Origin of the sequence: Austwickia chelonae, from assembly GCF_003391095.1 — a bacterium.
GTDB classification, from domain to species: domain Bacteria; phylum Actinomycetota; class Actinomycetes; order Actinomycetales; family Dermatophilaceae; genus Austwickia; species Austwickia chelonae_A.
Window position 1 is genome coordinate 57672 of record NZ_CP031447.1, and the last position, 230686, is coordinate 288357.

The following is a 230686-nucleotide window of genomic DNA, read 5'->3' on the forward strand; positions in this document are numbered from 1 at the left end:
ATTCGCTTCCGGAGCTGTCGTCATCACCAATGGCGCCATGGTTCTCAAGGGCACCGGCGATGTCATCACCATGGGGATGACCGCCGCACTGGGCGCCGCCATCGTGCTGGCCATCGGTGAACGCACCCGTACTTACGCCATCCTCGTCGTACCGGTCACCGTCGTTGCCGTCGCCGGAGTCGCCGGACGGCTGATGCTGCCCTACAACATGAGCGTCACCGCTGCCATCGGGCGCGGCATCGAACAGCTGCTCAGCCTGCAACCCATCGTGATGGCAGTCCTGATCGCCGTGGTCTTCTCCGTGCTGATCCTCTCTCCGGTGACCACCGTCGGTATCGCCCTGGCGATCTCCATCTCCGGTATCGGCGCAGGCGCGGCCAATCTCGGGGTCTGCGCGGCCGGATTCGGTTTCGCCGTCCTCGGCTGGAGGGTCAACGGCCCTGGACTGTGCGTCGCCCACGTGCTGGGGTCGCCGAAGATCTCCATGGCCAGATTCCTGTCCAACCCGAAGATCGCCATCCCCACCATCTGCAGCGCAGCCCTGTGTGGACTCGTCGGCGTCACCTTGGGTATCGACGGCACGCCCTTCAGCGCGGGCTTCGGTTTCTCCGGCGCCGTCGGCCCGGTCGCCTTCATGAGCGCCCACAGCTGGTCGATGACCGCTGTCCTCAAAGGCCTGGTGGCCTTCCTGGCCGCGCCCCTGAGCCTGGCTCTGCTGTTCAACCACCTTTTCAAGAAGGTCGTCCCGCTGGTGAAGGACGAGGACTACCGTCTCGACATCGGCCGCTGAGAACGCGTGATCTCCGGGCCGGGCCGCGACACTGCCCGGTCCGGAGACTCTCCCGTCAGAGCCGCCCCCAGCTGGTGGAGCACCCGTGCGGCCGACCGATGCCCAGCCTGAACCGCATTGACGAGATCACGGCGGTCACCCAGCCAGGTCGCCAGGAAGCCTGCGTTGAAGGCGTCACCGGCGCCTGTGGTGTCGCGCACCACGGGCACCGGCGGCACCGGTACCCGTACCGGGTCCATGCCCACCTGCACCAACGTGGTCGGGTCGGGGCCATGCCGAGCCACTACCAGGGTCCTCGGCATCCGAGCCAGTGTCGGTCCGGGGCGGCCGTCGGCAGACACCAGGCCCGACACAGAACATTCCTGCGCATTCGCCGAGATCACGTCCGGCGAGATCCGACACAGCAGATCTGCGAAAACCGTCGGAGACAAGGCCCGGACCACGCCGACCGAAGAGACGTCGACGCTGGTCAATCCGCCTGCATCGCGGACCCTGGCCAAAGCGTCCATCGCGGTGGACGCCGTACTGCCCCCGACCAACCCATAGGCCGGACAATGCAGAAGCTCCACTCCCCGCAACTCCTCGTCGCCGAGATGCTCCAGCTCCGCTGACGCCCCACGATCAGGGAACATCGAGCGCTCACCGGTCTCATCGACCATCACCACGATCGTCCCGGTGCGGCCTCGGCGCTGAACCCGTACGTCGACCCCGCAGGCCCGGAGCTCCTCGACCGCCAGCCGGCCAGCCAGATCATCCCCTACACACCCGAAGAAACGTGTCGGATGACACAGCCCGGCAAAGGCCGCCACATTGGCCGCGCTGCCTCCTCGACGTACGACCACCGTCGCGGCGGTATCCGAGGCGTACCGGATCGGTTCCTGCCGGTGAACGACCACGTCGTGCACCAGATCGCCCAGCACCCCGAGCATCACCGCTCACCCCCGAACAGCCGCCGACGCCCGGGACAAGGCGGCCGCCACCAAAGCGCCCAACCGCACATTGCTCAGATAGAGCGCCACATTCGCCTGCACGCTACGTCCCCCGGTCGACCGGGACAGCTGCTCCAACAGGAAGGGCGTCGCATCCTGACCACTCACCTCCGAACTCTCCGCCGCAGTCCAAGCCCGGGCGAGCATCTGATCCAGCTCCTCCGGCTCCAAAGCCGCTTCTGCCGGGATCGGATTGGCCACCACCACGGCGGAGGACACACCAAAAGCCGACTGGGCGCGGAAGACATCGGCGACCTGCTCAGGCGAATCGGCCCGCTGCCTCAGCGGGAGCCCCGCATCCGGGACGTAGAAACCCGGACAGCGGTTCGTCCGGTATCCCAGCACCGGAACCGCCAAAGTCTCCAGACGTTCCAAGGTCGCCCGAACATCGAGTACCGCCTTCACCCCCGAACAGACCAGCACGACCGGCACCTGGGACAAGGTGTGGAGATCGGTCGACTCGTCGAACGAGAAGGATGCGCCGCGGTGTACTCCGCCCAGACCGCCGGTCGCGAAGACCGCTATGCCCGCACGATGGGCGAGATGGCTGGTGGCTGCGATCGTCGTGCCCCCGTTCGCCCGAGCCACCGCCGTAGTGCACAGATCCCGTACGGAGACCTTCACCGCCTGCTCGTCCGAGGCGAGCGCCTCGATCTCCTCGGCGGAAAGCCCGACCGTCGGGACACCGTCGACGACCCCCACGGTCGCGGGAAGGACCTCGAAGGAACGGACGATGCGCTCGGCATCCTGCGCGATCCTGAGGTTGAGCGGGCGGGGCAGACCATGGGTGATAATGGTCGACTCCAACGCCAGGACTGGTCTGCCCGCAGCGACGGCCATCCGGACGTCCTCAGCGATACGGATGCGATAGGACATGGTCATCCCGGCCTCCTTCGCGGAGCCGCGTCATCGCGGCAGGACGCCCGGTCACCCTGGCGCGCCGGGCTGAGCTTCGTCCGTCACGGTAGCTCGGAAAGGGCCACAGGCCCTGGAGGCGTGCGGTGTCGTCGACCAGTGTCCTTGCGCATCGAGATGTTCCTGCTCTAAAGGTGGTGTCTGGCCCACCCGATGATCTGTCCACCTACGACTAAGTTGAGAATAGTGATCAACAACGACCGATATGCCAGGAGGAGACCGCGCCGATGACCGGCCCAGTCGCGCGACCCGCCGGCGCCCGCTCCTACCCCCGGACAGACCTCCCATGATCACCACCCCCACGAAGAACCGGAACGACCTCCGCACCTTCCTCGCACTGCCCGGACTGCTGCGCCTCCTGCTGATCACCCAACTGGCCTTCAACATCGGCTTCTACCTGGTGGTCCCCTTCCTCGCCTCCTACCTGGGCGACGAACTCAAACTCGCCGGATGGATGATCGGAGTGATCCTCGGTCTCCGCACCTTCTCCCAACAAGGCATGTTCTTCTTCGGCGGTGCACTCGCCGACCGCTTCGGCATCCGGCTCAGCATCGTCGTCGGATGCCTGATCCGGATCACGGCCTTCCTCGTCCTCGGACTCACCCAGGAACTCCCCGGCGTCATCGTCGGCGTCACCCTCATCGGACTGGCCGCCGCACTCTTCTCCCCAGCCACCGAATCGGCCATCGTCGCCTGGGGCCACGAAGTCGAACAGGGCGGTGGACCCACCCTTCAGGAAATCGTCGGACTCGAAAGCATGTGCTCCAAGCTCGGATCGGTCATCGGCCCCCTGCTCGGCGGTGTCCTCCTCGTCATCCCCTTCCGCGCGACCTGCCTCGTCGCGGCCGGCATCTTTACCATCATCCTTGCCGCACAGCTGCGATGGCTCCCCCGAGGAACCCGCATCGGAGAACCCACCGCCATCCTCGAATCCTTGTCCACCGTGCTCACCAACCGGACCTTCCTCGTCTTCGCCGCGATCCACTCGACCTACCTGCTCACCTACAACCAGCTGTACCTCGCAGTCCCCGTCGAACTTGCACGCATCGGCGCACCCAGCACCGCGATCACCTGGCTGTTCGCGCTCGCCGCCCTTCTGACCATCACCCTGCAACTCCCGGTGACTCGACGGGCGCTGCGCTGGGGCACAGCTGCCGCACTACGCCGCGGATACCTTCTGCTCTCAGGTTGCTTCCTCGTCGTCGCCGTCGCAGCCCCGTACTCGGTGAACGGGCCGACCGCCTATCTCCCGGTGATCACCCTCGTCGTCCTCCTGCACCTCGGGCAGATGCTGGTACTCCCCGCCGCCCGGGACACCGTCGCCGAACTCGCTCAACACCGCTGCCTCGGCAGCTACCTCGGCTTCATCTCTTCATTGGGCGGACTTGCGGTACTCATCGGAAGCACCGCCGCCGGGCAACTCCTCGACCTGGCACGCACCCCCAACCCCAGCGCGCCTGTCCCCTGGCTCTTCCTGGCCGCCCTCCCCGCCTGCTCGGCCCTCGCCATCACGATCTTCTGCCGACGCAGATCCACCCCCACCCCGAACACCGCAGCCCGCCCCTGAACTACAGACACCGACACCACCCGGCACCACCGGAGAACAGACCAGCATGGCCGTCCACAGGGGCGAAACAGATCGGACACCATCCACAACCACAGACGAAAGGACACCGACCCGCCAGGGAAAAAGACACCCTGACCGGCATGCCCTTTCCCCCACCAGCCCAACACCCCTACGGAGTATCCGCCCCACGCCAGCCACCTCCACCCACCAGCTACAGCAGCGGATTCGCCGCAATCATCGCGACAAGCCTCCTGCTCACCGGCTGCACACCACCCTGGACAGGAACGAACACAGCCGCCACGAACACCAACCAGGTGGCCACCGTCATCGACGGCGACACCCTCGACATCCGCTCGACAACCGGCACCCTACGAGTTCGACTCCTCGGCATCGACGCCCCGGAGACCGGACACGACGGACAACCAGCCCAATGCGGAGCCACCCAGGCCCGCGAGGCACTCGCGGCGAAAGTCTCCGGACGAGAGATACGGATCATCACAGATCCCACCACGGACCACACCGACCGGTACGGGCGCACCCTGGCCTATGCGGAGATCGACGGCGAAGACATCGGTGCATCCCTCCTCGCGTCAGGACACGTAGGAGCCTGGCATCCAGCAGGAACGACTGCACCCCAAAGATTTTCGACCTACCGGGACACAATGGAACGCGCACGGCAGGGCCGCCGAGGATCCTGGGCCGCCTGCGCACGACTCGGCCGCGGACAGGCGACGAGCGTTCGCCGTTCAGGAGGAGTCAGCGGCGATGCCCGTCAACAAAGCGACCAGTTCTGCCGAAGCGACAGAGGTCGGCTCGGCGAGATGAGCGAGATCGATCCTTGTCGCCCCGCCGAGATGGCGGTCGCAGGGGATGACCCGACCTGGACGATGACCGCCGGTGATGGCGCTGATCGCTCGAGCCGGAGTGATTCCGGTGTCCCGGCCGGTGTCCACGACGAGCACGACAACACGCTCTACCGGAACGCCCAGGGAATCCAGCTCGCGTAGCGCCTGCTTCGCGGCAAGCATCCCTGGTACGGACGGACTGGCCACCAAGACCATGACATGGCACTGGTCGAGCAGATGATGCCTGGTGTCCCGACCCATGTCGAGGACGGTCAACGTATGGCAGTAGGTGAGCCGGTTGACCAGCTTGCGCAGGTGACTGTCGTCGATATCGACCGCTGTCACCGCTGTCACCGCACCGTCCGGGCTGTAGGCCAGGTTGTCCACCAGGTCCTGTGGCGAGATGGCTGATTCCAGGGCGTGTGACGCGAAGCAGTGGGTCTCCGAGCCGAGGGCGGTGGCCAAGGCTCCACGGTCATCGGCGGAGGCAACCACGGAAACACTGTCCTGGCGGGCGCGGACGAAGCAGTGAGCGATGAGCGCAGCCACCGTGGTGACCCCGACGCCGCCTTCCGCCCCGATGACTCCGACCCGGAGGCCGGTCTGCAGCTCAACCTGGGTTTCCTCGATGCTGGCAGCCAACCGCATCGGGGTGTCATCGGCGCTGAGCAGCAGCGAGAAACGATGCCAGAGCTTGCGCCACCACGGCCAGCCGTGCCGGGTGCCGAGCCTGCGACGCTCCAGTTCGTCCGCGCGGGCCTCCAACACCTGGACGGTGACCGGTGGGTAGGCAGCAGGCAGATTGGCGGCATCGGCAGGCGCCTCGAGGAGTGCTTCCTTCTCGGCGGAAGGCGGCGCGTTCTCAAAGGGTTCGTCCGGCCACGGGGGCAGGTCCGGGCGCTCCGATTGACGCAGGGACTCAGCTGAGTGAGGCCGAACAACGGCCTCCGCTTGCGGATCGGGGGTCTTCTCCAGCGGTGGAGCCTTGGGGCGGAACGGGTCCTCCGTGCGGAATGGCACCAGCGGAGGGGACTCTAGCGAGACGGATTCGTCTACCCGGTAAGGACTTTCGCTGCGGAAGTAGGTCTCCCGGGGGAGTGCTGGCTCGTTGCGGAAGAGATCCTCTTCGTGGGCGGGAGGGCCGGGTCGGAAGGGCCCGGTCTGGAAAGGCGCCTCGGTACCAGCAGGGGTGCCCGGTCGGAAGGGGCCGGTCTGGAAGGGTGAACTCGTCCGGAAGGGGGACCCGGTCTGGAAAGGAGGTTCGTTCCGAGCCGGGGGCTCCTCCCGGAAGGGCGGCTCGTCCCGCGAGGGCGGGTCGGGCCGGAAGGGGCCGGTCTGGAAGGGTGAACTCGTCCGGAACGGAGATTCACCCTGGAAGGGAGCACCGCTACGGAAGGTGGACTCGTCCCGCGAGGGCGGGTCGGGCCGGAAGGGACCGGTCTGGAAGGGCGAGCTCGTCCGGAAGGACGACTCACTGCGGGGAGGCTCGTCGGGTCGGAAAGGCCCGGTCTGGAAGGGTGAACTGGTCCGGAAGGGGGACCCGGTCTGGAAAGGAGGCTCACCCTTCAGCGCAGAGGGCTCCTGGAAGGTGTCATCCTCCCGCTGTGAAGCAGCCCGGGCATCCTTTTCTGCGGTGCGGCCGGGGCTTTCGCGCGGCGGAATCTCCGGCAGAACGACCTTCGGGTTCAAGATCGTCAGGTCGGGGTCGACCTGGCCTGGCTTCGGAGGCTGCTCTGCTGGGGCCTTCTTCTCCGGAGCCTTTTGCGGCGCTCGGGTGGCTGCAGGCTTTTCTACGACCGCGGGTTTTTTCGTGACCGCAGGTTGTTCTGTGGCCGCAGGCTTTTCTACGGAGAGCTTCTCCGGTGACGGTTTGTCTTGTTCTTCCGAGGAAGGAGCCGCCGGCTCAACAGATGTCGCGGCGAGAGCAGCGGCGCGGGCGGCGGCACGTTTCGCAGCACGGGTGGGCTGCGGAGCGGACTTGTCGGCCTTGGGGTCAGCGATCACCCGGAGCGGGGAGGTGTCCGGCTCGTTCTTCTTCGCCGGAACCTGGCTCTTCAGCTCGCTTTTCTCTGCGGCTGGGGCTGCGGCTTTCGGCCGCTCCGGCCGCTGGGTTTTCGCAGGCTGCTGGACAGTAGGAGCGCCTGCCGGTGGTGTTTTCCGGAGAGACGGCTCTTTTCGTGGCTCGGCGCTCTGCGGTGATGGAGCATCGTCCTCCTGCTCTCGCCGCTCCGGGACGGATTTCTTCTTGTCGTCGGTCATTTTCTTGGCGATCTCGGTCGGAGCCGTCTCGACCTTGCTCGGCGTCTTGGGAGCATCCTTGACGGCAGGGGATGTCTGCGCCGCAGGTGACTCTGTTGCGGTCGGAGGTTCAGCCGAAGTCGGAGGTTCAGCCGCCGCAGGGGACTTCGCCGACGGTGAGGCTGGCGGTGGCGTCGAGACCGGGGACGACGGCGAATCCGACACCGAGGTGTCCCGGCTCTGGCGTTCACCCTGCGGGGGGTCAAGCGGCGGTTTTGCCGCTTCCTCAGCAGCGCGCGCAGCTGCTCTGATGGCAGCCCGGGTCGAGGCCTGTTGTGCAGAGGGCTCGGTTTTCGACGGTGCAGCGTGGCGTGGCGTTCTAGGGACAGCGATCTGTGATGGTGCTGCCGTCGACTTTTCTTCAGGCTTGGTCGACTTTGTCGGAGGCTCGTCCTTGGTGTCCTTCTCCGAGACCTCAGCTGGCGCCTCTACGGAGCTGACGGCCTGCGCCGGTGGCTCTGCCGGCGTGGGTACGCTCTGCTCCGGTGCTGGCGGCACCGGCGTTGGCTTGGGCTGTTCCGCCGGGGGAACAGCTGCTTCTGGTTTGAGCTCGGGCTTCTGCGGTGGCTTGGCTGCCTTCGTCGCAGCTGCGTCCGACTGGACCACCGGCTGGGTTGTTCCGGCTACCGGTTCGGCCTTCTTCGCAGCTTTCTCTTCAGCCTTGGCCGAGGGCTTGTCCGACTTGGTTGGTGCAGCAGACTTCTGCTGAGTTTCAGGCAGTGTCTCTTCGATTTTCTTGGCATGGGCCGGACGCCGGGCAGGGATCTTCAGCCGGCTGGGAGTGGTGATGTCCGTGCCCAGGGGGGAGTCGTCCAGCGCTGCTTTCGCTGCGAGCTCAGCAGCGCGGGCCGCTGCTCGGGCTGCGGCGCGAGTCCCGACCCGGGTTGGCTGGGTATCGCCTGCTTGCAGCTCGGTCGGTTTGTCGCCAGCGGTCTGCTTGTCGGTAAGGGTCTGCTTGACCGGTTCGTCCTGTTCCTTCTGTGGCTGAAGGACCCTGCGCTCGGGAGGACGTGGAGTCTCTGGAGCGTCCTTCTTCGCAGCAGGCTTTTCCTCGGTTTCGTGCAGGGGAAGCGGTGGGACGGGGGACTTCGACCTGTCCGGAGCGCGGCGGATAGCGAGTTCTCTGGTGTCCAGCTCGTTCTCGGGGTTCTTCGGAGAAGGACGTGTGCGACCAGGAACAGACGGTCGTCGTGGAGCGCCAGGGGCGAACCGGGGGTCACCGAACCAGGAGGCCGACGGAGCCGACATCGGGGGGATCGACGAGCGCAAGGCGGACCGCGAGGTCGTCAGGGGCTTGTGGTCCTTGCCCGGTTCGTCGTCGGCGGCGGGTTCAGCGGATTTCTTCTGCGGTTCAGCGGGTTTCTTCTGCGTCTCGGCGGGTTCAACAGCGGGAGCCGCTTCCTTCCGCCCGTCTTTCCCGATGGGGCGCTGCGGGGAGGCCGCGGTGCGGGACTTCTCCGCCGGTTTCGGGGAGGCTTCCGCCGGTTTCGAGGGGGCTTTGGGATTCCGGGCGATCGGTACGGTGGAGCCGGCTTCTTCTGCTGGCTTCCGGGCGGGTGTTACCGATGCTGGAGGTACGGGCGGCGCGATCAGCGGAGTCACGACGGGGATGGGGACGCTGATGGGAGACGACTTCTGCTCGGGGGAAGCCGTTGGCAGCGGGATGCTGATCGGTGCGGATGTGACTACAGGGGCGACGACTGGAAGAGGAATGCTGGCGGGCAGCGTCGAGATCGATCCGGAGAGTGCTGCAGACATCGAGATCGATGGCGGAGAGTCGGAGTCTGCTGATTCGGCTGGAGTTTCGGCCGGGGCGCTCCCCGGCGCACGGGTTTCCTCTTTGACGGGGATGGTGATCTTGATGGATCGCCCGTTGGGTGCCGGTGTGGCCTGGCCGTTCTCCTCCGGTACAGCTCTTCCGTTCGTGCGGAAGATCGGGCGGTCGTTCGGCGGTGCAGTGGTTTTGCCGTTCAGGGCGGGCAACGCGGGTAAGGCGCCGGAACGATCCCTGGCCTCGACAGATCCTTGCCCGTTTCTTTCCTGCCAGGACGCAGGAGCAGCTGTCGGCTCGTCACGTTCAGGTGCGATCGGGGGGACGATCGACAACGTGCCAGATCGGGCGGACCCGTTCTGCCGGGAACGTGGGCTGAGGGCCACACGCAGCAAGGGCGCAGTGGGGTAGTCCTCTTCTGGAACTGCGAGATTTCTCTGGCTCGAGTCCGAGGTGAGGGTGCGCCAACCTGGAGGCGCCGCCGAGCTGTGGCGTCCCCGGCGACGGGAGACCTCTGAGGACGGACTGCTGTCAGGACGGCCCGATGGCATGTTGTCGGTCAACGGCTGTCCTTTCGCTGGAAGAGGGGATGGGTGCCGGTGTCACACAATGAGATACCTGACCGGTGAGGGAGATGAAGGCATGGGGAGATGCCATTTGCGCAGTGCGCATGTTAGGTCCCACGGGAGGAACCACGCCACAGCCCAAGGTCCACCCGATGTGCGGATGACGTGGTGGACAGACGGAACGGCAGCGCGAGCCGGTGCCGGTCGGTGAGAGTGAGCCGACGTCCGGTGAGAGACAGGGGGGAACATGATCGTCCTGTTCACAGATCCGGCGGCAGGCTCGTCGCGGTGCCCTTGCCCACGCGAAGGTCTGTGCCGACGGACAGGCCGACGGCGGCTTCGTCGTACCAGTAGGACAAGTAGGGCACTCCTCGACGCGTTGGGTACGACCGCCGCCAGTGGCCGGTGCAGGGTGCGGTCGGCCGGGCGGTCGTATCCCGTAGGGACGTCGTCATGTTACGTCCCTGAGCGTTCGACTTGAACGCTCGTATACGTCTTCGGCTCAATTATCTTCAGCGAGAGCTGATGCTCTGAAAGTAAGGCGGGGCTCCGAAGATCGTGTTCTTTTCTGCGCGGCGTCGAAGAAAGACGGGGAGACCTGGGCGGTTCGTGTCAGGCCGAGGCGGATGGTTGACGTATCCGTTGTTCGGCGCGTGTCGTTATCCCGCGCGAAGGTGCTGTATCGGATTTCGGAATGTTCTTCCTCCGCAGGGGTTGTCGAGGTGAAGCCGTAGCGGGCGGGTGATGAGAGCGGGGCGGGTGCGGATCGGCGTCAGCGGGCCAGCCCGGCCAGCGAGTAGGGGTCGAGGAGGTCGCTGGGCCGGCCTTCGATGGGCAGACGTGATCCGAGTCCTAGTTCGTTGGCCATTTCGAAGAGGACGTCGAGAGCCAGATGGTCTTCCATGGCAACGCCGGTGGAGTCGAAGACGGTCAGTTCGTCCTGGTGGATGGCGGCTTCGTGGGGGTGCGCGCACAGGTGGGCGAGCGAGGGCCCCATCTCGTCGTCGTTCAACTGTTGGCATTCGCCTTCGTGGCGGGCCTGCTCGTGGTGGTCGAAGCAGACCACCGCGCGGCGCAGCAGGCTGACGGGGAGCTCGAATTTGCCGACCTCATCGGCGCCCACCGAATTGATGTGCAGGTGAGGTCGGTGCTCACCGTCGGTGAACACGGGTCCTTCGCCGACCCCGACGGAGGTGGCGGTGCAGATCACATCGGATTCGCGGAGCACGGTGGCGACATCGGTGACTTCGATGGGCAGCCCCAGGAGGGCGACACGATCGGCGAAGGACGCGGTGTGCCGGGGATTGATGTCGGTGACGATCACCCGCCGGATGTCGATGACCTGGTTGAGTCCGTGCAGCTGGGTGACGGCTTGGGCGCCGGTGCCGATCAGCCCCACGGTCTGAGAGCCGGGTTTGGCCAGGAGTTTCGTGGCCAGCGCGCTGGCTGCTCCGGTGCGGACGGCAGTGAGCAGCACTCCGTCGCAAAGAGATACGAGACGTCCGGTGTCGTCGTCGACGCGGGCGATGGTGGCGAGGATGGTCGGGAGCTGGTGATCGATGATGTTGCGGGGGCTGTAGGAGACGGTCTTGATGGTGACACTGCGGCCGCTCTCCCGGTGGGGCATCGTCTCGATGATCCCGGGGATCTCTCCGGAACGACTGAAACCGCTGCGGGGTGGGGATCCGGTCCGTGACCCGTGTCCGAGTTCGGCAAATCCTTGTTCGAGCGTGTCGATCATGTAGTTCATGAACTTGTCGACGCCGTAGGCGTTCAAGACCTGCCCGATGTCGTCCCTGGTGAGAACCCATGTGTCCACGACGATCTCCTCTGCCGACGCTGGTATCGGCCCGGTGGGGCCGTCTGCCCTATGACGTTCGAGATAAGCGATAGCGGATGTCTACCAGTTCGAGGCTGAAAAGTATTGACTAGGAATATATGTGTCGGGGCAATTTGCGCCTGCGGGAGAAAATTCTGCTCCGAGTGGCACAGAAGATCGCCCCGACCTGATGTGATCGGGGCGATCTGGCACAGCGCTTTCAGGTGTCAGGAAATCGTGGTCGGTTGTTCTGCGATCACCGGGAAGTCGTAGTCGACGACGACGGGAGCATGATCGCTCATACGTTCTTCCCTCGAGGGGTCACGGTCGGTGCCACCGTCGACGGCCGCCGCCGCCAGAGCCGGGGTCGCCAACTGGTAGTCGATCCGCCAGCCGGTGTCATTGGCGAAGGCCTTGCCCATCCAGGACCACCACGAGTACGGGCCTTGAGCATCGGGGTGCAACCGTCGGATGACATCGACGAGGGTGCGCGGGCCGGTGACCTCGTCGAGCCAGGCGCGTTCTTCGGGGAGGAAGCCCTCGGACTTCTGTTGCCGCTTCCAGTTGTTGATGTCCTGCGGGGTGTGAGCGATGTTGAGGTCACCGACGAGGAGGAACTCCCGGCCTGAGGCGGCAGCTGTCTTGCGGGCGGCGGTCAGGTGTCGTGCGAAGCCGGCGAGGAAGCTCATCTTCCGTTCGTACTTCGCCCCACCGTCGGGGGTTTCGCGCATCCGTTTCGGGTCTTGCAGGTGCGCGGGGAGGCCGCCCTTGGGTAGGTAGAGGCAGGCGACGGTCAGCGGGACGTGGGCCAGGTCGGCCTCCAGGTAGCGGCCTTCGTCCGCGAAGGCGCGCAACTCCTTGGCGAGTTTGCCGTGTTCCTCGTGCTCGCTCATCTCGACGTGGCCGTCACCGGGGGCCCGTACCAGCACCCCTGCACCCCAGGAGCGGATCGCCGCCGGCTTCTCCTTGGTGAGCAGCGCTACCCCGTTGCGTCCGGCGAGCTGCCCTGAGTCGTAGGACAAGTGGTAGTCGCCGAAGACGCCCTCCGGCAGTGAGGCGACCGGGCAGCGCACTTCCTGCAGAGCGACCACATCGCAGCCGCGGGTGGCTAGCCAGTTCTCGAAACCACGCCGCTGGGTGGCTCGGATCCCGTTGACATTGAAAGTAGCGATGCGCAGCACGTCGGCAGACTAGCCGTCGCGGCTGACAGCGGGCTGGCTGTGAGCACTATCCGTGACGGCTGGTCTGTTCTTCTTGCAGGAGTGACCTGTTGATAAAGAAGAGGCCATCATGGTGAATATTCGTTATTTCGCTAGCAGTTCTCAATTACATGTTGCCTTTACGCCAATTCCTGTCATCGATTTCTCGGCCTTTTGTTTTGTTGAATACGCGCATTTCTTCGAGTCCCCTTATGGGGCATACTTCTTGAGGGGCGTAGGAATTTCTGTGCGTTATTAAATGGGCGATGAGTAGCGAACTCTCTTGCTGATTTAGCTCGAGATTCCAACTTTCTATGGATGTATGCAAGATATTTCTTATCCTGATCTACCGTGCAGCAGATTGCAATACTTGCACCGGAAAGGAGGGTCATTGGGATCCATAAGTAGATGGATACGGTTGCAAGTGTGAGAGAAGTTAGGATAAGAATCAATATCATGATAGAAATTAATGGTTCAGGGTAAGATCTGTCAGACTCTCCGTGAGTGAGCCCTTTCACCTGATTGTCGGAGGATGACTCAATCATAATTATTTGCATTGAGATGGCTGTGAGTGCAAGGATAATAGCGACCCCCGCCATCTTAATTGAGCAATCTGTCGACCATATTTCTGCGCAAATTGCCAACAAAAGTAGCGTAAGGGGAAATTTATCCCAGTGGATAATCATTTTAAATGGAAATTCTTTCAGGTGGTCCAATTTACTGGGTTTATCTGATATTTCCTGAGACGTATTCGATGCATATTTACTGTAAGCCTTGAGTGCTATCTCGAGGTTTTCCATTCTGATGGATGCCTTGGTTTGGGCGAGTTTGTGACTTTCAGCTGACTGGTCGGCAAGTCTGCTCAGTGTTGCGCAGAGTAGCGCTGAGGCGACTGGGATCAATGTATTCAGCGATCGAGGGTCGTATTTTGAAGGCGATATTTCGATGAGAAGCCAGGAAATTATGCACCCAAAAAAAGCGTATATGAGACTGTTTTGTCTATCATGATTTGAGTGTTGGCTGTAGACCATGGCGTGTCGCGTGTTGTGCTGTTTGGTCGCGCCCCTGCCGGAACGGAGATGAATGTGGCGACCATGACGGCATCAAGTGCTAAGGCTGCGGCAGAGGGCTGAAGGCCGTCTGCTGACTTGCCTATGAGAGATTCGTACCAAGAGTTGATTGCGCCAGGCGTATCTCCTGGATATTTGAGCATGCTAATTGCTAATATTATTAGTGCCGCAAGTGTCATGCCTCCTGCAAAAAGGATCAATATTTGGTATCCAATTTTTCTCATTTCATTTTGAGTTTCTTCTAGATATTTGCTGGATGCGAAATCTTTGATCGGCTGGAGGCCGTTTTCTTGGGAGTGACCCTCCTCTTGCGGGAAATTTACGAATTTTGAGAAAAATATCCTACAGGAATTCATCCTGGCTTAATTCTCCCAGTAAGGCCTGTGATGTTGTGGGCGCCCTCGCGGGCTGGTCGAAGAGGTGATCTCGGTGATGAATGCGACGACCTGAGTCCCCAGGCGTGGACAATCGTCACGAAGAGAGTCCAGTTTCGACCGCCGTCGGTGGCTGGCCTTCGTCGGGGTGGTCATCTCGACGAAAGGTGGAGTTCTTGCGTTCTTGGGGAGCCTTGCGCGGGCGGCAACGACCGGCTGCGGTATCGCGGGCGTATCGCGCCCGGCCATTCGGGGGCCTGTCTCGCAGGAGCTGCCATGTCGGATCCAATTGCGTTCTTTCAGAAGGTGTCTGGACTAGATACTTCTCGTCGGACCCTGTTGAAGGGTGGCGCCGCCGCGCTCCTCGGGATGCTCGCCACTCCGGCTCTCTCCAGCCGGGTCGGCTCCACCCCCAGCGAGGTCGACTACGTCGTCGTCGGTAGTGGTGCCGGTGGTGCTCCCGTCGCCGCCCGACTCGCCGAGAACGGTTACCGCGTCCTCCTCCTCGAAGCCGGTCCGCCAGCAGGCGACCCCCGCTACTACGACACCCCCGTCCTGTGGCCCCGGGCCAGCGCCGATCCGCGCATCAGCTGGGACTTCTACGTCCGGCATTACAGCGAACGTGCCAGGCACGGCAGCCAGTTCGTCCCGGAGAAGGACGGAGTGCTCTACCCCCGCGCCGCGACCCTCGGCGGATGCACGGCGCATCACGCGCTGTTCACCGTCTACCCCGAACACCAGGACTGGGCCGACATCCAAGAACTCACCGGTGACCCCGGATGGCGGCCTGACATCATGTGGCAGTACTACGACCTGGTTCGCACCTGGCAACCCATCACCCAGCCACTGCCGGTCAGAGGGATCGCTGACGCCCAACTCCTCGCCTACGTCAACGCGGCCCTCGCCGAAGACCGCCACCTACCGCCCGGACGGCGCCGGATCACCACCGACCCCAACTCCCGGCTCGACGTCGATCACTCCGCCCAGGGCTACTACCTCGCACCGCTGGCCCAGGCCGATGGCCGACGCATCGGACCCCGCGAGCGACTCCTCGCCGTGGCCGCCAGCGCACCGCTCACCATCGCCACCAACGCCCTCTTCGAACGGGTCCGCTTCGAGAAGACACCCGGCGGAGTCCCGCGAGCAGTGGCCGTCGACTACCTCCAAGGCGGCGCCGACGACTACTTGTATGCTGCCTCGCCCGGCTACCGGCCACGCACTCCCGCAGAACGGGCCACGCTACGACGCACCGTTCGCGTCAAACGGGAAGTCATCCTCTCCGGCGGAGCCATCAACAGTCCCCAGATGCTCATGCTCTCCGGTATCGGACCCCAAGGACACCTTCGGGAGCACGGCATCACCCCCGTCGTCGATCTGCCCGGCGTCGGCACCAACCTGCAGGACAGGGTCGAAGCCTTCGTCGTCACGGAACTGGAGAAAGAATTCACCGCTCTCGCCGAGTGCACCTTCGGCGCCGGACAGGATCCCTGTTACGACTCGTGGAGCCGCTGGGGCGCACCAGCCCTCTACTCGACCTCAGGGTCGCCGGCCTGGACCAGGCGGCGCTACTCCCGGGGCAGTGGTCGCAACGAACTGGTCGTCTTCGGGCTCCCCGGCCGCTTCGAAGGTTTCCGGACAGGCTTCGACACCGTGGCCCTGGGCAAACCGTCGAACTGGTGGACCTGGCTGCTGCTACGCGCTTACTCGCCCAACCGTTCCGGGACGGTCCGACTGGTCAGCGCTGATCCGACCGCGATGCCTTTCGTCCACAAGAGATCCCTGGACGACGGTGCTGGGGGAGCGCAGGACATCGACGCGCTCGTCGAAGCGATCGGCGTGGCCCGGCGGATCTCGGCCAGAGCCAGGATCAAAGGCCGGGAGACCGTGCCGGGCCCAGGGGCCGATCTGCCCGAGTTCATCCGCCGGGAACAGTTCGGTCACCACCTGTCCTGTACCAATCCGATGGGCCGCGAAGGAGACCCCAAAGCGGTGCTCGACAGCAACCTTCGCGTGCGAGGCACCACAGGGCTGCGGGTCGTCGACGCCTCTTCCTTCCCTCGCATTCCTGGGGTCTTCCTCTGGCTCCCAATCGCGATCCTGGCCGAAAAAGCCGCAGCGGACATCCTGGCGGGGCGGTGAGCGCCGAGGTCGCAGAAGCGAAGCCATAGGCGCGATGACGCAGGTTTCACGTGAAACCTAAGGGGAAGAGGATGCCATCAGGAGCAGAAGTACGCCCTCAGGTGGGCAGCGCTCATCCCCGACCCTCTAGGATGTCCAGCGGGTCGTTCCGGACAGCCTTCATCGCGGGCCCCACTCCGGCAATTAGAAGGACACCTGCGCAGCCCAGTGCGAGATACCCCAGGTCGGCCGGCTGGTACAGAGTGATCTGAGTGTTCAACGCCGACTGGGACCACTCCTCGAGGAAGGGCTGCCATATCGCGACAGTGCCGGCCGCGACCAGAGCCGCACCACACAACACGATGACCACATCGAGCACGACCAACAAAGCGATGTCGGCGCCGCGGGCACCGTAAGCCCGGGCCAGGCCGAAAAGCCATCGCCGGTCACGGACGATGATGTTCTCCGCGACGAGTACTCCCACCGCGCCTAGACATAACACCGAGGCCCCCAACAGCCGGTACAGGCTCTCCACCCCGGCGCTGGCCCGCCGTAGATCGGCATGATCCGGAGGCTGCTGCACCACGCAGACGTCATCGGGCAGGCCGTCGATCGCTCTTCCGGCTGCTGTCGACTCACGGCAGATCCCGGCCAGGACCTCCTTCAGGGATGTTTCGGGCTTCATCGACCAGACCATGATTCGTGTCGAAGCCGACTTGTTTTCCTCGACAGGCAATTCGGCCTGGGCCAGCGGAAGATACGGCTGAGCCACGACGATGCTTCCCGGTTGGAGGAAGGACAACGCGGGTGGTGGCGTCTGGAAAGCCTCCGCGGGGACGGGAATGTCTCCGAAACAGCCGCTTCCGTGAAGCTCTCCGTTCGGTCCGCGGCTGCCCTTCCCCGCCCCTAGTTCACCCGATGCCGACTCCCTGCGGTCATCGCTACTCGCCTCAGGCCCGGAGGACAGCTGCATCGCCAGGATTCCTGCATACGCACGGGTCGTGCTGCCCTGCCCTCCCTTGCCGGGAGCCTTCTTCTCCTGCTGACCCACACAGGAGGGTTTCAGCCCCGGCAACGACTCCACCACGAGATAGTTCAGGTGCGTGGCGCTCCTGGCCAGAGCCTCAGCGGCGAGCTGCGCCGAGACCGACCTCGACTGGGAAGGAACCTGCGGGAGATCCAGGTACACCAACCCCGGTGGGCCGTCGACCCCACGTACGGCCGCATTCAGGTCGTGGGAAGAGGCTTTCGCCAGAGCCGAGGTCACCATGAAGAGCACCAAAGCCAGGGCCAACATCACGACCATCGTCACAGTCCGTCCGATGCTGCGTCGAGCCAGCGCGATAGCCAGTACGGCGACACGCCACGGCCGGGTGAAGCCGAAGCCACGTCGCGCCTCGGGGAAAGCCGTCGTCCCGGGAAGCCGCTGCCCATCGCCCCGCTTCACCCTGGTCACGGGACGCCGTCCGGCTCGTGTGCTGCCGCGGCAAGCCTGCCATGGGCGAGACGTAACACTCGTTCAGCCATGGCCGCTACGACAGCGTCGTGGCTGACCACGATGACCGCGGTCCCCGAGTGCTTGAGCGCGTAGAGGTCTTCGGCCACCGCGAGGCCGGTCTCCTCGTCGAGATTCCCGGTAGGTTCGTCGGCGAGAAGCACACGGGGGCGGGCCACCATCGCCCGGGCGATCGCGACCCGCTGACGCTGCCCACCGGACATGGCGCCGACCGGACGGTTCATGAGTTCAGCGATACCGAGCCGTTCGAAGATCTCCGCAGCATGGGCCTGGGCTTCTCGTCGTCCCACCCTCGGGTTGAAATGCCATGGCAGGAGGACGTTTTGCGCCGCAGTCGTTGCCGGGTCCAGATGGAAGGATTGGAAGATCATGCCGACGGTCGATGCCCGCAACTGTGCGCGGGCACGTTCGGCGGTGGGAACCGGCCGTCCGTTGACGAGCACTGCCCCCGACGTCGGGGATCGCATGAGCGCGAGGACAGAGACCAAGGTCGACTTTCCGGCCCCGGAGCGCCCGATGACAGCAGTAGACGTTCCAGCTTCGAAGGAGCAACTGACCTCAGTGAGAGCGCGTACCGGACCGCTGTCGGCGGAGTAGGTGACTCCAGCCTTGACGAGTTCGACGACGGGACCGCCGGTCATGGTGTTCTGAGGAGTTTGTTGCCCGGGGTCAGCCCGGAGACGACAGCCCTGCGGACTCCGTCTCCAGCGCCGACGACCACCGGTACTTCTTCCCGGCCACCCTCCGCGGTCAGGCGGGTGACGACCAGGTTCTGCCCTGTCCGGTCAGTATGCAGGTAGATCTCGGGGACAGCTACCTGTTCCTGGTCGCTTTCACTGGTCATACGCAGTGTGGCTTTGAGATTCGGCATGGTGCCGGCGAACTCCGGCAGGACACAGACGGCGCGGGGTTCGGAAGCGGCCGCTCCGGGCGGGGTGAGGACGAGCGCGAGGCAGTCAGTGGTTCGGCTGCCCAAGGTGCTGGGGAAGGTGGCTTTGCCGGTGGGGGTACCGTGCGCGAAACGCATGGCTTGGGTGGGGGAGATCGACGCGGAGACCACGGTCAGCCGTTGACGGATGATCAATCGGCCGGAGGTGAAAGAGAATTTTCCGCTGATCGGAGCGAGCACCTGGCCGACACGTTGAGTCGACAAAGCGACTTGGGAGGCGGCAATCGTGCCTGGTTGTCGTCCGGTTAGATTCCTCTTCAGGGTGAATTTTCCCAGCTCGTCGCGAGCCTTCACGACGACGGAAGGCAGCTCGGCTGGCACGGGCTGTTTATCAGGTTCGGTGGGCCCTCCTCGTCCAGGGCGCTGCTCGGACGGAGACGTGGTGGCTTTAGGAGGGCTGCCGGTCGGGGTGGGCGCGGGATTCCCGACAGTTTTGGAGACGAACCGTGCAGGGGCGTACTGGGGTGCGGCTTTGGCCGGGCAGGTGGTGAGCGTGCCACTGGGTTCCTCACACGCTTGTGCCTTCGTGAATTTCGGATTGGCGGTGAAGTCGAGTCCCTCGGGAAAAAAGATCGACAGCTCGTTGATCTGAGCGGTGTTTGCGTCAAGAGCTGCGGAGAAGGTCAGCGCTGTCGGTGCGGGGACTTCGTACACTGCTGGGCTGTTCGTCGTCGATGCCGTGGCGGGGGCGGCGGCTGGTTCTGTGTCCTGGGGCGAGCCGCAGGCCGTGATTCCGATGAGGACAGCGGTGCCTGTTGCGATCAATTTGGCGAAATGTGCCGGGTCTTTTCTGCTCACCGGTTTTCCTGGGGTTCTGCTGCGAGCAGAGCCTGTTCGATGGTCTGCCCTTTGTAGTCCTTGGGTTTGACCGGTATTTCTCTTCCGCATTTCAACTCACCGGTCATGCTGTTCCTGAAACCTTCGATGTCATTCGCGCGGATCAGCTCGATGCGTTCATCGTTCTCAGCATTGATGGTGCTGAAACCTTCGGTGGTCTTTTTGGTGGGGCTGGGAAGTTGATCGATTTTTCCAGGCTCTCCGGTTCTTTGCCAGGAGACATATGCCTGGTAGGCGCTTCGGCAGGCTATCAGGTCGTAGGCGCGGGCTTGGGCCATCTGCGCCGATATCTGTTCGTCTCGCCCATTTTTGTACTGGTCGGCGACGCCGGGGAAAGAGATGGTCTCATCGACGATATCCGGCGTGATCCCGGCGAACACCGGGTGATCGGCAGTGAGCTGACGTTCGGATTCACCTGAACACCCGGCAATGACGGAGGATAATATCGCCACGGTGAGCAAGGCTGTGCCAGGGCCTGACCTCGATGTCATTGCCATCTTCCGCTCCTACGTGTCGATAAAATTTATATATCGAATGTTTCTGCGATGGTGATGGTGTAAATCCATCACCATCGCATGAGGATTTATTAGAGGTCCAGGGTATAGTCTGCGGTGAACTTATTTCCCCCGAGCCCATGCCATCCTCTGCAATCCGCAACATCGTCGCGAATTCCTTGGAGTGTGTAGTTGGCAGACTTCACCTGCGTCCATTGCTCGCGATGGTTATCACGTACGGTGATTTCGTCGGTGGTGCGGCCAGAGGAGTGTGACTTTAGGCGGGCAACAGTAAAGGAGAAGGGATCGCTCTTGTGCTGTGTGAGTCGAATTGTTCTCCCTGATTTGAAGTTGTGAATGTCTGACCATACGCCGTAATCGCAGGAGACCCTCTTGCCGTTCAATCTTACTGATAGTCCTCCCTCCCATGCGCTAGCTGGGGTTACTGAAAGGAGCATGCTGAAACTTAGTGCCGTGGCTATGCCAAGCGTGTGGAATACAGGTCTCTTCATGGGATTCTCCTTATAGAGAGGTGGCCCCCGAGGAGGACTCTGGAAGAGAAAGTCTGGTGATGGGTCATAATCAAGTTTATTGAGTGTTATCTGGGCCACTCAATATTTGCATAACTGGAGTTTATTTAAATGGTTAATACTTGTTTTGAGTGATGACATTAGTGGTCTAATGAAATTAAGGGTAAGCTTTGGGGTGCTAAATCCTTGGTATGTGGTGCAAGTATCGAGGTTCTTCGGCGTGTCTCAGCACCTCCTGATTTGCCTTGTCATAGGGGGTGGCTGTGTCCAGGGCTGCTTTGGCTCTGCTGAATAGTTGGGACTGCGGTTAAGGATGTCGGTTGTGTGGCGAGTGCAGGACGTCGTGTGTATGTAGTAACGACGTCAAGCGGAGTGAAGCGTTGGCTGCATCGAATCTGCTCAGCGGCTTGGCCATGGAAGGAGATCGCTGTCTATGAGGGGGCAAGCAGGCAGCGACATCATGTTGAGAGCGGCTGGTTCGTCTGCTCTCAGTCAGTCGGGCCGAAGATGCGTGCCTTCTCCGCGTCCTCGTCCGCCGGGCGTCCGGCCATCCTCTTCTGGAGGTCGAGGCGCCATCTCTCGGGCAAAGCCGCGTATTCGACGAGCTCGCGGGCTCCGGTCAGATCGTTCGGGTCGTTCAAGACGCGGGAGACCAGGGCGACCGTCGGCTGCCGGGCATCGGTGTCGAGCAGATGGACCTGGTCGCCTGGGGTGATCGTCCCAGGGGTGACTACTCGCAGATACCAGCCGGACCATCCGGTGGTTTGCACTCGTTGCACCAGGTCTGGGATCGCCCAACGTCGGGCGAGTTTGAAACAGGGCCTGCGCGGTTGACTGACCTGCAGGGTGGCCGAACCGACCTGCCAGATGTCGGCGATCCGTACGCTGTTCTCATCGACGAGCGGGAGTGAGCTGGACAGGGAAGATGCGCGGCTCGGCTCGCGATGTTCGTGGTTCGTCGACGGCGGGACGAGGGACAGATTCTCGAAGAAGGCGCCCTCGGGCAGGTCCAAACCGTACCTTTCCCCCCAGGAGCGGTAGTGGTGTCCGGCGTAGGCGAGGACGGCTTTGTCGGGCCCGCCGTGATGTCGAAGGTCGGCCTGCTCGTCACCGTCCGGCCCATCCGGCCCGAACCTCACGGGACCGGGCGCCTCATCCTTCACAGCACCGCTGGCGATGTCGCGTCCACCCCACCGGTGCAAGCGAACCCGCCCGATCCTGATGTTGCCCACCAGAGCGATGACCGTCGAAGGAGAAGCCATATCCGCATCGTTCCACACGCGATGATGGCGGCATGCTCGTCCATCTTCGTCTCGTCGTGCCGCCCCCGCTGGCGGACGAGACCCGCGCATTGCTGCTCGCCGAGACCTATGTCACCAATGTGACCTGGGCCGACGGGCAGTCCATTCGTCCTCCAGGCGCTCTGGTGGGCGTAGACGTCACGCGGGAAACCGCTGACGACGTTGTGAGGCGTGGTCCTGCACCAGGTCTCGACCGCGGCAGGGAATCTCGCCGTAGCTTCAGCGACCGGAGTGACTGATGAGATCTTCGGCAGTGCAGCCCAACTGGTGATCAATATCGCGGGGATGCTCGTCGGGGGGATCGCCACCTTATGGGTGGAGCGGGTGACCGGTGACCGTCTGCATCTCCGCCCGGACGCGAAGATCGCTGCCTGGGTCAGCGGCCTGCGGCGTCCACGATGAGTTGCACGCCTCCCCGCCGAGGTCACAGCAGTTGGGGAAGATTCATGGCGAGAACGTAGGCCGCCACGACGAAGAGTAGGGCGCTGAAAGCTGCGGTGAGATGCCGTGGGTCGACCCGAGCTGCGACTCGCCCACCCCACAGGCTGCCCAGCGCACCGAAGAAGCTGAAGACGAGGATCAGCGGCCATTCGATCTCCACCCCGCCGGTGACCCGGGCGGCCAGCGCCACCAGACTGTTCACCACGATGACGACCAGTGACGTGCCCACCGCGGCCGGCATCGGGAAACCCAGGACGAGGACCAGGGCCGGGACGACGGCGAAGCCACCGCCGACCCCGAAGAAGCCGGTCAGTAGCCCTACAGCGGTCGCGGCCAGGACGATCGCCACCGGACTGCGGCGATCGCCGGTGTCGGTGGCGGAAGCGCCCTTGAGCGCGCGGCGTGCCATGAGCGTGCCCACCACGACCAGGAGCACTCCGAAGGAGGACATCAGCGCCACGGCCGGTACTGCGATGGACAGCCTGGAGCCCAGGAGCGAGCCGACCACTCCGAACAGTCCGAAGAGCAGTCCGTCCTTGAATCGGACGTTGCCTCGGGAGTGGTGGCTCGCCACGCCGACCACGGAGATCAAGGACACGATGACCAGAGACCCGGCTGTCGCCGCCGACGGGGACTGCCCGAGGAGATAGACCAGGATCGGCACCGTCAGGATGGCACCGCCACCGCCCAGCGCCCCCAGGATCAGCCCCACCAGGAGCCCGAAGGGGGCGACCATCAGCAGGCTGTTCACTGTCGGGTCCGTCCGTCGTGTCTCACGGGTCGTCCTGTTGTCGGGGAGAACACCGGTGAATCAGCCTCCTGGTCGATGGTCAGCGCCGCGACATGCCTTGCACGACCGGTCGGCCCAGTTGGACCCATCCGTTCGTCCCTCCTTGGACGGAGACGGCGTCATGCCCGGCGTCCATCAGCAAAGTGGTGGCCGCCTTGGAACGGTTCCCACTGGCGCAGATGACGTATATCACACCGTCAGAAGGGATTTCAGAGAGGTGGTCGGCAAGGCGGGAGAGTGGGGCCGTGATCGCTCCAGGGACATGCCCGGCGGCGTACTCGTTCGGCTCGCGAACATCGACCACCGTGGCCGCCTCGGCATGGGCCTGGGCCAGGTCGTCAAGGGTGCACTCGCGCATCTGCTGCTCCGTTCGTGAAGGGATTCCAGTGTTCGGACCTTGTCCGAAAGATACCCCCGGGGGTATCTTGCCAACTAGGGGAGAGTCACTCGGGGCGACCGAGAACTCAAGGAGAGGACCATGATCTTCACCCAGTACTACCTGGACTGTCTCTCACAAGCGTCCTACCTGATCGCCGACGAGACCAGCCGAAAAGCCGTCATCGTCGACCCACGCCGCGACATCGACGACTACCTCACCGACACGCGCGACGCAGACCTGGACATCATCGGCATCATCAACACCCACTTCCACGCCGACTTCGTCTCCGGACACCTCGAACTCGCCCGAGCAACCGGCGCCTGGATCGGCTACGGACACCACGCCACCCCCGAATTCGACATCCGCCCACTCCACCACGGCGACCGGATCGACCTCGGCGACCTCCAGCTCGACATCCTCGAAACCCCCGGACACACCCCCGAATCGATCAGCATCCTCGTCCACGAACACGCCGACGACCCCACCCCCTACGGCGTCCTCACCGGCGACGCCCTCTTCATCGGCGACGTCGGCCGACCCGACCTGCTCGCCTCCGAAGGCAACACCGCCGACGAACTCGCCCGCAAGCTCTACCACTCCATCCAGAAAACCCTGATGGGCCTACCCGACGAAGTCCGCGTCTTCCCCGCCCACGGCGCAGGATCCGCCTGCGGCAAGAACCTCTCCACCGAAAAACAATCCACCATCGGCGAACAACGACGCACCAACTACGCCTGCGCCCCCATGAGCGAAGACGACTTCGTCGCCATCGTCACCGAAGGCCAACCTGCCGCACCCGCCTACTTCAGCTTCGACGCCACCCTCAACAAACAACAACGACCCGTCCTCGACCCCCACGCGACCATCCCCGCACTCACCGACGAACAGATCGACAACGCGCTCGCCGACGGAGCCGTGGTCCACGACGCACGACCAGCGCCCGACTACACCGCCGGACACCTGCAGGGATCAGTCAGCGTCCCCACCGACGGACGGATGGCCGAAACCGCCGGGATGCTCTTCGCGCCCAGACAACGCTTCGTCCTCGCCACCCCTGAAGGTCTCGAACAGGACACCGCCATGCGACTCTCCCGCATCGGATACGACCAGGTCATCGGCTATATCCCGCAGATCGAGGAGTACCTTGCTCGACATGCCGCCCACGTCGCCCACGCCGCCAAGGTCCCCGCCGACCACACCGATCAGCTCGGCGCAGACACCCAACTGCTCGACATCCGTAACCCCGGCGAAGTCGCCCAGGGCATGATCCCCGGAGCCAACCACATCCCCCTGCCCCAACTGGCCGAACGACACCACGAACTCGACCCCACCCGCCCCACCGTCGTCTACTGCGCAGGCGGCTGGCGTTCCCACGTCGGCGCAAGCTACCTGCGCAGCAGAGGATTCACCGACGTCGCCGACATCACCGGCGGTTACAACGCCTGGGCCGCCGAACACCAGAAGGCCTGAACCGCTCGCCCCTCAACCGAACCCACCTTCGGGCTAAGGTGGACGAGTCGACCACGGGAGCCTGCGGCAGCAGGCTGAGAAAGGGCTGGAGCCGCCCTGACCGTCATACCTGATCCGGGTCATACCGGCGGAGGGACAGTCCGGCCGGTTCGCGCACAGACCTCAACGTCCACCGTGAGCCACCGCCACCCCTCCGTCCGGTGCGCACCCGGCCGAGCGGAAGCGAGTGTCATGACCGTCCACGCCAGCCACCTCACCACGGTGCACGAAGCCCACGAACGGGTCCTCCAGACCCCCGCCACCGACGCCCACGAACTGCGCGTACCGGTCGCCCGCGTCCACCTGACCAACGGCGAGACCTTCGACCGATACACCACCACCGGGCCCGGCTCCGACCCCGAACGAGGTCTCGACGCGCTCCGCGCGGACTGGATCGCCCACCGGGAAGACACCGAAACCTACCAAGGACGAGCCCGTGACCTCGCCGACGACGGCCGATCAGCCGTTCGGCGCGGTAGCGCCTCCCACCATTGGCAAGGCGAAGCCCGCCCACCCCGCCGGGCCCGCACCGGCCGACGCGTCACCCAGATGCACTACGCGCGAAACGGAATCCTCACCCCGGAGATGCGCTACGTCGCCGCCCGGGAGAACCTGCCCGTCGAACTCGTCCGTGACGAGGTCGCCGCAGGCCGCGCCATCATCCCCGCCAATGTCAACCACCCCGAAGCCGAACCGATGATCATCGGCCGGAAATTCCTCGTCAAGGTCAACGCCAACATCGGCAACTCCGCCGTCACCAGCTCCATCGCCGAAGAAGTCGACAAACTGACCTGGGCGATCACCTGGGGAGCCGACACCGTCATGGACCTGTCCACCGGCGACGACATCCACACCACCCGCGAATGGATCCTGCGCAACAGCCCCGTGCCCATCGGCACCGTCCCCATCTACCAGGCCCTCGAAAAAGTCGACGGCCGCGCCGAAGCCCTCACCTGGGAAATCTTCCGCGACACCGTCGTCGAACAATGCGAACAAGGCGTCGACTACATGACCATCCACGCCGGAGTACTGCTGCGCTACGTCCCCATGACCGCCGACCGGGTCACCGGGATCGTCTCCCGCGGCGGCTCCATCATGGCCGGATGGATGCTCGCCCACCACCGCGAAAGCTTCCTCTACGAACACTTCGACGACCTCTGCGAAATCTTCGCCGCCTACGACGTCGCCTTCTCCCTCGGCGACGGACTCCGCCCCGGATCCATCGCCGACGCCAACGACGAAGCCCAACTCGCCGAACTGCGCACCCTCGCCGAACTCACCCGACGCGCCTGGTCCTACGACGTCCAGGTCATGGTCGAAGGGCCCGGACACATCCCCCTCCACCGCGTCGTCGAAAATGTCGACATCCAACAGGAATGGTGCGACGGCGCGCCCTTCTACACCCTCGGACCGCTGGTCACCGACATCGCCCCCGGCTACGACCACATCACCTCCGCCATCGGCGCCGCCACCATCGCCATGGGCGGCACCGCGATGCTCTGCTACGTCACCCCCAAGGAACACCTCGGGCTGCCCAACCGTGACGACGTCAAGACCGGCGTCGTCACCTACAAACTCGCCGCCCACGCCGCCGACGTCGCCAAAGGACACCCCGGCGCCCAGGCCTGGGACGACGCGATGAGCCGGGCACGCTTCGAATTCCGCTGGCGGGACCAGTTCGCGCTCGCGCTGGACCCGGCCACCGCCGAAGCCTTCCACGACGAGACCCTGCCCGCCGAACCGGCGAAGACGGCGCATTTCTGCTCGATGTGCGGGCCGAAGTTCTGCTCCATGCGGATCAGCGCCGACATCCGGGAAAAGTACGGCCACCATCTCGAGAGCGGAGGCTCCACGCAGGACCTTCCGGAGGGCGCAGCTGAGGGGATGGCCGAGAAATCCCGTCAGTTCATCGACCTGGGAGCCAGCGTCTATCTCACCCCGGAGGAGGCCCGCCGCTGAGTTCATGGGAGAGCCGGTGGCCAGCACTGTTGCCGGAGTAGTGGACGCGCAGTAAGGGAAATCACCGGTCACTGTCTAAAGTCGTTGTCGACAACTTCGGAGAACGACGGGGACACAAGGACGGCAGACCATGACGAGCTCACCGCTCAGCGGGCTGAAAGTCGCGTGGAAGTGGCGCAGCATCGAAGGTGTGCATGTGAGTTCGGTGGTGACCCTGCTGGCGGCCGCTCCCTGGACCGCGCTGGGATTCGTGGCCTTCACCTGTATCGGGATGGTCGTGGATCTGGTGCGCCCAGGCTCGGGAGAGACCGTGCTGTGGAGTCTCATCCTGGTCTGGGCGTTCTCCGGCCTGTTGGCATTGCAGCGAGCAGGAGAGACCATCCTGGCCAAGGTTCTTTTCGGATGGCGCCGGCCCACTCCCGGGGAGTTGGCGCAGCTCGCCCCGGCCTGGCAGGCCGTCACGGCCCGGGCCGGGGTCGATCCGTCCCGCTATTCGCTGTGGATCGCCGACCTGAAATATGCGAATGCCGCTGCCGCCGGTGGACACATGATCTCGGTGACCACCGGGGCGATGAAGACGCTGAAGCCGACACAGCTGGAAGCCGTGCTTGCTCATGAGCTGGGGCACCACCGGGCCGGTCACACCTGGTCGACCCTGTTGGCGGTCTGGTACGCGATGCCGGGCCGGTGGGTGGCTCGGCTGACGACCTGGGGTTTTCGTCAGGTGCTGGGGGTCGCCGCCCGGCATGCGGTGAAGGTCGACCTCAGCGGGAACCTGCTGGCCGTGGTGAAGATGCTCTCCTTGCTGCTGCCGGTGTGGGCGGCGCTGCTGGTCATGCAGATCGTTTTCGCGGCGAACCCGGCGTGGCTGCTGGTCCCGGTGATCCCGCTGGCAGCGGCCTTCTTCAACCGGTACGCCGAGCTGTACGCCGACAGTTTCGCCGTGAGCATCGGCTACGGGCCCTTGCTGCGGGAGGTGCTGGAACAGTTCCAGGAAGCAGGCTGTGACCAGGCCGCCGAGGAGGCCGGGGTGCGGGCCGCGCTGTTCGCGACGCATCCCACGTGCAAGACCCGCATCCTGGGGATCGAGCGGCAGCTTGCTTCCAGGGAAGGCCAGCACCGCGACTGAAGCCTGCGGAGAATCGACACGGGCACCGTGGTCGAGGATCAGCCGAACCATCGGGTGGGCGGGCCCAGGGTCAGCAGCGTCGCGAAGACGACAGTGACCGAGAGGAGACCGACCAGCCCGGCCTGTACCGGGCGGCGCACTGCCAGCCCGACCAGGCGTTCGTGGCTGCCGCCGGGTTCGTCGGTGTGCAACCGCCAGGTCTGGCCGAGCAGACCCCGGCGTTCGGCATACCGTTCGAAAGGCACCGTCGCATAAGGGAGGACGGCCGAGCCCAGACCCAGGGCCAGGTCGCGGAGCGACCACCGCTGATCGACGGCGATCAACACGGTGACCAGGCAGTAGGCCAGGAAGACGAAGCCGTGGATGCCGCCCCCGATCCGGGACCCGACCTCCCCCAGGTCGAGCAGATATTTACCGGCCATCCCCAGCAGGAGCAAGGTCCAGGTGACCATCTCGGCGAGGGCCAGAACCTGGTAGAGCCGGGCGGGGCGGGACACGACGGCAGACATGGGGCCCTTTCGGGTCGTACGGCGGAATCTCCTATTTTGGCATTCACCGTCTCCGGGGTAGCCGGTCCGACGATCTGTGGACGGACCGGCCACCCGCGACAGGGACCGGTGATCAGAGACGGACGAGCATCTTCCCGGTGTTCGCCCCGCCCAACAGGTCGATGAAGGCCTGCGGAGCCGCGTCGAGGCCGTCCCGGAAGGTCTCGTCGTAACGGATCTCGCCGGAGGCCACCCACGGGGCGACTTCCTGGACGAACTGCTCCCGCATGTCGGAGTACTGGCCGACGATGAATCCGCGCAAGGTCAGCTGACGGCCGATGACGGTGGTCAGATTGCGCGGGCCCGGCGCCGGCTCGGTCGCGTTGTACTGGGAGATCGCGCCGCACATGGCAACCCGGCCGTTGAGCTTCAAATGACCGATCGCGGCTTCGAGATGTTCCCCGCCGACATTGTCGAAGTAGACGTCGATACCGTCCGGTGCTACCTGCTGCAAGCGGTCGGCGATCGGCCCGTCGTGGTAGTCGAAGGCGGCGTCGAAACCGAGTTCGAGCAGCCGGGCGACCTTCTCCGGGGTGCCTGCGCTGCCGACCACCCGGGAAGCGCCTTTGAGCCGGGCAAGCTGCCCGACGAGCGAACCCACGGCTCCAGCAGCCCCGGAGACGAAGACGGCATCACCTGCGCGGAATTCAGCTGCGGCGAGCAGCCCGGCGTAGGCGGTCAGCCCGGGCATCCCCAAGATGCCGAGGTAGGCCGAGGCCGGAACCGCCCGAGTGTCCACCGGAGTGGCCTCCTCGGCCGGGAGGACAGCGTGCTCCCGCCAGCCCAGACCGTGCACGACCATCGTGCCGACCGGCAGGGCATCGCTGGTCGACGCGATCACCTCACCCACGGCTCCACCTTGCAGGGGCTCGCCGATCTGGAAAGGCGGGATGTAGGACTTCGTGTCGTTCATCCGGCCACGCATGTACGGGTCCACCGACATCACCCGGTTGGCGACCACCACGTGATGGGCGTCCATCTCGGGCAGCTCGGCGATCTCCAGGCGGAAGTTCTCCGGCACAGGGCGACCCTGCGGGCGAGAGGCCAGAACGATCTGACGGGTACTGGTGGGAATACTCACGGATTTCCTCTTCTCGTCGTCTGACGGAGGAGTGTGCTCGGCCCGACCGGTCGGGCGCCTTCGTGCCGGGACGAACCCGGTGGGATCCGTGTCAGTCCTTCGGCAGGACGGTGCGCTCGCTCTCGCCGAGCGCTTCACAGAAACGCTTGGCCAACCGGTGCAGGGTGGCGATCTCCTCCGCTGTCATCGTGATCCGCCCGGCGAGGCATCTTTGTACCTCGGCCATGCGGTCTTTCAGCTCGTGCCCGGCGGGTGTCAGGTAGATCGAGACCCGCCGTTCGTCACGGCTGTGACGCCGGCGTTCGACATAACCGGTGTCCTGCAGCCGTCGTAACAAAGGGGAAAGCGTGCCGCTGTCGAGCCTGAGCCGACCACCCAACTCGGAGACGGTGAGCCCGTCGTTCTCCCAGAGCGCCAGCAGGGTGAGGTATTGGGGGTAGGTCAACCCGAGGTCGGTGAGTTCGGACCGGTAGGCATTCGACGCCGCCCGCGCCGCGGCATTGAGCGCGAAGCACAGCTGGTTGTCGAGGGTGAGATCCCGGTCCATCGGACCATCGTGACACAGCATCAAATTGCCTTCAATTGAATTGTGAACAATTCAATACGTGTCGTCGACAGCATCAATAGCACCGGAAGCACACCCCTCGACACCTACCGGAGAACACGCTCAGAGCGTCGGATAATCCGTATAACCCACGGGGCCACGGGTGTAGAAGGTCGACACATCCGGCTCGTTCAACGCCGACCCCTCACGCCAACGCCGCGCCAGATCCGGATTCGCCAGGAACAACCGGCCCACCGCGACCACATCGGCCAGATCTCGCTCAAGCAGATCAGCCACCGCAGACAGATCGTTCACCCGCGAAAAACCGAGATTGACCATCAACGGGCCACCGAAGCGCCGACGCAGATCAGCGACCAAGTCTGCCTTCACCGGATCCTCCAGATCGGCCAGCACCGACAGATAAGCCAGCCCGAGGTCCGCGACCCCATCGACCACCGCTTCATAGGTCGCCCTGGTCTGCTCGGCATCCTCCTCCAGGACGCCCTGGATGTTGTGCGCCGGAGAGATCCGCAGACCCACCCGGTCCGCACCGATCGCCTCGGCGACCGCCCGCGTCACCTCGACCGTCATCCGGGCACGAGCCTGTGGCGAACCCCCGTACTCGTCGGTGCGCACATTGCTCACCGGAGACAAGAACTGATGCAGCAGATAGCCATTCGCCGAGTGGATCTCCACACCGTCGACCCCGGCTGCCCGGGCGTTCTTCGCCGCCTGGACGAATTCGGCCACGACATCGGGAATCTCCGCAGTCTCCAGGGCACGCGGCAACGCGTGCTCGACCATGCCCTGCCTGGTCACGATCGTGCCGGGCGCGCGCAGTGCGCTGGGGGCCACCGTTTCCAGGCCGTTCTTGTTGTCGGGGTGGGAGATCCGCCCGACGTGCATCAGCTGGACGGCGATCTGGCCCCCGGCGGCGTGGACGGCGTCGGCGACGAGGCGCCAGCCGTCGATCTGGGCCGGGCTGTGGAGTCCGGGGGTGTGCAGGTAGCCCTGGCCGACGGCGCTGGGCTGGGTTCCTTCGCTGATGATGAGGCCTGCTCCGGCGCGTTGGGCGTAGTACTCGGCGTTGAGTTCGGTGGGGGCTTCGCCGTCGCCGGCGCGGCTGCGGGTGAGGGGGGCCATCACGAAGCGCTGGGGGACCTGGAAGGCGCCGAGGGTGATGGGGTCGAAGGGGGTCGGCACGGTTTCTCCTGTCGTTGTGCGGATGTCCGCGCTGGTGGACGGGTGTGGAGGTCCTTCTCCTTGGCCCTCAGGCTGACACAAAGCTCAGTTGCGTGCAACTTAATTGCGCACAATATAAGAGTGTGATGTGTCACACCATGAGATGCGCTAAGGGGGATCACCGGCCACGGAAACGATCCAACTCCCGCCGCTCCCGCTTCGTCGGACGCCCCGCACCCCGCTCACGCAGAGCCACCGCCGCCGGACGCTCCTCCCGCGGCGGAGGCGGCGGCGACTCGTCGACCATCGCCTCCGCCGCGACCACCGCCCCCACCCGCTTGGACAACAACTTCTTCACCACCAGGATCCGTACCTGCGGACCACCCCGCACCACCACCCGATCCCCCGGACGCACCAGAGCCGACGGCTTCACCCGCACCCCATCGACATGCACATGGCCGGCCTTGCACGCCGTCGTGGCCAACGACCGGCTCTTGTACACCCGCACCGACCACAACCACGAGTCCACCCGCACCCCAGAACTCTCCGCCATGCACCGAGCCTAGCCCCGGCGAACCCTCCTCCCAGCAGTGCGAACCCGCTCCCGGACCACCGGCCGGGTGAAAGATTGTCACCGGCATACTTGCCCCATGCCGCGTCACCGACGTCTCCATATCGTCACCGCGCTGGCGCTCGTCGCCGGCACCACCTCACCAGCCTCCGCCACCGAAGCCCCCCAACAACCCGCCGCGCCGCCGCCCACCACCACCCCCGCCGCGCCCGCCGGGCTCCCCCCGCTGAACTGGCAGAAATGCACCGGTGACCTCGACGGTCACGAGTGCTCCGAACTCCAGGTGCCCCTGGACCACAGCAAACCCGACGGCGAGAAGATCACCATCGCCCTCAGCCGGGCCGCCCACACCGGACCCGAACGTCGCGGCGTGATCCTCGTCAACCCCGGCGGTCCCGGATTGGACGGACGATCCCGGGTCGGGATGGCCCGCAATGTCAGCAAAGACATCGCCGAGTCCTACGACTTCGTCGGCTTCGCCCCCCGAGGTGTCAGCGGCAGCAGACCCGAGCTGAAGTGCGAGCCGAAAGCACCCCGGCCCCACCGCACCATCCCCCGCAACCAGGCCGACATCGACGCCTGGCTCGCCTACAGCCAGTCCACCGCAGAATCCTGCGCTACCGGAGACGGCGCGAAACTGCTCCCGTTCACCCGCACCACCGATATCGCCGACGACATGGACTGGATCCGCTCAGCCCTCGGCGTCGACAAGGTCACCTACTTCGGTGTCTCCTGGGGTACCTACCTCGGCCAGACCTTCGCCACCCGCCACCAGAACCGCATCGAACGGATGGTCTGGGACGGCGCCATCGACCCCAACGGCCAGTGGGCGGCGAACATCCTCGGCCAGAACGCCTCCTTCCAGAAGGCCGCCGACGCCTTCTTCAGCTGGATCGCCACCCGCGACGACGAATTCACACTCGGTAAGACCCACGGCGAGGTCAAGGCCAAGTACGAAGCCGGTCTGAAGAAACTCGAGGACAACCCCATCGACACCCCCCGGGGAAAGGTCACCTCGAACCAGCTCTCCAGCACGGCACTGTCCGCGACCTACGGCGTCCACGACTGGAAACCCAAAGCCAAAGCCCTCTCCGACTTCCTCGTCCACGGCAAGACCGACGAACTGGGCGTCAGCCACCCACCCGACAACGGGACGGCCGCCTACTGGGCCACCGAATGCAGCGAATCTCCGCGCCCCACGCCGCACTCCTGGGTGGCCTCTGCGAAGAAGTCGCACGAGGCCGGAAACACCTTCGAATCCTGGGGGAACGCCTGGACCCACGCCCCGTGCACCTTCTGGAAGGTCAAACGGGACAGCACCCCCAAGATCGACGGCTCCCAGGTGAAGGTGCCCATCCTGATCGTGCACGACAGCGAGGACGCCGCCACCCCCTATCCGGGGGCGATGAAAGCACGATCCGCCTTCCCCTCCTCGCGGCTGGTCGTTCAGCAGGACGGCCGTAACCATGGCACCGCCTACATCGGCAACCAGTGCACCCAGCAGGCCGTCGACGACTTCTTCCGCGACGGAAAACTGCCCGCCCGCGCCGACGGTGACAAAGCGGACAAGACCTGCGGCGCTTTCACCGTCGACGACCACCTCAAACAACACGAGGACGGTCAAGGGCGCCGCTGACGGGCTTGCCTCTCCGCTTCCGGTGAGTACATGACTTCGGGGTCCAGGCCGATGGCCCGGACCCCGAAGTGCCAACCTGTGGGGACGACGTTCAATCGGCCGATCGCAGGGCCTCTTTGAAAGAGGTCTGCGAAGACGTCTGCATCAACGAATTGCGGTACATCCGTTCGCCGATCACCGTGGCGAACCCGGCGAAGAGCACGGTCACCGCCAAGGAGATGACAGCCTCCCACCAGGCGGCATCACCTTGCAGGAGACGCGTCGGCATCACCATCGACGAGGCGATCGGGATGTACGACGCCACCTTTGCCCAGGTGCCGGTCACGAACAAGGCGCCGAAGAAAGCCGCAGCCAAAAACATAGTCAACGGGGTCATCGTCTGCTGGAGGTCTTCGGTCCGGGTCGACATGGCCCCGGCGGCCGCCCACAGACACCCCAGAGCGAGGAAACCGGCCAGGAAGAAGACGACGTACCAGATCAGCCCGTTCGACATCGCCGGTAACAAGGAGGAGAGCGGAGTAAAGGTTGCGCCGACCACCCCGACACCGAGGTAGAGCACGAGCTGGCCCACTGCGATCACCGTGTTCCCGACGACCTTGCCGATCAGCAACTGTCGTACCGGGACCACCGCAGCCAGGATCTCCACGATCCGGGACTGCTTCTCCTCCAAGACCGACTGGGCGATCTGCACGCCGAAGACGATCACCGACATGTAGAACAGGATCGCGAAAATAATTTTGACCGCGATAGATGCACCGCGTATGGCCTCGGCCTGGTCTGACAGAACCCTCGTCGATACGGCTGAGCGTCCCTCAACCTCTTGCACGGATGTCCCGGCCTGATCAGCGACTTCCGCCAACACTTGAGCCGACAGCACCTGCCGGATGTGCCGGACGAGATTCTCCGGCGGATTCTCCTTCGCCGCGGCTTGCCAGCCGTGGCCCGAGCGAGTCAGCAGGACGTCGGCCTTCCCTTCGCGCAGTAGGGCCTCGGCTGCGCCCTGATCGGCAGCCTGGACGACTTCGACCCGGTCTTTCGCCTCTGCGGAGGAGACCGCCCGTCCGACCTTCTCCGCAAGCTCCTTACCCTCGTCGTTCACCACGACCACCGCTGTTGTCACGCCGCCCCCGGATGACAGGTATGTCGGGATCGCGATCGACCCCGCGATGAGCAGCAAGGTGAGTACTGTGCCGATGATGAAGCTCTTGGTGAGCGCTTTCGTGGTGATCTCCCGGCCGGCTACCAGGAGCCATGCATGCCGAGTGGATGCCCGGCGGTTTTCGCTCGACGACACAGGGGCGTTCATGCGGTCACCTCACGGTAGATCTCGCTCAGGCTCGGACGGACCGGAGTGAATTCGGACAGGCTTCCTCGGGACAGCGCTTCGGCGAGCAGCGCCTGTTTCGCCGTTTCATCGGCCAGTTCGACGAGCGCGGCTGTGCCGTCGACGTCGACGACGTGCACCCCTGACAGGTCGCGCACCCATCCGGCGTCGCTGCTCACCACGATCCGGTGACGGCACGGCCCGGCGGATCGCAATTCTTCGGCCGTGCCCTGGGCGACCACTCGGCCCTTGCTCAGCACGACCAGGCCGTCGCTGAGCCGGTCCACCAGGTCCAGCTGATGGCTGGAGAAGAGCACCGGCACGCCCTCCCGGGTGTGCTCACGCAGCAGGTCGGCCATGACGTCCACGCTCGTCGGGTCCAGCCCGGAGAACGGCTCGTCCAGGATCAACGCCTGCGGGCGGCTCATCACGGCTGCCGCGATCTGCACCCGCTGCTGGTTCCCCAAGGACAAGGATTCCAATTTGTCCTTCGCCCGGTCGGCCAGGCCGAACCGCTCCAGCAGCTCGGTCACCGAACGGCGTGCCTCGGGCCTGCTCATCCCGGCCAGCTGGCCCAGGTAGATCAGCTGACTGGCGACTCCTTGTTTCACGTACAGCCCGCGTTCTTCCGGCATGTAGCCGAAGGTGCGGCGGTCGGCGACCGTGGCCGGTCTGCCCTGCCAGAGCACCTGGCCGCCATGGATCTGCAACAGGCCCATGATCATCCGCATGGTCGTCGTTTTCCCTGCACCGTTGCCGCCGACGAAACCGATCAGCTGACCGTCGGGCACCGTGAAGGAGACCTGGTCAACTGCCGTGTGATCACCGAAACGGCGGGTCAGCTCCTGTACTTCGAGCATGTCGACACCTCTTCCCACCGGGTTCTGCGAGAGCGGCCGGTCGACGGTCGACCAGCCCTTACCGAAGAAACTAGGTGTCCAGGGCCCTGCCGCACCTCCCCTAGGAGGACGAACTCACGGTGCCGGTCATTCCCCCGGATGGATGAGACCGGTTTCGTACGCGAGGACGACGGCCTGCACCCGATCCCGCACGTGGAGCTTCGACAGGCAGTTCGACACATGGGTCTTCACCGTCGACTCCCCGACGACCAGCTCCGCGGCGATCTCCGCATTCGACATGCCCCGGCCCACCCGCAGCAGGACTTCGCGTTCGCGGCAGGTCAAGGCTGCCAAGGCAGGATGCGCCGTGGCCTGCCCGTCGGGTGATGTCGGTCGAGCGGTCGTTCCAGCGGTCATCTCGGCGATGACCCGCCGGGTGACCTCCGGGGCGAGCAGGGCGTGACCCGATCCGACGGTGCGCACCGCCTCCACCAGATGTTCCGGGTCGGCATTCTTCAGCAGGAAACCGCTGGCCCCGGCCCGTAGCCCGTCGAACAGGTAGTCGTCCCGGTCGAAGGTCGTCAGGATGATGACCTTGCCCAGGTCTTCCTCGACGATCCGGCGGGTCGCCTCGACGCCGTCCATCACCGGCATCTGCACATCCATGAGGATCACATCCGGCCGTAACGCCTTGGCCTGGGCGATTGCGGTGGCCCCCTCGGCGGCTTCCCCGACCACCTCCAGGTCGTCCTCGATGGACAACATCAACCGGAAGCCGCTGCGGACCAGCGCCTGGTCGTCGACCAGGAGCACCCGTAACCGGTCGGCCTCGTCCGTGCTGGTCATGTCGTCCTCTCGTGGTTTCGTACGGGGGCGCCTTGCGGGTGGGTCGGCGGTGTCGAGGCCCCGGCGGGCGGGCTCGGCGGCGGACCTGGGGCCTGCGCTCGGGGAACGATGTTCAGCGGAAGTCGGACCCGCACCCGGTAGCCGCCGGTCGCTCGCGGCCCGATCTCCGAGGTGCCGCCGTGGGAGGCGACCCGCTCCCGCATACCGAGCAGCCCGAGCCCGCTGCCGGACGTTCCCCCGCGCGGACGCCCCTGGTCGAGGATCTCCGCCTCCACATATCGACGCCCGCTGTCGTCACCGACTCGGAGGACCACGGTCGCCGACGGTGACGTCGAATGCCGACGGACATTCGCCAACGCCTCCTGGACGGTGCGGTACAGCGACAACCCGATCGGCATCGGAACCTGATCGAGGGTGCCCTTGCCGTCGTCGACGACCTGATAGGTCACCGAGAAACCCGGCGTACACGAGGCGTGGACGAGCTCGGCGATCTGTTCCACCCCCGGCTGAGGAGCCCGGTGCCCGGTGCCTGGATCTGCCGCGCCCAGCGCCTCGGCGGCGTTCTCGTCAAGCCCCCGCTTCCGCCGGTCGGTGTCGGCGCGACGCAGCGTGCCCAACAGGCCACGCATCTCACCGACCGCCTGCCGGGAAGACACCTCGATCTGACCTAAAGCGGCCTCCGCCGACGCCGGATCCCGGCCCATCACCCGGCGGGCCGCAGCCGCCTGCACCCCCATCACCGACACGTGATGGGCGACGACATCGTGCAATTCCCGGGCGATACGAAGCCGCTCCTCCACGACCTTACGGTCGGCGAGCTCATCGGCCTGAGCAGCGATCAACGCAGCCTGCGCTTCCAACTGGGCATGACCCCGAGCCCGATGCCAAGCAGCCTGACCACCCAGGATGCCGCTGCCGAAATAGACGATATTCACGAGGAAGGTGTAGATGGTGTAGGCCGCCACATCGGAGAACAAGCCGTCTGGACGTGGGGTCCGCTGTTCCCAGGGAAGTAGTTGCTGAAAGGCCGTTCCAACAGCGAACTGCCAGGTGAGCGACCCGAACATCAGGACGAGTACCGCTACGGACAGCCCCATAGCTGCCCTACGAGAGCGTGCCCAAGCCAGGCCGCTACACAGAGCGAAGATATAAACGCACTGCATCGGGAAGGTCGCCATCACCGAAGTCACGGTGATGGCGCAGAGAAACATGTGCAATTGCAGATAGCCCATGGTCAGCAGTGGGTAGGAACGTCGCCAGATCAGTGGCAGAGTGCCTGCCGCGATCAGCAGATGTTGTAGCCAACGTGGATCGGAGACGAAATCCGGGTACCACCAGCTCCGGACCAGCTCCATGCCGAAGGCCGCGAAAGCCCACACCGCCACTGCGATCCACCGGTCATTGCGGCGCTGACGGGGACCTGGAGGTGGACGCTGCCAATCGTCATCGATCGCGAAGAAAATGCGGAGTCGTGCCTTGAACGTGGCGCAGGTCAAGGACATGATCCTCACATTAGGGGTTAACGGCGCTGCACAGCCTCCACCGTGAGGAGGAGACAGGGACGCTCGCAGCCACCACAGCCCACGTCGGAAAGCGCTCGCCGAGGTAGCAGTGCAGAAGCCCGAAGGTGAGGTAGTCCTGCCAGAACACCGAGACGGCCATCCACGCCATGTACAGGAAGACCGGCAGCGGAAGCTGGTAGTGGAAAGGCAACGCGATCGCCAGGACGACCAGCACCACATAGAGCTGTACCGCCCAGGAACGGGCGAAAAGCACCCGGTTGTAGCGCCGATGTGTCAGCACGAGGACGACGGAGATCACCGCCGCGAGCACCGTCTCGATCAGCACCGCTGTCGCCCGGTCAGCGGTGAACTGGCTGCCTAAGCCATCCCGCCGCAGCCCCGTGGTCAGGCACCACAGACCGAACCATGCGGCGCAGACGACGAGGAGCGCCCACCACGGCAGGGGAGTTCTCTGATGCTCCTGTTCTGCGGTGTCATTCGACGGGGTGTTGTTCGACAGGGAGCCCGGCGTTGGGAGCGTCATGCGACGCATGATGGCACCTTGGGTGGGGTGGGGTTTCCCTTTGAAGGCATCTGAACAGCAAAACTCCTGATCAGATTGCGCCGGTGGGGAATTTTGTTAAGTTACGGCGCTCCCGACTATCGCTGTAGTGACTTCCGGGTGTGACCTGGACGATGGCGCGCCATGCCCCGACTCCGGGCCAAGGCGATCAGGCGAGAGTCTGGGTGATCCGCGAGACCGTCGCGTTGTGCTGAACGAGGGCGGTCGCGCCATTGATGAGCGGGAGGTACGGTGCCCAGTGCTCGCAGTCGACATCTGCAAGGATCGGTACTCCGAGGCGACCAAGGGCATCGAGGGAGGCCTCGTGCTGGGTCAACGTGGGCGCCGTAGGGGCGAGGATGCGGCCAACGAGCACGGCCGCGGCGTCGTCGAAGAACCCATTGAGACGCATGCCGTGCAGGTTGCGGCAGATCGTCGGAGCGTCATCGCCAGCGGCCTCGACGTAGACGATCAGCGGTTCCCCGAGCGCCGCCAACGGTGCCGGGTCAAGGTAGCGGGTGCCGGCGAGGTCTGGGTGATGCTTGCTCCGGACGGCATCCGTACGATGTCGAGCCAGTGCGCAAGGCCGTCCGGCTGCCGGCTCGGCGGAACCGATCGCTTCCCAGTCGAGCAGGTCGATGAGGTCGATGAGGTCGATGGCAGTATCGCTGCCCCACGGCGGCACGATTGCCCGGACTTGTGGGTCCAGGAGCATGGCCTGAAGCTCGGCCGCGCGTTCCTTCGCAGGGGCGCTGACATGACCGTCGCCGTTCATACACCGGCCCATGCGCACCTCGAACCCGGCGTTGCGAACCGTGCGCACGGCAAAATCCAGGCGGGGCTGCAGCGGACCGGATGCACCCGAGGACGGGCTGGTCACCCCGACAATGTCGCTGTCATTCAGAGATGCAGGAAATTGCAGGTCCATACTGCCAAGCTACGCGACGTCCCACTCTGCGGTATTTCCCTCGCCGGTCGAGCGGCACTACGGATGGAAGGCCGAGCACGAGTCATGGATCAGGCCCGGCAGGGTGGCCTCCCCCGAGTGGATCCCGCCACCCAGATCCTCAGCTGCCTCGATTACGTGAACGGAGACCCCGGACCGAGCAAGGGTCAATGCGGACGTTAGCCCGTTCGTCCCGCTTCTGATTCCTCCCTTCGATTCGATCAAGCGTTTCGGGTGGGGTTCAGGACTAGCGCACGACGGCCCGGTAGGCCGCGTACGCGACAAACGCCGCTCTTACTGATCACCCGGCTACTGTCGGGGAGCTCTGGGGCGGGAACCTCGACCGAACATGAGAGCCCCCGCGGCGCCGATCCCGACGCCGAGGATCACGCTCACCACCGCGCGGGTGCCGGTCTCTGTCCCGTCGAACATGACAAAGGCCAGCGGCGCAGTCACCATGAAGCCGATGACGCCCAGCATTGTCTTGGTCATCACAATTCCCTTCGCTTTCTTGCTGTCGATTCGGGTCACAGTGCGAGTGTGGCAGGAAGCACGGAAAAGGCTTCGGATTCGGCGCGAACGTCTCTCAGCTGTGTGTCCGCGAGTGCCCGGTAGGCACCGCTCCGCTCGTTGCGCATCTCCTGTTCGCTCGCGCGCGGCACCCCATAGGTGAGGTTGGCTCTGGTCGTGCCCCGCATCAAACGTGTCAAAGACGTCCGAGGGCGTATATCTCACACGGGTTTCGAGTGTTGACCCGTAAGTGATTGCCCACAGTTGGTGGAGACTCGATGACAAGACTGCCTGGGCTTGCCGAGAGACTAGACCTGTTGCTTCGCACCGCCCCAAGGTTGGCTACCGATCCCCGACCCCACACCAACGAGTTGGTTGCCGAAGCGTTGTCGGCGCAAGGGGTCGAGGTCTCTGCAGTGCATATCTTGAACCTGCGGGCGGGGAGACGAGACAACCCTTCGGCTCGCTTGCTGGAAGGCCGAGCACGAGTCTTCGGTGTCGCTGTCACGTTTTTCCTCTCCCACGATGGGGAGGGAACTCTGCCTGTTGAGCCTCGCATCCTTGGTGCCTTGCAAGACGTCAATATGCAGAAACTGATGATGTGTGCCTAAGGGATCTCACCTCACAACTTGCGTGTGCTCTTGGCTGTAGTGGACGAGATCCGCCGTATCGAGGGGCTCGATACCGACCTTGTGCCGCTGAGCGGAAACGACGAGGTTCGGCTTTAATCGCTGCAGGCCGACAGCGCAGCGGATTTGGTTTCGAGGCGCGCGATCTCGGCGAGTGTCTGCGACAGCACTCACTCCACGGTCACTGACTTGGCGAGGTTACGCGGCTTGTCGATGTCATGGCCGAGCGAGAGTGCCGCATGGTAGGCAAGCAGCTGCGTGGGAATCGTCAACAGAATAGGATCGAGTTCTGGTTCGCTCTTCGGGACGATGACCGCGGATACACCCAGGTGTTCCAGGTCGACCCCTGGGTTCGTAATGGCCACAAGGGGTCCCTTGCGCGCCACCACCTGCTCGCACGCGGCGATGTTGCGGTCGGCCAACTCGTCGTCAGGTACGACCGCGATGGTCGGCATCCTCTCGTCGATCAAGGCCAACGGACCGTGTTTCAGCTCGGAGGTCTGGTAAGCCTCGGCGTGGACATACGAGATCTCCTTGAGCTTCTGTGCCCCCTCCCTCGCCACCGGAAAGCCACGGACACGACCGATGAAGAACGCCGACTGCGCATGCGCAACCTCCCGCGCCACTGCCGCGATGACATCCTCCTGAGCCAGTACCTCGCCGATCAGCTCAGGCAACGCACGAAGCCCCGCGACGAGGCGGGCTCCGTCGGCAACCGACAGGTCACGCACCCTGCCGAGGTGAATGGCGAGCATCGCGAAGGCGATGGCCATGTTCGTCAGCGCCTTCGTCGAGGCGACGGCGATCTCAGGACCAGCGTGCAGATAGATGCCCCCATCCACCTCCCTGGCAAGACTGGAGCTCACCACGTTGACCACACCGGCGACGTAACCCCCTTTCCGTTTGATCTCCTGCACAGCAAAGGTGGTGTCCGCGGTCTCCCCGGACTGAGAGACCGCGATATACAGGGTGTCGGGTTCGACGATCGGATTGCGATACCGAAATTCCGAGGCTGCCTCCGCATCTGCGGGGATGCGAGCGATCTCCTCGATCATCTGCGCACCGATCTGCCCCACGTAATAAGCCGAACCACAGCCCAGGATCTTCACCCGCCGGAAGGCTCGCAGTTCACGCGGCCCCAACCGCAGCCCGTCGAGACGAGTCGTGCCGAATCGATCGTCGAGGCGCCCCCGCAGGACGGCCTCCGCGGCTTGCGGCTGTTCCTGAATCTCCTTGTACATGTAGTGGTCATGACCGGAGAGTTCGAGATCCTCCGCGGCGACGGTGATCTCGACCGGTTCTCGGGCGGTGTCACTGACGTGCTTGGTGAAGGTCTGAAGGCCCTCCGCAGTGACGGTGGCGAGTTCCCCATCGTCTAGATGGACGACCGACGTCGTGTGCCGCACCAGGGCGGTGACGTCCGAGGCGATGAACATCTCGCCGTCACCGATGCCGATGATCAGCGGTGACCCCTTGCGCGCCACGACGATTCGCTTCGGGTGCCGTTTGTCGAGGACTGCCAGGGCATACGTTCCGGTGATCTTGTCCAGTGCCTCCAGCACAGCAGCCTCGAGGGAGTCCGCGGACGAGCGGTCGATCAGATGGGCCAAGACCTCTGTGTCGGTATCGCTGTCGAAGGTGACACCGTCAGCCTCCAATTGCGCGCGCAAGGTGGCCGAATTGTCGATGATCCCGTTGTGGACCAGTGCGATTCGTCCGTCGGAGCTTCGATGTGGGTGGGCGTTGCGTTCCGCAGCAGGGCCATGGGTCGCCCAGCGCGTGTGGCCGATGCCGGCCTTGCCGGTGAGCCGCTTCGGCAACACCGCCTCGAGACTACGCACACGGCCCACGGTGCGGACGACCGTCATGCTCTTCGAATCCATCACGGCGAGTCCCGCAGAGTCGTAGCCGCGGTACTCGAGGCGCGTCAGGCCAGCGAGAAGGATAGGTGCCGCGGCGTTGTGACCGATGTAACCGACGATTCCGCACATGCGTGAGTCTCCTTGGTTTTGTAGGTGGTGAAGGTCGACTCAGCCGTAGACGATACGGCGCAATTGACGCTCGGTGAGTGGCCGAGCCAAGAAGACACGGGTGCGCAGCTCGGCTGCGATGATCGAGAACGCTTCAGCGTTCTTGACACCGTAGAGCTGTAGGAGGGTGTGTCGACGACGCACGTACTCCTCGACAGGCTCGGAATACCAAGCGACGACATCGCCCACCACGCGCGCTGCCTCTGCAGGGCTGAGTCCAGTAGAAGCCACGACGCGATCGACGATTTCTCGGTCCAACACACCGAAAGTGTGTAACAGCCAGATCGACATGGGCAAAAATCTGCCCGAATTCGGGCAAGATCACGTGTTTAGTCCTGGTAGTGCCTGCGCGGAGTTGTGACCGCCGACGACCTGGTGAACCGCAAAATCCAGTCGAGTCAGGGGCGTCGCTCTTCCGCCACGATCCCCGCAACAAGAAAACTCCCGACCGGATTGCTCCGGTCGGGAGTTTCGTTAAGTGGTGCGCGAGGGGGGAGTTGAACCCCCACGCCCTTTCGGGCACACGGACCTGAACCGTGCGCGTCTGCCTATTCCGCCACTCGCGCGCGCCCTGCCATCATGCCAGGAGAGCGGCCGATCACCAAACGGGGTTGCTGCTCGGGCGGATTCGCCCTGTGCAGGGCGTTGTCCGTCTTCGGTCGAGCGTTCGTCCCAGGGCTGGCGTGCTGCCCGGGCCGTTCATCGACGTGGGCTGCCACCGGTGGGGAGCCACAGGCGACGCCAGCACAACAGGGCCACCGCAGCCGCGGTCAACAAGGCCCCGACGGTGACCCATGTCATCGGGCCCATGCCGATCTGGGCCCACATCGCCGGGGCGAAGCCGACGTGCATGCCGCCGTGGACTCCGGCTGCCGCCCACACCGAGCCGGTGCACCAGCGGACGCATCCGGCGAGGAATCCCATCCCGAGAGGCAACACCAGGTAGAGCATCCGTTCTCCGGTGGTCTGTTGTCCGCCGCTGGATGTCAGGTGCAGCAGGGTGAACACCGCCGTGGTGACCGTCAAGGTCAGCCAGGGCAGTTCTCGTCCGTACCGCCATGCGAAACCCCGGAACCACAATTCTTCCGGAATCCCCTGCATCAGGAAGGCCTTCGCCAGTACGACGAGGGCGAACAGTGGCCAGGCGATATCGGGAAGGCGCGTCGGTGCCGACCTGGGCTGCCACGGCAGCGTCTGCGCCAACACGCACCCCGCTAAAGTCAGCCCAGCGGTGAACACGGTGGCGCACACCGCCCATCCGGCACCCCGCCGTCCGCCCACCCGGAGGAGACCCCGCAGCGTGGCCTGCTCGCGACGGCCGACGACCGCCAACACCGCACATGTCGTCACCAGCGGCAGCGCAGCGAATGCGACCTCCACCCCGACAGCCAGGACGGCGCCGTCCTCCGGGGGAAGAGCCGCCAACCACTGCCACGCACTCTGCGGAACCAGCGATTTCGCCGTCACGGACAACGCGCAGAGCATCATCCCGACCGCGGCCACCGCTGAACGTTTCCACACCGCCGAAGGCCGCGTCGGCCGCCTCACGTCCAGGGAAGAACCCATCGAAAGCGTCGTCATCTCCATGACTTCCACGCTCCGCCGATCCGACACCGATCGGCAGTCGCCACAGTCATCCCACCGGCCCCGATGACATGACCGCAGTCACATGTCTGCGTGAAACCAGGAACCTAGGCTGTCGAGCATGGTGACCCGGACCACACGACCGCGCCTGCGGCCACTGCCCGGCAGCATCCACGCCCTGGCTGTGCTGGCCCTGCTCCTGGCAGCGACGGCAGTGGCCGACTCGGCACGGCCGATCCCCTCCGCCCTCACCTTGGCGTCCAGCGTCATCGCGACCGGCCTGAGCTGGTGGTTGTGGAGCCGATCCGCCACACCACAAGCCGCCCGACGGTGGTGCCTCCTGCTCGCCGCCGCAAGCCTGGCCGCCGCGATCCTCAACGACAGCCCACTGGGGATGCCGGTGCTCGCCCTCGGGCTGTGCAGCGTCGCCGTCGAATACGGACGCCGCGGCCTCCTCGCGACGACGGCGGCCTACCTGGGCGTCGTCATCGCGCTCTACCTCTGGGCCTTCTCCCAAGGGAGGGACATCAAAGGCGGGATCGTCACGAATACCGTCGTCATCGCCTTCTTGATCCTCATCGGCGTGCTCGTCGCCGACACCCTCCGCCAACTCACCGAAGCCCACCGGGACGCCCTCACACTCGCCGAGGAAAGACGCCAGACCGCGCTGCGCGACCTCGACCGGGCACTGGCAGAAGAACGAATGGCCCAGGCCAGAGCTCTGCACGACGAGGTCGGCCGTGACCTGACCGCCGTCCTGATGGGCGCCGAAGTGGCCCGTCGACTACGCCACACCGACCCGGACGCCGCCTGGGCGGAGATCGACCACGTCCACGACATCACCACGCAGGCCCTGGCCGGTCTACGCCGCCAAGTGCGGGCGCTCAGCCCCCTCCCCACCGACGACCTCGACCGCCTCGACCTGGCCTCGGCGCTGGAACGACTGGCCACCGTCTTCCACGGCACCGGGTTGGAAGTCGCGATCCGCCGTACCGACGACGCCGAGACAGAACACCGGGTGGACCCGTTGGCGTACCGCATCATCCAAGAAGGGCTGACCAATGTCGTACGGCACTCGACGGCGACACGAGTGGAGATCCTGCACACCGTCGGCGCACAGACGACCGTGCAGGTCCACGACAACGGGAAGGCCACCGCAACGACCTCCGAAAATACCCCGTCGGCAGCCCACCACGTCCTGGAAGGCTTTGGGCTCAGCCATCTACGGTCGCGGGTCGAAGCCGCCGGAGGCAGGCTGACCGCCGGGCCGACCGGGCAAGGGTTCCTCCTGGAAGCCACCTACCCGGTCGAGACCGCAGCATGAACGGCGAGACGATGGCGAACGACGGCGCTCGCCGACTGCGGATGGTCGTCGTCGACGACCAGGAACTGCTCCGCCGAGGGTTGCACCTGCTCCTGGAGTCCACCGGCCGGGTCGAGGTCGTCGCCCAGGCGAAGGACGGCGTCGAAGCGTTGGCCTTCATCGCCAAGTCCGAACCGGATGCGGTACTCACCGACGCCGTGATGCCGGGAATGTCCGGCGCTCAACTGATCCGGGAATGCGCCGACTCATTCCCCGGCCTGCCGGTGATCGTGGTGAGCACCTTCGACACCGATGAGGTGGTCCGGGACGTCCTGGAAGCAGGTGCTGCCGGATTCCTGCTCAAGGACGTCTCGCCCGAACGGATCGTCGAAGCTGTCGACAGCGCCCGGGACGGCGGCCTGACGATCGACCCGCGGGTGGCGTCCTCCGTCGTCCTCAGACCGTCGCGGAACCCACGGAAAGACCCTCTGGAGGAACTGACCCCGTCCGAACGGGACGTGGCCCTCCTGATCGCGGACGGCCTGTCGAACGGCCAGATCGCCGGGCAGCTGCATCTGGCCCCGGGCACGGTGAAGAACTACGTCTCGACGGTGATGCGTAAGACCGGCCTGCCCGATCGCACCCAGGTCGCCCTCTTCGTGGATCGACTGCGGAGAACCTCGGCCGCTGATCAGCGGCGACGCTCGCAGGCGACACCGTCGCCGTCCCGGTCGAGCTCCGGTCGATAGCCGGGATCACCCCGGCGCAGGGGCGCGGTTCCGGCGCGGCGAACCTTTTTGATCGGTTTCGGGCGGGAAATCCGGGGTGGGTGATCCGGTGATCACCGACGCCTTTCGGGGCCTACGATCCGACTATGACCCTTAAAGACGCGAGTTCCGTCTGTACTGCCCCGGTCGTCGTGCTGGGGCTTCTCGGCGGGTACGTGACCGCCCGGGAGACCGGGGTACGCCCGATCGGTGGTGTGGTGCTGGCCGCTGCCGGGATCTACGCCGGACGTACCTGGTTCGCCCGGGGTGGTGTGCGGGACACCGCGCTGCTGTCCACGATCTACCTCGCCGGTTTCGGGCTCTCCCACCCGTTGGCGAAGACCATCGGCGCCTGGCCGTCGGTGATCACGGTGACGGCGGTGAGTGCTGCCGCGGCTCAGTTCGTCTCGGACTCGCGTCCGCACTGACGACGGGTCCCACTGCAATGCTTTCGACCAGAACCGCTTCTGGCTGCTGTTCGGGCAAGCCTGGAGACAAATGACCAACCGCCGTATCCTGCGGTCAGGAAGATGTGGAGCATCTTCGGCTACTGGGAGAGGGGCGTCATGAGCATCGTGGTGACTCGGGCCTCTCTCGCCGCGCGTGGCCGATTCGGCGCGCTGCTCGCAGGTCTCCTGCTGGTGCTCGTGCCGCAGCTGATCGTGGTGAGTGGCCATCACGGCCAGGCGGCACTGGTGACCTGCCTTGTCGCGGTCATGGCGACTCTGGTTCTCACGACGATCGGCGACGCAACGCTGTTGCGAGGGCTGCTCACCGGCGTACGAGAACGTTCACGCCGCCGCGCCGACGTCCCCTGTTGGACGGCTGTCACTTCTGTCCCCCGTACTCCTCGGCTTCCCCGGGCGCCGGGGCTGCACTGACGTCGCCTCGGCGACCGCAGCGCACCCCCGTCATCTACCGGCCCACCAGGGTCAGGAGTTCACCATGCCCGATGTTCTTTTGCCGTTTTCTCATGCCGTCGCTGCCGTGTTGGCAGCCGGTCACCATGTCCTCGCCGCCGTTGGAATGGACTCGTCCAGTGGCCTGACGTGGGTACTCGCGATCTTCGCGCTCGTTCTGGTCGTGCGTATCGCTCTCGTGCCCGTCACGGTCCACAGCGTGCGGCTGTCGCACGCCTCCGCCTCGGCACGACCCGCCCTGGACGCGCTACGGAAGCGCTACGCCGGCCGTACAGATCTGGAGAGCCTGCGCGCCATGCGCGAGGAACAAGCCCAGATTCAGGCCGAACACGGAATCAGTCGTGCCGGATGCCTGCCCCTGTTTCTCCAGATGCCGATCCTCTTCGCTCTCTACGGCGTCCTCTCCAAGGTCGCCGAAGGTCAGCCGGTCGGACTCATGGACGCTGCGCTGGCCACCTCCGCGGGTTCCGCCTCGATCCTGGGCGTTCGGTTGGCCGACCGACTCGGATCCTGGGGAGCAGGCGTCGACCCCGAGCACCTCGTCGTCGTGATCCTGTTGGCCGGCCTGTCCGCGTCGATGGGATACGTCACCCAGCGCTGGTTCGTCCTGCCCAACCTTGCCACCGAGCACCTTCCCGAGGCCGTCGCCCGAGCACAGCAGATGATGCCGCTGCTCACGGCCCTGAGCATGCTCCCAGCTGCTGCGATGGTGCCTCTCGGCCTGCTTGTCTACTGGGTCGCTTCGGGCGCGTTCACGCTCGTGCAGCAACTCGTCGTCACGAGGTGCTTCCCGACCCCAGGAACCGCCGCAGCCGCGGCCAAGGTCGCTCGCTTGGCCGCCGCCTGATACTGACGGGGCAGGCGGGTCGTACGCCGCCTCGTGCTCGTCCTCGGAATGCGCGGAGCGCCGGTGACCAGGGAAACCTGATCACCGGCGCCTCTCGTTGCCGGGCGTACTGCGGTCAGTGGATGAAGATCCCGCCGAAGAGGAAGCCCAGCGCCACCGAGAACCCGATGGCCAGGACCCCCGGCACCAGGAACGGATGGTTGAAGACGGCCTTGCCGATCCGGGTCGAACCGGTGTCGTCCATCTCGACCGCTGCGAGCAGGGTCGGGTAGGTCGGCAGGACGAAGAGCGCGGACACGGCGGCGAAGGCCGCGACGATGGCCACATTCGACACGCCCAGGGCGATCGCGGTCGGCATGATCGCCTTCGCCGTCGCGGCCTGGCTGTACAGCAGCGATGCGGCGAAGAAGAGCACCACGGCCAGCAGCCAGGAGTGCTGCTTCAACAGGTCACCGGAGAAGGCCATGATCTCCTTCTCGTGGGCCTTCACGAAGGTGGTGCCCAGCCAGGCGACACCCAGCACGCAGATCGAAGCGCTCATCCCCGATTTGAAGGTGGAGGCGTTGAGGATCTCCGCGGGCTGGACCTTGCAGATCAGCACGATGATCGTGGCGACGGCCAACATGATGGAGATGATCGCGGCGTCACGGGGCATCGGGGCATTCTTCGGGTCGATCAGCTTGACCTTGTCGCTGATGGCGGTGGCGTAGAGCATCACGGTGATCAGACCGACGAGGAAGACCAGGACCGACTGCTTCGCGCCCGGCTTCAGGGTGCGCCCCGCGTGCGAGGTGGTGTCGAGCAGTCCTGCGTCACGGCGGCGCTGGAACTCGGGGTCGAACTCCAGGGCGCTGCGCGGGTTGCGCTTGTCCCAGATCATCATCAGACCGGCGGTCAGCATGCAGGCCAGGAAGGTGGAGGGGATGCACACCGCGAGGATCTGCAGGTAGTCGACGCCTTTCTTCTCCAGTGCGCCGGAGAGGAAGACCACGGCTGCGGAGATCGGCGAAGCGGTGATCGCGATCTGGCTGGAGACCACGGCGATCGACAGCGGTCTGGCTGGTCGGATGTTGTTCTCCTTGGCGACCTCGGTGATGACCGGCATCGCGGAGAAAGCGGTGTGCCCGGTTCCGGCCATCAGCGTCATCAGGTAGGTCATGACCGGGGCGAGGAACATCAGGTGCTGCGGGTTGCGGCGTAGCACCTTGTCGACGACGTCGACGAGGTAGTCCATCCCGCCGGCGACCTGCATCGCGGCGATCGCGCAGATCACGGCGAGGATGATGGAGATGACGTCGAGCGGCATCCCGGCGGCGGTGGGTTTGGCACCCAGCGCGGCCAGGGCGACCACGCCGATACCACCGGCGAAACCGATCGCGATGCCACCGAGGCGGGCCCCGATGACGATGGCCGCCAGGACGACGGCTAATTGGATCCAGAACATGTGTGCTCCTCGACGAGGGCCTGTGTAGCGAGGCGGGTGTGGTCGAGGAGATATTTCTCTGCGTCGGTGAGGTTTTCATCCTCGGGGTGGACGGCGGCCACGACCTGCCTTCTCTCAAAGGGGATGACAGAACCCCCCTACTTTAGAAAGTCGGTTTCCCTCATCGCATATCGGATGCCCCGAATGAGAAGTTCCACCCTTTTTGCATAGGATCTTTTCGTTCTCAGCTGTTTTTCTTGGAAGGCTGAGGGGAACCTTTTGCGAAACCGGCGGGCACGTTAACCACAGTGGTGCGGCCGCCGCTAGTCCCAAAGGTCCCGTCATCGTCGACCAAGGTGACCCAGATCTCGAAATAGGTCTCGGCGCCGATGTGGAGGCCTGCCGTCCGATAGGAGAACGTGCAGGTCCACTCCTGCCCGGTGGCCAATGTCGGATACTGCTGGCAGGTCGTGTTCTCTATGCGACCGTCGCTGCGCTCCCTCATCGAGAAGACCTTCCCCGTCTCCGGAGACACATTCCGAACGGTCACCGTGAACTCGACCCGTCTCGATCCCGAGTCATTCGGTGGAGCGGTCACCGTCACCTGAGGTTCTGGATAGACGTCCCGGAAAGTCGTCGTCGCCTTAGCCGAGACCGTCTCCCCGTCGGTGAGGGAGATCGTCGCCTCGAAGGTGGCCGTACTCCGTGGCTTGCCCTTCACCGCTTCCTTGGAGGTGTACTTGCAGACCATCTGCTGCTCCGGGGCCAAAGCAGGGCCTCCCTGGCAGGAGGAGAGCGGCACCGTGCCCTCCGGGGTGGACACCTGGGCCACCGTGACCGGCTTCTTGGTCACATTCGTGGCCGTCAAGGTCAACCGGGCCTTTTCTCCGGTTTCGGCCAGATCCGGCTGGTCGACCGCGAGAGCGGCCTTCAGCTTCGGCGCCGGTTTCGTGCTCTTCCACGTGATGGGGAACTCGGTGGTCACCGTCAGACCGTCGTCATCGGCCACCGTCGAGGTCACCACGTCCTGCACCGATTCCCCCGGAGCGACGGTTATCGAGGAGGTCCACGAGTTCTCGCAACTGAAAGGGACCGTGTCGCGATAGGCGATCTTCGCGTTCTTCGCATCCATCAGGTCGCCCAACAACTGACTGTGCAGACTCACCAGATTCGAGGTCTCCGGGATGCTCTTCGGGTAATTCGGTATCCGGCAGTAACCGATGCCCTGACCGGGGTCCACGGCGGGATTGATCGCCTGCATGATGAACAGCTGTAGCGGTGGGTCGTTCACCACCGACACTCGATGCGTATCCGTCCGTACGTGCAAGGCCCCATCGGGCGACTTCATGGTCACCGACATCGAGGCATCCCACACTTTCGGATACTGGACGCCATTCATGTTGTCTGCGAAGTAGAAGCGGCAGCCGGCCCCCGGTTCCACCGGTGCCTCACATCGGGCGTATTCGATGTCGAGCTGCTCGCCGTCGAGAGAGGCGCTGACCGCAGTGAGCGGGACCGAGCCGTCGTTGTGGAGATCCACTATCAGGTAGCCGCCCGAGATGGTGTACTCGTGGATTTCTTTCGGCGCGCTCCACGCTATGGAAAAAGACGCCGAACCAGCGGGTTGAGGATTCGCGGAGGCCGGAGGCGCAGCCGCCACCACGGACAACAACACCCCCAGCAGGAAAGCAAGAAAAGTCGTGGGAACAAGGGTCGACTGGCGCGAAGAATGAGTCATGGCTACCTAGCGAAATAAGGTGAATGACGTCAATGCGAGGTATGACCCTTTTAGGGTGCCACTCCGCTCGGCCGATGTGAATACCCCTGGGAAGCAAGCCGGGAGCAAGCGTTTCCCGACCCAGGCGTGGGACATGTCAGCCATCGAGTCGGCGCCGGAGAACACCGGGAGTGAAAACTGTCGGAAATATGCATCATCGACGGAGAGAACTGCACGAACGTGCATTCCTTTCCTCTTCCGGTGAGCAGCCCGCGGTGATGGGATAGGCCCATGAAAAAGCTGATCAACGACCCCGCAACGGTCGTCGCCGACGCCCTGTGCGGAATGGAACTCGCGCACGGCGACCGGCTGCGCATCGACCACGCGCAGCGCATCGTGTACCGCAAGGACGCACCCCGCCCCGGAAAAGTCGGACTGATCTCCGGCGGCGGCAGCGGACACGAACCGATGCACGGCGGGTTCGTCGGTCACGGAATGCTCGACGCCGCCTGCGCCGGAGAAGTCTTCACCTCACCGGTGCCCGACCAGATGATGGCCGCCACCCACGGCGTCGACACCGGCGCAGGCGTCCTGCACATCGTCAAGAACTACACCGGCGACATCATGAACTTCGAGATGGCCGCCGAAATGGCCGAAGCCGAACACGGCTGCCGCGTCGTCTCCGTCGTCACCGACGACGACGTCGCCGTCAAGGACTCCCTCTACACCGCAGGACGCCGCGGAGTCGGCGTCACCGTCCTCGTCGAGAAGATCGTCGGCGCCGCCGCCGAAGCCGGACGCGACCTCGACAGCTGCGCCGACCTGGCCCGCACCGTCAACGCCCACGGCCGCTCCATGGGCATGGCCCTCACCTCCTGCACCGTCCCCGCCGCCGGAAAAGCCACCTTCGAACTCGCCGAGGACGACATGGAGATCGGCATCGGCATCCACGGCGAACCCGGCCGCCAACGCATGAAACTCGGAGCAGCACGAGAAGTCGCCGAACGCCTCGTCGAACCAGTCCTCGCGGACCTCGACTTCACCGGCGCCCCCGCCATCGTCATGATGAACGGCATGGGCGGCACCCCCCTGCTCGAGCTGTACGTCATGTACGCCGAAGTCGCCCGCATCCTCGAAGCCAAAGGCATCACCGTCGCCCGCAACCTCGTCGGCAACTACATCACCAGCCTCGACATGGCCGGCTGCTCGGTGACCCTCCTCAAAGCCGACGACGACATCCTCGGACTCTGGGACGCCCCGGTGAACACCCCCGGCCTGCGATGGGGATGCTGATGAGCGACAGCGCCCTCACCCTCCAGAAAGCCCACGCCTGGATGGTCGCCTTCGCCGACGCCGTCCACGCCGACGCCGACCTGCTCACCGACCTCGACCGACAGATCGGTGACGCCGACCACGGCTCCAACATGGACCGAGGCATGCACGCCGTCACCGCCCTCGACCCGGACACCTTCACCGACGCCCCCGCCTACCTCAAAAAAGCAGGCATGACCCTGGTCAGCACCGTCGGCGGAGCCAGCGGCCCCCTCTACGGAACCTTCTTCATGCGGTTCGCCGGAGCGCTCGGCAATGACACCACCCCCGACACCGACCGCTTCGCCGCCGCCCTCCAAGCCGGCGTCGACGGAGTCATCGCCCGCGGCAAAGCCGAACCCGGCGACAAGACGATGATCGACGCGCTCACCCCCGCCGTCACCGCCTTCACCGAAGCCGCCACCGACGGACTGGACGCCGCCCTCACCGCCGCCGCCGACGCCGCCGCCCGAGGACGCGACGCCACCACCCCCCTGACTGCCCGCAAAGGCCGCGCCAGCTACCTCGGCGAACGCAGCATCGGACACCAGGACCCCGGCGCGACCTCCACCGCGATGCTCCTGGCCGCAGCCGCGAAAGCCTTCGCCGCATGATCGGCATCGTCGTCGTCTCACACAGCCACCCCCTCGCCTCGGCGGCCCTCACCCTGGCCTCCGAAATGGTGCCCGCCGAAGGAGGACCGAAGATCGCGCTCGCTGCCGGGCTGGACGAGACGACCTTCGGTACCGATGCGGCCCGGGTCGCCGACGCCCTGGTCGAGGTCGACTCGCCTGACGGTGTCCTGGTGCTCCTCGACCTCGGCTCGGCGCTGCTCTCCGCCGAAATGGCGTTGGAGTTCGTCGAACCGGAACTGGCTGAGCGGGTCGTCGTGAGCTCGGCGCCCTTGGTGGAGGGGCTGGTGGCTGCTGCAGCCAGCGCAGCGACCGGCGCTGACCTGCAGAAGGTTCGGCGAGAAGCCGAAGGCGCCTTGCAGGCCAAGGCCGAGCATCTCGGGCACACCGTCGAGGCGCCACCTTCCGCGGAGGCTGGAAGTGGCATTGGGGCGGACCCTGCCACAGCGGATTCCGGAGCGGCGCAGGACGTCGTCGAACGGACGGTGGTGCTCACCGACCCGGCCGGGATGCACGCCCGCCCGGCGGGGCTGGTCGTCGCTGCCGCCGCCCGGTACGACGCCCGGGTGCTGCTGATCGCGCAGAGCGGACAGGAAGGGGACGCTGCGAGCATCCTCGGGCTCCTCGGTTTGGGCGCGCGGCACGGCGAACGGGTCGTCATCCGTGCCACCGGCGCTCAGGCTGCTCAGGCCGTCGACGCGGTGGCTGTTCTGTTGGAAGGCCCCGTCGGCTGACCCGGGGCGAACTGCCAGCACCTTTCCTCGACTGCCCGTGTGGATGAAGACGGGTCTGGGTCGAGGAAAGGTGCTGGCAGTGAGAGTGTTCAGCGAGTCGAGGACGGGGTGATCGACTCGATCACGCCGGGCTCGGCCGAACTGCCCAGGACCGTCACCGGAACCAGAGCGGCCTGACAACGGGTCCTTCGACGAGAACGTGCAGGTGTAGCTGCCACCCGGTGGGACCGACCGTAGCCAGGCTGAGGCGTAGTGAAGATCTGGCGATGACTGTCCAGGTCACTTCGGTGACTCTGTCCGCCTTGCCAGTTCAGCTCAGAGAACCTTCATCCGCTGGGCCTGCTCGGTCAGCTCGTCCCGGAAATCCGGATGCGCGATCCCGATCAACGCCCGTGCCCGCTCCCGATTGCTCCGACCCCGCAACTGAGCGACCCCGTACTCCGTCACCACGAAATTGATGTCGTTCTTGCTGGTGGACACATGGGTGCCCGGCGCCAACGTCGGCACGATCCGACTGATCGAATCGCCCTTCGCCGTCGACGGCAACACGATGAACGACTTGCCACCCCGAGAACGATTCGCTGCCCGGACGAAGTCCGACTGCCCGCCAGTCCCCGAATAAGGCACCGACCCCAAGGACTCCGAACCACACTGCCCCAGGAAATCGATCTGCATCGTGGCATTGATGGTGTGCAGATTGTCATGCCTGCCCACCAGATACGGGTCATTGGTGATGTCGACCGGGCACATCTGCACCGCAGGATTACGGTCGAGGAAGTCGTACAAACGACGCGAGCCCAACGCGAAGGTCGCCTTCATGTGACCGCGATCGACATTCTTCGCCGCATTGGTCACCGCGCCCGACTCGACCAGGGTCAGAATGCCGTCACCGATCATCTCCGTATGAACCCCCAGGTCACGGCGTTCAGTGAGCTGCATGACCACCGCATCGGGAATCGCCCCGTACCCGATCTGCACCGTGGCACCATCCGGGATCAGATCGGCCACATAGCCGCCGATCGCTTTCTGCACCGGACCGATCTGAGGCAGACCCACCTCGCTGAGCGGCCGATCGTCCTCCACGAGCGCGGTCACCTGATCGATGTGCACATGACACTGCCCGTACGTGTACGGAACATGCGGGTTGACCTCGAGAACAACCGTACGAGCCTGCTCGATGGCCGCCATCGTGTAGTCCGGGGCCAGACCCAACGAGAAATAACCGTGACGATCCATCGGAGAGGCCAACGCGACGACGACGTCCACCGGGAAATAGCCCTCCCGGAACAAGGAAGGCATCTCGCTGAAGTAACTGGGCCGGTAATCGATCCAACCGGCCTGACCGCCCGCACGAGAAGCCGACCCGAAGAAGAGCGAGGTGTGCCGGACATGCTCCTGGGTCTCCGGATCGAGATAGCCGAAGGGGCGCAAAGGCAGGATCTGGCTGACGACCACCCCCCGTTTCTCCCGGCGTCGCTCCGAGAGCGCATCCAGGACGGCGGGCGGCTCACCGACACCGGTCGGGGCCACCACCGTGTCTCCGTCACCGATCAGATCGATGACGTCGTGGGCTGTACGGAGCTTGGTGGCATAGCGGTCCTGTGCGGTCATGTCACGTCCTCGTGGCTCGGGGTGTCCCACCTCCAGGCTATCGACGCATCCCGGGTAGCGGGGGAGACTGGGGACCCTTCCCAGAGAACGGATTCGACGTGAGAGCAGCGCCAGACATCAGCTATCACCATCCGACGAGGGCTCTCGGTAGGTGCAGGCCGATCGATCAGGAAATCTTCCGCCGTCTAGCGAAAAACAGAGAAAGGCCAAGAAAGAAGTAGCCCGGATGTCGCAGAGCACCCAGGAAGACTGCTCTCCCTAGGCTGACACTCGAGCGCGCTATCCGGCGCGCGGGCGTAAGGAGGCAACCGATGACACCGTCTGCCGACAACGGGCCCGAGGGAGCCCGACCCGGAACGGCCCTCGACGAGGAAACCTGCCTGGGCATCCTCCGAGGGCTCGAATTCGGTCGACTGGCCTACCTGGTGAACGGACGGGTCGAACTGGTCCCGGTGAACTACGCGATACACCGCGACGAGATCGTTTTCCGCACCGCTGAAGGCAGCAAACTCGCCGGGGCACTGGCCGGCGACGAAGTGGTCTTCGAAGTGGACGAGATCACCGAGGAAAAAGCCACCAGCGTCATCGTGCGAGCCATCCCGCGCGCGCTGTCCCACGAGGAGGCACGCTGGTCCGATCAGATGCGCTTGCGCCCCTGGGTGGTCTCGGAGAAAGACCACGTGATCGGGCTCGCACCGACCCTGATCAGCGGACGCGCATTCAACCTGGCGAGACCCTGGCGCTCGCTGCGGCCCCACCCCTGAACCACGTCCCTCACCTGCCCCGACAACCAGCAACGGTTGAACCTGGGTACCGTACTCGACCGTACTCGTGAACCTGGGCACCGTACTCGGTGCTCAGGTTCACGTTGATCAGTGGTGAAGCTGGAAAACTCGGGGACAACCTCGACCTGGGCACCGAGTACGGTGCCCAGGTTCACAGGGGATGGAGGGTGAGGGTGAGAGGGAAGGTGAGGGGCTAGCGGCCCAGCAGATCGTCCCACCAGGTGTTGGTTTTCTGTCCGCTGCTGGTGCTTGCGGTCTTCTTCGCACTGGTGGGCTGCGGGTGATGTTCGCGTTCACGGCGGCTGGTCCGAGAACGCTCTACCGTGTCTGCCCGCATCACTCCGAACCGACGCACCTGCTCCTGAAGATGTTGACTCATGTGACCCTGCTGTTCGGCCCAGGGGTTGTCCGTCGCTACCGCATGGGGTGGCGGAATCGGCGCCACCACCTCGCTCTGCTTGAGAGCAGCGGTCTCCCCGACGGCCCGCAGGTCGACCACATAGGACGTGGGTGAGCCGGCGGCGTGCTCGCCATAGGTGTACTCGGCGTACATGGACCCGTCGGAACCACGGAAGGACACGCCGGTGTACACCGGATCGGGCATCCTCTCCTCGTCCTCCGGTGACAGCTGATCGGCGAAAGAGCCCTCGGTGGTGGCCGAGCCCGATGTCTTGTCGGACGAAGGCTGCCCGGTGACAGACGATTTTTTCTCCGCCGGCATGGCGACCGTCGAGAGTTCAGCACCCGGTTCACCGGAGGGTTCTTCCATCGATAACGAGTTGGAGGACGTCTCGGAGGCCGGCTGTTCCGCTGGTTCCACGACCTCCTCGTCGTCCTCGACGAGGGCTTGCTGGGGCGCAGTGAGTGGCTGTCGGTAGTCGGTGATCTCCAGGTATCCGTTGTCGGCGCGCACCCAGTCGCGGGAGATCGCGGTGTGGGCGATGCTGATCTCCCAGTCGGGCAACGAAAGCAGATCTTCTTCGGTGAGACGGCTGCCAGCCATGAGAGTCGCGGCCAGGTACAGGCTGCCGCCGTTGTCCCGGGCGACCCGCACTGCATTGCGGAAATCACCGTTCTGGGCCTCGGTCATCCGGCACAGGTCCACCCGACGTTTGGCCAGCGGGGACAACCGCTGCACCGCGCACATCACCTCAGGGGTGCGGGCGGCATGGACGTGCAACATCAGGGCCAGCTCTCCGGCGACATCACCGTCGGATTCGACGCGCCACAGGATTCCTGGAGGTCCGTCGAGCCCGGGATGGGTGCCGGGGGCTCCGGAGTCGGTGGCGCCTACGCGGGGCGGTGGGACGATGTCGCCGCTGGACAACTGCAATCTCAACAGATGCCAGGCATATCCGCTGGCTTCGTGGAGAAGAGCTATCCAGCGCGGTTGTATTCCCAGGTCTGATCGACTCTTGGTGCCTATCAGAATGCTGGCTGTGACTGCGCTCATCGTCGCCTCCCCCGTCACTGGTCGGCTTTTACGCCGTCCTTTCTAGGATAACGGGATATCGACGGAAAGAAAGGTTCACATGTGTTTCTCTGAAGAGAACCATTCTTGGACGGTCGTCACAATTGCGAGCTCGAAATCATCGTCATTGTGTGCACCTCTGATCCAATTAACAAAAGACCCTCCTTCCACGAGACGATTCAATTCGTTTCGGCATCGTTCGGTTTCGGTGACGGCGCGGAGAAGTAGGCCTTCGGCTTCCTCGACGGTGCGGTAGAAGAACGGGTAGTCGGCCGGGACGAGGGCCCGGGCCCAGGCGTGGTCGGGGAAGACCCCGATGGCGCCGGCCAGCATGGCCTCGACGTACTCCAGGCCGTAGGACTCCTCATCGGCGGTGGCCAGGAAGGCAGTGGTGCGGGCCAGGGCGTCCCAGTAGGCCTCTCGGGTTGTGGTCAGCGGGCCGACCCAGGCGTATTCCTTCGTGGAGAGGGACATGGCGATGTCGCTGACCAGGTGTGATTCGTGCAGTCGGACCTCCACCTTGATCGGGGTGCGCCGGGCAACCTGCTCGACGACCTCGGTGAAAGTACGGGGCTGTTTTCGGGCGTCCATCGTGATGGCCGGGTAGAGGACGACCGGGATCTCCGCATCGACCCGGGGGCGCACCCGTTCCACATTGATGCCGAGGTTCGCCCATGAGATGCGTGCTTTTTCGGCGAGCGGTTGGACGGTCCACCTGTGCACGACTTCGCGTACTTCTTCAGCGGTCCGCGACGAATTGCAGAAGGTGGGGAACATGGCGTACGACAAGCCCATTGCGGCGAAATTGACCCGGTGGTGGTAGATGGACGGGTTCTTCCACTCGAAGTTCATCAGCATCGGTTCGGCGCCAGAGCTGTGCAGAGTCTGCCAGACGGCCACGGAGTCGATGACGTCCATGTTGATGACGAGGGTGTCGCGGGCGTCGAGGAAGCTCAAAGGCATCACCGTGAAGCCATTCCCGCGTCTGTCCTGGGCGCCGATCAGGACCGGGTCGGGGAAGAGCCGTAGGAGACGGCGGACCAGGGTGATCCCGGCCGAGTGGCCGAGGAGTTCGCCGTATTCGTCGACGACCGGTGCTTGATCGAATGCCCCGTATTTCACCGCGACTCGCATGGTGAGCCTCCTGCTGCCGTGGGTCTCCCGGCCGGCGCTGCGGCCGCTCTCCTCCATAGGTACCACCGGGGCTAGCGGATCGATGCTGCTTTATGGGGTGAGTTCTCGAACGAGGCAGTTGTTTTCAGATTTGTTGGTGGCTCCAGGGTCAGTGGTGCACGAGCAGTCTTCGCGTGCCCCACACCGCCATCAGCATCCCGGCGACAGCCACCGGCATCAGGCCCGAACGCATCTGCTCACCCATCAACAGCATCCCGAAGATGCTCGGCACGATGGTGGCCACCAGATAATCGCTGCCCAGCGCCGCCACCGACGCACCGAAGGACAACCCCCGGGTCAACGCCCACTGCCCGACGACCATGCTCAAAGGCATCATCATCACCAACGTCCACGTGATCCCTGACCAGTCCCAGAAACGCACCAGATCCTGCCACGGGGCATCGGTGCCGACGAGGAAACGGGCCGAGATCGCCCCCACCCCGAAGGAGGTCCCCGAACACGCGCCGGACAGGGCGGACGTCCGGGCAAAGGGCACCAGACAGGCCACCAAGGCCAACAAACCCAGCGAGATCACGACATCACTCGCCTCCGGGGGGCGGGTCGTGCCCGGGACGACAGCCACCGCGACCGCGATGACCCCCAGGACGACCGCGCCCACGCTGAAAGCCTCGACGGGGCGCATACGGCGAACCCCCGTCACATGTTCCAGGAAAGCCGTGACCGCCAGCCCGCCAGCGATCGCCGACTGCACCAAGAGCAATGGCATCACCGTCCTGGCCATCACCGAAGCGCCGAAACCGATACCTTGCAGAGCAGTGCCGATCCACCACAGCTTGGAGTGCAGGGCGTTCCCGCTCTCCCGCGAGCCTGCTGCGAGAATCAGACCTGACCAGCCGTAAGCGGCGACTGCCGCGACAAGAGCGCATATGGCGACGAACACGAGATCCTTCTCAAAGGCGTCGAGCAGGCAGACGGAAACGTCGAACGATGCATCCTGCAGGGTTCAGGACAAGATGTCCTTACGTCTGAACAAGATATATGCCGTCGCGACCGTAGCAAGGAAATATACCGACGACCACAGCGCCCCACGCTGGATGTCAACCCATGAGATATCGCTGCTGAAAGCCTGGAACCACGTGCGCGAATACGCCATGGGCAAAGCGTGACGAAGGTCCCCCAAGGCGTCGATCGTCTGCAGGATCGACGAGATGATCGTCACCAATACGGCACCCCCGGCCGCGGCCAGCGGTGAATCAGTACGGGTTCCGATCAGGAAAGCGATACCGCACACCTGGAGAAGGGACACTGCGATACACGCCGTGCCGAGCACCAGCCGGGGGAGGAACTCCGCCCACCCCAACGTGAACCCTCCGGTCGCCGTATACGGGGCCCACCCGTACGCCAATCCGCCGACCACCACCGCCGAACCCACCAGGACGACCACCGCCGCCACCGTGCACCCCAGCGCGACCGCCAACTTCGCCGTCAACAGACGCGCCCGAGGCACCGGCGCAGCCAACAGGTAGCGCAGCGACGACCACGACGCCTCCGACGGCAAACTGTCACCGGCGAACAAGGCAGCCACGACGATCAACAAGAAATCGGCAGCAGCGAACACCGTGAAGATCGTGAAATTCGCCGAACCCTGCTGCGCCAGATCCACCAGGCGAGCAGCAGACCCGCCCGACCGGTCGCGTTCCCCGAAGGAGAACGCCACCACCAGGACGACCGGCAAAGCCATCAGGAGCGCGTAGGACCACACCGTGCGTCGCCTCCGCAACTGCCTGCGCAGTTCGACATGCCAGGCCAGCGGGCGGCGGGAAAAAGTACTCATCGTGGCCTTATCTGTCGTGCCGATTCGACGTCCTCCGCGGCGATCACACCGAGGAAGACCTCCTCCAGATGCCGACGGGCGCCGACCGTGAGGATCCGCCCACCAGCGGCGGACACCGCCGTGACCACCTCGGGGCGTGGCAGCTCCGCGTGCACGACCAGCCGAGTGCCACCCTCTTGAAGGTCGACCTCGACGGCCTCGATCCCGGCGGAGTCACGCACTGCCGCCGCGACCCGCTCAGCCTCGACGGCATCCGCCGAGATCTCCACGACCGTGGTCTCCGCGCTGTCGACCAGCTCCGGCACCGCACCGGTCAACACCACCCGCCCCCGATGCATGACCACCACGTGCGAACAGGTCATCTCCACCTCGGAGAGCAGGTGACTGGACACGACGACCGTGCGCCCCGTCTCGGCATAACGCCGCAGCACCGGCCGCATCGCCGCGATCTGCGGCGGGTCCAAGCCGTTCGTCGGCTCGTCGAGAAGCAGGACCTCCGGCATCCCCAACATGGCCTGCGCTATCCCGAGCCGCTGCTTCATCCCCTGGCTGTACGACCTCACCGGACGTTCCAAGGCGTCACCCAGCGCAGCGACCTCCAAGGCTTCGTCGAAACAGGCCTCCTCCCGAGGCCGACCTGTCGCATCCCAGTAGGCCTCCAGGTTCGCCCGCCCCGTCAGATGCGGCAGGAAACCGGGTCCTTCGATGAGCGCACCGATCCCGGCGAGCGCCGGCGACCCGGCATGCACCGGCCGGCCGTGGACGTGGACATCTCCCGCATCGGGGGAGATCAGGCCGACGATCATCCGGATCGTGGTGGTCTTTCCTGCACCATTCGGGCCCAGGAGTCCCACCACCTGGCCTCGTCCGGCCTGCCAGGACACGTCGTCGACTGCGCGATGCCCGTCGGCATAGGTCTTCACCAGGTGCGACACCGACAGGGGTACTTCGGCAAGGTCTTCCCGGGTGTGGGCGGCATCGCCGCTTCGTCTTCTCAGGACGATGACAGCCGTGGTGGCGCCGATGACGGCGAGGAGAACGCCTAAGGCGATCAGCAGACCGACGACTTCGCCGTCCCAGGACTCCTCGGTGGTGGACGCCGTGGGCAGGGTCGGGGCGGACAGGGCGTCATCGGCCAGGGACACCGTGTACGAGCGGGCATCGGTCGGGGTCGCGAAAGCCGAGTCGGAGGAGGAGACCAGGACTCGCCAGGTCGTGCCCTGGTCGAAGGTGAAGGTTCCGGCGGGCAGCGCGACGTCGACGGTGGTGGGGACGCCGGGTGTGGTGGCGATCTTGACCGGGGCGACCAGCTGTTTCGCTGGGGAGGGGGTGCCTGAGACGACCTTCCACAAGGAGACGAAGAAGGTCGCGTCGGTGGCCGACGAGGTGACTTTCAGACGTACTCGCGGGGCGCCGACCACGGTGGTCGGTGAGGCCACCGGTGTGGTGTCGAGAGCCAGGTGTTGCCCGGGCAGTGCCGCCAATCGGTAGCTTGCGGCGGACATGGCATCGCGGGCGAGGCTTCCGGCGCCGGGGACGGCGGACACCGCGGCCGGGTCGCCGCCGGGTGGGGAGAGGATCGTTCCGGTGCGTCCCGGGTCGGCGAACGGTAGCCGTATCGCGTCCGTGCGGGTGGGTCCGCCTGTTCCGGGGTAGGTCTCGGCGGAGCTCTGTTTGTCTGCGGCGCCACGCCGGCCGGCTTTCACCGGGTAGACGAATCCCGGCATCGGGAGAGAGCGGGCGGCTCGCTGCTGTGCAGGTTCGTCACCTCGCAGGTAGGTGTCGAACCAGGGCAGGTAGGTGCTGTCAGGTGCGGGGACCTTGCCGCCGTCGTGGCCTCCGGAGATCCAACGGACGGCGACGGGTGTCCCGTCGGCGGCGATCTGCCGGGCATTGGCGTCGGCGGCGTCCAAGCCGAACAGTGAGTCGTTCGCTCCTTGGACCAGCAAGGTCGGGACGTTGATCCGGGCATTCGTCCGGGCCGGGCTGCGGCGTCGCATCTCAGCGATCATCTGCTCGGAGGGTGCGCCCTTCTGCGCCGTCTCCAGGAACAGCCGGCACACCGTCGGGTCGAACCGTCCGCAGGGTGTCGCCCCGGTGGATGGCGGGGTCGTCTTGGTCGCGCCCTCCGCGGTCTCGGTGGATTGCGTTGATGGCGGTGTCGACTCAGGGTCCTCTGCGCCGGGCACGGCCAAGCCTGCGCCGCGCCCCAGCCCCGCGGCGAAGAACATCGACGCCCAACGTCGTTTGAAGACACCGATCTCACCGGGCGCGTCGCCGTCGTGTGGAGCCAATGCTGCCGCCGAACCGGGAAGGTTCGCGGCGATACTGCTGGGGAAGAAAGCCTCCGCGAGGTCGTTCCAGGTGACCCCGGCGGCCAGGGCGTCGATGCGCTGGTCGAGCGCCCCACCGATCAAGGTCGCCGCTCCGCCGTAGGAACTGCCGGCCATCCCGACCCGTGGGTCGTTCTCCCCGTCGGACTGCACGTCTTCGCGGGAGGCCAGGAGATCCACCAGACGGGAGACGTCTTTCCCGTCGACCTGCGGGTCCTGAAGGTGGATCCGGCCCCCGGACCGTCCGAATCCACGCGCCGAGTAGGCGAGTGCGACATAGCCGCGTCCAGCGAGTTCCCGGGCGTCCCGGTCGAGATCTTTCCGGGAGCCACCGAACCCGTGGGCGAGGATCACGGCTGGACGGCGACCCTCGCCGGTGGGTGCGTAGATCGCAGCGTCCAGGGTGACCGGGGTGCCGTCGGGTTCAGGGTCTGCGGTGACCGTCACGGCCTGCGGCTCCCCGGTGAATTCCTGCCGGGGAGGAGCAGCGGGCAGGGCAGCGGACGCCAAGGGCGCCGACAGCGCCAGCACCGTTGCAGCGGCCAGCGCCGCCGCAGCGCGGGCCTGTCGGATACGCCGGGGGGATCCACCCCGGGTGGGAGCCGTCATCGTCACCTCGTCAACTCACGTGTCGACGGACACCCTACGGGGACAACCTATGTGCGAGCTCCGCGTGGAATCGGGGATATCTGTGGAATCAGCCGGTCACTCCGCGTGTGTGTCGACGGCGACCGTCTGGCGCAGCGTGTGCGACTCCCCCGGCGCGAGGGCCAACGCGGTGCGTGCCACATTGGCGGCCTCGACGCAGAGCATGCGGCGCCAATCCTCGTCGTCGAGATCGTTCAGGGCGGCGGCCTTCGTCTGCCAGGGGTTCCACAGCACCGTCGAACCCGAGTTCTCCTTCGTCACGAGCAGGGTCCGTCCGGCAGCCTCGTCCAGGACACGCACCTCACCCTCGTGGGCGTAGATCCGGTCGGTCTCCCGGGCGAAGGACACCTGACCGTACTGGGCGTTGACCGCGCGACCACCGGGAGCCTTGTCGGCATAACGACAACCATCGAAGCCATCGACCTTCACCTGCGTGATGTCGTCCACAGCCAGGTAGGTGTGCAAGGCCACCTCCAGAGGCAACTCGGCCTCGCCCGCCGTGACCGTCAGCCGCAGATCGAGGGTCTTCCCGAAGGAAACCTCGTACCGGGCATGGCAACCCGAGGGGAATTCCTCCCGCGAACCATCGCTGTCCAACCCGAGAACCAAGATCACGACACCCTGGTCCTCCCGGGCCTCGACAAGGGTCCACCGGCTGATCCGGAAGATGCCGTGCGCGGGCTCCTTCGCATTGCCCGCGCCACGTCCGAACCACGGACCACACAACGGGACCCCACCACGGATCGCCCGACCCGCAGAGAACTCGGCTTTCTCGGAGAGGAAGAGCACCGGGGCAGCACCTTCCGGTGCCCACCCGGTCACCGTGGCACCGTCCAGATACAACTCGCCGGTGCACAACGACGTCTGTACCCGCAGACAGGGCAGACCGCCGTGACCGTCGACCTGGGTCACGGACTCGGGAAGAGGCAAGGTTGTCGGCACCATGAATCGACGGTAACCGTTGAACGAGGCGAATCGCGGTAACCGGGAAGATGATCAGAGTGTCCGATTGCGCACCACCGACCGTTTTCCCTAGCGCAGGAAAAGACCTCCGACTACGGCCAGACCGGACACGCGTCCAGTTGCTCTGTCATCGTAGAATCCTGAGGACGTACTGCATTCGCTCGGGCGTGAAACGCAGAACAAGTTGGTGCCCGGCAGAGCCGCCGAAAACGGGGAGACCCCATGATCCTGACCGTCACGCCCAATGCGGCGTTGGACATCTCCTACGAGGTCGACACGCTCAGGCCGGGCGAGGTCCACCGGGTCGGTGAAGTCCGTTCCCGAGCTGGTGGCAAGGGCGTCAACGTCACCTCGATCCTGATGGCGATGGGCTACCAGACCCTGGCCACCGGATTCGCCGGAGGACCTTCCGGGCAGACCCTCCTCGCCGACCTCACCGACCGCGGTGTCCCCCACCTGTTCACCGACGTCATCGGCCCCTCACGGCGCATCGTCTCCGTCCACGACTCCACCGGAGCCGTCACCAAGTTCAACGAGCCCGGACCCCGGCTTCCGCTGGCCTCCTGGGAACAGCTGCGCACCGCGCTCGAACCACTCGTCGCTGGACCGGCCACCGCGCTCGTCTTCTCCGGGAAACTTCCCACCGGCTCCCGCCCCGGATCCTCCGCGAAGATCCTCGACCTCGCCCGCGAACACGGAGTGCCCACCGTTATCGACGCCGCAGGGCCGGCCCTCGACGAAGCACTGCGCAGCGAACCCACCGTCGTCAAACCCAACCGGTGGGAACTCCAGGACTTCTTCCCTGAATGCGGCCTGATGGAAGGCGCCCGCCGACTCCGTGAACGCGGCGCGAAGAACGTCATCATCACTCTCGGCGACCAAGGACTGCTGCTCCTGCCCGCCACCGGACCGGCCCTGCACGCCTACCTGACCGAGCGGCAGAGCGGAGACTCCACCGGGGCGGGCGACGCGCTCGCCGCCGCCGTGGCCACCGGTATCGGGCAAGAGCCCTGGTCCGTGCTCGTACGGCGGGCCGTGGCCTGGTCAGGGGCCTCCGTACGGCAGCCCCTGACCGGGCTGGTCGACCCCCAGGACGTGCAAGCCCTGGAGGGCCTCGTCGTGGTGGACGAGATCAGCGCGGACATCGAGCCCGACATCGAACCGACACGCGACCGTGCCGACGACCGGCTCAGCCGGCGGCAATGACTCCCAGCTCGACCAGGTGACCGATCGCGGTCGCCAGGTCGGGGCAGTCGAAACGGCGCTGATCCGGCCCGGCGGGGTCCAGCAGGGTCGAACGTAGCGGGGCCATCGCCATCGCCGTCCCGGCCTTGCTCAACATGCCCAGGTCGTTCTCCCCGTCGCCCATCGCGATGACCTGGTCCCAGCCGATGCCCAGATGATCGGTCAGGACGTCGCCGCCCTTGGTGGCGGCGGCCTCGGCCCGGACGATGTCGAAATATCCCGGGTAGGACTGCACCGCTGCCAGGTCGCGCTGGGCATCGATGCGTTCGAGGACCTGACGTTGGCGCCGCGACAGCGGGAAGGCCAGCATCTTCACGATGTCGTCCCGGTCGCTGAAGGAGCCCACCGTGGCCTGGGCTCCGACGTAGTGGGATTCGGCAGTGACCCGTTCGTTGACCGATTCCACGATCCAGGCGTCGTCGGTGTACGCCCAGAGCTCCATGTCCGCTTCAGCGGTCTGGGCGGCGATCCAGGAGACCGTCTCGGGGCTGATCGAACGGTTCGCCAAGGTCGTCCACCCGTCATCGGTCCGCGCCTGGACGAGGGAACCGCTGCCCGGAGCGATCAGGGAGATCTGGGGGAATTCCTTGGCCGACCCGTGCAACGATTCGGTGTTTCGCCCCGAGCACAGGGCCACGACCAGGCCGGCGTCGTGCAGAGCTTCGATGAGATGGGCCGCAGAAGGCTTCCATCCGCTCTCGTCGCGCAGGGTGCCGTCGACATCCAACATGGCCAGTCGGGGCATCTTCCGGACGTCGTTCATCGTTGTTCCTTCCCACAGGGATATCGGTGATCTCGAAGCGGCCGCGAACAGACTCCCATCAGCGACCGAGGCAGGCGGGACAGGCGGCCCAGGGTCAGGGCATCAAGTGGCGTACCCGTGGGAAGACCGTGTCCCACACCTGCGGGGACGCGGCCACGAGCAGGCCTCCAGGCCGGTATTCACCCGGCCGGTAGGCCGACCCGTCCGGTCTGCGCACGACCCCGCCGGTCTCCTCCAGGAACAAGGCGCCCGGGGCGTGATCCCACGGGAAGGTGTTCGTGTAGAGGATCGCTTGCGCTTTCCCGGTGATCACCCACGGATAGTCGACTCCGCAACACCAGGCTGACGGGCTGAGCGTCAGGTCACCGTGCACCCCTTCATGGGTGGGCCGACTGGTCAGCACCCGCAATGTCGTCGGGTCGACGTCCTCCCCGGGCCAGGCCGGGCCGAGGCGCACTCCGTCGGCGAAAGCCCCGGCTCCGCGTTCGGCGACGAAGGCGTGCCCCAGCTCAGGTTGCCAGATCCAGGCGCGGACCGTCTCACCGCGTTTCAGTTCGGAGACCATGACCGCGTGTTCGGCGCGACCGTGGACGAAGTTCTTGGTGCCGTCGACCGGGTCCACGGTGTAGGCGTGTTCGGCGGTGGCCAGTTTCCCGAGCAGGGTGTCGTCGGCGCTCGTCGCTTCTTCCCCGACGACCAGGACGGAGGGGTTGTCGGCGAGCAGCGCCGCGGTGATCAGGACCTCGGCCTCACGGTCGGCGACCGTGACCAGGTCTCCTGGCTTCTTCTCTATCACCTCGCCGCTGGCCAACGCCCGGAAACGCGGGGTGATGACCTGGGCGGCGACATCCTGCATGAGTTCGAGTACGGCCTGAGTGTCCACGTATCTCACCGTCTCACACCTGCCGCGTCGGATGATCATCCGCTCTGGTTGCGCCGGGAAGACGGCACTCCGGTGATATTCCACGCAAAGCCATCATCTTCACGGGCGAGGAGCCGATGGGGCAGATGCGCCAAACCAGGACCAGAAGGCTCAGGTGCAGAAGATCCGCACCGAGATGACCGCGTGGATCACCGCAGTGCGTGCTGAATTCGAGTTGCTTGCTACTGATCGCACGAAGGCGGTCGGTCTGGCCTTCGGCACCAATCGTGATCTGCGCAAGATCTACGAAGGGGATCTCACCGAGGCGATCGAGACCGGGTTGCTCGCCTGGCGGCTCGCTGCGCGAGTTCTCGCTCCGATCCGCGCTCAGGTGGACGGGCTCCAGAATGTCGCGCACGGTGATCTGACCGGCTGAGTGCAGCGAATCACGTGTGATCTCCGGTTTTCTCGCCTGACCGGGCGATAGCGTGGCGCAGGTGACGACGAACCTGAGCCGTACGGACACGCGGCACCGCAGCGCCCGGGTGAACATCTCCAGCTACCAGGTGGAGATCGACCTGTCGGAGAGCGCCGATCAGGCCTCCGACACCTTCCCCACGTCCAGCACGATCACGCTGGCCAGCCGGGAACCGGAGACTTTTCTGGACTTCATCGGGGCCTCGGTGGACGAGGTCCTGGTCAACGGGGAGTCCCGTGAGGTCGACTACGACGGAGCCCGGATCCGGGTGACCGGTCTGCGCACCTGCGCCGACCCCGCAGCGTTGGTCCCTGTCGACCGCCGTCCGAACCTGAGCGACCACCTGGTGGCCAGCTCCTTGAACACGATCACCGTCCGGGGTCGTGCCCGGTACAGCCGCAGCGGGGAAGGCCTGCACCGCTACCTCGACCCGGCCGACGGGAACACCTACCTGTACACCCAGTTCGAGCCCTCGGACGCGCGTCTCGTCTTCGCGAACTGTGAACAGCCCGACCTGAAGGCCGTCTTCGAGGTCACGGTCACCGCGCCTGCCGAATGGGAGGTGCTCGGCAACCAGCCGGAGGTCTCCCGGGCGGACGCGGGGACCTCGACCAGTGGGCAGGCCTTGGTGCGCTGCTGTTTTGCGCCGACCCCGCCCCTGTCGACCTATCTGGTGTGCGTGGCCGCCGGACCGTACCGGCGATGGTCGGATTCATGGACGGGGACGGTCCTCGACCATGCCACCGGTGTGGAATCGACCTTGACGGTGCCGCTGTCGGTGTTCTGCCGGCGCAGTCTCGCGGAGAGCTTCGACCCGGAGAACGTGCTGACGGTCACCCGCCAGGGGTTCGACTATTTCCACGAGCTCTTCCGCAGCCCGTACCCGTGGGGGAAGTACGACTCGATCTTCGTCCCGGAGTACAACCTGGGCGCGATGGAGAATCCCGGCCTGGTGACCTTCTCCGACAGCGCGTATGTCTTCCAGTCCGGGTCGACCCGGGCCGATCACGAGCAGCGCGCCAACACGATCCTGCACGAGATGAGCCACATGTGGTTCGGCGACCTGGTCACCCCGCAGTGGTGGGACGACCTGTGGTTGAAGGAGTCCTTCGCCGACTACATGGGATCGGCGGCCAGCGCGGAGGCCACCGAGTTCACCGAGGCATGGACGGCCTTCTGTGCTCGACGTAAGGGGTGGGCCTACCGGGCCGACCAGCTGCCGACGACTCATCCGATCGTCGCGGACATCCCCGACGTGGAGGCTGCGGAGCAGAATTTCGACGGCATCACCTACGCCAAGGGTGCGGCCGTGGTGAAACAGCTGATCGCCTACGTCGGGCAGGAGGCCTTCCACTCGGCGATCCGCGCCTACTTCGCCGAGCACGCTTATGGTTCGACGACACTCGCAGATGTCCTGGCCGCGCTGGAGGAGCACAGCGGACGTGAGCTGACCTCGTGGTCGAGGTTGTGGTTGGAGACCACCGGCATGTCGACCCTGACCCCGCAGGTACAGGCCGACCAGGACGGACGCATCGTCGACCTGTCGATCTGCCAGGAGGGGCACGACCTGGTGTCCGGGGGGCCGGTGGTGCGCCCGCATCGGCTGGTGGTGGGCTTGTACACCCGTCAGGGGGAGGAACTGTGCCGGACCGACCGGATCGAACTGGACCTGGTCGAGCCGGTCACCTCGGTGCCGCAGGTGGTGGGGAAACCGGCGCCGGATCTGATCGTGGTGAACGACGACGACCTGACCTATGCCAAGGCCCGGTTGGACGAACGGTCCCGGGAGACGGCGTTGACGTCCTTGACCTCGATTTCGTCGTCGTTGACCAGGGCATGCCTGTGGGCAGCGTTGTGGAACGACTGCCGGGACGGTCTGCTCCCGGCCACGAGTTTCGTGTCCTTCGTGATGGATCAAGCACCGGCCGAACCCGGGGTGGCTCTGGTGACGACGGCCCTGCAACGGGCGGTCGACGCGGCGCACTCGTTCGTACCGAAACCTTCTCGGGCGGCGGCGGTGGAGTCGATCGTGGAGACGGCTTGGCAGCGGTTGCACGACGGATCGGCCGGCCCGGACCATCAGCTGGCGTGGGCGAGGGCGCTCGCGTCGGCGTCGTTGAGCTGTGACAGCCGGGCTGTGGAGATCCGTGAGCTGTTGGACGGAGGTGCGGAGGTGCCCGGTCTGGTGGTCGGTCCGCAGCTGCGCTGGCAGTTGTGGCGGGCGTTGGCGGCGACAGGTCATGCCGGGGAGCAGGAGCTCGCCGAGGAGCGGCACCGGGATGCCACGTCGGCGGCTCCGGTGCGTCACCGGTTGGCGGTGGCCAGTATGCCGAGCGCTCATGCGAAACAGTCGGCCTGGACGGCGGCGGTCGCCGATGACCGGTTGACGAACGAGGAACTGTCCGCCTCCGCGGCAGGTTTTGCGACGCCGGGTCAGGAATGGCTCCGGGAGGACTACGTCGATTCCTATTTCGCGATGCTGCGTGAGCTGTGGGCGGGGCGGAGCACGGAGCTCGCCGACCGGGCGGTGATCGGTCTCTTCCCGGACGCCGGTGACCTGCGGGTGGGGCTGCCTCCTGAGGAGCATCGGCTTCCGGCTGCGGGCCTGGCCTGGTTGGCGGGGAATCCGGATGCGCCGGGGGCCTTGCGTCGGCGGGTGACCGAACTGGTCGACGAGGCGATGTGGTCCTTGCGGGTCCAGGGGTATTTCGCGACGTCCTGACGGGCTTCGGGGCTTCGCAGGTGGCGGCGCGGCTGGCTGGGCCGGTGCCCCGCCGTATCGGTTCAGGCTTCGCTGGCGAATGATTCGAAGCGGCCGTCGGAGGCATCGAGGAGGGATGCTGCGAGCACGGTCAGTGCCATGTGGGTGGCTTCGCTCAACTTGCTGATGTCGATGGGCCCACCCATGGCCAGGTGGGGGTCTTCCGGCGCGGTCAAGACCGGGACTCCGGTGTCCGACAGCTGCTGCGCTGCTGCTTCGGCGGTCATTCCGGTTCTTCGTCCGGTCTCCACGACGACGGCTCGGATGCGCAGGGCGGGCACTCCGCCACGGCGGACTCGGTCCAGGGTCGCTCGGCAGGATTCCACGCCGTCCATGGAAGGAGCGGTGATCACGGTGGCGGCGTGGACGTCGCGCAGGATCATGGCGGCGCCGCTGTCGGGCCGGGCGCACCCCAGGTCGATGATGGTGACTGCGCGTGTTCGGCTCAACGATTCCACCAGGTCACCGGCGATGGCCGGGACCATGGATTCCTCGGGCGGCAGCACGGCAGCGAATCTTGCTGCCACTCCTAGCAGGTCCACCCCGGCTTGGCCCAGTTGCACGGCGTCGCGTTGGGCGAGCAGCTCTTCCAGGTGGATGGAGTGGGTGTCGCCGAGCCGACGCCGCATGCTGCCCCGGTCCGGTGCTGCTCCGACCAGGGCGATCCGATCGGTGCGCAGCCCGCCCATGATCGATCCCAGGGTTACTGCGGTGCTTGTCGCTCCGCAGCCGCCGGCGGCGGCGACCACGGCGATCCTCCGCCCGGAGGACATCGGGCGTTGTACGGCCTGGCTGGCCAGGGCCAGGTCGTCCGGGGTGGCGTCGGCCCACGGCTGGAGGGGCGCGCTGACCCGTCGCCGTCGGCTGTTCCGGTCGCGTCTCAGCCGGGGTTCGGCGGCGATGTCCTCTTTGACCAGGAAGAGGGTCGGCTCACCTGGTGGCGCGAGCCCAGGTGGCGGTCCGGGTGCGGCGGGTGGTGTCGGTTCGGTGGGTGGTGTCGGCGCCAGGCGGGTGGAGGAGAAGTTGAGGAAGGTCGTCGGCTGATCGTTCTCCGGGATGACGACGGATCCGGGGCGGGCAGGCGCAGGCGGGACATCTGCTTCGGGGGGGAGGGGAGCGGCGGTGTCGCTCTCGGGAAAGCTCTCTTCGGCGAGGAGGTGGCCGGGGACGGCCCACCTCTGGTCTTCTTCTCGGGCTGCGCTGCGGCGCGGGAGTATCGGCGTTTCGGGTGCGGTCCGCGGCGGCGGACGCACTTCTGGTGGGGTGCCGACGGCGTCCTCGCTGCGCGAGGGGATGTTTCCCGGGCCCACCCGCAATACCGTACCGTTGCCGCAATCTGACGAATTACGCCGCCCCTGTCGTGAATTTGGTTGCCAGGGAGTTGCTTTCCAATTCATCGGGATGCTCGTGCCGTCTCCGCGGGCCGGACGGTGGTGGGGACGGCGAGGAAGGACGGGCGGCACGCCGAGGAGCGGGACGTCGCTGGTCGGATGTGGACTGCGACGCCGATGAGCTGCTCGTCGTGGGTGTGCGACACAGGAACCTCCCTGGCGTGCGTCCCCTCACGATAGGTGGCGGTCGGCGACGGCCGTCGAGGCTCTCCCCCTTCGGAACAGGCTGCGGCCGGGGCCTGCGGTTCTTCAGTCCCCGGCCGCAGCTCGGCTCAACTCAGGCGGCGGGGTTCTGCGCCCACAGGTCGGGTCCGAAGACCTCGTAACGGATGCGGTCGGCAGGTACTCCGCGGTTGAGCAGGGTGCGTCGGGCGGCGCGCATGAAAGGCAGCGGGCCACACATGAAGACGTCGAGCTCGTCGGGCAGGTCGATGGTGGACAGGTCCATCAGCCCGTGGACGGCACCGCGGCCGGTCGCGGCCTCGTCGGTCTCCTCGTACCAGAGATGGGAGGCGACCTGCGGGAGCCGGTCGGTGGTGGCGCGCACGCTGTCGTACAGCGGGTGGGCACCGGCGTTCCGATCGGCGTGGGCCAGCAGGACGGGCCGTTGGGAGCCCTGTTCGGCGAGGCTGTCGACGATGGCGGCCATCGGGGTGATGCCTACTCCCGCGCTGACGAGCAGCAGGGGTGTAGTCGATTCCTCGAGGACGACGTCGCCGCAGGGGATGGAGACCTGGAGGACGGTGCCGACGGGGCATTCGTCGTGCAGCATCGTGCTGACCAGACCGGCAGGGCTTTCACCGTGGGCACGAACGCGGCGCACGGTGATCTGCATCCGGTCGGTCCGGGGCCCGCTGGACAGGGTGTACTGCCGGGGCTGGGTGCTCCCGTCGGCGAGGCGGGCGTTGACGGTGACGTACTGCCCGGGCAGGTGACGGGGAACCGCGCTGCCGTCGACGGGTTCGAGGGTGAGGGTGAGGATCTCTCCGGGGACCTCGTCGTGACGTCCGGTGACCCGGTAGTCGCGCCAGGGCTGCTCGGGGTCGACGCCGTTGAGGGCGTAGATCCGGGCTTCTTCGGCGGCGAGTTGCAGGGCGAACAGCCAGTAGACCTCGTCCCAGGCGGCAGCGACCTCGGGGGTGACGGCCTCACCGAGGACGTCCTTGATCGCGGCCATCAGGTGGTGTCCGACGATCGTGTACTGGGTGGCGGTGATGCCCAGGGAGACATGCTTGTGGGCGATGCGCTCCAGGACGGGGCGGAAGGAGGGGGCGTCGGGGTCGATGAGCTGGACGGCGTAGGCGACGACGGAGGCGGCGAGTGCCTGGGCCTGTTCGCCCAGGGCCTGGTCGGCCTTGTTGAAGATGTTCAGAAGTTCGGGGTGGGCGGCGAACATCCGTGGGTAGAAGTTGGAGGTGATGGCGACGGCATTGTCGGCGACGACGGCGGCGGTCGCCTTGACGATCACTTCGGACTCATTCGAGAGCAGCGGCGGCACAAGAACTCCCATCAATTTCAAGGACTATGGTCCTTAAAATACATTCCTTCTCTGAAAGAGGCCCGGCGGGTCGAATCGGAGGCTCCCGGGAGATATCCGTCAGAACTGCTTCGTCACAGATCGTGCTGAAGCCCCCATCTGCGGATAACCTCCAGGAATCACACCCGCCTGAGCAAGGAAGAACAATGAACGAAACGTTCTGGCAGGGTCTCGCGATGGTGATCTACCTCGGAGGAATGCTCCTCATCGGTTGGTGGAGCTATCGCCGAACCCACAACCTCGACGACTACATGCTGGGCAGCCGGGACCTCTCCCCGGCCGTCGCCGCGCTCTCCGCGGGCGCTGCCGACATGTCCGGCTGGCTGCTGATGGGTCTGCCCGGCGCGATCTACAAGGCCGGGCTCGTCGAAGGATGGATCGCCGTCGGCCTCACCATCGGTGCCTGGCTCAACTGGAAGTACGTCGCGCCACGGCTGCGCTCGTACACCCAGGTCGCGGACAACTCCATCACCGTGCCCAGCTTCCTGGGCAACCGCCTCCACGACACCAGCAGACTCCTGCGCGTCGTCTCCGGCGTCATCATCCTGGTCTTCTTCACCTTCTACGTCAGCTCCGGCATGGTCGCCGGCGGTGTCTTCTTCGAATCCAGCTTCGGCCTGGACTACCGCTGGGGAATGCTGCTCGTCGCCGGAGTCACCGTGACGTACACCCTCTTCGGCGGTTTCCTCGCCGTCTCCTACACCGACTTCGTGCAGGGCATCATGATGGTGCTCGCACTCGTCCTCGTGCCGATCAGCGGCCTCATCGCGGTCGGCGGATGGGGCAATTTCACCGATGCCGTGTCCGCCGCGGACGCCCAGGCCGGAATCGACCGCTTCGCGCTCTTGCCCAAAGAGATGACGGCGGTGGCCGTCATCGGCATCATCTCCGCGCTGGCCTGGGGTCTGGGTTATTTCGGCCAGCCGCACATCATCGTGCGTTTCATGGCTCTTCGCTCGGTCGCCGAAGCGAAAGCCGGACGCCGGATCGGTATCGGGTGGATGCTTTTCGCCGCGGTGGGGGCGATCTCGACAGCGCTGGTCGGGGTGGCCTATTTCCAACGTCAGGGCGAGCATCTGGCCAACCCGGAGACGGTGTACATCCGACTCGGGCAGATCTTCTTCCATCCGTTGATCGCAGGTTTCATGTTGGCCGCGGTGCTCGCCGCGATCATGTCGACCATCTCCAGCCAGTTGCTGGTCACGGCATCGGCACTCGTCGAGGACGTCTACAAGGCCTTCGGTGGTGCGGAGAAGGCCGACGCCCACCACGTACTCATGGGGCGGCTCGCCGTCCTCGGGGTGTCCGTGATCGCGGCCGCGATGGCCTGGAACCAGAACGACACCATCCTTCAACTGGTGGCTTTCGCCTGGGCCGGGTTCGGTGCCGCTTTCGGGCCGATCGTGGTGCTCTCCCTGTACTGGCGCAAGCTCACCATGTGGGGAGCGCTCAGCGGCATGATCACCGGTGCGGTCACCGTCGGGATCTGGGGCAAGCACCTCTTCGGGAAGGAAGGCGTCTTCGCGCTCTACGAGATCCTGCCCGGCTTCCTGGTCTGCGGGGTCGTGGCCGTCGTCGTCAGTCTGGCGACCTACCGGCCGGACCCGAAGATCGACCTGGAGTTCGACGAGGCCTTGAAAGCTCTTGAAGGATTCACCGCGGAGGAAGAACCTGGTGTGACGCCTACAGCTACCACGTGAGGTGCTCCTGGAAAACCCCACCAGGGAGGCGCCCCTGAGGTGGGGCACCTCCCTGGCGCAGAGGGGTGTTGCGTCACTCGCCGGATTGCATCCGTCGAGTGTTTCCACCGGCATGGGTACCGGTAGTTCTGAGTGCGGTTCGACGATCAGAGTCGGAGGCCGCGGTCTCGGCTGTGGCCGGGGCGTGCTGAGGAGTAAGCCGTTTCGATCCGGGAGTGCAGGTTCGTCCGTTCGGCTGGACGGTCCCACTGCACGCCCTCGTCCCAGGCCGCGGGGGCCACGGGGCCGCCGGACGGTGTGGACACCCAGGACGAGGTGAGCTCACCGCCGCCGCCGGGCAGGAGCGCCAGGTGCGGTCGACGGGTGGCGTCCAGGGCTCGCCGGGCTTCGATCCGCTCCGACGGAGTGCAGTGGACCACCGTCAAGTGGGAGGGCATCCGGCTGGACGAGCTGTGGGTGAAGCTGCCGGGTGTTTCCGGCAGGGAGGTCACATCGGTCGGGCCCCCACGGCGACCGATGCGACGAGCCCCGGCAAGGGAGACCACCGACCACACGAGACCGGCTGCGGTCAAGGACACCAGTGCCACCGAATACCAGGCCGGGGTCTCCGGCAGCAGACAGACCGCATTGCCGACGACCAGTGCGCTGGCGACCAACAAGGTGAGCTGGCGGGCGCGATGCTCCTCGACGGAGGCTCCGCTCAGCGGGCTTCCCGCGGCGGCGGCCGCCAGAGCGCAGCAGGACAATGTCAACAACAACAGGTGGACAGACATCCGTGTGTTCCTTCCCCCTTCACCGAGTGCATCCCCATGCCATCGGTGAATCCCCAGAACCACACCCGGTTTTTCCCCTCACCGGATGCGGCGAACGCCCTGCGATCGATACGGGTTTCCCGACCCGGTACCGGACGAACGTTCAACAGGAGAGTACAAGGGAGAAGGTGGCCCGTGCGAACTCATGACCTGCGAGGACGGGCGAAGGGGGCGGGCTGTCCTGCCCCAGGGGAAAACCCGGCAGGGCCCGGTCATCCACTATGTGGATGACCGGGCCCTGCAAGGAGATCGAACCGGTTCTTCGGCGCGGGTCAGAGGCTCAGCAGGAGATCACTCGGAGACTCCCCGCACGCTGGAGAACTTCAGTTAGCTTCTGCGCGACGCGAATCCTTGGAACGTCCGGTGCCTTCGGCGTGGGCCTCCTCGGACTTCAGACGCAGCTGGCGTCCCTCCTCGATGCTGCCTTCCAGCTTCTCGCCACGCTTCTCCGCGCCGGCCGCATCCCGCGGCGGCAACTGCAAGCACTCCTCGGCGACGATCCCCGACTGCAACTGCCGGGCCCGCTCCAGCTCCGAATCCAGTTCGGCGCCGAAGAGCAGGGAGACATTCGTCAACCAGAGCCACATCAGGAAGACGATCACACCGGCCAGCGCACCGTAGGTCTTGTTGTAGCTGCCGAAGTTCGCGACGTAGAAACCGAACCCCGAGGAGACGACCACCCACGAGGCCAAAGCCACCGCAGCGCCTACCGAGATCCACCGGAACCGAGGCTGCTGAACATTCGGGGTGAAGTAGTAGAGCATCGCCACCAGCACCATGACGATCAGCAGGATGACCGGCAGTTTCGCCAGCTCCCACACCGTCACCACGGTGTCTCCCACGTCGATCAGATCACCCAGGGTGCGGGCCACCGGCCCGGAGACCACCATCGCCACCATGACCAGGGAGACCAGCAACAACATCACGAAGGTCAACACCAGCTGGGTCGGGATCAACTTCCACAGGGGGCGCCCCTCGGTGACGCCGTACACCCGGTTCATCGCCCGGCTGAAAGCGCCGACGTACCCTGAAGCCGACCACAGGGCACCCAACATACCGATGACGAGGGCGAACCCGGCGGCCTGCGCGGTGACCATCTGCTCGATCACCGGGCGGATCAGATCGAGTGCTTCCTTCGGCGCGAACTGGGACGCCGTCTCCAAGGCGGAGTTGACGGTGCGCTGCCCGTCGCCCAGCACGCCCACCAGGGCCACCAAGGTCAACAGCCCGGGGAAGAGCGCCAGCACCGAGTAGTAGGTGAGCGCTGCCGCCTGATCGGTGCACTCGTCCCGGCTGAACTCCTGTACCGCTTTCTTCCACGCGAAGACCCACGACGGTTTCGTGAGCATCTGCGGAGAATCCACTTTTCCGGGAGCGTCCGGAGCCGGCGCGCTCTGCGCCTTGGCCGCAGTCGCGGCCTCGATCTTCTTGTCGTTGTTCATGTTCTGCACCTCCCGGTCGGCGGTGACAGTACCCGCATGACGGGCAGACCACACGTCGTCCAGACCGGCGGTGTGCCTGCAGGTCGTTCCGACCTGCCGGGTCGGGCTCGTGTGCGAACGGCTCAGTGCCGGACGGTGCGGGCGGCGGGCCCGCGGATCGGCGGGGGTGTACTCCCTAGGCGTGGCATCGGAGGCGTGGCGTCCGTGCCGGTGGGTGACGGCGCAGTGGGTGGGCCGAGGGTGGCGGGTGTGCGGGCGGTGCACGCGCGTCGACGGATTCATGACGCCATCCCCTGGTGATCGCTCTCGCTCGGACGAGTCGTCCTCGCGGGCATCCTGCCCTGTTCCACGTCGGTTCCTTCCGGAGAGCGGGGCCGGTGCTGGTCGCTGGTGTTTCCGGCCAGCTGGTGAATCGGCAGGACGCCTGTCAAGCTGAGGCTCAAGGAGATGGGCTCTGATTCACATCCGGATCAGGTCAGGTCGGTCACCTTGCTGCCGAGGCGCCCTGCTCTCGAGAAGCCCTGCTAGGTTTGCGCATATGGCTCGCCCCCATATCGCCGCAGTCGTCGAGGACGCCTGGCACGGCCAGGTCAACGGAGTCCTGCAGGTCTGCGGGTGGAAACCGCGAGTCATCGCCCACGCCGGTTATGGCTCACCCGCCTTCCTGCGGGTCCTCTCCCGAGTGGTGCTCTCCCGGCACGCGCTCGACCGCACCGAGATCCGGGCCGACGAGCACGGGCAGACGATGCTGAAACCGCCACGTGAACTGCGCGGATGGCGAGCCTTCGTCACCGCCCAGGCCACCGGGGTCGGCGTACGGGTCGATGTCGGTGAACGTACCGTGTACACGCAGACCGACCGCAGCGGGTACGTCGACGTCACCGTCCTCGACCACGGCCTGGACGCCGGCTGGCACGAGGTGACCATCACCCCCGAGGACGGAAAAGCCCAGAGCGTCCCGGTGATGATCGTCGGCGAGAACGTCCGGTACGGTCTGGTCAGCGACATCGACGACACCGTGATGATCACCGTGCTGCCGCGCATGTTCATCGCCGCGTGGAACACCTTCGTCCGGCACGAACAGGCCCGGCACATCGTGCCCGGGATGGCGCCGATGTACCGCGACCTGCTGGCGGAACACCCTGGAGCACCGATCTTCTACCTGTCGACCGGGGCGTGGAACACCGCCCCGACGCTGACACGCTTCCTGAAGCGGCACGGCTACCCCCTCGGCCCGCTGCTCCTCACCGACTGGGGGCCGACGAACACCGGATGGTTCCGCTCCGGGCAGGAACACAAACGGGAGAACCTGCACCGCCTGGCCCGGGAATTCCCCGATATCCAGTGGATCTTGGTCGGTGACGACGGCCAACACGACCCGATGATCTACAACTCCTTCGCCCGCGACCGGCCAGACGTGGTGCGGGCCATCGCGATCCGTGAACTGACGCCTGCCGAGCAGGTACTGAGCCACGGCATCCCGGTGTCCAACGAGGAACTGGGCCCGCGGGTGGTGCACAGCCAGGTGCCGGTGGTCCGCGCCGGCGACGGGTACGGGCTATTGGTGAAATTGCAGCGGGTGCTGGCTCGGCGCGCGCCGAAGGGCTGAGTCTGGGGCGGGATCGGTCTTCCCGCGGGGCCGTTCGTCGATCCACCTGCCACAGAGGTGCTTTCATGGGCTCTCAGGTGGCGGTGGACGAGGCATCATGTCGTTCATGACGAAGATCCCGGCGCAGCCGCAGCCCGGAGCGCCCACCGTCGGTCACGCCGAGCTCGCCGACGACGTCTGCTTGGTCGATGTGCGGGAGTTCCACGAGTGGGAGCTCGGTCATGCCCCTTGTTCGATCTGTATCCCTCTCGGCGAGTTGGAGGGTCGGCTCGACGAGCTGCCTGAGGAGGGCCGGGTCGTGATCTGCTGCGTCGATGGGGTGGTGGCCTCCCGGGCGGTGGCTTTCCTGGCGGAGGCCGGTTTCGACGCGGTCAGTCTGGACGGCGGGATGAGGGCGTGGGCGCGGGGTAATCGTCCGCTCGCGCACAGCGGGCCGGGGGCACCCGAGGTGCGCTGACCTGGGTGTCGGGGCCGTTGCCGTTGTCGGGGCCGTCGATCGGTTCTTCTGCGTGTCTCTGCCGGAAAAGCTAGAGATGCGAATAGTGTCCGATCGTGGATCCGATCCGTAATCCTTATGCGCCCGGCGCCGGTCAACGGCCCCCTGAACTGGCCGGACGGGACGAACAACTCCGTACGTTCGACGTCGTCCTGGAACGGGTCGCCAAAGGACGGCCGGAACGGTCGGTCGTGCTGACCGGTCTGCGCGGCGTCGGCAAGACCGTGCTGTTGAACACCCTGCGCAGTTCAGCGGTGCGGGCCGGGTGGGGGACGGGCAAGTTCGAGGCCCGCCCGGATCAGACCCTACGCCGTCCGATGAGCGCGGCCCTGCACGTCGCGGTGCGGGAGCTCGGGCATCCCAGCGGCGACGAGGTCGACCATGTGCTCGGCGTGCTGAAGGCTTTCGCCCTACGGGATGCCGCGCCCACGGCGAAGCTGCGGGAGCGTTGGCAGCCGGGCATCGACGTCCCCGCCGTCGCCGGACGCGCCGACTCGGGGGACATCGAGATCGACCTGGTCGAACTGCTCACCGATGTCGGCGGCCTGGCCCAGGACGTCGGTAAAGGGGTGGCCCTGTTCATCGACGAGATGCAGGACCTGCGGCCTGACGACGTGTCGGCGCTGTGTGCGGCCTTCCACGAGATTTCGCAGAACACGCTGCCGGTGATCGCCGTCGGTGCCGGGCTGCCCCATCTGCCGGCGGTGCTCTCCGCATCGAAGTCGTACTCCGAACGGTTGTTCCGTTATTCGCGGATCGACCGCCTCGACCGGGCGGCCGCCGAGGCCGCTCTGCAAGTACCGGCCCGGGACGAGGACGCCGAGTTCGCGCCGGACGCCCTGGACGCGATGTATGTTGCCACCGGCGGTTACCCCTACTTCATCCAGGCCTACGGGAAGGTCGCCTGGGATGCGGCGCCGCAGAGCCCGGTGACCGCAGCCGACGTGGCGGTCGCCGCCCCGGAGGCCGAGGAAGAACTCGCCGTCGGTTTCTTCGGGTCACGGTACGAACGGGCCACCCCGGGAGAGCGCGAATATCTGCGGGCGATGGCCGATGTCGCCGAAGCCATGCGCGCCGACGGCGAAGAACTCGACGATTCGGCATCGGTGCCGACCTCACGGGTCGCCGACCATCTGAGCCGTAAACCGCAGTCGCTCTCCCCGGCGCGAGACGGCCTGATGAAGAAAGGACTGATCTATTCGGGGGAACGCGGGCGGATCGCGTTCACGGTGCCGCATTTCGGGCGGTACTTGTTGACGACGGGATAAATCGTGTCTCTGGCGTTTGAAAGTGGATCGCCCCGGGAAGGGTGGAGGGCTTGATTTCCCCAGGAGGATGGAGTCATGCCTGCACCGAAGAAATATCCCGAGGAGTTGCGTGAGCGAGCGATCCGGCTCGTTCGCGACCGGATCGCTGCCGAGCCGGGTTTGCCGGTCTCGCGTGCCTGCCGGTTGACCGGTGAGCAGCTCGGGATCAACGGCGACACGCTGCGGAACTGGGTCAAACGCGAACGGGTCGACGACGCAGAGATTCCCGGCACAACGAGTACCGACGCGGCCCGGATCGCGGAGTTGGAGAAAGAGAACCGCGAGCTACGACGCGCGAATACGATTCTTCGCCAGGCGAGTGCATATTTCGCTCAGGCGGAGCTCGACCGCCGATCGTAGACGTCGACGCGTTCATCGATGATGACCGCCACGGGCACGGGGTCGAGCCGATCTGCGAGGTCCTGAAAGAGACTGGAATCGCGATCGCCCCAAGCTCCCATTACGCCCGCAAGAGCAGACCTGCCTCGGCGCGAGCCGAAAATGATGCCGCCATCGACGAACGACTGCAGGAACTGCACGAGAAGAACTTCGGCGTCTACGGGGTCCGCAAGATGTGGAAGACCTACCTGCGGACCTGGCCCGGTGAGCCGGTCGCACGATGCACCATCGAACGCCGGATGAAAGCGTTGGGCTTGGCCGGCATGCCGAACGCGCGCACCACACGGACCACCAGACCCGCGCGGGCGCAGGCCTGCCCGGCCGACCGGCTCGAGCGGGATCTTTCGCGCCTCGTGCACCATTCGGACCGCGGCTGTCAATACGTCTCCATTCGGTACACCGAGCGACTCCTCGAGTCCGGAATCGAACCCTCGGTCGGATCGACCGGTGATTCCTACGACAATGCCGCCGCCGAGGCGTTGAACAAGCTCTACAAGAAGGAACTCATCTGGAAACGAGGGCCCTGGAGCGGTCTGGACGCCGTCGAGCTCGCCACCATGGAGTGGGTCGACTGGTACAACAACGACCGTCTTCACTCACACTGCGGCGACATCCCACCCATCGAGTACAAAGACCTGTTCTACGCTGTACACGCCCCCGCCCCGGCACCCGCCGGATCGGCACAACCCGCTCTCCGCTGAACCCGGGACGATCCAATGAACCGCTCCCGCGCCGCGCGCCAGGTCGCGACCGTGTGCTGGTAACGCTGCCCCAGTGGGGAACGCTCGAAATCGCTCAGCGCTTCGGCCGCGGCGTCAGCGTCCGCGGCGGTGTAGACCGGTTTGAGCGCGGCAGCGACGGCTTTACGGTCGCCGTAGGACACGAACCTCATCGCCGCGCGGATCAAGTGCACCACGCACGTCTGGACCGTCGAGTGCGACCAGGTGGCTTCGATGGCCTCGGGGAACCCGGTGAGCCCGTCACAGCAGACGATGAGCACGTCGCGGATGCCGCGATTGGCCAGCTCGGCGCACACCCCGGCCCAGAACTTCGCACCCTCGTGGGTTTGGATCCAGATGCCCAGGACGTGCTTGACGCCCTCCATGTCGACCCCGACCGCGATATGGGCGGCCTTGTTCGTCACGTGCGCACCGTCGCGGACCTTGACCGTGATCGCATCCAGGTAAATGACCGGGTAGAACGTCTCCAACGGGCGCCGCTGCCAGGCCAGGACCTCTTCGGCGACCTCATCGACGATCTTGGAGATCGTCTCGTGGGACAGCTCGGTGCCGATCGTGGATTCCAGGTGGTAAGAGATGTCGCGCAACGTCATCCCGCCGACGTACAGGCCCACGATCATGTCATCCAGGCCATCCAGACGCCGTGAGTCCTTGGGCACCAGGCGGGGCGTGAATGTCCCTGCCCGGTCCCGCGGGGTGTCGATCTGCACCGGCCCGACCTGCGAAGAGACCGTCTTCGGTGTCGAACCGTTGCGGGAGTTCGCGAACGCCGACGCCTCCGGGGCGCCCTTGTCATAGCCCAGATGATCAGTCAGCTCGGCCTGCAACCCCCGTTCCAGAGCAGCCTTGATCAGACCCGGGATCAGCCCCTCAGAGCCGGTCATCTCGACCTCACCGGCATCGATCTGAGCGAACAGCTCATCCAACGCCCCCGAGGCCGCCAACCGCGCTGCGACATCCCTACCTGAGACCGGGCCAGCACCCGGCTCGAGCCCATCAATCATGAGATCCATCGTGGTCCTTCTCCTTCACGGACAAGCCACTTACACAGACCATCTGACACGCCCGCACGCGGTGGACTCCTGGAAGCTATCCAAGGACCCGGCCTTCGTGGACAAGGTCCGCGACCTCGTCGGCCTGTACATGTCCCCACCCGAGAACGCTCTCGTGCTCGCGGTGGACGAGAAATCCCAGGTCCAGGCCCTCGACCGGGCCGCTCCGATCCTGCCCATGATGCCCACCACGCCGCCCGCGCCACGCACGACTGCGTCCGGCACGGCACCACCAGGGTGTTCGCAGCGATGGACATCCTCACTGGGGCGATGATCGCCCGGAACTATCGCCGTCACCGCAGCGTGGAGTTCCTGCGCTTCCTCAAGAGGTTGACTCCGCCACCCCCAAGCACCTCGAGCTGCACTTGGTGCTCGACAATTTCCCCGCAAGCGGGAGGTGCCCCCAGCCACCCACAAGGCCCCGGCCGTCAAGGCCTGGCTGCTCAAGCACCCCGTATCGTGCTGCACTCCACGCCAACCTCGGCATCCTGGCTCAATCTCGTGGAGCGCTGGTTCGCCGAGCTGACCCGCCGCAAACTCAAGCGCTCCACCCACCGCTCCGTCGTCGAACTCGAACGCGACATCGTCACCTGGACCCAGAACTGGAACGAGAACCCAAACCCATCGTCTGGACCAAGACTGCCGACGCGATCCTCGAAATCCTCGCCAGCTACTGTCAACGAATCAACGACTCACCACACTAGCGTCGAAGCCGTCGATCTCGAGGTGCCCGAACTCGGTGTTGGGCGCGAGCGCACCGTCCCACGAGCAGGACCGTTCCGATGCCGCTGCCGAGCGTGACGAGGGCCGCGCCGCCGACCCCGCGAGCCGCGGGGTCGCCTCCTCGCGCCCCAGTCGTCGCGTGCAGCCAGCTGGCACGGTGGGGCGATCTGCTGGCGAGATGACGTGGAGCCGAGGGCGCGATATCCGCAGTTCGAGGCGCTTTGAGCGCATGCGGGGCAGTCCCCTGCGAGAGCCGCGGATCGGATTCATCCGAAAGATTGATCCCTAAGGCGGATTGTCCCGGATGAGTGTCTCCATACCTTCCTGATGTCACCACAACGGAGACCGGCTCGCCTCTGAGTGGGCTGCACTTCTCACACCAGGAGCATCACTCATGCCCAACGACCTGTCCGTGCTGGACGCCAACGACGCCTCCCTCCTCGATGAGATCACTGAGCAGGACTACGCCGCAGTGTCTGGAGCGTGCTCCACGAACACCTTCACGCTGTCCAACCGCTACGGCAACGACGGCTGGTTCTGCACCGTCACCTCATCGAGACGACGATCCGTGAACAGCTAGTCGGCGCACGCCTGCGCTACCTGCACAACCCGACGATGCTGTACATGCAGGTCCTCAACACGCTCACCTCCGCGCCAGCTGGCCGCTCCTCGGAACTGGCGGTCCTCCTCAGCTCCCGCGTCGGCATCAACTCCACGAACACGCCCGCCATAGTGGCCTCCGAGGTCGAAGGGCTGTTGAATCAGGACATCCCCTACTTCACGGTCGACCCGGCCGCGGCCTTCGTCTACTCAGCACAGGGAGACGTTGTCGGAGAACTCGTCGCCTCCCCGCTGGAGCTGATGCACAGCAAGCTCGCTCGCATGGGAGAGGACGACCTTGCTCGTCAGGTGCGCCTCGTCCGCAGCGCGTTCAGCGCGACCGTGCCGGACGAGGGCATGGGCCCAGTCCGCGAGGTCGGGACGCCCGAGCCCGACTCGACTACCTTCGCCGATCTCGCCGTGAAGGTCGGCATGGACCTCGCTGGCCGCGTCTCGCTGGACCGCTTCGACCACCTGCCAGCCACCTGGATCGGTCCTCTCGCGGCAATCGAAACCGACCGTCCGTGGCCGCCCGGTTTCCTCGGCTATGACCTATACACCGGCCGACTCGGCGTAGGCCTGGGGATGGCCCGTGGCGTCCGCGCGCTCGGTTCCCCGCTCTTTGAACTCGTCGCATGCCAGCTCTTCGACAACACCGCGTCGATCCTCTCCGACGAGACCTACGATCCCGAGAACATAGGGTCCATGGGCCGCGGCGCCTACACCGGCGTCGCCGGTGTCGCCTGGGCTCTGTGGACCGCGGGCCGCACCCTCGAACGCAGCGACTGGTGCGACGTGGCCACGACGAGCCTGGCCGCGATAGTTGAGGCGGCGAGCCCCGAGCGGGACAGCAAGTTCCTCGACGTCATCGCCGGTGTCCCAGGTCTCTTCACTGTCGCGCGGACCATCGGTGCGCCGATTGACCTGGAGCCCCTGCGCCACCGCGTCATGGCGGCTGTCGTGGACGGGCTGGAGAACTACGAGGTCAACACCCAGTCCGGCTTCGCACACGGTCTGTCAGGCCTCCTCTTCCACCTCGCCACTACCGGCCCGGTGCCCGACGTGATCACGGAGACACTCATGCAGCGACTGGGATCCTTTTGGCGTCCAGCCGAACTCAACTGGTCGACGAACGACACGCACAACCGGGCTACGCATGGCTGGTGCCACGGCCGCGCCGGCGTGACCATGGGCGTCGCCGCCTCCGGGGTCGACCCCGGGACCTACGGTCTGCCGGACCTGACCACGCTCGTTACCGCAATCGGCGAGGACGCGACCGGCTACAACATCACACACTGCCACGGCGACCTCGGCAACTACGACATGCTGCGCTGGCTCGTCACGCACAAGACCCCCGACCTGGGTCACGTCCTCGAGAAGGTCCAGCACACGCTGCAGGCAGGTTCCCTTTCCCGCAAGCTCGACGACCCCCACAGCCGGTACAGCCTCAACGACGGCCTCATGGTCGGTCGAGCTGGGGTGCTCCTGTACGCCGCCGAGCGCATCGACCAGTCCCTGTCCATCTCGCCCACGACGCTCGAGGTGCGCTGATGTCCCGCCACGTCCCCGTCCGACATCAGACTACGCAGACCGAATGCGGACTGGTAGCCTCGCTCGCGCTCCTGGAGCACCTCGGCCGCTTCGTCCCCGTTCACGAGGCCCGGGCCGTCGCCGACCCCGGCCGCAACGGCCTGACCGGGAGCCAGATCCGTGACCTGCTCGTCGCCTACGGCTGCGAGGTCAAGTTCTTCCGGGCCGGGGCGGCGCGCGTCGCCGAACTGCCTCTCCCCGCCATCGCCCACTGGCACGACGACCACTTCATCGTCGTCGAACGCCTGGGCGACAAAGACGCCGACATCATGGATCCCGACGTGGGCCGCCGGCGCATCAGCCGCGAACAGTTCGAAGCGGACTACTCCGGGGTCATGATCACGGTCCGTCGCGGCGAGGACTTCGAGCCAGCCCGGCGCAAGCTGTTCCACTACTGGCGACTGCATGGTCTGCACCGGGTGCTGCCCCGCCGTGACTTCGCCGCCGTCGCCGTCATCACGGCCGCGACATACGCCATGAGCATGTCCTTGCCCGTCGCCACCGCGAGGCTCGTCGACGCCGTGACTCACGGCAGCCCGCTGCAGTGGAGCTGGCCGGCCGTCTTGGCGGCCGTCATCGGTGTTGCGCTGGTTTTCGTGGGCGCGGAGGCGTTGCGGACGTTTTTCACCTCCCGCATAGTTCGCGGTCTCGGGCTCTCGATGATGGAGTCAACCTTCGGCCACCTCTTGCGGTTGCCGCTGAGCTTCTTCTCGACGCGGATCCCTGGCGAGCTCATGCAACGTCTGGGCGGCGTCAACTTCGTGCGCGACGCACTCTCAAACCGCATCGTCTCGAGCATCTTCGACATCGGGATGACGGTCGTCGTCCTTGTCTACGTTTGGGTCGTCGCGCCGGTCCTCGGCGCGATCGCCTCCGGGCTGCTGCTCCTGTTCGTCGTGTTCCTCCTGGCCACGCGTCCGGCGCTGACGCTGGCCATCGACGACGAGATCGACGCCCTCATGCGTAGCCGAGGCATCCAGTACGACGCCGTGTCCTCCGTGGCGCAGCTCAAGATGGGCGGCTACATCACGGACATCGAACAGAAGTGGCGCTCGGCCTACCAACGGTCCCTCGGTGCCCTTTACCGCCGCATGATGTGGCAGATGGGGGCCGTTGGGGCGGTGAGCCGCGCCTTCCAGATCTTCGCTCCGCTTGTCCTGCTGCTCACCGGCATCCAGATGCCCGGCGCGGTCTCCCTCGGTCAGATCGTGGCCGTCTCCAGCCTCGCCTCGGTCATGTTCTCGGGTGTCTCTAGCACGCTCGCCACCTATACCGACGTCGTGACCTGCACCCGCTACCTCGAGAAGCTCGAGGACATCCTCGGCACGGAGACTGAGCCAGTCGGCGGGTCGCGCACCGACCTGGACAGCGGCGAGATCCGCCTGCGGAACCTGACCTTCAGCTACGCAGGCGAACCCCATGCGGTGCTCGACGACATCGAGAGGACGATCGGTGAGGGCGACCTCGTCGCCGTCGTCGGTCAGTCTGGCTCCGGTAAGAGCACCCTGGGGAAGATCATCTGTGGCCTGTTCGAGGCAGACCAGGGAGAGATCGAGATCGGCGGGCACGCCCTCGGCGAGTACGACCGCGACGCGCTGCGCCGTCAGATCGGCTACGTTCCCCAGGACGTCACGCTACACAATGGGACGATCCTTGAGAACCTCGGCATGGGCAGCGACCTGGACGAGGCCGAGATCGAGCGCCGCTACCGCGACCTCGACTTCCTCGACTTCATCGACCGCCTCCCCATGGGGTACCGCACGATGGTCGCCGACCTCGGAGCCAACTTCTCCGGTGGCCAGCGTCAGCGCCTCGCGATCGCTCGCGTTCTCCTGCGCTCGCCGCGAATCATCGTCTTCGACGAGGCCACGAGTGCCCTCGACCAGATCAACGAACAGCGCGTCAACCGTGTCCTGCGCAGCCTCGGCTGCACCCGCATCGTCATCGCCCACCGTCTCGAGACGGTTCGCGGCGCCGACACCATCCACGTCCTCGAGGACGGCCGCGTTGTCGAACGCGGCACTCACGCCAACCTTCTCGAGTCCGACGGGACGTACTCGCTCCTCTACCGCCAGGGAGTCCCCGCATGACCGCCATTGACACTCCGCTCACCAGCCCCGCCGTCGTCGCCGATGGTCAACCGTTGCGCATCCAGATCGCGTTCGCGCCGCTCATCGACGCCGTGGCCGACCGTGCGACGGCCGCCGCCACCCCGACGGTCGAGCTGCCCGAAGGCATCACCGCCGGGCTACGCGCCGTGGTCCGCACCGATGTGACGATGGTGTGGTTCCGCATCCTTGTGGAGGAGTTCCACCGGTTCCGTGAAGAACTGGGTCTGCCGGACACGGCGGCGTCCTCGGAGGCGCTACACCGCTTCCACGATGCGCTCGATGACGACGGTTTCCTGAACCGGATGATCGACGGGTGGCCGGTCGCCGTCTCGCTCGTCGAGCGACGTGGCCGGTGGCGCCGCGAGGCCGCCGAGGAGATGTGGACCACCTGGCTCGCCGACCGTGACCGTCTCGTCGGCGCTGGGCTCGTGCCAACCGACTTCGCCCCCCCTCGAAGCGACCTTCGGTGCGGGCGACAGCCACCACCGGGGACGCAGCGTCGTCGTCCTAACGGGCAACGATGGCTCGAAGCTCGTCTTCAAGCCCCGCGCACCCGAGTCCGACCTCGTACTCGAGAAGCTGCTAGCCCTGCTCGGTCGCACCTCCGGCGTCGACATGAGCAAGTGCTCACCCCGCTCGCTGGCCGGTACGCGGGGCTGCTGGCAAGAGTTCGCCACGTCAGAAGGGGTCACAGACGCCCGACAGGTCCACGACTACTTCCTCCGGTTCGGTCTTCTCGCCGGTCTCGCCGGAGCAATCGGCGCAGGCGACCTGCACCATGAGAACGTCATTCTACGCGGTGCGTACCCCTGCGTGGTCGACAGTGAGACCATCTTGCAGGCCCGTTTCATGCCTCGCGACGGACGCCTGACCAGCGTGATGATGCACGCGACGCAGCGCTGCCCCGGCGCGACGCTCATGTTCCCGGCTAGGGTTCGCAAGGGTGCCTTCGACGTCTTCATCAGCGCACTCGGCGTTCCGTGGACGCAGGTCTCCGAGAAGGACACCTTCGATGTCGTCGACGACGGCACCGACGCCGTCCGGCTGGACCGGACCAAGATCACCATGGAACTCGATGGCAACGTCGTACGTCTCAACGGGGAGCGCGTTGACCATCTCGACCACCTCGACACCATCGTCGAGAGCTACCTCCTCGCGCAAGAGGCCCTTGTCGAGCACCTCGAGGAGTACGTCGCCGCCCTCGAAGCGGCGCGCAGCGCGCTCTTCCGCATCGTCCTGCGCCCGACGCAGGTCTACGGAACCTTCCTTGACGCCTCGGTGCACCCCTCGGCGCTCGCCGACCCGTCCGAGCGGCAGCGTATCCTTCACCTCGTCAAGGATCTCGACTACCATGACGACGGACGCGTCGGTGCCCGCGAGCGCGCCGACCTTGAGACACTCGACATCCCGGCCTTCCACTGCTACGGCGGAGCCACCCGGCTCATCAGCGACGGGGAGGAACTGAGCGGAGACTACTTCGTCCTCTCACCCGTCGATTCCGCGATAGACGGATTGCGCGAGTTCTGCGAGCGTCCGGCCGCCCACCACCGCTTCCAGCTGGAGACGTCACTCAACGAGCTGGCCGCCGGCGAGGACCGCCCCTACCCCGTCCCGATGCTCGGTGCGGCGTTCGCGGAGGGGCCGGAGGTGACGATCGACGAGGTCCTCCACCTCCTTGACGCCGCGGGGGAGAGGGGCACCAACGAGGACGGCATCAAGGCAGTCTCCTGGCTCTCCCATCTCGGTCACGACGGTCTGGAGACCTACGAGATCGACCAGACCATGACCTTCCACGACACCGGCGGCATCGCTGCGTTGCTCTCGACGCGCCATCCGGGCACGGCCCTCGCGGCGCAGGCCACGGCCGCGCTCCAGCTCGTCGAGACACCGCTCGGCGCCACCCGCTGCTCCGCCCTTGCCGGACCGGCGAGCACCCTCTTCATCCACGGGCGTGCCGATCTCCCGGAGCCCCCGCACGTCCCCATCGGGTCCACCGAGCTCGACCTCATGGTCGGTACCGCAGGACTGCTGCTGGCCGCCGCACGCCTGCCGCAGCCCGAGCTCGCCTGCATCGCCCGGGTCCGTGACCACCTCGTCACGTGGACCCCGCGGGTCACGTGGACGCGTGCCTGGTCGGATCTCGCCCACGGTCTGATCGGAGTCGACTGGGCCCGGTTCCGCGCCGCCCAGGTCCTAGGTGAGGACACCTCGACGCTCGCCGCCGGACTCGTCGACGGCCTTCGTGCCGCCTTAGACGAGCCCGACTACGGCTCGGCCTGGTGTTCCGGGGCTGCCGGTGGACTCGTCGTCCTTGCTGATCTGCACGCGTCTGGGCACCCGGTGCCGGAGGTCCTACTCCGCCGGATGACCGAGCGCGTCACGACCTCCGAGTCCGGAGTAGTCGACGTCTCCGTCTGCCACGGCGTCGCCGGTCGTGTCCAGGCCCTGCTCCGCGCGGACGAAGTCGGGCTCCTCCCCGACGGTCGCGGGCGGGCCCGCGAGCTCTGGCGTCTCGCCGGCGTCGCTACCCGCACAGCGGGACTTCAGACCGGCACCCCCGGACGCACGGTCGTCCTCGGCTACCGTCTCGGCTGGGCGGGCGTCGCCGACACCGCGCACCGGCTCCTCCACGGGCCGGGTCTCTACGACGCAGTTTCCCTGATACCGTTCCAGAACAAGGAGAACTGACATGACCATCACGCTCGATAAGGTCTGCCTCGACTACGGCGACTTCGCCCTCAAGGACGTCACCTTCGACGTGCGACCCGGCGAGGTCGTCGGGTTCCTCGGTCCGAACGGGTCCGGCAAGTCCACCTTGCTGCGGATCCTGCTCGGCCTCGAGCGTCCGGACAGCGGAACGGCGCTGATCTCCGGTCACCGTTACCAAGACATCGACCGTCCCATGCGGGTCATCGGGTCCCTCATCGATACCACGTGGATCAACGGCTCGCAGCGGGCTAAGGACTACCTGTCCTGGTTGGCGGTCTCCAACGACCTCGACAAGTCCCGCATCCCCGAGCTGCTCGAGCGCGTCGGACTCACGCACGCTTGCAAGCGCAAGGTGTCGAAGCTCTCGCTCGGCATGCGTCAGCGCCTCGGGATCGCGGCGGCGCTGCTCGGCGACCCGACCTACCTGGTGTTCGACGAGCCGCTCAACGGTCTCGACCCCGAGGGCATCCGATGGGTGCGTCGCCTCCTCGCGGAGCTTCGTGACGAGGGACGGGGCATCCTGCTCTCCAGCCACATCCTGGGAGAAGTCGCCGCGGTCGCCGACCGCGTCGCAATGATCTCCGACGGCACGATCGTCGGCTTCGGCGGCCTCGCCGAGTTCGAGGTGGACCGCGGTCTGGTGGCTGTCGTGTCCGACCCCGACCGAGCCGTGGCGGCCCTGGTCGGAAGTGGTTTCGAGGCCACCCATGTCGGCGCCTCCGAGATCCTTGTCACCGGCGAGGCCCGTGCCGGGGACATGGCCCGCGTCCTCGTCGAGGCCGGCGTCGACTTCGAGTCCATCGCGAAGCGCGAGGGCGACCTGGAGGGTGCCTTCTTCTCCCGCCTCGTGAAGAAGTGACCGACATGCGCACGCTGCGCACAGAGCTCCGCAAGGTCGTCGCCTACAGGGCGCCGCTCCTCGTCGCCGTCGGTGCCCTGCTGCTCGTGGGGCTGTGGGACATAGCGATCGTCGTCCGCGGGCAGTCCGGCCTCAAGGCGATGGACTCCTCCCTCGCGTTCAGCGGCATCGTCCTGCCGATCATGTGGTTCATCATCCCGATGCTCGTCGTCGGCGCCGACACCTACGAGGGCACGCTGTGGCCGGCGTTGCAGGCCCGACCGAGAGCTTCGAAGGTGCTCGGTGGCAAGGCGGTAGCCTCGCTCGTCGTCGCCGTCGTCACCGCGCTCTTGGCCGGGCTCATGCTGACGGGCCTCGTCCTCACCACCGCCCACGGAGTGCCCACCGCGGAGATGCTGCCGACCGCCGCCGGTCGCCTCGCGGTCCAGGCAGTGCTCTGCACGACCATCTCGTTCGCGTTCTTCGTGCTCACCGGCTACCGGGGCGCGTCGTGGATCATCCTCGGTCTGCTCGTGTGGATCCACCTGGTCGAACGCGTGCTGTCCTCGGCCCTGCCAGGCACCGCTGGCCTCGTCGGCATGCCGTTCCGACTCGTCGACTTCTGGATCCGGGGCAAGTGGGCCGCCACGATGCCGCAGCTCGACTCCTTCGGATACGGCCCCCTGGCCGTGTTCACCGCTGTCCTCGCTGCCCTCGCGTCCAGCTCGTTCATCCTCTTCTCCGACAGCTCCGGGCGTACCTGGGGCAGAAAGCACCGGTGACCCATGTCCGCCATGCTCACGACCGACCGAGCCGCCGCCCGCGGCACCGCGATCGAGACCACGTCGCGGGGAACCACCGTCCGCTGGATGCGCACCCTCGTCGCTAAGGATGGCCTTACCCCCATCCTGGTGCGGGTGGTCCTCGTCCCGGTGCTGTTGACCATCGCCGGCGTCGCCTTCATGGTGTTCGGGCCGGCGCCGATCCGTCCCAACGCCGTCGGTGGTGTAGACGACGACCAGGCGGTCTTCCTCCTCCTCGGGTACATGCTGCTCGGGCAGCTCGTAATCATCGTCTCCGGCGCCTGGCTGTACCTGCGTGACGTCCTCTCCCACTCCCTCGGCGGGACGTACACGGCCGTCCCCAACCGTTGCGCCGTGGTCGTTGGCACCGCGCTGGCCGCTGCTCTCGCGGGGGCTGTGGGGGCCTTGCTCAGCGTGCTCGTCGGTGCGCTGACGTTCGTGGTCCTGGGTCACGCCGATCTCGTCGCGACGCTGAGTTCGCCACGTCTGCTTCAGATGCTCGTCGTCCTTCCTGTTGGCGCCGCTCTGCTGTCGATCATCGCCGTCGCCGTCGCCGTTCTCGTGCGCCGTCCCATCCCGGCGGCCGTGCTCCTCGTCGTCTGGGCTACCTACGGTGAGGACGCCGTCGGTCTGATCCCCGGTCTCGGTCCCGTATTCAAGGCGCTCCTTCCGCTGACCAACGTCCATGTCGCCGCCGGCATCAAGGGTGTCCTGGGCATCTCGGGCTCGCCGTTCGTCGCGCTCCTCTGGGTGACGGTCACGGCCGCGGTCATGCTCGCCATCGCGGTCGCCGCAGAGCGCCGCCGCCGCGGTTGGGTCTCGTGACGATCCGCCGGGAGAATTATCCGTTGGGATGAACCGGTACCGAAGGCCTGCTCCTACGGTGAAGCCATGTTGATCTGCGAAGATGTCATGATCCTTCTCGCACGGCCCCGCGGCATGGTCGAGAACTGGGACGCACGACGGCAGTGGGGCGTCACGGCCGGAGCCCTCTGTGACCTTGAGGAGGCCAGCCGCATCTCGATGGACGGCAAGGAGGTGCAGGTGCTCTCGCGGGACGCCACCGGGCACCCGGCACTGGATGCCGTTCTCACGTACACGAACCCGGTCCAGGTGGCGACGTAAGTGATGTCGGCGACCCACCGGTGATCCGGCGCCGGTGCGGTGAAGTCCCGCTCGAGCCGGTCGGCCGGGCAGGCCTGCGCCCGCGCGGGTCTGGTGGTCCGTGTGGTGCGCGCGTTCGGCATGCCGGCCAAGCCCAACGCTTTCATCCGGCGTTCGATGGTGCATCGTGCGACCGGCTCACCGGGCCAGGTCCGCAGGTAGGTCTTCCACATCTTGCGGACCCCGTAGACGCCGAAGTTCTTCTCGTGCAGTTCCTGCAGTCGTTCGTCGATGGCGGCATCATTTTCGGCTCGCGCCGAGGCAGGTCTGCTCTTGCGGGCGTAATGGGAGCTTGGGGCGATCGCGATTCCAGTCTCTTTCAGGACCTCGCAGATCGGCTCGACCCCGTGCCCGTGGCGGTCATCATCGATGAACGCGTCGACGTCTACGATCGGCGGTCGAGCTCCGCCTGAGCGAAATATGCACTCGGCTGGCGAAGAATCGTATTCGCGCGTCGTAGCTCGCGGTTCTCTTTCTCCAACTCCGCGATCCGGGCCGCGTCGGTACTCGTTGTGCCGGGAATCTCTGCGTCGTCGACCCGTTCGCGTTTGACCCAGTTCCGCAGCGTGTCGCCGTTGATCCCGAGCTGCTCACCGGTCAACCGGCAGGCACGCGAGACCGGCAAACCCGGCTCGGCAGCGATCCGGTCGCGAACGAGCCGGATCGCTCGCTCACGCAACTCCTCGGGATATTTCTTCGGTGCAGGCATGACTCCATCCTCCTGGGGAAATCAAGCCCTCCACCCTTCCCGGGGCGATCCAGGTATTCCCCATAGCGGCGGCAGTGAGGGGCTGACGCTCAGGCCGCTTCGTCAGGGTGCTCTCCCCCACTAGAATGCCGATGAGTGTGTGGAAATGATCCGTGCCGGTCCTCCTGTGGTACGGCGGGGGACCGTGTCACCCGTGCGCGGCGAGGCGGGCGACCGAGACCTCGTGCCACTCGAGGAAGAGGCGCTGCGCATCGCGCATGAGGCGGTCAACACCGGCCAGCCGGGTCGGCCGGGACTTGACACCGAAGGCCCAGTCGACGTACCCCTGCGCCAGCCAGGGCGTGTCCGGGAGATACTCGCGCACGAGCGGCATCTTGTTCTTGCCGCGCTCGCTGTTGCCGTTCTTCGCGGAGTGCTGGCTGAGGTCGTGGTCCTCGGGGCGCTGGCGAAGGACGTCGGTGTACAGGGAGGACAGGTAGTCGACCCACGCGGGCTTGATTCCCGCGGAGACCTGGGGCAGGTCATCGTCATTGTCGAAAACGGCCACGCCGACGTGGAAGTCGAGGGTGACGTCGTCGATGTCCGCCGGTACGACCCGGTCGTGGACCTGCACCTGACCGCGCAAGGTACGCCCGTCGGGCAGCTTCGGGCCCTCGATCCGAACGGCGGGGATACCGCGACTGCCCCGCTTGACCTCGACCGACCAGTCGTCGGGCCAGGCGCGGCGCGCGAGGGCCTCTCTGAAGCGGCGTTCGACCTGCACCTTCCCGGCGGGCATCGCGTTGACGTCGTTGAGTGTCAGCCGCGAGCCGTCGAAGGTCGCCAGCAACTCCCGCCACGTGACGACCGCGCTCACGCGGTCTTGGACGTCGGACGCGTCGTCGCGGTCGAGCACGACGAGCACGTAGCGGTCGAACCGGCCAGACTCGCCGGTCTGGTGAGCGGCGATGGCGTGGTCGAACTTCGCCTCGATGCCGACGGTGACGGCGCTGACGTCGGAACGGACGATGCGCAGCTCTACGTCGATGCGGTCCGTCGCCTCGCAGGAGACCTCGACGTCGCCCGCCAGGGAGCCTTCGTCGAGCTTCATCTCCTTCTCGAGCAGGCGCAGTGCGGCGGTTGGGTCGTGACGGAACTCGGCACCCAGCGCCCTCGTCGCCATCGGCTCGCTCGTGAACACCCGGGACCTGCCTGCCATGCGTGGCCTCCTGCATCATTGTGAAACGGCGACGGCCGAATCCCGACTCGTTCCACTCCTGGAGCGGGCCGCGACGCGCGACCCACGGGACATCCTTCCGAATCGGCACCAGACCGACATAACTGAACCCCGAGGACCCGGGTCGTCCGTGTGGCCGTGATGACGGCGCGGTAGCTCTTCGCCAAACGTTGGACGACTCCGAAATCCTCCGCGCGAGCAAGGCGCCCGGCGGGGTCGAGGCCCTCAGACACGGGGCTATCAGCGGTACGATGTCAGCACCACCACCCCGCCGCGACGAGAATAGCGCGCTGCTCTTCGACCGATGGGCGGCGAGCCGCTGGAAGTCAGTGGGTGGTGAGCCGCTGACAGCGGACTTCTAGGGCGTGACGCGAGAGGTGTTCGAGGCGCGCCGCGGCTCCCGTCAACGAGGGTTGCCGAAGGAGAATCCAGGCTCGAGTAACGAGGCGGTCGCTGCCAACTCGTCTCACTTTGCTCGGCCACGGGCTGCCTCGTTTTGCCCGTTGGCCCTGGTCCGCTGTCTTACTCCGTCGCGTCGCGGACAGCGTCGGTCGATTTTGAGACGTACTCACGAGTTCGAGACATCACGAGACACGACGCGCCTTCAGCACTCGATTTTGAGACTTGGAGCGAACAAATCGAGACTGCGCTGCACCTAAGAACCAGACATCTTCCCTGGTTAGGAGGCCCCCGGTATCGTCGACTTAGGACAGGCACACCCGACCGCCGGTCGAACGTGACCCGACCAACCCGACCGGACGAGTGGCGCGCTATCAATCCTCTGGCCCGCTCGTCATCGCAACTGCAGTGCCGGAGGGCTCCGTGGACCGGGTCGAGACCTACCCCCGCCGTGCCTGCCTGCATGCGCGCGACGCCGCACGACAGCACGGTCGGCGCGACCGGACATAGACCGCCGTCGGGTGGAACTCTGGGAGACCGTCATCCCCCAGACACGACGAAAGCCGGGTTGCAGCCCGGCTTCCTCGCGAGTCGCGGTACTCGCCGCTTCTCAAGTCCTGAAAGCCCACGAGGGGCCCCTCTGTTGCCATTTTGGCTGCGCCGTGCCCTGGCGTTAACGGGTGCCCCCTCGTGAGAGGAGTTCAACATGCGCAACCTGTCTCCCGCCAGCGCTCACCGGCTCGCCCCAGAACGCTATTCATCTCACCCATGACCGGGCGCCCTGCGCCCTGGGCCGCCGTCGTCGACGCAGCCAACGATCCTGACCAGTGCACACGCCTCACCACGGAGACGACTGCGACGATGCTTCTCGCCACCACGGAGGGGGAGCCGACGGTGACCACAGCTGACCTCACAGCCCTCGGCATGGTGGCGTTCGCGCACACGTCGCGCCCACTCGCTCCGTGTCCGCGTGGGCTGGTTCCAGGCGAGGTTCATGAGGACGTCGAAGACGTCGACACCGTCAGCGTCGGGCCCTCGCAGGGCCTCGACGCCGATGCCCTTGGCTGCCAGATGGGCCAGGACCTCCTGGCGCCGTTCCCGGTCCGACCACAAAGACGCAAGCACGTCGGGCGCAGGCGCGAGCTGCTGGATCTGGCCAGCCTGTACGTCTGTGAGGACGTGAGTGCCCGACGACCGATCAGACGCCTGCAGGCTCTCCGCGAGGATCTCGAAGCCACCACGGTCGACGACGTACCGGATGCGTGGGGTCGGCGTGGTACCGCCATGGTCCGGCGGCTGTGTCCCGCCGGAGTCCCCGGGATTCGTGGGCGTGAAGCCCGGCGGGTCCTGGTCGACGAATCGGCATCTTCGCCCGTCTCTTCGCCACCCGTGCAAGGGGTGTCATCGCCGTCGCCGTCGATGACACCAGAGCCGTCGGCGATCACGTCGATGATGACCTCTCCGGAGTCGTCCCCGCCGTCACCCACAGTCTCGACCGTCGTCTGCCCGGGGAAGCCGTCGAAGTCCGGGTCGGCAAAGTGGGTGGAAGCGCCTACGAAGTCGATGATCTCGAAGCTCGTCTTTCCCTTGTCGGGGTACAGCCGCGTCCCGCGTCTGACGATCTGTTTGAACTCGATCTGCGATCCGGCTGGCCTGAAGATCACGACGAAGCGGAGATCCTCGACGTCGATCCCGGTCGCCAGGAGCCGTGAGGTAGTGGCTACGAGTGGGGAGACCCGCTCGGGGTTGCTGAGGTCGCGGACGAGGCACACCTTCTCTTTCTCATCGAAGGTGATCTGCACGACCCACTCCGGATCGTCGCGCGTCCAGTCAGGGAACTCCGAGACGAGCCCGTGGCGTACTTCCTCGGCGTGTTCCTGGTCGTAGCAGAACACGATCATCCGCGACCGTTCCTCGCGGAGACGTCGCGTAAGCTACCGCACGGCCGGCCGGGTTCGCTGCTTCAGTCGGACCTTCCGCTCGAAGTCTCGCGTGCCGTACACGCCCTGCTCGATGAGGAGCCCGTTGACGTCGACCTCTTCCTCCTCGGGACTCCATCCGTCCTGGTCAGGCTGAGGGCCACGCGCTGCACCCGATACGGCGCCAGATAGCCGTGCTCGATGCCCTGACCCAGCGAGTAGGAGAAGACCGGGTCCCCGAAGTAGTCGTAGGTGTCGATCGTATCGACCTGCTTCGCGGTCGCCGTGAAGCCGAGCTGAACCGCGTCCGAGAAGTAGCGCAGGATCGACCGCCAGGACGAGTTCTCGGCGGCGCTCCCTCGGCGGCACTCATCCACGATGACGAGAGCGAAGAAGTCCGGCGGATACTGCCTGGGGCAGCGTCCGTCCCGCTCATCGTCTGGCTTCATCATGTCGATTCCCGAGACGCTCGTACTACGACTTGCTCACCGCGTTGACCGCAGGGACGACCGCACGACTCCCGGCCAAGGTGGCGCACTGGCGGGAAGTGTGGGAACCGAATGAAACGTTGCTGTTCAGCGCCCACTTCTCACTTCCCACGCGACCTGCTGCATGGCCAAAACAGCTGCTCGACGGAGGGGAGCAAAACGGACGCAGACCGATTCCGGGCGCGGCTAGAGGACCGGAGGACTGTCTAGGAGGTGGGCGCGTACCTCGGCAGGGGCGGTCGATGCGAGGAGCCGCCTCCCCACTGCTAGGCCACAAGCACCCGGGACACCCAAGCGAACTGCCGTTGTCGGTTCCGCCGCATACGCTCCTTGGCATGTCAGCAACCGAGGGATACGGGCGCATCAAGGACGTCTCGATCGAGGGCTTGCTCCTTCGCTGGCCTGATGGGCCCGACCGCACCACGACGGACGCTTTCAATCCGTGGTGGCCGTGGCGCGAGACCCTGCCCATGCTGCAGCTGATGGAGCGTGAAGGCCTGGTGCGGGTGGCGGCTCGAGGGGGTGGCGGCGCCGAGACCTGGTTCACCGCGAAGGGCAGGCAGGAATCGCTGCGGATCAAGCGCGACTACCAGCCTGAAGGCGTGTTGTGGTTCGACGATCTGTGCCGCCGCCTCCTGGAGTGGCTGCGTGGGTCAGACAAACGCAGGTTCCTCGATGGGTTCTTCGAGCACGCGGCGGGCCAGGACGTGCACGGGGAGACATTCGGCGAAGACGTCGTCGCTGATGCCTACCAGGTCATGCACGAAGGTGACCTTCTCAGGGAGACCATCTCCGACTCGCGAATCCGCCTCAGACGAGCCGAGGTCACCCGCCTGGGCGCTCGAGCGCTGGCCTGGAACGGCGGCTCCATCGAGGACTTCATCGATAGGCAGAAGATGGGAGCCATCTCGGTGAACGACAACCGGCAGTTCAACACCAACTACGGCCAGCAGGGTGCTGCGTTCACGGGCGACATCCATGGGAACGTCGCAGGCGTGATGACCTTGAACGCCGCGGAGCAAGCCAAGGCGCTCGAGATCATCGATGCGGTGCTCGACCAGGATGAGGTCGGTGCTCATGCTGATCTCGTTGAGAGCATCGCGGAGCTGCGGGAAGAGATCGTGGCCGCCAAAGAGCCGAAGCAGTCGCTTGCGCGTCGTGCGACAGATGCGCTGGTCATGGCTTCGGTCAAGCACGTCGGGTCTGATCCGGTCGGGCACCTCGGCCGACTCGTGGAGCTGCTCAGTTCGGTCGTCGCGTAACGGCCGGTCCGGGCCGCCCCGCCCTGCTGCCTTTCTGGCGCGAGGACTTCCCTGCGCGCCGGCTCCGCAGCCCAATGGACATCGTGAGAGCTGATGAGTACCACGCCGGGTCGTACTGGGCGTATCGGGAGGGCAAGACGCTCGGCACGCCCGCCGTCAAGGCCGAGGCGTTGATGTGGGTGGCGGCCAAGCGCCCCAGCCGCAAGTCCCCCCAGATGACGGTCTACTGTCGAGAGGGTGAGCTCGCAGGTATAGAGGATTTCGTGCTGCCCGGCTGGCTGGTCTGCCACTGGAAGGACTGGTTGGCCCTGCTCCGTTGGGAGCAGGGCCGAGATCGCCCTGCGGGACAGCCTGGACGACTCCGACCGGGACAAGGCACTGATCGCGGCAGCCAACGCCGCGTTCGGGGCTTCCGGCGAGGACATCTACCTCGAGGACCACTGCGGATACAACTGGAGCATCGAGGTGGCTGCGCTGGAGCGTGTGGCCAAGCGCGCCGGATGGCCGCCCGAGCGCGCTCCCTGGCGCCAGAAGCCCAGCAAGGAAAAACCTTTGACCCCCCGCCGGATTCCTGCAACAGCTGAGTCGACAGAACCCCCTGGCTATCTCCGCAGCAGACGTGACACAAGCCTTCGATTTCTATGCCAAGCGGGGCCACTCCGCTGAAGCATCGAGGGAGGCTTCAGCGGCGCCAGGTAACGTTGAATTCTTTGCATAAATAGAAGAAGGGCGCTGATCTACTGACCCTGATGGTCCACCATCAGGGTCAGCTGCCTTCGTGATGCACCTCCGCATATCACTGCAGGTCGTTGGGTTACAGAGCTGGTGGCCGGTCCCGGGGATCCAACATGTTCAAGGAAGTGTCAGGGGGTTGACAACGCGAATGCCAGCGGCGGGCAGAGACTCGACGATAGGTACTGTCCTGTCTATCCGCGCCCCAGGGAAGGGGTCGGTACCGGCCGCTCCGAAGTCCACTCGCCTGAGTGGACTCATCGCTCCTTAGAGGGTGTCGATGAGTTCACGCATCAGCTGGGAGGGCGTGATGCGACGTTCCTGGGCCACCTCATCCAGCTTCGCTCGGCGCACGGCATCGAGACGCAGGGTGAACGGGCGGGCTTGTGCCCCCACGCTGATGGGGCGTCCGGGCACCGAGTGACCCAAGTGCTTGCCGGTGTACCCGGTCTTGGATTCCGCTTCGGCGGCCCACCGCTCGATGTCTTCGTCAGTGAACGGAACGCCATTCACATCGGTGTACTGGTCCATCTGGCTACCTCCTCAGCCCAACCTCGATGAGCACCTTCGTCGTCGCCGGCATGGAGTGGAAGATCAGCCAGCCATCAGGCTCGTCTTCTACCGCGATGTACTCCAGTAAACGCCCGTTGGCGTCTGCGCCAACCCCCACCCACTGCACCGGGTGAGTGTCACGTGCTCGGGATCGCAATGTGCTCTCGAAAGCCTGGACCACCTGCGAAACAGTGACCTCGGGGTGCCGACTAGTTGTAGCTGGGCAGGACGTTGGTGACAGTGGCGTGGACGCGAGTGGCCGGGGGTTGGCCTCCGGCGGCGCTGTGGGGTCGATGGTAGTTGTAGTGCAGGTTCCAGATCGCGATGGCTGTGGCGCGGTCGGCCTCGCTTGAGTAGGCGCGGGCGTAGAGCACTTCTTCGGCGAGGATCCGGTTGTACCGCTCGACCTTGCCGTTGTGTCTGGGCGTGTAGGCCCGGGTGTACTGATGCCGGGTCAGCTTGCCGATGACGTGGTTGAACTCCTTGGCGCGGTAGCAGGACCCGTTGTCGGTGACGATCCGGTGGACGTGGCCGATGCCGTGCGCGGCGAACCAGACCTTGGCCCGGGCCAGGAAGGCGGCCGCGGTCGCGCCTTTCTCATCGGGCAGGTGCTCGGTGTAGGCCATCCTTGAGAACCCGTCCACGGCCGAATGCAAGAACACGTAGCCGCGTCGGGCGCCGTCGTTCTTGGCTCGTGCGACGGCTCGGTGCGCTTCGCTGTCGCGGCCGTGGATGCGCCACCCGCCGCCGTCGGGGATCCGACCGACCTTCTTCACATCGACGTGCAGCATGTGTCCTGGCCAGCGAGCCACGATCGGCTGTGCCTCGCGGATCGTGGCCCCGTTGGGGTCGAGGAACCGGCGACGTCCGATGCCCAGCCGGGTCAGGTGGCGGGTCACGGTCCGCCGGTTGATCCGCACGCCGCGTTCGGCCAGCTCGAACGTGATCCGCGCCGCGGTCCACTTCCTCTCCCGGCGCCACGTCTCGATCGTGGCGACCACCCGCGGCGGGGTCGCTGTCGGGGACGTGTGTGGGGTGCTGGGGCGATCGTGCAGGCCGGCCTCGCCGTAGCGGCGCCACCGGTTCACCCACTTCGAGGCGCACGCCCGGGAGATCCCCATCTCGGCGGCGACATGGCTGATAGGGCGGTCCTGGCAGCGGACGATGAGGCGGCGACGGCCCTCGAGGTTCAGCGGGGCGTTACGGTGCGTCATAGGGCAGGTTCTTTCGGCTGACTCGACGTGATGGATGGCTTCGACACCTCCATCCTGTCGCCGCAAGGACCTGCCCGTTCATCTACCCATCTACCCGCCCACTACCACCGTCAACAACCTCCTACCCCGCAACAACTAGTGACCCGGGGATGCACTTGTACCCGCACGCTCACTCCCACTCATTCGTTTCGTACCGCATAAGTGTAATACGAAACTGTCCGGCTCCTTCGGTGGCGCACGCACAGCCGCCTCGACACAGGTCCGGGAGGCGCATGCGCGTCGAATCGGATCAGTATCAACTGGCTATGACATCCCCTACGGCCTTGCGTCATAGACAACGGCGGGGATGGGGCGGGGTGCTCGCTGTGCAACTTGCTGACGATCCGTTGGTACTCGGGGAGACCCAACGTCGTGGATGAGGCCTCCAGCGAAGCCTTCACCTGAATCGCCGTCTTGGGGACGGCCTGGTCCGCTCCGAAGACGAGGATGTCGGCCGAATCCTGGTCGGCGCGGTCGACGTCGACGGACCAGCCTTCGGTCCTACTTTCGTAGTACTCCAGGAGAAGCTCGACGGTAACGAGGTACTGGTAGCGAAACCCGAAGGCGGACGCGACCCCACCGGTACGCGCACTCATGAGCCAACCCTAGGTGTAGCTAGGCAAGGCATTGATGGCAGCAGTGTCGACGTGTGAGGCTGGCGGTCGCCACCAGATGGCTCCACCCGAGTTCATTTCGTTCGATCACGGGATGTCTCATTTCGCTCGTTCGCTCTGGTCCGCAGACTCGTTTTGTCGCGCGACGGGATAAATCGCTGTTCCGACGGGACAGTCTGTTGTTAGCATCCCGGTTATGCGCCAATGACTTTCGATCTGTCCCTGCATCTGTGGCCTGTGCCCTGTGGGGAGTAGCTCTGCTCTCAAGGATCTGTCATGGCTGCCACTACCCGTACTTCGTCTTCTGCGCGTGCTTTCGCTCATCTGCGATTCGACGGTGTTTCTTTCTCCTATGGGGCTCAGCGGGTTCTCACCGATATTTCTTTCACCGCCCCTGCGGGTACCCGTACGGGCTTGATCGGGGAGAACGGGTCGGGGAAGTCGACCTTGTTGCGGCTGGCCGCAGGCCTGCTCGTACCGGATGTCGGCACGATCACTGCTACCGCGCCGGGCGATGCGAGCCCGCGTATCGGCCTGCTCCACCAGGAGGTGCCTTTCTCCCCGACGGCGACTGTGGCGCAGGCGTTGGAGTCGGCCGTTGCTCATCTCCGCAGCTGTCTGCTGGGTGTTGAGGCCGCAGCCGAACGCCTGGCGGCGGCATCGGACGAGCATGCTGAGCGGGCGGCTGTGGACTACGACCGCGCGCTGGAGTCTGCGGAGCGGCTCGGTGTGTGGGATGTCGATGCGCGCATCGACCGCATGATGGCTGGTCTAGGGCTGGGGGTTCTTCCTCGTGACCGGCCCACCGGCGCGCTTTCCGGTGGGCAGAGGTCTCGGCTCGCGCTGGCCTGGCTGCTGCTCTCCGCCCCGGACGTGCTCCTGTTGGACGAGCCGACGAACCATCTGGACGATGCCGCCACGGCCTATCTGTGTGCCGTGCTGTCGCAGTGGGGTGGTCCTGTTCTCGTCGTGAGCCATGACCGTGCCTTCCTCGACGAGGTCGTCACTCATCTGGTCGATCTCGATCCTTCTCCGCAGCCGAATGCGCTCGCAGCCCCGCTGGTGCAGGACGGCCCCGGGGCTGGGATCGGGATCTCCAGGTTCACCGGCACGTACAGCGATGACCTGCAGGCCAGGCGTGACATTCGTGATCGGTGGGAGCACCGGTACGAGAGCGAACAGGCTGAGCTGCGTCGGCTACGAGCGGCGATCCAGGAGAACCAGGTGGTGGGGCATCCGGGCCGGGAGCCGCGTACGGAGGCGCGCAGCGCTCGGAAGTTCTACGCCGACCGCAATGCGATGACGGTGTCCCGGCGGGTCAATGATGCGCGAGGTCGTCTGGACGATCTGGAGAAGTCACAGCTCCGCAAACCTCCGCCGGAACTGCATTTCCGGGGCCTCACCCTGGCCGGCTCGCAGCCGCCGTGTCAACGCGATTCGGGGAGCCCGCCGGTTGTCCTCGATGCGCAGGATGTGGCGGTGGCTGGCCGTCTTTCGCCTACTTCCCTCACGGTGAGGTCGACGCAGAAATGGCTGGTCACCGGCGCTAATGGTGTCGGCAAGTCGACGCTTCTGCACCTGTTCGCCGGTGATCTGTCGCCGACCTCGGGAACGGTGACCCGGGCCGATGGGGTGCGGGTCGGTCTGCTCGCTCAGGAGAGTGTTCTGCTTGACCCCTGTGGCCGTGGGCCTGCCCGGACCGCCCGAGAGGCTTATGCGGACATCGTGGGAGAAGCGACCGCCGAGCGCGTGCCCTTGAGCACCTTCGGTCTATTGGCCCCTCGGGACGAGATGCGCCCGGTGGAGACCTTGAGCGTGGGGCAGAAAAGGCGTCTGGCGTTGGCTGTTCTGATCGCAGATCCGCCTGAGGTGCTGCTTCTCGATGAGCCCACCAATCATCTGTCCTTGGCTCTGGTCACCGAACTTGAGAAGGCCATTGCCGACTATCCCGGGGCCGTGGTCATGGCTTCGCACGACCGGTGGATACGCCGACGCTGGCACGGGAAACATCTGGATCTGAGGCGGCAGTGAAAAACATCGTCGCCGTATTTTTTGCCAGCAGCTCACCAGCATTTTTCCAATTTGGTTGCAGAACAAGTGTTTTGAATTTTCCATGCCTGTGACCAGGAAGCTTAGGTAAGACTCAGTTCAGGCAAGGATTTCCTGTCGTGTATTACGGACCCAGTGATTCTGGAATGGATTCGAGAGGTTTGTGATGGCTAGGAGACGCGGCTTCCTTGCGGAGATCAACCGGCAGATCAAGGAAGCTGAACGGCGTGAACGTCAGCAGCATCTTGCGGCAGTGCGCGCCCAAGCCGCTGCCCAGCGGGCCGCCGAGAAAGCACAACGCGACTATGCGCGGGCCATGGCAGCTTCTGCCCGGGCATCAGCGGCCGAACAGAAAGCCGCTCAACGCGAGACAGAACGACTGCACGCAGAAGCGCGAATGGCAGAAACCGCCGCGTTGAACTCCGCGCTGGAATCGACCTACGCCGAGATCGACAATCTGTTGTCCTCCACCCTGGAGATCGACGACCACATCGACCTCGACGCGCTGAAAATCGAGAAGATCGACCACCCGCCTTTCGCACCGGGCGCCCTGGCCGTGCCCCACCGCCCGGTCGGTCTGGAATACCCCCCTGAGCCGCGATACGTCGAACCGGAGGCCCCCACCGGTCTGGCCGCGATGCTCGGCGGCAAGAAGAAACACGAAGCTGCCGTCGCCCAAGCGCGCGCCGACCACGAAAACCGGCACCGCCAGTGGTGGGAGCACTGCCGACATGTCGACTCCAAACGGTCGGCCTTCCAGCACCTCGAAGCAGACCGGCTCGCCAAACTGGACCGGGCCCGGGAGAGCTACGAGGTGCGACGCCGCGCCCGAGAAGCCGAAGCCCAGAGCCGCAATGCCGAGATCGAACAGCTGCAGAACAACCTCGCTTTCGACCTGCCCGAGGCCATCGAAGAATATGTCGCCCTGGTGCTGTCGAACTCGGTGTACCCCGAAACCTTCCCCGTCCAGCACAGCGGAACCTTCGACCTGCCCTCCCGGGAGCTGGCCCTCACCGTGACAGTGCCGCTGCCGTCGGTGGTGCCCACCGTCAAGGCGTACCGGTACGTGAAAACCAAGGACACCATCCAGGAGAGCGCGCTCACCGCCAAAGCGCAGAAAGACCGGTACGCCTCTGCGGTCTGGCAGGTCGCCGTCCGCACGCTGCACGAAGTATTCGAAGCAGACCGGGAAGGCAAGATCGACTCCATCGCCATGACGGTCGCCACCGAACGGCTGTCCCCGGCCACCGGCAATGCCGAGAGCATCCCCCTGGTCATCGCCGCCGCCGGGCGTGAAGAATTCAACGGTTTCGACCTGGCGAACGTAGTGCCGCAGTCCACCCTCGAACACCTCGGCGCAGCCTTGTCCAAATCACCCTTCGACCTGGCCCCGGCCGATGCCAGCGTCGGCGTCCGGGCCCGTGGCCGCAAATGAGACTCAACTGGCCCGACTGCTGGCCGACCCCACCACCAGGCTGGACGCCCCCCGCCGGCTGGCGGCCACCAGCAACCTGGCCCGAGCCACCTGCCGGTTGGCGGCTCTGGACCGCGGACACCCCCGCAGTGCAGGCTGACCCCCCACCCCACCACGTAGCTGAACCGCTGCCCGTCCCGAGAACGGGAGCACCGGAACCGTCGACCCCGCCACCAGCCCCGGCAGCGGGCCAAAGCGACGACATCGGCCTGCTCCGGGCCCGGATCGCCCGACTGGAAGCCGAACTGAGCGCAGCCCGCAGCCAGCACCACGGCACCGTCGGAGACATGGTGCAGCTGGACGACCAGCGGGCGCTACAAGACGTCGGTATCTACCGTTACCACCACCCGCTCGAAGACTCCCCGGCCTACAAGGCCCGGCTCGACGACATCGAAGCGCGCATCGACGCAATGATCAAGGACAGGCAGGCCGTCCTGGCCGCCGACATGTTCACCTGGAACGGTTCACTCGCCCGCGGCCGACAACTGGTCCGCGACCTGTCCCGGCTGATGTTGCGGGCCTACAACGCCGAGGCCGACAACTGCGTGCGCTCGCTGCGCGCCGGGAATATCAGCACGGCGACGACGAGGCTGGGCAAATCCGTCCAGGCCGTCGAAAAGCTCGGCTCGATGATGGAGCTGCGGATCAACCCGGAGTACCACGCCCTTCGGGTGGAAGAACTCGAACTGGTCTCCGACTACCGCATGAAGATCCAGGAAGAGCGCGAGAAAGCCCGCGAGCAGCGCGAACAGTTGCGTGAGCAGCGCAGGGTCGAGGCCGAACTCGCGGCGGAACGGGCCCGGCTCGACAAGGAACGTGCCCACTACGTCAGCGCGCTGGCCGCTTTGGAGGCCAGCGGAGATACCGAGTCGTCGGTCGATCTGACCGCACGTCTCGTGGAGATCGATTCGGCGATCGAGTCGAACGACTACCGGGCGGCGAACGTGCGGGCCGGGTATGTCTACGTGATCTCCAATATCGGGGCTTTCGGGCCGCAGATCGTCAAGATCGGGTTGACGCGCAGGCTCGAACCTCGTGATCGGGTACGCGAACTCAGTGGTGCCTCGGTGCCCTTCCAGTACGACGTGCATGCGCTCTTCTTCTCCGACGACGCGGTCACTCTGGAGAACGAACTCCACAAGGCTTTCGCCGACCGGCGGGTCAACTGCGCGAACCTCCGCCGGGAGTTCTTCTTCGCGACCCCGGCGGAGGTGCGGGACGTGCTCGTCGAGAAGGTCGGCGGGCTCTTGGAGTACACAGAGGCGCCGGATGCCTCGGAGTACCACCAGAGCTTCGGGTCATGGCCCGCCGAATTGACCGCAGGAACGGGGGACCGCTGGCAAGCTGCCGGGTAAAACCCTGTGACACAGGAGGTTTCGCATTCAGGGGAGATGCGTCGGACGTTCATATATCTTGCATCATCGCCGGTTAGGGTCCGAGGGACACATCACATTTCGTGAGACCAGGAAGCCCTCCATGACCAGCTCCCACTGCGAACCAGCGCCTGCACCCGACCACGACATCTCCCGTCGGGTCGCCCTCGGGCTCGGTGGCGCCGCCGCACTCGCCTTCCTCGCCGCCTGCTCGCCCGGCGGCACACAGACCTCCCCATCCTCCACCGGCACGACCACCGGAAAGGCCCCTGCCATGCCCGCCATCGAAGGCATCCGCACCGTCGACTGCGCCCACCCCGTGCCCCGCCTCGTCACCGACTTCCAGCAAGCGGCCACCGGTAAAGGGCTCACCGTCTTCGCCACCATCGACCACGCCGCCGGTGCCACCAAGGCCGGGACGACACTGCGCCCCACCACCCTCGTCATCGTCGGCAACCCCCAAGGCGGCACCCCCTTCATGCAGGACCAGCAACTCATGGGCCTCGTCCTGCCCCTGCGAGTGCTCTTCTGGGAGGACGACGCCGGCAAGACCCACGCCTCCTACGAAGAGATCTCCTGGTACGTCAAACGATTCGGCCTCGGCGAGAAGAGCGCAGGTGCCCAGAAGAATGTCGCCCAAGCCCTCGACGCACTGGTCGCCGGAGTCGCCAAGGGGTGAACCGGCGCTCGGACGTCCGCCATCGAACGCTGACCTGTGGGCCGCCGGCGGCTTGCCAGCTGAGCCCGTACGCAGGATCCTCAGCTGGGAGGAATATCGTCGAGATCGCCCAATGAGGGCACCGGTGCAGCAGGCCTGCGCCGTCGACACCGTCGACATGTGGAGCGTTACCCGATGAGAGCCGCCCCCCGCCGGAACTCCGGAGACCCGATACACAAGGGCCTGCTCTTCCTCGGAGCATTGGCCTCCGGGGTGGTCGCAGCGCCCTGCCTGTACATCGCGGTGATCCTGCTGCTCGAAGGGCAGGTCGGGAGCTTCTTGTTCACCTCGGTGATTGCCGCGCCCTTCACCTGCCTCTTCTTCATCTTCGTGCACCGGATGTTCCGCCGGGCGCAGACCTGGAAGCAGCAGGAGCGCCGTGACGTCGAGGACGACGACCTCGCCGACGGCGATGACCGCGATGAGAGATACTCCCGGGCGCAGCACGACGACCAGGCCGAACCGGAACGTCCGAACCCGCAGGACCAGGAGGACAGCCATACCTTCCACCACCGCACCACACCCCGCTGGGAGACCCGAGGGAGGCCCGACGGCCCAGAGGGCGACGGCGCGGGCAGCGACTCCCCTGAACTCCCCTTCGTGAAAGCCGGGATGCGCGGCGACCTGTTCGCCTACGCCGGGCTGGTCGACGGATGGGAACACGACGGCCCGTACGCCGTGATCGACCTGGAAACCACCGGGCTGTCCCCCCGTAAGGGCGACCGGATCGTCGAGATCGCCATCGCCCGCATCGACCGCTACGGCAATATCGAGGACGAATTCGCGACCCTGATCAAACCGGACGACCGCGACACCGGGCCGGTGTTCGTCCACGGCATCACCCGGGACGCCGTCTCTCGGGCGCCCAGATTCGTCGAGGTCGCCGACGAGGTGCTGGCCCGGCTCGACGGCGCCGTCGTCGTCGCCCACAACGCCTCCTTCGAAGAGGCCTTCCTGCACGCCGAGTTCTCCGCCGCCGGATACCGGCTGCCACCCATGCCCGCGCTGTGCACGCTCTGGTTGGGGCGCCGCACCTTCCAAGCGGCGAACTTCACCCTGGGAACCCTCGCCCAACAGGCCGGGGTCCCCCTGGTCGACAAACACACCGCGCTGGGGGACGTCCGCGCGGTCTCCCGGCTGCTGCCTCGGATGCTCGACCGGCACGAGGCGCCGCTGTTCTACGACTGCGAGCCCTACCGTCACTCCAACCGCCTACTGACAGAGCGGCCCCGCTTGGTCACCAGGGCCACCGCACTACGCAAGGGCCAGGACGGGTGGATGGCCTCGCTGATCAGCCGACTCCCCATGTCCGCCAATGACGTCGACGACGCCACCGCCGAGGCCTACTTCGAAGCACTGGCCGCCGTCATGGAAGACGGCCGGATCACCGGAGAAGAAGCGAAGATGCTGGCCCGGTTTGCCGGCCAGAGCGGCCTGGGTGGTGCGCAGGTGCGCAGCCTCAACGAACGTTTCCTGGAGAACATGCGTGAAACCGCCATCGGTGGCGGCGTGCTCACCCGCGACGGGCTCGACGAACTGGCTGAAGCCGCAGTGATGCTCGGCGCAAGCGGATACTTCGACGACCTGTATTCCATCGGGGAGTAGCTCCGCGGGAGTCATCCGATGAACTCTCCGGAAAATCCTTGAGCTGTCAAGGTATTGGCTGAGAATGGTTCAGAGTGCAGTCACCGGGACGTCGCCCGACGTCCGCGCGGGGCTGCTGGACTCACCGCATGCGCCTTCGCACACTCTCCCTGGCCGCAGCCACTGCCTGCGCCCTCTCGATCCCGACCACCTTCGCCGCCGCTCAGGAGACGGCCCTCAGCGTCGTCCGCACCGGGCCGAACGCCTCACCGGCCGGGCACTCAGCCCCGGACGGGGCTTTCCGCGACCCCGCCACCTACGACCTGGCCATCGCCCACATCACCGACACCCAATACCTGACCCGTTGCGCCAACGGCAGCGGCATCCTGCCCTCGATCCGCGAACGCTGCCAGGACATCTACGAAGGCATGAACCAGTGGATCGTCGACAACGCCGGACACCGCAAGATCGCCTACACCGCGCACACCGGCGACCTCATCGACAGCTACACCCTGCGCACCAAAGGCCTGGCCCGCGGTGAATTCGCCCGAGCCTCCGAAGCTCAGCGCATCCTCGACGACGCCGGGATGCCCAATGGCGTCCTCCCCGGCAACCACGACAACCTCCGCGGGAAAGACGCCTCGGTCTACAACGAGTTCTTCGGCCCCGACCGCTATACCAAAGCCAGCGCCAAAGCCGCCCAACCGTACTACCAAGGACCCTGGAAACCCGGCGACAACAGCAACCACGTCGACGAATTCCACGCCGGAGGAGTCGACTTCGCCGTAGTCCACCTGGGCTACCAGGTGACTGAGGAAGAAGCGGCCTGGGCGAACCAGCAGATCGCGGCCCGCCCCGGACACAACGTGATCGTCGCGACCCACGCCTACCTGAAACCCGGCCCAGCCCCGGACGGCGAAGGCGCCGCACTCTCCACTGACGGGGCACGAGTTCGCTCCCAGGTGGTCGACCCGAACCCGAACGTCTTCCTGGTCATCTCCGGGCACGAACACGGAGTGGGCCGGAACATCCGTCAGGGCGTCGGGCCCTCCGGACGGCAGGTCGTCGAGCTGATGGCCGACTACCAGGCCTATAACGCAGGCTCCGACGGCAATGGGCACGCCGGATTCATCCGCATGCTCCAACTCGACGTACGCCACGGAGAGATGACCGTCGACACCTACTCGCCGTCGCTGAACTCCTTCCGCAGCCGCGACTACGACACGAAGCCCGGGCGTCACTACGACGGCAACGAGGACGAATTCACGGTTCCGGTGCACTTCCTGCGGCCTGTCACCGCACGCTGAACCACGAGTGGGCGCAGGCTGTCGTGTTCAAGCCTGCGCCCGCTTCGTGATCGGGCGATCGTTCCGGGAAAGCCACACGACCGACAAAGCCGCTACGACCGGGGCGAAGGTGATGGCCAGTGCCCCGTACAGCGGTGGAAACACCATGACCGTCGGTCGGATCATGCACCACGCCAGATAGGCACCCGCCCCCGCTCCGACAACGGAAGAGACACCGATCACCACGGTGAACATGACAGACGTGGTGCCCTTGGCCATCCACGGAGAGCAACCGATGGCCTGGAGGACACCGCGGTTCCTCGCGTCCTGGCGTTTCCAAGCCAGGACGATGAATGTCGCGATGGCACCGGTCAACGCCATGGCGAAGAGCACGGACCATGTCGTGACCGCTTCGGCCGGAGCAGAGGCACTGTTGCGGAAACGTTCGTAGAAGTGGGCGCGTAGTTCCTGATCCTCCGGGAGGGAACGGAAGATCTCTGCACCGGGGCGAGAGACCACGGCGTAGTCGTACCGGTCCTCCAGCTCAAGCCAGGGCCAGTGCCGGAGAACAGCGGGGGAGACCACCAGCCCCGGGTGGTTCGCGGAGCGCTCCTGGTAGGGGAAGGAGCGAGTCCTGATGGTTGCTTTTTCGGTGAACTCCGGCGTCGAGGTGCCTACGGGAACCACGTCCGGCCAGCCACTGCCCTTGGTGAGTGCCAGCCGGCCCGCGGCGAACTCTTTTCTCTCCTCGTCGCTCAGCTCTGCGCCTGCCAGGTAGGACGCCGACTCCACATCGGCGATGGTGAGATTCGAGTTGGTGAAGGAGCCCAGCTGCTCCTGACGGCACACCTCTTCCGCGGGGTGACGAGCAGAGCCCGGGGGAAGGCTTCGGCACAGGACCTGGTGGCTTCCGCCGTAGACGAAGTCTCGGCGAGTTCCGTCCGACATCATGCCTCGTTGCCATGTCGCCTTGGTGTCGAGGCGCTGCTGTTCCTGCTGGGTCAAGGCCCGAGTGGTATTGACCACGCTGTCTTTGGTGTCGAGTGGAGAGACGTGATAGTCGGCCACGCCTATCTGAAGACCGAAAGCTACGACATGAATGAACACCGCAGTACCGATCAAGGCGGTGAAAGCGCAGACAATGCCATTGTTTCGTCGTCCGGAACGGGCTACGGCCTGCATCGGCACAGAGATCAGAGGAGGAAGTGCGCGGCGCACTACACGTCTCGCCATCAAAGGAAGGACGCGTGGAACAAGCACGAACAGGGCGACAGCGATCAGGAAGATGCCGGCCAGGATCATCGGTTGCCAGTTCGGATTCGTCGAACCGATCCAGGCGCAGAGTATTCCGAGCGCTAAGAGTCCGATACAGATGGTTGCGGTAGTTCTTTCGGCAATATTTTTCTGAGAACGACGGTGGATGTATTCAGCGAAGAATCTTCGACATTGCCACCATGACGCCGCTATAAAAGCGATCAGGGCGAGAGTCAGGATCCAGCGGAATTCCGGTGAGATATCTTTAACGGTTCCCCATAGTTGCCCATGTCTCTCCTCGAGAGCACGCACTATTCGCTCGGTGAGCAGGGGGGTAGCCGCATAGGACGCCAGTATCCCCAGGGTCGCGCCAATCAGTAGGGGAGAAATCGCCGACAACGTGATCACCTGTTGTGGCAGGCCCACTCTATGAAGGCAGATGAAGTCTTTCTCTTGCTCTTTCAGAAGGATGGAGCTGAACCCGATAAGGACCGCCATGAGAACTACGAGGAATGTGGCGATCAAAGCAGCTGAGCTGCCCAGGCCCAACCCATGAGTCTTTGTTCTGTAACTGACTTCAGTATCTGGCTGGACGAGATATTTTGCGTGATGGGAAGTCAGGAAGGATTCCGCGGGCTGGGTTGACGTCAGATAGGACGACCTGGCCGTCAGGCCAGGTAGTCGATCTGCAGCGGACGGGGGAGCCACCCAGCCTAAGCGTCGAATATCTTGTGGGTCGACATGAACTGCCGAAACGGTGAACCTGGAGTTGTCGATCGTGACTTCGCTGCCGACGGCTGCCCCGATTCGCTGGGCCAGCGCCTCAGTCAGGGCGAGTGAGTCAGGGGCCGGGGAGAACGAACCGTTCTTGACCACCGTCAAACTTTTGAGTCGTTGATCATCAGCCGGAAATATTCTTCCGGTAGCTTCGGCGGACTTCGCCTCATGCGTGACCTGAGCCGACTCGATGTGCTGCATCATGGCATGTGGGCCGAGCAGCTCTCTGGCCTCTTCGCTCAAAGGTCGACCGTCGGAAGTCTCTACGATCCCGTCATAGGTGCCATAGGAACGTTCCCTGATCTGTTCTTGTGAAAGGGATGTCGTACGTTCGACACTGGCGGCTGTGGCCAGTGGAAGCAGGCATGAGAGGCACCCTAGAAAAGCTAATGACACCATGATGTGGTATTTGCGCACTTGAGCGACCGCTAAAGTCAATGTGCTGGATAGATGAAGCTTCTTCACGACGGCATTCACGAATATTCCCTGCGCGCCTGCGAAGAAAGCGATTTATCACATTGCTCTAGGTCAAGAACTTCATGACAGCGGTGGGCTATCTCTGCATCGTGGGTCGCAATGATGCAGCACATCCCTCGAGCGTGTGCTTGCTCCATCAGGAGATCGATGACGATAGTGCTGTTGATCGAGTCCAGTGAGCCAGTGGGTTCGTCGGCGAGGATGACGGATTTGTCGCCGACGAGAGCGCGAGCGACGGCGACGCGCTGCTGTTCACCCCCAGAAAGTTGCTCCGGTAAGGAGCGTGACAGCGATCCCATCTGCACCTTTTCTAAGGTGCTCTGGGCTTGTGCTCGAGACTCCTTGACGGTGAGCCCGTTCAGCTGAAGGGGGAGGGCAATATTGTCTAATGCTGTGAGATAACTGACCAGGTTCCATTCCTGGAACACAAAACCAATGTGCGTGGACCGAAATTTAGCCTGCTGGGAAGCGGAGACTGCTGAAAGAACCGTATCTCCGATCAGAACGCTGCCTTCCGTCGGGGTGAGAAGTCCTCCGAGAATATTAAGAATCGTGGATTTTCCGCATCCAGAGGTTCCGGTCAGGGCAAGGCTTTCCCCTGGAGGTACTGAGAAGTTGATGTCTTGAAAGATAGTTCTTTGTCGCTTGCCGTCCGGAAAATCCATGCCTAATGACTTGGCTTGAAGTAACATTCAAAATTGACTCCTTGAAAGTGGAGCTAGGCGACGATCCCATATGCCCCGATCGATCAATGATTCAGTGATGTGTCCTGTTCGCCGCTATGTCGCTGAAACCGATCCCGGTTCCATCCCCGGAAGTTCTGGGCATGGAAAGAAGGTTCCTCTTGCAGTATGGAACTGGCGGGCTGAGGACGATGGTTCATTTCTGCTGTTTCGAGGATCTCTAGAGGTTTTCTTTACTTCGAGCTTCGTGTCATAGGGCAAGGGCAGGGCACCCGCTTCGTGCTTCTGTACGGCAAACGGGTGGTTTCCGAAGCGAAGCTTCGGAAACCACCCGTCGATTAGCGGTATCGGGAGGATCAGGCAGCGGCCCGAGAGTTCTCCTGCGCGTCCTGCGCCGACCAGCGGGCCAGGACGATGCGGGCCGAGTCGATGCCCACGACCAGGGATGCGCCCATCATGATGGCGTCCTTGATGACCAATCGCCCGACCCCGGAGAGATAGGGGAAGCCGTGGTGGGCGTCACCGAGGTTGGGGACCCACGCCTCGGGAGTGGTGAACAGGAAGCTCAGGGTGGCGAAGCTCATGGCGAACAGGGCCAGCCCGCCGAGTGCGCCGATGAGCGGCGACAGCCAGTGCAGGGCGATCATGATGCCGATGATCACGATGATCGCGCCGATGAACAGCGCAGCCGGGTAGGTGCCATTCATCAGGTGCCAGTCCTTGTTGGCCTGGACCAGTGCGCCTTCGGGGTTGCGGTGCTTCTTGTAGTTACCCGGGTCCTTGTACAGCCAGCTCATGAACGGGCTGTTGGAGACGAAGTGGATGATTCCTTCGGCCTCGTAGGGGATGATCTTCAGCCCGCCGATCCAGACGGTCACGGTGATGAGTCCCAGTCGCGTCAGCGTCATGGCAGCCCGATCGAAGGCCATCAGGCGTTCCAGCAACGGCTGGAGAATTTCTTTTAATTTGCCCGTCTTCATAGGTTGTATGATAACTCACGTATATGAAGCATGAGCTGGCCGGGTCCGGTGGCGCTGAAATTGATCGCGGGTAAAGCGGAATCTAGTGTGTCGTGTCACATAATATTTTGTGGGAAAATGCGTTTTGCTTCCAAAGCGTTTTCATCCTTGGGGTTCGGGGAGATGATGTAGGAAATTCCTTTATGCGTGAATATCGTTGACTGACAGCGATATACGTGAATCTGGGCCGGTCGGGGGTGCAAGCTGACCCCGGGGGGGGTCGAGCAGGTGTCCGAGATATCGCCCGAAAGTGTGACAGGGCTGGGTTGGGGATGGCGACCGGCCCTGTCGAAGCGATCGGTCGCTAATGTACCCTTTGCGGCCTGATCATATATCATCCGTGTCGAAAGGGGGCGCGGGATCCCCTCTTACTTTTTTTGCTGCCTGTAAATAATTAATTTTCATTCAATGCGGGGATAAATCGAATTTTTCTTTGGGGAGTAGCTGAATGGAGAAGCCCCTGTCGGCGTCTTTCGTGAACTGAGCTGCCAGACAACCCCGGACAACAGCAACAACGCTGATCGGAAGGTGAAGACAGCCCGCCAGGAGTCACCTCACCGCAGCGGGACCGCTCACCAAGCAGTACGAGACGACATCGACCGACACCTCCGCGGACAGGCCCGGGTAATGCCGGTCCAAAGCCGCCTGCAACTCCGCCAACGACCCGAAACCATCCACACGGGCAATCTCCTCGGTGAGCTCCGCCCGACGCATCGACACCACCGAGACCACCTCGGCCGGGATCTCCACGACCTCCCCCGAAGACCTCTCGAAGAAGATCACCACCGGACCCACCGCGAAAGGATCGTCCACCCGGATCGTCTGCAACTTCAGGCCACGACGCACCAAATGCTCGTAGCCCTCCCACATCGACATCCGCTGCGTCACGCCCGCATCCCCTTCCCCACGAACACCGCCACCGCCACCGCAGCCACCACCGCCGACAGCGCGCCCTTCGTGATCGCCAAATACACCGCTGAACGCAGATCATGCGCCAACAACCCCGCCGCCACCACAGCACCCACGACCCCCGCCGCCGGCGCCGCCCACAGAATCACCGTCGACCGAGGATGCCGACGAGCCACCAACTCACCCACCGGCCGCCGCCGCCACGCCACCACCACCGCAGCCAGGCAAGCCGACAGACCGAACAGACCACTCGCATACTGCGCCCACGACACCCCCGGCAAACCACCATGCGAAGCCGCCAACCACGGAATATGCGTCGCACCCCACCGACCGGCATGAGTGAACTCATCCCACACCGCATGGGTCACCGCCCCCAGCACCACCCCCAAAGGCACCAACAACCACGACCGGCCAGCCGACGACACACCCCCAGGCGGCAGAACCCGCCCCGGCACCACCGGCGGCAACCGCCTCCGCACCACCCCCGGAGCCGCATCCGCCAGACAGGGCCACAACCACGCCACCCACAACCACCAGATCACAACCCCCGCCGCCAGATCCACCGTCACCAGACCCGACACCGAATGCGTGAAACCGTAAAAACCCTCCACCCCGAGAAACAACGGCAGATCCGGGACCATGCTGCCCACCACCAACGCCGACAACGGAAGACCAGAACGAGACAACGGCAGCACCGCAGCAGGATGGGCAAAAGTCACCGGCATGCCGCCACCCTAAGAGCCCCACGTGCACACACCCTGAAGACCCCGGGCAGTAGGGTGGCCACGTCGCCCGCCACCAGCCACCGCACACCGTCCTGCCTGGAGGACACCCTGACCACCACGCCACAGGACAACGACCCCGCCACCCGCGACACCCCGCCCCTCGACCACACCGGCCTCACCGGAGGGCCCCAACTCGTTCGACGACTCATCCGACGCGAACACCGGCGACTCCTGGCCACCGCCCTCGCCGCCGCCACCATCAGCGGGCTCACCCTCGTCATCCCCCTCGCCATCGGACGCGCCATCGACGCCGGCCTCGTCGCCCGCGACCTCACCGGCGGCGCCCTGTGGATCGCCGTCATCCTCACCGCCTACCTCCTCCGCGCCGCCGCCACCCTCATGCGACTCATCGGCGACCGCGGCGCCAACCACGCCGGACACGACCTGCGCCTCGCCGTCCTCGACCGACTCCTCGACCCCACCGGACTCGCCGGCGACCGACGACTGCCCGGCGACCTGCTCAGCGTCGCCACCACCGATGTCACCACCAGCACCCGCGGCATGACCACCCTCACCTCGGTCCCCGGCCAACTCGTCACCGTCACCGGCTCCCTCATCGTGCTCAGCCTGCTCGACCTACGCCTCGCCGTCGTCGTCGCCATCTCCACACCCCTGCTCATCGCCCTCTCCGTGTACGGAGTCCGACCCCTGCGGCCCTACACCCGCAAAGAACGCGCCGCCGAAGCCGCCGCCGTCGGCTCCGCCTCCGACCTCACCGCAGGACTCCGCGTCGTCCAAGGGCTCGACGCCGAAGAACGCGCCCGCGAACGCTTCGCCGACACCAGCCGCAAAGCGCTCGCCGCGACCATCGCCGCCCGGCGAGCCAGAGGAATCTTCAGCTCCTCGATCGCAGGCGCCGTCGGACTCTTCGTCGCCGCCCTCACCATCACCGCCGCCCACCTCGGCCTGAGCGGACAACTCACCGTCGGTGAAGTCGTCGCCGTCGCCGGGCTCGCCCAGACGATGGGCCCACCCCTGCGCAGCCTCGGCGTCGACACCGCCAGCGTGCTCAGCACCGCCCACGCCTCGGCCGACCGCGTCGTCGACCTCCTCGTCGTCCCCCCGGCCCGCACCTACGGCGACGTCCCCGGCATTGAAGGAGCACCCACCCTCACCTTCGACCAGGTCACCCTTCCCCCGCTGATCACCGCGCCCCTCACCCTGGAACTCCCCGGCACAGGCATCACCGCGCTGATCGCACCCGGCACCTACGCCGAAGCCCTCTCCGACCTGTGCGCCCGCCGTCGCGACCCGGCAACCGGAACGATCCGGCTCGCAGACACCGACCTCCAGACCCTGACTCCCGCCGCGCACCTGGCCGCCCTCGCCGCACCTCCCCACCAGAGCGACCTGTTCGACGGCACCATCCTGGAGAACATCACCCTGGACCGGCCACCCGTCACTGCCGTAGAACGAGCCCGGTTGGACGCAGTGCTGCGTGCCACCACCTGCGATGACGTCGCCGCCAGCCAGCCCCTGGGCTGGGACACCCCGGTCGGAGAGGGCGGGCGCGCCCTCTCCGGAGGGCAACGGCAACGGGTCGCCCTCGCCCGAGCCCTGTACACCGACCGGCCGCTCCTCGTCCTCACCCACCCGACGACCAGCGTCGACCCGGCGACCAATGCCCGGATCTCGGCACACCTCCCGGAGATCCGGGCCGACCGCGGCACCCTGCTCGTGACCACGTCACCACAGCTGCTGGCGGTGGCAGACCTCGTCGTCCAGCTGGACGAGAACGGGCAGGTCCGCCGCCGCGGCCGCCACACCGACCTGCTCGCCGACGAGGCCTATCGACAGGTGCTTTCCTAGGCGTAAGAGGCTGTCCTGGAAGGTTTTTTGGCATCCTCAAGAGATGACCGAAGACCAGGACACCAGGACGATGCGCCAGCGCATGGACGATGGAGACCTCTACCAGGCGGACGATCCCGAACTCGTCGAGATCCGCCTACGGTGCGCCGATCTACAGGAAACCTACAATTCGACCGCCGAACGCCAGGAAGACCTACGAGCCGAGGTGCTCCGAGCCCTGCTCGGCCATTGCGGACAGGACGTCATCATCCGGCCCCCGTTGCTCCTCGACTACGGCATCAACTTCAGCATCGGCGACCGCAGCTTCGTGAACTACAACCTCGTCGCCCTCGACGTCGCCCGGATCACCATCGGCGAGGACTGCTTCCTTGGCCCCAACGTGCAACTCCTCACCCCCTCCCACCCCATCGAGCCCGGGCCACGTCGGGCGCGCTGGGAATCGGCGAAACCCATCGTCCTGGGCAACAACGTGTGGCTCGGCGGCGGAGTCATCGTGCTGCCAGGAGTGACCATCGGGGACAACACGATCGTCGGTGCCGGTTCAGTCGTCACCAAGGACCTGCCTGCCGATGTCGTCGCCGTGGGCAACCCCGCCCGCATCGTCCGCCACATCGAGGACACCGACGATCGAGCGCCCGAAGCCTCGACCGACTAGCGTTCCTCCCATCACCACCACAACATCCTCACCGGCCCCGACCGGGACACCCCTGCCCCTGGCCACCGGGCGACGTGCTGCCGCTGTCGCCTGGGCCACCGGACAAGGGCTGCGGCGCACCCTCGTCCTGGCCGTCGCCGCCATGACCACGGCAGCCCTGCTCGACCTGGTCGTCCCCCACCAGGCCGGACGCATCGTCGACGCCGTCCGGGCCGGCGCCGGACCGGGCAGCCTCACCCCGCACGCCGTGGCGATGATCGCTGCGATCCTCACCAGCGGAGTGGCCGGCGGCATCGGACTCTCCCTCGCCCCGGCCTTCTTCGCCTCGGTGCTGACCCGACTACGAGAACGGATGCTCCACGCCGCACTCGACCTACCGCAGACGACGGTGGAACGTGCCGGACTGGCCGACCTGGCCTCCCGGATCGGCGACGACGTCTCCCGCGCGCGCGACGCCGCCACGTTGGTCATTCCGCGCATCGTCTCCACCGGCATCCTGATCACGGTGTCCGGGTTGGGGATCGCCGCGGCCCACCCGGCCTTCCTCGCGGCCATCGCCGTCGGAGCGACCGGGCATGTCCTGCTGATCCGCTGGTACTGGCCGCGAGCCTCACAGGCGTATGTGGCTGAACGGGCGTCGTCGGCGCACCAGGCCGGTCACGTGCTGGCGACGGTGCACGGGCTGGACAGTGTGCACACCTACGGAGTGCAGAGGATGCGTCGACGGCTGGTGGCCGAGAGCTCCTGGGCGTTGTGCCGTCGGAGGATGCACGGGCGTCGGCTGGTCATCACCCTGAGTGCAGGGTTGCTGCTGGTCGAAGCGGCGACCGTGTCGATGCTGTTGGTGGTCGGTGACGTGCTGGTCGGGCAGGGGAGTGTCTCTGTCGGGGAAACGACTGCGGCGGTGTTGATCCTGGTGCGGATCTTCGGCCCGGTGCGGTTCATCCTGTTCTTCCTCGACGACTTCCAGGCGGCGCTGGTGGCCTTACGGCGGATCGTAGGAGTGATCGACCTGCCGGGGCGTCCGCCGCCCACCTCCGTCGAGGGAGGTGACGGCGGGATCCGGCTCGAGGGGGTCTCCTTCTCCTACGACGGTTCTCATCGAGTGCTGCACGAGGTGGACCTGCATGTCCGCCCTGGTGAGGTCGTCGCTGTGGTGGGCGCCTCCGGGGCGGGTAAATCGACCCTGTCCGGTGTGGTGGCCGGCACATTGCAGCCGGACAGCGGCCGGGTCGTCGTCGGAGGTGGCTCCCGGCAGAAGGCCGGTCGTCCACGGGTCGTCCTGGTCTCTCAGGATGTGCACACCTTCTCCGGTCCTCTCCGGGAGGACGTCCTGTTGGCTCTGCCTCCAGGGGCGGAGGGCGCCGACGATCCCGACGCTCAAGCGGCTCTGCTGCACCGGTCGCTGGCCGAGGTGGGCGCGGAGTCGTGGGTGTCGGCGTTGCCCGACGGCGTGGACACGGTCATCGGACGGATGGGGTACCGGCTCGACCCGTCGCGGGCGCAGCAGCTGGCGTTGGCCAGGGTGCTGGTGGCCGACCCGGCGGTCGTCGTGCTCGACGAGGCCACCGCCGAGGCGGGCAGCGCCGGAGCGGGGGTCCTCGACGAAGCCGCGCAGGCGGTGATCCGGGGTCGGACCGCACTGGTGGTCGCTCACCGCCTGAGCCAGGCGGTGAGCGCGGACCGGGTCGTGGTGATGGCGCAGGGGCGCATCGTCGACCAAGGGACGCCGGAGGAGCTGATCTCCCGGCCGGGGCCTTTCCAGGAGCTGTGGCAGGCCTGGGGGGAGCACCGCTGACCGGGGCCTTTTTACTGGCCCGGTACCACCACCGCTGGTGATTCGGTGTGCTGCAGTACGCGTCGGCTGGTGGAGCCCAGGAGCAGGCCGGTGAATCCGCCATGGCCGCGGCTGCCGACCACGACCATCGAGGCCTGACGGGAGTGCCCGACGAGTAGTTCGACCGGCGAAGTGTGTTGGACGTCGATGTGAATGTCGAGACCGGGCCGTTCCGCAGTGACCCGGGAAGCCACCTCGGAGACGGTGCGGTTCAGGTTGGCGATCACTTCGTGGCTGGGTGCGGGGCCCGGCATCATCAGGCTGGCTTCGGTGGTAACCGGGATCCCGAAATCCCAGGCGGTGGCGATGCGCAACGGACGTTTCAGGACTTCGGCCTGTTCGGCGGCGAACTCGACGGCACGGGTGGAGTGCTCTTCGCTGACGTATCCCACGACGACGGGGCCGTCAGGGTGGTCCTCGCTGTCAGGGTGGTCGGGGATGACCACGACGGGGCCGCGAGCGTGGGTGACGACCTGGTCGGCCACCCCACCGAGGAAGATCGAGGAGATCGCGCCGAGCCCACGGGTACCGATGACCACGATCCCTGGTTCGGCGCTGGCCTCGATGAGGGCGCGTGAAGCGGTGGGGTCGACTGTGCGGTAGGTGATCTCGACCTCGGGATGGCTGCTCTTCAATGCGGAGCAGGCTTGTTGCAGCGCCGATTCGTACGGCCCGTCGTCGACCAGGAAGGGGTCGGTGATCACTCCGGTGGGGCCGAAAGGTGGCAGCGGCAGGGTTCGCGCGGTGACGACCTCGAGGGGCCAGGAACGGGCGCGCGCGTAGTCGGCCGCCCAGCCGATGGCACGTCGGGCTTGTTCGGAGTCGTCGTAGCCGATGAGAACTCGGGGACGTGGGCTGTTCATGGTGCCTCCTTCGTCGCGGTCGGGTCTCTGGACCCCACTCTGCCGTTCGGGAGGGCATATGTGCGGGATGACGGGATTTTTGTGAGCGGTCTGACGTCAAAAGCTGTGCCCCAGCCGTTTTCGTTCGGAAAACGACTGGGGTGTTCGCGGGATGGGTCGGTGCCCGATCAGTGCGATGGGGTCACCAGGCTGCAGCGTGCAGCATGGAGCCGCCTTCGTAGAGGCAACGCCAGGTGATTTTGCGCAGGGTGTAGTGCGGCAGGGATTCGTCGACGATCCTCTGGGCGGATTCTTTGGCGTTTTTCTTCGTCGTCTCCGGCCTGATGTCGTCCTCCAGAAGGTATCCGATGGATTCATTGCCGAGCAGGATCGCCAGGACGGTGAGATCGGTGAAGGTGGGGGTGGCACCCTCCAGGACATCGAGCAGGCGTTCTCGGATGCCGAGCCCGATCGAGGTGTCCTTGATGTGGTAGAGCGTCGGGAGTTTGTCGCTGAGGGCGTTCTCAGCGATGGTCAGGACGCCGGCCTGTTCCAGGGGTCGTGCCACCAGGATGGTGGGGTCTGCGGTGCCCCAGCGCATCATCGAGTGCATCTTCTGTCCGGGGTCGTCCTGGAAATGGCGCACCATGTGCTGTTCGGCGTCGTCGAGTACCCCTGGTCGGGTCAGAGCGTCTGCTGCGCTGGCGGAGGGGTTTATCTCGAGTAGGTCGAAGTTCAGGACGTTCGAGGTGTAGTGGGAGAGGTCGAGGTAGCCGGCATCGGCGAGGTCGAAGGCCGTCGCCCCGATCATTGATGCCCGTCTCATGATCAGCGAGGGTCGAGCCCAGCCGTTGGAACGGGTGAGGAGCATCAAGGCGCCGAGGCGCGCAGAGTATTGCGTAGCAGACATGAAACATGACGTTAAGGAAGTTCACTGGATGCTTCCTGGGCGGAAAAGCCGTCGGCAGGGCGCAGAAATACAGGCCGGGCCCTTGGTCGGGGTCCGGCCTGTCGAGCGAAGTGGATCAGTGGTCCTGCGGGCTGGTGGCGCGGAAGAGCAGCGCCGCGCAGGCACCGGCCACGAGCTGGATCAGGGCCCACAGCGGGAGGGCTTCCCAGGTGAGCAGGCCCATGATGCCGGCGCCCAGACCGACGGCCGGGTTGAAGACGCCGCCGCTGATGTCGCCGACGGCTACCGCGCCGACCAGCACGGTGAAGCCGATGGCCAGCCCGTAGAAGCTGTTGTCGGGGTGGTCCTTGCTGGTGGCGACGTTGAGGACGACCCAGCACAGGGCGAGGGTGAACAGGAATTCGGCGATGAGCGCTGCGGGCATGTTCGAGGCGGCCTTCGCGGTGGGGTGTTGCCCGGTCAACATCGCCGCGGTGAAGGCGCCGAGGGCTCCGCCGAGGAGCTGGCAGGCCCAGTAGCTGGGGAGTTTGGTGCTGGCCTGGCCGCCGCGCATCGTGACGGCCAGGGTGACGGCCGGGTTGAAGTGGGCGCCGGAGACATGTCCGCCGGCGAAGACCATCACCATGAGGACGGCGCCGATCGCCAAGGGGGCCAGGGGGTTCTGGGTGAGGACGGTGCAACCCACGGTGAGGGTCAGGAAGAAGGTGCCCAGCATTTCCACGACGTAGCTCGCGATGGGGAGGGCGCGTCGGCCGGTGCGCGGCGCGCTGGTCTCGAGAGTCTGTCCGGATGATCGCTGGGTGCTCATGACGCCTCCTGGGATGGGATCGACCAGTGGTGACCCTAGAATCCGGACAACTCATGACATAAGTGATAAATGGTTGAATTCTTGTGAACAACAGGGAAATTGATGGGCCCCACGGCCTCTTCGGGGTAAGTGCAGGAAGACGGCGTACCGTGAACCGACGGTGGTGAGCAGAAGAGAGGCAACATCGGTGAGCAAGAACCGGAATCGCAATCGGGCCAGAAAAGCCGACGTCGAAGCGGCGGACCCCGCGATCTCCGCCGAACATCGCCCTCCGCGGACCTCCCAGCGCATCGCCGGGGCAGCACCCACCGCCGTCGCCACCCCCGAGAAGACCACCGACCCTCCGCCACCCTCCGTGAACAGCACCGTCCGCGGCATGCCCCGCATCTTCCTCATCGGAGTCGGCGGCGCCGGGCTGGCCTACTGCATCATGTTCGTCCAAGGGCTCGGCAGCGTTGTGGGGCCGGTCTTCCTCGCGCTGAACCTCATGGTCACCGCCTACCCGCTGCACAGCTGGCTGGTCAAACACCGGGTCAACCGGAACATCTCCGCCATGATCACCGGACTCGTCGTCCTACTCGTCCTGTGCGCCTTCTTCACCACCATCGGCTGGGCCATCACCCAGCTGGTCACCTCACTGCCCGAATACAACAAACAGTTCGAAACCCTGGTCAACACCGTCACCGAACGACTCGCCTCTGTCGGCGTCACCCCCGACACCCTGCTCAAACAGATCCAACAGATCAGCCCCTCCAGCGTCATCGGCGTCGTCACCCCCCTGTTCGCCAACCTCTCCTCCGGGGCCGCACTGCTCGCCGTCCTCTTCGGTGTCGTCTTCTTCATGACCATGGACACCGTCAGCATCGACGAACGGCTCGAACTCGCCCGCCGCTACCACCCCCGGTTCGTCGGCGGGCTCGAATCCTTCTCCAGCGGAGTGCGCCGCTACTGGATCGTCTCCTCCGTCTTCGGCATCATCTCCGCCGTCCTCGACGTCCTCGCCCTACGCTGGATCGGCGTCCCCCTCGCCCCGGTCTGGGGCATCCTCGCCTTCCTGTGCAACTACATCCCCAATGTGGGCTTCTTCATCGGGCTCGTCCCCCCGGCCTTGCTCGCCCTCCTCGCCCTAGGCCCAGGCCACGCACTGAGCGTCATCGCGGCCTACATGGTGCTGAACTTCGTCGTGCAATCGCTGATCATGCCCCGCTTCACCGGCCAGGCCGTCGGCATCACCGCGACACTGACCTTCGTCTCCCTGCTCTTCTGGTCCTGGGTGCTCGGCGTGCTCGGCGCCCTGCTGGCCATCCCCGCGACACTGCTGTGCAAATCGCTACTCGTCGACGCCGACCCCGAAGCGCGCTGGGCCAACTCCCTCATCGCCAGCGACCCCTTGACCTACGAAGAAGAAAGATGCCCCGGCTCGGAACGGTCCGCGAAGAGCTGACCCTCACGGGGTTCCTCGGTGCCGGAGCTTCGGTCACGGGATCGTGGAGCCGGTCTGGCTGGCCTCTCAACACCTGCGAAAGTGGCGTCAGTGACACCGTCTGGGTGAAGGGCATCCGCACGTACTACGAGGCGAATGTCTTCGAAGGTGCAGAGAGGTTTCGCCGATTATCTACGAAATCTCGTCCAACCCGAAGAAATACCCTGAAATGAGGAAGCATTTCGCTCCCTGGGAGTAACCCGCTTGGAAATGGACGAGACCCGTGTGATCTGCTAAGAGTCGTGTCCACCGCAGATACTGCTACGCAGTCCACGTCACCACCTGAACAGCCACGTACGCTTCGCCCCGGCCAGAGCGCACTGATCTCGTCGCTGCTCTTCGGGCTTTTCTTCGGCGCTGGAAACCTGATTTTTCCTGTCGAAATGGGGCGCGCCGCCGGCGCGAACACCCCGTGGGCAACTCTGGGATTCCTGGTCACTGCAGTAGGTCTTCCCATCATCGGTGTCGTCGCCTCGGCGCTCTCCCGCAGCTCCAGCGTCCTGGAAATGGCAGGCCGGGTCGGCCGCCGTTTCGCCGTGGTGTTCACCTGCGTGCTCTACCTGACCATCGGCCCGCTCTTCGTCATTCCCCGCACGGCAACCGTCTCCTACGAAGTCGGCGTGCGTCCGCTGGTCTCCGACGGTGCCGCCGTCATCTCCCTGGCGCTGTTCTCCATCGTCTTCCTCGGCCTCAACCTGTATTTCGGTCTACGCCCGGGACGTTTGATCGACTGGGTCGGGCGGTATCTCACCCCGGCCTTCCTCGTCCTGCTCAGCGGCATGCTGCTGGCTTCCGTCATCATGCCGATGACCGACGGCCCGCTGGCCGAGCCAAAAGGTCATTACGTCGACAACGCTTTCCTCACCGGTCTCATCGACGGCTACGGCACGATGGATGCCCTCGCGTCACTGGCTTTCGCCGTGCTGATCATCGACAACCTCCGACGGCTGAAGATCGAACGTCCCGGACAGATCGCCGTGGAGACGGCCAAATCCGGGGTGTCCGTCGCCGTCGTCATGTCGGTGCTCTACGGGTTGCTGGCCTTCGTCGGTGCGACCAGCCTCGCCGTCACCGTCGGTGCACCCAACGGTGGTGCCGTGCTCGCCGGAGTGAGCAGGCACTACTTCGGATCTGGCGGACAGCTGCTGATCGCTGCGATCGTCTTCCTCGCCTGCCTCAAGACCGCCATCGGGCTGACCACCGCCTGCGCGGAGATGTTCGTCGTGATCTTCCCGCGCGTGATGAGCTACGACCGGTGGGTCGTCGGGTTCACCGGGATCTCCCTGGCCATCGCCAATGTCGGCCTGGCCACCATCATCAAAGGATCGCTGCCGGTCCTGATGTTCCTGTACCCGCTGGCGATCGTCCTGATCCTCCTGGCGCTGATGACCCCCCTCCTCGGGGAGCGTCCGTCGGTGCACCGGTTCACCGTCGCCTTCGCCGGGGTCGCGGCCTTCTTCGACTTCTTGAACGCTCTCCCCCCGGCGTTGAAGTCCTCCTCGGTCGCGACGACCCTGCTCGACCTCGCGTCCCAACTGTTCCCCGGATTCGCCAGCGGCATGGGCTGGACCGTGCCCGCCCTGATCGGCTTCGTCTTCGGCATGATCATCTCCCGAGGACGAGGCGAGCCCGGCCGGGCCTGACCGAGAAAGACGAGTAGACGGTGGGGGCGCCACGGCGACGCCCGGCACCCCCACCGTCTCAGATCACCGCACCGCTCAGATCGGCCAGATCGCACACCTCATCGGCCCATGCCTCGAGGAAGGGCGCGTCATGGCTGATCGCCAGGACCCCCATCCCGTCCTCGGCCAGGCCTCGCACCAGGTGAGCCACTGACGCGGCCGACGCCGCATCAAGCATCGCCGTGGCCTCGTCGCAGATCAGATAATCCGGCCGGGAGACGATCACCCGTGCCAGACAAGCCCGCTGCAACTGCCCCAACGACACCTGGGTCGGCAACCGATCCAACAGGTCGTCGGTGAGCCCCACCCGTCGACACACCGACGCCAGGTCGACCGGGACGCCCGCAGCCCGCGAACCACGGATCGTCGTCGGCTCCATGATGGTCCTGCGCAAGGTCGCGTACGGGCTGCACGACCTCCGCGGCGACTGGAAGAGCATCGCTGTCCGACCATCCATCCGCCCCCGACGGGTCGACACCGGAACGCCGTCCACGGTGACCTCACCGGCAGCGGGTGCCAACAGCCCGGACAACACCCTGGCCAGGGTCGACTTGCCCGTCCCCGACGGACCCCGCAGACCGGTGATCCGGCCCGGCGGCACCGTCACCGACACCCCCTCGAGCACCAAGGGGCCGCGACGTCCGTACCTTGCCGACACCTTCTCCGCCCGCAGACCGCGACCACCCGGCTCCTGCTCCACCGGCTGCGACCCCACCTCGACGGCCGTCGACGTCATGCCATCCCCCTCACCCGGTCGGCGAAGGTCACCGAAGGATCCAGATCGGTCAACGACGGCGGCGACCCCGGGATCGGCACCATCCCATGTTCGGGCAAAGCACCCAACAGTGCACGGGTGTACGCCTCCTCCGGCGCCGACAACACCCGACCGGCCGGACCCTGCTCCACGATGCGCCCGGCATACATCACCGACAGGTCGTCAGCGACGCCCGTACGCTCCAAGGACCGCAAATCATGGGTGATGACGAGCACCGCAGCCCCCGCCTCCGCGCACGAACGCAACAGACCGAGCACATGATCGGTCAACTCCGGATCCAGGCTCGCCGTGGGCTCGTCGGCGATGACGACCTGCGGATCACCCGCCAAAGCGAAGGCCACCGCAGCCCGCTGAGCCATCCCACCGGACAACTCGTGCGGATAACAGGCCAAAGCCTCTACCGGAAGCCCCACCCGAGAACACAACTCGAGCGGACCCGATGGGCCGGACAAAACCTCGACCGTCTCGAGCAACTGAGAACCCATCGTTCTCGTCGGGGTCAACGAGGTCACCGCCGACTGCACCACCAGGCCACACACCCGTCCCCTGATCTGCCGCCACCGGCTCTCCGGAGCGCCCAGAAGCTCTTCACCGGCGATCCGGACGCTCCCGGAGGTCGACGTCCCCGGCGGCAGCATCCCGATCAAGGTCGAGCCCAGGATCGACTTCCCGCAACCCGACTCGCCGACCAGCGCGCGCACCTTGCCCGGATGCAGGCTCGTGGACACCTGCGTGGACGCGTGCACCCATGCAGGACGTCCCGACAGTCGGGTCGGGATCCGTACCGTCAGGTCCTTCACCTCCACCAACGGATCGCTCACGAGGACACCTCCCGGGAATCGGCCGGCGGAGCCAACCTGCGTTGCAGCGCCGCAGCCAGACCGGCCGTGGCCAGGGTCACCGCCACCAGCGGAGCGGCCGGACAGACCAAGGTCCACCAGCCGCCGAGCAAGACCTCGCCCCGCGACTGGGCCAGCAAGGTCCCCAAGGACGGCTGGTCCGGGGACAACCCCAACCCCAGGAAGGACAAGGCTGACTCGTGCCAGATCGCGTGCGGCAGCATCAAGGTCACCCCGATGAGCGCCTGTCCGATAGCTGCCGGCAGTAGATGGCGGTGCAGGACGTGCCACCGTCCGGCCCCTGCCAGATAAGCCGAGTCGACGTACTCCATGGCGCGGGCGGTCAGCGCGGCCGAACGGACGAGCCGGGCGATGAACGACCAGTGAGTGGCGACGACGGAGATGACGATGGCAGCCACCGACCCCTTGAACAGGGCCACGATCACGATGCCGAGCAACAGATGAGGCAGCGCGTTGACGGCATCGGCCAGACGCATCAAGGTCGCATCGACCCAGCCTCCGAAGACGGCGGCGAGTCCGCCGACGAGGACACCGATGACGGTGGCGGAGATGGCACAGATGCTCGCGATGAGCAGCGATACCTGCAAGGCCTGAGCGATGCGGACGACCAGGTCGTGGCCGTTCGCGTCGGTGCCGAACCAGTGTGCGGCGGAAGGAGCCTGGCGGGAATCGCCCAGGTTGGCGGCCAGGTCCTGGGCGTCGGCGAGCAGCGGCGTGAAGACGGCGTACGCGAGGACGACCACGATGGTGCACACGGAGGCGATGGTGCTGACCCGCCAGGTGAGGTGGGCTCTACCAGAGCCTGAACGGCCGAGGACGGTCCCGGTGGCTGGCTCCTGGGCGGGAGCGACCGGTGGCGGGTTTTCCACCGGGGTGGTGCGCGTGGTGCTCATGGGGTCACCCGAGGATCGAGGAAGAGATAGATCGCATCGGCGAGCAGCGATCCGAGCAGGACGAGCAGTGTGGTCGCGATGGTCAGCGCGGACAACAGTGCGAAGTCGAGTTGCTGGGCGGAGGAAACGGTGGCCTGTGCCAGGCCTGGCCAGGCGAAGATCTCCTCGACGATGACGGCTCCCACGACGAGTTCGGGCAGCCGGGTTCCCAACAGGGTCACCACGGGTGCGAGGGAGACCGGAAGGACGTGGGCGCGTACGACGGTCCGCGGTGGGATGCCCCGGGCGACGGCTCCGGCCACGGCCTCGGAACGGATCGCCTCGTGCACGGACGACCGCACCGAGAGAAGCAGCCAGGGAACCAGGGAGAGCCCGAGCACGATGGCCGGGAGAGTCAGATGCAGGGCGACCCCCGCAGCGGTGATCGGGTCGCCCGGACGGCTGAGCCCTCCGGTGGGGAAAAGACCCAGCCCGAGGGAGAAGACCATGATCGCGCCGAGGGAGACCACGTAGGAGGGCAGCGCGCCGAGCAGGACCGCGAAGGTGGTGGCGATCCGGTCGCTCCACGACCCGGGGCGCAGCCCTGCACGGACCCCCAGCACCACGGAGATCGCCAGGCCTGCCACGATGCCGACCCCGGAGAGCAGCACCGTCCAGGGAAGGCGTTCGGCGAAGACGTCGGCGACGGGCTGTCGGTACACCCGGGAATGTCCGAGGTCACCGTGGGCGAGCGCGTCGACCCAGATCAGCCAGGACTCCCACCAGCTCTTGTTCAACCCGAGGGATTCGGCCATCTGTCGACGTTCTTCGAGGCTGACATTTTGGACCCGGTCGCCGAGGAAGGCGATGAGCGGGTCGAACGGGGAGAACGCCGACAGGAGGAAGACCCCGAGGGAAACCACGATGACGACGGGGACGGCGATGGCGGTGCGACGGGCGACGAGGACGGCGGCGTCCCGGCGGCGTCGACGCCACCGGGACGGTCCGGTCGGGCAGAGGGTCATCGAGCTCTGCCGAGGTTCCAGCGGGGTCCCCATCCGGCATCGTGGACATGTGGTTCGAGGATGGTCTTACCGGCGCCGACGGCTCCCTTCTTGGCGACATAGGTGTGTCGCAGGGTGAGCAGGAAGACGTTGCCGGGGTCCTTGACGTATTCGGTCTGCACCGCCCGGTAGGTCTGGGCGCGGGCGGCCGGGTCCTGCTCGTGGCGGGCGCTGTCGAGGAGCGTGTCGAGGGCTTCGCTGCCGTAGTTCCCCGGGTTGCTGTACGGGGAGCTGGTGTTGGCGTCGCGCCGGTGCAGTGGGTTGTACAGCAGGGAGTCGATGCTGGTGGGGTGTTTGCCGCCGCCGAGGACGAGGCCTGCTTTGCCGAGCTGGGGTTCGATCTTGTCCCAGGTGCTGCCTTCCAGGGTGATGTCGACACCGATCTTCTTCATGTCGGCGGCGAAAGCGATGGCCAACTGGCTGCGGACGGTGTCGGCGGCGGCGTACATGAGGGTGAATCCGGCGCGTTGGCCGTCCTTGGCGCGGATGCCGTCCTCGCCCTTGATCCATCCTGCGGCGTCGAGGGATTTCTCGGCGGCGGCGACGTCGTGGGCGATGGTCGCGGTGGGTTCGTGGGAGTCGCCCATCTCGGCGGGTACGGGAATGGTGGCGGGAGAGCCTTGGCCGGCCAGGATCTTGTCGACCATGGCTTGGCGGTCGACCGCCTGGTTCATGGCCATCCTGGCGACGGGGTCCTGGGCGAAGGCCGAGGTCTTCGGCAGGGAGATGGACCGGAAGTCGACCGAGCGCACCGAGGTGTGGACGAGGCTGTCGCGGTTCTTCAAGGTGGCGGCCAGTGTGGGGGGAAGGACGGTGCCGTCGATCTCACCGGCGGCCATGCGCTGGGCACGGGTGTTGTCGTCGGTGACTCGGATGTAGGTGAGCTTCTCCACGGTGGGCTTGCCGCGCCAATGCTTGGTGTTGGCGGTGAAGACGGCTTTCTCCGCTGAGGATTCGGCGAGGACATAGGGGCCGGTGCCGATGGGCTTGCTGTTGAGGGGGGATTTGTCGACCGGGCTGCCGTCGAGTTTTTCCGAGGGGGCGATGCCGAAGAGCATCCGGGAGCTGAATTCGGCGTAAGGCTTTTTCAGGGTGAACTTCACGGTGTGCGGGTCGACGGCCTCGACACTGTCCAGCATGGCCAGGTCGGAGGCGGAGGAGGCGGCGACCTTGGGGTCGATCAGGTTGCGGTAGGTGGCGACGACGTCCTCGGCGTCGAAGGTGCTGTCGTCGGAGAAGACCACTCCTTTGCGGAGGGAGACGGTCCAGGTGAGTCCGTCTTCGGAGGTCTCGGGGAGTTTCTCGGCCAGCGCGGGTTTCAGCGTAGGTGGGCTGGTGTCGTTCTCGCCTTCCATCTGGAGCAGTCCGTCGTAGATGGGGCTGTTGCCGTGTTCGCCGTGGTCGTCGAGGGGGTTGTACTTGCTGACATCGCGGGAGTCGGCGATGACCAGGGATTTACCGGCGGCGGAGCTTGGATGGTTGGGGGCCCCGCAGCCGACGAGCAGGAGTGATCCGGTGATGGCGACGGCGAGGGCGAGGCGATGGCGCGAACGTGAACGGGTGGCTGACACGGTGTCGTCTTTCAGGGAACGCGACGACAGGGTGTGGCTGTGCTGCCTTCTCCGTACGCCGCGGATGTGGGTGGCCGATATCGACCGTCCGGCGGCGACCGGGCTCGTCCCTGGGGGCAGGGCATCACCGTTGCGGGACAGCGCCGGGATCACACCGGCTTCGCGTCGTACGGAAGCTCCCGTGGGAGGTCCTCATCCTCGCATTGAACGGTGTGAACTGCAATGGATCAGCAGTAAATCGGCGAGCTATGCGGTGAAAGTCCGCTCAGGCCGAATCCGTAGCTTCCTCCGAAGGAAGTTCTTGCTCCTACTGGCCTGTGGTCGAAGGGAGAACAGCCAGTACAGACGAGTTCTATTTCCGATTTCGGAGTGGATTGGGAAAAGCCAACTGCCGCAGGCACCATGGGCAGGTGCGTCGTGAGCCGGGAAGCCTGTGGGGCTCGGCTCCGCACCTGAAACCATCGGCGAACGGACCGACAGTCCTGCCAGGTCCGTCGTCGAGAGGGACCGTTCCGGTGGTGGGCGACCCGTATGTCTACAGGATGGAGAACATGCGATGGCATTAGTGGCCAAGGAGATCGGGCTCGACGGATTGCACGAACCCCTGCTGATGCCCACGAGCATGATCGCCGAGGCCGGACAGATCACCGTCGTCGAAGGCGAGATCGGACCCGGCAGCACCACCTTCGCCCTGGCTCTGGCCGGACGGGTCAAGCTCTCCCGGGGCGAGGTGTCCTGGGACGAGAACACCGCCCCGGCTCTGCGGCGGCGGAAGGTAGCCCTGGTCAACCTGCCGGATGTCACCGAACCCGACGGTGGCCTGCACGTACGCACCGTCATCGGACACGAGCTGGCTCTGGCCGGTCAGCCTTCCCGTAGGCAGGACATCGCCCGTTTTCTCGCCGAGCGAGGTGCTCTCGACCTGGTGAAGACCCGCTGGGAACAAGCCCCGCACGGCAGCCGCACCGGGTGGCTCGCCGAACTGGCCTTCATGGAGGAGGGTGTCGAAGCCATCGTCGTCACCCATCCGGACCGGTGGGGCGGCGACGTCGAGGAGTGGGCCATCCCCTTGGGCGAGTTGATCGCCGAGGACCGGGTCATCGTCATCGTCTGCACCCCCAGCACTGCCCGAATCCTGGGGCTCGAAGATACCTACCACATCGGAGTTTCCCTGTGAGGAGCCATCGACTCGCCCTGGCGGAACTGCTCCGTCTGACTTCGGCGCCCATGATCCGGATCGCTCTCGTGGCTCTGGTCCTGATCCCCAGCTTGTACGCAGGCCTCTACCTGTACGCCAACCGCGACCCCTATGCCCGGCTGTCGAGCATGCCCGCCGCCATCGTTTCCGAGGACCAAGGCGCCACCCTCGCGAACGGCGAACGCATCCAGCTCGGGAAGGAGATTGCCGAGCAACTGGCCAAGACGAAGAAATTCGACTGGTCTGTCATCGACCGTGAGAGTGCCACCCAGGGCGTCAAGGACGAGACCTACCACTTCGCCGTCATCATTCCTTCAGGGTTCTCCGCCGATCTGTCCTCGGTGGGCACCGGAAACCCCAGGCAGGCTCATCTCGAACAGATCACCAATGACGCCAACGGATACCTGACCCGCACCATCTCCAACCAGGTCATCGCGGAGATCACCAAGTCGATCGCCTCCAAACTGTCCTCCACGACGGCCAGCAAGATGCTCGACGGATTCAACGACATCCGGGTCAACCTCACCACGGCCTCGGACGGTGCCGTCAAACTCTCCGATGGCACCACCCAACTCCTCGACGGGCAGAAGAAACTCCGCGATGGCACCGAAAAACTCGTCGATGGCACCACCAAAGCCCATAAAGGAAGCCAAGAACTTGCCCAAGGGGCTGGAAAGCTCAGCCAAGGCATGGGCAAACTCGCCGACGGAACGGCCGAATTGCCCGCGAAAACACGTCAACTCGCCGACGGAGCACGCAAAGTCGCCGACGGCAATGCGCAGGTCGCAGCTGCCGGAAAACAGCTCGCTGAAGGTGCGAAACAGATCGACAGCTCCCGGAGCACGCTGAAGACCGATCTTGCGGCCAGACTCGACGCGATCGACAAGGCGAACAAAGCAGCCGAAAAACCGGACCCGGCGATCACTGAAGCGACGAAAGCAGCTCGTCAAGCGCTCACCGACGTCGACGGCAGACTGAACACCATCAGCGGGAAGGTCACGTCCACCTCGGGCAAGCTCGGTCAGCTGTCCACCGGGTCGACCGCTGTGGCCGACGGCGCGGAGAAATTGGCGGGCGCTTCGGTCAAACTGTCCGACGGAATCAAAGAAGCCCGCACCGGATCGAACAAACTGGCTGATGGCGCGCGGAAAATGACCGTTGGGCTGGCGAAGCTCGACGACGGGGCACACAAATTGCACGACGGGACGGGTAAAGCCGTCCAGGGCGTGGAGAAACTCGACGAAGGAGCCCACAAACTGGGCGACGGTCTCAAGGGTGGCGTGAACAAGATCCCTGCCACCACACCTGAACAGCGCTCAGCTGCTGCGCAGGTCATGGGGGCACCGGTCGCGATCGAACGGGCTGCCGCAGCTGAAGCGGAGAACTACGGGGCGGGCCTGGCTCCTTTCTTCCTCGCTCTTTCCCTCTGGATCGGGGCCTACACCTTGTTCCTGGTGGTGCGTCCGGTCTCCCTGAGGGCCGTCGTCGCCAACCAGCCCGGGTGGCGGATCGCGTTCAGTGGATGGCTGACCCCGGCCTTGCTGGGCACCTGTCAGGCTGTCGCGGTCTTCCTGCTGATCGGCTGGGGGCTGGGCTTCAGGATGGACAAGCCGATCCCGACCGTGCTCTTCCTGATCGGGGTGTCCTGCGTTTATGTCGCCATCCTGCTGGCCCTGGCCTCCCGCTTCGGAGCGGTGGGTAAATTCGTCGGCCTGGTGTTCATGGTTCTACAGCTGGTCAGCGCAGGTGGAACCTTTCCCTGGCAGACGTTGCCCGAGCCCTTGCAGATCGTCCATCATCTGGCACCGATGAGTTACGCGGTCGAGGGATTGCGCCATCTGATGTACGGCGGCCCTCTGCACCGCATGCCGATGATCGTCGCCGTCCTCTTCGCCTACTGGCTGCTCGCCATGATCGCCACCCGGTGGGCGGCGCTGCGGCTACGGATCTGGACGGCCAGGCGGATCAAACCCGACCTCCAGCTGTGACCTGGAAAGTTCCATGAGGATGGCGGGGCGAGCCCTGCCCTGGGCCCGCCCCGCCATCTGCCACTTCTGAAAATCAGCCCACGGGTCGTTCGGATCGGCGCTGCCCCTGGCCGTCTCCGGGACGGTCGTGCTGGGGGTAGATCTTGCCGTCACCAGGCCTCTGTCCGTCCCGCCTGGGACCGCGGGGCTCGCCGCCCTTGCCCCAACCGGGCCGTTCGATCACCGTCTTCAGGTCGGAGCTGACCGCGAAGCCGATCCGGTGCCCGTCCTTCTTGCCCTTGACGCGGTATTCGCCCTTCTTGTTCTTGACGATCCGGATGACCTCGACTCCGGAGTCCTTGGCCTTGACCGCATCGGTCACTTTCTTGGCCTCGTCACCGGTGACCTCGATGCCGCGCTTCTTGCCGTGGCTCTTCCCGTGTTCGCCACGTCCCTGTCCCTTCGAGGGTCCGTCCTGGGGTCCTGGCGTCGCCGGGGCGGAGGCGCTCGGGCTGGGGCTCGGGGCGGGGGAAGGGGCGGACGAAGCATTGGCCATGACAGCTCCGCCGGTGACAGCGAGGGCGGCGACGACGGCGGCCGCGGTGGAGATCAGATGCTTTCTGGGGGCCATGACTGTTCCTTCGGTCAGCGGGTCATGAGGCCGGAGACTGTGCCTTCTCCGTTCGATCTCCATTGTGGGAGGGCCGACTTGGACGATGCCATCAGGTACTTGTGACGAAGCTGTGAAGACTGGAATCGTTTCCCGTCATTTTCTTGTCGAAAATTGACGATTTGTTTGCCCGCGACGTGTGGCGTTATCCGGGAGACAGCTTGTCCGCAGAGTATGAATAACTCGGGCAGCCAGCGATGTCGATCCCTGTCGACAATCGGGGATTCCTTCTGCCCCTGAAGATAAGGACAGCCAGTGAGCGTTCACACCACGAGACGCGGGCTTGCCGCGATACTCGCCGTGGGGCTTTCTGCCGTCGGGATGAATACGGCTTCGGCAGAAATGACACCGACTCCCGTGGCGCCGGTCACCCTCGCCGCAGAGGGCGGTAAGGGCACCCCCCAGGCCGAGAAGATGAGCTCCCACAGTCAGGAATTGTTGCTGGAAGCAGAATCTTCCGGAAAAGCGAAGGTCACCGTGATGACCTTGGCAGAAAAGGGAAAGACCCAGGAGGTCGTCGGCCAGTTGAAGTCCCTGGGGGCCTCGGTCGGTTACGTCCATGAGAAGACCGGTTATGTCCGGGCGACCCTCGCTACGGGATCAGCGCTGAAGGTGGCCAAGATCGCCCAGGTCAAGAAGGTCGACCTGGACGAGATGCTCACCGTCCCGGTCCCGATCGCCGATCAGCCCGGGGGCAGCAGTCAGAACATCCGACAGTGGACCGGACCGAATGCCTCCACCCCGGATTCGAACCCGTACATGCCGACGAACGAGACCGGTGCCATCGCTTTCCGTCAGGCTCATCCGACCTTCGACGGCAGGCAGGCCACCATCGGCGTGATCGACTCGGGCGTCGACCTCGATCACCCTGCTCTGCAGAAGACCACGACCGGCGAACGCAAGATCGTGAACTGGGTCACCGCTACCGATCCGCTGTCGGAGTCGGACGGAACCTGGCGTCCGATGCTGACCAAGGTTTCCGGTGCCAGCGCGCAGTTCGGTGGAGCGGAATGGAAGCTTCCCAGTCGTCCGGGCGCCGACTTCGCGATCAATGTCTTCCGCGAGTCAGCTGCCAATGGCAGCCGTGAGTTCTGGGGAGATCTCGACCGGGACGGCAATAACAGCAGCTCGTGGGGGATTCTTTACGACTACAACACGGGCGACATCTGGGTCGACGTCAATGGGAACCACGATTTCACCGACGATGCGATGATGCGTCCGTACAAGGAACGCTTCGACGTCGGTCATTTCGGGACGGATAATCCGAAGACCGATGTCCGGGAGAGCTTGCCTTTCGTGGTGGAGTTCCGCAAAGATGTCGATCTTTCACCAGCTGGACCCTCCTTTGAGGGAAAGCGGACCGACTTCGTGAACATCGGTGTCATCGCCAGCTCCCATGGCACTCATGTCGCCGGGATCGCCGCCGGGCACAAATTGTTCGACGGTCAGATGAATGGTGCCGCGCCGGGGGCGAAGATCGTCTCCAGCAAGGCCTGCGTCTTCGCCGGCGGGTGCACCTCGGTGGCGCTCTCCGAGGGCATGATCGACCTGGTCGCGAACCAGCGGGTCGACATCGTCAACATGTCCATCGGGGGGCTTCCCGCTCTCAACGACGGCAACAACACCCGGTCCTACCTGTACCAGCGGTTGATCGACGAGTACGGCGTCCAGCTGTTCATCTCAGCCGGCAACGAGGGCCCCGGAGTGAACACGGTGGGTGACCCCTCGGTGGCTCCCGACGTGATCAGCGTCGCAGCAGGGGCGTCCAAGGACACCTGGATGGCCAACTACGGTGCGAAGGCGACAGCCAGCTTCTGGGCGCAGAACTACTCCTCACGAGGTCCGCGCGAGGACGGCGGCTTCAAGCCGAACATCATCGCGCCCGGGTCGGCGATCAGCACGATCCCGATGGTCTTCGAGGGCGGGCCGGTTCCGGAAGCCGGATATTCCCTTCCCGCGGGCTACGCCATGTTCAACGGCACTTCGATGTCCAGCCCGCAGGCAGCAGGCGCGGCGACCCTGCTGGTCTCAGGGGCACGCCAGTCCGATGTGGCCGTGACCCCGAAGCAGTTGCGCGCGTCGATCTACAGCACGGCCCAGTTCGTCCCGGGGCTGGAAGCTGCCGCCCAGGGCAACGGCCTCATCCGGGTGGACAAGGCCTGGAACCTTCTGAGCAAGGCCCCGAAGGTCGAGAATGCCTATGAGATCAGTGCTCCGGTGTGCACGCCGTTGGCCGCTTCCTTGAAGGTGAAGAACCGCGGCGAAGGCCTGTACAACCGTTGCTCGCACGGCGAAGGCGGACAGAAGGCCGGTGAGGAGAAGACCTACGAGGTCGTCGTCAAACGGACCGCTGGCCCGGCCGACCAGTCGCGCCACGAGTTGAAGTGGGTCGGCAACAATGGCGCCTTCAGCGCGCCGACCCAGGTCGACCTGCCTGTCGGTACCGCTGTCAAGGTCAAGGTGACGGCGAAGCCGGAGTCGATGGGGGCGCACTCGGCGATCCTGAACCTCGACTCGCCGGCCACTCCGTGGATCGACGGTCAGATGATGACCGAGATCGTCGTGGCCAGTTCGTTGAAGGAGAAGCCGTTCGTCCAGAAGATGTCCGGTTCGGTGGAGCGGGTGCGGACGCAGAGCCTGTTCGTCTCGGTGCCCAAGGGGACCAAGGCGCTTCAGGTGAATCTGTCGGGTATCGCGGCTGGTTCAGTCACCCGTTTCCTGTCGGTGAACCCTTACGGCCTGCCGATGGAGAACCCTCAAGGGCGCGCTTCGTGCTACACGAATCACACCGATCCGAAGCTGTGTCACCCGACTTCACGGGCCTACCTGAACCCGATGCCGGGGGTGTGGGAGATCTTGGTCGAGGCGGCACGAACCACGCCGACGACGCAGAATCCGTTCACGCTGACCGCCGTGGCCGAGGGGGTCTCGGTGAAGCCGGCGGCCCAGACCCTCGACAGCGTCGTGATCGGCAAGCCTGCTCCGGTGTCGTGGACCGTGCGCAATGACATGGGTGCGGTGAAGGCCTCCGCTCAGGGCGGACCCTTGGGTTCGTCGATGAAGGCTCGCCCCACGATCAAAGCCCAGGAGAAGAAGACCTTCACCGTGGACGTCCCCGCCGGGGTGAGCCGGTTCGAGGTGAAGATCGGTAATCCTTCCGATCAGAGTGCTGACCTGGATCTCTTCGTGAAGAACGCCGTCGGACGTGAGGTCGGTAAGTCGGCCAAGGGCGACTCCGAGGAGATGGTCACTCTCAAGAACCCGGCTCCTGGGCCGTACACGGTTATCGTCGAGGGCTATGCGGTGAGCGCACCTGGTGGCACTGAATTCGACTACTTGGATGTCTATTTCGGTGACAGCTTGGGCACTCTTCGGGTCCCCCCGGTGTCGAAGGACCTGGCAACCGGGGCGGAGATGAAGGTCACCGGTGAATTGGTCGCGAAGTCAGAGGTGGCCAAGGGGCGTCAGCTCTTCGGTGAGATGCGGGTCGTCAACTCCGAGGGGTCGGTGCTCGGTATCGGCCAGGTCTTCGTCGGGTCTGTCCTGAAGTCGGAGCCGGTTCCCTCGACGACCACCACGGTTCCGTCCCCGTCATCGCCTCCGGTGCCAGCTCCGGCGCCGTCCTCCCCAGTGCCGACGAGCGGCTCTCCGACGACAGCGTCACCGTCGCCGTCGGGCACTCCGGTCGTGACTGCGCCTCCAGCGTTGAGATCGTGATCCACCGCTGGTGATACACATCGGACCGGCCGTCCTGTTCTCGGGGCGGCCGGTCCATCATGTTGTCGGAGTGTCGACGTCAGGAGCGAGCGTGGACCACTCTGGTGACGACGAAGGGGCGGCCCTGTTGACAGGTGGTGGCCTGGTGCGGGCGGTGATGTCCTTCGACGACGGCCTGGGTTCCGGGCGCGAGCCGTGGTACGGCGCCCAGGAGGAGCACAGCTTCGCCGCGGCCGAGTTGCAGGAGGGTGCAGCCGGGTTCGGCACCTTCGGTGATCACTCCGGAGAGCTGTTCCAGGTCTCCGGTCGGTGCTGCGGGGTCGGGCAGCTCGGGGATGGGCGAGGGCAGATAAGGGGTACCGCTGCTGGTGCTCGAGGTGGCCGTGGCCGTCGGTGGCGTGCTCGTGGCGGGAGTCGAGGTCGAGGAGTGTTGCCCGGGGTTCTCGCCCGGGCCGGTGCATCCGGTGACGATCATGAGCAGTCCTCCGCAGAGCAGGATGGCGGCGTGCGTCCCGGATACGGAGCGCACACGGCCGGTGGGCGAGCGGTGGTCGCGGGCCATATGTCTTGGACGCCGGAGACGCGCAAGCGGTTCCGTCCGACTGGGTAGCCTGCGGACATGGATGTTCAGGCGCCGACTTCGAGCGTGGGGCGAAGAACCTTGCTGGTCGAATCTTTTCTGGTGCTGGGAGTCGGTCTGGGCGCCTCGGCGGTGTGGGCCGTGCTGTCGATTGTGCGCAGGCTCACCGATCCGGTGGCGCTCTCCCGGCAGACGTCGTCGTTGAATGCGTCGGTCACTCCTGACCGGCCGTGGCTAGACCTGGCGTATCAGCTGGCCGGGATAGCGTTGCCGCTGTTCCCTGCGCTCCTGGCTTTGCACCTGTTGGCCCGGGACGGGGTGTTTCCTGCCAGGATCGGTATGGATCTGAAGCACCCTGGTGGGGATCTGCTCCGCGGGGCGTTGTTGGCCGCGGCGGTCGGTCTGCCAGGGCTGGTGTTCTACGTGGCGGCCATGCAGTGGGGGATCAATACGACGGTGTCGCCGGCGGGGCTGGGGCAGGTGTGGTGGGCGGTGCCGGTGCTGATCCTGTCGGCGGTGAAGAACGCCGTGGTCGAGGAAGTGGTGATGGTCGGCTACCTGATGACGAGGTGGCGGCAGGTCGGCTGGTCCTGGCACTGGGTGGTGGGGATTTCTGCGGTCATCAGGGGCGCTTATCACCTGTATCAGGGTTTTGGTGGTTTCCTGGGGAATATTGCGATGGGGCTCTTCTTCGGGTGGCTCTTCGTCCGATCAGGGCGGGTGATGCCGTTGGTGGTGGCGCACACCTTGTTGGACGTGGTGGCTTTCGTGGGTTACACGTTCTTGCGGAATAACTTGCCCTGGTTGTGAGTTCAGGCGGGCGGTCCGCAGGGCGGATGCCGCTGGTCCTGGGGCCGCTCGGCGCAACCCTTACGTAACGGTAGAGTCGGCGGGGCAGCCCTCGACGGAAGACAGCCTTGCTGCCCGCTTCGATCCACGGGCGAACAGTCTGGACATGCTTCGCTTGCTGTTGGCAGCTTTCGTGGCGGTCGCCCATGGGATGCAGATTGCCCATGGGTATCAACCCAGGCTCGGGCACACCGATCTGGGCACCTTGGCGGTCGACGGCTTCTTCGTGCTCAGCGGCTTCCTGGTCGCCGGGTCCTTCCTCCGCCTGTCGTGTCCGGTGCGCTACGCCCGGCATCGCGCGCTGCGGATCCTGCCAGGATTCTGGACCTGCCTGGTGGTGACCGCACTGGTGATGGCTCCGCTGCTGTCGGTGCTCGAAGGTGGCACCCCCGGGCAGGTGTTCTCCGGGGAAGCGCCGTCCGGTCTGTACGTCCTGGACAATGCTTTTCTCCTGATCCGGGACTACGCCGTTGCCGGTCTGCCTACCGGCACGCACACCCCAGGCGTGATCAACGGGTCGCTGTGGACCTTGTGGTTCGAGGCCGTCTGCTACGTGCTGGTCATGGCGTTGGGATGGGCCGGGGGCTTGCGGTCGGGGCGGCGTCGGCTGCTGGTCGCGGTGGCCTGCGCGATTCCGGGGATCTGGCGAGCACGCTGGGTGATCTTGTGCTATCGATATGGTCGAACTCTGCGGTCAGGTTCTTCGTCTCGAAGATGAACGTGGAACTGTACTTCGGCGTGGCGCTCATGCGGTCTCCTTCTCCGGCTTCGTGATCGGCACAGTGGGGTTGGCGGGGCGTTTGCCGTCGCGCTGCGCGGCAGCACCGGCGAAAATGACCACCGCGATGCCCGCCAGCTGCATCAGGGTCGGCTGTTGGGCCAGGACGAGCAGGCCGATGAGGATCCCGAACGCGGGCTCGATCGACAGCAGCGTGCCAAAGGCGGTATGGGTCATGCGGCGCAGGGCGAGCATCTCGAGCCCGAACGCGATCACCGGGGTGATCAGAGCGATCCCCGCCGCGACCGGCAGCACCCACCAGGTGAACTCGCCCCCGATTACCTGCGGCGACCCGATCGGGAGCGTCGCAAGAGCAGCAACGGGGATTGTGAGCGAGAGGCCGCTGATCCCGGAAAAGTGGTCGCCGACGTGCTGGGTGAGGAGGTTGTACAACCCCCAGCAGGTGCCCGCGGCCAGCGCGAAGCCGACGCCTGCGAGGTCGATGCGCCCTTGCCACGGTTCCGTCAGCAGCACGACCCCGACGAAAGCGAGGGCGGGCCAGATGAGGACTTTGCGATGCTTACTCATGAGGCCCGCCACGGTGAGGGGTCCGAGGAACTCGATCGCGACCGCGGTGCCCAGCGGGATGCGCTCGACGGCGGCGAGGAAGAACGTCGTCATGAACCCCGTCACCACCCCGAGCGCGATCAGCGCGGGCACGTCCTTGCGACGCAACGAGCGGATCGCGGGGCGGGCGATCATCCACAAGAACACCACCCCGAAGCACATCCGCAACCACGCCGTGCCTGCCGCACCGACCTGGTCGATCACCGGCACCGACAGGGCGTTGGAGAGCTGCACAGACAGCATCGCCGCGACCGCCATCGACCACGGCGGAATCCCCGTCGTCGTGCGTGCCTTGGTCACGGCGCTCCGATCAGACGGCTGGTCACACGGACTCCGGTGCCCAGATCCGTGAGGGCATCGACCAGGGCATCAGCGGCAGCGTGGAGTTCTGCGTCTGAGGCCGGGGCGAGGGCGTCGAGGATGAAGAACGCCGTGCGCGTGCCATCGGTGAGCCCGGTGCGGCGGCCCTGTCGCCAGTTCCATCTTCGGCACGTCACCCCGTCGTCATCACACCAGACCACCTCGCCGGCATCCGGGTACTCGGTAACGGGCTCCCCGTTCGCGGTGGTGTCGAACGGTTCGGTGCCGGTGGCACGTATCAGGCGTGCCGGACCCTGATAGTGGTGGAAGTCCTCGCCACCGAAAGGAATCTGGTGCAGCACCGAGATCGCGTTGTACACATCCGTGAGCGCGTTCACCCGCGGCAGGCCCTTCTCAGTGCGGCGGGTGAGGGCTTCGAGACTGTTGCGGGTGCGCTGCGGCTTCGCTCCGAACCCCCGGTACGCATCTCGCCACGCTGCGATGTGCGGCAGCTCATCCATCGCAGAAGCGGCAAGCAGACCAGCCGCATGCTTCTCGGCTGCGGTGATGAGTTCGTCCACTCCTTGCCCGCCCTCTTGTGCAGTGATCGCCGGGGTGAGGCCGTCGATGACGATAAGCATGGCCCGGTAGTCAGGGCGCAGCTCGAACACTGCAGGTTCCACAGTGGCGGCGGCCAGGAACTCGTCGGGGGTCATGGTGTCAGGCATTCGGGATCTCCGTTCGGTGCGCGGCCCCGACTCCCGGTTCGAAGACCGCGAGCGAGAACCGGGCAGGGTCTTTAGTGGTGTTCATATACGAGTGGGCTAGATCGCCGTCGAAAGCCAGCGCATCACCAGGGGCGAGTTCGAAACGCTCGTCGCCGACCATCACCGTCACGGTGCCAGCCTGGACATGCAGCAATTCACGGGTGCCCGCGCTGTGCGGTTCGCTCTGATGCTGGTCGCCTGGCGCGAGCATCCAATCCCACAGCTCGACCACGTCCGGCGGCTCGGTGCCCGCCACGAGCACACCCTGACCACCCTGGTCGCCGGTCCACAACACTGCGCCGTCACCGTGCCGGGTGAGCTTCGCCGTGCGTGAGGCAGGCGGTTCCACCAGCGCAGGCAGCCCGACACCCAGCGCATCAGAAAGACGCAGCAACGTACCCACACTCGGATTCACACCGCCCTGCTCGACATTCACCAGCATGCGACGGCTCACCCCCGCAGTGGCTGCGAGCTGGTCGAGCGTCCAGCCGCGCCCTTTGCGTTCCTGCTTCACCCGCGCACCGATCGCGCGTGCCAGCGACTCCGCTCTCCCATCCATAGAGTGCAGCATATTGCACGATGTTGGCACTGTCGAGATCTAGGGGGCGGACCTCGGTCGGGAATGACGCACCAACTTCAACCGAGTCACAGGTTCCGCGAACATTGAACGCGAAATAGGCTGACAGGGCGTCGAGTGCTCAAGTTTCCGCCAAAACCTTCAACAATCCGGGTAACTTTTTAACTTTATGTTCTGGGCGGTCGTGGGGACGCCGTGGCTGCGTAGGTCACTGCGTTGGGATCTCTCCTATGGCGTGTACGTCTACCACTGGCCGATCGCGACGATCCTGACGACGGCGGGGAGTGGAGCGCTGCCGGTGGTGGCCCACCTGGTTCTGCTCATGACGGGGACGGCTGCGGTGTCGGCACTGTCCTGGCTGGCGGTGGAGCGTCCGGCGCTGCGCCGTAAGGATGCCGCCTTGCTGTTCGCCCGGGTCCCCGGCTGATCTCTCGGCCATCTGTGAGGCGGTCGTCGATCCCATGTTGCGCGCTGTCGGCGACGGAACGAGGTATCACGGCCTGACGGACGATGTGGGGAACCAGGTTGTACGTCCGACCCACAGGGCGCGTACCGTGTGGCAGATCGGGTGGAGGAGTCTGTTTCGAAGGTGAGATCGCCACTCACGGAATCCGAAGGAATGACGTTGGGTAAAAACAGTTTTGGTGTTCGTTCTGGGGGGATTCCGGTGGGGAGGGCACTGGGTCTGGCCCCGCTGTCGGTGTTGGGCGAGGCGCCTCACCGTGTCGTGGAGGCCGCGGCCGGTGCGGGTTTCGACTTCGTCGGGCTACGAGTACAGCGGGTCTCGGAGGACGAGCCTTTTTTCGCACTGAACCCGGGCGGTTCCGAGCTGCGACGAACTCGTCAGGCTCTGGACGACACCGGGCTGACCGTCTTGGACGTCGAATGTCTGGTCTTCGACGGAACCGTCGGCCCGGAGACCTGGCTGCCGGCGCTGGAGGCAGGCGCAGCGCTGGGGGCCCGGGTGTTCACGGTGGCGGCCTCGGACACCGACCGGTCCCGGATCGCCGATTCGCTCGGCGAGTTCACCCGGGACGCGATGGACTTCAATATCGTCCCCATGTTCGAGCCGATGGCCTACCGCACGGTATCGACGCTGGCCGAGGCTGCTGTGCTGGCCCGGGGAGCCGGATGCCTCGTACTGCCGGACACCCTGCACTTCCACCGGGCCGGAACCACTCCGGACATGGCCCGGGAAGTGGCCGACCTGGTCGTGATGGTGCAGCTGTGCGATGCTCCGGCCGAGCCGCCGGCCGACCTGGACGGCTATATCGAGGAGTCACGTTCCCACCGGCTGCTGCCCGGAGCAGGCGGCGCGGACGTATACGGCTTTCTGAATGCTTTCCTGGAAGGGGTTCCGGTCAGCGTGGAGGTTCCGCATCCCTCGCGACACGAGATCGGCTTGGAGGCCTTCGTCCGCGAGCTGGCGATCGCATGCCGGGCAGGGGTGGACGGCGCGGCCCTTCAACGCGTGGTCTCCGCCGCTGTCGGTGTCGAGCCGTCACCCTGTCGGAAATCGATCGGCCCGGTTCAGCCCTTGAGCTTGCCCACCAGGAATTGCACGGCCTGACTGCGCAGGTTGTCGTCGGTGTAGAAGACGGGCTGGGCGTGCCCGGCGTCGATCAGGACGACCTGTTGTTCGACTCCGGACTGCTTCAGCTTCTCGCCGAGGTCGACCGACTGTTTCGCCGGGGCGGTGCAGTCCTGCTTGCCATGGATCAGCAGGCTGGGCGGTGAGGTCTTGCGGACGTGACTGATCGGGCTGGCTTTCTCCGCGGCCATGCGGCCTTCGGGAGATTCAGGGTCGGCGCCGATCAGTCGTCCGTGGGAGCTCTCCACCCCGGTGCGTCCGGGGTTGCAGCCTTGTCCGCGCTGTTGGGCGAGCCGAGTGGTGAACTCGTAGATGCCGTAGTACCCGAGGAAGGCTTTCACGCTGGGGTCGGTCTTGGGGCCGATGGTGCCGTGGAGCGCGTCCTCCTTGGGGGTCATGGCGACCATTCCGGCCAGATGTGCTCCAGCGGACTCGCCGCCGATGGCGACCCGCTCGGGGTCGAGCCCGAGGTTCGACGACTCGGCCTTGAGATAGCGCACGGCGGCGGAGACGTCCTGCATCGGTTGCGGGAACCTGGTTTGGGGCAGCAAATGGTAATTGACGCTGGCGACGGCGATGCCCGCGTTGAGGAGATCGTCGCGCAGACGGCCCACCTTCAGCAGGTGTTCGTCGACATCGGCTTTGTCACCTCCTCGCCAGCCACCGCCGTGTACCCAGACGAAGACCGGGGCCGGCCCGTCGGACTTCTCCGGGAGGAAGAGGTCGAGGGCGTGTACCGGGTCGCCGCTTTCCACGTAGGCCAGGTTGCGTCGGTCGCGCCCGTCCTTGGAGGAGGACGCTGGTTTGCTGGTCGCGGGGGAACCGGATGTTCTCCCCGTGTTCCCGAGACCGCAGGCCGTGAGGATGCCGAGGACGAAGGTCGCGGCGACGGCGAGCGTGAGCCGGCGTCGTAGGGTCATGCTTGATCTCCCCTTGTGGATGCTGTGAGTGCGCTCACGTGTCTCGTCAGTGGTGAAGGGCTTCGACGAACCACCCGGTGATCGTGGTGGGGTGGGTGATGGCTGTGCCGACGACCACGGCGTGGGCGCCTGCCGCGAGGGCTGCTGCGGCCTGGCCCGGGGTATGGACGCGCCCTTCGGCGATGAGGGGGATCAGGGGGAGTGCTTGGGAGATGTCGGCGACGAGGTCGAGGTCCGGGCCTTCGGTCCGGGGCCGTTCGTCGGTGTACCCGGCGAGGGTGGTGCCGAGGACGTCGACTCCGGCGTCGGAGGCCGCCTTGGCGTCGTCGAGGGATCCGCAGTCGGCCATGACGAAGGAGTCCGGGTGGCTGGTGCGCAGGGCGGCGACGGTGTCGGCGAGGGTCCGCCCGTCGGGCCGGGGTCGCCGGGTGCCGTCGAGGGCGACGATCTGGGCCCCGGCGTCCAGGACGGCGCGGGCGTGCCGGAGGGTGGGGGTGATGAAGACACCGTCGTGTCCGGATTTCCACAACCCGATGACGGGGACATCGACCCGCCCGGTGATCGCGGAGATGTCGGCGAGTCCTTGTGCGCGGATGGCGACGGCTCCTCCTGTAACGGCGGATTCGGCCATCTGGGCCATGCTCTCTGGGTGACGTAGGGGTTCACCGGGGTAGGCCTGGCAAGACACGATCAGCTGTCCACGCAGGCCGTTGATGAGGGGATGCATCCGTGCTCTTTCCGTGCAGGTGGTGGCGGTTATAAAGGGTTTTCCGCTGTGGATTTCTGGGTGTCGATGGCGCGTTGGATGGCGCGTTGCAGGGGCGCGTAGTGGGCGCGGATCGCTGCTTTGTACCCGGCTTCGTCGCCTGTTTCCAGGGCGCGCAGCATGTCGTGATGGGTACGGACGGTCTGGGCGATGTCTTCCTGGGGTGTCACCCCGAGGTGGGGGAGTGCTCGGGTGTAGATCTCCAGGAAGGCGCTGGCCAGCTCGCCCATGATCGTGTTGTCGACGTCTTTGAACAGCAGGGCATGGAAGGCGAAGTCCTCTTCCATGAATTCTCCGCCGGCTGCGCCGCGTCGTTCCATCTCGTCGAGCAGGGAGTGCAGTTCGCGTCGGTACTTCCCGTGGTTGCGGGCGATGAGCTCGTCGGCGACGGTGAGATCGAGTGCCATCCGGGTGTGGACGACGTCGCGTAGGGAGTGCAGGGTCTGTTCGGCGTCGAGGGAGAGCCGGAAGACCAGGCCGTTGACGAGGGGGGCGAGGGACATCTGTCCGACGTAGGTGCCGTGTCCGTGTCGGACTTCAACGATGTCCAGTGAGGCGAGGGTGCGTACGGCCTCGCGGACGGAGGAGCGGGACACTCCGAGAGCGACACACAGGTCGGCCTCGGTCGGCATGAGGTCTCCGGGCCTCAGGCCGTATTCGATGATGTACGCCTTAATCCCGTCTGCCGTGGACCAGGTGCTCGAGCGCCGGTCTGCGATAGCCATGGAGACCTCGATTCGTGAAGGGCCGCCCCGAGGTACGGGTGGATGGTGTTAATTCCATCTTGCGGTGAATGCGTGAAGAAGTTTCTCTGAGAGGAACTTTCGTGTTGGTGTGTCGACAAGGTGGATCGATGGATGGTTTAGCGGGGCAGGGAAGGCGATCTGTCGGTATTAGAAAGTTCAAGAAGGCGCTTGACCCTTCCGTGGAAGTCACCTAATGTCACGTTACATCATCGGACGTCGGATGTCCGATGTTAGGTCTTAAATTGTCTGAACAATATGTCAGGCAATCGGGCCACCAAGAGCGGTATCGGACCACCGCTACTCAGGAAAGGTGTCCATCTTGAACCTCCTCGCGCACAATTCCTCACGGCGCGGATTTCTCAAGCTGGCAGGTGCGGTGGGCCTTGCAGCAGGATTCTCGGCATCACTGTCAGCCTGCGGGCCCAAGGGCTCCAGCTCCGGCGCCGTCGACGCCAAGGTCGACGCCAAGAAGGACGGCACCATCGTCGGCGCCATTTCCTACGAGCTGGGCACCAATGGCTACGACCCCATGACGACCTCCGCAGCTCTGACCATCGCCGTCAACTGGCACACCATGGAAGGTCTCACCGAGATCGACCCGGCCACCCGGAAGACCTATGCCGCGCTCGCCAAGGAGCTCCCCGCGGCCACGTCTACCAGCGTCGACATCGCTCTGCGTGACGGTGCCACCTTCCATGACGGCACGCCAGTCACGGCGGATGACGTCGTCTTCTCCTTCGAGCGCGTCCAGGATCCGGCGAACAAGTCGCTGTACGCGCAGTTCATCCCCTTCGTCGACAAGGTCACGAAGAAGGACGAGAAGACCGTCACCATCGCGCTGAAGCACCCCACCGGACTGCTGGCTTCCCGGCTCTCGGTCGTGAAGATCGTGCCGAAGGCTGCCGCAGCAGACCGTAAAGCTTTTGATGCCAATCCAATTGGCTCCGGTCCGTGGAAGATGACGGACAACGGGGCGACCTCCAAACAGATCACCTTCGAGCGCCATGAGGCTTACAACGGCCCGCAGCCGGCTCGGGCCAAGTCCATGAAGTGGCAGATCATCCCGGATGCGGGCACCCGCACCAACGCCATGCAGTCGAAGAGCGTGCAGGCCATCGACTCGGTGCCCTATCTGTCGATCGACCAGCTCAAGGCCACTTCTCGGGTGGAATCGGTGCAGGGCTTCGGGTTGCTCTTCGCCATGTTCAACCACTCCGCCGACAACCCCTTCGCCAAGAAGGAGAACCGGCAGGCCTTCTTCTACGCCATCGACATGGAGAAGGTCGTCAAGACCGGTCTGCTCGGACAGGCCACTCCGGCGACCTGCTTCTTGCACGCCGATCATCCGCAGTACCGTAAGGCGTCCGTGGTCTACACCCACGACCAGGCCAAGGCGAAGGAGCTCTTCGCCAAGACAGGGCTCACCAAGCTCCGGCTGCTGTGTACTGATCACGACTGGGTAAAGAAATGCACGCCGGTGATTGCCGAATCGTTGAAGGAAGTCGGGATCGAGGTCGATTTCATCGAGAAGAAATCGGCAGATGTGTACAACACCATCGACGGTAAGCCTGCTGCTTATGACGTAGTCATCGCACCGGGCGACCCTTCGGTCTTCGGAAATGACCCCGACATGTTGATGCGCTGGTGGTACGGGGGTGACACCTGGACCGAGCAGCGGATGCACTGGAAGGGGCAGCCCTCCTACACCCAGGTCCAGTCCCTCCTTGACGAGGGACTCAAGGCGACCAGCGAAGATACCCAGAAAGAGGTGTGGGGGAAGCTCTTCGACCTCATCTCCGAGGAGCTCCCGCTGTATCCGCTGTTCCACCGCAAATCGCCGATGGCCTGGGACGGGTCTTCGTTGGCGGACTTCAAACCGATTGCCCTCACCGGACTCTCTTTCATGGGGGTCGGCTCCGGAAAATAGCCTGCATCAGGGATGCTGCATCCTGCATGAAGTTGTTGAGCTATAGCCGTAAAGCGTTGGGTGACATTGGTCCCTGTACAGAGGGTTCAGTACTATCCCTAACGGCTTTAGTAATAAGTCGATGATGTCGCGTCATTGCGACATCATCGACTTATTCACGGCGGTACCCACGGCCTGCGCCACGAGCGCCGCCCGCCGTCCTCTGTCTCACCTATCTGCTGCACGAAGGAGCAGACCGTGTCCAACCTGATGCGCCTCATCGGGCGTCGGCTGGTCGCGTTGCCGGTGATGATTCTCGGCGTGACGTTCTTGGTGTTCGTCGTCATGTCGTTCTCACCGTCCGACCCGGCCCGTCTCGCACTCGGCGAATCGGCGTCCCCCGACGCTCTCGCCGCCTATCGCACCGAACATGGGCTCGACAAGCCCCTACTGGTCCGATACGGACTCTTCCTCCTCGGCATGCTTCAAGGAGACCTCGGCACCACCAGCGGGAACACCCCCGTCATCAACATGGTCGCCGAGGCCTTCCCGATCACCATGCAGCTGGCCATCCTCGGCCTGATCGTCGCCGTGATCATTGCCGTCGTCTTCGGTGTCCTGGCGGCACTCCACCGCGGACGCTGGCCCGACCAGCTCATCCGGGTGCTCTCGATCATGGCCCTGGCCACCCCGTCCTTCTGGCTGGCGATCCTGCTCATCCAGAACCTCGGAACGGTTCCCGGCGGCGCAGGGCTCTTCCCCGCGCTCATCCTCACCTGGGTGCCTTTCACCCAGGACCCGGCCACCTACCTGAACAACACCTTCCTCCCGGTGTTCGCGCTGGCCACCCCCGTCGCCGGATCGCTGATCCGCGTCGTACGTACCTCCATGGTCCAAGAACTCGAGAAGGACTACGTGCGCACCGCCGTCGGATCCGGAGTGCCCTACTCCGAGGTCGTCGCGGTCAACGTGCTGCGCAACGCCCTGATCACCCCGATCACCGTCCTCGGACTGCGCATCGGATACCTGATGGGCGGCGCAGTCATCATCGAGATCATCTTCAACATCAAGGCGATGGGGCAGCTGATCCTCGACGGGGTCACCCGTAACGACGTCTTCCTCGTCCAGGGAGTGACCCTGACCGTGGCCATCGCCTTCATCGTCATCAATATCCTCGTCGACCTGCTGTACGTGCTGGTCAACCCGCGGATCAGGAGCATCTGATGCGATCCGAACTCACCTCACGGCTCGAATCGTCCCCGGGCACGAGAATCGGGGCGCTACGCACGCTGCCCCGTTCCACCCAGATCGCACTCGGCCTGATCAGCCTGATCGTCCTGATGGCCCTCGCCGCGCCCTTGGTCGCCGGCGACCCCCTGGCCACCGGGACACCGGTCCAGGCACCAGGTGGCGAGCACCTCTTCGGCACCGATGCCATCGGCCGGGACGTCTTCGCCCGCGTCGTCTGGGGCGCCCGCTCCTCACTGGTCATCGGTATCTTCGCGACCCTGGTCGCCCTGGTGGTCGCCGCGATCCTCGGCTCCGTCGCCGCCACCGGTAACCGGATCGTCTCCGAAGTACTCATGCGGCTGCTCGACATCATCATGAGCTTCCCCGGAGTCGCCCTCGCCGCGGTCTTCGTCGCCGTCTTCGGCAACTCCGTGCCCGTTCTCGTCCTGGCCATCGGCTTCCTGTACGTGCCTCAGCTCTCCCGGGTCATCCGAGCCAATGTCCTCGACCAGTTCGGCGAGGACTATGTCGCCGCCAGCAGGGTGATGGGCGCCCGGGTGCCCTACATCCTCGCCAAGCACGTGGCGCGCAACTGCATCGCTCCGATCCTGGTGTTCGCCACCGTGCTGGTCGCCGACGCGATCGTCTTCGAAGCCTCGCTGTCGTTCATCAACGCCGGTGTGAAGCCGCCGGACCCCAGCTGGGGAAACATCCTCTCCGACGGTAAGCAGGTGCTCCTGAGCGGGCACTGGTGGCCGACCTTCTTCCCCGGACTGATGATCCTGATCACCGTCCTGGCGCTGAACGTCCTCGCCGAGGGGCTCACCGACGCGATGGCCAGCCCGGCGACTCGGAAAGCCGCCGCGATCGATGCCGAGGAGAAAGCACTCGAGCAGGCCGCTGCTGCAGAGGCCGACGGCGTGCGCATGCTCGGCCTGACCGACGAGCGCACCGCCAAGGACCTGCTCTCGGTCAGCCTCAGCGCGCTACGGACCTCCGAAATGGTGCGCAGCGACCGCCTCCAGTACACGGGTCAGGCCGAACCGATTCTGCGCGTGGAGAACCTGTCGATCTCCTTCCCCTCCGCCCACGGCGACGTCGACATCGTCGACAATGTCTCCTTCGAGGTCCGCCCCGGAGAAACCATGGGCCTGGTCGGCGAGTCCGGCTGCGGGAAGTCGATCACCTCGATGGCGATCATGGGCTTGCTGCCCCAGACCGCGCGCATCTCCGGACGCATCATGATGGGCGAGCAGAACCTGCTCGAACTCGACGAGAAAGCCCACAACGAGCTGCGCGGCCACCACATGGCCATGGTCTACCAGGACGCGCTCAGCTCGCTGAACCCCTCGATGGTGGTGCGACGCCAGCTCACCCAGCTCACCCGCCGAGGTGGCACCCGCACCCCCGAAGAACTGATGGAACTGGTCGGCCTCGACCCCAAGAGGACCCTCAGCTCCTACCCGCACGAGCTCTCCGGCGGCCAGCGCCAGCGCGTCCTCATCGCCATGGCGCTCACCCGGAACCCGCAGCTCATCATCGCGGACGAGCCCACCACCGCCCTCGACGTCACCGTGCAGCAGCAGGTCGTCGACCTGCTCAATGAGCTGCGTGAACAGCTCGGCTTCGCGATGGTCTTCGTCAGCCACGACCTCGCACTGGTCGCCCAGCTGGCCCACCGGATCACCGTCATGTACGCCGGACAGGTCGTCGAACAAGGCGCCACCCGGGCCATCCTGACCAACCCGAAGCACGAGTACACCCAGGGGCTTCTCGGCTCGGTGCTCTCCATCGAGTCCGGTTCACGCCGTCTCTACCAGGTGCCGGGCACCGTGCCCAGCCCCGCCGAGTTCGTCTCCGGCGACCGCTTCGCGCCCCGCTCCTCGTACCCGACCATCGGCCTGGGCGAGAAGCCTTACCTGCGCAAGATCTCCGATGAACTCGGCACCGACGTCGACCACCTCTACGCGACCACGAACGCCCTGGAGGCAGTGCTGAAGGGAGAACGCCGATGAACACGCCGTCGGAGAAGAGCGAGGCCTACGAGGAGTACGACGGCTACGACGAGTACGCCACGTGGGAGCCAGAGCCGGAAGCCCCCGCCGACCAGGGTGAACCGGATGCAGATCCGCTACTCGAACTGCGCGGAGTGCAGGTCGTCCACCGCTCCCGCAGCAGCACCTTCCTCAAGCCCGAACGAGTCCAGGCCCTGCGCGGCGTCGACTTCCGGGCCTACCGCGGGGAGACCGTCGGAATCGTTGGTGAATCTGGCTGTGGCAAAACGACACTCGCCAGGGTGATGGTCGGCCTGCAGGCGCCCACCAAGGGTGAGGTCCACTTCAGGGGCGCACCCATGAAACACAACGCCAACGCGCGCCGTGTGCTGGGACGCACCGTCTCCATGGTCTTCCAGGACCCCTCGACCGCGCTGAACCCCCGCATGATCGTCCGGGAACAGCTCCTCGACCCGCTACGGGTCCACGGCATCGGTGACGAGAACTACCGCAGACACCGGGTCGAAGAACTGATGCACCTGGTCGGCCTGCCCCTGTCCGCCCTCGACGTCCTGCCCCGGCAGATCTCCGGTGGACAACGTCAACGTGTCGCGATCGCGCGGGCGCTCGCTCTCGACCCCGAACTGATCATCGCGGACGAGCCCACGTCAGCGCTCGACGTCTCGGTGCGGGCCCAGGTGTTGAACCTGCTCACTGACCTGAAGAACGAACTGGGTCTGGGATTGGTGTTCATCTCCCACGACATCAACACGGTGCGCTATATCTCCGACCGGATCGCCGTGATGTACCGCGGCGGCATCGTCGAATCAGGTCCGGCTGAACGACTCTTCCACGATCCCCGTGGCGAGTACACCCGTTCCTTGCTGCTCTCCACCCCCTCGCTACTGAACCATGACCCGGAACCTTGGGAGGACAAGTGAACTCGCCTTTCCGCGGCGTCATTCCGCCGCTCGTCACACCGTTGACGGCCAGCGGTGAACTCGACCTGGCCTCCCTGGAGCGACTCATCGCCAGATTGCTCGACGGTGGGGTCCACGGCATCTTCGCCCTCGGATCCTCCGGCGAAGTGGCCTTCTTCGACGACGACATGCGTGCCCGGGTCCTCGATGCCGTGACCGGCATCGTCGCCGACCAGGTCCCGGTCCTCGCCGGATGCATCGACATGCAGACCCACCGGGTCATCTCCCACGTCCGAGCGGCAGAGAAAGCCGGGGTCGCCGGCGTCGTCGTCACCGCGCCCTTCTACGCCATCACCGGCCCCGAAGAGGTCCGCCACCACTTCACCGCCATCGGAGAAGCGGCGAATGTCCCTGTGCTGGCCTACGACATCCCGGTCTGTGTCCACACGAAGCTCAGCCCGGAGATGCTGATGGACCTGGCTCAGAGCGGGGCCATCGTCGGGGTGAAGGACTCTTCCGGAGACGACGTCTCCTTCCGCCGTCTCGCCCTGCAGAACCGGACTCTGGGGGAGCCTCTCGCCCTGTTCACCGGGCATGAGGTCGTCGTCGACGGTGCCTACCTGTCCGGCGCACACGGCTGCGTCCCCGGGCTGGGCAATGTCGACCCCGCCGGGTACGTGCGACTGCACACCGCAGCCCAAGCCGGAGACTGGGAGCAGGTCCGTCTGGAACAGGACCGGCTCGCCCAGCTGATGGAGATCGCTTTCGCCCCCGTCGGCAAGGTCGGCCCCGCAGCAGGAGTCGGCTCGTTCAAGACGGCGCTGCACCTGCTGGGTGTCTTCGACACCAACACGATGAGCGCACCGATGACGGCCTTGGAAGGATCCAATGTCGACGCGGTGCACGATGTGCTCTGCCGGGTCGGGCTTCTCTAAGAAACCGCTCCACCTCCGACGAAAGCCAGGACGATGAACGACTCACCGATGTCCACAGCGGAGCTCACCCTCGCCGTGGACATCGGCGGGACCAAGATCGCCGCAGCCCTCGTCGACCCCGCCGGTCGGATCCTCGACCGTCGGGGGGCCCGCACTCCCGCCGAGAGCGGGGCCGCAGCCGTCCTCGACTGCGCACTGGACCTCGGTCGAGAAATCACCGCCGGGCACCGGATCGACGTCGTCGGGATCGGATCAGCCGGAGTCATCGACCCCTGCACCGGCACGGTCACCCATGCCACCGATGCCCTGCCCGGCTGGCCCGGAACACCTCTGGCCAAGGCCTTCGCCCACGCCTTCGCCGTTCCTGCCCGTGCCCTGAACGACGTCCACGCCCACGCGCTGGGCGAAGCCCGCTACGGCGCGGGACGAGGACACCGCTCGATGTTGCTCGTCGCCGTCGGCACCGGCATCGGCGGCGCACAGGTCATGAACGGTTCGGTCCTCTTCGGCGAACATTTCGTCGCCGGACATATCGGCCACCTCGCTGCACCCGAAGCCCAAGGCATCCGCTGCAGCTGCGGACGCGACGGCCACCTCGAAGGACTGGCCTCCGGTCCGGGGATCCTCGCAGCCTTCCGGAGAGCCGGCGGAGAAGCCGAGGACACCCGTGCCGTCGTCGCCCTCGCGTCCCGCAGCACAGCACAGACCGAGGACCCGTCAGCCGCCCTCGCCGCCCGCACCCTGGACATCTGTGGCCGCGCCACCGGACGAGTCATCGGCGGCCTTGCGAACATCCTCGACCCGGCAGTGATCATCCTCACCGGAGGTGTCGCCGACATCGGTGAGACCTGGTGGCGATCGGTCCGTGAAGGCATGGCGGTCGAGGCGATGGACGCCGTCGCCGACACCCCGCTGCTGCCCGCCAGCGCAGGACAGGACGCTGCACTTCTCGGCGCAGCGGTTTTCGCTCAAGACCGGCTATCCGGGGTTGGCTGAGCACCTCGACGCACCCGGCCACTGACCGAGAAAAGGCCGTCAGGCCCTACGACCAGGTCGTATTCGCCTTCGCCATCATCTCAGTCCTCGTCCTCGGTCGAGGTGCGTTCGCCGTGCGTCCCCGGCCGCGGTGCCCAGGGACGCTCCACCGAGGAACGCACCACGATCAACTTGTCCCCCCGTTGCACCTGTCCTACCGAGGGCTCGAAGTAGTACATCAAATCGCCGTCCCGGATCACCGCGATCACCCGGTCGGCCAACATCGTCGGACGTGAACCGACTTCACTGGCCAGGGCGTCCCGTTGCGCCATCTCGATCCCCTCACCGTGGGTGATGAGATCTTCCAGGACCACGCCCAACTGCGGGGAAACCGCAGAGCTGCCCAGCATCCGGCCCGCTGAATCGGCCGAGACGATCACCGAATCCGCGCCACTCTGCTTCATCAATGCCGCATTGTTGTGATCACGCACCGCAGCTGCGATGAACACCGAAGCATTCATCCGGCGGATCGTCAACGAGATCAGGATGTTCGTGTCGTCACGTTCGGTCGCCAGGATCACCCGGTCGGCTTTTTCGATGCCTGCCCTGGACAACACCTCACGGCGGGTCGCATCTCCGGCCACCACCGCATGTCCATCGGCCAGCGCATCCAGCCGGGCCTCCTCGCTGGCATCCACCACCACGATCTCGTCCCTGCGCCGACCACTGCTGATCAAGGTCGCTGCCGCGCTCCGGCCCTTGATCCCGTAACCGACCAGCACGACGTGCTTGTTCATCCGTTTCCTCCAACGCGAGACACGAAGTTCGTGACGGCTCTCCGCAGCGAGCACCTCCAAGGTCGTGCCGATCAGCAACACCAGAAAGATGATGCGAGCCGGCGTCACCACGAAAGCGTTGATCAGCCGGGCCATATCGGTGGCTGGGGCGATATCGCCGTACCCGGTGGTGCTCAGAGTCACCGTGACGTAATAGATGGCATCGCTGAGGCTGATGCCATCCCCATTGGCATCGCGGTAGCCGTCGCTGTCCAGGTAGACCACCAACACCGTGCCCACCAGAATCGCTAGAGCCGCGCCCAACCGGTGCGCCAAGCGGCGCCACGGGGAGGCGACTTTCTCCGGGAGGGTCACCCCACGGGCGACGTCGTCATCGGTGAGGGATACCGGCCTCTCGGTCACCGTGTTGTTTCCTCCGGTTCGACAGCAAGATCCTGCGGGATGGTCCTGGTATCCACCGGGGCCCCGGACAGATACGCAGCGCGCGCCAATACATTACTGGCGACAGAGGATACGACGAGCAAAGCAGCCAAAGTGGCTAGAAGCTTCGCCAGATCCACTGCGTCGAAACCGACCTGGGCGGTGCGATGCAGATAGCCGGCGATGACGATCAGGGGTAGCCCCAGACCGGTCGCTGGGCTGAGCACATTGATGCGGGAGATCGCATCGCCCTCGCGCATCATCGCGATGGCGCTGACCAGGACGAAGAACGATCCCACCATGCTCAGGGCTGGGACCAACCAGGAGACGACGATGTTCATCGATGCCCCCGGGTGATGATGCGGGCCAGTGCAATCGTGGCGAGGATGCCCAGCAGGGACGCCAACAGCGCAGCGTCGACCACCGCTGCTGAATCACTCAGGATGCCCAAGAGCACCAGCAAACCGATCCCGGAGAAGAAGACGAGGTCACCGACCACGGCTCGGCTGGCGCCATCGGTAGCGGTCGCGACCCGGTACAAGCCGATGAGGACGGCCAGGCTCAGAACCGCGGCAGCCACCCAGATGCCGATCATCATCGGGCTCCTCCCTCGTCGAGGTGATCTTTGTCGACGGGCTCGGCAGGCAAGGCCGCGACACGTTCGCCGGGGGCGTGGATCGGGGCAGGGATCTCCCGACCACGGGTGGCACGCAGCAGACGGGTCTCCATGCCACGTAACTCGTCCAGTACCGCTTCGCGCCCGCCGGAGAACAGCGCATGCACGAAGAGGGTCGGCGGGACCTCATCGTTGCCGGCGGCCGTGCCGACCACGAGAGTTCCCGGGGTGATCGTGATCGAGGAGGCCAAGGCGGTCACCTCGAAGTCCGAACGGCAACGTAGCGGAAACTCGACGATCGCCGGCGAGGAGAGTCTCCGCGGCGACAGTGCGGCCCGAGTGATCCGCCACGAACCGGCAAGGACTTCACGGACCAGGAAGAACAGATAGCTGAGGACGTACCAGGCTTTCATCGCAGTACCTCCTCCACGTAGAGACGGACATCGGTCAGCCCGGACGCAGCGTCCTGAGCCACCGGGAAAAGCCAGCCTGCTGCGAGGAACATCCCCACGGACAGGATCATCATGACCACACCGGGCGCAGCCAGACGAGCCGAGACACGGTGTCCCGCAGGCACGGGGACCAGCTCGCCGCGTCCGGTCCGTTCGTCGTCCGGGCGGTACTGCTCCATCGGCTTGCCCCAGAACACGTCGTCCCAGAGCCGTTGCAGCGCGAGCAGAGAGGCCAAGGAAGCCAGGACGACGACGGCGATGATCGACCAAGCCAGCAGAGGATCACGACCGGTGAGTTCTGCGACGGATTGCAGGATCCCGATCTTCCCCCACATTCCGGAGGTCGGCGGTAGACCGACCAGGGAGAACAGCCCGAGGACCATCGCCCCGGCCACCACCGGGTCACGGTGCAGGAGCCCGTTCAACCGGTCGTACCGGCCGCTGCCGTAGGTGTGTTCGATGGCCCCGGCGCTCATCAGCAGTGCTGACATGGTGACGACGTGGTGGGCCAGATAGAACAGGCCCGCCGCCAGCGAGGCCGACGACATGACGACCAGGCCGATGAGGATGTGCCCCACCCCGGCGACCATCTGGAAGGCCAGGGCCGAGCGGATTCGTCGCTCACCGATGGTCGAGACCGAACCGACCACGACGGTCAGCAGCACCACGACGGCGAAGACCCACATCCAGGGAGCCGGGCGGCCGCCGTAGGTCACCGAGTAGATCCGGTAGAGGGCGTACAGGGCGACCTTGGTGTGCAGCCCGCTGAAGAGTGCCATCACCCCGGCGGAGGTCGCCGGGTAGGCGCGGGGCAGCCAACCATGTACTGGCACCACCCCTCCCTTGATGGCCAGGGCCAGCAGCACCACCACGACGGCGGCGCCGACCCGCGGGTCCTCTCCTGCGCGCCCGGCCAGCGCAGCCAGATTCGCGGTTCCGCCGACCCCGTACACGAGCCCTACGCCCATCAACAGGAAGGTGCTGGTCACCAGGTTGACCAGGATGAAAAGGCGAGCGATACCGAGTCGACGCCAGTTGCCGCTCACCGCGATCAGAGCGTAGGAGGGCAGCAGCATCACTTCGATGAAGACGAACAGGTTGAACAGGTCAGCGGTCAGCAGCGCACCGTTCACACCTGCGCTGAGCATCAAGGCCAGCGAGGGCACGAAACGGTAGCGATCTTCGCCGGTCGAGGTCAGGAACCAGCAGCTTGCCGCGGTGGACACCCCGGTCACCACGATCATTGCCGCAGCAAGGGTGTCGGAAGCGAACGGGATGGCGATCCCGGCGACATAGCCGCCGACACCGTGCGCGATCACGGGGGTGCCGCGATGTTCCACGATCAAGGTCAGACCGCCGACTGCGGAGGCCAGCGGGACGCCGATCATCAGGAGACGTTCCAGCCACATCTGCCGCCAGACCACGGTCAGCGCGGCGGCGGCGAGCGGGACCGCCACGAAGAGCGGCAGTGCAGCTGCGGTCATGAGTCGTGGGTCTCTCCGGTCGAAGGCATCAGATGGGTGTCGTCGTTATGTCCCAGGACGGCGAACATCAGCATGATCACGGTGACGGCCAGGGTGATCACGATGGCCGTCAGGACGAAGGCCTGGGGAAGCGGGTCGGCCATGGCGGACAGCTCGGTCCGGTCGGACAGCGGCTCGCCGCGCCAGGCGGGCACTCCGGCGGTGAGCAGGACGAAGTTTCCGGCGTGGCTCAGCAGCCCGATTCCGAAGATGGCGCGGACCATGCTTCGCTGCAACACCAGGTAGGTGCCTCCTGCGGCCAGGACGGCCACTGTCAGCGCGAGGATCATCGTCCGACCTCCTTGGGCTGGCGTCCGGTGGCCAGATGGTCGGTGCCGACGCCGACCCGTCGTCCGGAGGGCGCGGCTTCACCGCGCACTGTGTCGAGGGGACCGCTCAGTTCACCTTCGACGGCTTCGTCGACCCGTTCCCGGGTGTCTTCGCCACCGGCGTGGTCGGTGCTGGCAGCGGAGGTGCCCAACAGGTTGAAGGCCACCATGACCAGGCCCAGCACGGCTGCGTAGACACCGACGTCGAACAGCATCGACGTGGTCAGATGCGCGGACCCCAGATGACCGACGATGGGGTCGAGGAAGGACCCCTCGACGACGAGCCCCCAGACCCCGGTGGCGACGGCGACGAGGATTCCGCCGCCGATCAGGCGCAGCGGAAGCCGGGGACGTCCGAGCTGGCGGTCGCGGGAGGTCGACAGATAGGCCAATCCGATGGTGGCCGATCCGACGAGGGCGGCGATGAAGCCGCCGCCGGGTTCGTTGTGGCCGCGCATGAAGATCAACAGCGACAGCAACACCAGCAGGGGAGTGACCAGCCGCAGCATCAACTGCATGGGCAGCACATTGCTCCACGCCTCGGTGATGGCTCGGTGGGCGGTCGTTCCCGGGGCGCGCAGCTGGGGTTGGGCCGCGTCCTGTCCGGCTTTTCTCGACGGGCGGTCGGCGAGATCGGGGTCGAGGTGCCGGTCACGCACGGTGGAGAGCACCGCGACGAGAACGACTCCGGCCATGCCGAGGACGGACAGCTCACCGAGGGTGTCCAAGGCCCGGAACTCCACCAGGATGACGTTGACGATGTTGGCTCCGCCGGACAGGTCGAGGGTTTCACGTTGGAAGTAGGAGGCGACGTCGCCATGTTCCCGCCGACCGTTCAGCACGAAGGTTGCTGCGCCTGCAGCGAGCCCGACGCCCAAGGCCAGGACTACAGCGACGCGGCGCTGCCTTGGCGGGTGTTCGCCGAAGTTCAGCGGGAGTTTCTGCAGCACCAGCATCATCATCACGACGGTGAGCGTCTCTACGAGCAGCTGTGTGAGGGTCACGTCGGGTGCGCCCAGCGCGAGGATCTGCACGGTGCACAGGGCGCCGACCGCAGACAGCGAGACGACCGCGGCGAGACGGCTGGTGGCCCGGCAGACGCCGATCACGGCGGCGGTGACGAGCCCGGCGAGCAGGACGTCGACGGGGCGGGTGCTTCCAGCGGGTGTCGGAGGCAGCCCGACGGCTCCGGTGGCAGCGGTGAGCGCAGGCAGGGTGACCGCCACGAAGGCGGCGAGCAGCAGGGCCACGTGACGTGACGGGTAGTCGACGGCGAGGGGGCGCACCCAGGTCTCGCCGAGCCGGGTGAGTCCGCGGGTCAGTGCGCTGATCGCGGCCGGTCCGTCCCAGGGGAGGCTGGGATGTTCGAGCCGTGGCCAGAGGGAACGCCGGGTGGCGACGACGGCTCCGCCCAGGGCGAAGATCACCAGCGTTGCGCCCAGTTCAGCGGTGACCCCATGCCACAGGGAGAGGTGCACGCTGCTTCCGGCGCCGGGCAGGGCTGCTTCGGCGGCACGGCTGACAGGTAGGTCGAGCAGTCCGACGGCTGCACCCAGTGGAAGCCCGACCAGGATGGGCAGTGATGCGGGCAGGAGCAGGCTCTTCTCGACGGGCTCGATCGGCCGGTCGCCCTGACCGTCGACGAATCCTCCGAAGACGATCTTGGTGCAGTAGGCGAAGGTGAGCACGCTGGACGCGACAGCGGCGCCCATCGCGACCGGCCCGGCCCAGGACGGCCCAGGGGCGGAGAGCAGCCCGGTCAGCAGGCTTTCTTTCGATGCGAAGCCCAGCATGGGGGGGATGCCGGCCATGCTGGCGCATCCGAGGGCGGTGACGGTGAAGGAAACCGGCATGGCCCGATAGAGCTGGGGGAGTCTGCGCAGGTCGCGGGTGTGGGTTGCGTGGTCGATGACGCCGACCATCATGAAGAGACCTGATTTGAACAGCGCGTGGGCGATGGTGTGCAGCACGGCCGCGGTGATGGCGGCTGCGGTGCCGACGCCGATGGTGGCGACGAGCAGCCCGAGCTGGCTCACGGTGGAGTAGGCCATGAGCTTTTTCAGGTCGGTCTGCTGGAGGGCGAACCAGGCTCCGAGCGCTGCGGTGACCAGTCCCACGCCGATCAACAGGATGTTCCAGATCGGGACGTGGTGGAAGGCAGGTGTGAAGCGCAGCAGGAGGAAGATCCCTGCTTTGACCACAGCCGCGGCATGCAGGTATGCGCTGACCGGGGTGATGGCCGCCATCGCGTCGGGCAGCCATATGTGGAAGGGGAACTGGGCCGACTTGGTAAAACCTGCGATGGCGACCAAGGTGGCCACCGTCGCGGCGAAGGCCGGGTCGTCGTGCCAGACGGTGTGCGAGAGCGCGGCGGAGAGCGAGCCGGTGCGGGTGCGTTGGGCGATCAGCGCGATAGCGATGAGTAGGGAGAGCCCACCGGTGAAAGTGATGAACAGGGTGCGCATCGAGGCTTGTTCCCCGGCGTGACCGGAGCGGGCGATGAGCAGGAAGGACGCGATGCTGGTGAGCTCCCAGCACAGGAAGAACCAGATGAGGTTGTCGGCGAGGACGAGCCCGAGCATGGCCAGGGTGAACATGGTCATGACCAGGTAGAAGCTGGTCTGTGGGCCGGATCCCAGGTAGCGGGTGGAGTAGGCGAAGACGACGGCTCCGATGAGCAGCGCGATCAGCGCGAAGATGATGCCCAGGCCGTCTGCTCGGAGAGCGATGTCCACTCCGAGGGCTGGTACCCAGGATGCGCGCCAGGTGGGATTCTCCCCCTTCATGACGGCGGTGACCGCAGGCCAGAGGGCGGCGGTCGAGATCAGGTAGAGGCCGGCGAGGGGCCATCCTGCAGCGCGTCCGAGGCGGGCGCAGGCCGCGGGCGCGATGAGGACGGCCACGGCGAGCGTGAGCAGCGTCCACACCAAGGGCATGCGGGGTCCTTCCGGGTCGTCGTTCGTGACATGGGTTACGGGGACGAAAGCGGCGGCCCGAGGTTGTCGTTGGGTGAGCGGCCCCTCGTACGTGCAGGATCTCCGACGGTTTCTGTCGATGCATGCTGCTTTTTCAGCGTACCGGCCGGGTCGGCTGACCTGGGTCTGTGCGTCGGAGGCGAACGACAGGCGTCCTTGTTCCTGCCGGTACGGGGGGTGGCCGGGCGAAATGTCCCAGGAGCTGGGTCGGTGTCCATCCGGCTCGTGGACTCTGTCGGTCTCATGACCGGGCCTGGGGTGCGGTGCGGGGTGTCCAGGGCCGTGATCATCGGCCGGTCCTCCCCGGCCGCCGATGGCGTGGTCCGGGGCTTCGCTCAAGGTTGGCCGGTTAGTGTGGCGCATATGACCGTTCGACTTGCCCGCCTGGGAATCCTGATGTGTCTGCCTTTGGCTCTGGTCTCGTGCGCGGATTCGGCCTCGCCGTCGAAGTCCTCGTCGAGTTCTTCTGCCGGGACGGGAGGAGCGACGGCCTGCCCGGCGGCTGACGGCTCATCGGCCAAGAAAGCCGCTTTCGATGCTGCCCCGCCGATGTGTATCGACCCGGCGAAGACCTATACCGCGACGGTGTCGACCGACGTAGGTGACTTCGAGGTGGCACTGGACCCGAAGAAGGCACCGAAGACGGTGAACAACTTCGTGGTGTTGGCGCGATACCACTTCTACGACGGAGTTGACTTCCACCGGGTGATGCCCTCTTTCGTGGTGCAGGGCGGTGACCCGCAGGGGACGGGGCGGGGCGGTCCGGGATATCAGTTCGCGGATGAACTTCCTGAGGCCGGCGCCTATGAGGTCGGCTCGTTGGCGATGGCCAATGCCGGGCCGAATACGAACGGCAGCCAGTTCTTTGTGGTGACCGGGCCTCGAGGGGTGGGCCTGCCGCCGCTGTACACCCTTTTCGGCAAGGTCACTTCCGGGATGGATGTGGTGCAGAAGATCGAGAAGGACGGTTCGGAGTCGGGTACGCCGACGAAGAAGCACAAGATGACGAAGGTGACGATCACGGAGAAGTGATCGCCCTACGTGGCGGGGTCGGGTCCGGGTGTTCCGCGAGGCGCCCGGGCCCTTGTGCGTTCTGGGGCAGGGCGCTGGCTGGGTGCTCTGTGGCGCGACGAGCGGTCGACAGCTGCCGAATATGCCCTTTTTCAACCTTTTGTTCAGCTGGGTTTCGCCCTGACCCTTTTTGTCTGGATGACTCGGTACTATCGCGAATAACTTTTAGCCTCAGTAAGTTTCGTGAACTTATGAGGATTTCGCCGTGGTGTGGGGCAGCTGTGCGCCCGAGCGAGACAGGGGGACGACCGTGACGGAGATCGCCGGTGCTGGCTACAGCCTCCAGCTACCCGACGGATCGACCTGCGCCCGACGCCGAGAGGACTTCCTCGCTGCGCAGCCATGGCCCCATCTCGTCCTCGACGACCTCGTGCCTCGACAACTCGCTCTGGACGCCTACGAACAAGAATGCCGACGTATCCACCGGCTGGACCGACTCAGCGGACACGGCAACAGGAAATCCTCGGCCCCTGACGGTTTCGGCCCGGCCGCCAGCCAGATCCTCCAGATCCTCGACAGCCCGGAGATGGTGGACTTCCTCGAGCAACTCACCGGCATCTCCGGACTGGAACCCGACCCGGGACGCGCCTGGGCCGGGCTGCACGTCAGCCTGCCCGGTGACTACCACTGGCTGCACCGCGACTTCATCCGGCATCCCGACGACGCACGCTGGCACCGGGTCACCGTGATCCTCTATCTCAACCCCAGCTGGCCCGAAGACTACGGCGGACAACTCGAACTATGGGCGCCCTCCGGTGCCACCCCCACCACCGTGATCTCCCCGGTCGCTCCGACCGCAGTGGTCTTCGAGAACAGCTCGGTCGCCATCCACGGTATGCCGGAACCGATCAACTGCCCCGACGGCCTTGCCCGAATGTCCCTGGCCGCCTACTACTACACCAGGGAAGCGCCGCCTCGCCGTGGCCGCTACCACCCGTTGATCCGGCGGCCCCGACGCCCGCAGGATCCGCTCCAGCGAGGTCACGCGCCGTTCTCCGAGATCGTCGAAGGATTGGACCTCCGCGCGAAGGAGTTCGCCCACAGCCTCCAGCGTCGGCGACGTGCCCCGGACGCCACTGAACGTGCGACGACCCTGAACTGAGTTGCCCTGTCATGCAGAGACGGGCACCAGGAGAACCCGGCGCCCGCCCCTCATCCACACGATTCAGGCCTTGACCTGGTCCACCGCATCACACCGGGTCGTCGACTCGATCAGCGCCTTCAACGTCGCTGGATCCGACGAATCACCGTGCACGCCCATGGCCAGACCCAACATGAACGAACCCACGGGTGCCATCGGACGCTCCAGATCGTGCGCGATGGTCTTCGTGAGGTCGTGGATGGCGTGGATGTCCACCAGGCCCGCATCGACGTTCAACAGAGCAGCGGTCTGTTCGACCCAGGTCTGCCAGCGGGCTTCTGTCTCATTCAAGTCGTTCATGCTCTCTTCCTTCCCAGCCGTGGTGGTCAACGCTGCCGAAGCTCCGGACGCGACTCCCAGCCGCGGCGTGGTGCCTGGGTACCCACGCCTGTCCCCGGGCGCCGGTCCGCCGAGCGGTACACCACGTACGGACGGGTCAGATAACCCACCGGCGCTGAGAAGACGTGCACCAACCGGGTGAAGGGCCACAGCGCGAAAAGAACACAGGCCACCAAGGTGTGCAGTTGGAAACCGAGCGGAGCCTGCGCCATCAGGTCGGCATCGGGCCGGAAGGTCAGGAACTGGCGGTACCAGATGGAGACCCCGTCCCGGTAGTTGTAATGCTCCGGCAGCGGCCCAGGGTTGTTGATGCCCGGTGCCAGCCACCCGAGGGTGTTCGACAGGCCCAGCAAGATCGTCACCCCGAGGAAGACGTACATGACCTTGTCCATCGGCGTGGTCGCGGAGAACACCGGCCCGGTCGTCCGGCGACGGTAGATCAGGATCGCCAGGCCACCCAAGGTGAGGAAACCGGCCAGCAGACCGACCGACACCGCCAGGAAGTGATAGATCTCCTGGCTGATACCGACCGCCTCGGTCCACGACTTCGGGATGAGCAGACCCATCACGTGACCGAGCACCACGAACAGGATGCCGAAATGGAACATCGGCGACCCCCAGCGCAACAACCGGTCTTCGTACAGCTGGCTGCTACGCGTCGTCCAGCCGAACTGGTCGTACTTGTAACGCCAGAAGTGACCGACGACGAAGGCGGTCAGACAGATATAGGGGAAGACCACCCACAGCAGGGTGTTCATGAGCGGGCTCCTTCAGGGGCGGGCAGATCGGTCCAGTTCAGGTCGTCCGCCGGGTTCGGGTTCAGGCGGGGGTCGATCTCATAAGGGGCCAGGCCGACATCTTCAGTGGGCGGGCCCTCGGCGACGAGCCGGGCCACAGCCTCCTGCTCCTCACCGTCCAACGGGGGCAGAGTCGCGCAGACCGCCACCACGGCGTCGGCCCACCTCGACCCGGCGTCGAGCAGCGCCAACCGCAGGACCTCCACACCCGCCCGGTGGTTCAACACCAAGGAAAGCGCAGCCTGCAGATCGACCGTGGCGCCGAACTCCAGGACCACTGCGAGATGGTCGGGCAGCTCGGCATCCGCATCGGACAGTTCGACACCGGCATGCCGGTACGCCTGTTTGAACTGCACCAGAGCCACCCCACGCTTACGGGTGTCGCCATAGGCGAAGTACGTCAGATAAGGCGCACACCGACGGGTGTAGTCGAAAGTGGCGACATAGTCACGACGGATCCGTTCCAGATCGCCACCGGCGAGATCGTCGACGAGTCGACGCAGCGGCTCCCGCACCGCGGCAGGCAGCTGGTCGATCACCCCGGTGAGGACCGGGAGATGACCGAGCATCTGATCGTCCGGATAACCGATGAGGACCGAAGCGCACTGCCAAGTCGCCCGGATCTGCTCCTCAGTCATCGGTAAGGTGCCGCTCTTACGACGGCGCAAAGCCAATCTCATCGTCGCTCACCGACCGCGTCACCGACCGCGTCACCGGGCGGGAAAATACCCTCGGGCATGCCCTTGCCGTCCCAGTTCAACAGGTTGATCCGGCCCTTGCCGGTCGGAGTGGTCACATCGGAGGTCTGCCGGGCCTGCAACATCCGGAAGTTCTCCACCGCGATCGGCTCGACCGACCCCGAACCTTCACCGAAGACTCCCTGCGGTCCGGTCTCATAGGCCGCCACATCACAGGTGGTGGCAAGCTCCTCGAGGCTGTGAGCCTGCTCGGCATGCGCAGACGGGATGACATAGCGGTCGTCGTACTTCGCCAAGGCCAACAGACGGAACATCTCGTACATGTCCTCCTCGGACATGCCGACACTCGCCGGGATCTCCGGGTTCGGGTCCCGCCCCAGGTTGATATCCCGCATGTACGAACGCATCGCCGCCAACTTGCGCAGCACGTCATCGACCGGTGCCACATCACCGGCGGTGAACAGGTTCGCCAAGTACTCCACCGGGATCCGGAGCGCCTCGATCGCTGCGAACAGGTTCTCGCTGTCCTCAGCGTCGAAACCGGTCTCCCGGATGACGTCGACCACCGGCGACAGCGGCGGGATGTACCAGACCATCGGCATCGTCCGGTACTCCGGGTGCAGCGGCAAAGCCACCTTGTAGTCGTTGATCAGCTTGTAGATCGGCGATTTCTGCGCCGCGACGATCCAGTCACCGGGAATCCCTGCTCGTTCGGCCTCGGCGACGATCCTCGGATCATGCGGGTCCAGCAGGACCTTCCGCTGAGCTTCGTACAACTCGTGCTCCGGCGCGCTCGCCGCTTCCAGCACGGCATCCGCGTCGTAGAACACCAGGCCGATGTACCGCAGCCGACCCACACAGGTCTCCGCGCACACCGTGGGAATGCCGACCTCGATCCGCGGGAAGCAGAAGGTGCACTTCTCCGCCTTGCCCGTCTTGTGGTTGAAGTAGACCTTCTTGTAAGGGCATCCGGTGATGCACATCCGCCATCCGCGGCACTTGTCCTGATCGACCAGGACGATGCCGTCCTCGGTGCGCTTGTAGATCGCACCGGACGGGCAGGATGCCGCGCAGCTCGGGTTGAGGCAGTGCTCGCAGATGCGAGGCAGGTAGAACATGAAGGTCTTCTCGAATTCGAAGGCGACCTTGTCCGCGATGCCTTTGAGCATCACGTCCTTGTGCGCGGTCTCCTTCGAACCACCCAGATCGTCGTCCCAGTTCGCCGACCACGAGATGTTCATCGGCTTGCCCGAGATCAACGAGTGTGGGCGAGCGACGGGGAAGTGCTTCTGCGCCGGAGCGTTCAGCAAGGTCTCGTAGTCGTAGGTCCACGGCTCGTAGTAGTCGTCGATCGACGGCATCTTCGGGTTGGAGAAGATGCTCATCAGCTTCTTCCACCGGCCGCCGGCCTTCAGCTTCAGGCGGCCGTTCTTGCCGAGCTCCCAGCCGCCCTTCCACTCCTCCTGGTCCTCGTACCGCCGTGGGTATCCCAGACCCGGACGGGTCTCGACATTGTTGAACCAGACGTACTCGGTGCCGGTGCGGTTCGTCCACGCCTGTTTGCAGGTGACCGAACAGGTGTGACACCCGATGCATTTGTCGAGGTTCATCACCATCGCCATCTGGGCCATGATGCGCATGACTGTTGCCTCTCCTCGTTCTGGGTGTCAGTACTGCACGTTCTGCGAACGCTTGCGGATCATCGTGACTTCGTCCCGGTTGTTCCCGGTCGGGCCGATGTAGTTGAAGAAGTAGGCGAGCTGGGCGTACCCGCCGATGATGTGCGTGGGCTTGACCATGATCCGCGTCATCGAGTTGTGGATACCGCCACGACGGCCGTTGTGCTCGGTCAGCGGCACGTCGATCAGCCGGTCCTGGGCGTGCGGCATGTACACCGTGCCCTCAGGCATCCGGTGGGTGACCACGGCCCGGGCCGCGACCACACCATTACGGTTGACCGCCTCGATCCAGTCGTTGTCACGAATGCCGATCTTGTCGGCGTCCTTGTCACTCATCCAGATCGACTGGCCACCACGGCCCAGGGAGAGCATGAACAGGTTGTCCTGGTACTCGGAGTGGATCGACCACTTGTTGTGCGGGGTCAGGTAACGCACGGAGACGGCGACTCCCTGACCGCCTTCCTGGTCGACCTCTCCCAGTGCACGTTCGCCGAAGAGCTGGGTCATGTTGAGCGGAGGGCGATAGGTCGGCAGTCCTTCGCCCATCTTCTGCATCCAGTCGTGGTCGACGTAGAACTGCATGCGGCCGGTCAGGGTGTGGAAGGGCTTGAGCCGTTCGATGTTGATGGTGAACGGGCTGTACCGGCGGCCACCGGTCTCCGAACCGGACCACTCCGGGGAGGTGATCACCGGCACCGGTGCGTTGACCGTGTCGGCGAAGGTGATCAGCTTGCCCTCGTTCTCCGCCGCGAGATCGTGCATCACGTTGCCGCAGCGCTTCTCCTGGGTCTTGAAACCCTGGGTGGCGAAGTGGCCGTTGGTGGTGCCGGAGAGAGCCATGATCGTCTCGGCGACGTTCACCGAGCTGTCCAGGCGAGGCTGTCCGTCGGCGATGCCGCCGCGGACGACACCGTTCTTGTGACGCAGGTAGTCGACCTCACGCCGGACGTCGTAGGTGATGCCCTTGGTGGTGTTGCCCAGTTTCTCGAAGAGCGGCCCGACGCTGGTCATCTTCGCGTAGGTCTGGGTGTAATCGCGTTCGACGACGGCGAGCACCGGCATGGTCTTCCCGGGGATCGGCTCGCACTCGCCGGCTTTCCAGTCCTTGACGACGCCGTGGACGTCGGCCATCGCCTCGGGGGTGTCGTGCCACAGCGGCTTGGCCACCAGGTCCTTGCGGACACCGAGGTGGTCTTCGGCCAGCTTCGAGAACACCTTGGAGATCTCCACGAAGGCGTCCCAGTCGGTCTTCGACTGCCACGGCGGGGCGATCGCCGGGTTGAAGCTGTGGATGAAGGGGTGCATGTCGGTGGTGTTGATGTCGTTCTTCTCGTACCAGGTGGCGGCCGGGAGGACGACGTCGGACAGGATCGTCGAGCTGGTCATGCGGAAGTCGATCGTCATCAGCAGGTCGAGCTTGCCTTCGGGGGCTTCGTCCCGCCAGACGACCTCCTTCGGGCGCTGATCGGGGGAGGCTTCCTCGGCGTTGACGCCGTGGTCGGTGCCCAGCAGATGCCGCAGGAAGTATTCGTCGCCCTTCGCGGAGGAACCGAACAGGTTGGCCCGCCACATCATCAGCACGCGAGGCCAGTTCTCCTCGGCATCGGGGTCCTCCGCGGCGAAGCGGAGATCGCCCTTCTTGAGCTGGTCGACGACGTAGTCCTTGGGCTCCATGCCCGCTGCCTGGGCCTCGTCGCAGAGGGTCAGGGGGTTGCGGTTGAGCGTCGGATAGCTGGGCAGCCATCCGGAGCGGGCGGACTGGGCGACGAGATCGGCGACGGTGCGCCCGCCGAAGTCGTCCAGCCCTGCGGTGACATCGGCGGCCGAGTAGGTGTCGTAACGGTACTGGCTGGTGTGCATGTACCAGTAGGCGGTCTGGGCCATGTGGCGCGGCGGGCGGTGCCAGTCCAGGGAGAAGGCGGTGTGCTGGAAGCCGGAGAGCGGGCGGATCTTCTCCTGTCCGACGTAGTGGGCCCAGCCGCCACCGTTGCGGCCCTGGCAACCGGTGATCGTGGTGAGGACCAGCATGGCCCGGTAGATCAGGTCGGAGTGGTACCAGTGGTTGGTGCCGGCGCCCATCAGGATCATGGAGCGTCCTTGGGAGTCGACCGCGTTCTGTGCGAACTCGCGGGCGATCCGGGCCACGGCGGCGGCGGGGACAGTGGTGATGTCCTCCTGCCAGGCCGGGGTGTAGGGGGCCTCGGCATCTTCGTAACCGGTGGGCCAGGCACCGGGCAGACCTTCACGGGAGACGCCGTACTGGGCGAGCATGAGGTCGAAGACCGTGGTGACCATGCGGGAACCCACCTGCCGGGCGGGTACGCCTCGGGGCAGGTCGGCGACCTTGCCGTCGAGGGCGTCGAAGCGGGGTAGACGTACTTCGACGGCTTCGACCTCAGGGGCTCCGTGGAGGCTCAGCCGTGGCGTGATCTCACCCAGATCGAGGTTCCATTTGCCCATGCCCTCTTCGCCGAAGCGGTCGCCGAGGGTGCCATTGGGAATGACGACCTGGTCTGTCTTGGCATCGATCAGGGCAGGTTTCCACATGGCGTTCTCGGAGGAGGCTTGCTCCGGAAGAATATCGTCGAGGTCCCCTGCCACGATGAATTTACCTGGCACATATGCGCCTTCATCGTTCTTTTCCAGAGAGACCAGGAAGGGGAGATCGGTGTAGGTGGTGCAGTAGTCGGTGAAGAATTCGACAGGTCGGTCGACGAAGAATTCTTTCAGGATGACGTGCCCCATCGCCATGGCCAGGGCGGCGTCCGTTCCCGGAGCGACCGCGAGCCATTCGTCGGCGAACTTCACGTTCTCCGCGTAGTCGGGGCTCATGACGACGACCTTCTGACCGCGGTAGCGGGCCTCGGTCATCCAGTGGGCGTCCGGTGTCCGGGTCAGCGGGACGTTCGAGCCCCACATGATCAAGTAGCCTGCGTCCCACCAGTCGCCGGCCTCAGGGACGTCGGTCTGGTCGCCGAACATCTGGGGGCTGGCCATCGGCAGGTCGGCGTACCAGTCGTAGAAGGAGAGCATGGCGCCGCCGATGAGCTCGGTGAATCGGGCTCCAGAGGCATAGCTGACCATCGACATGGCTGGGATCGGGGAGAAACCGGCGATCCGGTCTGGGCCCCAGCGCTTGATCGTGTAGACGTTCGCCGCAGCGACGATCTCGACGGCTTCGGCCCAGGAGGCCCGAACCAGGCCGCCCTTGCCTCGTGCCGATTTGTAGGCCAGTACCTTCTCCGGGTCCTGCATGATCGAGGCCCAGGCGATCACCGGGTCGCCGTATTGCTTCTTGGCTTCCCGGTACATGTCGAGCAGTACTCCACGCACATACGGGTAGCGCACGCGCGTGGGGGAGTAGGTGTACCAGGAGAAAGCCGCACCTCGAGGGCATCCGCGGGGCTCGTACTCGGGGCGGTCGGCTCCGGTGGAGGGGTAGTCGGTCTGCTGGGCTTCCCAGGTGATGATGCCGTCCTTGACGTACACCTTCCAGGAGCACGACCCGGTGCAGTTCACGCCGTGGGTGGAGCGCACGACCTTGTCGTGGCTCCAGCGGTCGCGGTAGAAGCTGTCGCCGGAGCGGCCGCCGTTCTTCTCTATCGTGCGGCCGTCGGGCGAGACCTGTGCTTTCGAGAAGAATTTCCGGGTCGAGACGAGGGCTTCCGTCAAGGGGCCGTCGAGGCCAGTCCCGTGATTCCCGGCCTGCGTGCTCATGCCTGCTCCTGAAAGGTCGTCCGTGTCTGCGGTCTAAGGTCCCGCAATCGTCACCAATTTGAAGGACTAAAGCTATTGAACCATGATGCCGGGGCAACCGGATCACTTCAGGGGTGTAGAACCGAGATGGCACATAAAAACCCAGCTCATGGCGAGTTTGGATGGCCATGATGTAAGCATTTTTAGGTCTGGTGGGAAGCGGTGATACCGTGAACTGTTCCTTTTATTAGCCCGTCAGGAGCATCATGAGCACGTCGCCTGAAGCGGCCTCCGACTCCGCGGTTGCGGAGCAAACTGCCACAACAAAACCGCAGGAGCGGCTGCCGAAGGGCGCCAATGCCGTTCTCGTGATGTCGACCACCGCCTTCACGGTGATGTTCGCCGTCTGGCTTATGTTCGGCATCCTGGGGGTGCCGATCCAGAAAGAACTCCAACTTTCCGATGTCGAACTCTCCTGGGTGACTGCCGTCGCCGTTCTCAACGGTTCGATGTGGAGACTCCCGGCCGGGATGCTGACCGACCGGATCGGCGGGCGCAAAGTCACCATCGTCATGTTGGCGGCCACCGCAGTTCCTGCGTACCTGGTCTCCCTGACTCACAGCTATGCGATGCTGCTGGTGCTGGCCTTCCTCCTCGGCTTCGCCGGAAACCTCTTCTCGGTCGGAGTCGCTTGGAATGCAGCCTGGTTCACCCGCGAACGCCAGGGCTTCGCGCTGGGTGTCTTCGGCGCAGGAAATGTTGGCGCCTCCGTCACCAAGTTCATCGGCCCGCCGCTGATCGCCGGCACCGCAGGAGCCACCTACCTGGGCGTCTTCCAGGGCGGATGGCGGATCGTCCCAGTGATCTATGCCGTTCTGCTCGTCGTTCTTGCCGTGGCGACCCTGCTGTTCACCCCTCGCCAGGACCAGATGCCCGGGGCCAGCAAGCCCATCGGGGAGATGCTCGCGCCACTCAAGCATGTCCGCGTCTGGCGGTTCAGCCTGTACTACGTCGCCGTGTTCGGCGCCTATGTTGCGCTGTCCGCTTGGCTACCGAAGTACTACATGGACAACTTCAACACCGACCTGGTCACAGCTGCTTACTTGACTGCTCTCTTCATTTTCCCCGCATCCCTGCTCCGCCCGGTGGGCGGATGGATGTCTGACCGGTGGGGGGCGCGCAAGGTCATGTACCTGACCTTTGCCGTGATGCTGGTCAGCTCAGGCATCCTGATGATGCCGAACGGTCACCTCGTCATTAAACATGCCGATGGTCACCTCAGTGAGCATCTTGCTTACACCAACTCCATCATTCCGTTTACCGTGTTGGTCTTCCTGCTCGGCTGCGCGATGGGTATCGGCAAGGCCGCCGTCTACAAGCACATTCCCGAGTACTACCCCGACAACGTCGGCTCGGTGGGTGGACTGGTAGGCATGCTCGGTGGCCTGGGCGGGTTCTTCCTGCCGCCGCTGTTCGCTTACACGAAGCAGTGGTCCGGTTTCCCCACGAGTACTTTCTTCGTGCTCTTCATCCTTACCCTGGTGTGCGCAGTCTGGATGCACATCACGATCATGCGGATGCACGAGAAGCACAGCCCTCACCTGGCTCGTGAGATCGACGACCACACTGTCCACCCCACCCCTAGCGAGGAAAAGTCATGACAACCCCGGCGCAACACTCCCGCGTCAGCGGTGAATGGTTGGGCGACTGGGATCCCGAGGACGAATATTCCTGGGATTCCGGGCTCGCGTGGCGAACCCTGTGGGTCACCACATTCTGCTTGACCCTTTGTTTCGTTGCCTGGTTCCTGCCCAGCGCCATCGTGCCCAAGCTCAATGCGCTCGGGTACTCCTTCTCCAAGGAACAGCTGTACTGGATGGCAGCCATGCCCGGCCTCGCCGGTGGGCTGCTGCGCATCATCTGGATGGTGCTCCCCCCGATGATCGGCACCCGCAAGATGATTGCCGTCACCACGCTCATGCTGATCGCGCCGACCGTCGGCTGGGGTGTCCGGGTGATGAGCCCGACGGCACCCTACTGGGAGCTCATGGTCCTGGCCTTCCTGGCCGGTATCGGTGGGGGGGCCTTCTCCGGTTTCATGCCCTCCACCTCCTACTTCTTCCCCAAGCGTCTGTCTGGTACCGCCTTGGGTCTCCAGGCCGGTATCGGTAACTTCGGTGTTTCCCTGGTCCAGTTGGTCGTCCCGATCCTGGTCGGGATGGGATGGCTCGGGCTCATCGGCGACTCCCAGCAGATGAAGGTCCCTGGCAAGGACAGCGCGACCGTCTGGTACCAGAACGGTGCCTTCTTCTGGATTCCCTTCATGATCTGTGGCGCGGTGCTCGCCTGGATGATGCTGAAGTCTGTTCCGATCAAGGCGAACGTCCGCCAGCAGTTCGACATCTTCAGCAACAGCGACACCTGGTGGATGACTCTGCTGTACATCATGACCTTCGGCACCTTCTCCGGCCTGTCTGCCCAGTTCGGCCTGCTGATGGCTGAGCTCTACGGAACCGGGAACGCCGCGATCGTCTCCGGAAGCGGCGCCACCGCCAAGGTGCTTGTCGAAGGCTATGCCATTCCTGACCCGGTCAAATACGTCTTTCTCGGCCCGCTCGTCGGTGCCGGTGCTCGCGTGCTCTTCTCTCCGCTCACCGACAAGATGGGCGGTGCGCTGTGGACGGTGATTTCCGGGATCGGTCTGGTGGCCTCCATGGGTTTCACGATGACGGCACTCACTCCTGACACCTCGTCGGCCGAGGCGCTGCAGGGCAGCTTCGACAACTTCCTGTGGGGCATGCTCGCCATCTTCCTGTTCTCCGGAATCGGCAACGCCTCCACCTTCAAGCAGATGCCGATGATCTTCGAGAAGCGTCAGGCTGGTGGCGTCATCGGTTGGACCAGTGCCGTGGCGGCCTTCGGTCCCTTCCTGTTCGGCGTGGGGCTCTCGTTGCTCGGGGCCTACACCTTCTTCATGGGCTGCCTCGTCTTCTCAGCGCTCTGCATCGTGATCACCTGGATGCGCTACGCCCGCCCGGGCGCACCTCGTCCCAGCTGATCAGGCTTATCCGCCGCCCACGACGAGGGGGGTCCTCGCAGCTTGCTGCGAGGACCCCCCTCGTCGTACCAGGATTGGTGTTCTTGCGTTGATCTGTGCCGATCAGCCGACAGCCTTATCGAGGTCCGGCGAAGGGATCCCCTCGGCAGGCTTCAACGGCAGCAAGTTCATCTCATTCGTGGAGGAGCCTGGCAGCTCGGTGATCGTGACTGTCAGGTCAGCCTGACAGGTGTCATCGGTGACCCACGGAGACAGCTCCACATGCACATTGGGCACGCCCAACCGGTCGAAGGTTCCTCGGATCAGCCCAAGGTGAGCGGCGCAGACCACCTCGGGGTGAGCCAGAGCTGCTTCCCGCATCGGGCAATGCTGCAAGAACATCCGATGGCATCCCGGTGACGGGGTCTCCAAAGTGACCGTCTCACGGCGGTACCCCCACCGGGCCAGTACATCCACGACCTCACGAACCGGCAAGGAACGCCGCTTCCCCGGGGACGGCTGGGCTTCATTCTCCGGAATATGCCTGCGGGCCCAGGCCTCGCCGGCTAACTCCGACGCCCGGGCGCGTTCGGAAGGCCCGCCAGGAAGGGCCTCGGCGAGGACTTCGGCGAGCATCACATAGGCAGCTTCGTTGACCGGGATGCTCTCCGGCGCGAGGGTGTACACCTTCCGAGGGCGGCCCACCGTGTCTCGGCGCTCCCGCTCGGACCTCAAAACTCCGGCCTGTTCCAGCTGGTCGAGGTGGAAACGCACTGTGGTCACATGGAGCCCCAGCAACTTGCCGAGGTCTGCAGCGGCCAGATGCCCTGGGGTGTCACGGACGAAATCGACGATACGTCGGCGCACCTGAGAAGAAAGAAGCTCATCCCGCGTGGTCATGGTCATGGGCACCTCCGTTCGATTCGTGAAGTCCACTTTATTCGGTCGGGGGGATCAACCCAAGCGTTTTGACGTTTCCTAAGCTGCTCTGGGGTAACAGTGCCCTCACCGATCCTTCAGCGCGCTGTCGAGGCGAGAGACGAACTCCTCCAAAATATCTCGTGAGGTGCCGAAGTTGAGGCGTGCGTGGCCGCGCCCGCCTTCGCCGAAGGCCGGGCCAGGGTTCAAGAAAACCTTCGCCTCCGTCAGCAGCCAGGCCGACGGGTCGGCCCCGCCCAGTGCCCCCACATCGGAGAAGTCGAGCCAGGCCAGGAAAGTTGCCTGGGGCGGCGACCACTGCAGACCCGGAGCGGCCTCAGGCAGAGTCTCGGCGAGATAGTCCCGATTGCCGGCCAGGAAGACCAGCAGCTCGTCCAACCATTCCGTGCCCTCCCGATAGGCCGCGATCGAGGCTTCGACCCCGAGTGTGGACACGCCCTCGTAACGCATCCGATGCACCTGCGGCCAGCGTCGGGCATCCGCATCATTGCTCAGCACCACCTGCGCACATTTCAACCCCGGGGTGTTGAAGCCCTTGGAACTGGCCAGGACGGTCACCGTCACCTCGGCTGCGGTACGGCTGACCGAAGCCGTCGGGATGTGCCGTCGCCCGTACACCAACGGCGCGTGGATCTCGTCGGAGATGATGCGTGCTCCGTAGCGGGCGGCCAGATCACAGATCTCGGCCAGGTGCCATGCCGGGAAGACGGCACCCAACGGGTTGTAGGGATTGCACAGGACGAGACCGCCCGCACCGGCGGCGAAAGCAGCCTCGATCGCCGTCAGATCGAACAGGTGGGCGGTGCTGCCCTCCGGCCCTCTCTCCGTCAGCATCGGAACGAAGGCGCCGCGCCGTCCACAGACGTCCAAGACGTCGAAGAAAGGCATATAGGCAGGTACCGGGAGAACGATGGGCGAGCCCGGCGTCGTGAAGTGGTCGATCGCCGCGCGGACCCCCACCAGGACATCCGGGACGGCGTGCACCAGGGCCGGGTCGATCTGCCAGTCGTAGCGGCGGGCACACCAGTCGGCGGTCGCGTCAGCAAGCCGGGTGTCCCCGGCCGGGTAGCCGTAGGTCTGACGGTCGACGGCGGATCGGATCGCGTCCTGCACCGCAGGACAGGTCTCGATGTCCATTTCCGCCACCCACAACGGCAGTATCTCCGGGGCGTGCCTGGTCCACTTCAAGGTGTTCCGAGCCCGCATCTCATCAGGGGTGAGGGTCATGATCGCCATGGCTCACTGTGACCCGTCACGGAGGCGCCCCGCAGCGCCGTCTCTACCCTCGGCCACCCCCGCGCACGCCCTCGTCGTGGACCTGAGCACCGTACTCGGTGCTCAGGTCCACGACGAGGAAGTGCGGATCAGGTGGGAAGGTCGTCGAGGAACCAGGTGGTGATCGGGCCGCCGAGTTCCGGCCTGCGGCCTGGTTCGAGATACCACTCGTAGCCGAAGGCCTCCCGGAAGTGCCCCTCCGGGATCCGCAGCATCATCCCGACATCACTGGTCTGACTGGCATGGCAGGCGAGGGATGCCCGCTTCACCGCGATGAGATCCCGACCGTCCACGCAGTACCGGATCGCGTTCTCCGGCATGCCGATCGGACGTCCGTCGTCCCCCGGTGAATCCGGGTTCCATTCCAAAGCCTGCCCCGGACCCAACGCCCGGGTGGCCACGAAGAGCCGACGCAGATGATCACGGTTCATCGTCGACTCCAACATCCGCGGGCGACGGGACGCCAGCTCCGCAGCCCGATGCGCCACCAGATGCGACTTCACATGATCCGGGTGACCGTACCCGCCGTGGTCGTCGTAGGTGACCAGGACGTCGGCCTGCTCCTCGTCCAAGATCGCGGCCAACCGCCCGGCCGCCTCGTCCAGATCAGCGGCATGCAGGCAATCAGCGGACTCGTTCTGCTCCCAGCCGGTCATCCCCGAATCGGCATATCCCAACCAGGCAACCCGATGGGTGCCGATCGCCTGGGCCGAGCGCTCGGCCTCGCCCCGACGATAGGTCACCACGGACATCCCCTCGGGCAGATCCGCAGCCACCTCGCCGTGATCGCCGTTGGTGGCGAAGACCACGACGACACGGTGCCCTTCGGCCACGGCTCGAGCCATCGTCAACGAGGTCTGGCTGGCCTCGTCGTCCGGATGGGCGTGCAAGAAGATCAAGGTGCTCACGTCGGCCGATGATGCCAGCAGCGCCCCGGACGGGCCGGGAGCGTCCAGCATCGGTCAACCGACCAGAACGACCTGTGGTCAATGCCCCGGCATCGCCGACCCTGCTGTGCTCCGCCGCTCGAGGAGCCGACGCAGCACAGCGCCATAGGCGGCTCGGCCCACCGCCCCGGTCATCGGATCGGCACAGCGAGGCATCCCCGCGACGGCCAGTGTCTGCACCCAGGTCACCGTGGACCCTGAACCGTACGGTCCGGTCTCGTGCGGGGACACTGTCGCCTCGATCCGGCCACGCACCCACCGTCCGCGCTTGACGATCACCGCCAGACCTGTGGACGACCGGCCGTCGGGATCGACCACCGGCGGCTCCCACCGAAGGATCTCCATCGGGTCGTCGAGGACGAAGGGCCCCCACCCGGTGCGGGCCACGAAACGGGCACCGACGTCGAGCGCCTGGGCGCACTCGTGCGGGGCGGCCAGCGCCCGCCCCCTCACACGGGTCAACGGGATGATCTGGTCGTGGGCGCGTAGATCCCACAACGCATTCCAGGCCTCAATGGGGGTGAGGGTGCTGTGTGTCTCCAGTCGGACGTCGGCCATCGTGGCAGGTTAGACGGTCGTGTCCGGCAGCGCGACACCTAGACCGGTCAGCGCCTGTCGGACAAAGGCCTCATCGGTGCGGGTCTCCGCCGCCAGGTAGCCCACATCGGTGGTGGTCGCTCGGTCGACACCGGCATGGCGGACCGCATTGCGGATGTATGACGTACGCATTCGACGCAAGTCGGCGTACCTGGCCTCGATCCGGCTGGGATGGTCCGGCAGGACGATCGACCGGCCGGGGACTTCCTCCGCCGGATCGCCCACTCGCACCTCGACACCCATGTCGCGGGCGAAGGCCAACTGCGCCAACGGATGCTTCCCCGCGCCGGTGTACTCGGTCTCCTGCACCACGATGACCTCGTCACGGGGGCGGGTCCGGGCCATGGCGAAGGCAGCCACCAGGGAGGTATTCCCGGCCGGTCCACGCTCCATGCCTTCCAACTGGGCCAGGAGCTCGGTCATCGCGAAGACCTCCCCCTGTTTCACCAGCAGGTATTCATCCATGTACCGCAGGGGGCGGGCTGCGCTGCGTGGCACATCGGAATGGTCGGGGTCCGTCGCATATGGCATCCCGAACCCGGTATGACCGGTGGTGAAGGACTTCCGGTTGAAGTCACGGTCGGAGGCCATCGACAGGCCGTGCAGGTCGACCGACGCGCCGTATACGCGGGTGTCGACCCCTGCCAGAGCCAGGCCGCGGGCCGTCCCGGTGAGATTGCCGCCTCCGGCATTGGTTGCGATCACGAATTCCGGTGCTTTGCCGAGCAGTTCGCGACACTGCTCAACGATCTCCACTCCCAGGGGCTCGACCCCGGCGATGCCATAGGCCGAATACAGGCTGGCATTGAAATAGCCGGTCTCCTCCAACGCCAGCAGATAGCTGTAGAACAGCTCCGGGCCGACGGACAGCTGGAGCACTTCGGCGCCCAAGGCCTCGCACTTGCGCATTTTCTCGAGAATTTCCGGCTGGCCGACCCGGTCGGAGTCGTAACACTCCTGCGCGATCAGACAGCCCAACCCGGCCATGGCGGCCTGGCTGGCCACCGCGGCGCCGTAGTTCCCGGAGGTCGCCGCCGCGACCCCCCGGTAGCCGAGTTCGCGGGCCTGCACGATCGACATGGAAGCTCGCCGGTCCTTGTACGAACCGGACGGATTGCACTGTTCGTCCTTCACCAGGATTCGTGCGCCCAGCCCGGCGTCGGTGCATCGACGGGCCAGTTCCGTCAGATTGCGCATCTCCAACAAGGGGGTGTCACCGACCCCGACCCGCCGTTGGGCTTCCCGGACCTGGTCGACGGTGTAACCGACATCGGCCATCAGGGCGTCGTAGTCGAAGGCGATGGATCCGGACTCGTAGCGGTCGTAGTCGACCCCGAGCGCGGCGCGCATGATGTCGCCGTTCCGGGCCATGACCGCCTCGTAGGAGCGGTCCTGAGTGTCGTGAGCCTGTTCCCTGGGGGTCATCGGGCCTCCTCGTCCGAGGCTGTTGCGGCGAGGAGGCATCGTGCCTGCGCGCCGACCTGTTGGAGTTCGGGCAGGTAGGTCGACCCGAACCCATGGTCGTACCCGGGGTTCACCGCGACCAGCTCCCCGATCAGGCGGCGTCCCAGGACGGTGTCGATCTCGACCTGCGCGCCGACTTCAGCATCGGTCAACAGGTAGCCCTTCGACCAGGAGCGGAAAGGGACGGCTCGGGTGTCTTCGGGGAGTTTCCCGGTGCGTTGCTCAGGTTCCAGGACGACCTGGTGGATCTGTACCCAGTCGCCGGCGCGTGCCTTCATCGGCTCCTCCTCGGTCTTCGTCGTCCAGGTGCTTTTCTCACGCTAGCGCTGGGAGCGCTCTGGTAGGTGCCGATTCGGGGGAGAGCTGTCGGGTCGGGGACCGGGTTCGTCCTGAGAAGCAGGGGAAGCCGGTTCAGTGGATGTTCGGCGGATGATCAGAGGCTGTGCGGGATATGTGCAGTAAATGTCCAGGAAATATCCGGTTCTGACGACGATCATGGGGGGATGCCACCGGAATCGCAGAAATCGCCCACCGACCTCGACGTCCCGGAGGGCGCAGGCGGGGGGCGGCACGCACGTCGGTGGGTGGATGCGCGGCGGTTGGTGGCCCGGATGTCGAGGCTGACCTCGCTGAGTGGCGAGTGGGTTCTCTTCTTGTTGATGCTCGCTGCGGGTCTGATGGTGATGGTGGCGGCCACTTGGGCGGCCGGGGAGATCTATGAGTCGGTGCACGACCGTAGTGGGCTGTACGCGCTGGACAAGCCGGTGCTGGACCAGATGGTGCTGTGGCGTCAACCGTGGCTGGACTCGGTGGTGACGGTGTTCACCACGCTCGGGGGCACGGTGGTCCTTCCGATCGTCACATCGGCGGTGGTGCTTTTTCTGGCGTGGCGGTGGCGTTCGTGGCTGCCGGTGGCGTTGACGATCTTCGCGGCCTCGGGGTCGGTGGCGATGACGGTGATCGGTAAGCAGGCTGTGGGACGGGTCCGTCCGTCGCACGAGTTCGCGGTGCCGCCTTTCGAGGTGTCGCCGTCTTTCCCGAGTGGGCATTCGTTGAATGCGGTCGTGGTCGTGGGCGTTCTGGTGTACCTGCTGATGGTGCGGGAGCGCCGTCTGGCTCGTCGTCGGACGTTGCTGCTTTTTCTTGCGGTCTATTCGGTGTGTATGGGGTTGTCGCGGGTGTATCTGGGGCATCACTGGTTGACGGATGTGCTGACCGGCTGGCTGTTGGGCGGGGCCTGGTTGGTGTTCGTGGTGATGACGCATCGGTTCGTCGCGACTTTGGAGCGGGCTCGCCGTCGTCGGGAGGCGCACGGGGTGGTGGATTCCCCGGCGTGACGTCCGGTGTCTTTCCCCGACGTGGCTGTGAGCCGGGTACGCGGACGGGTCGGACGGTGTGTTCCGTCCGACCCGTCCGATGTGCTGGCCTGTGGTTAGGCGGTTTTCTTGGCGAGGAAGCGCTGAAGGTGGGTGTCGAGGCTGTAGCGGCCCGGGCCGACGGCGGCGATGACGAGTGCAGCGAGGCCGAGCGCGGCGACGAGTTCCCATCCGCCTTGCTGGGCGAAGATCGTGGTGCCACGGTGGGCGAACCAGAAGGCGCCGGCGAGGATCAGGGCGATGCTGCCGCCGGCGAGGGTGGTGAGCAGCCCGAGGACGAGGAGGATCCCGCCGATGAGTTCGACGCCTCCGGTGATCGCGGCGGAGACTGCGGGGAGTGGGACGCCGAGTTTGGTGAATCCTGCGGTGGTGGGTCCGAGGCCATTGGTGACCAGCTTCTGCCAGCCGTGGGCGATCATGATGACGCCGAGGAGGACTCGGGCGATGAGCAGGATGAGATGTTGTGCGCTGGCCGGAAGGGCGGTCGGTCCGGGGCCGGCGGGGGTGTTCTCGGGCATGGAGGGATTCCTTCGTCACGATTATTGAATGATCAATCACTTAACTATGTGACACATCTCCTTGTTCCCGGATGATCCGACACTCCGGATATATCGTTCACGCGCGGGGTAGGGGCATACGGCCTCCGCCCGGCTGAGAAGTGGACGGTCGTCACTCGACGACGATCAGCCGAGCTCTGCGGGCAGAGGCGCAGAATGCACCACCACCAGCTGTGAGACAGCCCGGGTCAACACCACGTACAGCCGACGCAGGCCTACCCTCTGCTCAGGTTCAGCTGCCACCACCTCCGCAGGCTCCACGGCGACCACCGTGTCGAACTCCAGGCCCTTCGCCAAGGTCGAGGGGATGATCGAGACCCGTGGTGACACTGCTGCCTCCGGGCCCGCACCGGCCACCGTGTGCTCCACCCCGACAGCGGTCAACGCCTCAGCGGCAGATGTCACGGACGAAGGCGCCACAATGACCCCCACCGTGCCCGGCTGCCGACAGGCCGAGACGACCTGTTCTGCCGACACAGCCCACAGATCGTCCGCGTCCGGCGCTATGGCGATCACGGACAGCGAGCCGCCATGAGCACGGACGGAGACCGGCGGGTGAAGCTCCGGAGCGATGGCCGGCAACAACAGGGCTGCGAAGTCGATCACGGCCGAAGGAACCCGGAACCCTCTGGTCAACTCCTCCACGTGCGCATCCGGATGACCCAGGTGCTGCATCGCCTCCGCCCAGGAAGAGGTCGCCCATGGCGTCGTTCCCTGCGCGATGTCGCCCAACACGGTAGCCGCCCCAGTGGAGCAACGCCGACCGACCGCGCGTAACTGCATCGGGGAAAGATCCTGAGCTTCGTCCAGAATGACGTGGCCGAGGCTCGGCGTACGCTCCAGCAGGTCACGCACCTCGTCGAGGAGAACCGCATCCGCTGCCGACCAGCGTGCCGATCCGGGACGTGCCGGAGGTTTCTTCCACAACAGGATGCGTTGTTCCTCCTCGGTGAGGAGGCCTTCAGCAGCCGAAGACAGCGCCGCCGGGTCGCTGAGCAGAGCGTGTACGACCGCAGCCGGGGTCAACGTCGGCCAGCACTGCTTCACCATCGCGCGGATCGGCGCAGAACGGGCCACCGCATCCTGAACCCGGTCGTCAGGCATTCCACCGGCCGCCTCCATCCGGACGAGTACCCGGTGCGCCAGTCGGTGGGCCAGCAGCACGCGACCAGCTTCGTAACGCACCCCGCGCTCGGACAGGACGCTCATCGAGTCCGCCACTTCATCGGCCGAGACCCGCCACACCGAGGCACCTCGCGGCACCCGCAAGGCCTCTGCGGGACGGCTCAGATGTGCCCAGACCATCCGCCGAAGGACCTCGGCCATGCGAGGGTCGCCCTTCAACACGGCCCGTTCGACCGGGTCGGTGCCGCGCACCTTGACCCCGGCATCGGCACCGACCAGGTCCTCCACTGTCGTATGGCGGACGTCGACCTCACCGAGCATCGGCAACACCGCACTCACATGTTGCAGAAAGACCCGGTTTGGCCCGACGACCAGGACACCCTGGCGGGAGAGCTGCTCCCGGAAAGCGAAGAGCAGCCAGGCAGCTCGGTGCAGCCCGACCGCAGTCTTGCCGGTACCGGGAGCTCCCTGCACGCAGATCGTCCGACTGGCATCGACCCGGACGAGTTCGTCCTGCTCGGGCTGAATGGTGGCCACGATGTCGCGCATCGGCCCGACTCGGGGCCGTTCGATCTCGTCGGCCAGGATCTGGGAGGGGCCTGTGTCCTGGCTCGGCTCGGTGAGCTGCTCCTCTTCGATGGCGGTGATCCGACCGTGCTCGGTGCCGAAGCGGCGGCGGACCCGGACGCCCATCGGCTCGTCCCGGGAGGCTCGGTAGTAGGCCCTGGCCACGGTGGTGCGCCAGTCGATGACGACCGGGTCACCGTTCTCGTCGCCGATGTGCAGACGGCCGATGTACAACCGGGGAGAATCAGCGGCGACCGGGTGGTCCTGGTCGAGGTCGAGGCGACCGAAGAAGAGTGTCGAATATCCGTCGTCGGTCAAGGAACGAGCGCGGCGGTCCAGCGCGGATGCGATCTGCTCAGCGCTGATCCGGTCCGCTGCCTGGACATTCAAGGAGTTCAGTTGGGCGCGCATCCGTTGCAATTGTGCACGGGCATGGACGACATGGTTTTGTTCGGCGCGCAGGTCGGCGGTCATGGGCATGGCGCATACACCTCTGGTGGAGACGGCGGGGAGGGAATGCGGCGCCAGGACGTGTCGGCGAGGCCGGTACGACGTTCAGGGACGTCTCGGACCCAGGAGATCGAGGTCGCGGGCAGAGGTGCGGGCGCGCATGGCTGTTGGGCCATATTATCCGTCGTGGCGCGCCCGCACCTTGGTCTTCCCGCAGTCGGGCCAGCTTTCAGGCAGGCGGGGCGAGATAACGCACCATCGTCGGATAGGGCGGGTAGATGGCCGGCATGGTGATTCCGGTAGCGCTCCACCCCTCCCGCTCGTAGAACCGCCGAGCGCGCCGGTTTTCTTCCAGGACCCACAGATTCAACTCGCGCCCGCTGTAGGAGGTACGGGCGTTGTCCACGAGCATTCGGGCCAGGCCGCTGCCCTGCAGGTCGGTGGCGACCCCGAGGTGCTCCAGCCAGGCCTCGTCCTCCTTCTCGCAGCAGGCGCAATAGGCGACGATGCGCTTCTCCCGGGGGGCTCCTGCGGTTTCGCTGCACGTGGTGGCTTCGGCAACCCAGATCCGGAAGGTGGGGTCCTGGAGTTCCTTGGTCCATCGTTCCAGGACGAAGTCACGGGGGTAGGGGTACTGCTCCGGCGGGAAGATGTGCGGAAGTGCGGCGACATTGACCGCTGCTTCGAGGTCCATCATCCGGGGAGCGTCCTCGAGCCGTGCGAGGCGCAGACGTACGACGGTGCGGCTGGACCCGGGTTCTGCCTGTGAGGCGTCGAACGACGGGAGGTGGGTTTCTGCTGCTGTGGTCTCGGGCACGTGGACATCATCGGCACCGGGGCGCGGCACGTGAACCCTGGGGTGTCTCTGCCTGGCGACAGGTTGCGATACCGCAGGTGGAGCCGCTGCGTGACCGTATTGTGACTTCGGATGTGTCATCCGTCCTTGCCCGCCCTGCGTCCTCGTTGATAGAACGAGGCACGTTCTAGGAATGGAGCTGTGGGGTCGGCCGATTGGCTTTTCCTGCAGGGTGACACCGACCTGTTCTTCCGGTGAAGGCGGATCTGTCCCTGTTGTCGGTGTGGGTGTTTCGCCAGGCTGATGAGTATTTCGGGATATGGAGTCCCGGTGGGTGGGAAAGGTGGTGTTCGGGTGCGGAGGCTGCCTGGGGGAAACGACGGACCCTATGTGCTCATTGTGATTTCTCTGTGCTTATGGACTGCGGTGGCGAACTCGCTGAAGCTCCTGTTCAAGAATGTGATTCAGGGGCATGATCCGCATGTCGCGCTTTGTTGTGGGGCTGTCGCACTTCCTTTTGCGGTGTTCACATATATTGCCTGTCAGATATGTGAAATACGCATTTCCGAACTCTTCAAGAGTCCAGGACATTCTGCCTTGAGTGTATGTCTGCTGGTGTTATCTTGGGCGAGCCCGGAGTGGATCGCCGGGAGAGTCGGCCTGTTCGATGTCGTCTTCCTCTCGGTGGAGATTCTGGTGGTAGCCTCCTTGGCCTTTCTGGCTTGGAAGAAAGTGGTTGGTGACATGATTTCCCGCGGTGTCGGCGGACAGGTCGACCGGTGAGGGCATCCACAGGTGTCAGAGTCGCCGTCGTCATCCTCGTCGCAGGCAGTCTGATCAGTACATATTCGATCAATGCTGCAGTGCTTCCAGGGCAGCGCGGCATCTCGGTCGTCGGCGGGCTCGCCCCGGCAGCGCCGAAGAATGCCGATGAGAAGGACGGACCCCACTCCCCCCAGAACCGCCCGAGAGCTGAGACCAAGCTGACCACGGCTGACGGGGTCCACCTCTCCGACGTCGATCTCGGCGATGTCGAGATCGGGAAGAAAGCCGGCGAATTCCGCTCCCCGGTTCGGGGGCTCCTCGCCGTCCCGGTCGAGACCGCTGAGCCTGCGCCCCTGGTCGTCCTCAGCCACCTCCGGAACCCGAACTGCGCCGACGGCACTCACGCCTTCCCCTGCCAAGGGGACAAGGAGAATCGCTTCGACCGTGGGATGGCCTATCTCGCGACCGACCTGGCCAAGAAGGGATATGCCGTCGTCGTCCCCGACCTCGGTCCGCTCTTCATGCCGCGCTCACTCACCGAGCCTTACGACCAGGCCGAAGGGTGGACAAAAGTCGTCGGGAACTTCCTGGAGAAGGTCCGCTCTGCGACCACCAACGAGGAGAAGACCTTCGGGGTCGCGCTGAAAGGAAAGATCGACAGCGCCAAAGCCGCCTTGATCGCGCACTCCCGTTCGGGACAGATCGCCGATCAGATCGTCTCGGCCTGGGCGAAAGGGCCGACCAAGATCACCAGTGTGCTGGCCTACGGACCCTCCTACGCCGTGGAGAACAAGGACAAGGTCACTCCGATGGTGCCCGACATCCCCTATCTCGCCTTGCTCGGGGACAAGGACAAGGACGTCTCCTACCAGGCCGTGAACTGGCTGAGTCACCATTTGGGCAGTACCCGCACCCAGCCTGCGCTGGTCGGCCTTCTTCCCGGGTACGGCCATAACTACGTCAACCGCACCCTGTCCGCCAAAGGCACCGACGACCGGACCGAATGCGACAAGGGCTGCCCGGACGCAGCAGCTCACGAAAAGCTTCTCGCCGACGCGGCGACGCGCTGGCTGACCTCGCTGCGGGAGAAAGCCGACGCCGAGATCCCCTTTGCGGCGACCGCAGGCCTACCGGAAAAACTCGGCGATGTGCCGGTCTCCTGGCTGGCGCATACCAACTCTCCCCAGCGACGTGTCATCTTCGACGCCACCGGGCGATCATCGGGACAAGGAGAACATCAGCTGAAGAGCTGCACGTTCTACCACCCTCAGAATCCGGAGAAGCATCCGGACCGGTGCGTCGAACCCGAGGACGGAGTCGTGCGAGCCCTCGGCGCAGTAGCCCCGGTGAAGCTCACCGCAGATGCCGGAGCGGCCATCACCACCAAGGTGGAACGTGCCTCCCACATAGCGTTGACCCTCGCCCCATACGGTGATCGGGCGGACAAGAAGAAGGGCACCCCGCTGACGGTGAGGCTGACGACCCAGGACGGCACCACCAGCGCGCTCCTCATCCCCGCAGACCATCCTTCCCTGGTCAACAGGGCGGCTCCGGGTGAGAACGGGTCCTACTCCCTGAGCACCATCCGGATCCCGCTGCCGCCCCGCGCCACCGGTCAGACCATCACCAAGGTGGAACTGATCGGTGACTCCTCCGGAGGGATGGTCGCGCTGCGCCAGATCGATCTGATCTCCGCACGTTGAGTTCCGAATAGTCCGAGGCGATCCGGCCGATGACTCCCGGGGCGCGGACCTAGGCTGAACGCATGGATGCCACGATCCCTGGCTGGTGGAAGAGCGCTGTCGTCTATCAGGTGTACCCGAGAAGCTTTGCCGACTCGGACGGCGACGGCATCGGAGACCTGCGCGGCATCATCGACCGGCTGGACCACATCGCCGATCTGGGCGTCGACGTGCTCTGGCTGTCCCCGGTGTACCGCAGCCCCATGAAGGACAACGGCTACGACGTGGCCGACTACCAGGCCGTCGACCCGCTCTTCGGCACCCTGGCCGACCTGGACGAATTGATCGCAGCCGTTCATGACCGGGGCATGCGCATCGTCATGGACATCGTCTTCAACCACACCTCGGACCAGCACCCCTGGTTCCAGGAAGCTCTGGCGAATCCGGAGAGCCCTGCCCGTGACCGGTACTGGTTCGCCGAGCCACGAGCCGGGCGTAGACCTGGCGAACCCGGCGGTGAACCGACCAACTGGTTGTCCTTCTTCGGGGGGCCGTCCTGGACCTTCGACCCCGCCTCCCAGACCTACCACCTCAACCTTTTCGCCCCAGAGCAGCCTGATCTGAATTGGGAGAACCCCGAACTGCGCCGGGAACTGTACGAGATCCTGAACTGGTGGCTCGACCGGGGCGTCGACGGCTTCCGGCTGGATGTCATCAACCTGGTCAGCAAACGCCTCCCGTTGCAGGACGGCACCCCGATCGCCGGCACCGACCGCGGCGACGGGCACCCTTACGGAAGTGGCTTTCCCGAAGTGCTCTGCGGGCCACGTATCCACGAGTTCATGGCCGAGATGTCCGCGGCGATCTCCCGCCCCGGCGTCGAGATCCTCACCATCGGAGAGACCCCAGGAGTCACCACGGACCACGCGGTGCGCTTCACCGCTGAACACCGTCAGGAGCTGTCCATGGTGTTCCAGTTCGAGCACATGGATGTCGACCAAGGACCAGGTGGGCGGTACGACCCGATCCCGGTGGATCTGGTCCGGCTTAAGGAGATCATCTTCCGGTGGCAACGTGAACTACGGGCAGGTGGTGGCTGGGAGGCGCTCTACTGGGCGAACCACGACCAACCGCGCGCTGTTTCCCGTTTCGGGTCGGACAGTCCCGACCATCGGGAGAACTCAGCGAAAGCCCTGGCGACCGTGCTGCACCTCATGCGAGGCACCCCCTTCGTCTACCAAGGGGAGGAACTGGGCATGACGAACTACCCCTTCTCCAGCATGGATGAGATCGACGACGTGGAATCACGGGGGGCCTACGCGATGGCGCTGGCGAGCGGACGCGACCCGGCGGAAGCCCTGCGCTCGGTCACCTCGATGAGCCGCGACCACGCCAGAACTCCCATGCAATGGGATGCAGGTCCTCAGGGAGGTTTCACCACTGTTACGCCCTGGCTCCCGGTGAATCCGAATCATCGGACGATCAATGCCGCTGATCAGGTGGATGACGAAGAGTCGGTCTACGCCCACTATCGCCGCCTCGTCGCCCTGCGACATGAACTTCCGGTGATCGTGGAAGGAGAGCTGACCCCGTTGCTGGCAGAACACCCGACCTTGTGGGCCTACCGGCGTACTTCGGACAACGGCACGCTGACGGTGGTGGCCAACTGCTCCGACGAGGTCTGCCCGTGGCCGCAGGAGGAGGAGCTGGAAGAGGGGATCATCGGAGCCGGGCTGTTGCTGGCCAGCGGTCCGGGACGTTCCGCGGGACCACTGGTCGGCGACGAATGCGAAGCCACTGCGGAGCTGCAGCCGTGGGAGTGCCGTGTCCATTACCGGTGACGCGGGCAACAGCGTGCGCAGCGCCCGGTCTCAGGCGTCGGAAAGCCTGGCGATGGTCGCCTGAGCTCGATGGACCACGCCGAAGGGTTTCTCCGGGACGAGATCGTCCAAGAAGGCGTAACGACGTCGTAAGGACAGGTGATACGCGCTGGCGGTGGGCGAGTCACGGACAAGATGCCACCAGTCGGCGATATCGCCCCAGCCCGGAGCGGCCAGCGAGCCGCCGACCTGCTGGACCGACAAGGAGGAACAGAGCGAGGCGAAGGCCAAACGGTGCGCCAGCGCCCAACCGCCGAGAGTGCCCAGGACCATTGCAGCGGCGAAGACATCACCGGCTCCAGTGGGGTCGATGGCTGCGACCTTCAAGGCGGGGACACTCGCCTCCTCCCCGGTGGAGGAATCGTAGGCCAGCGCTCCGAAGGGTCCATTGGTGACCACGGCCAGGGGTACCCGGTCGGCGAGGGCATAGAGCGCATCTTGCGGGGTGTCGGTCCGGGTGTACTTCATCGCTTCCATCGCATTGGGGGTGAAAGCGTGGCATCGACTGAGGGAGTCCAGTAGAGAGGGGTCCCACCGTCCGGTGGGGTCGCAGCCGACATCGGCGAAGATCAGCGCGCCATCGGCGTGAGCCTGATCGACCCAGCTCGCGCCGAGGGTCTCCTGGGGGTGATGGGCGGAGAGGTCCATCAGGACGACGCGGGCCGGTGGCGGGTGGCCGATCATGGCCGAGGGGCATTCAGGCTCCTGATGCCCGTGGGTGACCATGTTGCGGTCCCCGTCGACGGCGAAGGAGACGGTGACCGGCGAATGCCAGTCGGGATACCGGCGGCTGGTCGACAGGTCGACACCTTCCTGCTCGAGAACCCTCCAGCAGAAGTATCCGTAGTCGTCCTCGCTGAAAGCTGCGCCTAGCGAGGTGTACAGGCCGAGACGGGACGCTGCCACCGCGAGATTGGCAATGCCTCCTGGGCAGGAACCCATCCCTTCTGCCCAGACTTCGCGGCCGTGGGAGGGCATATCTTTCAGCCCGGTGAAGACGATGTCGAGGAAAACGGTTCCGCTCAGAAAGAGGTCGAACCGAGGGATGCCGTCGGTGCTCCGGCGTTCGGCCAAGGGGTCGAAGGAGGGGCCATTCGCGGCGAGGTGGGGCATGTGAGTTCCTTCGTCCGGGTGGGAAAAAAGACATATTCTGCACGGTCGATGTGTGGAATGTCTGTTTTGCGTCCGGCTTCAAGCGGAATGACAGGTTCGTACAGCACAATTCAGGGGAGTGCCCGTGCCGGAGAGCGCTACGGACATGGGGCGTGAACGCTCATGAAGGAGTCTCTGTGATGGGTACGTCCTCTCTTCGTCGACGCGGGATGTCCCGACGTCGACTCCTGGCCCTCACCGGCGGGGTGGCGCTCGTGGGAGCGACGAACGCCTGTGGCCTCGGGGGTCAGGACGAACGGGCGGGGCGCGCCGCAGGTAACCCCGGCCCGTCCTTGACCCAGTGGTTCCACCAGTATGGCGAGCAGGGTACCCAGCAGGCAATGGAAAGATATGCCGCCGACTATCCGGCAGCTCAGGTGTCGACGACCTGGAAAGGCGATGACTACGACACCGCTGTGGTCACCGCCTTGTATCTGAACGATGCCCCTGATGTCTTCGAATACGGCAGTGGACCCACTATCGATCTGGTGAAAACCGGCCAAGTCGCCGACCTGACCGACCTCTTCGGGGACCTGAAAGCAGACTTCCACGGACAGATCCTGGACCGGATGAGTTACCAGGGAAAGATCTGGGCCGTCCCACAGGTATTGGACATGCAGCTGCTCGTCTATCGGAAATCGATGCTCCAGAAATCTGGAGTCGAACCCCCGAAGACGATGGATGCCTTGATCACCGCAGCGGAGAAGACCACCTCGGGAAAGGTCAAAGGTCTCTTCATCGGGAATGATGCCGGCGCCGGGCTCATGGGCGGGCCGATCCTGCGCTCCGCAGGGCTGGACATGCTGGGACGCGATGGGAAGGTCGCCTTCGACGACCCGAAAGCAGCCGAGGCGATCAGTCTGTTGCGGCAGCTCTACCTGTCCGGGTCGCTCCTGACCGGTGCCAAGAAGGACTGGTGGAGCCCGGAAGCCTTCACCCAAGGGCTGACCGCCATGCAGTTCACCGGACTGTGGAACCTCCCCGAACTGATGCGCTCGCTCGGTGACGACTTCGGCGTACTGCCCTGGCCGGCGATGAGCGGCGGAAATGACAATGTCGTGGTCAGTGCGTACGGGGCCTGCGTGAATGCTCGTAGCAAAAACCTCGAGGTCGCCAAGAAATATGTCAAATGGCTCTGGGTGGAACAAGAAGCCAAACAGATCGACTGGGCCACCTCGTACGGGATGCACATCCCCGCAAGAAACTCTGTTGCCGAGAAAGCAGAGAAGCTGAAAACAGGTCCAGCCCAGGAAGCGGTCAGGCTGGCCAAAGAAAAAGGATATGTACAACGTCATATTCTCTGGAGCAGGCGATGCCAGACCAGTTTTCACGACATGATGGGCAGAGTCATTCGGGAAGGATCTGCGCCGGAGAAAGAGCTGGACGCGCTGAAAAATATCGTGGATGCTGAATTGAAAAGGGTCTCCGACTGAAAGGTCCTCCGCGTGAAACTGGCCATCCTGGGCGGCGGAGGCTTCCGCGTCCCCTTGGTGTACCGGGCGCTTCTGGGTGACCTGTGCACTCCCCGCGTGGAGGAAGTCTGCCTGTACGACGTCGATCCGGCACGACTGGCCGTGATCGACCAGGTGACCGCTCAGATGGCTGCGACCGAGAACCCGCGGCTGTCCGCCGGATATGCTGCGCCACGGGTCGAGACGACCACCGATCTCGGCAAGGCTCTGGCCGATGCCGACTTCGTGTTCTCCGCGATCCGGGTAGGCGGGCTGTCCGGTCGGACCTGCGACGAACGAGTCGCCCTGGACCTGGGCGTCCTGGGGCAGGAGACCGTCGGCCCAGGAGGGATCGCCTACGGCCTGCGCACCCTCCCGGTAGCCCTCCAGGTGGCCGAACGCGTCGCCGCAGTAGCGCCCGACGCCTGGTTCATCAATTTCACCAACCCTGCCGGGCTGATCACCCAAGCTGTACAGACAGTCCTGGGCGAGCGGGCTATCGGGATCTGCGACTCCCCGATAGCCCTAGGACGCAGAGCCGCTCACGCTCTAGGCCTCTCGGACGACGAAGTGTTCTTCGACTACGCCGGCCTGAACCACCTCGGGTGGCTGCAAGGGCTACGGGTGAACGGAGTCGACCGGCTGCCCGAACTCCTCTCCGACGCCGACCGTCTCCACACCTTCGAAGAAGGACGACTCTTCGGCGCGGACTGGCTCGCGAGCCTGGGTGCGATACCCAACGAGTACCTCTACTACTACGACTTCACCCGGGAAGCCTTGGCCGCCGTCGGCGGCTCCGCGCGGACACGTGGTGAATTCCTACTCCACCAGCAGAGGACGTTCTTCGCAGCAGCGGACGCGAACCCGCAGCATTCTCTGCGGCTGTGGCAAGACAGCCATCGCGAACGGGACGCCACCTATATGCGCGAAGCACGCGCAGCAGGGGACGAGCGGGACGCCGCGGACCTTCAAGCAGGCGGGTACGAATCGGTGGCCTTGGCGATCATGGCAGCGATCGCCCGAGGTGAGCCGTCCCGAATGATCCTCGGCGTTCGGAACGGACGGGCCCTCCCCGGGTTGTCGGCCGAGGCCGTGGTCGAACTTCCTTGTCTGGTCGACGGGACCGGGATCCAGGTCGAGCAGCCCAGTCTGTTGACCGGTCGGATGATGGGCCTGGTCCAGCAGGTCAAGGCGGTCGAGGAATTAACCATCAGAGCTGTGGAGCAGCGATCGCCTGCTCTGGCGATCGCTGCTTTCGCGCAGCATCCACTGGTCGACTCGGTCAGCACGGCGCGTCTGCTGCTGGACGGATATCGGTCGGCCATGCCGGCGGTCGACGAGGTCTTCACCTCGCGGAGCTGACCGAAGCCTTCCGGTCGTCCTCAGAGTTCTCGGGAGCTCTCCGCGTAGAAACGCCGGGAGTCCTTCGCCCAGATGAAGATGATCGCCGCCAAGCCGCAGGCCCAGTACAGCAGAGTGACGGCCTTCGACAAGGGTGGGGTCGGCAGGCCCAGGGAAACGAGGAAGGTGAGGGTGTGGAGGCCGAAGAAAACATGCGCCAGGGCCCGGGCCCAGGTGCGCCCTTTGCCGTTGGCGACAGACATCCACAGCCAGAGGGCGACCGCGAAGGCCGCGCTGACCATGGCCAGGACAGGGGAGGAGCTGGTGTTCGTCGCCTCTTGGACGCCGAAGCCTTTCATCCACGCTTGCATGGCTTCTTCGGTCTGTTCCCTCAGCAGGAAGTCGACCAACTGACTTACGACCACCATCACGGCGCCGGCCCGCATGGCCCAGACCGCCTTGTCCATGCTCGCCGGTCGGACGACAGGAGCCGGCTGGTAGTGATTCCCGGGGGCAGGCTGACTGTACTGCGGGTGTTGGTAGACCGGCTGGCCCTGCTGCGGCGGACTGGTCGGTGGCTGCCAGGACGTCGGAGGGGCGGGGTCAGTGGGTGGAACCGGGAAAGCCTGCCCCGGAGGTGGGGGGCCCGGCTGGGGAGATGCCCCTGAGGGCTCTTGCGGGGGAGGGGGAGGCTGAGTGCTCATGGAAGACTCCTTTTGGCTGCACTGCGAAAAGCACACACTTCAGCTCACAGCATGACATCGATAGCGGTGCTGTGAGCTGATTGAAGAGCTAATGTCAGCATTTTTCTCTTGACTGCAAAGAGTCTTCTCCGAGGCGCCGTGGAAGCTTGAGGCCGGGCGGCATCGCCCAGTGTTGACGAGGGCGGAAGGCGAAGAGGTTTTCCTCCCGGGTGTGCTCCTCCGTGGAGCTAAATCTGCTCTGTCCGGTAATGCGTCGAGGAATCGGGGCTGAAAAGCAGACGAAGAATCACGAACCCCAGCGCCAGGTAGATGAGCTGGACGGTGACATCAAGTGGATGACGGATCAGGAAAAAAGCCGCCGCCGCATAGATCGCACTCAAGATGAAGAAGAGGACATAGACCTTGCGCGCCCACACATGTCCTTGTCGGTTCTTCACGGACATCCACCACCACAGAACGATGACGATGCACAAGTGCACGAAGGTCACGGCCACCGTGAAAGCTGCGCGGGAAGCATCCTGCTGTTCCCCTTGCTGAAGGGTGTGGAATACCCCCCGGAAGCTACCGAAGACATAGGACAGAATCACGCCGGCCACGGCGAGGACCGGTGCGGCCTTCATCAGCAATGTCGCAGTGGCGATGCTGCCAGGAACCGGCCGCTCATCAGCAGGTGGCGGCTGGTCAGCCGGAGGGGGGAAGCCCCAGAGCGAGGTGTCCTTGTGGCGTGCCGTCGGGGGAGTCCCCGTCGTAGGCTCTGCCGGACATGGGGGCGGCAGCTGGCCAGAGGCGGGGACAGCAGCGTTCATCACTGCATAGTCCGGAAGCACTTTCTCCCCTGCCGGGATGATCCGTGGCAGCGGTCCCGTCTCGTAGGAGACCATCTCGACCTTGGCGGTCGGGCATTTCTCCTCGGACGACGGAGCCTTGTCCTTCTCACCGTCTGCGTCCTTCGCATTCTCGGGAGGGAGGAGAGCGGTCGGCGGCATCGGTATCTGCTCATAGCGAGAGGCATCTACCGGGTAGGTCGGTGAGGGGAGGACCGAGCCGTAGAGTGACGACGGTGACGGTGACGGCAGTGCCCCGTCGGCGATCGGCATCTCTTCGTAGTCGGACGATGGTCCTGCTACCTGGGGGAGGATCGAACCGTAGATCTCCGTCGGATCCGACGTCGGGGGAATCCCCTTGTGCGGTGACGCTGATCGGAATTTCCCACTCATGGACAAGCCCCCTCCGAGCTGGTGACGACGATCATGCTGATGTTCCCTCAGGGATACAGTCAACTTGACTGGACATGAATCGCCGTCACCGGTACGGGATTGAGGCCGTCAGCTGTTCCTCGGTGAGCTTCCGCTCAGTTCAGCGTGTGCTGCTGTGATGTGTAGTAGGCCGAGGAATCCGGCTGGTGAAGGAAGAAGACCACTGCGGCTCCGATGACCATGACGACCAGGTTCACGATGATGTCTACCGGTGTCGACCCGCTGAGGATGATCATCAGAACGCTGAGGGCGGAGAAACCGAAGCAGACCGTGGTGACTCTCCTGGCCCACAAGCGTCCTTTCATGTTCATCGCCGCCATCCAGATCCATATGCCGGCGACGAATGCTGTGGCGATGAAGATGAAGAAAAGAGTGCCGACCTCGAGCGCTGTTCCGTCGACCGAGGAGGAGAGCTTCGTGTCGGCCCTGAACTTGTGCAGAGTGGTGCCAGGGATGAAGGCCAGGAGCGTGGTGATCATGGTGAGAGCGGCTTGGACTCTCAGGATGAGTACGGCGCGCAGCAGGCTCTGTGGCGCAGGCATATTGGCTGCCGGTGGGTAACCGCCGTACGGGGGTTGCTGCGGAGCGCCGTACTGGGGTGCACCGTACTGCGGAGGGCCGTAGGGAGGCGCACCGTACTGAGGCGCACCGTACTGAGGCGCACCGTACTGCGGCGCACCATACTGCGGAGCGCCATAGGGCGGAGCTCCGTACTGCGGAGCGCCGTACTGCGGAGCACCGTACTGAGGCATCGTCTGTGGTGGTTGCCCCTGCGGAGCCTCGTACTGCGGGTAGGGGACCTGCACCTGCGGAGCGGTGCCGTACTGCGGCGCGGGCATCGGCTGCTGCTGCCCGGGGAGAGGCCTAGCGGGGGGTGCAGGCTGGGGCTGCCCGTGAGGAGCGCCGTACTGGAGCGGGCTCTGAGGCTGCTGAGCAGAACCGGGCAGTGGTGGAGGGGCCAAAGGCTGGTGCTGAGCAGACGCGCCATTCGAGGGCTGCGAAGCTGCTGCAGGCTGAGCAGGACCAGGTGGCGGCCCAGGTTGCTGGTTCTGTTCGGTCATGATGATCTATCCCCTCCGCGATGGTGGACGTCCATTGTCCGCTCAGCCATACAGTGTCGCTTGTCTGATCTCTCCGTCGGGCGTTCCCGTCCAACCAGCGGAGAGCGATCCGGACTCAGGGACGCCGACCCGTCGCGTACAGGGCACGCCCCGTACGGAACTCGAGATCCGAACGGGATCGTAAGGTCATCTCCGCCACATAAGAGGCGCGTAACCGCCAGACATCGGCATCAGGAAGAGTCGCCAGATCGTGGCGAGCCATCCGTTGGTAGACCTCCCACGTCTGGTCGAGATCGCGATCACTCAAAGGAACTTCACCTGCAGTGACCTGGACGTCCACGAAGCCGGCCCGCTCCAGGGCGGCCGTGCAGGCCTCCGGAGTACCCAACGGGGCATAGGGGTCGGCTATGTCGAGCCCGTAACCACGAGCATGCACCCGGAAGAGCAGGGACGGCGGCGGATTCTCAGCGGCCATCGTGGAGAAGGAGACCACTCCACCGGAGGAAATGACCCGATGCCATTCGGACAGAGCCAGGTCCACGTCCATGTACAGCAAGCCGCCGCTGCACAGGACGGCGTCCACCGCCTGATCAGGAAGATCGAGCTCGACGGCATCGCCGACGACGACCTCGATCGGTGCTGCATCGACGTCATCACCGGTGGCCAGCGACTGGAGCATGCCTTCGGAGAGATCGACGGCGATCACCCGTCCGTCCGGCCCGATCCTCCGGCCAGCTGCTCGAGCCACGAACCCGGTTCCGGCTGCTGCATCGACCACGGTCGTGCCTGGGACCAACGGGGTCTCTTCGACCAGACGCTCCGCATGTATGCGGTGGAAATCGCTACGGCAATAAGACGCAGCTCGCTCGTCGAAGGCATCGCGCAGGGCGCTGCGGGTGGGAAGAGCGATCACCGCCAACCAGTCGTCATAACGCCCTGCCCGCGCACGCGCCTCTTCCACGACCCACCCCGAGCTCTGCAGCACCCGGGTGAACTCCTCCGGCTGCCAGTAGGTGTACCACCGCGGACCGGAGAGTTTTTCAGTGCTCCACCCCTCACCGTCCCCCAACTTCACGCTGGCGAAGAGCACCACGTCATCGCCCACCGCCGACTGCACACGGGCCAGCGCAGGGCCGACTTCATCACGACGCAGATGCGGAAGAACAGCATTCGCGAAGACGATGTCCACATCGGACAGCGGAGGGTCGTCCACCTGGAGGTCGTACCGGAAAGCTTCAGGGAAGCCGTTCTCGTGCAGATGATCCACGAAAGCCGTTGCCGCATCGGAGGCCAGCACCTCCAAACCGCACTCTCGAAGGTGACGGGCATCCTGCCCTCCTGCGGAACCGATCTCCCAGACCCGAGCGCCGGGGGCGAAGACATCGCCCACCATCGTGCCGAGCCAGAACGCCAGCGCGCTGGGCTCCTCCGGGGTCAACCGCAGGTACTCGGCGACACCAGCGTTATAAGAGGCGAGGGTCGCCTCACGTTCATCCACTTGTTCGGCCTCCTTGCGTAGACCACCGGTCGACGACCTACGCGAGCCCTATGGTCCTCCGAAAAACAGGGCGACGCCACCGCCGAACTCCGGTCCTGGACTGGACGGAACTCGACTTCCACTCTTGAGCGAGCGGCGTTCACCGGCCGGTTCGGTGCGAGGAGCCTACGGGGCGTCCACCTCGTACACCAGAGAAATCATCAGTGTGCGAGATCAGATACACCACAAAGCCTTGAACATGACAGCCTGTCCCCACACAGCCCCGACCAGAGCCAGAAGGCAGATCCGGACCTGAACAGGCGTGGGCGCAGGCAGCCTCACCCCAGCAAGGCCGGCGTGGAGGAGGAACGATGAAGTTCGCGGTGATCGGTGCCGGAGCCATCGGTGGTTACTACGGAGCCCGACTGATCGAAGCCGACCATGAGGTCCATTACCTGGCCCGAGGGCGTTCGTTGGCAGCCTTGCAGGAGAAGGGAATCCGAATTCAAGGCGTCAGTGGCGACCACGCCGCCCAGCCGCACAGCGCCACAGACGATCCGACCCGGATCGGTCCGGTCGATGCCGTTCTCCTGGCAGTGAAGACCCACCAGCTCTCCGGGGCACTGGAGGCCCTTCCTCAGCTGTGCGGGCCCCGAACCGCCGTGTTGACCATGCAGAACGGTATCGAAGCTCCCGCCATCGTGGCTGAACTCATGGGGCGCGAACGTGTCGTGCCCTGCATCGTGCGGATCTTCACCTACGTCGTCGAGCCCGGACTGATCGCTCACATGGGCGGGCCCAACAGCATCACCCTCATGGAAGGAAACGGCCCTCGGAGTTCTCGGATCGAAGCATTGCAGGAGGCTTTCACCGCTGCAGGCAGCACCGTCCACTGCCCGGAGAACATCTGGGTCGACCTGTGGGAGAAAGCCATCTTCGTCGAGCCGGTAGGTGCTTTGGGTGCGCTGGCCGGCGTTCCCATCGGAACCTTGCGTACCGACCTGCGAGACACCCTTCGAGCAGCGATGGACGAGGTGCACCAGGTGGCCCTGGCGAGTGGCGTCCCCGTCCCCGGCGATGCGGTGGAGCGCGCCCTGGCTCTGGCCGACGGCCAGCCTGCGGAATCGACCGCGTCGCTGCACCGCGATCTGCGTGACGGGCTGCCCAGCGAGATGGACGGCCAGATCGGCGGAGTGGTGCGCGCAGCGCGGGCCGCCGAGGTGGACACCCCGCTGCACAACCTGATGTATCAGGTGCTGGGCGTATGGGAGGCCGCTGCGACGTCCTGACCTGAAAGCGCGGGTCAGCGGCAGATCTCGCGCAAGGCGCTTCGGAGTGCTTCGTTCCGGCCGATGTACCAGGCGACCGGGACGGACGACAAGGAGATGCCATGACGATTCTCGCCGTGGAACCCTCGTCGTCGGTGCTGCCGGAAGCGGAGCCCACGGTGCTTCCTGGTGAATCGCAGGGCCCTCGTCGTCGCCGATCTGGGATGCAGGTCTCCCGATGGCGCAGATTCTGGAGGGTCCTGGGCTTCCTGGCGGCGCTGACAGTGGTCAACACTTCCCTCGAAGTGGCGAACCGCGCCGCCTTTCCTACGGTGACCACCACCGGAGTGGTCCACTCGGACATGGTGAACACGGTGTTGCCGAATACCTACTGGGTGTTCTTTCCCGGGTTCGGGATCAACTTCTGTTCGGATGTCGAACGGGCTTTCGCGCCGGTGACCGGACCGACAGGTCGCTCTTTCTGCGTCGCGCCGTCCACCGCCAGGCTCGACCCCGCCGAGATCGCCTCTGCGGTGCGTGCCCGGATTGAGGAGAACCGCGACCCGGGGCAGCCGGTCACCTTGTACCTCTACGGGATCAGTATGGGCGGGATGATTGCCTACGATGTCGCACGTCAGCTCGATGGGCAGGGGGACATCGTGGTGCGCGCTGTCCTGTTCGACTCCAGCCCGGCCGGCCCTGACAGCGTCTCGGCGGACAAGCGGGGTTTCGTGGCCTTGGGGGCGACGATCAACCGACTTCCGGATCTTCCGTTGGGGATCCCCAACCCACTCAAGGGTGGGCCGCTGAACCGGGCAGCTCTGCACATCGGTGAAGCTGCGGTCGAGAACTTTCGAGAAGGTCGCCGACCGCTTGGTTTCGATGACATCCGGACGGCTTGGTACAAGGCCACCGTGGTGACCAGCGGAGGCATGGCCAACCAGTTCGACTACATCCAGAACTTCTATCCGATGCCTGATCCGAATGCCTTGCCCTATGCGTCGTTCGCCTACCTGCGTGCGCAGGACGCCGGAGCGGACACCACGGTGGACGTGCGGCGAGCCATCGACACCTACGCGGGATTGATCGCCCCACGTCGGCTCGCAGTGCATCCGGTGGAGGGCGGGGCCCACGCAAGCGGTGACGTCACCATCCAGAGCTATCGGGCAGCGCTGTCCGACTTCATCGCTGCGGCGGGTCTGCCGACCGCGGACGACATCGCCCAGGTGCGTCACGTCGAACGAGGGACTTTCCTGCGATGAGTCCCGACGCACGCGGCCGGACACACAGGGTGGTGAGGATGCTTGGAGCGAGCTAACAGGTTGCGACGTTAGCGTGGTCGGTGTCGAGCATGATCTCGGGAACCGATCGGTCCTTTGAGGTCGGGAAGGCAAGTGTGGTGATACGTCAGCTCTATGTCGCTGCAGCCGTATGGGCCGGGGTGGGACTGGCTGCAGGGCTCTACTATCGATCCCTGACACAGGCAACAGGATTCACTCGCGGCATGGAGACGCAGCTGGCGCCGACGCATACCCATGCCTTAGTTCTGGGCTGTCTGTGGATGCTGGTCGTGATGGTTCTGGTCCAGGTGTTCCACCTCGATGACCTCCCACAGCTGAGACACTTCTTCTGGTCGTGGCAGATTGGTTTGACTATCACTTTGGGTGCAATGTTCGTCAAAGGAACGCTTCAGGTATTGCAGAGCCCAATGGTCGATCACAAGGCCCTGGCCGGAGTCGCTGGCATCGGGCATGTCATCATGACCATCGCGATGGTGCTGCTCTTCGTGGTTTTGCACAAGGGGCTTCGAGCCCATTCGACGAGGAACACCCGGACCGTTGATGTTCGGACGAAGTAGTGGGTGGCTGCTGAGGCAGAGAACCTTAATCAGTTTTTTCCCGTAATGACATCAACCTTGATCTCTTTCTGTCGAAGGCGATCAAGAGGATATGAACAGAATCCTGTTCTCAACAACATAGTTCTCGAGATTCACGCCAGCACAATCACCGACCAGGGGATCGCTCCATGCAGCCGACCAGCGCCAGTTTCCTCCTTGTGGCGGGTGTTCTCACTGCCGCAGCCGTCATCGGATCGATCGTCCTCTCCCCGCGGCTTTCCGGTGGCATCTGGCGACTGCTCGCTCGCACCTTGCTCCAGCTGGTGGCACATGTCCTGGTCGTCATCATGGTGGCAGCTGTCATCAACCGAGCCATGGGCTTCTTTCCGACCTGGGCGAGTCTGATCTCCGACGGTAAGTTCAACGGTGCCGAACAGACCATGGGTAAGCCCGCCGATGCCCTGAAGAAAGAGGTCTCGGCGACCGGGCTGGGCAAGGCGCCGTCCCAGCTTCCGGTCCTGCCGACTCCGGGCAGTCGGGTTCAGGAGTACGAGGTCACTGGGCCCAATTCGCATTTCGCGACGAAGATCATGGTGCTCTTGCCGAAGGAGTACGACCCGAAGCGATCGGAGGAGTATCCGGTGATGGTGGCCCTGCACGGCTACCCGGCCACTCCTGACCACTGGACCAAGCACATGCAGATCCAGACCAAGTTGGACGAGGCGGTCGCCTCTAAGAAGATCGCGCCGACACTGGTCGTGATGCCGCAGGTCAATATGCCTCAGGCGGTCGACACCGAGTGTGTTGACGGCACGGAGCCTGGTCATCCGAAAGTGGAGACTTTCCTGGCGAAAGACCTCCCTGGATGGGTGACCTCGCATTTCCGGGCCAAGACCGAACGGGCGGCCTGGAACACTATTGGATATTCCGCCGGGGGGTATTGCTCCTTGATGGTCGCCATGAAGCATCCTGAGGCCTACGGAACAGCCATTTCTTTCTCTGGATACCTGACCCCCGCATTCAGCTCCGCATACCAACCTTTCCCCGAGAACAGCTCTCAGGCGAAGTCGTACAACCTCATTGAGGTCGCCCGATCCGCGCCCGGGGTGGCGCTGTGGATTCAACGTGATGACATCACCGCAGGCCGAGACTCCTCGGGGAAGAGCGAGGTCAAGAGGTTGATCGAAGCGGCAAAGGCGCCGCTGTCGATCACGACTTTCGATCAGCCCGGAGCAGGTCACCTCACCGTGGTCTGGAAGGAAGGGTTGGTGCGTTCCTTCACCTGGCTCGGTCGGGCAAGCCCCTCCTTCGCGCCGAGGTGATGATCGCCAGGAGGTTCGGCACCTTCTATGAATGTTGTGCGTTTGGTCGGAGGACATCGAAGGGAGAACCTCCGTGGAACTGACCGGCACGCCGTTTACCGTCACGATGACGACTGCGGCGATCGCGGCATTCGTCCTGGCGATTTGGGGGATGCCTCGGCTGGTGGGCTCGTGGCCGCGTGCAATGATGCGCATCATAGCCCTGGCCTGCGTCAATGTTGTGGTAGTGATGACTGTCGCCACTCATCTGAATGCCACTAACGGGTGGTATTCCTCGTGGGGTGACCTGGTCGGCGCCGCGCCGAAACAAGAAGAAGCTCAGGCCGGTGACGCCGCCAAAGCTGCATCGCAGAAGGTCGAGGGAGCCGCGCAGAAACATCGGGTTCCTACGAGTTTCCCGCCCCTGCCCGAACCTGGGCAGCGCAAACAGACATACACCTTCAAAGGGCCGGCAAGTGGACTGACCGGCGAAATCGTTGTTGTTCTCCCGAAGAGCTACGAAGAGCCCGGGAGCACCAAGAAATATCCGGTCGCTGAAGCATTCCATGGTTTTCCTGGAACGCCCTCCGGGTGGGTCTCCAAGATGGACGCCCCCAAATATTTGGATGAAGCGGTTGCCTCCGGAAAGATTCGAGAGACACTTCTGGTCGTCCCCGCCATCACCATTCCTCGGGGTGTGGACAGCGAATGCGTGAACGGTCCGTCTGGGAAGGCTCAGATGGAGACCTGGGTCAGTGAAGATGTCCCGCGTTTCGTCCGCGATCGTTTCCGGGTCGAACAAGGACGTGACTCCTGGGCCGCCATGGGCTACTCAGTCGGCGGTTATTGTGCCACTCTCATGGGTATGCACCACAGCGACACCTTCGGGGCCGTGGTCAGCCTGGGCGGTTATGTGAAACCAGATTTTGCCACCGGAGCCCCCTGGCCCGCAGGCAGCCCATTAGCTGCCCGGTACGACTTGGTCGCTCGGATCAAGGAGAAGGTGCCGCCGGTTGCCATGTACGTGCAGGCCGGGCAGCGCAGCCCCTTCTGGAAGGACATCAAGTCCTTCATGGATTCAGCGAAGGACCCTATGTCATTGAAATCTGTGGTGTTGCTCGATACCGGGCACCGTTGGGACGTCTGGCAGGGCGAGATGCCGAAGGTATTCGCCTGGATGGGTTCATCGATCCCCGGATTCCGCCCGCAGAAATAAACTGCATGACCACTGCTCAGGAGCGGTGCCCGGAATTGACCGACAACTCCATGGAACAGCCTGTCGCCCCGACGACAACTCAATGTGAGGAAGGCAAGAAGATCGATGCTCGATCAGTCAGCGCACGACCACCGCGAGGCTGAACGCCGCGGTTCTTCCGCCGAAGCGGCTCCACCGCAGGGCACCTCCTCGGGCGGCGGGCTGTGGGCATCGGCCAGCGGCAAATTCCCTGGTTTCTTCGCCCTCATGGTTTTCCTCAACGGGCTGCTCACCGGTTTCTTGGCGCTGGTCGGAGTGGAATTCCGCGATCGACATTACGAGCTCATCGACACGGTGAGCCTGTACATCGACATCCAGGCCAATATCGCCTGGGCGACCGTCCTGATGATGAACGCCGCAGCACTGGCCGCGCGAAAACGAGCAGCGTGGGGGCTCTCCCTGCTGTGGACGGTGATCTTCTTCACTCTGGACATCGCGGACTACCTCTACGACGGCGTCTGGCAGTGGGGACCGATCGCCTTCCACACCGTGGTCATCCTGCTCCTGCTGGCGACACGTAAAGAGTTCTGGACCAGGGTTCGTAAGGTCGCCTACCTGCGGGCACTGGGCACCCTGCTCGCCGGTCTGGCGATCTGCATCCCGTTCGGGTGGCTGTTGCTCGAACTCGACCCGGGCCAGGTTCCACCGGAACAGCGGCTCGATTGGACCATCATCCAGGTCGCCGGGCTCGGCATCGAACAGGGCGGCTACTTCGAATCGCCGGCTCCTGGCTGGGTGACCATCGTCCAGAGCACCCTTGGCGCGATCTGCCTCATTACCGCCGTCGTCGTGGTATTCCGTACCCGTCGCGCCGAGGATCAGCTGAGCGAAGCCGACGAGCGGGCCATGCGGGTGCTCGTCGAACGACATGGCAGCGCCGACTCACTGTCCTACTTCGCCTTGCGTCGGGACAAATCTGTCGTTTTCAGTCCGGACGGATTCGCTGCGATTGCTTATCGGGTCGAAGCGGGAGTGTCTATTGCCTCGGGCGACCCGCTCGGCGACCCGAAATCCTGGGCTGCCGCGATCGATGCCTGGATGCAGGCCGCTCGACCCTACGGTTGGGTCCCCGCCGCGATCGGTACTTCCCGGGCCGGCGCCGAGGCCTACCATCGGGCCGGTTTCTCCGTGCTTGACCTCGGCGATGAAGCCATCGTGTACACGGGGAACTTCTCGTTGCGAGGAACCGAACGTGCACCGCTGCGGCGCGCGGTCGGCCACGCAGAGAAAGCGGGGGTCAAGGTGCGTATGCGTCGGCATGCCGACGTCCCGGCCGAAGAACTCGCACAGCTGGGCCGTCTGGCCGACGAATGGCGCGGCGAAGAGCCCGAGCGTGGTTTCTCGATGGCGCTTGGACGGTGGAACGATCCGGCGGACGGGGCCTGCCTGCTCGCAGAAGCCGTCATCGGTATGGGCACCCCGGAAGAACGTGTTGTCGGACTGCTCTCCTTCGTCCCATGGGGGAGGGCTGGGGTGTCCCTGGATGTCATGCGGCGATCTCCTGATGCCCCGAATGGCACCACTGAGCTGATGATCACCGATCTGTGCCGTCGCGCCGACGAGGTCGGAGTACGACGGGTCTCCTTGAACTTTGCGATGTTCCGGTCGGTCTTCGAAGAAGGAGCTGAGATCGGTGCCGGGCCGGTGCTGCGGCTGTGGCGGCGAATCCTGGTCTTCCTGTCCCGCTGGTGGCAGATGGAGTCGTTGTACCGCTCGAACCTGAAGTACCAGCCCGAATGGGAACCGCGTTTCCTGTGCTTCCAGGACGGAGGACAGCTTCCTCGGATCGGATTGGGAGTCGGGATCGCCGAGGGGTTCGTCGGCCTGCCCCGTCCCCTCCGCCCACTACGCGGCGATACCGCTGTCGTCTCCAGCAACGCCCCTGACCTGAGCGTTTTCGAGGTCGAGGAACAGGTGCGTCGATACCCCGAGCAGGAACGGGTCCGGCGGGAGAAAGCTGACCACCTGATCGGCTCCGGGGTCGACCCCTGGCCGATGTCGAAGCCTCCGAGCCACGAGGCGAAGGACGTCCTGGGCCTGGAGGAGGGCACCAGATTGTCGGTCTCGGGTCGAGCGCTCGGCATCCGTGACTTCGGTGGAGTCATCTTCGTCGAGCTGCGTGACTGGACCGGACGGACCCAGCTCCTCCTCGACCGCCAGGTGTGCGGTGAAGCCATGCTGGAGGCCTTCCGCAGCGGCGTCGACCTCGGTGACCTCATCGGGGTTTCCGGTCGGCGAGGAAAATCCAGGAAGGGCGAACCTTCCGTCCTGGTCGACATGTGGCGGATGGAAGCCAAATGTCTCCACCCGATGCCTGACAAGTGGCGTGGACTGACCGACCCGGAGGCGCTGGTCCGTCAGCGTTACCTGGACCTCGCGGTCAACTCCAAGACCCGCGAGCGGATGCGGGCCCGGTCCGCGGTCCTCACTTCCCTGCGCTCCACGCTTGGTTCTTACAAATACCTCGAGGTGGAGACCCCCATCCTGCAGACCATTCACGGCGGGGCCAATGCACGGCCCTTCCGCACCCACATCAATGCGTACGACCTCGACCTGTACCTGCGGATCGCTCCTGAGCTGTACCTGAAGCGACTGTGCGTCGGAGGTATGGACCGGGTCTTCGAACTCGGGCGGACATTCCGCAACGAGGGCGTGGACTTCTCGCACAACCCGGAGTTCACGATCCTGGAAGCCTATGCGGCGCACGGCGACTACCTGACAATGATGGACCTGTGCCGTGAGCTGATCCAGAATGCGGCGATCGCCGCGAATGGTGAGTGCGTGGTACCCGGACCGAACGGGGAGCGGGTCGACATCTCCGGGGAGTGGCCGGTGAAGACCTTGCACGGCGCGATCTCGGAAGCGCTGCTGGAGATGGGTGGCCAGGAGATCACCGCAGAAACGCCGGTCGAGATCCTGCGTGAGCAGTGTGATCTCGCGGGGGTTCCGTATTTGAGCGGGTGGGATGCCGGCACGGTGGCGCTGGAGATGTACGAGCGTTTGGTGGAGGAACACACCCAGCGGCCGACCTTCTACTGCGACTTCCCGGTGTCGGTGTCACCGTTGACTCGTTCCCACCGGTCGACCCCCGGGGTCACCGAACGGTGGGACCTGGTGGCCTGGGGCGTAGAGCTCGGGACCGCCTATTCGGAATTGACCGATCCGCTGGAGCAGCGTCGACGGTTGACCGCACAGTCGGAGAGCGCCGCCGCTGGTGACCCCGAGGCCATGGAGCTGGACGAGGACTTCCTCGTCGCCCTGGAGCATGGCATGCCACCGACCGGTGGTCTGGGCATGGGCGTGGACCGGTTGGTCATGATGATCACCGGGGCGAGCATCAGGGAGACCCTGCCCTTCCCGATGGCCCGTCCGCGATGAGCGGGAACGCGTCCGGGGCGGACCAGGCGGGTGCGAAGGAGGTCACGGCTGTCGGGGCTACCGGCTCGTCGGTGGGACAACGCACAGCTGAAGCGACGAACTGGGCTGCCGGGGTGGCTGCTGCCGGACTGTTCTACCTCTCCTGGATCTGGGCGCCTGTCGTGGCGACGGATGGTTTGGATCCGATCAGCACCTATGCGAGCGAGCTGGCCGCCACCGATCAGCCCGGTTCGTGGTTCTTCCGGGTTTCGGACCTGATCACCGGTTTGCTGATCGCGGCAGTGGCCGGATGGCGTGCTCGGTTAAGGGAAATCGGTCGGGCGCAGTGGGGGTGGTGGGCCCTGACCGGTTTCGGGGTGGCCACGGTCGCGGATGCGTTGGCACCCTTGTCGTGTGCTCCCAGCGCCGACAAGGTGTGTGCGGCCAAAGAAGCCGCTTTCGAGCTGCACTGGACCCATTCGGCTCACGTCGGCACGAGTGTGACGGCATCGGTGATGATGATGGCGGCGGTGGTCCTGATCACTCTTCCGTTGTTCCTGGCGCACCGTTCTTCCTGGCTGTCCGGCGACCGGATGTCAGTGCTGCGTCTGCTGCTCCTGGTATCCGCTGCGGGATACCTGTTGGGTACGGCCTGGACGATGCTGGAGGTCGCCAGGGCCACGATCGATTGGCCATGGCCTGCATTGTTGGGGGTCGCTCAACGCTTCCAGGTCGGGAGCGGGTCGGTGTGGATGCTGGCCCTGGCGGGTCTGGCCTTCTGGGGTGGCCTGGCAGCTACTCGCGCGGCGGCCGACAGGGGGCAGAACGGTGTCTGAGGAGGGGCCGTACTCTGAAGGACGCGAAGTCCGCCGTGTCGTGCTCTTCCCCGGTGCAGGGATGGTCGCTCGCAGCTATCAGGGTCTCTTGCGTCGCTGCCTGCCTTCGGGCCGTTACGAGGTCTGGGATCGGGGCACCGGTGACCTCGAGGCTGATGTGGCGGGCATGGCAGCGCTCTGCGCGCAGGATCCGCCGGGAAGTCTCGTGGTCGTTGCCCATTCAATGGGGGCTTTCGCGGCGGAGACCTTTGTCCGGCGTCATCCGGAGAAGGTGGCCGGGCTGGTCCTGCTGGATCCGAGCGCAGAACTTGATCTGTCGTCACCGACCGAGGACCTGGCCTCCCTGTCGTCCTTCTCCGGCAGAGGGTGGGCCGAGCGGACTCCGGTGGTACGTCGTTTTCTGCGTGATTTCCGCCGGTACGACTGCGATGCCGCGGCAGTGGCAGCTCTCCGGGCCGATTCGCAGCTGCCGGACGTCCCGATGGTGGTGGTGACGGCGCTGCTCACCCAGTGGCGGTCAGGGGACCGGCGTTGGCAGGAAGTGCAGGAGCGGTTGGTGGCCGAGCTGGCTGCAGCGCATCCCCGAGGCGAGGACGGAGTGTCCTGGGAGTTGCTGGTGCCGTGTGGTCATGCCGTCATGTGGTGGCGGCCGGCAGCTACTGCACAGATCGTGAGATCGGTTCTGGAGCAGCCATCGCGTTGAGAGCAGATGTCGATACCGACGAAGACGGGGCGGGCGAGATGTGTCGGATGCATCTCGCCCGCCCCGTCCGTTCTCGGTTCCGGGGTCAGCCCGGGGTCACCACGGTTTGTCGGCGTTGGTCGCCATGCGGTGGGTCGAGGAGTGCTTCTCGACCCAGCTGGTGATGGACTTGAGCGCTTGCTCGGTGTGGCTGTGACTGTAGAAGTGTGTGGCCTTGAACCCGGTGATCATGCCGTCGACATGGGCTTTGCCGAGTAGACCGTCGACATAGGCGTCCTGGTTCTTGGCGATGGTCCATCCGAAGGTGCGGCCGAGTTCACCCTCGTCCCGGGCTTGGGACGATCGGCGCAGTTCGTTGCAGGTCTTGTTGCCCTTGGTGCCGCAGTCACCGAAGCCCTGGCGGATGTCGAACAGGCCGTAGTCGGCGACTCGCTGGGCTGGCGGAATGTTCTTGCCGTGCTCGTTGAACTGCTGTTTCACGCTGCCGTAGGTGCCGCTGACGGCTACGGCCTCGTTCTTGTTCAAGGAGGAGGTGATGGTTTTCCATCCGCCGCCGCCGACGGTCTTGTAGAAGCCGTAGAGCACTTTGATGCCGGCGGGTTCGAGGATTTCTCGAGCTTTGCTCTGCAGGTGGGCCACCGAGCAGTGTTTCCACTTGGGATCTCCTGAGCTGCAATGGTCAGGGTTCTTGATGTCGAGCCAGACGAAGCTGACGTTCTTGCCGGCCTTGCGGTTCTCGGCGATGCGTTTGAACATCGGCTCGACGGTGTCACCCTTACTGGTCGGGATGCCGTCGTGGTCGGCGTACCAGCCGTCTTTCCAAGCGGTCAGATCGACTTCGAGGGCGTTGTAGCCCATCTTCAGTGCGTCGTCGACACCTCCGGTGGTCAAGACGCGGTGGGCGATGGCGTAGATCGGCCGCTGGGTGGAGGTGGCTGGCGCAGCAGGAGCGACGGGAGCGGGGGATGCGGCGTGTGCAGGCGCGATGACGGCACCGGCCGCCAATGCGGCGGCAAAGGATCCGGCTACCAGCGCGCGCAGGGTGTGCTTCGACAAGGAGGCTCTTTTCCGAGAGTCGAGGTGAATGTGCACTCAGTGCATAATGTGCAGGTGATCAGAATGTCCGTTTTGTTCGATGGTATTCCGATCGAGTGGACTTACCGCGGCATGATCTGATCATACAGCATATTTGAGTGGCGACTTTGGGTGTCTTCGGGGAGGTGAAATGATTCACGGTGAAGAAAAGGCTGATCGGGCGCTTATCGAACAGGACTTCCAGTGAAAGTTCAGCGATTAAAGGGTTTCTTCTAAGGTCAAGAAATGATAAAAGTCCGGCGAGATTTGCGCCGGATATGCGGAAAGTGACTCAGAAGGAAGTTGCGTGCCGCTGCGAACGCAGCAGGAGAGCCTCTGACAAAGCGAGCACGCCCGCCGCCACGATCAGGAAGAGCAGCCAGCACACCAGGACCTGCCACCCGTAGGCATGGAAGACAAGCCCCGACAGGTAGCCCACCAGGGAACTTCCCAAGTAGTAGCTCGTCAGGTACAGGCCTGAAGCCTCTGCGCGATCACGGACGGCCAAAGCGCCGACCCAGCCAGAGGCCACCGCATGCACGGTGAAGAAACCTGCGGTGAACACCGCCGTGCCCAGGAGCACCGACCACAGCGCATCGACCATCACCGCAGGCATACCCACCAAGCACAGGCCGAGCCCGGCCAGAAGCACCCGCTGTCGTCCGAACCGAGCCGCTACCGAACCAGCACGCGCCGAGGCGACCGTCCCACAGAGGTAGAGCAGGAAGATCGCACCCACCTCGACCTGGCTCAGCCCGAAAGGCTCTGCCAGTAAGTGATAGCCGAGGTAGTTGTACAGCGAGACGAAGACTCCCATCAGGAGGAAGGCCACAGCGAACAAACCCATCAGCCGGCGATCCCGACAATGCCGGGCCAAAGCACGCGACTCCTCCCGCCAGCGCAGACGTTTAGGGCGGAAACGCCGCGGCGCAGGCATCACCAAGGTCATCACCCCGGCGCAAAGCGCAGCCACCACGGCTGTCGCAGCCAAAGCCCACGGCCATGAAGTCACCTCCAAGGCCATCGCCGGGATCAACCGTCCGGACAAGCCGCCCACCGTGGTGCCTGCCACGTACAACCCCATCACCGCAGGCAGATCCCCAGGAGCGATCTCCTCGCTCAGCCAGGCCATTGCAGTAGCCGGTACCCCCGCCAGGAGGAATCCCTGCACCGCGCGCCCGATGATCAACCACCAGATCGTCGGGGCCAGCGGAAGGATCAAGCCGAGCACGGACGCCGAGATCGCCGAGAAGATGATCATCCGCCCTCGACCAAAACGCTCCGAGAGCACCGACATCGGCAGGATCGCCGCAGCCATCACCCCGGTCGCCGCACTGACCGTCAGCGAGGCCCGGGCCGGATCCACCCCCAAGCCGGAGCTGATCGCAGGCATCAACGCCTGCGTGCAGTACAGCGCGTTGAACGACCCCAGGCCGGCACAGACCACCGCGACCACAGCTCGCGTGAATCCTGCGGATCCACGCGATAAACCCTGGGGAAGTTCCACCGAGTTGCCTCCTCGACGCGGACGACCAGCCGCTCAGGAACCTACTCCCGCTCAGTTCTCGCGTCGCAGTGGGGTCGCCCTGATCTGTTCCTCCAGCCAGGCCACCACGTCACGGGCGACCTGATCCCGACAGCGATCGTTCAGGATCTCGTGCCGGGCGCCCCGGTACAGCTGAGAACGCACATCTCGCACACCTGAGTCCCGGAAAAGTTGTTTCGCCTGGAGGACACCTCGCCAGGAATCGCCCACCGGATCGTCGGAGCCGGCCACCAGGAAGATCGGTAACCAAGGCGGTACCCCGGAGACCCTCGCCCTGTCGTGCACGGGCCCTATCCCGGCCAGCAGATCCGCATAGAACTGTGTTGTGCACACGAAGCCGCACCACGGATCGGCCACATAGGTGGCCACCTCCTGGGTAGAGGTCGACAACCATTCGAAACCAGTGACCTGCCCCGGTACGAGCCCTTGCTCGAAAGGCCGGTTGAAGGAGCCGAAGAGCAATCGGTTCATCGTCGACGACCTGGCCAGGCGGCCCCGTAAGGCCGCTTCCGACCTGGCCAAGGCCAACCCCGCCCATCTGACGGGTCCGGGATCTCCGGCCGTGCCGCACAGGACTGCCCCGGCAAGGTCGTCGCCATGGCTCTGCACATAGGCGCGCACGACGAGACTGCCCATGCTGTGCCCGAAGAGGAAGACCGGAAGCCCCGGGTGGTTCTCGGTCACGATGCGGACGATCTCGCCCAGGTCGGAAAGCAACAGTTGCCAACCGGCACGGTCGGCAAGATGCCCTAAAGGTCGATCGTTGGCCACCGCAGTGCGTCCGTGTCCGCGCTGGTCGTAGGCATATACCGCGAAGCCGGCATCGGCCAGTTGGCCGGCGAACGGGGTGTATCGCTGACAGTGCTCCGCCATGCCGTGCACGATGACGACTGCTGCTCGGGGTTCGTTCGATCCGGGGCACGACGACTCTGCCGAGGGCAGCCAGGAGTGGCCGTACAACGAGAGGTCATCGACAGCGGTGGCGACGAATTCGGTACTTCCCATGGGCGCAGACTAATGCGCACCGTGGAATATCGGAGGGGCGCCACGTCCAGGAGTGCTGGGAGTGGGGCAACTCCAGGGTTTATCAGGGTTTGACGGTCGTTTCGCTGGAGAATGCAGGGCCGTATGGGTTTTGTCGATGTGTGCCTTTGGCTGTTGGTGAAGAAGATTTGTGGCTGATGCCCAATTTCCTTTGAGTGTTCGTTTCATGAACTCACCACTGACTGAGGGAATGGTGCAGGTGGCCTTGGCCGTGCTAGTCCTCTCGGGAGAGCTGGGCGACCTCTGTTCTGTGAAGTCTGCGCTTTTTGTAAATTTTTTTTTGGGGATGTCGTGTCATTCTTTGAAGAAGAGCTTGGGTGGGAACATGAAGTGCATCTCTGGTCGGTGAGTTCATGGAGAAGAGACGCCTCGTCAGGGAAAGAGAGATGGGCGGAGCCTTACTCAGGCTGCATCCATCGGACGTGCTGGTGTCTGTCGGCCATGCTGCATAAAATAGGCCTTTCATCTCATCATCGAGATGAGCCCCGGGTGGCAACCCCACCCCCGGGACCAGCCATGAAGCGGAGAAATGACCGAGCTCGCGCTCCTTTTGTTGTCCTTGATCCTCGTCGCTGCCTGTGGCCTGTTCGTGGCTGCAGAATTCGCCTTCCTGACCATCGACCGGAACCACGTCGAGAGTCGGGCTGCAGAAGGCGACTCCGGCGCCGGCGGCGTCCTTGCAGCGCTACGGACACTTTCCACTCAACTGTCCGGCGCGCAATTGGGTATCACCATCACCAATCTCGCCATCGGATTTCTCTCCGAGCCGGCCCTGGCCACTCTCATCGCGCCAGGACTGAACCGACTCGGACTGGACGGCGCCGGATCACGCGCCGTGTCCCTGACCCTGGCGATGCTGCTGTCCACCACGCTCACCATGGTCTTCGGCGAACTCGTCCCGAAGAACCTGGCCATCGCGATCCCCGAACGGACAGCGCGAGCAGTGCAAGCACCCATGCGGGGCTTCACCACCGCGACCAAACCGATGATCACCCTCCTCAACGGATCGGCGAACCGGGCCCTGCGACGAATGGGTATCGAACCCACCGAGGAGCTCGCCAGCGCACGTAGTCCCGAGGAACTCCACTTCCTCGTGGCCCGCTCCGCCCGGGAAGGGACCCTTCCGGAGGACACCGCAGAACTTGTCCAGCGCAGCATCGAATTCGGTGAACGCCGGGCCAGTGATGTGATGACCCCGCGTACCCGGGTCGACTTCGTGCACGTGGGGGACAGCGTCGCCGACGTCGTTCGGCACGTCCACGACACCGGACATGCCAGGTTCCCTGTGCTCGACGCGGAGACCGACCGGGTCGTCGGGCTCATCACCACCCGACAGATCCTGCGCGTGCCAGCCGCCGACCGTTCCCGGATCGCCGTCACCGAGGTCATGGACACCCCCGTCCTCGTACCCGGATCCATCGATCTGGACTCCCTCCTGGGCGACCTGCGTGACGGATCTCAGCAGATCGCCGTCGTCATCGACGAATACGGCGGTGTCGACGGCATCGTCACCCTCGAAGACCTCATCGAGGAGATCACCGGGGAACTGGAGGACGAACACGACACCCCTGTGGCACCACGCCAGACCAGGCCCGGCATCTGGGAGGTCTCAGGGCTGCTCCGCCCCGACGAAGTCGAGGAGGTCACCGGTGTCCTCCTGCCCGAGGACGCCGAGTACGAGACCCTCGCCGGGCTCATCGTCGACCAGCTCAACCGACTCGCCGAGCTCGGAGACGTCGTCGAGGTCATCGGTCAGGACGAGGAACACCGGCGCTACCCGGTGACCCTGACCGTCACCGGCTTGGACGCCCTCCGCGTCGACAGGGTCCGTATCCACCTGGGAGAAGCCCTCCCCGACGACGAGAACACCGCCGCACCGACCACGGACGAACGCCGATGACCAACTGGATCATGCTCCTCGTTGCAGCACTGCTCCTGCTGCTCAACGCCTTCTTCGTCGGTGCGGAATTCGCCGTGATCTCCGCCAGACGTAGCGCCATCGAACCCAAAGCCCACGCCGGGTCGGCGCCCGCACGGGTGGTCCTGGGTGCCATGGAACAGGTCTCTCTCATGCTGGCCACCGCCCAGCTGGGCATCACCCTGGCCTCTCTCGGGCTGGGCGCCGTCGCCGAACCCGCACTGGCCCATCTGATCGAAGCGCCCTTCCTCGCACTCGGGGTCGGCTCCCACCTGGTTCACCCCGTGGCCTTCGTCCTCGCGCTGCTGATCGTGGTCTACCTGCACGTCGTCCTCGGCGAGATGATCCCCAAGAACATCGCCCTCGCCGGGCCGGACAAGGCCGCGCTCTGGCTGGTACCTCCGCTCGTGGCGGTGACCAAGGTGCTCGGACCTTTCGTCATCGCGCTCAACGCCCTGGCCAACGGTGTGCTACGTCTCGTCAAGATCACCCCTAAAGACGAGGTCGCCAGCGCTTTCACCAGGGAACAGGTTCAGGCGATGGTCGACGAGGCCGCAGAGGAAGGCCTCCTGGACGACAAGGAGAAAGCACTCCTCGCCGGGGCACTGCACTTCGACGAGGACACTGTGACTGCTGCCCTCATCCCCGTAGGCCAAGTCGCCAGTGTCCGACTAGGGCAGAGCTGCGCCGAGATCGAGACGATCGCCGCTGACACCGGGTACTCACGACTCCCGGTCCTCTCGGACGAAGGAGACGGATACATCGGGTACATCCACCTGAAGGACGTCATCACCGCCGACCCCGAATCGCTGGGGAAGGTCCTCCTCGCCGAGGTGGTCCGGCCACTGCCCGCCATCGCCCAGGAAGCCAGCCTGCGCACGCTTCTGGAAGCGATGAAGAGCTCCCAGGTGCATATCGCCCAGGTGCGTCAGGTCGGACTCGCCGAGGACGAGATCCCGGGAAAGGTCGCCACCGACCGTGGCGAGCTACGAGGCATCGTGACCTTGGAGGACGTCCTCGGCCGCCTCGTCGGACATATTCGCGCCGAGCGCGGCTGACCGGAACGTGGGAGGGGTACGAGCACCTGTGGTGCTCGTACCCCTCCCACGTCATATCAGCAGTTCAGCGTTTTACTCCGAGGCGAGCGCAGCGCTCGGAGGAACCTTGGCCGCCCGCCGTCCGGGAAGGACCGAGGCTGCCCAGCCCGCCAGAAGAGCCACCCCGGAGACCGTCAAGAGGGTTCCCCACGGCAGGTCGAACGGGACGTCGACCTTGCCGCCCGCTGCCGCCTGGAGCAGTGAGAATCCGTAGAGGGTTCCCAGCAGCAGCCCGAGGAGAACACCGACGGAGGCCAGCAGGATCGCCTCCATTCCCAACATTCGTCGGAGCTGGCGTCGGGTGATGCCCAAGGCGCGGAGCAGGCCCGACTCCTGAGTGCGTTCCAGGACGGACAGACTCAGCGTATTGCTGATGCCCACCAGGGCGATGAGGACAGCCACTCCCAGCATCCCGGTGGCCAGGGAGAGCAGCATCGTGACCACGGTGTCGAACTGCAGGCGCAAGGCCGCGGCCCCGGCGATCTGGACCGCAGGCACTCCTTTGAGTGCCTCGCTCACCTTCTCCTGGGCGACCGCGATGTCGGTGCCTTGGGCGTACCGTGCCCACAGGACGTTGTGCGCGTTCGGTGCCAGCTGGTGCAGGGTGTTCTCCGTGACCATCGCCATGTCTCCGCTGCGGGGGCGGACGAGGGTCTTCACGGAGATGGAGGTGCCTTGCGCATTTTTCACCGTGACAGTGGACCCGTCGGCGAAACCGTCCTCCTCGGGCAGCAGGATGACCCCGTCCTTCAGTCCGGAGATCGCTTCTGTCGCCCTGGACGCTTTCCCGCTCGCAGGGGTGACGCCGAACAGATCACGTTCGGTGCGGGTCTCCACGCCGTTCTTGTTCTTGCCCTGGAGTGTGACCTGAGTGAGGAGAGGAGAACTCACGTCGGTGATGCCGGGTACTTTGCGCACCTTGTCTGCAGAGGTGGACGGAATGCTGCCCCCTGCGGAGGTGGCGATGACGTCGACCGGAGTCATCTGGTCGAGTTCCCGTTCGATGATCTGCTGAGCGCTGGTGATGCTCACCGTCAACAAGGTGATCAAGGTGACCCCGACCAGCAGCGCGCTGGAGGTAGCGGCGGACCGCGCGGGGTTCCGGCGGGAGTTGTCGACGGCGAGCTGCCCCGGGATCCCTCCGAAACGGTTCGGAATCACCCCGATGATCTTGGCCATGGCCGGCACGACGAGTGCGCCGAGCATGATGATGCCGATCAAGGAGAGTGCCGCGCCGCCACCGGCCCACGCTGCTTCGTGGGAGAGCGCACCCTGGACGACGAGGGCGAAACCTCCCACGGTGAGGAGTGCACCTACCGAGATGCGGACCTTACCGCTGCGGGTTTTTTTCAAGGGCTCGACCTGAGGACGCAGCGCGGCCATCGGGGCCACTTTGGTCGCCTGACGGGCCGGGAGGACCGCTGACAGCGTGGTCACCGTCATCCCGACCAGGAGAGGGATGAGGATGTCCTTCGCGGAGAAATGGATGCCCTGGATGTCGGTGCCCGCCTGGTGGGCAATTGCCGTGATGAGGCCGACCGTGCCGAAGCCCAACAGGATGCCGACGACCGACGCCACGGCGGAAAGCGCCAAGGCTTCTTTGAGTACCGTCCCGAAGACCTGACGGCGAGTAGCTCCGATGCAGCGGAGCAGCGCGAGCTCCCGGATCCGCTGGGCGATCAGGATGGAGAAGGTGTTCGCGATGACGATGGAGCTGACCAGGACGGAGATCGCGGCGAAGCCCAGGAGCAGACCGGTGACGACCTTCCCTGCCGAAGCGAGAATCTTCAGCCGCTCCTTGATCTCGTCCGGGCCGGTCCGAATCTCCAAGGAAGCAGCGCCGGGGATCTTCTTGGCCTTGTCCCGGAGCTCTGCCTGGTCTGCCGAGGGCGCCATGACATACGCCTGCTGGTAGCGGTCTTTCCCGCTCCAGGTGGCGAGGTCGGGTTCGCTGGCATATACGACGGAGAGGGTCTTCTCCGATCCCTGTCGTTCGGTGAGGATTCCGACGACTCGAACCTTGGCAGGCTGCTGTGCTTCACCGAACAGGGTCATCTCCTGGTTCAGGGAGACCTTGCGGCTCTTGGCCAGGCTGCTGCTGATCACCACCTCACCGGAGGTATTCGGCAGGCGTCCGGAGGAGAGCGAGCGGTCTTCGTCCTCGCCGGGGATGCTGCGACCGATGGTCATGCCCTCGCGGCCGTCCAGCTCCTGCTGGAGGTCGATCTCCATCTTGGCGCGAACGGTGTCGACCCCGGGTAGTTTCTTCAGCTCGTCGACGAAGGACTTGGAGATGCCCGAGGTGCTGGGATCGTCGGTCGGCCTGGCGGAGACGACGACGGCAGAGTCGCCGACGTCCTTCGCGGCGAGCTTCTGGAAGGACGACTGGAAAGTGCTGCCCAGGATCAGGGCGGAGGCGACGAAGGCGACGCCCAGAACGATCGCGATTCCCGCTGATATCAAGCGACGTGGCTGTGCGAACACGTGATCAGGCCGTCCAGAGCGCGAGTTCGGACAGCTGCCCGTTGGTGGGCTGCTGGCGTACGTCCGAGCAGATCCGGCCGTCGGCCAGAGTGATCACCCGGTCGGTGTACGACGCGGCGTGCGCATCATGGGTGACCATCACGATGGTCTGTCCGAGCTCGTAGACGCTGCGGGCCAAGAATTCCAGCAGGGCATTGCCCGATGCAGAGTCCAATGCTCCGGTCGGTTCGTCGGCGAAGATGACGTCGGGCTGGGCGACCAGTACCCGGGCGACGGCAACACGCTGTTGTTGCCCGCCGGACATCTGCGAAGGTCGGTGGCCCAGGCGTCCTTCGATGCCCAGGACTGAGACGACCTGGTCGAAGAGGGCTTGGTCGACCTTGCGGCCGGCGAGTTTGAGGGGCAGGAGGATGTTGGAGCGCGCGTCCATCGTCGGCATCAGGTTGAAAGCCTGGAAGATGAAACCGACCCGGTCACGGCGCAGGCGGGTCAGGTCGTCGTCGGAGAGCCCGGTGATCTCGGTGTCACCGATCCAGGAGCGGCCGGATGTGGCCTCGTCCAGGCCGGCTGCCACGTGCATCAGGGTGGATTTGCCAGATCCGGAAGGGCCCATGATCGCGGTGAAGGCACCGGATTCGATCTCGACGCTGACGTGGTCGAGTGCCGTGACGGCGCTCTCACCGGAACCGTAACGTTTCATCAGGTTCTCGGTGCGTACCGCCACCTGGCGGCTGGTTTTGGACATCGTTTCTCCGTGCGTCTTCCGGGCAGTCTTTTCCGTGGTCGACATTAGGGAAGGAAAGGGAGGTCCAGATCAGCCGTGAGCGCGAATTCAGTTCTACGACCATGGTCGTAGACCGGGGTGGTACGACGGTGTTTGGGGGTCAGCAGGCAGGGCGGACCAGCCCGGTGTCGTAGGCGAGGACCACCATCTGGACCCGGTCACGCAGGGAAAGTTTGGCGAGGATCCGTCCGATGTGGGATTTCACGGTGGCTTCGGTGACGAAGAGTGTCGCTGCGATCTCGGCGTTGGACAGACCTCGTCCGACGGCGGTGAGAACTTCTCGTTCGCGTTCGGTGAGCAGTGCGAGCCGCTCGTCGGGGGAACGCATCTCCTCGACAGTGATCGGTAACCCGGGGATGACTCGGGCGAGTAGTCGTCGGGTTGCACTGGGGGCGACGACGGCGTCCCCGGAGTAGACGGCGCGTACTGCGGTGAGCAGCTCCTCCGGTCCGGCGTCTTTCAGGAGGAAGCCGGATGCACCGGCCTTGAGTCCGGCGTAGACATATTCGTCGAGATCGAAAGTGGTCAGGACAAGGACTTTGACCTGGGACGACGTGGTGATCAGCCGGGTGGCTTCAATGCCGTCCATCATCGGCATGCGGATGTCCATCAGGACGATGTCGATGGCGGGAGCGCTCTCGTCGGTCGACAGGACGGCGTCCACGGCTTCTCTGCCATTGCCGACTTCGCCGACGATCTCCATGTCTGCCTGAGCGTCCAACACCATGCGGAAACCGGCCCGGACGAGGGCTTGGTCGTCGGCGATGAGCAGCCGAATCATCTAGTTCTCCTTTGTCCTGGTGCGTTCGTCTGCGGGGATCGTGGCGACGACTTCGAAACCTCCGCTGAGCCGATCACGAGCCAGGATCTTTCCACCGTAGGCGGCGACCCGTTCCGTCATGCCGATCAGGCCGTGGCCTTGACCATCTGTCTTGACACCGCACTGTGATCCGGTGCCATTGTCACGCACCGACAGCATGACTCCTTTGGCCTGGTGTTGGATGGTCACGGCGACGTCGATATCGGGTCCGCCGTGCTTCATCGCATTGGTCAGGGCTTCCTGGATCACTCGGTAGGCGGCCATCTCGGCACCGGCGGACAGTGGCGGGTGGGACTGGGGGTCGCCTTCGGTCAGGTAGGTGGTGCGGACGCCTGCGTGACGGAGCCGTTCGACCAGTTCTTCGACCTGGTCGAGGGTGGCTTGCGGGGTGTATTCCGTCTCGTCGTCGTCCCGACGGAGAACTCCGACGAGTCTTCTTGTCTCCGAGAGGGCTTCACGTGCGGTCTCGGCGATGGTCCGCAAAGCGCTCATCGCGACTTCCGCCTGCTTCTGCGCGTCGGAACCATGGCTGACCGTGTAGACGCCACCGTCGGCCTGGACGACGATCACGGACAGGCTGTGGGCTACCACGTCATGCATTTCACGGGCGATCCGAGCCCTTTCTTCCTGGGTCGCGAGCCTGGCGCGCTGGTCACGTTCTCGTTCCAGATATTCGGCCCGGTCCTGGAGTATTTGGATGTTCTCCAGGCGATGACGGGAGAGCTCACCCATGACCCAGAAGGTGCCGACGACAGCGACGACGGTCAAGGTGGCGATGAACCAGACCGTGATGTCCGAGAGGTCGGCCGGATGCTCCGGACCATCGTGGTGGAAAGCCCAGTCGTAGGTCTCGGCGATGATGAAGGGCACGGCGAGCCCGAGCCACCAGCGGTAACGGGGGCTCGGGCTGTAGGCGGCCAGCGAGTATACGCAGACGGGGATCATCACATTGAGAGTGCTTGGCCCGTCCATCACCATCATCTGGACGACATGGGCCAGGAAGGTTCCGACCACGAGGAGCTCCGGGAAACATCGTCGCCACAGCATGGGTACCAGGACCAGCGCGCACCAGAGCGGAATCCACCACAGCTCAAGGCTCGGCCCGTCCATTTCGAGCGAGACGCCCAACAGGATGACGGGGGCGTACAACGCCGTCCAGCAGGCGTCACCGGCCTTGGGGCGAGGAGCCGGCCATTGGTAAGGGGCTTGTTTCATGTCCGGCACCATCTCCTACTACAGGATGACAACGAGCTCTCGACTCGAGTAGGGGACAGTTCAGGGGCGGCGTGGACGGCGAGCCTGCTTGCCTTGTGCGCCGGCTCGTCGGAGACGTGGCTGGGCCAGCCCGAGCTCGCAGGCGTGGACGAGGATCTGTACGCGGCTGGAGACGCCCAGTTTCTGGGCGAGGGTGCCCAGCCGGGATTTCACTGCGGCTTCGCTGATGTACAGTTCGGCCGCGATCTCGGCATTGGACATTCCCTCGGCGAGCAGGTCGAGCGCTTCGCGTTCCCGCGGGGTGAGCAGGGCGGCTGGGCTGTCGGGAGCGATCCGGGCCGGGAGATGGCGGCGGGGGTCGGGGGAATGACGTAACGAGTCGACCAGTGCGGCGGTGATCGCGGGGGACAGGGCGTTGTGTCCGGCGATCACCTCTCGGATGGATCGGACGAGGAGTTCGGGTTCGCTGTCCTTGAGCAGGTATCCGCTGGCTCCGGCGCACAGCGCGGGCACGATGGCTTCGGGGCCGGCGAAGGTGGTGACGGCGATGACCTTGACTCGCGGCTGCTCGGCGAGGATACGTCGGGTGGCGTCCACACCGTTGAGCAGCGGCATGTGAAGATCCATGAGGACGACATCGGGGCGTAGCTCACGGCAACGTTCCACGGCTTCGACGCCGTTGCGGGCGTCGCCCACGACCGTCATGTCTTCGGCTTGACCGACGAAGACTTTCAAAGCCTGCAACATCAGCTCTTGGTCGTCGACGATGAGTACCTGAGTCGTTGTCATGTGCCTTCCTGAGGGCGAGGGCGCAGCGCCACGATGTGCGATCGTGACGACTCTGTGCATCGGTGGGCGTGTTTGCCCCATGATCTCTGCTTGTCAGCACTACCTGGCTGGACTAGCCTCCTGTGAGGTCACCGCGCGCCGCCATGGTCGGTAGTTTCCCATTGCCCTGAGGAGCTCACGGATGCGCCTACCCTTCGGGATCACTGGGGAACCACGGGGTCGGTCGCATTGGACGGGCCCGATCATCATCGCTTTCGCGGCGCTGTCCTTTCTGGACGATACGCGCCGGGTACTGGCAGGTTCGTCGTCGTTGACCGGTCAGCTCGGCGTGATCGGGTGCTCGTTTCTGATTTCGGCGGCGATCGTCGGAGTGGTGCTGCGCTGTCACTGGTTCAACCTGTGCTGTCTGGTGGCTGCGGCTCTTGTGCACATCCTGTCATTGGCGATGCCGACGTTATCGGTTTCCTCGCAGACCTGTTTGACGGTGACCGGAGCTTTGGCGATCGCGGATGCGGCTTTCCGGGGTGAACGGAATCTTGTTCTGATCGGAGCTGCGATCTATATTCCTTTGCGGATCATCACGGTGGCGGTGAATCCGGCAGGGACAGGTCGGCTGCTCTTCGCGGAGTTCCCTGCAGTGGCAATCACCGCCGGGGTCGGTGGATATGTCGGGGCGACGGTGCGCTGCCGGTGGGCCGCGGAGGAGAAAGCAGCTTTGTTGTCGACAGCCAGGCAACGGGAGCGGGCTCTTCTGGCCAGGGAGTTGCATGATGTCGTGGCACATGAGTTGACCATCATCGCGATGCAGGCCTCGGTCATGCGCCTGGCTCAGGACAAGGATTCGGTCGAGTCGGCACGGGATTCGATCGAACGGACGTCTCGGGCTGCTTTGGACGAGTTGAAACGTCTGCTGCAGGTGTTGCGGTCCAGTGAGGCGGTCTCCGAGGTGTCCTGTGCCGACGACTTGTCCTTGCAGGAGGTCGTCGACGGAGTGGTGGAACATCTCCGAAGACTTGGGCATCCTGTCGAGGTCGATATCGCAGCAGGCGAATTGCCGCGTAGCGTGGAGTTGGCGGCAGAGCAGGTGCTCCGAGAGTCTTCGACGAATGTGCTGAAGCATTCCCCAGCGGGCTCGTCGGTCTCCTTGACGGTACGTCGAGAAGAGGGCACCTTGTTCGTGCGAGTCACCAACGACGGTTTCGGTCAGGACCCGGAGCAGGCATTTCCCTCGACCAGGTTGGGCTTGTCCGGTTTGGAGGAGAGGCTCTCGCTCCTGGGTGGTGAGCTCACGGCCGGTCCGGAGCAGGGTCGCTGGGTGGTCGTGGCGTCGCTCCCGATCGCCCCACCTGAAACTGCTTGAACGGCAGTAATTTTCATTCTCCTAGACTTTTGTCTAGATCTATCGTCCAGGGTGCAGTCGAAGAGCTGAATCTCTCGCATTTCCCTGGCGAGGGAGGCTGTGCCATCCAGACACTGATGTCCGCCGGGTGACAGGGAATCCGGCGAGCGACCGTCCGGTCGTATCAGGCCCGCGACGGGGGACGGGCACCGAACGGGCTCGGATGGCCAGAGGCTGCTCCTCCTGGCCATCCGAGCCCGTTCGAGGCATATCGGCGAGAGATTCCCCAGATCCCTTCCCGCCGCGGATGCGGTCGTGCTGTTGTCGCAAGGTGGTCGAACGCTGACGCACTGGGGTCGATCTCAGAGCGCCTGCTCCAAGCGTTCCAGGCCGTTGAGCTGGTTCACAATAGTGTCGATCGCCATCGTCAGACCGTACTCGATCGAGGCCTCGCCGCAGGTGGGGCAGGTCTGCAAGGTGACGCCCGGGTAAGTGCTTCCCGGAAGGGCGTCAACCGCAGTAGTCGCGGCAGCCAGGCATGTGGGGCAGGTGGAGGCGGACAGGCTCTCCACGGCGTTCACTGCAGGTGCCTGGTTCTGGGCGGCACCCTGGCGGCAAGTGGCTGCGGTGCTGGTGCGGCGGCGGCGGGTGGTGCGGCTGAGCGTGGCGTTGGCATCCATGGTTTTCCCCTGGTGTAAGTCGATGCGTTCGTTCCTGACACCATCCCAGTCGGCCCGGCGAGACGTGGGGTGAGCTGCGATGATGGGTCTTTAAGAAGACTTGAACTTATTTACTTTCTCCAGGCGGATACCTGGGGGAAGTCTAGACTGGATAATGCGAAAACGCAGGTGGGAGGTTCTTTCTCTGTCTCGACGGAGTGGCGCTTCTGCTCCAGCGATGGTGTCGACCCCGCAGCGGATCTGCTCGCAGAAGGCAGCGGCTCTCACGGCCGGACATGACGAAGGCCCCGGACGATGTCCGGGGCCTTCGTCTGAGAACAGCAGCGCAGTCGAGGTGCATTTGGCACCTGCTCCTAGCAGGCCCGCCCCACGGGAAGGTGATCTCTCAACGGTCACGCGGCGAACCACACTGCGGCGTCGAGGACATCCCACCTCTCGATGTCATCGGTCAGCTCCTCGATCGCCGCCGACAGCGCATAGTCCACCGACGGAACCTCGCAGTCGGGGCACAGCCGAGGAGCCACTCCGGGGAACTCCACGTCAGGGCGCAGATCGGCATCGCCGCCACTGGGAACCAAGCAGGTGGCGCACAGATGCGGTTCGGCCGCGCTGTCGTCCTGGACGGCGAGCGAAGCCGCCTCGGTGGTCTCCGAATCCGGTGCTGCTTGGAGGGAGGCGTGATCTTGGCACGGGGTCAGGACATCCAGACCGGCAGGCTGAGTCGCTTCGAGGACCATCGGCTCGGGCGCGGCAGCGGGCGGGGTGTGATCTGAACCGGATGCAACGGTCACGTCGTCCTCCTGACATTCGGGATATTCGGGCTGAAAATCCTGGGAGACACCGCCGGCCGTTCAAGATGTCCTTGCTCTTCGCGGAGGGAGCCAAGTCTCAAAGGGTGTGAACGCCGGTGTACCGGTGACATAGGTCCCATCGCCCTCCCCGCCATCAGGCCAAGAAGAGGTGGCTGTTGTTTACCAAGTCTTGAAGATTGACGTCCAGGTCGGACGCTTGATCAACCCTCGTTCCCCACAGCGGCGTCCAAGACCTCCCAGCGGCGCCACCGGTCGAGGATTCCGTGAGTCTCAGCGGCCAGATCCCATTCCACGGAAGCCAGCCCACATGTGGGGCAGACTGCGCGGCCCGGGGTGGCGACCCGCTCGTCGGACTCTGCCGTGGGATCATCCCACCCCAGGCAGGTCGGGCAGGCTCCGAGATAGTCCCGCAGGATGTTCTCGTCTTGCGCGGTGGCCCGGGTCGGGCGGAGCGGCGCAGCATCGATCATGGCGTCGTAGGCGTCCATCGTCGTTCTCTCCCCATCATGAATGTCACCGGTCACTCGGTACCGGTTCCCCTGGATCTGGCACTCGCTTTCCCCTGGCGAGCGCCACAGCTCCTATCGACCAGGTGGTCCTCCGTATGAGTCATTCGTCCAAAACGATCGAACAAGACTGGCGCGGAGTCTGGCTCGACATTTTTCGCCACATCGGCTGTAGGGGAGGGCTGCCGTCGACCTCATCTTCCTACGACCTCGACAGATTCCCCCGTGTGTCCTTTAAGTCTCTTTCATCCTTTCTGTGCTTATCGTCGAAAGACGAGTCGCCCCATGGACGCTCAGGAGCTGCACGGTGAAGACACTGAGGACCCGCACGACGGTCTTGGCCGTCATCTTTTCGCTCTGCCTGGGCGCTGCCGCTGCCGTGACCGGTAGCTATCTGCTTCGTGACGAGCGGGCAGGTGCAACCATCCCGACCACTGCCGACACCCGCCCCGTCGCAGCAGCCACCACCACTGCACCAGGAAGTCAGGTCTCGGCATCCACCCTGTTGTCCGCAGACGGACGTGCGCCCAGCTATGGCACCGAACAGCCTCGCCCGCCCTCGGCGCACCTTCCGGACAAGGCGGCCCGCTACGACCCCGATGCTGTTGTCATCCGCCATCCCGACCACGATTACGGCAGCGGGTTCCACAGCGACTACGGAAAATTCACCCGTGAGGTGTCTTCGGCCGATGACTTCCGTCGCGCAGTCGCAGACCCCGCTGGATGCCTCGTCATCGGTGACTCCATCGCCACCTTCGTCATCCGTGACCTCGTCGCCGACCTCCGTGAGGGAACCGGCCACGCCTGCGTCCACGACACCTGGCCAGGACGAGCCACCGAAGGCACCGCCAATGCGCTTCTCGACCTGCAACTCCGCTACGGGCTCCCGCCGCAGATCATCGTCATGTCCGGCACCAACGACATCTTCAACCCGCCACTGTTCGAGCCCCAGATGGAACGCATCCTCGACGCCATCGGACCGGAACGGCGCATCCTCTGGGTCAGCACCTTCGACTCCCGGCGCCCGCACAGCCCCCGATCGGCTGCCGACGAACGCAATACCGCGTGGATCAATGGGATCCTCACCCGGCGAGCCGCCAGCACCCCCAACCTGACCATCGTGCCCTGGGATGCGCTCTTCCGCGGAAGGTCCGACAATATCGACAACTTGCTCTCGGACGGGGTCCACCCCAATGCCGCAGGTGTCGAAGCCATGATCGGCCTCGTCCGCAGCTCACTGTCCTGAGATCCCTGCCGCAGCGAAAAAAGATCAAGAACACTTTAAATTCGCACCCTCATTCGGGGGACACAGGAGGCTGCCGGTCACGATACTTGCGGGCATGACGCATCCTTCCGTTTCTGTGGCCCAGCCCGGCCCGCAGGCCCTCGCGCCATATGTCGAGGAGTCTGTCGCTCTCGCGAAACGGTGGTACGCCGCCACGGAAGAAGGACAGACTCCCGCCGAGCGCGCGACCACCACCCAACTGGCTTCGCTCGTCCGCGACGAGACCGGCCTCGACCTGGCCGTCACCTTCGTCGACCGGGTTGCTCGCCCCGAAGACCCCTATGTCGCTGCCCGCGACCTCTCCCGGATCTCGCCGAAGAATGCGGCTGGATTCCTGGGCAAGATCGACCTCGGGCTGCTGGCCATGGGCACCGTCGCCGCACCGCTGGCGCCCCCACTCGTCGTCCCCGTCGCGCGCTGGCGGCTCCGCCAGATCATCGGCCACCTCGTCGTCGACGCCCGTGACCCTCAGCTCGGAGAACATCTGGCCGCCCAACGGGCCCAAGGATTCCGGCAGAACATCAACCTGCTCGGCGAAGCCGTCCTGGGAGAGAACGAAGCCGCCGGACGTACTCGTCGCACCACCGAACTGCTCCGCCGGGAAGATGTCGACTACGTCTCCATCAAGATCAGCTCCTTGGTGTCGCAGATCTCCACCTGGGACACCGAAGGCACCGTCGAACGATGCATCGAACGGCTGCGCCCCCTCTACCGGGTCGCCAACTCCAAGGTCCCGGCCTCCTTCGTCAACCTCGACATGGAGGAGTACCGCGACCTCGACCTGACCATAGAACTGTTCACCCGTCTCCTGGACGAGGACGAATTCCTCGACCTGGAAGCCGGGATCGTCCTCCAGGCGTATCTGCCCGATGCGCTTCCTGCGATGGAACGACTCATCACCTGGGCACGTCGACGTCGTGCCCGCGGCGGTGCACCCATCAAGATCCGCCTCGTCAAAGGTGCCAACCTGGCGATGGAACAGGTCGAAGCTCTCCTCCATGGGTGGAAACAGGCCCCGTACACCACGAAGGTCGATGTGGACGCCAACTATCTGCGCTGCATCGAACGGGCCTTGCGCCCGGACGTCGTCGACGCCGTTCGTCTCGGTGTCGCCAGCCATAACCTCTTCGACGTCGCTCTGGCGCACCTGCTCGCCACCGACCGCGGAGTCAGCCACGCCCTCGACGTCGAAATGCTCCAAGGGATGGCTCCGGCGCAGTCCCGAGCCGTGAAAGCCGATGTCGGAACGGTGCTGTTGTACACCCCCGTCGTCGCCCCCGAGGACTTCGACGTCGCGGTGAGCTACCTCATCCGGCGTTTGGAGGAGAACGCCACCAAGGAGAACTTCCTGCACGCGCTCTTCTCCATCCCCGGCCAACATGGCGGGGAGCGTCCCATGGACGATCAGGAAAGACGTTTCCGTGAATCGGTGGAACTCGCCCTGAACGTCCACACCGGGGCACGTCGCACCCCGGAGCGGCCGGAGATCACCGACGGATTCGACAACACCCCGGATTCGGACCCCTCGCTGCCGGCGACCCGGTCATGGGCCCGTGCCGTCCTGCACGACACCCCGCCACCCCTGGCCAGTCGAGTACTGGGCTCCGCCGCAGACGTCGAGGAGACCATCTCCAAAGCGGTGTCCGCGCAGTTGGCGTGGGGTTCACGCAGCGCCGCCGAGCGCGCTGCCATTCTGCGCGAGGCAGCGCGTTGTCTGGAAAGTCGTCGTGGTGAACTCATCACCGTCATGGCTGCCGAAGGGGGGAAAACCATCGCCGAAGCAGACCCGGAAGTCTCCGAGGCCATCGACTTCGCCCGCTACTACGCCGACCGGGCACTGGACCTGGAGGACGGCGCCGCCGTTGACGGCGCAGCCTTCACCCCGGGGAAGGTCGTCCTGGTCACGCCGCCGTGGAATTTCCCGGTGGCGATCCCGCTGGGTGGTGTGCTGGCCGGTCTGGCAGCTGGATCCGCAGTCGTCATCAAGCCGGCGCACCCGACGGTCGGCTGTGTCGAGGTCGGCGTCGAGGCGCTGTACGACGCGGGTATTCCCAGAGACGCCCTGCAAGTGGTGCGCGCCGGCGACCGCGCGGTGGGCCGCACGCTGATCTCCCACCCCGACGTGGAGACGGTGATCCTGACCGGATCGAGCGAGACCGGCCAGTTGTTCACCTCGTGGCGCACCGAACTCCCGGCCGGTCCTCGAGTCTACGGAGAGACCTCCGGGAAGAACTCCTTGGTGGTCACTCCGGCCGCGGACCTGGACCTGGCGGTGGCCGACCTGGTGCGCTCGGCGTTCGGGCACGCCGGGCAGAAATGTTCTGCGGCCTCCTTGGCGATCCTGGTGGGCTCGGTGGCGACCTCCGAACGTTTCCGCCGCCAGCTGATCGACGCGGTGTCCTCGCTGCGAGTGGGCTATCCGCAGGATCTCAGCACCACGATGGGGCCGGTCATCGAGCCACCTGAGGGCAAGTTGCTGCGTGCCCTGACCACCTTGGAGCCTGGCGAACGCTGGTTGGTGGAACCCCGACAGCTGGACGACAGCGGACGGCTGTGGTCGCCAGGGCTGAAGGAAGGTGTCCGGCCTGGCTCCTTCTTCCACCTCACCGAGGTCTTCGGGCCGGTGCTGGGTCTGATGACAGCCCGAGACCTGGACGAGGCCATCGAGCTGCAGAATGCGACTGCCTTCGGTCTGACCGGTGGACTGCACAGCCTCGACGAGAAGGAGATCGACCGGTGGACAGACCTGGTCGACGTGGGCAATGCCTATGTCAACCGGCATATCACCGGGGCGATCGTCCGCAGGCAGAGCTTCGGCGGATGGAAACAGTCGGTGATGGGTCCGGGCGCCAAGGCAGGAGGGCCCAATTATGTTGCCCAGCTGGGCACGTGGCGTCCCGCCGGTACACCGCAACGTCTGTCCGACCCGAGTCTGCTGGTGCGTACCCGGACCCACAGCCTGCTTCCTCTGCTGACCGAACGGGCCGATCGCACCTGGTTGCGGGCGGCGATCGGTTCGGACGCCTACGCGATCGAGAACGAATTCGGCCGAGAGGTCGACGACTCCGCGCTGGTGGTGGAGACCAATGTCTTCCGGTACCGGCCGTACCCCCTGGTGTGGGTTCGGACCACCCCGGGGTGCAAGATCGTGGAACTGTTGCGAGTGGTGCTCGGCGGTCTCGCCACCGGCACCGAGGTCCGGATCAGCTTCGATCCGCAGACCTCTTCGGTCTTGAAGGCCATGGACGGCAAGGACCCCGAGACGAGCGCGGCGCTACGGGTGCTGAACGAGTACGTGGACCGGGCCGAGACGGATGAACAGTTCCGGGCCAGGGTCGCCGACGGCCGGATCGACGGACGAGTGCGCTTGATCGGTGAAGCGCCCGAGCTGGTCCGGGAGCTGTCCGGGGAAGAGGTCACGGTGCTCACCGGGCCGGTGCTGGCCACCGGTCGACGCGAACTCCTGGTGATGGTGCGTGAACAGGCGATCAGCCGCACCATGCACCGGTTCGGTCACGTGCCTGGTACGAAAGCCGGGGGTAACCCGGTCGGCTGAACCAAGGAGGCGGGCGTCAGCGGTGCCGAACCGTTGACGCC

197 protein-coding genes, 1 tRNA gene, 7 pseudogenes, 2 riboswitches and 2 other annotated features (1 of these 209 running past the window's edge) are annotated in these 230686 nt (G+C 65.2%); of the genes and pseudogenes, 89 read left to right on the plus strand and 116 right to left on the minus strand.

Translation table 11 applies throughout. From position 1 onward, the window contains the following. Positions 1–790, plus strand: the 3' portion of a protein-coding gene (locus DX923_RS00285; protein WP_205413070.1) for a PTS transporter subunit IIC. The gene continues 362 nt to the left of window position 1, outside the view; 790 of the gene's 1152 nt are visible here — the last part of the coding sequence; the start codon falls outside the window, past its left edge; it ends in the stop codon at positions 788–790. Here the strand turns inward: DX923_RS00285 and DX923_RS00290 are convergent. Together DX923_RS00290 and DX923_RS00295 are read right to left on the minus strand one after the other, a co-directional pair. Next, entirely contained in the window at positions 766–1719 is a 954-nt protein-coding gene (locus DX923_RS00290; RefSeq protein ID WP_116111840.1) for a carbohydrate kinase family protein, read from the minus strand. The two genes, DX923_RS00285 and DX923_RS00290, sit on opposite strands and share 25 nt — an antisense overlap. Positions 1720–1725: 6 nt before the next feature. Continuing rightward, positions 1726–2661, minus strand: coding sequence for a pseudouridine-5'-phosphate glycosidase (locus DX923_RS00295; RefSeq protein WP_116111842.1), 936 nt, complete (start codon positions 2659–2661; stop codon positions 1726–1728). Positions 2662–2980: 319 nt separating this feature from the next. Between DX923_RS00295 and DX923_RS00300 the strand changes: the two genes are divergently transcribed. Then, the gene (locus DX923_RS00300; RefSeq protein WP_116111843.1) at positions 2981–4261 is read left to right on the plus strand and encodes an MFS transporter; all 1281 of its coding nucleotides are present in this window, start codon (positions 2981–2983) and stop codon (positions 4259–4261) included. Positions 4262–4472: 211 nt separating this feature from the next. On the opposite strand, the gene DX923_RS16520 is transcribed toward DX923_RS00300, so the two are convergent. Next, entirely contained in the window at positions 4473–4757 is a 285-nt protein-coding gene (locus DX923_RS16520; protein ID WP_240322680.1) for a hypothetical protein, read from the minus strand. On the opposite strand from DX923_RS16520, the pseudogene DX923_RS17045 reads away from it, so the two are divergent. Then, positions 4651–4902, plus strand: a pseudogene (locus tag DX923_RS17045) (thermonuclease family protein); the annotation flags it as partial. The gene DX923_RS16520 and the pseudogene DX923_RS17045 overlap by 107 nt on opposite strands. A gap of 105 nt (positions 4903–5007) precedes the next feature. Here the strand turns inward: DX923_RS17045 and DX923_RS16525 are convergent. The 5 genes from DX923_RS16525 to DX923_RS15995 all read right to left on the minus strand — a co-directional run bounded on the left by DX923_RS16525 (position 5008) and on the right by DX923_RS15995 (position 14185). Beyond that, positions 5008–9738 carry a hypothetical protein gene (locus DX923_RS16525; protein ID WP_240322681.1) on the minus strand — a complete coding sequence of 1577 codons (4731 nt, stop codon included), beginning with the start codon at positions 9736–9738 and terminating at the stop codon, positions 5008–5010. Between the two features lie 263 nt (positions 9739–10001). After that, a complete protein-coding gene (locus DX923_RS15990) occupies positions 10002–10196 on the minus strand; it encodes a hypothetical protein (protein ID WP_162872666.1) in 195 nt (64 codons plus the stop codon). Positions 10197–10513: 317 nt separating this feature from the next. Continuing rightward, the gene (locus DX923_RS00330) at positions 10514–11560 is read right to left on the minus strand and encodes an ornithine cyclodeaminase family protein (RefSeq protein WP_205413071.1); all 1047 of its coding nucleotides are present in this window, start codon (positions 11558–11560) and stop codon (positions 10514–10516) included. A 227-nt stretch (positions 11561–11787) separates the two neighbouring features. Next, on the minus strand, positions 11788–12741 hold the full coding sequence (locus tag DX923_RS00335; RefSeq protein ID WP_205413072.1) for an exodeoxyribonuclease III: 954 nt from the start codon (positions 12739–12741) through the stop codon (positions 11788–11790). Positions 12742–13720: 979 nt separating this feature from the next. Next, positions 13721–14185 carry a hypothetical protein gene (locus DX923_RS15995; protein ID WP_162872667.1) on the minus strand — a complete coding sequence of 155 codons (465 nt, stop codon included), beginning with the start codon at positions 14183–14185 and terminating at the stop codon, positions 13721–13723. A gap of 294 nt (positions 14186–14479) precedes the next feature. Between DX923_RS15995 and DX923_RS00340 the strand changes: the two genes are divergently transcribed. Next, on the plus strand, positions 14480–16342 hold the full coding sequence (locus tag DX923_RS00340; RefSeq protein WP_162872668.1) for a GMC family oxidoreductase: 1863 nt from the start codon (positions 14480–14482) through the stop codon (positions 16340–16342). A 112-nt stretch (positions 16343–16454) separates the two neighbouring features. Here the strand turns inward: DX923_RS00340 and DX923_RS00345 are convergent, their stop codons facing one another. The 5 genes from DX923_RS00345 to DX923_RS00365 all read right to left on the minus strand — a co-directional run bounded on the left by DX923_RS00345 (position 16455) and on the right by DX923_RS00365 (position 21909). Further along, positions 16455–17777: an ABC transporter permease gene (locus tag DX923_RS00345; protein WP_116111855.1), complete on the minus strand. Its 1323-nt coding sequence runs from the start codon at positions 17775–17777 to the stop codon at positions 16455–16457. Further along, positions 17774–18478, minus strand: coding sequence for an ABC transporter ATP-binding protein (locus DX923_RS00350; RefSeq protein WP_116111856.1), 705 nt, complete (start codon positions 18476–18478; stop codon positions 17774–17776). Before DX923_RS00350 ends, DX923_RS00345 begins: the two co-directional genes overlap by 4 nt. Next, a complete protein-coding gene (locus DX923_RS00355) occupies positions 18475–19584 on the minus strand; it encodes a hypothetical protein (RefSeq protein WP_116111858.1) in 1110 nt (369 codons plus the stop codon). Before DX923_RS00355 ends, DX923_RS00350 begins: the two co-directional genes overlap by 4 nt. Beyond that, positions 19581–20084 (minus strand): hypothetical protein, encoded by a 504-nt coding sequence (locus DX923_RS00360; RefSeq protein ID WP_162872669.1) that lies wholly within the window; start codon positions 20082–20084, stop codon positions 19581–19583. Before DX923_RS00360 ends, DX923_RS00355 begins: the two co-directional genes overlap by 4 nt. A 1051-nt stretch (positions 20085–21135) precedes the next feature. Next, positions 21136–21909: an MOSC domain-containing protein gene (locus DX923_RS00365; RefSeq protein WP_162872670.1), complete on the minus strand. Its 774-nt coding sequence runs from the start codon at positions 21907–21909 to the stop codon at positions 21136–21138. A gap of 32 nt (positions 21910–21941) precedes the next feature. On the opposite strand from DX923_RS00365, the gene DX923_RS16000 reads away from it, so the two are divergent. Beyond that, complete coding sequence (locus DX923_RS16000; RefSeq protein ID WP_162872671.1) at positions 21942–22187, plus strand: hypothetical protein; 246 nt, start codon at positions 21942–21944, stop codon at positions 22185–22187. Beyond that, entirely contained in the window at positions 22180–22350 is a 171-nt protein-coding gene (locus DX923_RS00370; RefSeq protein ID WP_162872672.1) for a hypothetical protein, read from the plus strand. The genes DX923_RS16000 and DX923_RS00370 overlap by 8 nt, the downstream gene beginning before the upstream one ends. Positions 22351–22372: 22 nt before the next feature. On the opposite strand, the gene DX923_RS00375 is transcribed toward DX923_RS00370, so the two are convergent. After that, positions 22373–23140, minus strand: a complete 768-nt coding sequence (locus DX923_RS00375; RefSeq protein WP_116111864.1) for a sulfite exporter TauE/SafE family protein — start codon at positions 23138–23140, stop codon at positions 22373–22375. Between the two features lie 79 nt (positions 23141–23219). Continuing rightward, a complete protein-coding gene (locus DX923_RS00380; RefSeq protein ID WP_116111865.1) occupies positions 23220–23537 on the minus strand; it encodes a rhodanese-like domain-containing protein in 318 nt (105 codons plus the stop codon). Between the two features lie 120 nt (positions 23538–23657). Between DX923_RS00380 and DX923_RS00385 the strand changes: the two genes are divergently transcribed. The 3 genes from DX923_RS00385 to DX923_RS00395 all read left to right on the plus strand — a co-directional run bounded on the left by DX923_RS00385 (position 23658) and on the right by DX923_RS00395 (position 28155). Further along, positions 23658–25028: an MBL fold metallo-hydrolase gene (locus DX923_RS00385; RefSeq protein ID WP_116111867.1), complete on the plus strand. Its 1371-nt coding sequence runs from the start codon at positions 23658–23660 to the stop codon at positions 25026–25028. Positions 25029–25071: 43 nt separating this feature from the next. Next, positions 25072–25182, plus strand: a riboswitch (TPP riboswitch). Positions 25183–25259: 77 nt separating this feature from the next. Then, on the plus strand, positions 25260–27026 hold the full coding sequence (thiC, locus tag DX923_RS00390; protein ID WP_116111869.1) for a phosphomethylpyrimidine synthase ThiC: 1767 nt from the start codon (positions 25260–25262) through the stop codon (positions 27024–27026). Between the two features lie 130 nt (positions 27027–27156). Then, the gene (locus DX923_RS00395) at positions 27157–28155 is read left to right on the plus strand and encodes a zinc metalloprotease HtpX (protein ID WP_116111870.1); all 999 of its coding nucleotides are present in this window, start codon (positions 27157–27159) and stop codon (positions 28153–28155) included. A 38-nt stretch (positions 28156–28193) separates the two neighbouring features. On the opposite strand, the gene DX923_RS00400 is transcribed toward DX923_RS00395, so the two are convergent. From DX923_RS00400 to DX923_RS00420, 5 genes are all read right to left on the minus strand, one after another. Beyond that, entirely contained in the window at positions 28194–28664 is a 471-nt protein-coding gene (locus DX923_RS00400) for a DUF3817 domain-containing protein (RefSeq protein WP_116111872.1), read from the minus strand. 112 nt (positions 28665–28776) lie between these two features. Then, entirely contained in the window at positions 28777–29784 is a 1008-nt protein-coding gene (locus DX923_RS00405) for an NADP-dependent oxidoreductase (protein ID WP_116111873.1), read from the minus strand. A gap of 91 nt (positions 29785–29875) precedes the next feature. After that, complete coding sequence (locus DX923_RS00410) at positions 29876–30331, minus strand: MarR family winged helix-turn-helix transcriptional regulator (protein WP_116111875.1); 456 nt, start codon at positions 30329–30331, stop codon at positions 29876–29878. 120 nt (positions 30332–30451) lie between these two features. Beyond that, the gene (locus DX923_RS00415; protein WP_116111877.1) at positions 30452–31531 is read right to left on the minus strand and encodes an alkene reductase; all 1080 of its coding nucleotides are present in this window, start codon (positions 31529–31531) and stop codon (positions 30452–30454) included. A 157-nt stretch (positions 31532–31688) separates the two neighbouring features. Then, positions 31689–32063: an RNA-binding S4 domain-containing protein gene (locus tag DX923_RS00420; RefSeq protein WP_116111878.1), complete on the minus strand. Its 375-nt coding sequence runs from the start codon at positions 32061–32063 to the stop codon at positions 31689–31691. A gap of 97 nt (positions 32064–32160) precedes the next feature. Between DX923_RS00420 and DX923_RS00425 the strand changes: the two genes are divergently transcribed. After that, positions 32161–33717: an alpha/beta hydrolase gene (locus tag DX923_RS00425; RefSeq protein WP_116111880.1), complete on the plus strand. Its 1557-nt coding sequence runs from the start codon at positions 32161–32163 to the stop codon at positions 33715–33717. A gap of 91 nt (positions 33718–33808) precedes the next feature. On the opposite strand, the gene DX923_RS00430 is transcribed toward DX923_RS00425, so the two are convergent. From DX923_RS00430 to DX923_RS00485, 12 genes are all read right to left on the minus strand, one after another. Beyond that, positions 33809–35023 (minus strand): ABC transporter permease, encoded by a 1215-nt coding sequence (locus DX923_RS00430; protein WP_116111881.1) that lies wholly within the window; start codon positions 35021–35023, stop codon positions 33809–33811. Next, a complete protein-coding gene (locus DX923_RS00435; protein WP_116111883.1) occupies positions 35020–35901 on the minus strand; it encodes an ABC transporter ATP-binding protein in 882 nt (293 codons plus the stop codon). The genes DX923_RS00430 and DX923_RS00435 overlap by 4 nt, the downstream gene beginning before the upstream one ends. A 126-nt stretch (positions 35902–36027) precedes the next feature. Beyond that, positions 36028–36726: a response regulator gene (locus tag DX923_RS00440; protein WP_116111885.1), complete on the minus strand. Its 699-nt coding sequence runs from the start codon at positions 36724–36726 to the stop codon at positions 36028–36030. Beyond that, entirely contained in the window at positions 36723–38228 is a 1506-nt protein-coding gene (locus DX923_RS00445) for a sensor histidine kinase (protein ID WP_116111887.1), read from the minus strand. Before DX923_RS00445 ends, DX923_RS00440 begins: the two co-directional genes overlap by 4 nt. 10 nt (positions 38229–38238) lie before the next feature. Continuing rightward, positions 38239–38772 carry a hypothetical protein gene (locus DX923_RS00450; RefSeq protein ID WP_162872673.1) on the minus strand — a complete coding sequence of 178 codons (534 nt, stop codon included), beginning with the start codon at positions 38770–38772 and terminating at the stop codon, positions 38239–38241. Between the two features lie 187 nt (positions 38773–38959). Next, positions 38960–39718, minus strand: coding sequence for an LD-carboxypeptidase (locus DX923_RS00455; RefSeq protein WP_116111890.1), 759 nt, complete (start codon positions 39716–39718; stop codon positions 38960–38962). A 57-nt stretch (positions 39719–39775) separates the two neighbouring features. Beyond that, the gene (locus DX923_RS00460) at positions 39776–40021 is read right to left on the minus strand and encodes an NAD(P)-binding protein (protein WP_346218090.1); all 246 of its coding nucleotides are present in this window, start codon (positions 40019–40021) and stop codon (positions 39776–39778) included. Between the two features lie 24 nt (positions 40022–40045). Beyond that, on the minus strand, positions 40046–40228 hold the full coding sequence (locus DX923_RS16005) for a hypothetical protein (protein ID WP_162872674.1): 183 nt from the start codon (positions 40226–40228) through the stop codon (positions 40046–40048). Positions 40229–41045: 817 nt separating this feature from the next. Beyond that, entirely contained in the window at positions 41046–42866 is a 1821-nt protein-coding gene (gene glmS, locus DX923_RS00470; RefSeq protein ID WP_116111893.1) for a glutamine--fructose-6-phosphate transaminase (isomerizing), read from the minus strand. Between the two features lie 39 nt (positions 42867–42905). Beyond that, on the minus strand, positions 42906–43166 hold the full coding sequence (locus DX923_RS00475; protein ID WP_240322683.1) for a hypothetical protein: 261 nt from the start codon (positions 43164–43166) through the stop codon (positions 42906–42908). Positions 43167–43384: 218 nt separating this feature from the next. Next, a tRNA-Leu gene (locus DX923_RS00480) sits at positions 43385–43471 on the minus strand. 133 nt (positions 43472–43604) lie between these two features. Further along, entirely contained in the window at positions 43605–44492 is an 888-nt protein-coding gene (locus tag DX923_RS00485) for a CPBP family intramembrane glutamic endopeptidase (protein ID WP_116111897.1), read from the minus strand. Between the two features lie 118 nt (positions 44493–44610). Between DX923_RS00485 and DX923_RS00490 the strand changes: the two genes are divergently transcribed. Together DX923_RS00490 and DX923_RS00495 are read left to right on the plus strand one after the other, a co-directional pair. Then, the gene (locus DX923_RS00490; RefSeq protein ID WP_116111899.1) at positions 44611–45813 is read left to right on the plus strand and encodes a sensor histidine kinase; all 1203 of its coding nucleotides are present in this window, start codon (positions 44611–44613) and stop codon (positions 45811–45813) included. Further along, a complete protein-coding gene (locus DX923_RS00495; RefSeq protein WP_240322684.1) occupies positions 45810–46541 on the plus strand; it encodes a response regulator in 732 nt (243 codons plus the stop codon). The genes DX923_RS00490 and DX923_RS00495 overlap by 4 nt, the downstream gene beginning before the upstream one ends. On the opposite strand, the gene DX923_RS17050 is transcribed toward DX923_RS00495, so the two are convergent. Continuing rightward, entirely contained in the window at positions 46484–46612 is a 129-nt protein-coding gene (locus DX923_RS17050) for an excalibur calcium-binding domain-containing protein (protein WP_205413119.1), read from the minus strand. The two genes, DX923_RS00495 and DX923_RS17050, sit on opposite strands and share 58 nt — an antisense overlap. Positions 46613–46666: 54 nt before the next feature. Between DX923_RS17050 and DX923_RS00505 the strand changes: the two genes are divergently transcribed. From DX923_RS00505 to yidC, 3 genes are all read left to right on the plus strand, one after another. Next, positions 46667–46987: a hypothetical protein gene (locus DX923_RS00505; protein ID WP_116111901.1), complete on the plus strand. Its 321-nt coding sequence runs from the start codon at positions 46667–46669 to the stop codon at positions 46985–46987. Positions 46988–47089: 102 nt separating this feature from the next. Next, positions 47090–47440, plus strand: a complete 351-nt coding sequence (locus DX923_RS00510) for a hypothetical protein (RefSeq protein WP_116111902.1) — start codon at positions 47090–47092, stop codon at positions 47438–47440. A gap of 64 nt (positions 47441–47504) precedes the next feature. Then, the gene (gene yidC, locus DX923_RS00515) at positions 47505–48326 is read left to right on the plus strand and encodes a membrane protein insertase YidC (protein ID WP_116111904.1); all 822 of its coding nucleotides are present in this window, start codon (positions 47505–47507) and stop codon (positions 48324–48326) included. Positions 48327–48441: 115 nt separating this feature from the next. Here the strand turns inward: yidC and DX923_RS00520 are convergent, their stop codons facing one another. Further along, complete coding sequence (locus tag DX923_RS00520; protein WP_116111906.1) at positions 48442–49770, minus strand: anaerobic C4-dicarboxylate transporter; 1329 nt, start codon at positions 49768–49770, stop codon at positions 48442–48444. Between the two features lie 223 nt (positions 49771–49993). After that, entirely contained in the window at positions 49994–51487 is a 1494-nt protein-coding gene (locus DX923_RS00525; RefSeq protein WP_162872675.1) for a hypothetical protein, read from the minus strand. A gap of 270 nt (positions 51488–51757) precedes the next feature. Here DX923_RS00525 and dhaK point away from each other — a divergent pair, with 270 nt between their 5' ends. The 3 genes from dhaK to dhaM are packed head-to-tail and all read left to right on the plus strand — an operon-like array spanning position 51758 to position 54143. After that, complete coding sequence (gene dhaK, locus DX923_RS00530; RefSeq protein ID WP_116111909.1) at positions 51758–52759, plus strand: dihydroxyacetone kinase subunit DhaK; 1002 nt, start codon at positions 51758–51760, stop codon at positions 52757–52759. Further along, a complete protein-coding gene (dhaL, locus tag DX923_RS00535; protein ID WP_205413073.1) occupies positions 52759–53391 on the plus strand; it encodes a dihydroxyacetone kinase subunit DhaL in 633 nt (210 codons plus the stop codon). The genes dhaK and dhaL overlap by 1 nt, the downstream gene beginning before the upstream one ends. Further along, on the plus strand, positions 53388–54143 hold the full coding sequence (dhaM, locus tag DX923_RS00540) for a dihydroxyacetone kinase phosphoryl donor subunit DhaM (RefSeq protein ID WP_116111913.1): 756 nt from the start codon (positions 53388–53390) through the stop codon (positions 54141–54143). Before dhaL ends, dhaM begins: the two co-directional genes overlap by 4 nt. Before the next feature lie 315 nt (positions 54144–54458). On the opposite strand, the gene DX923_RS00545 is transcribed toward dhaM, so the two are convergent. Continuing rightward, the gene (locus DX923_RS00545; protein WP_116111915.1) at positions 54459–55754 is read right to left on the minus strand and encodes an acetyl-CoA hydrolase/transferase family protein; all 1296 of its coding nucleotides are present in this window, start codon (positions 55752–55754) and stop codon (positions 54459–54461) included. A gap of 311 nt (positions 55755–56065) precedes the next feature. Between DX923_RS00545 and DX923_RS00550 the strand changes: the two genes are divergently transcribed. Beyond that, entirely contained in the window at positions 56066–56518 is a 453-nt protein-coding gene (locus tag DX923_RS00550) for a pyridoxamine 5'-phosphate oxidase family protein (RefSeq protein WP_116111916.1), read from the plus strand. A 214-nt stretch (positions 56519–56732) separates the two neighbouring features. On the opposite strand, the gene DX923_RS00555 is transcribed toward DX923_RS00550, so the two are convergent. The 6 genes from DX923_RS00555 to DX923_RS00580 form a co-directional block, all read right to left on the minus strand. Next, positions 56733–57992 carry a hypothetical protein gene (locus DX923_RS00555; RefSeq protein ID WP_116111918.1) on the minus strand — a complete coding sequence of 420 codons (1260 nt, stop codon included), beginning with the start codon at positions 57990–57992 and terminating at the stop codon, positions 56733–56735. A gap of 75 nt (positions 57993–58067) precedes the next feature. Next, complete coding sequence (locus DX923_RS00560; protein ID WP_240322685.1) at positions 58068–59201, minus strand: glycosyltransferase family 1 protein; 1134 nt, start codon at positions 59199–59201, stop codon at positions 58068–58070. A gap of 91 nt (positions 59202–59292) precedes the next feature. Beyond that, positions 59293–60084, minus strand: coding sequence for a hypothetical protein (locus DX923_RS00565; protein WP_116111922.1), 792 nt, complete (start codon positions 60082–60084; stop codon positions 59293–59295). 63 nt (positions 60085–60147) lie between these two features. Then, positions 60148–60978, minus strand: a complete 831-nt coding sequence (locus DX923_RS00570; RefSeq protein WP_116111923.1) for an ABC transporter permease — start codon at positions 60976–60978, stop codon at positions 60148–60150. After that, positions 60975–63920, minus strand: coding sequence for an ATP-binding cassette domain-containing protein (locus DX923_RS00575; protein ID WP_116111925.1), 2946 nt, complete (start codon positions 63918–63920; stop codon positions 60975–60977). Before DX923_RS00575 ends, DX923_RS00570 begins: the two co-directional genes overlap by 4 nt. A gap of 96 nt (positions 63921–64016) precedes the next feature. Further along, complete coding sequence (locus tag DX923_RS00580; protein WP_116111927.1) at positions 64017–64904, minus strand: D-hexose-6-phosphate mutarotase; 888 nt, start codon at positions 64902–64904, stop codon at positions 64017–64019. A 240-nt stretch (positions 64905–65144) separates the two neighbouring features. Here DX923_RS00580 and DX923_RS00585 point away from each other — a divergent pair, with 240 nt between their 5' ends. Continuing rightward, positions 65145–66128 carry a 1-phosphofructokinase family hexose kinase gene (locus tag DX923_RS00585; RefSeq protein WP_116111929.1) on the plus strand — a complete coding sequence of 328 codons (984 nt, stop codon included), beginning with the start codon at positions 65145–65147 and terminating at the stop codon, positions 66126–66128. On the opposite strand, the gene DX923_RS00590 is transcribed toward DX923_RS00585, so the two are convergent. Together DX923_RS00590 and DX923_RS00595 are read right to left on the minus strand one after the other, a co-directional pair. Next, positions 66112–66930, minus strand: a complete 819-nt coding sequence (locus DX923_RS00590; protein WP_116111930.1) for an HAD hydrolase family protein — start codon at positions 66928–66930, stop codon at positions 66112–66114. The genes DX923_RS00585 and DX923_RS00590 overlap by 17 nt on opposite strands. A 94-nt stretch (positions 66931–67024) precedes the next feature. Next, positions 67025–67813 (minus strand): inositol monophosphatase family protein, encoded by a 789-nt coding sequence (locus tag DX923_RS00595; RefSeq protein ID WP_116116065.1) that lies wholly within the window; start codon positions 67811–67813, stop codon positions 67025–67027. A gap of 154 nt (positions 67814–67967) precedes the next feature. Here DX923_RS00595 and DX923_RS00600 point away from each other — a divergent pair, with 154 nt between their 5' ends. Both DX923_RS00600 and pepN read left to right on the plus strand, forming a co-directional pair. Continuing rightward, on the plus strand, positions 67968–68228 hold the full coding sequence (locus DX923_RS00600) for a hypothetical protein (RefSeq protein WP_116111932.1): 261 nt from the start codon (positions 67968–67970) through the stop codon (positions 68226–68228). 61 nt (positions 68229–68289) lie between these two features. Then, on the plus strand, positions 68290–70992 hold the full coding sequence (pepN, locus tag DX923_RS00605) for an aminopeptidase N (RefSeq protein WP_240322686.1): 2703 nt from the start codon (positions 68290–68292) through the stop codon (positions 70990–70992). A 62-nt stretch (positions 70993–71054) separates the two neighbouring features. On the opposite strand, the gene DX923_RS00610 is transcribed toward pepN, so the two are convergent. The 3 genes from DX923_RS00610 to DX923_RS00615 form a co-directional block, all read right to left on the minus strand. Continuing rightward, complete coding sequence (locus DX923_RS00610) at positions 71055–72341, minus strand: MinD/ParA family ATP-binding protein (RefSeq protein WP_162872676.1); 1287 nt, start codon at positions 72339–72341, stop codon at positions 71055–71057. Positions 72342–72424: 83 nt separating this feature from the next. Next, positions 72425–72568, minus strand: coding sequence for a hypothetical protein (locus DX923_RS16010; RefSeq protein WP_162872677.1), 144 nt, complete (start codon positions 72566–72568; stop codon positions 72425–72427). A gap of 131 nt (positions 72569–72699) precedes the next feature. Beyond that, positions 72700–73890 (minus strand): globin domain-containing protein, encoded by a 1191-nt coding sequence (locus tag DX923_RS00615; RefSeq protein ID WP_346218091.1) that lies wholly within the window; start codon positions 73888–73890, stop codon positions 72700–72702. 215 nt (positions 73891–74105) lie between these two features. Between DX923_RS00615 and putP the strand changes: the two genes are divergently transcribed. Continuing rightward, complete coding sequence (putP, locus tag DX923_RS00620) at positions 74106–75659, plus strand: sodium/proline symporter PutP (RefSeq protein WP_116111939.1); 1554 nt, start codon at positions 74106–74108, stop codon at positions 75657–75659. A 146-nt stretch (positions 75660–75805) separates the two neighbouring features. Here the strand turns inward: putP and DX923_RS00625 are convergent, their stop codons facing one another. Then, the gene (locus DX923_RS00625) at positions 75806–76432 is read right to left on the minus strand and encodes a hypothetical protein (protein ID WP_116111940.1); all 627 of its coding nucleotides are present in this window, start codon (positions 76430–76432) and stop codon (positions 75806–75808) included. A 362-nt stretch (positions 76433–76794) separates the two neighbouring features. Continuing rightward, positions 76795–78195: a YihY/virulence factor BrkB family protein gene (locus DX923_RS00630; RefSeq protein WP_346218092.1), complete on the minus strand. Its 1401-nt coding sequence runs from the start codon at positions 78193–78195 to the stop codon at positions 76795–76797. A 256-nt stretch (positions 78196–78451) separates the two neighbouring features. Here DX923_RS00630 and DX923_RS00635 point away from each other — a divergent pair, with 256 nt between their 5' ends. The 6 genes and pseudogenes from DX923_RS00635 to DX923_RS17065 form a co-directional block, all read left to right on the plus strand. Further along, positions 78452–79522, plus strand: a complete 1071-nt coding sequence (locus DX923_RS00635; protein ID WP_116111942.1) for an App1 family protein — start codon at positions 78452–78454, stop codon at positions 79520–79522. Between the two features lie 106 nt (positions 79523–79628). Further along, the gene (locus tag DX923_RS00640) at positions 79629–79979 is read left to right on the plus strand and encodes a rhodanese-like domain-containing protein (RefSeq protein ID WP_116116067.1); all 351 of its coding nucleotides are present in this window, start codon (positions 79629–79631) and stop codon (positions 79977–79979) included. A gap of 95 nt (positions 79980–80074) precedes the next feature. Next, the gene (locus tag DX923_RS00645; RefSeq protein ID WP_116111943.1) at positions 80075–81286 is read left to right on the plus strand and encodes an ATP-binding protein; all 1212 of its coding nucleotides are present in this window, start codon (positions 80075–80077) and stop codon (positions 81284–81286) included. 75 nt (positions 81287–81361) lie between these two features. Further along, positions 81362–81565, plus strand: a pseudogene (locus DX923_RS17055) (transposase); the annotation flags it as partial. A gap of 80 nt (positions 81566–81645) precedes the next feature. Further along, positions 81646–81777, plus strand: a sequence feature (AL1L pseudoknot). Between the two features lie 81 nt (positions 81778–81858). Beyond that, positions 81859–81927: pseudogene (locus tag DX923_RS17060) on the plus strand (hypothetical protein); the annotation flags it as partial. Between the two features lie 147 nt (positions 81928–82074). After that, positions 82075–82425, plus strand: a pseudogene (locus DX923_RS17065) (integrase core domain-containing protein); the annotation flags it as partial. A gap of 14 nt (positions 82426–82439) precedes the next feature. Here the strand turns inward: DX923_RS17065 and DX923_RS00655 are convergent. After that, positions 82440–83477, minus strand: a pseudogene (locus DX923_RS00655) (IS256 family transposase); the annotation flags it as partial. Between the two features lie 52 nt (positions 83478–83529). Between DX923_RS00655 and DX923_RS00665 the strand changes: the two are divergent. The 4 genes and pseudogenes from DX923_RS00665 to DX923_RS00680 form a co-directional block, all read left to right on the plus strand. Further along, a pseudogene (locus DX923_RS00665) lies at positions 83530–84220 on the plus strand (IS630 family transposase); the annotation flags it as partial. 413 nt (positions 84221–84633) lie between these two features. After that, entirely contained in the window at positions 84634–84819 is a 186-nt protein-coding gene (locus DX923_RS17070) for a plantaricin C family lantibiotic (RefSeq protein ID WP_116116068.1), read from the plus strand. A gap of 35 nt (positions 84820–84854) precedes the next feature. Beyond that, the gene (locus DX923_RS00675; protein WP_430732295.1) at positions 84855–86390 is read left to right on the plus strand and encodes a lanthionine synthetase LanC family protein; all 1536 of its coding nucleotides are present in this window, start codon (positions 84855–84857) and stop codon (positions 86388–86390) included. After that, the gene (locus DX923_RS00680; protein ID WP_116111950.1) at positions 86390–88519 is read left to right on the plus strand and encodes a peptidase domain-containing ABC transporter; all 2130 of its coding nucleotides are present in this window, start codon (positions 86390–86392) and stop codon (positions 88517–88519) included. The genes DX923_RS00675 and DX923_RS00680 overlap by 1 nt, the downstream gene beginning before the upstream one ends. A gap of 46 nt (positions 88520–88565) precedes the next feature. Here DX923_RS00680 and DX923_RS16015 read toward each other — a convergent pair whose 3' ends face one another. After that, entirely contained in the window at positions 88566–88775 is a 210-nt protein-coding gene (locus DX923_RS16015; protein ID WP_162872680.1) for a hypothetical protein, read from the minus strand. Positions 88776–88942: 167 nt separating this feature from the next. Here DX923_RS16015 and DX923_RS00685 point away from each other — a divergent pair, with 167 nt between their 5' ends. The 5 genes from DX923_RS00685 to DX923_RS00705 all read left to right on the plus strand — a co-directional run bounded on the left by DX923_RS00685 (position 88943) and on the right by DX923_RS00705 (position 94015). Next, the gene (locus DX923_RS00685; protein WP_162872681.1) at positions 88943–91228 is read left to right on the plus strand and encodes a DUF4135 domain-containing protein; all 2286 of its coding nucleotides are present in this window, start codon (positions 88943–88945) and stop codon (positions 91226–91228) included. Position 91229: 1 nt separating this feature from the next. After that, positions 91230–92108 carry an ATP-binding cassette domain-containing protein gene (locus tag DX923_RS00690; RefSeq protein ID WP_116111953.1) on the plus strand — a complete coding sequence of 293 codons (879 nt, stop codon included), beginning with the start codon at positions 91230–91232 and terminating at the stop codon, positions 92106–92108. A 5-nt stretch (positions 92109–92113) separates the two neighbouring features. Then, a complete protein-coding gene (locus DX923_RS00695; RefSeq protein ID WP_162872682.1) occupies positions 92114–92869 on the plus strand; it encodes a hypothetical protein in 756 nt (251 codons plus the stop codon). A 3-nt stretch (positions 92870–92872) separates the two neighbouring features. Further along, positions 92873–93715: a hypothetical protein gene (locus tag DX923_RS00700; protein ID WP_116111957.1), complete on the plus strand. Its 843-nt coding sequence runs from the start codon at positions 92873–92875 to the stop codon at positions 93713–93715. A 66-nt stretch (positions 93716–93781) separates the two neighbouring features. Beyond that, positions 93782–94015 carry a GPP34 family phosphoprotein gene (locus DX923_RS00705; protein WP_116111958.1) on the plus strand — a complete coding sequence of 78 codons (234 nt, stop codon included), beginning with the start codon at positions 93782–93784 and terminating at the stop codon, positions 94013–94015. 182 nt (positions 94016–94197) lie between these two features. Here DX923_RS00705 and DX923_RS17075 read toward each other — a convergent pair. The 4 genes and pseudogenes from DX923_RS17075 to DX923_RS17080 all read right to left on the minus strand — a co-directional run. Then, positions 94198–94476: pseudogene (locus DX923_RS17075) on the minus strand (IS3 family transposase); the annotation flags it as partial. Then, positions 94348–94479 (minus strand) — a sequence feature (AL1L pseudoknot). Its footprint overlaps the pseudogene before it by 129 nt. Further along, entirely contained in the window at positions 94440–94763 is a 324-nt protein-coding gene (locus DX923_RS16535; protein WP_116111960.1) for a transposase, read from the minus strand. Its footprint overlaps the feature before it by 40 nt. The pseudogene DX923_RS17075 and the gene DX923_RS16535, both read right to left, overlap by 37 nt. Before the next feature lie 187 nt (positions 94764–94950). After that, complete coding sequence (locus tag DX923_RS00720) at positions 94951–95961, minus strand: hypothetical protein (protein ID WP_116111961.1); 1011 nt, start codon at positions 95959–95961, stop codon at positions 94951–94953. A 1179-nt stretch (positions 95962–97140) separates the two neighbouring features. After that, on the minus strand, positions 97141–97503 hold the full coding sequence (locus tag DX923_RS17080; protein ID WP_430732296.1) for a type I restriction-modification enzyme R subunit C-terminal domain-containing protein: 363 nt from the start codon (positions 97501–97503) through the stop codon (positions 97141–97143). A gap of 413 nt (positions 97504–97916) precedes the next feature. Between DX923_RS17080 and DX923_RS17085 the strand changes: the two genes are divergently transcribed. Then, positions 97917–98090: a hypothetical protein gene (locus DX923_RS17085; RefSeq protein WP_430732286.1), complete on the plus strand. Its 174-nt coding sequence runs from the start codon at positions 97917–97919 to the stop codon at positions 98088–98090. Between the two features lie 251 nt (positions 98091–98341). Here the strand turns inward: DX923_RS17085 and DX923_RS00730 are convergent, their stop codons facing one another. Further along, positions 98342–98749, minus strand: a complete 408-nt coding sequence (locus DX923_RS00730) for a DEAD/DEAH box helicase family protein (RefSeq protein ID WP_116111965.1) — start codon at positions 98747–98749, stop codon at positions 98342–98344. Between the two features lie 371 nt (positions 98750–99120). On the opposite strand from DX923_RS00730, the gene DX923_RS00735 reads away from it, so the two are divergent. Both DX923_RS00735 and DX923_RS16020 read left to right on the plus strand, forming a co-directional pair. Next, positions 99121–100047 (plus strand): hypothetical protein, encoded by a 927-nt coding sequence (locus DX923_RS00735; protein WP_116111966.1) that lies wholly within the window; start codon positions 99121–99123, stop codon positions 100045–100047. 83 nt (positions 100048–100130) lie between these two features. Continuing rightward, complete coding sequence (locus tag DX923_RS16020; protein ID WP_162872683.1) at positions 100131–100631, plus strand: hypothetical protein; 501 nt, start codon at positions 100131–100133, stop codon at positions 100629–100631. A gap of 415 nt (positions 100632–101046) precedes the next feature. Here DX923_RS16020 and DX923_RS00740 read toward each other — a convergent pair whose 3' ends face one another. Then, positions 101047–101310 carry a CopG family transcriptional regulator gene (locus DX923_RS00740; RefSeq protein WP_116111968.1) on the minus strand — a complete coding sequence of 88 codons (264 nt, stop codon included), beginning with the start codon at positions 101308–101310 and terminating at the stop codon, positions 101047–101049. A gap of 26 nt (positions 101311–101336) precedes the next feature. Here DX923_RS00740 and DX923_RS16895 point away from each other — a divergent pair, with 26 nt between their 5' ends. Further along, entirely contained in the window at positions 101337–101465 is a 129-nt protein-coding gene (locus DX923_RS16895) for a hypothetical protein (protein ID WP_275895839.1), read from the plus strand. 75 nt (positions 101466–101540) lie between these two features. Here the strand turns inward: DX923_RS16895 and DX923_RS00750 are convergent, their stop codons facing one another. Continuing rightward, the gene (locus tag DX923_RS00750) at positions 101541–102545 is read right to left on the minus strand and encodes an IS481 family transposase (protein ID WP_116111972.1); all 1005 of its coding nucleotides are present in this window, start codon (positions 102543–102545) and stop codon (positions 101541–101543) included. A 929-nt stretch (positions 102546–103474) separates the two neighbouring features. On the opposite strand from DX923_RS00750, the gene DX923_RS00760 reads away from it, so the two are divergent. The 6 genes from DX923_RS00760 to DX923_RS00785 all read left to right on the plus strand — a co-directional run bounded on the left by DX923_RS00760 (position 103475) and on the right by DX923_RS00785 (position 111703). After that, a complete protein-coding gene (locus DX923_RS00760) occupies positions 103475–105229 on the plus strand; it encodes an ABC-F family ATP-binding cassette domain-containing protein (RefSeq protein ID WP_116111976.1) in 1755 nt (584 codons plus the stop codon). Positions 105230–105413: 184 nt separating this feature from the next. Beyond that, entirely contained in the window at positions 105414–106682 is a 1269-nt protein-coding gene (locus DX923_RS00765; RefSeq protein WP_116111978.1) for a hypothetical protein, read from the plus strand. Continuing rightward, positions 106679–108076, plus strand: coding sequence for a DUF4041 domain-containing protein (locus DX923_RS00770; RefSeq protein WP_116111980.1), 1398 nt, complete (start codon positions 106679–106681; stop codon positions 108074–108076). The genes DX923_RS00765 and DX923_RS00770 overlap by 4 nt, the downstream gene beginning before the upstream one ends. A gap of 121 nt (positions 108077–108197) precedes the next feature. Next, positions 108198–108773: a DUF302 domain-containing protein gene (locus DX923_RS00775; protein ID WP_116111982.1), complete on the plus strand. Its 576-nt coding sequence runs from the start codon at positions 108198–108200 to the stop codon at positions 108771–108773. Positions 108774–108947: 174 nt separating this feature from the next. Continuing rightward, on the plus strand, positions 108948–110417 hold the full coding sequence (locus DX923_RS00780; RefSeq protein ID WP_116111984.1) for a 3'-5' exonuclease: 1470 nt from the start codon (positions 108948–108950) through the stop codon (positions 110415–110417). A gap of 128 nt (positions 110418–110545) precedes the next feature. Next, positions 110546–111703 carry a metallophosphoesterase gene (locus DX923_RS00785; RefSeq protein ID WP_116111985.1) on the plus strand — a complete coding sequence of 386 codons (1158 nt, stop codon included), beginning with the start codon at positions 110546–110548 and terminating at the stop codon, positions 111701–111703. A gap of 27 nt (positions 111704–111730) precedes the next feature. Here the strand turns inward: DX923_RS00785 and DX923_RS00790 are convergent, their stop codons facing one another. The 5 genes from DX923_RS00790 to DX923_RS00810 all read right to left on the minus strand — a co-directional run bounded on the left by DX923_RS00790 (position 111731) and on the right by DX923_RS00810 (position 117526). Then, the gene (locus DX923_RS00790) at positions 111731–114190 is read right to left on the minus strand and encodes an FtsX-like permease family protein (protein WP_116111987.1); all 2460 of its coding nucleotides are present in this window, start codon (positions 114188–114190) and stop codon (positions 111731–111733) included. Then, a complete protein-coding gene (locus DX923_RS00795) occupies positions 114187–114882 on the minus strand; it encodes an ABC transporter ATP-binding protein (protein ID WP_116111989.1) in 696 nt (231 codons plus the stop codon). The genes DX923_RS00790 and DX923_RS00795 overlap by 4 nt, the downstream gene beginning before the upstream one ends. 347 nt (positions 114883–115229) lie before the next feature. Beyond that, positions 115230–115853 (minus strand): DUF417 family protein, encoded by a 624-nt coding sequence (locus tag DX923_RS00800; protein ID WP_240322689.1) that lies wholly within the window; start codon positions 115851–115853, stop codon positions 115230–115232. A gap of 588 nt (positions 115854–116441) precedes the next feature. Further along, positions 116442–116780 (minus strand): ASCH domain-containing protein, encoded by a 339-nt coding sequence (locus DX923_RS00805; protein ID WP_240322690.1) that lies wholly within the window; start codon positions 116778–116780, stop codon positions 116442–116444. Then, a complete protein-coding gene (locus DX923_RS00810; RefSeq protein WP_116116070.1) occupies positions 116777–117526 on the minus strand; it encodes a DUF4184 family protein in 750 nt (249 codons plus the stop codon). Before DX923_RS00810 ends, DX923_RS00805 begins: the two co-directional genes overlap by 4 nt. A 54-nt stretch (positions 117527–117580) precedes the next feature. Here DX923_RS00810 and DX923_RS00815 point away from each other — a divergent pair, with 54 nt between their 5' ends. The 3 genes from DX923_RS00815 to DX923_RS00825 are packed head-to-tail and all read left to right on the plus strand — an operon-like array spanning position 117581 to position 121848. Beyond that, on the plus strand, positions 117581–119395 hold the full coding sequence (locus tag DX923_RS00815) for an ABC transporter transmembrane domain-containing protein (protein ID WP_162872684.1): 1815 nt from the start codon (positions 117581–117583) through the stop codon (positions 119393–119395). A 43-nt stretch (positions 119396–119438) separates the two neighbouring features. Beyond that, positions 119439–120050 carry a sugar O-acetyltransferase gene (locus DX923_RS00820; RefSeq protein WP_205413074.1) on the plus strand — a complete coding sequence of 204 codons (612 nt, stop codon included), beginning with the start codon at positions 119439–119441 and terminating at the stop codon, positions 120048–120050. Beyond that, positions 119965–121848, plus strand: a complete 1884-nt coding sequence (locus DX923_RS00825; RefSeq protein ID WP_116111994.1) for an ABC transporter ATP-binding protein — start codon at positions 119965–119967, stop codon at positions 121846–121848. Before DX923_RS00820 ends, DX923_RS00825 begins: the two co-directional genes overlap by 86 nt. 11 nt (positions 121849–121859) lie before the next feature. Here DX923_RS00825 and DX923_RS00830 read toward each other — a convergent pair whose 3' ends face one another. The 3 genes from DX923_RS00830 to DX923_RS00840 form a co-directional block, all read right to left on the minus strand. Beyond that, a complete protein-coding gene (locus DX923_RS00830) occupies positions 121860–122750 on the minus strand; it encodes a universal stress protein (RefSeq protein ID WP_116111996.1) in 891 nt (296 codons plus the stop codon). Positions 122751–122931: 181 nt separating this feature from the next. Beyond that, complete coding sequence (locus tag DX923_RS00835; RefSeq protein WP_162872685.1) at positions 122932–123639, minus strand: hypothetical protein; 708 nt, start codon at positions 123637–123639, stop codon at positions 122932–122934. A gap of 115 nt (positions 123640–123754) precedes the next feature. Next, positions 123755–124447, minus strand: a complete 693-nt coding sequence (locus DX923_RS00840) for an MIP/aquaporin family protein (RefSeq protein WP_116112000.1) — start codon at positions 124445–124447, stop codon at positions 123755–123757. 187 nt (positions 124448–124634) lie between these two features. Between DX923_RS00840 and DX923_RS00845 the strand changes: the two genes are divergently transcribed. Both DX923_RS00845 and brnQ read left to right on the plus strand, forming a co-directional pair. After that, a complete protein-coding gene (locus tag DX923_RS00845) occupies positions 124635–125891 on the plus strand; it encodes an AI-2E family transporter (protein WP_116112001.1) in 1257 nt (418 codons plus the stop codon). Between the two features lie 281 nt (positions 125892–126172). Further along, positions 126173–127573 (plus strand): branched-chain amino acid transport system II carrier protein, encoded by a 1401-nt coding sequence (brnQ, locus tag DX923_RS00850; RefSeq protein WP_205413075.1) that lies wholly within the window; start codon positions 126173–126175, stop codon positions 127571–127573. 58 nt (positions 127574–127631) lie between these two features. On the opposite strand, the gene DX923_RS00855 is transcribed toward brnQ, so the two are convergent. The 5 genes from DX923_RS00855 to DX923_RS00875 are packed head-to-tail and all read right to left on the minus strand — an operon-like array spanning position 127632 to position 132754. Then, on the minus strand, positions 127632–128348 hold the full coding sequence (locus DX923_RS00855) for an ABC transporter ATP-binding protein (RefSeq protein ID WP_116112003.1): 717 nt from the start codon (positions 128346–128348) through the stop codon (positions 127632–127634). Beyond that, on the minus strand, positions 128345–129208 hold the full coding sequence (locus tag DX923_RS00860; RefSeq protein WP_116112004.1) for an ABC transporter ATP-binding protein: 864 nt from the start codon (positions 129206–129208) through the stop codon (positions 128345–128347). Before DX923_RS00860 ends, DX923_RS00855 begins: the two co-directional genes overlap by 4 nt. Continuing rightward, positions 129205–130140, minus strand: a complete 936-nt coding sequence (locus DX923_RS00865) for an ABC transporter permease (protein ID WP_240322691.1) — start codon at positions 130138–130140, stop codon at positions 129205–129207. The genes DX923_RS00860 and DX923_RS00865 overlap by 4 nt, the downstream gene beginning before the upstream one ends. Continuing rightward, positions 130137–131144: an ABC transporter permease gene (locus tag DX923_RS00870; RefSeq protein ID WP_116116074.1), complete on the minus strand. Its 1008-nt coding sequence runs from the start codon at positions 131142–131144 to the stop codon at positions 130137–130139. Before DX923_RS00870 ends, DX923_RS00865 begins: the two co-directional genes overlap by 4 nt. Continuing rightward, entirely contained in the window at positions 131141–132754 is a 1614-nt protein-coding gene (locus DX923_RS00875; protein ID WP_116112006.1) for an ABC transporter substrate-binding protein, read from the minus strand. The genes DX923_RS00870 and DX923_RS00875 overlap by 4 nt, the downstream gene beginning before the upstream one ends. Positions 132755–132852: 98 nt before the next feature. Continuing rightward, positions 132853–132913, minus strand: a riboswitch (cobalamin riboswitch). A 397-nt stretch (positions 132914–133310) separates the two neighbouring features. Between DX923_RS00875 and DX923_RS00880 the strand changes: the two genes are divergently transcribed. Together DX923_RS00880 and DX923_RS00885 are read left to right on the plus strand one after the other, a co-directional pair. Beyond that, entirely contained in the window at positions 133311–133931 is a 621-nt protein-coding gene (locus DX923_RS00880) for an ABC transporter ATP-binding protein (RefSeq protein ID WP_162872686.1), read from the plus strand. Then, positions 133928–135940 (plus strand): YhgE/Pip domain-containing protein, encoded by a 2013-nt coding sequence (locus DX923_RS00885; RefSeq protein WP_116112009.1) that lies wholly within the window; start codon positions 133928–133930, stop codon positions 135938–135940. The genes DX923_RS00880 and DX923_RS00885 overlap by 4 nt, the downstream gene beginning before the upstream one ends. A 73-nt stretch (positions 135941–136013) precedes the next feature. Here DX923_RS00885 and DX923_RS00890 read toward each other — a convergent pair whose 3' ends face one another. Then, entirely contained in the window at positions 136014–136550 is a 537-nt protein-coding gene (locus tag DX923_RS00890) for a hypothetical protein (RefSeq protein WP_116112011.1), read from the minus strand. Positions 136551–136844: 294 nt separating this feature from the next. On the opposite strand from DX923_RS00890, the gene DX923_RS00895 reads away from it, so the two are divergent. Then, positions 136845–140306, plus strand: a complete 3462-nt coding sequence (locus DX923_RS00895) for a S8 family serine peptidase (RefSeq protein WP_116112012.1) — start codon at positions 136845–136847, stop codon at positions 140304–140306. Between the two features lie 79 nt (positions 140307–140385). Here the strand turns inward: DX923_RS00895 and DX923_RS00900 are convergent, their stop codons facing one another. Next, positions 140386–140868 carry a hypothetical protein gene (locus tag DX923_RS00900; RefSeq protein WP_116112014.1) on the minus strand — a complete coding sequence of 161 codons (483 nt, stop codon included), beginning with the start codon at positions 140866–140868 and terminating at the stop codon, positions 140386–140388. 57 nt (positions 140869–140925) lie between these two features. On the opposite strand from DX923_RS00900, the gene DX923_RS00905 reads away from it, so the two are divergent. Both DX923_RS00905 and DX923_RS00910 read left to right on the plus strand, forming a co-directional pair. Beyond that, on the plus strand, positions 140926–141696 hold the full coding sequence (locus tag DX923_RS00905; RefSeq protein WP_116112016.1) for a CPBP family intramembrane glutamic endopeptidase: 771 nt from the start codon (positions 140926–140928) through the stop codon (positions 141694–141696). Positions 141697–141841: 145 nt separating this feature from the next. Then, positions 141842–142453, plus strand: coding sequence for an acyltransferase family protein (locus DX923_RS00910; protein WP_116112018.1), 612 nt, complete (start codon positions 141842–141844; stop codon positions 142451–142453). Between the two features lie 27 nt (positions 142454–142480). Here the strand turns inward: DX923_RS00910 and DX923_RS00915 are convergent, their stop codons facing one another. The 3 genes from DX923_RS00915 to DX923_RS00925 are packed head-to-tail and all read right to left on the minus strand — an operon-like array spanning position 142481 to position 144706. After that, positions 142481–143338 carry an EamA family transporter gene (locus tag DX923_RS00915; protein ID WP_116116075.1) on the minus strand — a complete coding sequence of 286 codons (858 nt, stop codon included), beginning with the start codon at positions 143336–143338 and terminating at the stop codon, positions 142481–142483. A 38-nt stretch (positions 143339–143376) separates the two neighbouring features. After that, positions 143377–144108, minus strand: coding sequence for a B3/B4 domain-containing protein (locus DX923_RS00920; protein WP_240322692.1), 732 nt, complete (start codon positions 144106–144108; stop codon positions 143377–143379). Beyond that, on the minus strand, positions 144101–144706 hold the full coding sequence (locus tag DX923_RS00925) for a helix-turn-helix domain-containing protein (RefSeq protein ID WP_116112020.1): 606 nt from the start codon (positions 144704–144706) through the stop codon (positions 144101–144103). Before DX923_RS00925 ends, DX923_RS00920 begins: the two co-directional genes overlap by 8 nt. A gap of 187 nt (positions 144707–144893) precedes the next feature. Here DX923_RS00925 and DX923_RS00930 point away from each other — a divergent pair, with 187 nt between their 5' ends. Together DX923_RS00930 and DX923_RS00935 are read left to right on the plus strand one after the other, a co-directional pair. Next, positions 144894–145151, plus strand: coding sequence for a hypothetical protein (locus tag DX923_RS00930; RefSeq protein WP_116112021.1), 258 nt, complete (start codon positions 144894–144896; stop codon positions 145149–145151). A 240-nt stretch (positions 145152–145391) separates the two neighbouring features. Then, on the plus strand, positions 145392–146294 hold the full coding sequence (locus DX923_RS00935) for a sugar phosphate isomerase/epimerase family protein (RefSeq protein WP_162872688.1): 903 nt from the start codon (positions 145392–145394) through the stop codon (positions 146292–146294). On the opposite strand, the gene DX923_RS00940 is transcribed toward DX923_RS00935, so the two are convergent. The 3 genes from DX923_RS00940 to DX923_RS00950 are packed head-to-tail and all read right to left on the minus strand — an operon-like array spanning position 146255 to position 148726. Further along, positions 146255–147235 carry an alpha/beta hydrolase gene (locus tag DX923_RS00940; protein ID WP_116112024.1) on the minus strand — a complete coding sequence of 327 codons (981 nt, stop codon included), beginning with the start codon at positions 147233–147235 and terminating at the stop codon, positions 146255–146257. The two genes, DX923_RS00935 and DX923_RS00940, sit on opposite strands and share 40 nt — an antisense overlap. Before the next feature lie 46 nt (positions 147236–147281). Continuing rightward, positions 147282–147962: an N-acetylmannosamine-6-phosphate 2-epimerase gene (locus tag DX923_RS00945; protein WP_116112026.1), complete on the minus strand. Its 681-nt coding sequence runs from the start codon at positions 147960–147962 to the stop codon at positions 147282–147284. Between the two features lie 29 nt (positions 147963–147991). Beyond that, a complete protein-coding gene (locus DX923_RS00950; RefSeq protein ID WP_116112028.1) occupies positions 147992–148726 on the minus strand; it encodes a FadR/GntR family transcriptional regulator in 735 nt (244 codons plus the stop codon). 331 nt (positions 148727–149057) lie between these two features. Here DX923_RS00950 and DX923_RS00955 point away from each other — a divergent pair, with 331 nt between their 5' ends. The 6 genes from DX923_RS00955 (at position 149058) to DX923_RS00980 (ending at position 156728) form a co-directional block, all read left to right on the plus strand. Continuing rightward, complete coding sequence (locus DX923_RS00955) at positions 149058–150674, plus strand: ABC transporter substrate-binding protein (RefSeq protein ID WP_240322693.1); 1617 nt, start codon at positions 149058–149060, stop codon at positions 150672–150674. Positions 150675–150911: 237 nt separating this feature from the next. Further along, positions 150912–151877 carry an ABC transporter permease gene (locus DX923_RS00960; protein WP_162872689.1) on the plus strand — a complete coding sequence of 322 codons (966 nt, stop codon included), beginning with the start codon at positions 150912–150914 and terminating at the stop codon, positions 151875–151877. After that, positions 151877–153898 carry a dipeptide/oligopeptide/nickel ABC transporter permease/ATP-binding protein gene (locus tag DX923_RS00965; RefSeq protein WP_116112029.1) on the plus strand — a complete coding sequence of 674 codons (2022 nt, stop codon included), beginning with the start codon at positions 151877–151879 and terminating at the stop codon, positions 153896–153898. Before DX923_RS00960 ends, DX923_RS00965 begins: the two co-directional genes overlap by 1 nt. After that, a complete protein-coding gene (locus DX923_RS00970; RefSeq protein ID WP_240322694.1) occupies positions 153895–154818 on the plus strand; it encodes an ABC transporter ATP-binding protein in 924 nt (307 codons plus the stop codon). Before DX923_RS00965 ends, DX923_RS00970 begins: the two co-directional genes overlap by 4 nt. Next, entirely contained in the window at positions 154815–155732 is a 918-nt protein-coding gene (locus DX923_RS00975; protein WP_116112031.1) for a dihydrodipicolinate synthase family protein, read from the plus strand. Before DX923_RS00970 ends, DX923_RS00975 begins: the two co-directional genes overlap by 4 nt. A gap of 33 nt (positions 155733–155765) precedes the next feature. Continuing rightward, on the plus strand, positions 155766–156728 hold the full coding sequence (locus DX923_RS00980; protein ID WP_205413076.1) for an ROK family protein: 963 nt from the start codon (positions 155766–155768) through the stop codon (positions 156726–156728). A gap of 80 nt (positions 156729–156808) precedes the next feature. On the opposite strand, the gene DX923_RS00985 is transcribed toward DX923_RS00980, so the two are convergent. Genes DX923_RS00985 through DX923_RS01015 form a run of 7 tightly spaced genes read right to left on the minus strand, consistent with a single transcriptional unit; the run spans position 156809 to position 163780 of the window. After that, entirely contained in the window at positions 156809–157906 is a 1098-nt protein-coding gene (locus DX923_RS00985) for a potassium channel family protein (RefSeq protein WP_116112032.1), read from the minus strand. Next, on the minus strand, positions 157903–158265 hold the full coding sequence (locus DX923_RS00990; RefSeq protein WP_116112034.1) for a cation:proton antiporter: 363 nt from the start codon (positions 158263–158265) through the stop codon (positions 157903–157905). Before DX923_RS00990 ends, DX923_RS00985 begins: the two co-directional genes overlap by 4 nt. Beyond that, on the minus strand, positions 158262–158522 hold the full coding sequence (locus DX923_RS00995) for a monovalent cation/H+ antiporter complex subunit F (protein WP_116112036.1): 261 nt from the start codon (positions 158520–158522) through the stop codon (positions 158262–158264). Before DX923_RS00995 ends, DX923_RS00990 begins: the two co-directional genes overlap by 4 nt. Next, entirely contained in the window at positions 158519–158953 is a 435-nt protein-coding gene (locus DX923_RS01000) for a Na+/H+ antiporter subunit E (RefSeq protein ID WP_116112037.1), read from the minus strand. The genes DX923_RS00995 and DX923_RS01000 overlap by 4 nt, the downstream gene beginning before the upstream one ends. After that, complete coding sequence (locus DX923_RS01005) at positions 158950–160476, minus strand: proton-conducting transporter membrane subunit (RefSeq protein WP_116112039.1); 1527 nt, start codon at positions 160474–160476, stop codon at positions 158950–158952. Before DX923_RS01005 ends, DX923_RS01000 begins: the two co-directional genes overlap by 4 nt. Next, complete coding sequence (locus tag DX923_RS01010; RefSeq protein WP_116112041.1) at positions 160473–160805, minus strand: sodium:proton antiporter; 333 nt, start codon at positions 160803–160805, stop codon at positions 160473–160475. Before DX923_RS01010 ends, DX923_RS01005 begins: the two co-directional genes overlap by 4 nt. Then, positions 160802–163780, minus strand: a complete 2979-nt coding sequence (locus DX923_RS01015; protein WP_116112042.1) for a DUF4040 family protein — start codon at positions 163778–163780, stop codon at positions 160802–160804. The genes DX923_RS01010 and DX923_RS01015 overlap by 4 nt, the downstream gene beginning before the upstream one ends. Before the next feature lie 402 nt (positions 163781–164182). Here DX923_RS01015 and DX923_RS01020 point away from each other — a divergent pair, with 402 nt between their 5' ends. After that, the gene (locus DX923_RS01020; protein ID WP_116116081.1) at positions 164183–164851 is read left to right on the plus strand and encodes a peptidylprolyl isomerase; all 669 of its coding nucleotides are present in this window, start codon (positions 164183–164185) and stop codon (positions 164849–164851) included. 289 nt (positions 164852–165140) lie between these two features. Beyond that, positions 165141–165992 carry a 2OG-Fe(II) oxygenase gene (locus DX923_RS01025; RefSeq protein ID WP_162872690.1) on the plus strand — a complete coding sequence of 284 codons (852 nt, stop codon included), beginning with the start codon at positions 165141–165143 and terminating at the stop codon, positions 165990–165992. A 63-nt stretch (positions 165993–166055) separates the two neighbouring features. Here DX923_RS01025 and DX923_RS01030 read toward each other — a convergent pair whose 3' ends face one another. From DX923_RS01030 to DX923_RS01050, 5 genes are read right to left on the minus strand one after another with little or no spacing between them, the layout of a single operon-like run. Continuing rightward, positions 166056–166331 carry a DUF6457 domain-containing protein gene (locus DX923_RS01030; protein ID WP_116112046.1) on the minus strand — a complete coding sequence of 92 codons (276 nt, stop codon included), beginning with the start codon at positions 166329–166331 and terminating at the stop codon, positions 166056–166058. Between the two features lie 26 nt (positions 166332–166357). Next, a complete protein-coding gene (narI, locus tag DX923_RS01035) occupies positions 166358–167128 on the minus strand; it encodes a respiratory nitrate reductase subunit gamma (RefSeq protein ID WP_116112047.1) in 771 nt (256 codons plus the stop codon). Next, entirely contained in the window at positions 167125–167847 is a 723-nt protein-coding gene (gene narJ / locus DX923_RS01040; RefSeq protein ID WP_116112049.1) for a nitrate reductase molybdenum cofactor assembly chaperone, read from the minus strand. The genes narI and narJ overlap by 4 nt, the downstream gene beginning before the upstream one ends. Next, entirely contained in the window at positions 167844–169505 is a 1662-nt protein-coding gene (gene narH / locus DX923_RS01045; protein ID WP_116112050.1) for a nitrate reductase subunit beta, read from the minus strand. Before narH ends, narJ begins: the two co-directional genes overlap by 4 nt. 27 nt (positions 169506–169532) lie before the next feature. Continuing rightward, entirely contained in the window at positions 169533–173261 is a 3729-nt protein-coding gene (locus DX923_RS01050) for a nitrate reductase subunit alpha (protein WP_116112052.1), read from the minus strand. A 245-nt stretch (positions 173262–173506) separates the two neighbouring features. Between DX923_RS01050 and DX923_RS01055 the strand changes: the two genes are divergently transcribed. Both DX923_RS01055 and DX923_RS01060 read left to right on the plus strand, forming a co-directional pair. Then, entirely contained in the window at positions 173507–174901 is a 1395-nt protein-coding gene (locus tag DX923_RS01055; protein WP_116112053.1) for an MFS transporter, read from the plus strand. Then, the gene (locus DX923_RS01060; RefSeq protein ID WP_116112055.1) at positions 174898–176298 is read left to right on the plus strand and encodes an MFS transporter; all 1401 of its coding nucleotides are present in this window, start codon (positions 174898–174900) and stop codon (positions 176296–176298) included. The genes DX923_RS01055 and DX923_RS01060 overlap by 4 nt, the downstream gene beginning before the upstream one ends. A gap of 102 nt (positions 176299–176400) precedes the next feature. On the opposite strand, the gene DX923_RS01065 is transcribed toward DX923_RS01060, so the two are convergent. From DX923_RS01065 to ortA, 6 genes are all read right to left on the minus strand, one after another. Then, positions 176401–177183, minus strand: a complete 783-nt coding sequence (locus tag DX923_RS01065) for a helix-turn-helix transcriptional regulator (protein ID WP_116112057.1) — start codon at positions 177181–177183, stop codon at positions 176401–176403. A gap of 99 nt (positions 177184–177282) precedes the next feature. Then, positions 177283–178452 (minus strand): MalY/PatB family protein, encoded by a 1170-nt coding sequence (locus DX923_RS01070; protein WP_116112059.1) that lies wholly within the window; start codon positions 178450–178452, stop codon positions 177283–177285. Positions 178453–178580: 128 nt separating this feature from the next. Then, a complete protein-coding gene (locus DX923_RS01075; protein ID WP_116116082.1) occupies positions 178581–179399 on the minus strand; it encodes a PIG-L family deacetylase in 819 nt (272 codons plus the stop codon). Between the two features lie 78 nt (positions 179400–179477). Next, positions 179478–179996, minus strand: a complete 519-nt coding sequence (locus DX923_RS01080) for an SRPBCC family protein (RefSeq protein WP_116112060.1) — start codon at positions 179994–179996, stop codon at positions 179478–179480. 9 nt (positions 179997–180005) lie between these two features. After that, positions 180006–181460 (minus strand): 2-amino-4-oxopentanoate thiolase subunit OrtB, encoded by a 1455-nt coding sequence (gene ortB, locus DX923_RS01085; protein WP_116112062.1) that lies wholly within the window; start codon positions 181458–181460, stop codon positions 180006–180008. Further along, positions 181457–181777 (minus strand): 2-amino-4-oxopentanoate thiolase subunit OrtA, encoded by a 321-nt coding sequence (ortA, locus tag DX923_RS01090; protein WP_116112064.1) that lies wholly within the window; start codon positions 181775–181777, stop codon positions 181457–181459. Before ortA ends, ortB begins: the two co-directional genes overlap by 4 nt. 225 nt (positions 181778–182002) lie before the next feature. Here ortA and DX923_RS01095 point away from each other — a divergent pair, with 225 nt between their 5' ends. Then, entirely contained in the window at positions 182003–182836 is an 834-nt protein-coding gene (locus DX923_RS01095; protein WP_116112065.1) for a phosphatase PAP2 family protein, read from the plus strand. A gap of 95 nt (positions 182837–182931) precedes the next feature. Here DX923_RS01095 and DX923_RS01100 read toward each other — a convergent pair whose 3' ends face one another. The 3 genes from DX923_RS01100 to DX923_RS01110 all read right to left on the minus strand — a co-directional run bounded on the left by DX923_RS01100 (position 182932) and on the right by DX923_RS01110 (position 186391). Next, the gene (locus tag DX923_RS01100; protein ID WP_116112067.1) at positions 182932–183393 is read right to left on the minus strand and encodes a DoxX family protein; all 462 of its coding nucleotides are present in this window, start codon (positions 183391–183393) and stop codon (positions 182932–182934) included. A 165-nt stretch (positions 183394–183558) separates the two neighbouring features. Then, positions 183559–185604, minus strand: coding sequence for a HelD family protein (locus DX923_RS01105; protein WP_240322695.1), 2046 nt, complete (start codon positions 185602–185604; stop codon positions 183559–183561). A gap of 199 nt (positions 185605–185803) precedes the next feature. Further along, a complete protein-coding gene (locus tag DX923_RS01110; RefSeq protein WP_162872691.1) occupies positions 185804–186391 on the minus strand; it encodes a GNAT family N-acetyltransferase in 588 nt (195 codons plus the stop codon). Between the two features lie 405 nt (positions 186392–186796). Between DX923_RS01110 and DX923_RS16025 the strand changes: the two genes are divergently transcribed. From DX923_RS16025 to DX923_RS01120, 3 genes are all read left to right on the plus strand, one after another. Then, the gene (locus DX923_RS16025) at positions 186797–187153 is read left to right on the plus strand and encodes a hypothetical protein (RefSeq protein WP_162872692.1); all 357 of its coding nucleotides are present in this window, start codon (positions 186797–186799) and stop codon (positions 187151–187153) included. Then, positions 187150–188838, plus strand: a complete 1689-nt coding sequence (locus tag DX923_RS01115; RefSeq protein ID WP_116112071.1) for a hypothetical protein — start codon at positions 187150–187152, stop codon at positions 188836–188838. The genes DX923_RS16025 and DX923_RS01115 overlap by 4 nt, the downstream gene beginning before the upstream one ends. A 62-nt stretch (positions 188839–188900) precedes the next feature. Beyond that, the gene (locus DX923_RS01120; protein WP_116112072.1) at positions 188901–190658 is read left to right on the plus strand and encodes an alpha-glucosidase; all 1758 of its coding nucleotides are present in this window, start codon (positions 188901–188903) and stop codon (positions 190656–190658) included. 30 nt (positions 190659–190688) lie between these two features. On the opposite strand, the gene DX923_RS01125 is transcribed toward DX923_RS01120, so the two are convergent. Beyond that, positions 190689–191810, minus strand: a complete 1122-nt coding sequence (locus DX923_RS01125) for a carbohydrate kinase family protein (protein WP_116112074.1) — start codon at positions 191808–191810, stop codon at positions 190689–190691. 179 nt (positions 191811–191989) lie between these two features. Here DX923_RS01125 and DX923_RS01130 point away from each other — a divergent pair, with 179 nt between their 5' ends. Both DX923_RS01130 and DX923_RS01135 read left to right on the plus strand, forming a co-directional pair. Next, entirely contained in the window at positions 191990–193282 is a 1293-nt protein-coding gene (locus tag DX923_RS01130; protein WP_116112076.1) for an ABC transporter substrate-binding protein, read from the plus strand. A gap of 12 nt (positions 193283–193294) precedes the next feature. Next, the gene (locus DX923_RS01135) at positions 193295–194662 is read left to right on the plus strand and encodes a 6-phospho-beta-glucosidase (protein ID WP_116112078.1); all 1368 of its coding nucleotides are present in this window, start codon (positions 193295–193297) and stop codon (positions 194660–194662) included. 20 nt (positions 194663–194682) lie between these two features. Here DX923_RS01135 and DX923_RS16030 read toward each other — a convergent pair whose 3' ends face one another. From DX923_RS16030 to DX923_RS01155, 4 genes are all read right to left on the minus strand, one after another. After that, entirely contained in the window at positions 194683–195345 is a 663-nt protein-coding gene (locus DX923_RS16030) for a hypothetical protein (protein WP_162872693.1), read from the minus strand. Between the two features lie 227 nt (positions 195346–195572). Further along, positions 195573–196562, minus strand: coding sequence for a hypothetical protein (locus DX923_RS01145; protein ID WP_116112081.1), 990 nt, complete (start codon positions 196560–196562; stop codon positions 195573–195575). Between the two features lie 134 nt (positions 196563–196696). Further along, a complete protein-coding gene (locus tag DX923_RS16035) occupies positions 196697–197440 on the minus strand; it encodes a hypothetical protein (RefSeq protein ID WP_162872653.1) in 744 nt (247 codons plus the stop codon). Between the two features lie 337 nt (positions 197441–197777). Further along, entirely contained in the window at positions 197778–199160 is a 1383-nt protein-coding gene (locus tag DX923_RS01155) for a class I SAM-dependent methyltransferase (RefSeq protein WP_116112083.1), read from the minus strand. 350 nt (positions 199161–199510) lie between these two features. On the opposite strand from DX923_RS01155, the gene DX923_RS01160 reads away from it, so the two are divergent. The 8 genes from DX923_RS01160 to DX923_RS01195 all read left to right on the plus strand — a co-directional run bounded on the left by DX923_RS01160 (position 199511) and on the right by DX923_RS01195 (position 209696). Next, the gene (locus tag DX923_RS01160; protein ID WP_116112084.1) at positions 199511–200428 is read left to right on the plus strand and encodes a 2-dehydropantoate 2-reductase; all 918 of its coding nucleotides are present in this window, start codon (positions 199511–199513) and stop codon (positions 200426–200428) included. A 101-nt stretch (positions 200429–200529) separates the two neighbouring features. Further along, a complete protein-coding gene (locus DX923_RS01165) occupies positions 200530–201669 on the plus strand; it encodes a thioesterase domain-containing protein (protein WP_116112086.1) in 1140 nt (379 codons plus the stop codon). A gap of 89 nt (positions 201670–201758) precedes the next feature. Beyond that, positions 201759–202265 (plus strand): DUF2871 family protein, encoded by a 507-nt coding sequence (locus tag DX923_RS01170; RefSeq protein WP_116112088.1) that lies wholly within the window; start codon positions 201759–201761, stop codon positions 202263–202265. Between the two features lie 167 nt (positions 202266–202432). Continuing rightward, positions 202433–203566 (plus strand): alpha/beta hydrolase, encoded by a 1134-nt coding sequence (locus tag DX923_RS01175; protein WP_116112090.1) that lies wholly within the window; start codon positions 202433–202435, stop codon positions 203564–203566. 73 nt (positions 203567–203639) lie between these two features. Then, positions 203640–204761: an alpha/beta hydrolase gene (locus DX923_RS01180; RefSeq protein ID WP_162872694.1), complete on the plus strand. Its 1122-nt coding sequence runs from the start codon at positions 203640–203642 to the stop codon at positions 204759–204761. Between the two features lie 105 nt (positions 204762–204866). Beyond that, positions 204867–208178, plus strand: coding sequence for a bifunctional lysylphosphatidylglycerol synthetase/lysine--tRNA ligase LysX (gene lysX / locus DX923_RS01185; RefSeq protein ID WP_116112094.1), 3312 nt, complete (start codon positions 204867–204869; stop codon positions 208176–208178). Next, positions 208175–208993 (plus strand): DUF998 domain-containing protein, encoded by an 819-nt coding sequence (locus DX923_RS01190; RefSeq protein ID WP_116112095.1) that lies wholly within the window; start codon positions 208175–208177, stop codon positions 208991–208993. The genes lysX and DX923_RS01190 overlap by 4 nt, the downstream gene beginning before the upstream one ends. After that, positions 208986–209696, plus strand: coding sequence for an alpha/beta fold hydrolase (locus DX923_RS01195; protein WP_240322696.1), 711 nt, complete (start codon positions 208986–208988; stop codon positions 209694–209696). Before DX923_RS01190 ends, DX923_RS01195 begins: the two co-directional genes overlap by 8 nt. A 96-nt stretch (positions 209697–209792) precedes the next feature. On the opposite strand, the gene DX923_RS01200 is transcribed toward DX923_RS01195, so the two are convergent. From DX923_RS01200 to DX923_RS01210, 3 genes are all read right to left on the minus strand, one after another. Continuing rightward, positions 209793–210752 carry a phospholipase gene (locus tag DX923_RS01200; RefSeq protein ID WP_205413077.1) on the minus strand — a complete coding sequence of 320 codons (960 nt, stop codon included), beginning with the start codon at positions 210750–210752 and terminating at the stop codon, positions 209793–209795. A gap of 310 nt (positions 210753–211062) precedes the next feature. Further along, a complete protein-coding gene (locus tag DX923_RS01205; RefSeq protein ID WP_116112097.1) occupies positions 211063–212277 on the minus strand; it encodes an MFS transporter in 1215 nt (404 codons plus the stop codon). A 51-nt stretch (positions 212278–212328) separates the two neighbouring features. Next, the gene (locus DX923_RS01210) at positions 212329–213321 is read right to left on the minus strand and encodes an alpha/beta hydrolase (protein WP_116112098.1); all 993 of its coding nucleotides are present in this window, start codon (positions 213319–213321) and stop codon (positions 212329–212331) included. Positions 213322–213889: 568 nt separating this feature from the next. Between DX923_RS01210 and DX923_RS01215 the strand changes: the two genes are divergently transcribed. After that, entirely contained in the window at positions 213890–215260 is a 1371-nt protein-coding gene (locus tag DX923_RS01215; RefSeq protein ID WP_116112100.1) for a hemolysin family protein, read from the plus strand. Next, complete coding sequence (locus DX923_RS01220) at positions 215257–216336, plus strand: hemolysin family protein (protein ID WP_116112101.1); 1080 nt, start codon at positions 215257–215259, stop codon at positions 216334–216336. Before DX923_RS01215 ends, DX923_RS01220 begins: the two co-directional genes overlap by 4 nt. A gap of 72 nt (positions 216337–216408) precedes the next feature. Here the strand turns inward: DX923_RS01220 and DX923_RS01225 are convergent, their stop codons facing one another. The 5 genes from DX923_RS01225 to DX923_RS01245 form a co-directional block, all read right to left on the minus strand. Then, the gene (locus DX923_RS01225; protein ID WP_116112103.1) at positions 216409–218859 is read right to left on the minus strand and encodes an ABC transporter permease; all 2451 of its coding nucleotides are present in this window, start codon (positions 218857–218859) and stop codon (positions 216409–216411) included. A gap of 4 nt (positions 218860–218863) precedes the next feature. Continuing rightward, positions 218864–219604: an ABC transporter ATP-binding protein gene (locus DX923_RS01230; protein ID WP_205413078.1), complete on the minus strand. Its 741-nt coding sequence runs from the start codon at positions 219602–219604 to the stop codon at positions 218864–218866. 139 nt (positions 219605–219743) lie between these two features. After that, positions 219744–220424 carry a response regulator transcription factor gene (locus tag DX923_RS01235; protein ID WP_116112105.1) on the minus strand — a complete coding sequence of 227 codons (681 nt, stop codon included), beginning with the start codon at positions 220422–220424 and terminating at the stop codon, positions 219744–219746. Beyond that, positions 220425–221678 carry a sensor histidine kinase gene (locus DX923_RS01240; protein WP_162872696.1) on the minus strand — a complete coding sequence of 418 codons (1254 nt, stop codon included), beginning with the start codon at positions 221676–221678 and terminating at the stop codon, positions 220425–220427. Between the two features lie 60 nt (positions 221679–221738). Further along, a complete protein-coding gene (locus tag DX923_RS01245) occupies positions 221739–222467 on the minus strand; it encodes a response regulator (RefSeq protein WP_116112108.1) in 729 nt (242 codons plus the stop codon). Between the two features lie 181 nt (positions 222468–222648). Here DX923_RS01245 and DX923_RS01250 point away from each other — a divergent pair, with 181 nt between their 5' ends. Further along, the gene (locus tag DX923_RS01250) at positions 222649–223827 is read left to right on the plus strand and encodes a sensor histidine kinase (RefSeq protein WP_116112109.1); all 1179 of its coding nucleotides are present in this window, start codon (positions 222649–222651) and stop codon (positions 223825–223827) included. 341 nt (positions 223828–224168) lie between these two features. On the opposite strand, the gene DX923_RS01255 is transcribed toward DX923_RS01250, so the two are convergent. From DX923_RS01255 to DX923_RS01265, 3 genes are all read right to left on the minus strand, one after another. Then, positions 224169–224486, minus strand: a complete 318-nt coding sequence (locus DX923_RS01255; protein WP_116112111.1) for a hypothetical protein — start codon at positions 224484–224486, stop codon at positions 224169–224171. Positions 224487–224878: 392 nt separating this feature from the next. Next, positions 224879–225277, minus strand: a complete 399-nt coding sequence (locus DX923_RS01260; protein WP_116112113.1) for a hypothetical protein — start codon at positions 225275–225277, stop codon at positions 224879–224881. A 221-nt stretch (positions 225278–225498) separates the two neighbouring features. Further along, entirely contained in the window at positions 225499–225786 is a 288-nt protein-coding gene (locus tag DX923_RS01265) for a hypothetical protein (protein ID WP_116112114.1), read from the minus strand. 325 nt (positions 225787–226111) lie between these two features. Between DX923_RS01265 and DX923_RS01270 the strand changes: the two genes are divergently transcribed. Together DX923_RS01270 and DX923_RS01275 are read left to right on the plus strand one after the other, a co-directional pair. Next, positions 226112–227050 carry a GDSL-type esterase/lipase family protein gene (locus DX923_RS01270; protein ID WP_162872697.1) on the plus strand — a complete coding sequence of 313 codons (939 nt, stop codon included), beginning with the start codon at positions 226112–226114 and terminating at the stop codon, positions 227048–227050. A 94-nt stretch (positions 227051–227144) separates the two neighbouring features. Continuing rightward, positions 227145–230645 carry a bifunctional proline dehydrogenase/L-glutamate gamma-semialdehyde dehydrogenase gene (locus DX923_RS01275; RefSeq protein ID WP_116112118.1) on the plus strand — a complete coding sequence of 1167 codons (3501 nt, stop codon included), beginning with the start codon at positions 227145–227147 and terminating at the stop codon, positions 230643–230645. Positions 230646–230686: the final 41 nt, after the last annotated feature.

What these genes read in the sequence shown, in the direction of transcription:
- DX923_RS00290 (WP_116111840.1), bottom strand. Translation starts at nt 1,719, where the DNA reads ATGCTCGGGGTGCTGGGCGATCTGGTGCACGACGTGGTCGTTCACCGG.
- DX923_RS00295 (WP_116111842.1), bottom strand. Translation starts at nt 2,661, where the DNA reads ATGACCATGTCCTATCGCATCCGTATCGCTGAGGACGTCCGGATGGCC.
- DX923_RS00300 (WP_116111843.1), top strand. Translation starts at nt 2,981, where the DNA reads ATGATCACCACCCCCACGAAGAACCGGAACGACCTCCGCACCTTCCTC.
- DX923_RS16520 (WP_240322680.1), bottom strand. Translation starts at nt 4,757, where the DNA reads ATGATCCGTATCTCTCGTCCGGAGACTTTCGCCGCGAGTGCCTCGCGG.
- DX923_RS15990 (WP_162872666.1), bottom strand. Translation starts at nt 10,196, where the DNA reads ATGACGACGTCCCTACGGGATACGACCGCCCGGCCGACCGCACCCTGC.
- DX923_RS15995 (WP_162872667.1), bottom strand. Translation starts at nt 14,185, where the DNA reads ATGAATTCCTGTAGGATATTTTTCTCAAAATTCGTAAATTTCCCGCAA.
- DX923_RS00340 (WP_162872668.1), top strand. Translation starts at nt 14,480, where the DNA reads ATGTCGGATCCAATTGCGTTCTTTCAGAAGGTGTCTGGACTAGATACT.
- DX923_RS00350 (WP_116111856.1), bottom strand. Translation starts at nt 18,478, where the DNA reads ATGACCGGCGGTCCCGTCGTCGAACTCGTCAAGGCTGGAGTCACCTAC.
- DX923_RS00365 (WP_162872670.1), bottom strand. Translation starts at nt 21,909, where the DNA reads ATGGCTTCTCCTTCGACGGTCATCGCTCTGGTGGGCAACATCAGGATC.
- DX923_RS16000 (WP_162872671.1), top strand. Translation starts at nt 21,942, where the DNA reads ATGCTCGTCCATCTTCGTCTCGTCGTGCCGCCCCCGCTGGCGGACGAG.
- DX923_RS00380 (WP_116111865.1), bottom strand. Translation starts at nt 23,537, where the DNA reads ATGCGCGAGTGCACCCTTGACGACCTGGCCCAGGCCCATGCCGAGGCG.
- DX923_RS00385 (WP_116111867.1), top strand. Translation starts at nt 23,658, where the DNA reads ATGATCTTCACCCAGTACTACCTGGACTGTCTCTCACAAGCGTCCTAC.
- thiC (WP_116111869.1), top strand. Translation starts at nt 25,260, where the DNA reads ATGACCGTCCACGCCAGCCACCTCACCACGGTGCACGAAGCCCACGAA.
- DX923_RS00395 (WP_116111870.1), top strand. Translation starts at nt 27,157, where the DNA reads ATGACGAGCTCACCGCTCAGCGGGCTGAAAGTCGCGTGGAAGTGGCGC.
- DX923_RS00400 (WP_116111872.1), bottom strand. Translation starts at nt 28,664, where the DNA reads ATGTCTGCCGTCGTGTCCCGCCCCGCCCGGCTCTACCAGGTTCTGGCC.
- DX923_RS00410 (WP_116111875.1), bottom strand. Translation starts at nt 30,331, where the DNA reads ATGGACCGGGATCTCACCCTCGACAACCAGCTGTGCTTCGCGCTCAAT.
- DX923_RS00420 (WP_116111878.1), bottom strand. Translation starts at nt 32,063, where the DNA reads ATGGCGGAGAGTTCTGGGGTGCGGGTGGACTCGTGGTTGTGGTCGGTG.
- DX923_RS00425 (WP_116111880.1), top strand. Translation starts at nt 32,161, where the DNA reads ATGCCGCGTCACCGACGTCTCCATATCGTCACCGCGCTGGCGCTCGTC.
- DX923_RS00430 (WP_116111881.1), bottom strand. Translation starts at nt 35,023, where the DNA reads ATGAACGCCCCTGTGTCGTCGAGCGAAAACCGCCGGGCATCCACTCGG.
- DX923_RS00435 (WP_116111883.1), bottom strand. Translation starts at nt 35,901, where the DNA reads ATGCTCGAAGTACAGGAGCTGACCCGCCGTTTCGGTGATCACACGGCA.
- DX923_RS00440 (WP_116111885.1), bottom strand. Translation starts at nt 36,726, where the DNA reads ATGACCAGCACGGACGAGGCCGACCGGTTACGGGTGCTCCTGGTCGAC.
- DX923_RS00445 (WP_116111887.1), bottom strand. Translation starts at nt 38,228, where the DNA reads ATGTCCTTGACCTGCGCCACGTTCAAGGCACGACTCCGCATTTTCTTC.
- DX923_RS00450 (WP_162872673.1), bottom strand. Translation starts at nt 38,772, where the DNA reads ATGACGCTCCCAACGCCGGGCTCCCTGTCGAACAACACCCCGTCGAAT.
- DX923_RS00455 (WP_116111890.1), bottom strand. Translation starts at nt 39,718, where the DNA reads ATGGACCTGCAATTTCCTGCATCTCTGAATGACAGCGACATTGTCGGG.
- DX923_RS16005 (WP_162872674.1), bottom strand. Translation starts at nt 40,228, where the DNA reads ATGACCAAGACAATGCTGGGCGTCATCGGCTTCATGGTGACTGCGCCG.
- glmS (WP_116111893.1), bottom strand. Translation starts at nt 42,866, where the DNA reads ATGTGCGGAATCGTCGGTTACATCGGTCACAACGCCGCGGCACCTATC.
- DX923_RS00485 (WP_116111897.1), bottom strand. Translation starts at nt 44,492, where the DNA reads ATGGAGATGACGACGCTTTCGATGGGTTCTTCCCTGGACGTGAGGCGG.
- DX923_RS00490 (WP_116111899.1), top strand. Translation starts at nt 44,611, where the DNA reads ATGGTGACCCGGACCACACGACCGCGCCTGCGGCCACTGCCCGGCAGC.
- DX923_RS00495 (WP_240322684.1), top strand. Translation starts at nt 45,810, where the DNA reads ATGAACGGCGAGACGATGGCGAACGACGGCGCTCGCCGACTGCGGATG.
- DX923_RS00505 (WP_116111901.1), top strand. Translation starts at nt 46,667, where the DNA reads ATGACCCTTAAAGACGCGAGTTCCGTCTGTACTGCCCCGGTCGTCGTG.
- DX923_RS00510 (WP_116111902.1), top strand. Translation starts at nt 47,090, where the DNA reads ATGTGGAGCATCTTCGGCTACTGGGAGAGGGGCGTCATGAGCATCGTG.
- yidC (WP_116111904.1), top strand. Translation starts at nt 47,505, where the DNA reads ATGCCCGATGTTCTTTTGCCGTTTTCTCATGCCGTCGCTGCCGTGTTG.
- DX923_RS00520 (WP_116111906.1), bottom strand. Translation starts at nt 49,770, where the DNA reads ATGTTCTGGATCCAATTAGCCGTCGTCCTGGCGGCCATCGTCATCGGG.
- DX923_RS00525 (WP_162872675.1), bottom strand. Translation starts at nt 51,487, where the DNA reads ATGACTCATTCTTCGCGCCAGTCGACCCTTGTTCCCACGACTTTTCTT.
- dhaK (WP_116111909.1), top strand. Translation starts at nt 51,758, where the DNA reads ATGAAAAAGCTGATCAACGACCCCGCAACGGTCGTCGCCGACGCCCTG.
- dhaL (WP_205413073.1), top strand. Translation starts at nt 52,759, where the DNA reads ATGAGCGACAGCGCCCTCACCCTCCAGAAAGCCCACGCCTGGATGGTC.
- dhaM (WP_116111913.1), top strand. Translation starts at nt 53,388, where the DNA reads ATGATCGGCATCGTCGTCGTCTCACACAGCCACCCCCTCGCCTCGGCG.
- DX923_RS00545 (WP_116111915.1), bottom strand. Translation starts at nt 55,754, where the DNA reads ATGACCGCACAGGACCGCTATGCCACCAAGCTCCGTACAGCCCACGAC.
- DX923_RS00550 (WP_116111916.1), top strand. Translation starts at nt 56,066, where the DNA reads ATGACACCGTCTGCCGACAACGGGCCCGAGGGAGCCCGACCCGGAACG.
- DX923_RS00555 (WP_116111918.1), bottom strand. Translation starts at nt 57,992, where the DNA reads ATGAGCGCAGTCACAGCCAGCATTCTGATAGGCACCAAGAGTCGATCA.
- DX923_RS00560 (WP_240322685.1), bottom strand. Translation starts at nt 59,201, where the DNA reads ATGGAGGAGAGCGGCCGCAGCGCCGGCCGGGAGACCCACGGCAGCAGG.
- DX923_RS00570 (WP_116111923.1), bottom strand. Translation starts at nt 60,978, where the DNA reads ATGAGTACTTTTTCCCGCCGCCCGCTGGCCTGGCATGTCGAACTGCGC.
- DX923_RS00575 (WP_116111925.1), bottom strand. Translation starts at nt 63,920, where the DNA reads ATGACGGCTCCCACCCGGGGTGGATCCCCCCGGCGTATCCGACAGGCC.
- DX923_RS00580 (WP_116111927.1), bottom strand. Translation starts at nt 64,904, where the DNA reads ATGGTGCCGACAACCTTGCCTCTTCCCGAGTCCGTGACCCAGGTCGAC.
- DX923_RS00585 (WP_116111929.1), top strand. Translation starts at nt 65,145, where the DNA reads ATGATCCTGACCGTCACGCCCAATGCGGCGTTGGACATCTCCTACGAG.
- DX923_RS00590 (WP_116111930.1), bottom strand. Translation starts at nt 66,930, where the DNA reads ATGAACGACGTCCGGAAGATGCCCCGACTGGCCATGTTGGATGTCGAC.
- putP (WP_116111939.1), top strand. Translation starts at nt 74,106, where the DNA reads ATGAACGAAACGTTCTGGCAGGGTCTCGCGATGGTGATCTACCTCGGA.
- DX923_RS00625 (WP_116111940.1), bottom strand. Translation starts at nt 76,432, where the DNA reads ATGTCTGTCCACCTGTTGTTGTTGACATTGTCCTGCTGCGCTCTGGCG.
- DX923_RS00630 (WP_346218092.1), bottom strand. Translation starts at nt 78,195, where the DNA reads ATGAATCCGTCGACGCGCGTGCACCGCCCGCACACCCGCCACCCTCGG.
- DX923_RS00635 (WP_116111942.1), top strand. Translation starts at nt 78,452, where the DNA reads ATGGCTCGCCCCCATATCGCCGCAGTCGTCGAGGACGCCTGGCACGGC.
- DX923_RS00640 (WP_116116067.1), top strand. Translation starts at nt 79,629, where the DNA reads ATGACGAAGATCCCGGCGCAGCCGCAGCCCGGAGCGCCCACCGTCGGT.
- DX923_RS17070 (WP_116116068.1), top strand. Translation starts at nt 84,634, where the DNA reads ATGCCCAACGACCTGTCCGTGCTGGACGCCAACGACGCCTCCCTCCTC.
- DX923_RS00675 (WP_430732295.1), top strand. Translation starts at nt 84,855, where the DNA reads ATGCTGTACATGCAGGTCCTCAACACGCTCACCTCCGCGCCAGCTGGC.
- DX923_RS00680 (WP_116111950.1), top strand. Translation starts at nt 86,390, where the DNA reads ATGTCCCGCCACGTCCCCGTCCGACATCAGACTACGCAGACCGAATGC.
- DX923_RS00690 (WP_116111953.1), top strand. Translation starts at nt 91,230, where the DNA reads ATGACCATCACGCTCGATAAGGTCTGCCTCGACTACGGCGACTTCGCC.
- DX923_RS00695 (WP_162872682.1), top strand. Translation starts at nt 92,114, where the DNA reads ATGCGCACGCTGCGCACAGAGCTCCGCAAGGTCGTCGCCTACAGGGCG.
- DX923_RS00700 (WP_116111957.1), top strand. Translation starts at nt 92,873, where the DNA reads ATGTCCGCCATGCTCACGACCGACCGAGCCGCCGCCCGCGGCACCGCG.
- DX923_RS00705 (WP_116111958.1), top strand. Translation starts at nt 93,782, where the DNA reads ATGTTGATCTGCGAAGATGTCATGATCCTTCTCGCACGGCCCCGCGGC.
- DX923_RS16535 (WP_116111960.1), bottom strand. Translation starts at nt 94,763, where the DNA reads ATGCCTGCACCGAAGAAATATCCCGAGGAGTTGCGTGAGCGAGCGATC.
- DX923_RS00720 (WP_116111961.1), bottom strand. Translation starts at nt 95,961, where the DNA reads ATGGCAGGCAGGTCCCGGGTGTTCACGAGCGAGCCGATGGCGACGAGG.
- DX923_RS00730 (WP_116111965.1), bottom strand. Translation starts at nt 98,749, where the DNA reads ATGATGAAGCCAGACGATGAGCGGGACGGACGCTGCCCCAGGCAGTAT.
- DX923_RS00735 (WP_116111966.1), top strand. Translation starts at nt 99,121, where the DNA reads ATGTCAGCAACCGAGGGATACGGGCGCATCAAGGACGTCTCGATCGAG.
- DX923_RS00740 (WP_116111968.1), bottom strand. Translation starts at nt 101,310, where the DNA reads ATGGACCAGTACACCGATGTGAATGGCGTTCCGTTCACTGACGAAGAC.
- DX923_RS16895 (WP_275895839.1), top strand. Translation starts at nt 101,337, where the DNA reads ATGAGCACCTTCGTCGTCGCCGGCATGGAGTGGAAGATCAGCCAGCCA.
- DX923_RS00750 (WP_116111972.1), bottom strand. Translation starts at nt 102,545, where the DNA reads ATGACGCACCGTAACGCCCCGCTGAACCTCGAGGGCCGTCGCCGCCTC.
- DX923_RS00760 (WP_116111976.1), top strand. Translation starts at nt 103,475, where the DNA reads ATGGCTGCCACTACCCGTACTTCGTCTTCTGCGCGTGCTTTCGCTCAT.
- DX923_RS00765 (WP_116111978.1), top strand. Translation starts at nt 105,414, where the DNA reads ATGGCTAGGAGACGCGGCTTCCTTGCGGAGATCAACCGGCAGATCAAG.
- DX923_RS00770 (WP_116111980.1), top strand. Translation starts at nt 106,679, where the DNA reads ATGAGACTCAACTGGCCCGACTGCTGGCCGACCCCACCACCAGGCTGG.
- DX923_RS00775 (WP_116111982.1), top strand. Translation starts at nt 108,198, where the DNA reads ATGACCAGCTCCCACTGCGAACCAGCGCCTGCACCCGACCACGACATC.
- DX923_RS00780 (WP_116111984.1), top strand. Translation starts at nt 108,948, where the DNA reads ATGAGAGCCGCCCCCCGCCGGAACTCCGGAGACCCGATACACAAGGGC.
- DX923_RS00785 (WP_116111985.1), top strand. Translation starts at nt 110,546, where the DNA reads ATGCGCCTTCGCACACTCTCCCTGGCCGCAGCCACTGCCTGCGCCCTC.
- DX923_RS00795 (WP_116111989.1), bottom strand. Translation starts at nt 114,882, where the DNA reads ATGTTACTTCAAGCCAAGTCATTAGGCATGGATTTTCCGGACGGCAAG.
- DX923_RS00800 (WP_240322689.1), bottom strand. Translation starts at nt 115,853, where the DNA reads ATGAAGACGGGCAAATTAAAAGAAATTCTCCAGCCGTTGCTGGAACGC.
- DX923_RS00810 (WP_116116070.1), bottom strand. Translation starts at nt 117,526, where the DNA reads ATGCCGGTGACTTTTGCCCATCCTGCTGCGGTGCTGCCGTTGTCTCGT.
- DX923_RS00820 (WP_205413074.1), top strand. Translation starts at nt 119,439, where the DNA reads ATGACCGAAGACCAGGACACCAGGACGATGCGCCAGCGCATGGACGAT.
- DX923_RS00825 (WP_116111994.1), top strand. Translation starts at nt 119,965, where the DNA reads ATGTCGTCGCCGTGGGCAACCCCGCCCGCATCGTCCGCCACATCGAGG.
- DX923_RS00830 (WP_116111996.1), bottom strand. Translation starts at nt 122,750, where the DNA reads ATGAACAGCCCACGTCCCCGAGTTCTCATCGGCTACGACGACTCCGAA.
- DX923_RS00835 (WP_162872685.1), bottom strand. Translation starts at nt 123,639, where the DNA reads ATGTCTGCTACGCAATACTCTGCGCGCCTCGGCGCCTTGATGCTCCTC.
- DX923_RS00840 (WP_116112000.1), bottom strand. Translation starts at nt 124,447, where the DNA reads ATGAGCACCCAGCGATCATCCGGACAGACTCTCGAGACCAGCGCGCCG.
- DX923_RS00855 (WP_116112003.1), bottom strand. Translation starts at nt 128,348, where the DNA reads ATGACGTCGACGGCCGTCGAGGTGGGGTCGCAGCCGGTGGAGCAGGAG.
- DX923_RS00865 (WP_240322691.1), bottom strand. Translation starts at nt 130,140, where the DNA reads ATGAGCACCACGCGCACCACCCCGGTGGAAAACCCGCCACCGGTCGCT.
- DX923_RS00870 (WP_116116074.1), bottom strand. Translation starts at nt 131,144, where the DNA reads ATGACCCTCTGCCCGACCGGACCGTCCCGGTGGCGTCGACGCCGCCGG.
- DX923_RS00880 (WP_162872686.1), top strand. Translation starts at nt 133,311, where the DNA reads ATGGCATTAGTGGCCAAGGAGATCGGGCTCGACGGATTGCACGAACCC.
- DX923_RS00890 (WP_116112011.1), bottom strand. Translation starts at nt 136,550, where the DNA reads ATGGCCCCCAGAAAGCATCTGATCTCCACCGCGGCCGCCGTCGTCGCC.
- DX923_RS00900 (WP_116112014.1), bottom strand. Translation starts at nt 140,868, where the DNA reads ATGGCCCGCGACCACCGCTCGCCCACCGGCCGTGTGCGCTCCGTATCC.
- DX923_RS00905 (WP_116112016.1), top strand. Translation starts at nt 140,926, where the DNA reads ATGGATGTTCAGGCGCCGACTTCGAGCGTGGGGCGAAGAACCTTGCTG.
- DX923_RS00910 (WP_116112018.1), top strand. Translation starts at nt 141,842, where the DNA reads ATGCTTCGCTTGCTGTTGGCAGCTTTCGTGGCGGTCGCCCATGGGATG.
- DX923_RS00915 (WP_116116075.1), bottom strand. Translation starts at nt 143,338, where the DNA reads ATGGCGGTCGCGGCGATGCTGTCTGTGCAGCTCTCCAACGCCCTGTCG.
- DX923_RS00920 (WP_240322692.1), bottom strand. Translation starts at nt 144,108, where the DNA reads ATGCCTGACACCATGACCCCCGACGAGTTCCTGGCCGCCGCCACTGTG.
- DX923_RS00925 (WP_116112020.1), bottom strand. Translation starts at nt 144,706, where the DNA reads ATGGATGGGAGAGCGGAGTCGCTGGCACGCGCGATCGGTGCGCGGGTG.
- DX923_RS00930 (WP_116112021.1), top strand. Translation starts at nt 144,894, where the DNA reads ATGTTCTGGGCGGTCGTGGGGACGCCGTGGCTGCGTAGGTCACTGCGT.
- DX923_RS00940 (WP_116112024.1), bottom strand. Translation starts at nt 147,235, where the DNA reads ATGACCCTACGACGCCGGCTCACGCTCGCCGTCGCCGCGACCTTCGTC.
- DX923_RS00945 (WP_116112026.1), bottom strand. Translation starts at nt 147,962, where the DNA reads ATGCATCCCCTCATCAACGGCCTGCGTGGACAGCTGATCGTGTCTTGC.
- DX923_RS00950 (WP_116112028.1), bottom strand. Translation starts at nt 148,726, where the DNA reads ATGGCTATCGCAGACCGGCGCTCGAGCACCTGGTCCACGGCAGACGGG.
- DX923_RS00965 (WP_116112029.1), top strand. Translation starts at nt 151,877, where the DNA reads ATGCGATCCGAACTCACCTCACGGCTCGAATCGTCCCCGGGCACGAGA.
- DX923_RS00970 (WP_240322694.1), top strand. Translation starts at nt 153,895, where the DNA reads ATGAACACGCCGTCGGAGAAGAGCGAGGCCTACGAGGAGTACGACGGC.
- DX923_RS00980 (WP_205413076.1), top strand. Translation starts at nt 155,766, where the DNA reads ATGAACGACTCACCGATGTCCACAGCGGAGCTCACCCTCGCCGTGGAC.
- DX923_RS00990 (WP_116112034.1), bottom strand. Translation starts at nt 158,265, where the DNA reads ATGAACATCGTCGTCTCCTGGTTGGTCCCAGCCCTGAGCATGGTGGGA.
- DX923_RS00995 (WP_116112036.1), bottom strand. Translation starts at nt 158,522, where the DNA reads ATGATGATCGGCATCTGGGTGGCTGCCGCGGTTCTGAGCCTGGCCGTC.
- DX923_RS01000 (WP_116112037.1), bottom strand. Translation starts at nt 158,953, where the DNA reads ATGAAAGCCTGGTACGTCCTCAGCTATCTGTTCTTCCTGGTCCGTGAA.
- DX923_RS01005 (WP_116112039.1), bottom strand. Translation starts at nt 160,476, where the DNA reads ATGACCGCAGCTGCACTGCCGCTCTTCGTGGCGGTCCCGCTCGCCGCC.
- DX923_RS01010 (WP_116112041.1), bottom strand. Translation starts at nt 160,805, where the DNA reads ATGATCCTCGCGCTGACAGTGGCCGTCCTGGCCGCAGGAGGCACCTAC.
- DX923_RS01015 (WP_116112042.1), bottom strand. Translation starts at nt 163,780, where the DNA reads ATGCCCTTGGTGTGGACGCTGCTCACGCTCGCCGTGGCCGTCCTCATC.
- DX923_RS01020 (WP_116116081.1), top strand. Translation starts at nt 164,183, where the DNA reads ATGACCGTTCGACTTGCCCGCCTGGGAATCCTGATGTGTCTGCCTTTG.
- DX923_RS01030 (WP_116112046.1), bottom strand. Translation starts at nt 166,331, where the DNA reads ATGAACGACTTGAATGAGACAGAAGCCCGCTGGCAGACCTGGGTCGAA.
- narI (WP_116112047.1), bottom strand. Translation starts at nt 167,128, where the DNA reads ATGAACACCCTGCTGTGGGTGGTCTTCCCCTATATCTGTCTGACCGCC.
- narJ (WP_116112049.1), bottom strand. Translation starts at nt 167,847, where the DNA reads ATGAGATTGGCTTTGCGCCGTCGTAAGAGCGGCACCTTACCGATGACT.
- narH (WP_116112050.1), bottom strand. Translation starts at nt 169,505, where the DNA reads ATGCGCATCATGGCCCAGATGGCGATGGTGATGAACCTCGACAAATGC.
- DX923_RS01050 (WP_116112052.1), bottom strand. Translation starts at nt 173,261, where the DNA reads ATGAGCACGCAGGCCGGGAATCACGGGACTGGCCTCGACGGCCCCTTG.
- DX923_RS01055 (WP_116112053.1), top strand. Translation starts at nt 173,507, where the DNA reads ATGAGCACGTCGCCTGAAGCGGCCTCCGACTCCGCGGTTGCGGAGCAA.
- DX923_RS01060 (WP_116112055.1), top strand. Translation starts at nt 174,898, where the DNA reads ATGACAACCCCGGCGCAACACTCCCGCGTCAGCGGTGAATGGTTGGGC.
- DX923_RS01065 (WP_116112057.1), bottom strand. Translation starts at nt 177,183, where the DNA reads ATGACCATGACCACGCGGGATGAGCTTCTTTCTTCTCAGGTGCGCCGA.
- DX923_RS01070 (WP_116112059.1), bottom strand. Translation starts at nt 178,452, where the DNA reads ATGGCGATCATGACCCTCACCCCTGATGAGATGCGGGCTCGGAACACC.
- DX923_RS01080 (WP_116112060.1), bottom strand. Translation starts at nt 179,996, where the DNA reads ATGGCCGACGTCCGACTGGAGACACACAGCACCCTCACCCCCATTGAG.
- ortB (WP_116112062.1), bottom strand. Translation starts at nt 181,460, where the DNA reads ATGACCCCCAGGGAACAGGCTCACGACACTCAGGACCGCTCCTACGAG.
- ortA (WP_116112064.1), bottom strand. Translation starts at nt 181,777, where the DNA reads ATGAAGGCACGCGCCGGCGACTGGGTACAGATCCACCAGGTCGTCCTG.
- DX923_RS01095 (WP_116112065.1), top strand. Translation starts at nt 182,003, where the DNA reads ATGCCACCGGAATCGCAGAAATCGCCCACCGACCTCGACGTCCCGGAG.
- DX923_RS01100 (WP_116112067.1), bottom strand. Translation starts at nt 183,393, where the DNA reads ATGCCCGAGAACACCCCCGCCGGCCCCGGACCGACCGCCCTTCCGGCC.
- DX923_RS01105 (WP_240322695.1), bottom strand. Translation starts at nt 185,604, where the DNA reads ATGCCCATGACCGCCGACCTGCGCGCCGAACAAAACCATGTCGTCCAT.
- DX923_RS01120 (WP_116112072.1), top strand. Translation starts at nt 188,901, where the DNA reads ATGGATGCCACGATCCCTGGCTGGTGGAAGAGCGCTGTCGTCTATCAG.
- DX923_RS01125 (WP_116112074.1), bottom strand. Translation starts at nt 191,810, where the DNA reads ATGCCCCACCTCGCCGCGAATGGCCCCTCCTTCGACCCCTTGGCCGAA.
- DX923_RS01130 (WP_116112076.1), top strand. Translation starts at nt 191,990, where the DNA reads ATGGGTACGTCCTCTCTTCGTCGACGCGGGATGTCCCGACGTCGACTC.
- DX923_RS16030 (WP_162872693.1), bottom strand. Translation starts at nt 195,345, where the DNA reads ATGAGCACTCAGCCTCCCCCTCCCCCGCAAGAGCCCTCAGGGGCATCT.
- DX923_RS01145 (WP_116112081.1), bottom strand. Translation starts at nt 196,562, where the DNA reads ATGAGTGGGAAATTCCGATCAGCGTCACCGCACAAGGGGATTCCCCCG.
- DX923_RS16035 (WP_162872653.1), bottom strand. Translation starts at nt 197,440, where the DNA reads ATGCCCGCGCCGCAGTACGGCACCGCTCCGCAGGTGCAGGTCCCCTAC.
- DX923_RS01160 (WP_116112084.1), top strand. Translation starts at nt 199,511, where the DNA reads ATGAAGTTCGCGGTGATCGGTGCCGGAGCCATCGGTGGTTACTACGGA.
- DX923_RS01165 (WP_116112086.1), top strand. Translation starts at nt 200,530, where the DNA reads ATGACGATTCTCGCCGTGGAACCCTCGTCGTCGGTGCTGCCGGAAGCG.
- DX923_RS01170 (WP_116112088.1), top strand. Translation starts at nt 201,759, where the DNA reads ATGATCTCGGGAACCGATCGGTCCTTTGAGGTCGGGAAGGCAAGTGTG.
- DX923_RS01175 (WP_116112090.1), top strand. Translation starts at nt 202,433, where the DNA reads ATGCAGCCGACCAGCGCCAGTTTCCTCCTTGTGGCGGGTGTTCTCACT.
- lysX (WP_116112094.1), top strand. Translation starts at nt 204,867, where the DNA reads ATGCTCGATCAGTCAGCGCACGACCACCGCGAGGCTGAACGCCGCGGT.
- DX923_RS01190 (WP_116112095.1), top strand. Translation starts at nt 208,175, where the DNA reads ATGAGCGGGAACGCGTCCGGGGCGGACCAGGCGGGTGCGAAGGAGGTC.
- DX923_RS01210 (WP_116112098.1), bottom strand. Translation starts at nt 213,321, where the DNA reads ATGGGAAGTACCGAATTCGTCGCCACCGCTGTCGATGACCTCTCGTTG.
- DX923_RS01215 (WP_116112100.1), top strand. Translation starts at nt 213,890, where the DNA reads ATGACCGAGCTCGCGCTCCTTTTGTTGTCCTTGATCCTCGTCGCTGCC.
- DX923_RS01220 (WP_116112101.1), top strand. Translation starts at nt 215,257, where the DNA reads ATGACCAACTGGATCATGCTCCTCGTTGCAGCACTGCTCCTGCTGCTC.
- DX923_RS01230 (WP_205413078.1), bottom strand. Translation starts at nt 219,604, where the DNA reads ATGTCCAAAACCAGCCGCCAGGTGGCGGTACGCACCGAGAACCTGATG.
- DX923_RS01235 (WP_116112105.1), bottom strand. Translation starts at nt 220,424, where the DNA reads ATGATTCGGCTGCTCATCGCCGACGACCAAGCCCTCGTCCGGGCCGGT.
- DX923_RS01240 (WP_162872696.1), bottom strand. Translation starts at nt 221,678, where the DNA reads ATGAAACAAGCCCCTTACCAATGGCCGGCTCCTCGCCCCAAGGCCGGT.
- DX923_RS01245 (WP_116112108.1), bottom strand. Translation starts at nt 222,467, where the DNA reads ATGACAACGACTCAGGTACTCATCGTCGACGACCAAGAGCTGATGTTG.
- DX923_RS01250 (WP_116112109.1), top strand. Translation starts at nt 222,649, where the DNA reads ATGCGCCTACCCTTCGGGATCACTGGGGAACCACGGGGTCGGTCGCAT.
- DX923_RS01255 (WP_116112111.1), bottom strand. Translation starts at nt 224,486, where the DNA reads ATGGATGCCAACGCCACGCTCAGCCGCACCACCCGCCGCCGCCGCACC.
- DX923_RS01265 (WP_116112114.1), bottom strand. Translation starts at nt 225,786, where the DNA reads ATGGACGCCTACGACGCCATGATCGATGCTGCGCCGCTCCGCCCGACC.
- DX923_RS01275 (WP_116112118.1), top strand. Translation starts at nt 227,145, where the DNA reads ATGACGCATCCTTCCGTTTCTGTGGCCCAGCCCGGCCCGCAGGCCCTC.